The 223,047-nt window shown below is 65.6% G+C and carries 209 protein-coding genes, 6 pseudogenes and 1 riboswitch (2 of these 216 running past the window's edge); of the genes and pseudogenes, 92 read left to right on the top strand and 123 right to left on the bottom strand.

Annotation, left to right across the window (positions count from 1 at the left end; genetic code table 11):
• Nucleotides 1-439, bottom strand: partial view of a transporter gene (locus AC10V3_RS23065; protein ID WP_490924051.1) — the 5' portion only. It extends 590 nt beyond the left edge of the window; 439 of the gene's 1,029 nt are visible here — the first part of the coding sequence; it begins with the start codon at nucleotides 437-439; its stop codon lies beyond the left edge, outside the window.
• Between the two features lie 205 nt (nucleotides 440-644).
• Here AC10V3_RS23065 and AC10V3_RS23060 point away from each other — a divergent pair, with 205 nt between their 5' ends.
• On the top strand, nucleotides 645-1,250 hold the full coding sequence (locus AC10V3_RS23060) for a J domain-containing protein (protein ID WP_041681684.1): 606 nt from the start codon (nucleotides 645-647) through the stop codon (nucleotides 1,248-1,250).
• 38 nt (nucleotides 1,251-1,288) lie between these two features.
• On the opposite strand, the gene AC10V3_RS23055 is transcribed toward AC10V3_RS23060, so the two are convergent.
• From AC10V3_RS23055 to AC10V3_RS23045, 3 genes are all read right to left on the bottom strand, one after another.
• Nucleotides 1,289-2,368: a mechanosensitive ion channel family protein gene (locus tag AC10V3_RS23055; protein WP_022537716.1), complete on the bottom strand. Its 1,080-nt coding sequence runs from the start codon at nucleotides 2,366-2,368 to the stop codon at nucleotides 1,289-1,291.
• Between the two features lie 79 nt (nucleotides 2,369-2,447).
• Complete coding sequence (locus AC10V3_RS23050; protein WP_022537715.1) at nucleotides 2,448-2,918, bottom strand: DUF1801 domain-containing protein; 471 nt, start codon at nucleotides 2,916-2,918, stop codon at nucleotides 2,448-2,450.
• Between the two features lie 85 nt (nucleotides 2,919-3,003).
• Nucleotides 3,004-3,900 carry a LysR family transcriptional regulator gene (locus tag AC10V3_RS23045; protein ID WP_022537714.1) on the bottom strand — a complete coding sequence of 299 codons (897 nt, stop codon included), beginning with the start codon at nucleotides 3,898-3,900 and terminating at the stop codon, nucleotides 3,004-3,006.
• Nucleotides 3,901-4,013: 113 nt separating this feature from the next.
• Here AC10V3_RS23045 and AC10V3_RS23040 point away from each other — a divergent pair, with 113 nt between their 5' ends.
• The gene (locus tag AC10V3_RS23040) at nucleotides 4,014-4,985 is read left to right on the top strand and encodes an NAD-dependent epimerase/dehydratase family protein (RefSeq protein ID WP_022537713.1); all 972 of its coding nucleotides are present in this window, start codon (nucleotides 4,014-4,016) and stop codon (nucleotides 4,983-4,985) included.
• 17 nt (nucleotides 4,986-5,002) lie between these two features.
• Here the strand turns inward: AC10V3_RS23040 and AC10V3_RS23035 are convergent, their stop codons facing one another.
• A complete protein-coding gene (locus tag AC10V3_RS23035; protein ID WP_041681934.1) occupies nucleotides 5,003-5,950 on the bottom strand; it encodes a pseudouridine-5'-phosphate glycosidase in 948 nt (315 codons plus the stop codon).
• Between the two features lie 696 nt (nucleotides 5,951-6,646).
• Here AC10V3_RS23035 and AC10V3_RS23030 point away from each other — a divergent pair.
• Nucleotides 6,647-7,492: a c-type cytochrome gene (locus AC10V3_RS23030; protein WP_022537711.1), complete on the top strand. Its 846-nt coding sequence runs from the start codon at nucleotides 6,647-6,649 to the stop codon at nucleotides 7,490-7,492.
• Nucleotides 7,493-7,593: 101 nt separating this feature from the next.
• Here the strand turns inward: AC10V3_RS23030 and prpR are convergent, their stop codons facing one another.
• On the bottom strand, nucleotides 7,594-9,531 hold the full coding sequence (gene prpR, locus AC10V3_RS23025) for a propionate catabolism operon regulatory protein PrpR (RefSeq protein ID WP_022537710.1): 1,938 nt from the start codon (nucleotides 9,529-9,531) through the stop codon (nucleotides 7,594-7,596).
• 177 nt (nucleotides 9,532-9,708) lie between these two features.
• Here prpR and AC10V3_RS23020 point away from each other — a divergent pair, with 177 nt between their 5' ends.
• The 3 genes from AC10V3_RS23020 to AC10V3_RS23010 all read left to right on the top strand — a co-directional run bounded on the left by AC10V3_RS23020 (nucleotide 9,709) and on the right by AC10V3_RS23010 (nucleotide 12,716).
• Entirely contained in the window at nucleotides 9,709-10,593 is an 885-nt protein-coding gene (locus tag AC10V3_RS23020; protein WP_022537709.1) for an isocitrate lyase/PEP mutase family protein, read from the top strand.
• Nucleotides 10,594-10,646: 53 nt separating this feature from the next.
• On the top strand, nucleotides 10,647-11,615 hold the full coding sequence (locus AC10V3_RS23015; RefSeq protein ID WP_022537708.1) for a Bug family tripartite tricarboxylate transporter substrate binding protein: 969 nt from the start codon (nucleotides 10,647-10,649) through the stop codon (nucleotides 11,613-11,615).
• Nucleotides 11,616-11,870: 255 nt separating this feature from the next.
• Nucleotides 11,871-12,716 carry a DUF3667 domain-containing protein gene (locus tag AC10V3_RS23010; protein ID WP_022537707.1) on the top strand — a complete coding sequence of 282 codons (846 nt, stop codon included), beginning with the start codon at nucleotides 11,871-11,873 and terminating at the stop codon, nucleotides 12,714-12,716.
• Between the two features lie 154 nt (nucleotides 12,717-12,870).
• Here AC10V3_RS23010 and AC10V3_RS23005 read toward each other — a convergent pair whose 3' ends face one another.
• From AC10V3_RS23005 to AC10V3_RS22995, 3 genes are all read right to left on the bottom strand, one after another.
• Nucleotides 12,871-13,623, bottom strand: coding sequence for an ABC transporter substrate-binding protein (locus AC10V3_RS23005; RefSeq protein ID WP_022537706.1), 753 nt, complete (start codon nucleotides 13,621-13,623; stop codon nucleotides 12,871-12,873).
• Nucleotides 13,624-13,693: 70 nt separating this feature from the next.
• The gene (locus AC10V3_RS23000) at nucleotides 13,694-14,746 is read right to left on the bottom strand and encodes an Ldh family oxidoreductase (RefSeq protein ID WP_022537705.1); all 1,053 of its coding nucleotides are present in this window, start codon (nucleotides 14,744-14,746) and stop codon (nucleotides 13,694-13,696) included.
• A 66-nt stretch (nucleotides 14,747-14,812) separates the two neighbouring features.
• Nucleotides 14,813-15,874 carry a Bug family tripartite tricarboxylate transporter substrate binding protein gene (locus AC10V3_RS22995; RefSeq protein ID WP_022537704.1) on the bottom strand — a complete coding sequence of 354 codons (1,062 nt, stop codon included), beginning with the start codon at nucleotides 15,872-15,874 and terminating at the stop codon, nucleotides 14,813-14,815.
• Nucleotides 15,875-16,049: 175 nt separating this feature from the next.
• Here AC10V3_RS22995 and AC10V3_RS22990 point away from each other — a divergent pair, with 175 nt between their 5' ends.
• On the top strand, nucleotides 16,050-16,973 hold the full coding sequence (locus AC10V3_RS22990; protein WP_051369998.1) for a LysR family transcriptional regulator: 924 nt from the start codon (nucleotides 16,050-16,052) through the stop codon (nucleotides 16,971-16,973).
• 161 nt (nucleotides 16,974-17,134) lie between these two features.
• Here the strand turns inward: AC10V3_RS22990 and AC10V3_RS22985 are convergent, their stop codons facing one another.
• Complete coding sequence (locus tag AC10V3_RS22985) at nucleotides 17,135-17,467, bottom strand: hypothetical protein (RefSeq protein WP_022537702.1); 333 nt, start codon at nucleotides 17,465-17,467, stop codon at nucleotides 17,135-17,137.
• Between the two features lie 509 nt (nucleotides 17,468-17,976).
• Here AC10V3_RS22985 and AC10V3_RS22980 point away from each other — a divergent pair.
• Nucleotides 17,977-19,575: a GAF domain-containing sensor histidine kinase gene (locus AC10V3_RS22980; protein WP_490924050.1), complete on the top strand. Its 1,599-nt coding sequence runs from the start codon at nucleotides 17,977-17,979 to the stop codon at nucleotides 19,573-19,575.
• Nucleotides 19,576-19,748: 173 nt separating this feature from the next.
• Here the strand turns inward: AC10V3_RS22980 and AC10V3_RS22975 are convergent, their stop codons facing one another.
• Genes AC10V3_RS22975 through AC10V3_RS22955 form a run of 5 tightly spaced genes read right to left on the bottom strand, consistent with a single transcriptional unit; the run spans nucleotide 19,749 to nucleotide 25,905 of the window.
• Nucleotides 19,749-20,567, bottom strand: a complete 819-nt coding sequence (locus tag AC10V3_RS22975; protein ID WP_022537700.1) for an enoyl-CoA hydratase — start codon at nucleotides 20,565-20,567, stop codon at nucleotides 19,749-19,751.
• A gap of 25 nt (nucleotides 20,568-20,592) precedes the next feature.
• Nucleotides 20,593-22,008 (bottom strand): aldehyde dehydrogenase family protein, encoded by a 1,416-nt coding sequence (locus AC10V3_RS22970; protein ID WP_454752699.1) that lies wholly within the window; start codon nucleotides 22,006-22,008, stop codon nucleotides 20,593-20,595.
• The gene (locus AC10V3_RS22965) at nucleotides 22,005-22,775 is read right to left on the bottom strand and encodes an enoyl-CoA hydratase/isomerase family protein (protein WP_454752698.1); all 771 of its coding nucleotides are present in this window, start codon (nucleotides 22,773-22,775) and stop codon (nucleotides 22,005-22,007) included. The genes AC10V3_RS22970 and AC10V3_RS22965 overlap by 4 nt, the downstream gene beginning before the upstream one ends.
• A 3-nt stretch (nucleotides 22,776-22,778) precedes the next feature.
• On the bottom strand, nucleotides 22,779-24,908 hold the full coding sequence (locus AC10V3_RS22960; RefSeq protein ID WP_490924048.1) for an acetate--CoA ligase family protein: 2,130 nt from the start codon (nucleotides 24,906-24,908) through the stop codon (nucleotides 22,779-22,781).
• Nucleotides 24,901-25,905 (bottom strand): Bug family tripartite tricarboxylate transporter substrate binding protein, encoded by a 1,005-nt coding sequence (locus AC10V3_RS22955; RefSeq protein WP_454752696.1) that lies wholly within the window; start codon nucleotides 25,903-25,905, stop codon nucleotides 24,901-24,903. Before AC10V3_RS22955 ends, AC10V3_RS22960 begins: the two co-directional genes overlap by 8 nt.
• A gap of 129 nt (nucleotides 25,906-26,034) precedes the next feature.
• Between AC10V3_RS22955 and AC10V3_RS22950 the strand changes: the two genes are divergently transcribed.
• The 3 genes from AC10V3_RS22950 (at nucleotide 26,035) to AC10V3_RS22940 (ending at nucleotide 28,087) form a co-directional block, all read left to right on the top strand.
• Nucleotides 26,035-26,937 (top strand): LysR family transcriptional regulator, encoded by a 903-nt coding sequence (locus AC10V3_RS22950; RefSeq protein WP_454752695.1) that lies wholly within the window; start codon nucleotides 26,035-26,037, stop codon nucleotides 26,935-26,937.
• A 118-nt stretch (nucleotides 26,938-27,055) separates the two neighbouring features.
• A complete protein-coding gene (locus tag AC10V3_RS22945) occupies nucleotides 27,056-27,613 on the top strand; it encodes a GNAT family N-acetyltransferase (protein ID WP_022537694.1) in 558 nt (185 codons plus the stop codon).
• A gap of 138 nt (nucleotides 27,614-27,751) precedes the next feature.
• Nucleotides 27,752-28,087, top strand: a complete 336-nt coding sequence (locus AC10V3_RS22940; RefSeq protein WP_022537693.1) for a hypothetical protein — start codon at nucleotides 27,752-27,754, stop codon at nucleotides 28,085-28,087.
• Nucleotides 28,088-28,159: 72 nt separating this feature from the next.
• On the opposite strand, the gene ppk1 is transcribed toward AC10V3_RS22940, so the two are convergent.
• On the bottom strand, nucleotides 28,160-30,208 hold the full coding sequence (gene ppk1, locus AC10V3_RS22935) for a polyphosphate kinase 1 (RefSeq protein ID WP_454752694.1): 2,049 nt from the start codon (nucleotides 30,206-30,208) through the stop codon (nucleotides 28,160-28,162).
• 218 nt (nucleotides 30,209-30,426) lie between these two features.
• Between ppk1 and AC10V3_RS22930 the strand changes: the two genes are divergently transcribed.
• Nucleotides 30,427-30,741, top strand: a complete 315-nt coding sequence (locus AC10V3_RS22930) for a hypothetical protein (RefSeq protein WP_022537691.1) — start codon at nucleotides 30,427-30,429, stop codon at nucleotides 30,739-30,741.
• Between the two features lie 248 nt (nucleotides 30,742-30,989).
• Nucleotides 30,990-32,264 (top strand): DUF445 domain-containing protein, encoded by a 1,275-nt coding sequence (locus AC10V3_RS22925; protein ID WP_490924047.1) that lies wholly within the window; start codon nucleotides 30,990-30,992, stop codon nucleotides 32,262-32,264.
• Between the two features lie 17 nt (nucleotides 32,265-32,281).
• Here AC10V3_RS22925 and AC10V3_RS22920 read toward each other — a convergent pair whose 3' ends face one another.
• The 7 genes and pseudogenes from AC10V3_RS22920 to AC10V3_RS22890 form a co-directional block, all read right to left on the bottom strand.
• Nucleotides 32,282-33,808, bottom strand: coding sequence for a CYTH and CHAD domain-containing protein (locus AC10V3_RS22920; RefSeq protein WP_454752692.1), 1,527 nt, complete (start codon nucleotides 33,806-33,808; stop codon nucleotides 32,282-32,284).
• Between the two features lie 129 nt (nucleotides 33,809-33,937).
• Nucleotides 33,938-34,075: a carboxymuconolactone decarboxylase family protein gene (locus AC10V3_RS22915; protein ID WP_490924046.1), complete on the bottom strand. Its 138-nt coding sequence runs from the start codon at nucleotides 34,073-34,075 to the stop codon at nucleotides 33,938-33,940.
• A gap of 162 nt (nucleotides 34,076-34,237) precedes the next feature.
• A complete protein-coding gene (locus AC10V3_RS22910; RefSeq protein ID WP_022537687.1) occupies nucleotides 34,238-34,468 on the bottom strand; it encodes a tautomerase family protein in 231 nt (76 codons plus the stop codon).
• Between the two features lie 23 nt (nucleotides 34,469-34,491).
• The gene (locus tag AC10V3_RS22905) at nucleotides 34,492-34,851 is read right to left on the bottom strand and encodes an MmgE/PrpD family protein (protein WP_454752690.1); all 360 of its coding nucleotides are present in this window, start codon (nucleotides 34,849-34,851) and stop codon (nucleotides 34,492-34,494) included.
• An 85-nt stretch (nucleotides 34,852-34,936) separates the two neighbouring features.
• Nucleotides 34,937-35,902, bottom strand: a pseudogene (locus tag AC10V3_RS22900) (MmgE/PrpD family protein); the annotation flags it as partial.
• A 480-nt stretch (nucleotides 35,903-36,382) separates the two neighbouring features.
• Nucleotides 36,383-36,709, bottom strand: coding sequence for a hypothetical protein (locus tag AC10V3_RS22895; RefSeq protein WP_041681929.1), 327 nt, complete (start codon nucleotides 36,707-36,709; stop codon nucleotides 36,383-36,385).
• Nucleotides 36,710-36,755: 46 nt separating this feature from the next.
• Nucleotides 36,756-37,640, bottom strand: a complete 885-nt coding sequence (locus tag AC10V3_RS22890; RefSeq protein ID WP_022537682.1) for a helix-turn-helix domain-containing protein — start codon at nucleotides 37,638-37,640, stop codon at nucleotides 36,756-36,758.
• Nucleotides 37,641-37,986: 346 nt separating this feature from the next.
• Here AC10V3_RS22890 and AC10V3_RS22885 point away from each other — a divergent pair, with 346 nt between their 5' ends.
• The 7 genes from AC10V3_RS22885 (at nucleotide 37,987) to AC10V3_RS22855 (ending at nucleotide 46,433) form a co-directional block, all read left to right on the top strand.
• Complete coding sequence (locus tag AC10V3_RS22885; RefSeq protein ID WP_022537681.1) at nucleotides 37,987-39,234, top strand: MFS transporter; 1,248 nt, start codon at nucleotides 37,987-37,989, stop codon at nucleotides 39,232-39,234.
• 62 nt (nucleotides 39,235-39,296) lie between these two features.
• On the top strand, nucleotides 39,297-40,145 hold the full coding sequence (locus tag AC10V3_RS22880; protein ID WP_022537680.1) for a dihydroorotate dehydrogenase electron transfer subunit: 849 nt from the start codon (nucleotides 39,297-39,299) through the stop codon (nucleotides 40,143-40,145).
• Nucleotides 40,138-41,088, top strand: a complete 951-nt coding sequence (locus tag AC10V3_RS22875) for a dihydroorotate dehydrogenase (protein WP_022537679.1) — start codon at nucleotides 40,138-40,140, stop codon at nucleotides 41,086-41,088. The genes AC10V3_RS22880 and AC10V3_RS22875 overlap by 8 nt, the downstream gene beginning before the upstream one ends.
• 72 nt (nucleotides 41,089-41,160) lie before the next feature.
• Nucleotides 41,161-42,414, top strand: coding sequence for a Zn-dependent hydrolase (locus tag AC10V3_RS22870; protein WP_022537678.1), 1,254 nt, complete (start codon nucleotides 41,161-41,163; stop codon nucleotides 42,412-42,414).
• 26 nt (nucleotides 42,415-42,440) lie between these two features.
• On the top strand, nucleotides 42,441-43,493 hold the full coding sequence (gene pyrC / locus AC10V3_RS22865) for a dihydroorotase (protein ID WP_490924045.1): 1,053 nt from the start codon (nucleotides 42,441-42,443) through the stop codon (nucleotides 43,491-43,493).
• 27 nt (nucleotides 43,494-43,520) lie between these two features.
• Nucleotides 43,521-44,963 (top strand): aspartate ammonia-lyase, encoded by a 1,443-nt coding sequence (aspA, locus tag AC10V3_RS22860; RefSeq protein WP_022537676.1) that lies wholly within the window; start codon nucleotides 43,521-43,523, stop codon nucleotides 44,961-44,963.
• Nucleotides 44,964-45,359: 396 nt separating this feature from the next.
• Nucleotides 45,360-46,433: a porin gene (locus tag AC10V3_RS22855; protein ID WP_022537675.1), complete on the top strand. Its 1,074-nt coding sequence runs from the start codon at nucleotides 45,360-45,362 to the stop codon at nucleotides 46,431-46,433.
• A gap of 11 nt (nucleotides 46,434-46,444) precedes the next feature.
• Here the strand turns inward: AC10V3_RS22855 and AC10V3_RS22850 are convergent, their stop codons facing one another.
• On the bottom strand, nucleotides 46,445-47,383 hold the full coding sequence (locus AC10V3_RS22850) for a LysR family transcriptional regulator (protein WP_022537674.1): 939 nt from the start codon (nucleotides 47,381-47,383) through the stop codon (nucleotides 46,445-46,447).
• 159 nt (nucleotides 47,384-47,542) lie between these two features.
• Between AC10V3_RS22850 and AC10V3_RS22845 the strand changes: the two genes are divergently transcribed.
• The 3 genes from AC10V3_RS22845 to AC10V3_RS22835 all read left to right on the top strand — a co-directional run bounded on the left by AC10V3_RS22845 (nucleotide 47,543) and on the right by AC10V3_RS22835 (nucleotide 50,084).
• Complete coding sequence (locus tag AC10V3_RS22845) at nucleotides 47,543-48,547, top strand: tripartite tricarboxylate transporter substrate-binding protein (protein ID WP_022537673.1); 1,005 nt, start codon at nucleotides 47,543-47,545, stop codon at nucleotides 48,545-48,547.
• 13 nt (nucleotides 48,548-48,560) lie between these two features.
• Entirely contained in the window at nucleotides 48,561-49,640 is a 1,080-nt protein-coding gene (locus tag AC10V3_RS22840; RefSeq protein WP_022537672.1) for a maleylacetate reductase, read from the top strand.
• Nucleotides 49,641-49,799: 159 nt separating this feature from the next.
• Entirely contained in the window at nucleotides 49,800-50,084 is a 285-nt protein-coding gene (locus AC10V3_RS22835; RefSeq protein ID WP_454752686.1) for a hypothetical protein, read from the top strand.
• An 86-nt stretch (nucleotides 50,085-50,170) separates the two neighbouring features.
• Here the strand turns inward: AC10V3_RS22835 and AC10V3_RS22830 are convergent, their stop codons facing one another.
• The 11 genes and pseudogenes from AC10V3_RS22830 to tssJ form a co-directional block, all read right to left on the bottom strand.
• On the bottom strand, nucleotides 50,171-51,139 hold the full coding sequence (locus AC10V3_RS22830; RefSeq protein ID WP_022537670.1) for a Bug family tripartite tricarboxylate transporter substrate binding protein: 969 nt from the start codon (nucleotides 51,137-51,139) through the stop codon (nucleotides 50,171-50,173).
• Nucleotides 51,140-51,339: 200 nt separating this feature from the next.
• Complete coding sequence (locus tag AC10V3_RS22825) at nucleotides 51,340-52,158, bottom strand: TetR/AcrR family transcriptional regulator (protein WP_022537669.1); 819 nt, start codon at nucleotides 52,156-52,158, stop codon at nucleotides 51,340-51,342.
• Nucleotides 52,159-52,242: 84 nt separating this feature from the next.
• Entirely contained in the window at nucleotides 52,243-53,505 is a 1,263-nt protein-coding gene (locus AC10V3_RS22820) for an MFS transporter (protein WP_022537668.1), read from the bottom strand.
• A 66-nt stretch (nucleotides 53,506-53,571) separates the two neighbouring features.
• On the bottom strand, nucleotides 53,572-54,327 hold the full coding sequence (locus AC10V3_RS22815; protein WP_022537667.1) for a maleate cis-trans isomerase family protein: 756 nt from the start codon (nucleotides 54,325-54,327) through the stop codon (nucleotides 53,572-53,574).
• A gap of 23 nt (nucleotides 54,328-54,350) precedes the next feature.
• A complete protein-coding gene (locus AC10V3_RS22810) occupies nucleotides 54,351-54,806 on the bottom strand; it encodes an acyl-CoA thioesterase (protein WP_022537666.1) in 456 nt (151 codons plus the stop codon).
• Nucleotides 54,803-55,960: an FAD-dependent monooxygenase gene (locus AC10V3_RS22805; protein ID WP_454752685.1), complete on the bottom strand. Its 1,158-nt coding sequence runs from the start codon at nucleotides 55,958-55,960 to the stop codon at nucleotides 54,803-54,805. The genes AC10V3_RS22810 and AC10V3_RS22805 overlap by 4 nt, the downstream gene beginning before the upstream one ends.
• On the bottom strand, nucleotides 55,957-56,829 hold the full coding sequence (locus tag AC10V3_RS22800; protein ID WP_022537664.1) for a VOC family protein: 873 nt from the start codon (nucleotides 56,827-56,829) through the stop codon (nucleotides 55,957-55,959). The genes AC10V3_RS22805 and AC10V3_RS22800 overlap by 4 nt, the downstream gene beginning before the upstream one ends.
• A 1-nt stretch (nucleotide 56,830) precedes the next feature.
• Nucleotides 56,831-58,531 carry an AMP-binding protein gene (locus AC10V3_RS22795; protein ID WP_454752684.1) on the bottom strand — a complete coding sequence of 567 codons (1,701 nt, stop codon included), beginning with the start codon at nucleotides 58,529-58,531 and terminating at the stop codon, nucleotides 56,831-56,833.
• 80 nt (nucleotides 58,532-58,611) lie between these two features.
• Nucleotides 58,612-59,865 carry an alpha/beta fold hydrolase gene (locus AC10V3_RS22790; protein WP_454752683.1) on the bottom strand — a complete coding sequence of 418 codons (1,254 nt, stop codon included), beginning with the start codon at nucleotides 59,863-59,865 and terminating at the stop codon, nucleotides 58,612-58,614.
• A gap of 180 nt (nucleotides 59,866-60,045) precedes the next feature.
• Entirely contained in the window at nucleotides 60,046-61,110 is a 1,065-nt protein-coding gene (locus tag AC10V3_RS22785) for a porin (protein ID WP_454752682.1), read from the bottom strand.
• A 252-nt stretch (nucleotides 61,111-61,362) separates the two neighbouring features.
• Nucleotides 61,363-61,840 (bottom strand): annotated as a pseudogene (gene tssJ, locus AC10V3_RS22780) (type VI secretion system lipoprotein TssJ).
• A gap of 27 nt (nucleotides 61,841-61,867) precedes the next feature.
• On the opposite strand from tssJ, the pseudogene AC10V3_RS22775 reads away from it, so the two are divergent.
• Both AC10V3_RS22775 and tssE read left to right on the top strand, forming a co-directional pair.
• Nucleotides 61,868-63,522, top strand: a pseudogene (locus tag AC10V3_RS22775) (AAA family ATPase); the annotation flags it as partial.
• Entirely contained in the window at nucleotides 63,522-63,953 is a 432-nt protein-coding gene (tssE, locus tag AC10V3_RS22770) for a type VI secretion system baseplate subunit TssE (protein WP_454752681.1), read from the top strand. The pseudogene AC10V3_RS22775 and the gene tssE, both read left to right, overlap by 1 nt.
• 12 nt (nucleotides 63,954-63,965) lie before the next feature.
• Here tssE and AC10V3_RS22765 read toward each other — a convergent pair whose 3' ends face one another.
• The 5 genes from AC10V3_RS22765 to AC10V3_RS22745 form a co-directional block, all read right to left on the bottom strand.
• The gene (locus AC10V3_RS22765; protein ID WP_454752680.1) at nucleotides 63,966-64,697 is read right to left on the bottom strand and encodes an amino acid ABC transporter ATP-binding protein; all 732 of its coding nucleotides are present in this window, start codon (nucleotides 64,695-64,697) and stop codon (nucleotides 63,966-63,968) included.
• The gene (locus AC10V3_RS22760) at nucleotides 64,678-65,334 is read right to left on the bottom strand and encodes an amino acid ABC transporter permease (RefSeq protein ID WP_490924044.1); all 657 of its coding nucleotides are present in this window, start codon (nucleotides 65,332-65,334) and stop codon (nucleotides 64,678-64,680) included. Before AC10V3_RS22760 ends, AC10V3_RS22765 begins: the two co-directional genes overlap by 20 nt.
• A complete protein-coding gene (locus AC10V3_RS22755) occupies nucleotides 65,334-65,999 on the bottom strand; it encodes an amino acid ABC transporter permease (protein WP_454752678.1) in 666 nt (221 codons plus the stop codon). Before AC10V3_RS22755 ends, AC10V3_RS22760 begins: the two co-directional genes overlap by 1 nt.
• A gap of 24 nt (nucleotides 66,000-66,023) precedes the next feature.
• Nucleotides 66,024-66,836 (bottom strand): transporter substrate-binding domain-containing protein, encoded by an 813-nt coding sequence (locus AC10V3_RS22750; protein WP_454753530.1) that lies wholly within the window; start codon nucleotides 66,834-66,836, stop codon nucleotides 66,024-66,026.
• Nucleotides 66,837-67,119: 283 nt separating this feature from the next.
• Nucleotides 67,120-67,950 carry a DNA-binding transcriptional regulator gene (locus AC10V3_RS22745; protein WP_454752677.1) on the bottom strand — a complete coding sequence of 277 codons (831 nt, stop codon included), beginning with the start codon at nucleotides 67,948-67,950 and terminating at the stop codon, nucleotides 67,120-67,122.
• A 127-nt stretch (nucleotides 67,951-68,077) separates the two neighbouring features.
• On the opposite strand from AC10V3_RS22745, the gene AC10V3_RS22740 reads away from it, so the two are divergent.
• Genes AC10V3_RS22740 through dmpG form a run of 7 tightly spaced genes read left to right on the top strand, consistent with a single transcriptional unit; the run spans nucleotide 68,078 to nucleotide 75,817 of the window.
• Nucleotides 68,078-69,019, top strand: a complete 942-nt coding sequence (locus AC10V3_RS22740; protein ID WP_454752676.1) for an alpha/beta fold hydrolase — start codon at nucleotides 68,078-68,080, stop codon at nucleotides 69,017-69,019.
• Nucleotides 69,020-69,073: 54 nt separating this feature from the next.
• Nucleotides 69,074-70,936 (top strand): bifunctional 3-(3-hydroxy-phenyl)propionate/3-hydroxycinnamic acid hydroxylase, encoded by a 1,863-nt coding sequence (locus AC10V3_RS22735; RefSeq protein WP_454752675.1) that lies wholly within the window; start codon nucleotides 69,074-69,076, stop codon nucleotides 70,934-70,936.
• A gap of 1 nt (nucleotide 70,937) precedes the next feature.
• Complete coding sequence (locus AC10V3_RS22730; RefSeq protein WP_454752674.1) at nucleotides 70,938-71,879, top strand: 3-carboxyethylcatechol 2,3-dioxygenase; 942 nt, start codon at nucleotides 70,938-70,940, stop codon at nucleotides 71,877-71,879.
• Between the two features lie 37 nt (nucleotides 71,880-71,916).
• Nucleotides 71,917-72,708, top strand: coding sequence for a 2-keto-4-pentenoate hydratase (gene mhpD, locus AC10V3_RS22725; protein ID WP_490924042.1), 792 nt, complete (start codon nucleotides 71,917-71,919; stop codon nucleotides 72,706-72,708).
• A gap of 55 nt (nucleotides 72,709-72,763) precedes the next feature.
• On the top strand, nucleotides 72,764-73,792 hold the full coding sequence (locus AC10V3_RS22720; RefSeq protein WP_454752673.1) for a Bug family tripartite tricarboxylate transporter substrate binding protein: 1,029 nt from the start codon (nucleotides 72,764-72,766) through the stop codon (nucleotides 73,790-73,792).
• 19 nt (nucleotides 73,793-73,811) lie between these two features.
• A complete protein-coding gene (locus AC10V3_RS22715; protein WP_022537644.1) occupies nucleotides 73,812-74,762 on the top strand; it encodes an acetaldehyde dehydrogenase (acetylating) in 951 nt (316 codons plus the stop codon).
• Nucleotides 74,763-74,776: 14 nt separating this feature from the next.
• Nucleotides 74,777-75,817, top strand: coding sequence for a 4-hydroxy-2-oxovalerate aldolase (gene dmpG, locus AC10V3_RS22710; protein WP_454752671.1), 1,041 nt, complete (start codon nucleotides 74,777-74,779; stop codon nucleotides 75,815-75,817).
• A 36-nt stretch (nucleotides 75,818-75,853) separates the two neighbouring features.
• On the opposite strand, the gene AC10V3_RS22705 is transcribed toward dmpG, so the two are convergent.
• The 7 genes from AC10V3_RS22705 to AC10V3_RS22675 form a co-directional block, all read right to left on the bottom strand.
• Nucleotides 75,854-76,750: a GntR family transcriptional regulator gene (locus AC10V3_RS22705; protein WP_454752670.1), complete on the bottom strand. Its 897-nt coding sequence runs from the start codon at nucleotides 76,748-76,750 to the stop codon at nucleotides 75,854-75,856.
• Between the two features lie 59 nt (nucleotides 76,751-76,809).
• Nucleotides 76,810-77,796, bottom strand: coding sequence for a Bug family tripartite tricarboxylate transporter substrate binding protein (locus AC10V3_RS22700; RefSeq protein WP_454752669.1), 987 nt, complete (start codon nucleotides 77,794-77,796; stop codon nucleotides 76,810-76,812).
• 48 nt (nucleotides 77,797-77,844) lie between these two features.
• A complete protein-coding gene (gene eno / locus AC10V3_RS22695) occupies nucleotides 77,845-79,140 on the bottom strand; it encodes a phosphopyruvate hydratase (RefSeq protein ID WP_454752668.1) in 1,296 nt (431 codons plus the stop codon).
• Nucleotides 79,141-79,151: 11 nt separating this feature from the next.
• Complete coding sequence (pyk, locus tag AC10V3_RS22690) at nucleotides 79,152-80,570, bottom strand: pyruvate kinase (RefSeq protein ID WP_022537639.1); 1,419 nt, start codon at nucleotides 80,568-80,570, stop codon at nucleotides 79,152-79,154.
• Nucleotides 80,567-81,817, bottom strand: coding sequence for a glycerate kinase type-2 family protein (locus tag AC10V3_RS22685; RefSeq protein WP_051369943.1), 1,251 nt, complete (start codon nucleotides 81,815-81,817; stop codon nucleotides 80,567-80,569). The genes pyk and AC10V3_RS22685 overlap by 4 nt, the downstream gene beginning before the upstream one ends.
• 51 nt (nucleotides 81,818-81,868) lie before the next feature.
• Entirely contained in the window at nucleotides 81,869-83,227 is a 1,359-nt protein-coding gene (locus tag AC10V3_RS22680; protein WP_022537637.1) for a dicarboxylate/amino acid:cation symporter, read from the bottom strand.
• Between the two features lie 147 nt (nucleotides 83,228-83,374).
• A complete protein-coding gene (locus tag AC10V3_RS22675; protein WP_022537636.1) occupies nucleotides 83,375-84,463 on the bottom strand; it encodes a tartrate dehydrogenase in 1,089 nt (362 codons plus the stop codon).
• Between the two features lie 124 nt (nucleotides 84,464-84,587).
• Between AC10V3_RS22675 and AC10V3_RS22670 the strand changes: the two genes are divergently transcribed.
• Entirely contained in the window at nucleotides 84,588-85,511 is a 924-nt protein-coding gene (locus AC10V3_RS22670) for a LysR family transcriptional regulator (protein WP_022537635.1), read from the top strand.
• Between the two features lie 209 nt (nucleotides 85,512-85,720).
• On the opposite strand, the gene AC10V3_RS22665 is transcribed toward AC10V3_RS22670, so the two are convergent.
• Entirely contained in the window at nucleotides 85,721-86,308 is a 588-nt protein-coding gene (locus tag AC10V3_RS22665) for a hypothetical protein (protein ID WP_022537634.1), read from the bottom strand.
• A 96-nt stretch (nucleotides 86,309-86,404) separates the two neighbouring features.
• Nucleotides 86,405-87,481, bottom strand: coding sequence for a porin (locus AC10V3_RS22660; protein WP_454752667.1), 1,077 nt, complete (start codon nucleotides 87,479-87,481; stop codon nucleotides 86,405-86,407).
• A gap of 394 nt (nucleotides 87,482-87,875) precedes the next feature.
• Between AC10V3_RS22660 and AC10V3_RS22655 the strand changes: the two genes are divergently transcribed.
• Nucleotides 87,876-88,142, top strand: a complete 267-nt coding sequence (locus AC10V3_RS22655; RefSeq protein WP_454752666.1) for a DUF4148 domain-containing protein — start codon at nucleotides 87,876-87,878, stop codon at nucleotides 88,140-88,142.
• 239 nt (nucleotides 88,143-88,381) lie between these two features.
• On the opposite strand, the gene AC10V3_RS22650 is transcribed toward AC10V3_RS22655, so the two are convergent.
• Both AC10V3_RS22650 and AC10V3_RS22645 read right to left on the bottom strand, forming a co-directional pair.
• On the bottom strand, nucleotides 88,382-88,618 hold the full coding sequence (locus tag AC10V3_RS22650) for a multinuclear nonheme iron-dependent oxidase (RefSeq protein WP_349607659.1): 237 nt from the start codon (nucleotides 88,616-88,618) through the stop codon (nucleotides 88,382-88,384).
• Between the two features lie 5 nt (nucleotides 88,619-88,623).
• Nucleotides 88,624-88,851 (bottom strand): annotated as a pseudogene (locus tag AC10V3_RS22645) (hydroxyquinol 1,2-dioxygenase); the annotation flags it as partial.
• A gap of 508 nt (nucleotides 88,852-89,359) precedes the next feature.
• On the opposite strand from AC10V3_RS22645, the gene AC10V3_RS22640 reads away from it, so the two are divergent.
• Nucleotides 89,360-89,863, top strand: a complete 504-nt coding sequence (locus AC10V3_RS22640) for a winged helix-turn-helix transcriptional regulator (RefSeq protein WP_041681678.1) — start codon at nucleotides 89,360-89,362, stop codon at nucleotides 89,861-89,863.
• 46 nt (nucleotides 89,864-89,909) lie between these two features.
• Complete coding sequence (locus tag AC10V3_RS22635; RefSeq protein ID WP_454752665.1) at nucleotides 89,910-90,629, top strand: hypothetical protein; 720 nt, start codon at nucleotides 89,910-89,912, stop codon at nucleotides 90,627-90,629.
• Between the two features lie 132 nt (nucleotides 90,630-90,761).
• On the opposite strand, the gene AC10V3_RS22630 is transcribed toward AC10V3_RS22635, so the two are convergent.
• Both AC10V3_RS22630 and AC10V3_RS22625 read right to left on the bottom strand, forming a co-directional pair.
• A complete protein-coding gene (locus AC10V3_RS22630; protein ID WP_022537627.1) occupies nucleotides 90,762-92,423 on the bottom strand; it encodes a cation acetate symporter in 1,662 nt (553 codons plus the stop codon).
• Nucleotides 92,420-92,725 (bottom strand): DUF485 domain-containing protein, encoded by a 306-nt coding sequence (locus AC10V3_RS22625; protein WP_022537626.1) that lies wholly within the window; start codon nucleotides 92,723-92,725, stop codon nucleotides 92,420-92,422. The genes AC10V3_RS22630 and AC10V3_RS22625 overlap by 4 nt, the downstream gene beginning before the upstream one ends.
• Nucleotides 92,726-93,701: 976 nt before the next feature.
• Between AC10V3_RS22625 and AC10V3_RS22620 the strand changes: the two genes are divergently transcribed.
• The 7 genes from AC10V3_RS22620 to AC10V3_RS22590 all read left to right on the top strand — a co-directional run bounded on the left by AC10V3_RS22620 (nucleotide 93,702) and on the right by AC10V3_RS22590 (nucleotide 99,779).
• On the top strand, nucleotides 93,702-95,060 hold the full coding sequence (locus AC10V3_RS22620) for a hypothetical protein (protein ID WP_490924040.1): 1,359 nt from the start codon (nucleotides 93,702-93,704) through the stop codon (nucleotides 95,058-95,060).
• A 179-nt stretch (nucleotides 95,061-95,239) separates the two neighbouring features.
• Entirely contained in the window at nucleotides 95,240-96,007 is a 768-nt protein-coding gene (locus tag AC10V3_RS22615; RefSeq protein WP_022537623.1) for a ParA family protein, read from the top strand.
• An 867-nt stretch (nucleotides 96,008-96,874) separates the two neighbouring features.
• Entirely contained in the window at nucleotides 96,875-97,192 is a 318-nt protein-coding gene (locus AC10V3_RS22610; RefSeq protein WP_022537622.1) for a hypothetical protein, read from the top strand.
• Nucleotides 97,193-97,530: 338 nt separating this feature from the next.
• Nucleotides 97,531-97,902: a hypothetical protein gene (locus AC10V3_RS22605; RefSeq protein WP_022537620.1), complete on the top strand. Its 372-nt coding sequence runs from the start codon at nucleotides 97,531-97,533 to the stop codon at nucleotides 97,900-97,902.
• A 239-nt stretch (nucleotides 97,903-98,141) separates the two neighbouring features.
• Nucleotides 98,142-98,585: a GNAT family N-acetyltransferase gene (locus AC10V3_RS22600; RefSeq protein WP_349605834.1), complete on the top strand. Its 444-nt coding sequence runs from the start codon at nucleotides 98,142-98,144 to the stop codon at nucleotides 98,583-98,585.
• 149 nt (nucleotides 98,586-98,734) lie between these two features.
• Entirely contained in the window at nucleotides 98,735-98,899 is a 165-nt protein-coding gene (locus AC10V3_RS22595) for a hypothetical protein (protein ID WP_349605832.1), read from the top strand.
• A gap of 307 nt (nucleotides 98,900-99,206) precedes the next feature.
• Complete coding sequence (locus AC10V3_RS22590) at nucleotides 99,207-99,779, top strand: hypothetical protein (protein ID WP_041681676.1); 573 nt, start codon at nucleotides 99,207-99,209, stop codon at nucleotides 99,777-99,779.
• A gap of 39 nt (nucleotides 99,780-99,818) precedes the next feature.
• Here AC10V3_RS22590 and AC10V3_RS22585 read toward each other — a convergent pair whose 3' ends face one another.
• Together AC10V3_RS22585 and AC10V3_RS22580 are read right to left on the bottom strand one after the other, a co-directional pair.
• A complete protein-coding gene (locus tag AC10V3_RS22585) occupies nucleotides 99,819-100,748 on the bottom strand; it encodes a 2-hydroxyacid dehydrogenase (protein WP_454752663.1) in 930 nt (309 codons plus the stop codon).
• Between the two features lie 2 nt (nucleotides 100,749-100,750).
• Entirely contained in the window at nucleotides 100,751-101,521 is a 771-nt protein-coding gene (locus AC10V3_RS22580; protein ID WP_022537615.1) for a class II aldolase/adducin family protein, read from the bottom strand.
• A gap of 111 nt (nucleotides 101,522-101,632) precedes the next feature.
• Between AC10V3_RS22580 and AC10V3_RS22575 the strand changes: the two genes are divergently transcribed.
• Nucleotides 101,633-102,313, top strand: a complete 681-nt coding sequence (locus tag AC10V3_RS22575; protein ID WP_022537614.1) for a Crp/Fnr family transcriptional regulator — start codon at nucleotides 101,633-101,635, stop codon at nucleotides 102,311-102,313.
• Between the two features lie 46 nt (nucleotides 102,314-102,359).
• Here the strand turns inward: AC10V3_RS22575 and AC10V3_RS22570 are convergent, their stop codons facing one another.
• The 5 genes from AC10V3_RS22570 to AC10V3_RS22550 all read right to left on the bottom strand — a co-directional run bounded on the left by AC10V3_RS22570 (nucleotide 102,360) and on the right by AC10V3_RS22550 (nucleotide 107,490).
• A complete protein-coding gene (locus tag AC10V3_RS22570; protein WP_022537613.1) occupies nucleotides 102,360-103,370 on the bottom strand; it encodes a transketolase family protein in 1,011 nt (336 codons plus the stop codon).
• A complete protein-coding gene (locus AC10V3_RS22565; RefSeq protein ID WP_490924038.1) occupies nucleotides 103,367-104,212 on the bottom strand; it encodes a transketolase in 846 nt (281 codons plus the stop codon). The genes AC10V3_RS22570 and AC10V3_RS22565 overlap by 4 nt, the downstream gene beginning before the upstream one ends.
• Before the next feature lie 53 nt (nucleotides 104,213-104,265).
• Entirely contained in the window at nucleotides 104,266-105,594 is a 1,329-nt protein-coding gene (locus AC10V3_RS22560; protein WP_022537611.1) for an MFS transporter, read from the bottom strand.
• 84 nt (nucleotides 105,595-105,678) lie between these two features.
• Nucleotides 105,679-106,428, bottom strand: coding sequence for an SDR family NAD(P)-dependent oxidoreductase (locus tag AC10V3_RS22555; protein ID WP_022537610.1), 750 nt, complete (start codon nucleotides 106,426-106,428; stop codon nucleotides 105,679-105,681).
• A 180-nt stretch (nucleotides 106,429-106,608) separates the two neighbouring features.
• Nucleotides 106,609-107,490, bottom strand: a complete 882-nt coding sequence (locus tag AC10V3_RS22550) for a LysR substrate-binding domain-containing protein (protein ID WP_022537609.1) — start codon at nucleotides 107,488-107,490, stop codon at nucleotides 106,609-106,611.
• A gap of 261 nt (nucleotides 107,491-107,751) precedes the next feature.
• Here AC10V3_RS22550 and AC10V3_RS22545 point away from each other — a divergent pair, with 261 nt between their 5' ends.
• The 4 genes from AC10V3_RS22545 to AC10V3_RS22530 all read left to right on the top strand — a co-directional run bounded on the left by AC10V3_RS22545 (nucleotide 107,752) and on the right by AC10V3_RS22530 (nucleotide 109,621).
• A complete protein-coding gene (locus tag AC10V3_RS22545; protein ID WP_490924037.1) occupies nucleotides 107,752-108,186 on the top strand; it encodes an Ohr family peroxiredoxin in 435 nt (144 codons plus the stop codon).
• Nucleotides 108,187-108,331: 145 nt separating this feature from the next.
• Nucleotides 108,332-108,586, top strand: a complete 255-nt coding sequence (locus tag AC10V3_RS22540) for a hypothetical protein (protein WP_022537607.1) — start codon at nucleotides 108,332-108,334, stop codon at nucleotides 108,584-108,586.
• Nucleotides 108,587-108,780: 194 nt separating this feature from the next.
• Nucleotides 108,781-109,242, top strand: coding sequence for a MarR family winged helix-turn-helix transcriptional regulator (locus AC10V3_RS22535; protein ID WP_022537606.1), 462 nt, complete (start codon nucleotides 108,781-108,783; stop codon nucleotides 109,240-109,242).
• Between the two features lie 100 nt (nucleotides 109,243-109,342).
• Nucleotides 109,343-109,621, top strand: coding sequence for a hypothetical protein (locus AC10V3_RS22530; RefSeq protein WP_041681675.1), 279 nt, complete (start codon nucleotides 109,343-109,345; stop codon nucleotides 109,619-109,621).
• Here AC10V3_RS22530 and AC10V3_RS22525 read toward each other — a convergent pair.
• From AC10V3_RS22525 to AC10V3_RS22485, 9 genes are all read right to left on the bottom strand, one after another.
• Nucleotides 109,607-110,692 (bottom strand): LacI family DNA-binding transcriptional regulator, encoded by a 1,086-nt coding sequence (locus tag AC10V3_RS22525; protein ID WP_022537604.1) that lies wholly within the window; start codon nucleotides 110,690-110,692, stop codon nucleotides 109,607-109,609. The two genes, AC10V3_RS22530 and AC10V3_RS22525, sit on opposite strands and share 15 nt — an antisense overlap.
• Before the next feature lie 56 nt (nucleotides 110,693-110,748).
• Nucleotides 110,749-111,732 carry a tripartite tricarboxylate transporter substrate binding protein gene (locus AC10V3_RS22520; RefSeq protein ID WP_022537603.1) on the bottom strand — a complete coding sequence of 328 codons (984 nt, stop codon included), beginning with the start codon at nucleotides 111,730-111,732 and terminating at the stop codon, nucleotides 110,749-110,751.
• A gap of 87 nt (nucleotides 111,733-111,819) precedes the next feature.
• Complete coding sequence (locus AC10V3_RS22515) at nucleotides 111,820-112,923, bottom strand: porin (RefSeq protein ID WP_490924036.1); 1,104 nt, start codon at nucleotides 112,921-112,923, stop codon at nucleotides 111,820-111,822.
• A gap of 91 nt (nucleotides 112,924-113,014) precedes the next feature.
• Nucleotides 113,015-113,356 (bottom strand): cupin domain-containing protein, encoded by a 342-nt coding sequence (locus AC10V3_RS22510; RefSeq protein WP_022537601.1) that lies wholly within the window; start codon nucleotides 113,354-113,356, stop codon nucleotides 113,015-113,017.
• On the bottom strand, nucleotides 113,353-114,330 hold the full coding sequence (locus AC10V3_RS22505; protein ID WP_349605828.1) for a quinone oxidoreductase family protein: 978 nt from the start codon (nucleotides 114,328-114,330) through the stop codon (nucleotides 113,353-113,355). Before AC10V3_RS22505 ends, AC10V3_RS22510 begins: the two co-directional genes overlap by 4 nt.
• Nucleotides 114,331-114,368: 38 nt before the next feature.
• A complete protein-coding gene (locus tag AC10V3_RS22500) occupies nucleotides 114,369-115,253 on the bottom strand; it encodes a beta-keto acid cleavage family enzyme (RefSeq protein WP_022537599.1) in 885 nt (294 codons plus the stop codon).
• Nucleotides 115,254-115,289: 36 nt separating this feature from the next.
• The gene (locus tag AC10V3_RS22495; protein WP_022537598.1) at nucleotides 115,290-116,039 is read right to left on the bottom strand and encodes an SDR family NAD(P)-dependent oxidoreductase; all 750 of its coding nucleotides are present in this window, start codon (nucleotides 116,037-116,039) and stop codon (nucleotides 115,290-115,292) included.
• A 43-nt stretch (nucleotides 116,040-116,082) separates the two neighbouring features.
• A complete protein-coding gene (locus tag AC10V3_RS22490; RefSeq protein ID WP_454752655.1) occupies nucleotides 116,083-117,021 on the bottom strand; it encodes a dioxygenase family protein in 939 nt (312 codons plus the stop codon).
• 260 nt (nucleotides 117,022-117,281) lie between these two features.
• Nucleotides 117,282-118,232: a LysR family transcriptional regulator gene (locus tag AC10V3_RS22485; protein WP_022537596.1), complete on the bottom strand. Its 951-nt coding sequence runs from the start codon at nucleotides 118,230-118,232 to the stop codon at nucleotides 117,282-117,284.
• A gap of 118 nt (nucleotides 118,233-118,350) precedes the next feature.
• On the opposite strand from AC10V3_RS22485, the gene AC10V3_RS22480 reads away from it, so the two are divergent.
• From AC10V3_RS22480 to AC10V3_RS22470, 3 genes are all read left to right on the top strand, one after another.
• Nucleotides 118,351-120,180 (top strand): gamma-glutamyltransferase family protein, encoded by a 1,830-nt coding sequence (locus tag AC10V3_RS22480; RefSeq protein WP_454752653.1) that lies wholly within the window; start codon nucleotides 118,351-118,353, stop codon nucleotides 120,178-120,180.
• Between the two features lie 75 nt (nucleotides 120,181-120,255).
• Nucleotides 120,256-121,233, top strand: coding sequence for a Bug family tripartite tricarboxylate transporter substrate binding protein (locus tag AC10V3_RS22475; RefSeq protein ID WP_454752652.1), 978 nt, complete (start codon nucleotides 120,256-120,258; stop codon nucleotides 121,231-121,233).
• A 10-nt stretch (nucleotides 121,234-121,243) separates the two neighbouring features.
• Nucleotides 121,244-121,747 (top strand): GAF domain-containing protein, encoded by a 504-nt coding sequence (locus tag AC10V3_RS22470; RefSeq protein WP_051369941.1) that lies wholly within the window; start codon nucleotides 121,244-121,246, stop codon nucleotides 121,745-121,747.
• Nucleotides 121,748-121,962: 215 nt separating this feature from the next.
• On the opposite strand, the gene AC10V3_RS22465 is transcribed toward AC10V3_RS22470, so the two are convergent.
• Both AC10V3_RS22465 and AC10V3_RS22460 read right to left on the bottom strand, forming a co-directional pair.
• The gene (locus AC10V3_RS22465) at nucleotides 121,963-122,394 is read right to left on the bottom strand and encodes a hypothetical protein (RefSeq protein WP_041681674.1); all 432 of its coding nucleotides are present in this window, start codon (nucleotides 122,392-122,394) and stop codon (nucleotides 121,963-121,965) included.
• A complete protein-coding gene (locus tag AC10V3_RS22460; RefSeq protein WP_490924035.1) occupies nucleotides 122,375-123,442 on the bottom strand; it encodes a type IV toxin-antitoxin system AbiEi family antitoxin in 1,068 nt (355 codons plus the stop codon). The genes AC10V3_RS22465 and AC10V3_RS22460 overlap by 20 nt, the downstream gene beginning before the upstream one ends.
• Nucleotides 123,443-123,609: 167 nt before the next feature.
• Between AC10V3_RS22460 and AC10V3_RS22455 the strand changes: the two genes are divergently transcribed.
• The 4 genes from AC10V3_RS22455 to AC10V3_RS22440 are packed head-to-tail and all read left to right on the top strand — an operon-like array spanning nucleotide 123,610 to nucleotide 128,797.
• Nucleotides 123,610-124,353: a DUF3348 domain-containing protein gene (locus AC10V3_RS22455; RefSeq protein WP_490924034.1), complete on the top strand. Its 744-nt coding sequence runs from the start codon at nucleotides 123,610-123,612 to the stop codon at nucleotides 124,351-124,353.
• A gap of 10 nt (nucleotides 124,354-124,363) precedes the next feature.
• Nucleotides 124,364-127,501: a DUF802 domain-containing protein gene (locus AC10V3_RS22450; protein WP_490924033.1), complete on the top strand. Its 3,138-nt coding sequence runs from the start codon at nucleotides 124,364-124,366 to the stop codon at nucleotides 127,499-127,501.
• Complete coding sequence (locus AC10V3_RS22445) at nucleotides 127,498-128,145, top strand: OmpA family protein (RefSeq protein WP_022537588.1); 648 nt, start codon at nucleotides 127,498-127,500, stop codon at nucleotides 128,143-128,145. The genes AC10V3_RS22450 and AC10V3_RS22445 overlap by 4 nt, the downstream gene beginning before the upstream one ends.
• Nucleotides 128,138-128,797 carry a DUF2894 domain-containing protein gene (locus tag AC10V3_RS22440; protein WP_022537587.1) on the top strand — a complete coding sequence of 220 codons (660 nt, stop codon included), beginning with the start codon at nucleotides 128,138-128,140 and terminating at the stop codon, nucleotides 128,795-128,797. Before AC10V3_RS22445 ends, AC10V3_RS22440 begins: the two co-directional genes overlap by 8 nt.
• Before the next feature lie 18 nt (nucleotides 128,798-128,815).
• Here the strand turns inward: AC10V3_RS22440 and mdcH are convergent, their stop codons facing one another.
• The 11 genes from mdcH to AC10V3_RS22385 form a co-directional block, all read right to left on the bottom strand.
• Entirely contained in the window at nucleotides 128,816-129,748 is a 933-nt protein-coding gene (gene mdcH / locus AC10V3_RS22435) for a malonate decarboxylase subunit epsilon (protein WP_022537586.1), read from the bottom strand.
• Complete coding sequence (locus tag AC10V3_RS22430; RefSeq protein WP_490924032.1) at nucleotides 129,745-130,392, bottom strand: malonate decarboxylase holo-ACP synthase; 648 nt, start codon at nucleotides 130,390-130,392, stop codon at nucleotides 129,745-129,747. Before AC10V3_RS22430 ends, mdcH begins: the two co-directional genes overlap by 4 nt.
• The gene (gene mdcE / locus AC10V3_RS22425) at nucleotides 130,380-131,216 is read right to left on the bottom strand and encodes a biotin-independent malonate decarboxylase subunit gamma (RefSeq protein WP_022537584.1); all 837 of its coding nucleotides are present in this window, start codon (nucleotides 131,214-131,216) and stop codon (nucleotides 130,380-130,382) included. Before mdcE ends, AC10V3_RS22430 begins: the two co-directional genes overlap by 13 nt.
• Complete coding sequence (locus AC10V3_RS22420) at nucleotides 131,213-132,064, bottom strand: biotin-independent malonate decarboxylase subunit beta (protein ID WP_022537583.1); 852 nt, start codon at nucleotides 132,062-132,064, stop codon at nucleotides 131,213-131,215. Before AC10V3_RS22420 ends, mdcE begins: the two co-directional genes overlap by 4 nt.
• Nucleotides 132,061-132,381, bottom strand: coding sequence for a malonate decarboxylase subunit delta (locus AC10V3_RS22415; RefSeq protein ID WP_022537582.1), 321 nt, complete (start codon nucleotides 132,379-132,381; stop codon nucleotides 132,061-132,063). The genes AC10V3_RS22420 and AC10V3_RS22415 overlap by 4 nt, the downstream gene beginning before the upstream one ends.
• The gene (locus tag AC10V3_RS22410) at nucleotides 132,381-133,310 is read right to left on the bottom strand and encodes a triphosphoribosyl-dephospho-CoA synthase (protein WP_022537581.1); all 930 of its coding nucleotides are present in this window, start codon (nucleotides 133,308-133,310) and stop codon (nucleotides 132,381-132,383) included. Before AC10V3_RS22410 ends, AC10V3_RS22415 begins: the two co-directional genes overlap by 1 nt.
• The gene (gene mdcA, locus AC10V3_RS22405) at nucleotides 133,310-134,968 is read right to left on the bottom strand and encodes a malonate decarboxylase subunit alpha (RefSeq protein WP_022537580.1); all 1,659 of its coding nucleotides are present in this window, start codon (nucleotides 134,966-134,968) and stop codon (nucleotides 133,310-133,312) included. Before mdcA ends, AC10V3_RS22410 begins: the two co-directional genes overlap by 1 nt.
• 135 nt (nucleotides 134,969-135,103) lie before the next feature.
• Entirely contained in the window at nucleotides 135,104-136,021 is a 918-nt protein-coding gene (locus AC10V3_RS22400) for a LysR family transcriptional regulator (protein ID WP_022537579.1), read from the bottom strand.
• Between the two features lie 64 nt (nucleotides 136,022-136,085).
• Nucleotides 136,086-138,068, bottom strand: a complete 1,983-nt coding sequence (gene acs / locus AC10V3_RS22395; protein WP_022537578.1) for an acetate--CoA ligase — start codon at nucleotides 138,066-138,068, stop codon at nucleotides 136,086-136,088.
• Nucleotides 138,069-138,101: 33 nt separating this feature from the next.
• Complete coding sequence (locus AC10V3_RS22390; protein WP_022537577.1) at nucleotides 138,102-139,505, bottom strand: SLC13 family permease; 1,404 nt, start codon at nucleotides 139,503-139,505, stop codon at nucleotides 138,102-138,104.
• A gap of 459 nt (nucleotides 139,506-139,964) precedes the next feature.
• The gene (locus AC10V3_RS22385) at nucleotides 139,965-140,909 is read right to left on the bottom strand and encodes a LysR family transcriptional regulator (RefSeq protein ID WP_022537576.1); all 945 of its coding nucleotides are present in this window, start codon (nucleotides 140,907-140,909) and stop codon (nucleotides 139,965-139,967) included.
• Between the two features lie 102 nt (nucleotides 140,910-141,011).
• On the opposite strand from AC10V3_RS22385, the gene AC10V3_RS22380 reads away from it, so the two are divergent.
• Nucleotides 141,012-142,034: an aldo/keto reductase gene (locus AC10V3_RS22380; RefSeq protein ID WP_022537575.1), complete on the top strand. Its 1,023-nt coding sequence runs from the start codon at nucleotides 141,012-141,014 to the stop codon at nucleotides 142,032-142,034.
• A 77-nt stretch (nucleotides 142,035-142,111) separates the two neighbouring features.
• On the opposite strand, the gene AC10V3_RS22375 is transcribed toward AC10V3_RS22380, so the two are convergent.
• Together AC10V3_RS22375 and AC10V3_RS22370 are read right to left on the bottom strand one after the other, a co-directional pair.
• Entirely contained in the window at nucleotides 142,112-142,462 is a 351-nt protein-coding gene (locus AC10V3_RS22375; protein WP_022537574.1) for a MoaF-related domain-containing protein, read from the bottom strand.
• A 135-nt stretch (nucleotides 142,463-142,597) separates the two neighbouring features.
• The gene (locus tag AC10V3_RS22370) at nucleotides 142,598-143,452 is read right to left on the bottom strand and encodes an amidohydrolase family protein (protein ID WP_022537573.1); all 855 of its coding nucleotides are present in this window, start codon (nucleotides 143,450-143,452) and stop codon (nucleotides 142,598-142,600) included.
• A 120-nt stretch (nucleotides 143,453-143,572) separates the two neighbouring features.
• On the opposite strand from AC10V3_RS22370, the gene AC10V3_RS22365 reads away from it, so the two are divergent.
• The 3 genes from AC10V3_RS22365 (at nucleotide 143,573) to AC10V3_RS22355 (ending at nucleotide 146,405) form a co-directional block, all read left to right on the top strand.
• Nucleotides 143,573-144,322, top strand: coding sequence for a GntR family transcriptional regulator (locus AC10V3_RS22365; protein WP_022537572.1), 750 nt, complete (start codon nucleotides 143,573-143,575; stop codon nucleotides 144,320-144,322).
• Nucleotides 144,323-144,349: 27 nt separating this feature from the next.
• A complete protein-coding gene (locus AC10V3_RS22360) occupies nucleotides 144,350-145,336 on the top strand; it encodes a tripartite tricarboxylate transporter substrate binding protein (protein WP_490924031.1) in 987 nt (328 codons plus the stop codon).
• A 79-nt stretch (nucleotides 145,337-145,415) separates the two neighbouring features.
• On the top strand, nucleotides 145,416-146,405 hold the full coding sequence (locus AC10V3_RS22355) for a Bug family tripartite tricarboxylate transporter substrate binding protein (RefSeq protein ID WP_022537570.1): 990 nt from the start codon (nucleotides 145,416-145,418) through the stop codon (nucleotides 146,403-146,405).
• 84 nt (nucleotides 146,406-146,489) lie between these two features.
• Here the strand turns inward: AC10V3_RS22355 and AC10V3_RS22350 are convergent.
• A pseudogene (locus tag AC10V3_RS22350) lies at nucleotides 146,490-147,805 on the bottom strand (TRAP transporter large permease); the annotation flags it as partial.
• On the opposite strand from AC10V3_RS22350, the pseudogene AC10V3_RS22345 reads away from it, so the two are divergent.
• Nucleotides 147,801-147,971, top strand: a pseudogene (locus tag AC10V3_RS22345) (Zn-dependent oxidoreductase); the annotation flags it as partial. The pseudogenes AC10V3_RS22350 and AC10V3_RS22345 sit on opposite strands and share 5 nt — an antisense overlap.
• A 37-nt stretch (nucleotides 147,972-148,008) precedes the next feature.
• On the opposite strand, the gene AC10V3_RS22340 reads toward AC10V3_RS22345, so the two are convergent.
• Nucleotides 148,009-148,743 (bottom strand): GntR family transcriptional regulator, encoded by a 735-nt coding sequence (locus AC10V3_RS22340; RefSeq protein WP_041681916.1) that lies wholly within the window; start codon nucleotides 148,741-148,743, stop codon nucleotides 148,009-148,011.
• Nucleotides 148,744-148,876: 133 nt separating this feature from the next.
• On the opposite strand from AC10V3_RS22340, the gene AC10V3_RS22335 reads away from it, so the two are divergent.
• Genes AC10V3_RS22335 through AC10V3_RS22325 form a run of 3 tightly spaced genes read left to right on the top strand, consistent with a single transcriptional unit; the run spans nucleotide 148,877 to nucleotide 152,699 of the window.
• Nucleotides 148,877-150,253, top strand: a complete 1,377-nt coding sequence (locus tag AC10V3_RS22335) for a class-II fumarase/aspartase family protein (protein ID WP_022537566.1) — start codon at nucleotides 148,877-148,879, stop codon at nucleotides 150,251-150,253.
• A 56-nt stretch (nucleotides 150,254-150,309) separates the two neighbouring features.
• A complete protein-coding gene (locus tag AC10V3_RS22330) occupies nucleotides 150,310-151,299 on the top strand; it encodes a tripartite tricarboxylate transporter substrate binding protein BugD (protein WP_022537565.1) in 990 nt (329 codons plus the stop codon).
• A 5-nt stretch (nucleotides 151,300-151,304) separates the two neighbouring features.
• Nucleotides 151,305-152,699, top strand: a complete 1,395-nt coding sequence (locus AC10V3_RS22325) for a class II fumarate hydratase (RefSeq protein ID WP_022537564.1) — start codon at nucleotides 151,305-151,307, stop codon at nucleotides 152,697-152,699.
• Nucleotides 152,700-152,705: 6 nt separating this feature from the next.
• Here the strand turns inward: AC10V3_RS22325 and AC10V3_RS22320 are convergent, their stop codons facing one another.
• Entirely contained in the window at nucleotides 152,706-153,353 is a 648-nt protein-coding gene (locus AC10V3_RS22320) for a hypothetical protein (RefSeq protein ID WP_022537563.1), read from the bottom strand.
• 2 nt (nucleotides 153,354-153,355) lie between these two features.
• Entirely contained in the window at nucleotides 153,356-154,033 is a 678-nt protein-coding gene (locus AC10V3_RS22315; RefSeq protein WP_490924030.1) for a hypothetical protein, read from the bottom strand.
• A 400-nt stretch (nucleotides 154,034-154,433) separates the two neighbouring features.
• Here AC10V3_RS22315 and AC10V3_RS22310 point away from each other — a divergent pair, with 400 nt between their 5' ends.
• A complete protein-coding gene (locus tag AC10V3_RS22310; protein ID WP_490924029.1) occupies nucleotides 154,434-155,639 on the top strand; it encodes a hypothetical protein in 1,206 nt (401 codons plus the stop codon).
• 11 nt (nucleotides 155,640-155,650) lie between these two features.
• On the opposite strand, the gene AC10V3_RS22305 is transcribed toward AC10V3_RS22310, so the two are convergent.
• Nucleotides 155,651-156,694, bottom strand: coding sequence for a phosphotransferase (locus tag AC10V3_RS22305; protein WP_490924028.1), 1,044 nt, complete (start codon nucleotides 156,692-156,694; stop codon nucleotides 155,651-155,653).
• 26 nt (nucleotides 156,695-156,720) lie between these two features.
• On the bottom strand, nucleotides 156,721-157,509 hold the full coding sequence (locus tag AC10V3_RS22300) for an SDR family NAD(P)-dependent oxidoreductase (RefSeq protein WP_454752642.1): 789 nt from the start codon (nucleotides 157,507-157,509) through the stop codon (nucleotides 156,721-156,723).
• A 275-nt stretch (nucleotides 157,510-157,784) separates the two neighbouring features.
• Between AC10V3_RS22300 and AC10V3_RS22295 the strand changes: the two genes are divergently transcribed.
• From AC10V3_RS22295 to AC10V3_RS22280, 4 genes are all read left to right on the top strand, one after another.
• Nucleotides 157,785-159,464: a fatty acid--CoA ligase gene (locus tag AC10V3_RS22295; RefSeq protein ID WP_490924027.1), complete on the top strand. Its 1,680-nt coding sequence runs from the start codon at nucleotides 157,785-157,787 to the stop codon at nucleotides 159,462-159,464.
• Nucleotides 159,465-159,508: 44 nt separating this feature from the next.
• Complete coding sequence (locus tag AC10V3_RS22290) at nucleotides 159,509-159,823, top strand: DUF485 domain-containing protein (RefSeq protein WP_022537557.1); 315 nt, start codon at nucleotides 159,509-159,511, stop codon at nucleotides 159,821-159,823.
• Nucleotides 159,820-161,496, top strand: a complete 1,677-nt coding sequence (actP, locus tag AC10V3_RS22285) for a cation/acetate symporter ActP (RefSeq protein WP_454752640.1) — start codon at nucleotides 159,820-159,822, stop codon at nucleotides 161,494-161,496. The genes AC10V3_RS22290 and actP overlap by 4 nt, the downstream gene beginning before the upstream one ends.
• A gap of 136 nt (nucleotides 161,497-161,632) precedes the next feature.
• Nucleotides 161,633-162,652 (top strand): NAD(P)H-quinone oxidoreductase, encoded by a 1,020-nt coding sequence (locus AC10V3_RS22280; RefSeq protein WP_022537555.1) that lies wholly within the window; start codon nucleotides 161,633-161,635, stop codon nucleotides 162,650-162,652.
• A 43-nt stretch (nucleotides 162,653-162,695) separates the two neighbouring features.
• On the opposite strand, the gene AC10V3_RS22275 is transcribed toward AC10V3_RS22280, so the two are convergent.
• Complete coding sequence (locus AC10V3_RS22275; RefSeq protein WP_022537554.1) at nucleotides 162,696-165,485, bottom strand: winged helix-turn-helix domain-containing protein; 2,790 nt, start codon at nucleotides 165,483-165,485, stop codon at nucleotides 162,696-162,698.
• Nucleotides 165,486-165,548: 63 nt separating this feature from the next.
• A complete protein-coding gene (locus AC10V3_RS22270; RefSeq protein WP_022537553.1) occupies nucleotides 165,549-166,235 on the bottom strand; it encodes a type 1 glutamine amidotransferase domain-containing protein in 687 nt (228 codons plus the stop codon).
• 384 nt (nucleotides 166,236-166,619) lie between these two features.
• Here AC10V3_RS22270 and AC10V3_RS22265 point away from each other — a divergent pair, with 384 nt between their 5' ends.
• Complete coding sequence (locus tag AC10V3_RS22265; protein WP_022537552.1) at nucleotides 166,620-167,060, top strand: DUF3597 domain-containing protein; 441 nt, start codon at nucleotides 166,620-166,622, stop codon at nucleotides 167,058-167,060.
• A 59-nt stretch (nucleotides 167,061-167,119) separates the two neighbouring features.
• On the opposite strand, the gene AC10V3_RS22260 is transcribed toward AC10V3_RS22265, so the two are convergent.
• From AC10V3_RS22260 to AC10V3_RS22250, 3 genes are read right to left on the bottom strand one after another with little or no spacing between them, the layout of a single operon-like run.
• The gene (locus tag AC10V3_RS22260) at nucleotides 167,120-167,638 is read right to left on the bottom strand and encodes a TlpA family protein disulfide reductase (protein WP_022537551.1); all 519 of its coding nucleotides are present in this window, start codon (nucleotides 167,636-167,638) and stop codon (nucleotides 167,120-167,122) included.
• Complete coding sequence (locus tag AC10V3_RS22255) at nucleotides 167,635-168,855, bottom strand: sialidase family protein (RefSeq protein WP_051369938.1); 1,221 nt, start codon at nucleotides 168,853-168,855, stop codon at nucleotides 167,635-167,637. Before AC10V3_RS22255 ends, AC10V3_RS22260 begins: the two co-directional genes overlap by 4 nt.
• A 25-nt stretch (nucleotides 168,856-168,880) precedes the next feature.
• Nucleotides 168,881-171,154, bottom strand: coding sequence for a TonB-dependent receptor (locus tag AC10V3_RS22250; RefSeq protein ID WP_041681671.1), 2,274 nt, complete (start codon nucleotides 171,152-171,154; stop codon nucleotides 168,881-168,883).
• A gap of 268 nt (nucleotides 171,155-171,422) precedes the next feature.
• Nucleotides 171,423-171,525: riboswitch (glycine riboswitch) on the top strand.
• 132 nt (nucleotides 171,526-171,657) lie between these two features.
• Between AC10V3_RS22250 and AC10V3_RS22245 the strand changes: the two genes are divergently transcribed.
• Nucleotides 171,658-172,965, top strand: coding sequence for a D-amino acid dehydrogenase (locus AC10V3_RS22245; protein ID WP_490924026.1), 1,308 nt, complete (start codon nucleotides 171,658-171,660; stop codon nucleotides 172,963-172,965).
• A 54-nt stretch (nucleotides 172,966-173,019) separates the two neighbouring features.
• Here the strand turns inward: AC10V3_RS22245 and AC10V3_RS22240 are convergent, their stop codons facing one another.
• The 10 genes from AC10V3_RS22240 to AC10V3_RS22195 all read right to left on the bottom strand — a co-directional run bounded on the left by AC10V3_RS22240 (nucleotide 173,020) and on the right by AC10V3_RS22195 (nucleotide 182,382).
• Nucleotides 173,020-174,006, bottom strand: a complete 987-nt coding sequence (locus tag AC10V3_RS22240) for a branched-chain amino acid ABC transporter permease (protein ID WP_490924311.1) — start codon at nucleotides 174,004-174,006, stop codon at nucleotides 173,020-173,022.
• Between the two features lie 29 nt (nucleotides 174,007-174,035).
• A complete protein-coding gene (locus tag AC10V3_RS22235; RefSeq protein ID WP_022537546.1) occupies nucleotides 174,036-174,920 on the bottom strand; it encodes a branched-chain amino acid ABC transporter permease in 885 nt (294 codons plus the stop codon).
• A gap of 9 nt (nucleotides 174,921-174,929) precedes the next feature.
• Nucleotides 174,930-175,655: an ABC transporter ATP-binding protein gene (locus AC10V3_RS22230; protein WP_022537545.1), complete on the bottom strand. Its 726-nt coding sequence runs from the start codon at nucleotides 175,653-175,655 to the stop codon at nucleotides 174,930-174,932.
• Nucleotides 175,656-175,665: 10 nt separating this feature from the next.
• Nucleotides 175,666-176,442, bottom strand: a complete 777-nt coding sequence (locus AC10V3_RS22225; protein ID WP_022537544.1) for an ABC transporter ATP-binding protein — start codon at nucleotides 176,440-176,442, stop codon at nucleotides 175,666-175,668.
• A gap of 49 nt (nucleotides 176,443-176,491) precedes the next feature.
• Complete coding sequence (locus AC10V3_RS22220) at nucleotides 176,492-177,181, bottom strand: DUF2848 domain-containing protein (protein ID WP_022537543.1); 690 nt, start codon at nucleotides 177,179-177,181, stop codon at nucleotides 176,492-176,494.
• Between the two features lie 73 nt (nucleotides 177,182-177,254).
• Nucleotides 177,255-178,493 carry an ABC transporter substrate-binding protein gene (locus AC10V3_RS22215; RefSeq protein ID WP_022537542.1) on the bottom strand — a complete coding sequence of 413 codons (1,239 nt, stop codon included), beginning with the start codon at nucleotides 178,491-178,493 and terminating at the stop codon, nucleotides 177,255-177,257.
• Between the two features lie 62 nt (nucleotides 178,494-178,555).
• The gene (locus AC10V3_RS22210; RefSeq protein ID WP_022537541.1) at nucleotides 178,556-179,899 is read right to left on the bottom strand and encodes an amidase; all 1,344 of its coding nucleotides are present in this window, start codon (nucleotides 179,897-179,899) and stop codon (nucleotides 178,556-178,558) included.
• A gap of 2 nt (nucleotides 179,900-179,901) precedes the next feature.
• Nucleotides 179,902-180,282, bottom strand: coding sequence for a cupin domain-containing protein (locus AC10V3_RS22205; protein WP_022537540.1), 381 nt, complete (start codon nucleotides 180,280-180,282; stop codon nucleotides 179,902-179,904).
• Nucleotides 180,283-180,326: 44 nt separating this feature from the next.
• The gene (locus tag AC10V3_RS22200) at nucleotides 180,327-181,811 is read right to left on the bottom strand and encodes a 4-hydroxyphenylacetate 3-hydroxylase family protein (RefSeq protein WP_022537539.1); all 1,485 of its coding nucleotides are present in this window, start codon (nucleotides 181,809-181,811) and stop codon (nucleotides 180,327-180,329) included.
• A gap of 37 nt (nucleotides 181,812-181,848) precedes the next feature.
• Entirely contained in the window at nucleotides 181,849-182,382 is a 534-nt protein-coding gene (locus AC10V3_RS22195) for a flavin reductase family protein (RefSeq protein ID WP_022537538.1), read from the bottom strand.
• 369 nt (nucleotides 182,383-182,751) lie between these two features.
• On the opposite strand from AC10V3_RS22195, the gene AC10V3_RS22190 reads away from it, so the two are divergent.
• On the top strand, nucleotides 182,752-183,975 hold the full coding sequence (locus AC10V3_RS22190) for an IscS subfamily cysteine desulfurase (RefSeq protein WP_022537537.1): 1,224 nt from the start codon (nucleotides 182,752-182,754) through the stop codon (nucleotides 183,973-183,975).
• A 10-nt stretch (nucleotides 183,976-183,985) separates the two neighbouring features.
• Here the strand turns inward: AC10V3_RS22190 and AC10V3_RS22185 are convergent, their stop codons facing one another.
• Nucleotides 183,986-184,528: a MarR family winged helix-turn-helix transcriptional regulator gene (locus AC10V3_RS22185; RefSeq protein WP_022537536.1), complete on the bottom strand. Its 543-nt coding sequence runs from the start codon at nucleotides 184,526-184,528 to the stop codon at nucleotides 183,986-183,988.
• 113 nt (nucleotides 184,529-184,641) lie between these two features.
• On the opposite strand from AC10V3_RS22185, the gene AC10V3_RS22180 reads away from it, so the two are divergent.
• Nucleotides 184,642-185,223, top strand: coding sequence for a nuclear transport factor 2 family protein (locus tag AC10V3_RS22180; RefSeq protein ID WP_022537535.1), 582 nt, complete (start codon nucleotides 184,642-184,644; stop codon nucleotides 185,221-185,223).
• 48 nt (nucleotides 185,224-185,271) lie between these two features.
• Here AC10V3_RS22180 and AC10V3_RS22175 read toward each other — a convergent pair whose 3' ends face one another.
• The gene (locus AC10V3_RS22175; protein ID WP_041681912.1) at nucleotides 185,272-186,147 is read right to left on the bottom strand and encodes a LysR family transcriptional regulator; all 876 of its coding nucleotides are present in this window, start codon (nucleotides 186,145-186,147) and stop codon (nucleotides 185,272-185,274) included.
• A 132-nt stretch (nucleotides 186,148-186,279) separates the two neighbouring features.
• Between AC10V3_RS22175 and argH the strand changes: the two genes are divergently transcribed.
• The 4 genes from argH (at nucleotide 186,280) to AC10V3_RS22155 (ending at nucleotide 190,430) form a co-directional block, all read left to right on the top strand.
• Nucleotides 186,280-187,788, top strand: coding sequence for an argininosuccinate lyase (argH, locus tag AC10V3_RS22170; RefSeq protein WP_022537533.1), 1,509 nt, complete (start codon nucleotides 186,280-186,282; stop codon nucleotides 187,786-187,788).
• 61 nt (nucleotides 187,789-187,849) lie between these two features.
• Nucleotides 187,850-188,830, top strand: coding sequence for a tripartite tricarboxylate transporter substrate binding protein (locus AC10V3_RS22165; protein ID WP_022537532.1), 981 nt, complete (start codon nucleotides 187,850-187,852; stop codon nucleotides 188,828-188,830).
• A gap of 262 nt (nucleotides 188,831-189,092) precedes the next feature.
• On the top strand, nucleotides 189,093-189,908 hold the full coding sequence (locus AC10V3_RS22160; protein WP_022537531.1) for a DUF2092 domain-containing protein: 816 nt from the start codon (nucleotides 189,093-189,095) through the stop codon (nucleotides 189,906-189,908).
• A gap of 12 nt (nucleotides 189,909-189,920) precedes the next feature.
• Nucleotides 189,921-190,430 carry a hypothetical protein gene (locus AC10V3_RS22155; protein WP_454752637.1) on the top strand — a complete coding sequence of 170 codons (510 nt, stop codon included), beginning with the start codon at nucleotides 189,921-189,923 and terminating at the stop codon, nucleotides 190,428-190,430.
• 136 nt (nucleotides 190,431-190,566) lie between these two features.
• Here AC10V3_RS22155 and AC10V3_RS22150 read toward each other — a convergent pair whose 3' ends face one another.
• From AC10V3_RS22150 to AC10V3_RS22135, 4 genes are all read right to left on the bottom strand, one after another.
• Nucleotides 190,567-191,406, bottom strand: coding sequence for an intradiol ring-cleavage dioxygenase (locus AC10V3_RS22150; protein ID WP_022537529.1), 840 nt, complete (start codon nucleotides 191,404-191,406; stop codon nucleotides 190,567-190,569).
• Between the two features lie 48 nt (nucleotides 191,407-191,454).
• Nucleotides 191,455-192,045: a malonic semialdehyde reductase gene (locus AC10V3_RS22145; protein WP_022537528.1), complete on the bottom strand. Its 591-nt coding sequence runs from the start codon at nucleotides 192,043-192,045 to the stop codon at nucleotides 191,455-191,457.
• A 77-nt stretch (nucleotides 192,046-192,122) separates the two neighbouring features.
• Nucleotides 192,123-193,676, bottom strand: a complete 1,554-nt coding sequence (locus AC10V3_RS22140) for a 4-hydroxyphenylacetate 3-hydroxylase family protein (protein ID WP_490924024.1) — start codon at nucleotides 193,674-193,676, stop codon at nucleotides 192,123-192,125.
• A gap of 85 nt (nucleotides 193,677-193,761) precedes the next feature.
• Nucleotides 193,762-194,319, bottom strand: a complete 558-nt coding sequence (locus AC10V3_RS22135; RefSeq protein WP_022537526.1) for a flavin reductase — start codon at nucleotides 194,317-194,319, stop codon at nucleotides 193,762-193,764.
• A gap of 138 nt (nucleotides 194,320-194,457) precedes the next feature.
• Between AC10V3_RS22135 and AC10V3_RS22130 the strand changes: the two genes are divergently transcribed.
• Entirely contained in the window at nucleotides 194,458-195,408 is a 951-nt protein-coding gene (locus tag AC10V3_RS22130) for a LysR family transcriptional regulator (RefSeq protein ID WP_022537525.1), read from the top strand.
• 109 nt (nucleotides 195,409-195,517) lie between these two features.
• Nucleotides 195,518-196,354, top strand: coding sequence for an FAD synthetase family protein (locus AC10V3_RS22125; RefSeq protein ID WP_022537524.1), 837 nt, complete (start codon nucleotides 195,518-195,520; stop codon nucleotides 196,352-196,354).
• 20 nt (nucleotides 196,355-196,374) lie between these two features.
• Here AC10V3_RS22125 and AC10V3_RS22120 read toward each other — a convergent pair whose 3' ends face one another.
• Nucleotides 196,375-197,115, bottom strand: a complete 741-nt coding sequence (locus tag AC10V3_RS22120) for an SDR family oxidoreductase (RefSeq protein WP_022537523.1) — start codon at nucleotides 197,113-197,115, stop codon at nucleotides 196,375-196,377.
• A 111-nt stretch (nucleotides 197,116-197,226) separates the two neighbouring features.
• On the opposite strand from AC10V3_RS22120, the gene AC10V3_RS22115 reads away from it, so the two are divergent.
• Nucleotides 197,227-198,150: a LysR family transcriptional regulator gene (locus AC10V3_RS22115; protein WP_022537522.1), complete on the top strand. Its 924-nt coding sequence runs from the start codon at nucleotides 197,227-197,229 to the stop codon at nucleotides 198,148-198,150.
• 7 nt (nucleotides 198,151-198,157) lie between these two features.
• Here AC10V3_RS22115 and AC10V3_RS22110 read toward each other — a convergent pair whose 3' ends face one another.
• The 6 genes from AC10V3_RS22110 to AC10V3_RS22085 all read right to left on the bottom strand — a co-directional run bounded on the left by AC10V3_RS22110 (nucleotide 198,158) and on the right by AC10V3_RS22085 (nucleotide 204,007).
• Nucleotides 198,158-198,634, bottom strand: coding sequence for a MarR family winged helix-turn-helix transcriptional regulator (locus AC10V3_RS22110; protein ID WP_022537521.1), 477 nt, complete (start codon nucleotides 198,632-198,634; stop codon nucleotides 198,158-198,160).
• Nucleotides 198,631-200,154, bottom strand: a complete 1,524-nt coding sequence (locus tag AC10V3_RS22105) for an MFS transporter (RefSeq protein ID WP_022537520.1) — start codon at nucleotides 200,152-200,154, stop codon at nucleotides 198,631-198,633. Before AC10V3_RS22105 ends, AC10V3_RS22110 begins: the two co-directional genes overlap by 4 nt.
• Nucleotides 200,155-200,181: 27 nt before the next feature.
• Complete coding sequence (locus tag AC10V3_RS22100) at nucleotides 200,182-201,360, bottom strand: EmrA/EmrK family multidrug efflux transporter periplasmic adaptor subunit (protein WP_490924023.1); 1,179 nt, start codon at nucleotides 201,358-201,360, stop codon at nucleotides 200,182-200,184.
• Nucleotides 201,357-202,862, bottom strand: a complete 1,506-nt coding sequence (locus tag AC10V3_RS22095) for an efflux transporter outer membrane subunit (protein WP_490924022.1) — start codon at nucleotides 202,860-202,862, stop codon at nucleotides 201,357-201,359. Before AC10V3_RS22095 ends, AC10V3_RS22100 begins: the two co-directional genes overlap by 4 nt.
• A 73-nt stretch (nucleotides 202,863-202,935) precedes the next feature.
• Nucleotides 202,936-203,391, bottom strand: coding sequence for a MarR family winged helix-turn-helix transcriptional regulator (locus AC10V3_RS22090; protein ID WP_490924021.1), 456 nt, complete (start codon nucleotides 203,389-203,391; stop codon nucleotides 202,936-202,938).
• Between the two features lie 91 nt (nucleotides 203,392-203,482).
• Nucleotides 203,483-204,007, bottom strand: coding sequence for an Lrp/AsnC family transcriptional regulator (locus AC10V3_RS22085; RefSeq protein ID WP_022537516.1), 525 nt, complete (start codon nucleotides 204,005-204,007; stop codon nucleotides 203,483-203,485).
• Between the two features lie 157 nt (nucleotides 204,008-204,164).
• Here AC10V3_RS22085 and mdeB point away from each other — a divergent pair, with 157 nt between their 5' ends.
• From mdeB to AC10V3_RS22070, 3 genes are all read left to right on the top strand, one after another.
• Nucleotides 204,165-206,888, top strand: coding sequence for an alpha-ketoglutarate dehydrogenase (mdeB, locus tag AC10V3_RS22080; RefSeq protein ID WP_022537515.1), 2,724 nt, complete (start codon nucleotides 204,165-204,167; stop codon nucleotides 206,886-206,888).
• A gap of 268 nt (nucleotides 206,889-207,156) precedes the next feature.
• Complete coding sequence (locus AC10V3_RS22075; RefSeq protein ID WP_041681908.1) at nucleotides 207,157-207,594, top strand: GNAT family N-acetyltransferase; 438 nt, start codon at nucleotides 207,157-207,159, stop codon at nucleotides 207,592-207,594.
• Nucleotides 207,591-208,217, top strand: a complete 627-nt coding sequence (locus AC10V3_RS22070) for an FMN-dependent NADH-azoreductase (protein WP_022537513.1) — start codon at nucleotides 207,591-207,593, stop codon at nucleotides 208,215-208,217. Before AC10V3_RS22075 ends, AC10V3_RS22070 begins: the two co-directional genes overlap by 4 nt.
• Nucleotides 208,218-208,286: 69 nt before the next feature.
• Here the strand turns inward: AC10V3_RS22070 and wrbA are convergent, their stop codons facing one another.
• The 3 genes from wrbA to AC10V3_RS22055 all read right to left on the bottom strand — a co-directional run bounded on the left by wrbA (nucleotide 208,287) and on the right by AC10V3_RS22055 (nucleotide 210,664).
• Nucleotides 208,287-208,913, bottom strand: coding sequence for an NAD(P)H:quinone oxidoreductase (wrbA, locus tag AC10V3_RS22065; protein WP_022537512.1), 627 nt, complete (start codon nucleotides 208,911-208,913; stop codon nucleotides 208,287-208,289).
• A 36-nt stretch (nucleotides 208,914-208,949) separates the two neighbouring features.
• Entirely contained in the window at nucleotides 208,950-209,900 is a 951-nt protein-coding gene (locus tag AC10V3_RS22060) for a ring-cleaving dioxygenase (protein ID WP_022537511.1), read from the bottom strand.
• Nucleotides 209,901-209,980: 80 nt separating this feature from the next.
• A complete protein-coding gene (locus tag AC10V3_RS22055; RefSeq protein WP_022537510.1) occupies nucleotides 209,981-210,664 on the bottom strand; it encodes a nitroreductase in 684 nt (227 codons plus the stop codon).
• Between the two features lie 274 nt (nucleotides 210,665-210,938).
• Here AC10V3_RS22055 and AC10V3_RS22050 point away from each other — a divergent pair, with 274 nt between their 5' ends.
• The 4 genes from AC10V3_RS22050 (at nucleotide 210,939) to AC10V3_RS22035 (ending at nucleotide 215,461) form a co-directional block, all read left to right on the top strand.
• Nucleotides 210,939-211,850, top strand: a complete 912-nt coding sequence (locus AC10V3_RS22050) for a LysR substrate-binding domain-containing protein (protein WP_454753526.1) — start codon at nucleotides 210,939-210,941, stop codon at nucleotides 211,848-211,850.
• A gap of 178 nt (nucleotides 211,851-212,028) precedes the next feature.
• Entirely contained in the window at nucleotides 212,029-213,147 is a 1,119-nt protein-coding gene (locus AC10V3_RS22045) for an iron-containing alcohol dehydrogenase (RefSeq protein ID WP_490924020.1), read from the top strand.
• Nucleotides 213,147-214,538, top strand: coding sequence for an amidase (locus AC10V3_RS22040; RefSeq protein WP_041681667.1), 1,392 nt, complete (start codon nucleotides 213,147-213,149; stop codon nucleotides 214,536-214,538). Before AC10V3_RS22045 ends, AC10V3_RS22040 begins: the two co-directional genes overlap by 1 nt.
• A 29-nt stretch (nucleotides 214,539-214,567) precedes the next feature.
• Nucleotides 214,568-215,461 (top strand): tryptophan 2,3-dioxygenase, encoded by an 894-nt coding sequence (locus AC10V3_RS22035; protein ID WP_022537506.1) that lies wholly within the window; start codon nucleotides 214,568-214,570, stop codon nucleotides 215,459-215,461.
• A 75-nt stretch (nucleotides 215,462-215,536) separates the two neighbouring features.
• Here the strand turns inward: AC10V3_RS22035 and AC10V3_RS22030 are convergent, their stop codons facing one another.
• A complete protein-coding gene (locus AC10V3_RS22030) occupies nucleotides 215,537-216,088 on the bottom strand; it encodes a lecithin retinol acyltransferase family protein (RefSeq protein WP_022537505.1) in 552 nt (183 codons plus the stop codon).
• A gap of 675 nt (nucleotides 216,089-216,763) precedes the next feature.
• Between AC10V3_RS22030 and AC10V3_RS22025 the strand changes: the two genes are divergently transcribed.
• Nucleotides 216,764-217,264 (top strand): Ohr family peroxiredoxin, encoded by a 501-nt coding sequence (locus tag AC10V3_RS22025; protein ID WP_022537504.1) that lies wholly within the window; start codon nucleotides 216,764-216,766, stop codon nucleotides 217,262-217,264.
• Nucleotides 217,265-217,302: 38 nt separating this feature from the next.
• Here AC10V3_RS22025 and AC10V3_RS22020 read toward each other — a convergent pair whose 3' ends face one another.
• Nucleotides 217,303-218,325 carry a LysR family transcriptional regulator gene (locus tag AC10V3_RS22020; protein ID WP_022537503.1) on the bottom strand — a complete coding sequence of 341 codons (1,023 nt, stop codon included), beginning with the start codon at nucleotides 218,323-218,325 and terminating at the stop codon, nucleotides 217,303-217,305.
• Nucleotides 218,326-219,074: 749 nt separating this feature from the next.
• Here AC10V3_RS22020 and AC10V3_RS22015 point away from each other — a divergent pair.
• The 5 genes from AC10V3_RS22015 to AC10V3_RS21995 all read left to right on the top strand — a co-directional run.
• Nucleotides 219,075-220,046 carry a GlxA family transcriptional regulator gene (locus tag AC10V3_RS22015; RefSeq protein ID WP_051369994.1) on the top strand — a complete coding sequence of 324 codons (972 nt, stop codon included), beginning with the start codon at nucleotides 219,075-219,077 and terminating at the stop codon, nucleotides 220,044-220,046.
• A gap of 190 nt (nucleotides 220,047-220,236) precedes the next feature.
• The gene (locus AC10V3_RS22010; RefSeq protein ID WP_022537501.1) at nucleotides 220,237-220,989 is read left to right on the top strand and encodes an SDR family oxidoreductase; all 753 of its coding nucleotides are present in this window, start codon (nucleotides 220,237-220,239) and stop codon (nucleotides 220,987-220,989) included.
• 186 nt (nucleotides 220,990-221,175) lie between these two features.
• Nucleotides 221,176-221,655 carry a carboxymuconolactone decarboxylase family protein gene (locus AC10V3_RS22005; RefSeq protein WP_022537500.1) on the top strand — a complete coding sequence of 160 codons (480 nt, stop codon included), beginning with the start codon at nucleotides 221,176-221,178 and terminating at the stop codon, nucleotides 221,653-221,655.
• Nucleotides 221,656-221,659: 4 nt separating this feature from the next.
• The gene (locus AC10V3_RS22000; protein WP_022537499.1) at nucleotides 221,660-222,064 is read left to right on the top strand and encodes a cupin domain-containing protein; all 405 of its coding nucleotides are present in this window, start codon (nucleotides 221,660-221,662) and stop codon (nucleotides 222,062-222,064) included.
• A 214-nt stretch (nucleotides 222,065-222,278) separates the two neighbouring features.
• Nucleotides 222,279-223,047, top strand: the 5' portion of a protein-coding gene (locus tag AC10V3_RS21995; RefSeq protein WP_490924017.1) for an NAD(P)/FAD-dependent oxidoreductase. The gene runs 440 nt beyond the window's last position; only the first 769 of its 1,209 coding nucleotides appear in the window; it begins with the start codon at nucleotides 222,279-222,281; the stop codon falls past the right edge of the window.

The raw sequence follows: 223,047 nt of genomic DNA, 5'->3' as shown, positions 1-223,047 counted from the left end.
CCGCCCGCAGCCGGTCCACGGAACGCAGCGGTCGGGCGCGGGCCGTCACCAGCAGGCGGTGGTCGGCGTGGGCCCACAACGTGGAGATGTCCGTCGAAGTGACGCCGAAGTTATAGATCACGTCGTTGACGACGGCCAGCAGGGCGGCGTCCTGGCGCTCGATTCGCGTCGAGCGCGAGCCCTGCCGCAGGGCCTCGAAGTATTCGTCCGGCAGGGGCAACTGCCCCTTCATCCAGCGTTCGCATGCGCTGTGCGACAGATTGAAGTGCAGCCACATGAAGGGGCGATGGCGCGCGGCGTCCGGCGGAATCTGTTGCAGCCACGCCGCTGCGGCATGGGAATCAATCTCGCGCACCGGACCGCCGGGCTCGAACAGGAAACCGCTGACCAGTCCGACCGGATCCGACCCATAGCCGGCCTCGACAATGCCCGCTTGCATGCAAACGTCCTCCACATCAAATGTGCCTCGTGCGACATTAGCACGGCATGATGACAGTCGAGGATTGGCGGCCGCTGCCGCAATACTGCCGCTGCCCGAAGAAGTGCATTGTCAATAACAACGCCACGCCGACGTGGCGGTGACCGTGCTTGCGGGTCACCCCGTGCTAGGATTAACGCCCGCCCAGCAGCCGCCCTATCGGCCCATGACCACCCTCTACACGACCCTCGGCGTGCAATCGGACGCCACCCTGGACGAGATCAAGCGCGCCTACCGCCGCGCCGCGATGAAATGGCACCCCGACCGCAACCTCGGCCGCGAGGCGGAGGCGCACGCGGCATTCCAGGAAATCCGCGACGCTTACACCATTCTTTCCGACGCCGGGCAGCGCCAGATCTACGACGAGGTTTTCGAGCGGGAGATGCAGCGCTGGCACGCGGAGCGCGAGGCGCAGGAAGAACAGGAGCGCGCGGAGCAACGCGAGCGCCAGCGCGTCGCGCAGGAACACTACGAGAAGATGGTCGCTATCGCGATGCAGTTTGCCGATGACGGCCACAACCGCGACGTCATCTTCGGCGTGCTGCTCGGCCGGGACTGCGAGGCGGAACTGGCGGCACGCATCGCGGACAGCGTGTGGGCCTTGCAGGAGTCGCGGCGGGCACGTGCGTCGGCTGCGGACGCGCGTGACACCGAGGCTGCCCCGACGCCCGCCGAGACGGCGGCGTCAAACCCCGACGAGGTGGCGCGGCCCAGGCGGCACCCCGGCGCCTTCGATTCGTTTTGGCACGGTTTGTTCGGCATCCGCACGTAGGGGGCACGTCTTTCCCTCCGAATTCGCAGCAGGGGCATTCAGGTAGCGTGCGCCGGGTTGTTTCGCAGAGGCGTATGCGCGTCGCTTTCGATTCGCAGCCGTGGCAGGAACTGCGGGAACTCGCGCTGCATGAAGTCGATCAGCCCTTCGCGCACCACGCAGCGCAAGTCCCACGCCTGGCCAGAGGAGGCCGCGGTGCACAGTACGCGTATCTGCATCGTCCGCTCCGTGGCGTCGGTGACCACCAGATTGAAGAACCGCTGGTCCCACTCAGGCGCTGCGCGCACGATGCGCTCCAGTTCCTTGCGCAGCGGTGCCAGCGGCATGCCATAGTCCACGTGGAAAAATACGGATCCCATCAGCTGCGCGTTGTTGCGGGTCCAGTTCTGGAACGGCTTCTCAATGAAATACTGGAGCGGGATGATGAGGCGACGGTCGTCCCATATCCGGAGCACAACGTAGGTGCCGGTAATCTCCTCCACCCGCCCCCACTCGCCTTCGACGATGAGCACGTCATCGAGCCGGATTGGCTGGGTCAAGGCGAGTTGCAGTCCGGCGATCATGTTGCTGAACACTGGCTTGGCGGCAAAGCCGGCAATCAGACCGACCACGCCCGCTGAGGCCAGCAAGCTGGCGCCGACTTGACGAGCGCCTGGAAAGGTCATGAGCAGCATTGCCGCACCCATCACCACGACCAGCGTCATCGCGATGCGCGAGAGAACGCGTGTCTGGGTGTGGATGCGCCGCGCACCCATATTGTCCTCCACGTCTACCGGGTGCCGGTCCAGTACCCCTTGCGCAAGGCCGGCGATGATGCGCGCCGCAAGCCAGGTGGTCGCGGCAATCAACAACAACCCGTTGAGATGCCGCACGCCGTGAATCCAGCGCAGATCGTCTGGTGCAGCCTGCCAGACCGTCTGCAACGCCAGCAGCGGCAAGACTGCCTTCGATGGAGCGCGCGCCTTTATCACGATGGCATGCAGCACCGGCGCGAGCCGGGTAATCCGCAGCAGCAGCAGACCGCTAAGGCGATGCGCGATCAGCGCGACGACGACAGCGATCAGGGCCGCTGCCCAGGTGCCGAACCAAGGGTGATCGAGGAGGTTTGCAATATTCATGGGTCGTCTAGTTTCCTTGCGGGTTGCGCGACCAGGCAGGTAACGCGCGTCGTCTCCGTTGGATCCCGCCCGGCGGGCGCTACGGGATCCAGCCGGGCAGCTCCGGTGCCTGCCGGATCCAGCTCGCCAACTGTTCCTCGTCAAGCTTGTCGTCCTCGTGGAGGTGGAAGTAGCGCGTATTCTTGTCCTTGGACTCGACCGGGGGGACCGGACGCAGCGCCGCGCCGCGGAAGAAAGCCACCTTGATGTATTTCGTGAAGCAATGGAAGCTGAGGAACCAGCCCTGCTCCCCGATACCATAGAAAGGCGAGTTCCACCTCACGGCCTTGCGGACGTTGGGCACGTTGCGCACGATGAGCGCGTCGAGGCGGCGCCCCGCGTCGCGTTTCCAGCCCGGCATGGCAGCGATGTAGGCCTGCACGGGGGCATCACCGTCGGCCTTTGCAATCTGAGGGTTGCCGCCCGCGAGGAGGGTCGGCTTCGCGGCGCCCCGCCTGGCGGCGGCCTTCGCTGCGGCCTCCGCCGGCTTCATGGATGTCTTGTTGGTCATTGCCTTCACTCCCTGGTGCCACCTGACAACGGTTCACACGATTGGCGACGAAGGTGATGCAAGTCATGGACGTAGACAGATACGGCTACGAACCCTGGACGTAGGCCTGCAAGCCCGAAGCGAGCGCGGCAAACGTCACTGCACATCGGGCACTCCCGCGCAGATCCTCGTGCATGGCTACCCAGGTATCCATCGTCACGGAGAACTGATTATGCAGGACCCTGACCAGTCGCTTGTCGCGCGCCGCCAGCGCCGACTGGCACACGCCAATGCCGAACCCGGCCCGGATTGCGCCCAGCTGCGCCAGATCACTGTCGGAGCGAAAAGCCAGGTTGTCTCGCGGGAACGCTTTGAACGTTTCCAGCAGGCGGCGAATAAATGCATTTTCCTGATCGAAGCCGATGACCGCAAAGCCAGACAGCGCCTCCAGCGACTCCGGCACGCCATGGGATGCCAGATAGCTTTCATGGGCATGCAGGCCCAGTTCGATCCCTCCCACACGCTTGGCCACCAGCGCTTCCTGCTCCGGCCGGAACATTCGGACCGCAATATCCGCCTCGCGACGCAACAGGTCGTCCACCCGATTCGACAGGACCAACTCGATATTCAGCTCTGGATGCGCATTGCGCAGTGCCGCGAGTATCGGCGGCAGCACTTCGACGCCGACGACTTCGCTCGCCGACAACCGGACCGTGCCGCGCACGCCCGAGCCGTGGCTGCTGGCGACCCGCCGCATTGCCGCTGCCGTCGCGGCGATGCCGGTGGCATACGGCCTCAGCTCGTGCGCAGCGTCAGTCGGCGCGAAGCCGTCGAAAGAGCGGGTGAACAGCTTCAGCCCCAGGGCGGCCTCAAGGCTGTCGATATGCCGGCCGACAGTCGGCTGCGTCAGGCCCATCGCGCGTCCGGCGGCGGACAGCGAGCCGGTTTCCAGAACATGAAGGAAGGTCCGGTACCACTCCCAGTTCGGTTCGCACTTGAGCATGGCTATACAATTTTCTTTAGCGGCCACCGATTATAGGCAATTTCCTTTTGGGTACGGAGTCCGCAAACTGAGGTCATTCGCAACACCAGTGCCAATTCAAAAGGAAAATCTCCATGCCCAAAGTCGCTCTTTTCGGCGCGGCCGGCGCCATCGGTCACAGCGTGGCCGCAGCGTTGCGCAGCAAAGGCCAGCCATATCGTGTAGTCGGCCGCAACGAGCGAAGCCTGCGCCTGGCATTCGGCGCCGACCCGCTCGCCGAAGTCGTCCCCTGGAATCCGGATTCGCCGGCCTCTGTGCAGGCTGCTGCCAGCGGCATCGAAACCCTGACCTACATGGTCGGCGTTGACTACTGGCAGTTCGCGCTACACCCCGAACTGATGCGCAAGACCCTGGATGGCGCCGTGGCCGCCGGCGTAAGGCGCTTCATCCTGATCGGCACCGTCTACCCCTACGGACGGGTACAGACCGGCAACCCGGTTCGAGAAGACCATCCGCGCGAGCCTCATACGTTCAAGGGCCGCATGCGCAAGGCCCAGGAAGACCTGCTGATGCAGGCCGATGCCGGCGGGCAGATCCATGCGACGGTGCTGCGGCTGCCTGACTTCTACGGCCCCGGCGTGGAAGCCAGCCTGCTGCACCGCGCCGCGCAGGCGGCGGTGATTGGCGGCGCGGCTGACTTGATCGGGCCGATCGACCGGCCGCACGAATTCGTCTATGTGCCTGACGTGGGACCGGTAGTCGCCCGACTGATCGACACGCCGGCGGCCTTCGGCAAGATCTGGCACCTTGCGGGTGCCGGTGTCACGACGCAGCAGGACCTTGTCTCGGAAATGGAACGTCAGACCGGGCGCGAGCTGACGCTGCGCGTCGCCGGCAAGACGATGCTGCGCCTGCTGGGTCTGTTCAACCCGTTGATGCGCGAGCTGGTCGAGATGCATTACCTGATGACGGACCCGCTGATCATGGACGACTCGGCGCTGCAACGGCTGATCGGGCCGATCCGCAAGACTCCCTACGTCGAGGGTATCCGCCAGACCCTGGACGCGGTGCGGAAGACCCGGTCTGCGGTCAACGCCGCTGCCTGAAAGGCCATTCTCGGCGGTTACGCTGCGCCCGCCCCCCGCCCCACGTCTGCCAGCGCCAGTGCCAGCCTTGCCCCCACCTCGGCATTGTGTTTGACGAGCGCGATGTTTGTCGCCAGGCTGCGGCCGCCCGTCAGCGCCTTGATGCGAGCCAGCAGGAAGGGAGTCACGGCTTTGCCACTGATGCCTTGCGCCGCGGCCTCGGCGAGCGCCTGCTGCGTCAGCGCGTCGATTTCATCGGACGCCATCGCTGCCGCTTCTGGCACCGGCGTGCTCAACAACACGCCGCCCGCAAGGCCGAGGTCCCACTTGGTGCGGATGAAGCGTGCCTGCTCCGCCGCGTCGTCCAGCCTGAAATCCGCGCGAAAGCCGCTGTCGCGCGTGTAAAACGCAGCGACATTGTCTTGCTCGCAACTGAGCACCGGCACGCCATGTGTTTCCAGGTACTCCAGTGTGAGCCCGATGTCCAGGATGGACTTCGCACCGGCACAGACCACCGCCACCGAGGTCTTCGCCAGTTCCTGCAGATCGGCCGAGATGTCAAAGGTCTCCTGCGCACCGCGGTGCACGCCGCCAATGCCGCCGGTGACGAAGACCTCGATGCCGGCCAGCGCCGCGCATATCATGGTGCCCGCCACTGTCGTCGCGCCGAGCCCGCCGCTGGCCAGCACGGCCGGCAGGTCGCGGCGGCTGACCTTTTGTGCCTGGCCCGAGCGGCCGAGCAGTTCCAGCTCGTCGTCCGCAAGGCCGATGCGGATTCGCCCGCCGATCAGTGCGATCGTCGCCGGCTCGGCGCCCAGGTTGCGGATCAAGGCCTCCACTTCGCGCGCGGTGCGAACGTTCTCCGGGTAGGGCATGCCGTGAGCGATGATGGTCGATTCCAGCGCCACCAGCGGGCGGCCGGCGGCGTGTGCGGCGGCCACGGGCGCGCTGAAGGTCAACCAGGAGTGTGCAAGGTCGGCAGTCATGTCGATGCTTCCGGCGGTGTGATTCACTTGCGTGTGCAGCACAAGGCTGGGATCGCATGGCTGACTATAGTCGCAGGCCGTCGGAAGACAAAGCGGGAGTCCACCGGATAGTGCGACGGAGCTCCCACAGTAGCTGGGTAATTGCTATCGGCGCAAAGCGTCCCTTGCGGTCAGTCATCGGAAACGTTCGCCATCTTCACCACGGTCGACCACCGCGACGACTCGCTGCGCATGAATCGCGCAAACTCCTCAGGCGTTCCTCCTGAGGGTTCGGCACCGAGTTGAGCCAGGCGCTGCTACGTGCTGGGTTCCTTACGAGCAAATCATTGACGCAATCGAACGCCATGATGCAGACGCAGCCGGAGAAATCGTGCGCGCTCATATGGATCGGATGACTGAATATGTCGCGCCTGTTGACGTTGATGTACCGCTAGCGTATTGACCAGTTCCGGCGCCGCCAGCTTCGGTCTCGCGGTAGCGGCGTGGCGCTTACCGCTGCGCCCCCTGCTGTCCCTACCGCGAAGCCTTCCTGGCCACGGTCGCTGTATGCGGGAGCATTCCGCCCTGTCTGCGCCAACCCGGCGACCCAGCGTAGCAACAATGGGACGAATCGCATTCTCCCCTTCCACGCTATCGAATACACTGTGCGCTCGAGCAGCATTCCCACCCAATTCCCCTGGCTCCGGAGAAACGCCCATGAAGGCCTGGATGGCAAAGGCAGTTGGTGCTCTTGGCTGCGCAATGGCATTCCTGGCAGGTTCGGCGAGCGCCGCCGACCCGGCAACGCTGGTCATTTCGGCGGGTACGCAACAGCGCAGTTGGACGGTCGATGCGCTGCTCAAAGACCGTCGCCTGACCGATGTGACGGTGGACGATGCCAACCTGAAACGCCGCCTGACGTTCAAGGCGATCCCACTGACCGCCCTGCTGCGCGGCATGCCCGTGGCGGCAGGCGCGACTGCGACGACCGCGGCCAGCGATGGCTATGTTTCTCACCTGCCGATGCGCCTCTTGCTGGCGGATAGTGCCGAAGAGCCGCGCGCCTGGCTGGCGGTGGAAAATCCTGCGAGGCCGTGGCCCAGGCTCAAGGGCCAGGGCATCGGGCCGTTTCGCCTGATCTGGACGCTACCGTCGGGCCGCGCCGCTGCCGTGGTCAACGAGAGTCATTGGACCTACAGCATCGTGCGCATCGATATCACCGCATCGCCTGCAGAGCGCTTTGCGGCCATCCGGCCCGCCTCCGACCAGCCCGCCGACGGCCCCGTCATGCGCGGCTTCGCGACTTTCCAGCGCGTTTGCTTCTCATGCCACTCCCTTAACAGGGTCGGCGATGCTCACCTTGGCCCCGATCTGAATGTGCCGTACAGCCCGGTGGAGTACCTGGGCGACGACAAGCTGGCCAAGCTGATCCGCGACCCGCAGTCGCTGCGCTGGTGGCCTGACGCGCGCATGTCAGCAATCGACGAAAAGACGCTCTCCGATGCTGACCTGAAGGACCTGCTGGCGTATCTGCATCATATGGCCGGACGCAAGGGATCCTGACACCACTGGCGCCTGGATTGCCGCCCAAAGCACGCCGGTCCTCCTCTGCGGCGAGAAGATGAGCGTCGACAACCACCCACTGCCAGTTTGCGTGAGCCCCCTCACGCCTTCATCAGTCTCCACAGCGTGGTCCGCCCAATCCCGAGCGCACGGCTCGCTGCGGCGCGGTTACCGCCATTTGCTTCCAGAGCACGCATGACGTCGTCGCGGGTCACTGCCGCAGGCGGCGAATCGACGACCTTGCGCCTGGCCGCCGGGACCGGCGGCGCTTGTATCTGTCCAAACTCCGGAAAAAAGTCCCGCAGATCCTGCCACGCGCCACTCGGACCATCGCCCACATAAATCGCCGCGCGAGCAACCAGGTTGTCGAGCTCCCGTACGTTTCCGGGCCATGCGTATTGTTCGAACAGCGGCGTCAGAAATTCCAGAACGCGCTCCGTGGCCGTGGCGGGCAACTCGTACTTTGTTGCATTGCGGCCGAGCAGATGCCGCGCAAGGCCCGGAATATCGCCGCGCCGCTCGCGCAATGGCGGGAGTTCGATGTGCAACAGGTTGAGCCGGAAATACAGATCGGCGCGAAATGCGCCTTGCTCGACCAGCGCACGCAGGTCCCGATGCGTCGCGGCGATGACGCGAACGTCAATCGGCGTCGCGCGCCCCGAGCCGAGCTTCATCACTTCGCGCTCCTGCAGCACGCGCAGCAAGCGGCTTTGCGCCGCCGCCGGCATTTCGCCGACTTCATCAAGAAAGATGGTGCCCGTATGCGCGATTTCGAAGAGGCCAGGTTTGCCGCCGCGCCGCGCGCCGGTGAACGCGCCCTCTTCATGGCCAAACAGCTCACTTTCTATCAACCCTTCCGGCAGGGCCGCGCAATTGAACGCCACGAACGGGTTGCCGCGCCGGCGGCTCGCATTATGGATGCCCTGCGCAACCAGTTCTTTGCCCGTGCCACTTTCGCCGGTGAGCAGTACGGTCGCATCGTGTGCGGCGCCGGCGCGCGCCAGGCGCCGCACACGCTCGAGCGCCGGCGATGCGCCGGTCAAGTCGGCCAGGCTGTGCCGCGCCACCAGGTGTTTCGGCCGCTGACTGGTTCGCAACGAGCGGTCGATGCGCTGCGCGATCAGTGCGTCTTGCACCGTGACCACCGCGCCGGAACGCAAACCATGCTCGACGATCGGCACGCAATTGACGATCAGCGAACGACCGCCGATCTGCTCGATGCGCTCGTCGCTCGGCGTGTCGGTGTCGAGCGTTTCGCGCAGCAGCGGGCCGACCGCTCTCGCCAGTTGCGGCGCCAGGTCGTGCGCGCGGTCGAGTCCGAGCAGATCGAGCATCGCAGGATTGACCACTTCCAGTTGGCCGGCCTCGTCGAATGCGGCGACGCCGTCGCGCAGATGCGCGACGATCGTGTTGAGTCGCACGCGCTTTGACTCCTTCTGGCGGCTCATGCGCGCCAGCTCAATGGAGCGCTCGAACGCTTCTTCAACGGCACCGAGGGAATAGAGAAACACGCTGTGCAGCCCCGCCCGCAGCGCGAGATCGCACGCCATGCCCGGGCCGATGATGACGGTGCAGCCCTCGGCGGCGAGCGTGTCGACGGCCACCCGGACTTCGTCGATCGAACGGTATGCGCGCTGTTTCAATGCGACGTTCAGCCACGCGCTGAGGTCGGTCAGTTCCTTCGACACCGTTTCGTGCAGGACCAGGCCGATTGGCGCGCCTGGCCACATCGTGATCGCATGCGTGATGGCGCTGAGCACGTCAAAGCCGTTCACCTTGACCATCACCACCGGTACGCTGAGGTTGTCGCGCAGATAGGCGCCGTTGGAGCCGGCAGCCAGCACGACATCAACCTTGCCTGCATCGACATATGCCTGCAGCGCGGTCACGGCGGCGCCGTACCCCGCGCGCACCGAAAAGAACCTGGCGTGCTCCGTATAGCGCGGCGCGACGGTTTCGCATAGCGTACTTAACTGGCTGATGCTGACCAGCGCGATGCCCGGGCGGCCCCGGGGCCGGTTCGAGGCAAGCGTTGACACGATGGAATCTCCCGAATGGAACGCTTTTGAAACGTTCCACGAAACAAGTGGAACATTGTCTCACGAACGTTCCACGCGCAGTGCTTTCTATAAGCTATTGTTTTCAAAGGAGAAAAAGAAAGGCTGACGATTGGCACGATCCCTGCGGTAGAAGTCCGCAAACTGGAGACACACACTATGACTATCTCGTCCACCGCTCGTCGCGTGGCATTCCGCGCCAAGGTAAATGAACGCCAGGGCCTGCTGGTGCCCGGCGCATTCAACGCGATGAGCGCGCGCGTCATCGAGGACGCCGGCTTCGAGGCGCTCTACCTGACGGGCGCCGGCGTTACCAACATGTCGCTTGGCCTGCCCGATCTCGGCTTCATCGGCCTGCACGAAGTCGCGGAACACACCGCACGGCTCCGCGACGCCGTCGCGCTGCCGTTGATCGTGGATGCCGACACCGGCTTCGGTAACGCCCTCAATGTGCGCCACGCGGTACGCACGCTCGAGCGCAGCGGCGCCGATGCGATCCAGTTTGAAGACCAGGTAATGCCGAAGAAATGTGGCCATTTCTCCGGCAAGGAAGTCATCGCGGCGAGCGAAATGCTCGGCAAGATCCGCGCGGCCGTCGATTCGCGCGAAGACCCCAACCTGCTGATCATCGCGCGCACCGATGCTGCCGCCGTGCATGGCATCGAAGACGCAATCGAGCGCGGCCATCGCTTTGTCGAAGCGGGCGCGGACATCCTGTTTATCGAAGCGACCGAATCGCTTGCCGACATCGAGCGCCTGCCCAGGCTGATCGACGCGCCGCAGTTGATCAACATCGTGATCGGCGGCAAGACGCCGACGCAGTCGCGCGAAGCGCTCGGACAGCTCGGCTACGCGATCGTGCTGTATGCAAACGCAGCGCTGCAAGGCGCAGTGCTTGGCATGCAGCGGGCGCTCGGCACGCTGCGTGCGAATGGCCGGCTCGACGAAGATGCGTCGCTGGTCGCGCCGTTCAGTGAGCGGCAACGGCTGGTCAACAAGCCTTTGTACGACGAACTCGATCGTGAATACGCAGCAAAAGACTAGACCACGCTGATCAGCCCGGATCACCAATCCTAAGACGGAGATACGCCTTGCATATGAAATACCGACTCACCCTGGGCCTCCTTGCAACGGCAGGCCTGATCTCGGCTACGCCGGCTTGCGCACAAGGCCAGTGGCCAAACAAAACGATTCGCTTTGTCGTGCCGTTTGCCGCTGGCGGCGCCAATGACCTGATGGCACGCGCGGCGGCCGAGGGGGCTTCCAGGGTGCTGGGCCAGACCGTACTGGTCGAAAACCGCCCCGGCGCGGGCGGCACCGTCGGCGCCGACATGGTGGCCAAGAGCAAGCCCGATGGCTACACCTTCCTGATCAGCGCGGCCGGCGTCATCTCCAACAGCATGATCAAGAAGTCCATCCCGTTCAAGGATGACGCGCTGGTCCCCGTCGCCATGATCGGACTTGCTCCCTCGGTCATCGTCGTGCCGAAAAACGCGCCCTACAAGGATCTGCGCGACTTTGTCGAGGCATCGAAGAAAGGGAACGGCTTCAACTTCGCCACCGCGGGAACCGGCAGCACCCCGCACTTTGTCGCCGAAATCCTTAACGTGAAATATGGCGCGAAGCTGCAGCCGGTGCCCTACAAGAGCGGGTCGGAGAGCACCACGGCAGTCCTGGGAGGCCAGGTCGAAGGAACCTCCGAAGCCAGTATCATCGCGCTTCCGCATATCCTGCACGAAGGCAAATTCAAGGCGCTGGCGACGACGTGGACGCAGCGCATATCGGCCTATCCCCAACTCTCCACCGCCGTGGAGCAAGGCTTTCCGGACCTGCAGATTGCGCACTGGGCCGGCATCCACGCCCCCAAGGGCACTCCCGACGCCATCCTCGACAAGGTGGCTGCAGCGGTGGACAAGGCCATGAAGGATCCGGACGCCGCGGCAAAGCTCAAGGCCGTGGGCATCGAGCCGGTTGGCGGCACGCGTGCGGATTTTGTGAAGTTTGTTAACGCGGAGCGGAAAAGGCTGGGCGAGATCGTCAAGGCCGCCAAGATGCAGGAGAAGTGATTGCTGCGCAGGCCGTAGCCATGGGCGGCGGCCTGCGGCTTTCAATGACTGAATGAGTTCTCTCTTCAAGCGATGGACGACGCGAGTGGGCCTGTTACCAAGATAAGACAAGGGTCGATGCGACGGAATCTCTGATTTTGCAGAGCCAGGCTGCATAGACGCACAGGCGCTCACAGGGCCCACCCGGCACGGCGTGCTTGCGGTAATGTAGTCGCCACAGAGCGGGAGGTGCTCGTTTAACCAAGGAGGAATACCGTGAGCGCTAACGGAACCTGGACATGCCCGACTTGCAGGCGGCCCGTCGGCACGCCGTTCTGCCCACAATGCGGCGAGGCGCCGCTCGCACCGCGCGATCTCACGATGCGTGGGCTTCTCGGCAACCTGCTACATGCACTGACGAGCGTCGATGGCAAGATGGTCCGAACCTTCTGGTGCCTGCTGCGTTATCCAGGGTCCCTGACCATGTCATACCTCGCTGGAGCGCGTAAGCCTTACATCGCGCCGATCCAGTTGTTCCTCGTAGCCAATGTGTTCTTCTTCGCCGTTCAATCGCTGACCGGAGCAAACGTCTTCAGCTCGACGCTCGACTCGCATATGTATCAGCAAGACTGGAGCGAGTTGGCTCGTTCAATGGTCGCGGAGCGGCTGCGGGTCTCGCATCGTAGCCTCGAATCCTACGGGCCGGTTTTCAATCGGGCCGTGGTGTTGAACGCGAAGTCGCTCGTTGTTCTGATGACGATACCTTTCGCGCTGCTGTTATCGCTCGTGTTCGCTGCAAAGCGCAAGGCGCTCATGACGCATATCGTTTTTTCGCTGCATCTCTACACGTTCATGCTGCTGTTGTTTTCGCTCGCAATCGTAGCGTCCGCGCTCTACGCGCGAGTCGGCGGGCCAGGTCTGCAGGACGCCATGGTCGATAATGTTCTCACGCTCATTATCCTCGCGGCGTGCGGCGTGTATGTGTATGCCGCAGAGGCGCGGGTCTTCGATGTGAACGGCGCCGGGCGGGTGGTGTCGGCCGTTGCCCTGACCCTGGCAGCAGGAGGCATCGTCATCGGCTATCGGTTTGTGCTCTTTCTCATCACGCTTTATTCGACATAGCCAGCGCCGCGCCCGGGACATTCACTGCCTGAACGCACCTCTTCTGGGCGCAGGACCGCCCGAGAAGCGGCCGGTGGCCGCTATCAGCTGGAAGGTCCGCTCCCGGCCGGTTCGGGCCGTTCACGTGTGGGTTGGGTTGCGCAGCGAGAAATTCCTACTGCGCGGGTGCCACCGACGCCCCCTGAATGGCATGCCGCTTCAAGGACGAGGCAACAAAGCCGCTAGCCTTCATATCTTCCACAAACTGAGCCAGCACAGTGACGGCAGCGTGGCTGCGCGCCTTGGGCAATCCCATAGCCTGCTCGATAACCATGAAGCGTCCTGGCAGCAGCCTCAGTCCATGCACGCGTCCGGCGTCAGCCTCCAACTGTTGCCTGACGCCGGCCGCGACTTCCAGCCCCTGCTCGATGAAAACGTCCACTACCGTGGGAGAAGTAGGGGCTCGCACGATCTCAGCGTGCTTAAGTTCCCGCGTCAGAAAAAGGTCGTAAGCACTTCCCTTGCCGACCGTGACGCGTCGACCAGGCTGATCGACTTCGTCGTTCTCCTGTATGGCAGAGTCTTCGCGTACCAGGTACGCCCCTTCGATGAGCACGTAGGGAGCGGTAAAGGCAATGCCGGCGCCTCGCATGGGATCGATGGCGAAGAAGCCGAAGTCCGCCTGCTCATTCGTCACCGCGTCAACGGATTTGCCGGCGGAGTCGAAAACAATCAGTTCTACCTCCAACCCTAGCCGACGTGCAAACTCGCGTGCCAGATCAATCGAGACACCAAAGGGCTGCCCGTCGGCGTCCAGGTTGGCGAGGATGGGATTGCCGACGTTGATCGACGCCCGCAGCACTCCGTTGGGCGCCAACTCGGCAACAACGTGAGGGCTGGTCGTGGCAATGGAATTTGAAGCAGTCATGGTCAATTGATGTGAGTCCGAGGGACAGCGCGCAATGCGCCCTGCTTGGCCGCGACGCGGCCAAGCCCTCTCAAGCCGCAAGTTTTGCGGCGTGATGCTTCAGAAGTGACAGGACGGATGCGTCGATCGTCAGGCCCTGTTCGCGCTGGCGCGCCATGTTAGACAACTCGATCTCACCGGGAACGATCACGGGCTTTCCTTCCTCTGCCGCGGGACAGCCGTGCAGGATGGCCGCAAAGTCCTTCATGCGATCGGCGAGCCATTTGGCGGAACCCAGCCGACGGGTGTCGATCAGGATAAAGAAGTGCCCCAGGTTCTGCGGCTCGTCCGGCGCGTCGACCCAGGATTTCACGTGTGTCAGGTAGGCCGCATCGGATAGCAAGCCGGCGAACAAGTCCACCACCAGCGCCAGGCCATAGCCTTTGTGCCCGCCTATTGGCAGCAGGAAGCCGGCCAGCGCGGCGGCTGGGTCCGTGGTCTTGCGGCCTTGCTTGTCGGTTGCCCACGTATCCGGAATGGGCGCTCCCGCCTTGAGCGCATTGCGGATCTTGGCACGTGCGACGACGCTCATAGCCATGTCGAGCATGAAGTGGGCGCCGTCGTGACCGGGTACGCCAAAGCCAAGCGGACTGTTGCCAAGGCGAGCGTCACTGCCGCCCCAGGGCGCGATGGTCGTCGTGGCATTGCTCCCGATCATGCTTGCAAAGCCCGCCTCTGCAGCGATATGGCAGTAGGGCGATACGGGACCGAAATGATTGCTGCCTCGCACCAGCGCCATCCCGATGCCGCATTCCCCGGCCACTTCCATGGCGGCTTTCAAGCCTTTCATGCCGACCAATGGACCAACGCCGTTGCCCCCGTCTACCTTGACGAGCGCGCTGGCAACACGTTCGACCTGGATAGCCGGCCGTGCGGCAATTCCGGCAACTTCGAGGCGCTCGCCGTAAGACTCGATACGACTCAGGCCGTGGGTGGAAAGCCCGAAAAGGTCAGCCGTCACAAGGAGGTTGACGACTTCATCAGCATCAGCGGGAGTCAGCCCCAACCCTTGGAACGCCTGGCTGCCAAGGTCGCGAAGCGCCGCCTCCGGCAAGGTTGCGCGGCTGTCCGTTTGTACATTCATAGAGTTACCCAATTGTGTTGGTGCAGCGGAAGATCAATGAAACAGGAAGGACCTGGCGCCGGCTGCCTAGTTGGCCTTGACGTTGGCGCTGCGAACCACAGCGCCCCAGCGATTCCGTTCGGCCCGGATAAATCGGGCAAATTCCTCAGGGCCTTGCCCCATCGGGGCGCTGGAATCTTCGGCCAGGCGATGGCGTACCGCGGGGCTGTTCAGCGCCTTCACGGCTTCCGCATGCAAGCGCTCGACCACTACGGTTGGCGTCTTGGCCGGAACCAGCAGTCCAAACCACTGGGAACTTTCAAAGCCCGGATAGCCTTGCTCTGCGACGGTAGGAACATCAGGGATAGCAGGGAGGCGCTCGGCCGCCCCCACGGCCAGGATGCGTAGCCGGCCTGCTTTCACGTGTGGAAGAAATCCGGGAAGCCCCGCTGCCGCAGCGTCGATATTGCCGGCCAGCAGATCTGTCATTTGCGCGCCGGTCCCCTTGTAAGGGACATGTAGAAGATCGGCGTGCACCGTGACTTTCAGCATTTCGAAGGCAAGGTGACCGGCGCTTCCGTTGCCGGCCGAGCCATAGGTCAGCTTGCCCGGCTTTGCCTTTGCCAGTGAAACGAAGGCGGCCAATGACCTGGCATTTACGGCAGGGCCAACCGCAAAAACCATAGGCACCTTGGCCAACAGCGTCACGGGAGCGTAGTCCTTCTCTGGATCGTAGGGCAGTCGGGGCATCATGGCCGGATTGACCGCCAAGGTGCCGACGTGTCCCAGCACCATGGTGTAGCCATCCGGCGTCGCACGCGCTGCGTCTTGCATGGCAACGATGCCTTGACCACCGCCCTTGTTATCCACGATGACTTGTTGCCCCAGGTTCTTGGACATTTCCGCTGCGATGGAGCGCGCGATGACGTCGGAACTGCCTCCCGGCCCATATGGCACGATCAGTCGTATGGGCTTAGCCGGCGTCCACGCCTGAGCCTGCGCCTGCGCAGGCTCAGGCAAGCCCATGCAGCAGGCCGTCGCGACGGAGAACGCCAGAACCAGCCCATGGCTTAGCCGTTTACGACGTGTGGTGGAAAGTGGATGTGCAAGATCAAGCGCTGGGGGCGTATCGGATTCTTCAGATCTCATATTGCTCTTCTATCGAGATGGAATGCGTGAGCAAGCCAGGGCACACCTCGCTCCGAGGTTGTCTCCACCCCTCGTAAGCCGGCCTCCGCACCTGGCAACGTTTTGTGAGGCAATGATCTACGCCGGGCATTTCCGTGTAAAGTGCAAATATTCGATGGATTCTTGCGTTTTACACATGAATTTCGACCTAGCCGATTTACGCGCCTTTCTCGCCGTAGCCGACCTCGGTAGTTTCCGAGCCGCTTCGGAGGTACTCTTCCTTTCGCAATCAGCACTGTCACGGCGTGTTGATAAGCTCGAGGAAGCGCTTGGCGTGGATCTTTTTGTCCGCACGACCCGGAAGATCGAGTTGACCGCCGTTGGCCGTGCTTTCATGTCCAAGGCACGCAATGTCCTGAACGATCTGGAAGAAGCGATGCTAGGTATCCGCGATGTCGCCGAGAGGCTGTCCGGAGAGGTCACGTTTGCGTGTGTTCCATCGGCGGTGGGGTATTTTCTGCCGTCCGTCGTAGCGGAATTCCATCGGCGATATCCGCTTATCCGGCTGCGGGTGATGGATGAGTCTTCAGCGGACGTCTTGCTTGCGGTGACTCGCGGCAATGCCGACTTTGGCCTGACCTACATCGGAACCCAGGAGGCGGACATCGAATTCAAAGCGCTGATGGAAGAGGCGTTTGTCGTGGCGTGCCAGGTCGATCATCCACTTGCAAGCAGAAGAAAACTGAAGTGGTCGGAACTCGGTCAATACGACTACATCACCCTCGCTCAAGGCAGCGGCAATCGCTTTCTCATAGATCAAGCGCTGGCGCGCGTACCCTCCAAGCCACGCTGGTTCTGTGAAGTCCACCACGTGCCTGCGCTTGTGAGTCTGGTACAGGCTGGCTTAGGAATCGGTGTGGTTCCGCGGATGGCGCTACCGCCGGAAGGCCACAAGGCATTGACGGCGATCCCGCTTACGGAGCCTCGGGTGACGCGCACGCTGGGACTTATATCCCGGCGAGGCCGCGCGCTGCCGCCCGCGGCGAAACTGCTCTACGATCTCCTGGTCGCGTCAAAAAGCGCAGGGTCAAGGGCTACGTCCACACACCGCAAGGCCTGATCTGGTCCGGCTCTGAGCCGAAGCGGGCGTAGTAGGTGCATAGCCCACGCCTACCACCAATTGTGCGAATGTGCGTGACGGGTGGACAAAGGCCGATCGAGATCCTTTGCTCGCCAGACCTCCCCAGCAGCAGCTTCGAAAAATTGCCTCTTGCCTGGAGGTTAAGCGGACGTAATCCTGCAAATCTTCGAGATCATGTAACCCACACCGGCGATCCGGTGTTCGTGCTTGGGAGCAAAGGCATTCAGATGGGCCGTGATGCAGCGATCGATCGTCGTGCAGGCACCCTCGTCATCAAAGCCAGGTAGAAGTGAGATGTTGATACCTGGCATCGGGTAGTCGAGAAGACGAGCCTCTGCCATACGGGTGTAGAGGTTGCCGTTGCGGAAGTCCGCCGGGATGTCGTCCCACTTCGGCAGGAGTTTCACAGTGCTGAGTTCCAGCTCTGCTTCGGTGATGCTGTCCACGTCAGCGCGGGAGAGCGAGTAGGTCATGCTGGTTTCATCCTTCCAGGAACGTCGGAATAGGAAGCCATGTTGGCGCGCGTCTCGGCTGGAGCCGCATCCGTCGCCGTCATGGCCGCTAAGACAAGACTAACGGGGCGGCGGCGATTCAGGCCATGCAAAGTGCGCCAACTACTTTGCAATACATGCCACTGACTATTCTTGTCGGGCGTCGACGGCCTTCGACCGTCACAACGTGTGCTGGGGACCCTCCCCGAAGATGCGACGGGCGCGCACCTTCCCCTCGCGGCCACGTCGGTATTTGTGTCCTGCTGGACCAGCGAGGACGTTGACTTCTGCCCCTGTGCGTTCCCCGGAATGGGAAGCCAAGGTCACGTCGTAATCGACCCGAACAGGGTCTACCATTCAGGCTGGGATAGGCGCTCATCGGAGAGCAGCCGCCTGTTACAGATCTGAGCTGCGCGACGCGCAACGACACCTTCACCTGTCGCGAGAATATGAATCGATGAGATGAATCGTTCTTCAGCGCAATAGCGACCATGCCACATTCCATCCAAGTGCCCCCTGAAACCGTCAGGAAGTGGCAAGAGATTGTCGATCTACTCGCCGAGGTCATGCGCGTTCCTTCCGCCTTGATAATGCAAGTAGAGCCTCCGAACATCAAAGTCTTCGTATCCAGCGAGTCCAAAGGGAATCCTTACGAGCCGGCCGAGACCGCGCCTTTGAACACGGGCCTTTATTGCGAGACCGTGATGAAGACCCGTCAACCGCTGCTTGTCCCTGACGCTTTGCAGGACGAAGAGTGGAAATCGAACCCTGATATTAAACTGGGCATGATTTCGTACCTGGGTGTTCCGATCAGTTGGCCCGATGGCGAGATATTCGGAACGATTTGCGTTCTTGACAGGAAAGGAAACCATTACAGCGAGCCCTTCCTCAGACTTCTGCTCCTGTGCCGCGACATGTTGCAGTCTGACTTGAGAACGTTAGCAACACTGAACAAACAACTCGAAGAGCGCGAAGCGAAAATCCAGCGCCTGGTCGACGCCGACATTATCGGGATCTTCATCTGGGGCGAAAGCCGGATCATCGAGGCCAATGACGCGTTCCTCCGCATCGTGGGCTACGAGCGTGAGGATCTCGTCTCTGGTCGCCTCTGCTGGACAGACCTGACCCCGCCGGAATGGCTCGACCGCGATTTCCGACAATATCTGCCAGAGCTCAAACGGACCGGCCACTTGCAACCGTTCGAGAAGGAGTATTTCCGGAAGGACGGCAGCCGGGTGCCTGTGCTGATCGGCGTGGCGAGCTTCGAAGATGGCGGGGACCAAGGTGTCGCTTTCGTGCTCGATTTGACCGAGCGTAAGCGCGCGGAGGCCGAAGCGCGCGAAAGCGAGCGCCGCTACCGCGAGATCCAGGCTGCGCTGGCGCACGCAAACCGCGTCACGACCATGGGGCAGCTCACGGCCTCGATCAGCCACGAATTAAAGCAACCGATCGGCGCGTGCGGCGCCAATGCCGAGGCGGGTCTACGCTGGCTGAGCGCACCGTCGCCGAATCTAGAGGAGGCTCGCCAGGCGTTTGAACGTATCACCAAAGACGCAAGGCGCGCCAGCGAGATCATGAACCGCATTCGTGGCCTCGTCAAAAACACTCCGATGTATAAGGAGTCGGTGCAGATCAACGAGGCGATTCGTGAGGTCATGACCCTGACGCGCGGTGAGACCATGAAAAACAACGTTTCTGTGCGGATGGAGCTTACGGAGGACTTACCGCTGGTTGAAGGCGACCGGGTGCAACTCCAACAGGCGATGCTGAACCTGATCATCAACGCCATTGAAGCGATGAGCGCGGTTGACGACGGACCGCGAGAACTGACGATTCGCACCGGCAAGGATGAGCCGAGTGCCGTCCTGGTTACGGTGCGCGATTCGGGGCCGGGTGTCGCTTCCGAGAACATTGAGCGCATCTTTGAGCCGTTCTGCACGTCGAAGGCCGGCGGAATGGGCATGGGGCTGTCCATTTGCCGCTCGATCGTGCAAGCGCATGGGGGAACGCTACGGCTGAGCGCGAACCTGCCTCGCGGCGCCGTATTTCAGTTCACCGTGCCCACCAACCAAGACTGCGCGGACGTTTGAACCGTCGGCTCCACGTTGAGCGCGCTTACCAACATGGCAGTTACCAGGAGGCACATGATGACAGGGGAGCGAACCACCGGCATCTAAACCACCACGACCGTATGCAAACCCCCAGCGTATGACGTCTGTTCCTGCGCGAGAGAAACAAACCCCGCCCCTCGAACCGCTACCGCTCACCGCCCGGTGAATCTGGCTGGCCTGCGCTCAATAAAATGCGCCACCCCCTCGGTAAAGTCCTCGCTCCGGATGCTCTCGAACATCTCGGCATTGGCGACGCGCGTGGCCTCGGCCAATGACTGGAATGGCTGCTCCCACAGTTGCCGCTTCATCACGCGGATGGATCTGGGCGAGACGTTCTCGGCCAGGTCGTCGGCATAGTCGAGCGTCGTCGCCATGAGGGCGTCGGCATCGACCACACGGTCGACCAACCCGATCCGCAGCGCCTCGTCGGCCAGCACCTTGCGTGCCGAATAGAGCAGGTCGGCCGCATGGCCAGGGCCGACCACACGCGGCAGCAACCAGGAGATACCGTGCTCGGCAATCAGGCCCCGGCGCGCAAACGCGGTGCTGAACGCGGCGTTGGCGCTGGCGAAGCGCATGTCGCTGTACAGCGCGAACACCAGCCCCAGCCCCGCTGCCGCACCGTTGATGGCCGCGATCACGGGCTTGCGCATGGCCGGGAAGTAGCCATAGCGGGTCTGGTAGTCGGCGCGCCGGTTCATGTCGAAGGGGCGCATCCACTGGGCGGCGCGGATATCGCCCGGTGGCAGCACTTCGAGCTCATTGATGTCCATGCCGGCGCAGAAGCCCTTGCCTGCCCCGGTCAGCACCACCACGCGGACGTTGTCGTCGCGATCGACGGCGTCCATGGCGTCGCGCAGTTCGGCCTCCATGACCTTGGTCAGCGCATTGAGCTTGTCCGGCCGGTTCATGGTGACCACGGCGATCCGCTCGCTTTTCCCCGCGCGAGCAACGGTAACCTGACTGTACATATTGCGATTCCTTTCGATGTCGTGACTAAGGGAGCTGAACGGATCTCGGCTCCAGGAACTCCTCCAGCCCATAGACGCCACCTTCGCGCCCGACGCCGGACATGCCGAAGCCGCCAAACGGTGCCGCGGGGTTGAAGCGGGCGCCGTTGACGTCCACCTGCCCTGCCCGCAGCGCGTTGGCGACCGCTTCGCCGGCGCTGTCATCGGCAGCCCAGACCGCGGCGGCCAGCCCGTAGCGCGTGCCGTTGGCCAGGGCAATCGCCTTGTCGACGCTGTCATAGCACAGCACCGCCAGCACCGGCCCGAAGACTTCCTCATTCGCCAGCCGGCTGTCGGGTGCGACGTTGCCGTAGATGGTCGGCGCGACGAAATAGCCGGTCGCTGGCACTGGCGCATCGGCACCGCCTGCGATCCGGTCAAAGCCTGCCTGCTCCGCTTCGGCGATATGCGCCTGCACGCGCTGACGCTGCTGCGCCGACAGCAAGGGGCCGATCCGGGTTTCGCCATCGGCGGGATCGCCGAGTTTCATCGCAGCCGCCGCTTCCGCCAGCAGTTGCCGGCACCGGGGGTAGTCCTCGCGTGCAACGATCAGCCGGGTAGTCGCGCTGCAGGTCTGCCCCGAATTGAGGAAACAGGAGCTGACCGTCGCCTTGACCGCCCTGGCGAGATCCGCGCCCGGCAGGACCACGGCCGCCGACTTGCCGCCCAGTTCCATCGACACACGCTTCATGTCGCCGGCCGCCTGCGCGGCGACCTTGCGGCCGACCGCCGTGGAGCCGGTGAACGACACCATCTGGATGCCGGGATGCGATACCAGCGCCTCGCCGACCGCCGCGCCGCCCAGCACGAGATTGAGGACGCCCGGCGGCAGCTTCGCCTGCTCGCACGCGGCCATCAGCCGTTCGGTCACGGCCGGGGCCAGCTCTGACGGCTTCAGCACCACCGTGCAGCCGGCCAGCAGCGCCGGCGCCAGCTTGGCCGTGATCTGGTGCAACGGGTAGTTCCACGGCGTAATGGCGGCCACCACCCCGACCGGGGCCAGCGTCACGCGGGAATTGCCGATCGTGCGGACGAAGGCGAACGTGTCGGCCAGCGCCGCCGTGGCGCGCCACGCCGCGATCGGTGCATCGACCTGGATGCGGCGCGACAGCTTCAGCGGCATGCCGACTTCACGCGAGATCTCATTGGCCAGCTCCGCCGCGCAGCCTTCCAGCGCGTCGGCCAGCGCGCGCAGGTACGGCGCCCGTCCGGCTGCGCCCAGCGCCTGCCAGCCAGGCTGTGCCCGCACGGCTGCCGCCACGGCTTCGGCCACGTCGTCCGCGGTGCCGAGACAAACCTCGGCCAACGGGGCTTCGGTCGCCGAATCGTAGACGCGGACCAACTCGCCGCCTCGCATCGGGCGACGTGCGCCGTCTATGTAGTGTTGGGTCAACTGCTTCACTGCGACTCCTTGGTATTGCGTTTGTCCAGAAACGCAGCCATTACGCGCTGCGGTTCGCCGTCGGCATAGCATTCGAGCTGCGCCCGGATCCCGGCGACACAGGCGTCATCGAATCCCGGCTGCGTCATGGCGCGAAAACGCTGCTTGGACAGGCGGACGGCAGTCGGCGGCAGCGCCGCGAGCGATCTGGCCTGCGCGAGCGCCTGTGTCATCAGTTCGGTCTCGCCGCACAGCGCTGTCACCAGGCCGATGTCGAAGGCGCGCTGGCCGCTGACCAGCTCGCCCGACAGCGACATCTGCACGTTATGGGTGTGCCCGACGTGCAGCGTCATCAGATAGGAACCGACGATGCTCGCCAGGCCTGCCTTGACCTCGGGCTGTCCCCAGCGGCTGTCCGCCGTGGTCAGCCGCCAGTCCGCGCACAGTACCAGCTGGAAACCCGCACCGGCTGCCACGCCTCGCACGGCGGCCACGCAGGGCTTGTCCAGGTCGCGGACGGCCTGGTACATCGCCCGTTGCCGGTTCAGCCAGGGCACGAGCTGCTGCCAGGTCACGGTGGCTGCCTCGTCAAGATCCTGTCCGGCGCAGAACGCCCGCTCGCCGGCACCGGCCAGCACGACGGCGCGCACCGAAGGTTCGGCGTTAAGCCGGCCCAGCGCTTCGATCAACTCGCCGCGCAGGGCGTCGTTGACTGCGTTCATGCGTGTCGGGCGGTTCAGCGTGACGATGGCGATGTCGTGATCCTGTTCGACGCGTACGGTTTGCATATTTCAATTCCCCTTGAGTTCCACCACGGCATCGACCGCCATGACACCTTGGTCGGCCGCCATCACCATCAGCGGGTTGATATCCACCGATGCCAGCGCAGTGCGGTGACGCAATGCCCAGTCGCCGAGCGCCACCGCCGACGCTGCCAGTGCATCCAGGTCGAGCGCCGGGATGTCGCGATAGCCATCGAACAGCGGCGCCAGGCGCAACCGTGCGCAGGCCGCCTTGACGTCTTCGGCGGTGAACGGCGCGAGCAGGGTCACGACGTCCTTGCGGAGTTCGAGCAGCGTGCCGCCTTCCCCGATCATGACCAGCGGCCCGAACACGGGATCGACCGAGACGCCCAGCGCAAACTCATGACGGCCCTTGACCATCGTCGCCACGACCACCCGTGGCGATGCCACGCCCAGCCGCTGCAACGTGTCGAGGCAGTCCTGCGTCGCGCTGGCGACGCTCGCCGCATCGGACAGCCGAAGGTGCACGAGGCCGTGCTCGCTCTTGTGCGGGACATCCGCCGCACAGCCCTTGACCACGACAGGCACCCCGCCGAGCGCGTCAAACGCTGCTACCGCCGCATCCACGCTGTCGCATTGCCGGTGCGGCACGATCGGTACGCCGGCTTCGGCGAGCAAGGCCAGGCTGTGGGCCTCGTCCTGCAAGCCGCTGCCGCTGAGCGGCTGTGCGTCAGGCCAGGCCGGCGCCGTCTCGGTCGCCTTTGCCACCTTTGCCGCCTTTGCCGCCTTTGCCGCCTCGGCCAGCCGATGGTGCGCGGCGTATTGCGCCAGCGCTGCAACGGCATCGGCTTCGGTGACGAAGGCCGGCACGCCGTGTCGCACGAAGGCTTCGCGCACGGGCTGTTGCGGCGCGCTCGCCACCAGCGGCCTGGCGTGGTGCGCACTGAAGGCGGCAGCGTCGCGCGCCAGCGCCTCGACGTCGTAGCCGGGACCGGCCACCGGAATGCCGACCATCACCATGTCGGCCTGCGGATCGGCGCCCAGCGCCTGGAGCACGCGCGGGAACATGTCGCCCTTGCCCAGCAGCGCGGCGGTCATGTCGAGCGGATTGCTGGCCGTGCCGAACTCGGGCAGGATCGCGCCCAGTTCGCGCAGCGTGGCCGGTTGCAGTTCGGTCAGCGGCAGGTCGTGCCGTTCGGCCAGGTCGGCCGCCATCACGCCCACCGCGCCGCTATGGCTCATCACGACCGTCCGGCCCTGCCCCGGGGGACGCTGCTGCAAATACAGCGGCACAGCGCGAACCAGCTCGCCGATGTCGCGCGCACGCCAGATGCCGTGACGGGCCAGGAAGGCATCGATCGCGGCGTCGTTGCCGACCAGCGCACCGGTATGCGAGGCTGCCGCCTTGGCACCGCGCTGGCTGTTGCCGGCCTTGATCGCCACGATGCTGGCGCCACGCGCTCGTGCCAGCTCCGCCGCGCGGGCCAGCTGCGCCGGGTCGGACACCGATTCGAGGTAGACCAGGATCAGCCGCACCTCAGGGTCCGCCGCCACGGCCGCGGTCATCGCGCAGGCGTCGAGATCGGCGTCGTTGCCCGTCGCCACCAGGTAGCGCACGCCGTAGCCGGCCTGGCGCAGCAACGCATAGGGCATGACGCTCGCCGCCCCGCTCTGGCTGATGATCGCGATCGGGCCGTCCTGGGGCGCCACCTCCAAGAACATCGTCGAGAAATTAAGCACCGCGCCGCTGGCGAAGTTGGCCGTGCCTTGCGCGTTCGGGCCCACCAGCCGCATGCCGCTGGCATTGGCCACCGCCACCAGTTCCTGCTGCCGCTGGCGTCCCGCCTCGCCCGTTTCGGCAAAGCCCGACGCCATGATGACGGCAGCCTTGACGCCCGCGGCGCCGCACTGGCGCACCTGCTCGAGCGTGGCATCGCCGGACACTGCAATTACGACGGCGTCCGGCGCCTTGCCGATCGCACCGAGGTCGGGGTACGCGCGATAGCCCTGGATGACCTCGCGCACCGGGTTGACCGGAAACACCTCGCCCGTATAGCCGAATGCGCGCATGTAATGGATCGGCCGTCCGCCCACCTTGTTGGGGTTGTCCGAGGCGCCGATCACGGCCACCGATGCCGGCGAGAACAGGGCGTCGAAGGTTGCAGAGGTCTCAGTCAAGGGTCGCTCCCGATGCCTTGACCACCGGCGACCACTTGCCGGCGTCATGCTGGATCAGTTTCGAGAACTCGGCCGGCGTACCCGGCAGCGGCCGGGCGCCCAGCGCGGCGAGCTGTTTCTGCACATCTGCCTGCGCCAGCACGGTCTGCAGTTCGCTGTTCAGGCGCCGGATCACGTCTGGCGTGGTGCCCTTCGGTGCAGACAGGCCGAACCAGATCGTTACGTCGAAACCCGGCAGGCCGGCCTCGGCAATCGTCGGCACCTTGGGCAGCGCATCCGAACGGGTCGCGCCGGTCACGCCGAGCGCCTTGACCTTGCCTGTGCTGATGTACTGCACCTGGCTCGATACCGTGTCGAACATCATCGAGATGCGTCCGCCAAGCACGTCGGTGAACGCCGCCGCCGAACCCTTGTATGGCACATGGACGATGTCGATGCCCGCCATCGACTTGAACAGTTCGCCGGACAGGTGGTTGGAGCTGCCGTTACCAGCCGAGCCGAACGTCAGCGTGCCCGGTTTCTGCTTTGCCAGCGCCACCAGTTCCTTGACGTTGCCGACCGGCAGGTTGTTCGGCACCACCAGCACGTTGACCGTGGAGGCCACCGAGCCCACGGCATCGAATGACTTGACCGGATCCACCTTCAGCGAGCGGTAGAGCGACGGGTTGATCGCCATGGTGCCGGTGGTGGAAAAGAACAGCGTATAGCCGTCAGGTGCCGCCTGCGCGGCGGCCTCGGTGGCGATGGTGCCGCCGGCGCCGCCGCGGTTGTCGATCACCACGGGCTGTCCGAGCTGCTGCGACAGGTGCTGGCCGATCAGCCGCGCCATCGCGTCAGTGGGCCCGCCTGCCGGAAACGGCACAACCAGGCGGATCGGCTTGGCGGGATAGCCGGTGGCGGCGGCAGCGGCGGCGCTGAAGGCGGCCGGGGCGGCAGCGAGCAGCAAGGCGCATAACGGTCGCCGGAATGCGCGAAGCACAGCGGAAAAGCACGGCATGTTGTCTCCAGATGTTTCATAAGGCCCCTCTCTGCCAGGAGGGATGGCCTCAGTGTATGGAGTCCTGAGCCAACGCAAAAGAGTAGAATCGTCGATATCTGATATCGACTTTTTGGATGGGATGACGCCGTGAACCTGAAACAGCTCGAAACCGTGGCGCTGGTGGCCGAAGTGGGATCGCTGTCACGTGCGGCACGCTCGCTGGGAATCGCCCAGTCGCTGGTGAGCCGCGCCATTGCCCAGATCGAAGCCGAATGGGGCGACCGGCTGTTCGAACGGACCGGCCGGGGCGTGGTGCTGTCGGAATTCGGCCAGCGGATCTTCCCGCATGTCCAGTTGCTGCTGGCCCAGTCGGCACGGCTGCGCGACGAGGTCAAGGACGCGGCGGGCGTGCCGGTCGGCCAGGTGAGGATCGGCGTGCTGCCGTCAATGGCGCCGCGCCTGATACCGGCGCTGTTCGAGGATCTGCGCGCCACGGCGCCGGGTGTCCGGCTGCGCGTTGCCGAAGGGTTCAGCGGACAACTCGACGAGGAGCTGGAATCGGGCCACCTGGACCTGGCGGTCATCAACCGCTATGGCCCCGGCCCGCGCCAGGACGAAGACGTGCTCGCCCAGGTCGCCACTTACCTGATCTGCGCGCCCGGGCATCCGCTCGCCGGGATGCCGACGGTGCCGTTCCGCAAGCTCGACGGCCTCCCACTCGTCCTGCCGCCGGCCCCCAACGGGCTGCGATCGATTCTCGACCAGCACGCGCGCCAGCTCGGCATCTCGCTGGATGTCGCGCTGGAAGTGGAATCGCTGAATACGATGAAGGAGGTTGCGCTTGCGGGTGGCGCTTTGACGATACTGCCGATCCTCGCGGTGGATCACGAAGTTGCCAGCGGACGCTTGTCCGCAGTCGAGATTGTCGAGCCGCGCTTAACGCGGACCATTGCCATGGGTGTCACGCGACATCATCCACTGTCCCGGGCGGCGCGGCTCGTTCTGTCCCGGCTTCACGACCTGGTGCCGGAAGTCGCAAGGGGCACCTAGTTGCGGCGGGCTGTCATTTGGCGAGAAATACCCGCGCGGCAGTGTGATTGCCAACAGTGGCACCTGCGGTCAAGGCAATATCGTATGCTTGGTTGCGTAGCCCTATCCCTTTCCGATCATGGACAAGAATGCCTCCGCAGAAGCCGGCTTGCCGTTCCACATGACCTTGCGCGACGGGCGGCAAGTGGTGCTGCGCCCGATCCGGGTGCAGGACAAGGCCGGCCTGCTGGCAGCCTTTCACCGCCTGTCCGAGGATTCGCGTTATACGCGCTTCATGGCTTCGATGCGCGAGTTGCCCGACGCCATGCTCGAGTCGGCAACGCACCCGGTGGCGGGACGAGAGTTCGCGCTGGTCGCCGTGGCCGACGACGGGGAAGCCGGGACCATCGTCGGCGGCGCACGCTACGCCGCAGGTCCGGGTAGCGATACCTGCGAGTTTGCCGTGACGGTCGCCGACGACTGGCATGGCGTCGGGTTGGCAAAGTGCCTGATGCAGAGCCTGATCGGCGTTGCCCGTGCTGCCGGCTACCGGAACATGGAGGGCTTTGTGCTCGCCTCGAATACTTCGATGCGAGGGCTTGCCCGCAAGCTGGGCTTCGTCGATACCGTCTGCCCCGATGACGGCACACTGCGCGTGGTCACGCTTGGCCTGGCTGAGGTGCCGGGGCCTGCGTGAGTCGGGGACAGATAAGGGACGCCGGCATCGCAAGGTCGAGGGAGTCCTCGCGAGCAACGATGGTGATATCGTGCCAGGCTCGGTGCTCGATACCACCGGCCGGCGCAAGACGCGCGCGGCCTTTCCCGCAAACCCATCGTGACCTGCATCTTCCGCTTCGCTTGTTACTGCCTGGCAGCCGCCGGCCTCGCCTTCCTGAACACCGCACATGCCACCGACATCGACTGCGATCCCTCGGCCACACCTGCCGCACCCACGCAGGCGCGGCGGCTGATCTGCGAATCCGCGCTGTTTTCCATGGGCTACCAACGCATCTATGCCGACCAGCAGCGGCTGCTCAAGGCAGGATCGATTACCGAGGCAGACATCGCAGCGTTCCGGAGGAAACGGGACAGTTGCGATTCCGCATCGTGCCTGGACACCGTCTTCCGGGAATGGAGAGCATTCGCGAGCCAGGCCCAACGCAAGCAGTAATTCAAGCACCTCGGCAATCCGCGGCTTGCCTTCAGGACCAGAAGGTTGGCAGTGTCCACGAACCTGAATGGTTCACGTCAAAGCCGCCAGCAGCACGTTTTGCGCAGCCTCGCCGTCATGCGGTGACCGGCGCTCGTATTTTCCGTCCGGCATCATCTGCCAGGCGTCGCAGCGGTCCGACAAATACGCTGTCAAGCCTTCCGCGATCACGCGCTGCTTCAGCCTGGTGTCGAGGATGGGAAAGCAGATCTCGATCCGCCGGGAGAGGCTCCGTTCCATCCATTCGCCGCTGGAGAGCAAGACCTTCTCTGCCCCGCCATCGTGAAAATAGAAGATGCGCGAGTGCTCGAGAAACCGGCCCATGATCGATTTCACCTCGATATTCGTCGACAGGCCCGCCACGCCGGGGCGCAGCGCACAGGCGCCTCTGATAATCAGGTCGATACGCACCCCGTCACGTGAAGCATCGTACAGGGCCTGAATCAGGTCCGGCTCCAGCAATGCATTCATCTTGGCGATGATCAACCCCTTGCCGCCGGATCTGGCGTGCTCGGCCTCGCACCGGATCGCGGCAAGCAATGCCTTCTTCATGGTGAACGGTGATTGCCAGATATGGGTCAGGCTGTTGGTCTGGCCGAGACCGGTCAACTGGCTGAATACCTGGGCCACATCCTGCGTCAGCGACTCGTTGCAGGTCAGCAGGCCAAAGTCCGTATAGGTGCGCGTTGTCTGGCTGTGATAGTTCCCTGTGCCGAGATGCGCATAGCGCCTGAGTTTTCCGCCTTCGCGCCGTAATACCAGCACCATCTTGGCGTGTGCCTTGAAGCCAACGACCCCGTAGATGACATGCGCGCCGACTGCCTCCAGTTGCGCAGCCCAACCGATATTGGCCTCTTCATCGAAGCGGGCCAGCAGTTCCACCACGACAGTGACTTCCTTGCCGTTGCGCGCCGCCTCGATCAGTGCCGACAGCAGGACCGAGTCATGGCCCGCCCGATAGACCGTCTGGCGGATTGCCACCACATCGGGATCCTGCGCCGCCTGCCTGACAAAATCCACCACCGGTGCAAAGGACTGGAAGGGATGATGCAGCAGGATGTCGCTTTCGCGGATGGCGTGGAAGATGTCCGCATGCTCCTGCAAGGCCTTGGGCACGCCGGGCCGGAAAGGCTTGAACTTCAGTTCCGGACGATCGACCTGATCCGGAACCTGCAGCAGGCGCACCAGGTTGACCGGTCCGTTGACCGAGAACACCTCGCTGGTCGACAAGCCGAATTGTTCCTGCAGGAACGCAGTCATCGCCGGGGTGCAGTTGTCCGCCACCTCAAGCCTGACCGCATCTCCGAGATGACGGTGCGGTAGTTCGCCTTGCAGTGCCTCGCGCAGATTCTTGACTTCTTCCTCGTCGACAAACAGCTCGCTGTTGCGGGTCACGCGAAACTGGTAGCAGCCGCGAACCGTCATGCCACTGAACAATTCTCCGACGTGGGCATGAAGGATGGACGAAAGGAAAACAAAGCCATGCTGGCACTCGGAAACATCAGATGGCAGTGCAATGACACGCGGCAGCGCCCGCGGCGCCTGCACGATGGCATAGCCCGAGTTGCGCCCGAACGCATCCTTGCCCTCCAGTTCGACGGCAAAATTCAGGCTCTTGTTCAGGATGCGCGGAAACGGATGCGCCGGGTCCAGGCCGATGGGGGTAAGCACCGGCATCAGCTCGGCAAAGAAAAAGTCCCGGATCCATGCCGCCTGCACAGGATTCCACGAGGGGCGCCGCAGGAAACAGATCTCCTGCCCGGCCATGGCGGGAATCAGCACGTCATTGAACAGGCAGTACTGCTGATCGACCAGTTCGCGAACCCGTTCGTTGAGCCGTGCGTAGACCTCTTGCGGTGTGAGCCCGTCCGGGCCGGCAACCGGAGACTGGAGCAGGCACTGCTCTTTCAGGGCCGCGACGCGGATCTCATAGAACTCATCCAGGTTGCTGCTGAAGGTACACAGCGCACGCAGGCGCTCAAGCAGCGGCACGGCGGGATCGGCAGCCTGCTGCAAGACGCGGTCGAAAAACTCCAGCTGGCTGAGTTCGCGGTTGATGTAGAGTTCATTGCCATTCAGCATGCCAGCTCGCAGGCGTATTTGTGCGTGGGATGGGATTCATGTTCCATGATATGCGTGCCCACGACGGTCGGCGCGCCGCCGTCGGCAATTCCACATGTGACAGCGCCAATCTGTGTGTGCAGCATGAATAACTTGTCATCCACGTTTGGGACGGAGATTCGTCCCTCCAGGCGCATCCACTGCCTAAAATGGTCTGGGCGTGCCCACTGGAGTAAGCAATGACACATGAAATGCCGCCGTTTACCGAGACCACCCCGGCAGGACTGAGGAGCTTGATCGATCATATCGAAGCTGCCGCCGCGGCCGGTCACCTTGACCCGGAGTTTGTGCGCAAGCTGGGCAAGCGCATTGCGAAGGAGCTGGAGGAGATGAGAGCCACCAAGCTACGTAGCGACAGCGAACTTGCAGGGCTGGAAGCGAGCGTAGCGGCCCTGACTCATGCCGCCGACAGTAAGGACGGCGCCAGGCTGACCAGGTCGCTGCAGAGGCTGCGGGAGCACGAGATACCCGCCGGTGAGGGGAAACCTAACTGAAAGGCCTTCGATAGCCCCTGATTTCTTTGCTCCTCTCGTCAGGCAGCAATACTGGATCCGACGAGGAGCAGGCGAGGTTGGCGGATTCCCTGTCCGCTCCATGCCACTTGCCGAAATCAAAATTATTAAGTAAATAGCCCATTCTCTCTCGTGGACGCTTTCGTGGAAAAAAGCGACCACCGGTTTCATATGGCACGCGCACGAGACCTCGCAACCGTGATCCGCAAACTCCTTCGACAGGCATCGTATTGAGCGATCTGACCGGCAACAGGGAAGACACCGCCATGGCGCCTGAACGGCTGAAGCAGGCGCGCCTGACCCGCATGCGGATCACCGCCACTTGCCTGCTGGCCGCCATGATCGGCTTGCTGATCGTCAGCGTCATGTTGCAGCGCGACTATCCTGCCCTGGCATGGCTGCGCGCCTTTGCCGAGGCGGGCACCGTCGGCGCCATCGCCGACTGGTACGCCGTAGTGGCACTGTTCCGGCATCCTTTCGGCATTCCGGTCCCGCACACCGCCATCATTGCGCGGAACCAGGAGCGGATTGCCAAAGGACTGGGCAGTTTCGTCGAGCAGAATTTCCTGACACCGGAAATCGTGGTCGACAGGCTCCGCAGCCAGAACACGGCCGCAGCGGTTGCCGCCTGGCTGGCCAGGCCGGAGAACAGCCGGATCATCGCCGATTCCGTCGCAAGTTCGGTTCCCGCATTGCTGGGCAGCCTCAACGACAAGCAAGTTGCGCGGCTCTTCGAACGCACGGTGGTGCCGCAACTGCGCACGCTGGATGTGTCCCGCCTTGCCGGCAATGTCCTGACGATCCTGACTGAAGGCGGCCGCCACCAGCCGTTGTTGAATCACGGGCTGCGGGCGCTGGAGCGCTGGCTCGTGGCGAACTCGGATGTGGTCAAGGCAAAGTTCGGCGAGGCGTCCAGGTACACGCCTGCCCTGCTCGACCGGTATATCGTCAACAAGTTTGTGGAAGGCATCATTGCGCTGCTGCATGAAGTCGTGGCGCATCCTCATCACGAGCTGCGCCAGCAGTTCGACGCCGCCATCCAGGACATGATCGGCAAGCTGCAGACCTCCGACGATTACCGGCGCGTTGGCAAGACCTGGATGCGGGACTGCATCCGGTATCTCAGGCGCGAGGACTACTACCGGATTCTCTGGGAGCGAGTCCGGGCCCGCCTGAACGCCGATATCGCCAGCGAGCGGTCATTGAGCCGCGACACGATCGCCGGCACGCTGGCCTCGCTCGGCAAATCCGTCTCGGAGGATCCAGCCATCCAGCAGAAACTCAATGCATGGTGGCTGGATCTCGTTCGCACCGTGGTGCTTCGCTACGGCCGCCATATCTCCGCGCTGATCACCGAAGTGGTGCAGAGCTGGAACGCCCAAGAAGTCAGCCGGAAGATCGAGGCGGAGATCGGGCCGGACCTCCAGTACATACGGATCAACGGCACCTTCGTCGGTGGCGCCGTTGGCGTACTGCTCCATGCGGGAGCGCTGCTGCTGGCTTAGGACGCCGCCAGGCATGTCTATCGGGGCCGTTCGACGCGACGGAAGCGCTTCCAGAGCTGCTTCTGCCTTGGCCGGTCCGCTTCGCGCTGGGCGGCCAGGAACCCTCGCGCATAGGCCGCGCCCGCCGCCACCGCCTCGTGCCTGTGCTGAAGCTTGCTGAGCAGGCCATCGGCCACCGCGATATCGTTGCCCCAGCCCAGGTCGTCTTGCAGCCGAGACAACGCCTTGTGATACCCGCGCAATGACTTCTGCGGCAGCAGGGACGCAAAGAACTCGGTTGCGTACCGCAGCTTCTTTGCCGCGATACGGGCCCGATGTCGACGCTGCGCGTCCAGCTTGTGCAGTCCCCGGCCCCTGCGCACCAGCTTGCGATGCCGCTTGCGCAGCGTATCGCGCGCGAATTTGGTCACGGGCGCCGCCATTGCCTTCGACGGCTCCTGTTCATTGCGCCACGCTGCCGAAGCCACCCACCGGTTCAGCTCGATGGCGAGCTTCGCGTAACGGGCTGAAGAGACCGCTTCCGCGGCGGCCTGGCGCCGCTGCGCTGCGATGTCCTGGGCACGCTGCCGCACACGGTCCAGGTCGGCCTGTGTACTTTCCTCCGCCACGATCGTCGGGAGCGTCGAGTGGGCAAGGACTTCCCAGTCCCTGGACTCGCCAAGCTCCCCGGCGATCCATTGGATCTCGTCCTGGAGTGCGTCCGGACATGCCAGCACCGGCGAGAACATGTCTAGAGCGGAGCGAAGCCGCCGCAGCCCCACACGCATCTGGTGCACGCCCTCGGCCGAACGTCCCGATGCCACGGCAGCTTCGTTGCCGTGTACCTGCGCCAGGCAATTCTCTGCAATGCTGCGGAAGGCGGCTTCCACGCTGTCTTTCGGATCCAGTTCGAGCGGCGACGCGCGTACGGCCGCCAGCTTCTCGCAAACCAGCAGCCCATAGCCACGATCGCCCTTGCTCATGAAGCTCAGGCGCAGCGGAACCACTTGAAGGATCTGCGCGGCCAGCGCATAGAGATGGGCGGGATCGCCCTCCTTGAGTTCCATTTCGAACTCGAGCACGGGTTGGCTGGCTTCGCCCGCACTGACCACGCCCCGGTCGATCGCCAGCTCGACTTCGTCTCCTTCTGGCAGTTTCAGCGGGACGACGGTGCGACTGATGTCCGCCGAGAACACCGGCGCCAGCCGCTCGTCCAGCCCGTTTGCGTCAAAGATCCTTCGGACACAGGCGTCCTTCGGCACCAGCTTGTGCAATTTCGTCGTATCGGGCTGCCAGCCGGCGACTTGCGATTCATATTCCTCGCGCTGGAACAAGCCGGCACCACGCTCGCCCACGGACTTCAGTGTCTGGACCAGGTGGTCACCGTCGTTACGCACGCGCAGGGAAGCATGGCGGCGACGCAGATCCAGTTCCGGCGTGTCGAAGTACTGGCTTTTCAGCGCCGCCTCGTGCCGTTGCCCGCCCTGCATGGACTGCAGCAGCGGCAGATCCCGTACGCGACCGGCCTGGTCGGCCGACAGTTCAAACTTCAGTTCCCGCTCCATGGTGTCACCTCCATGAAGCTATGTTAGGCGTCGTGGGCCCAGGGCGCGCGACCCGCGTTCAGACCCTTGCCCGATGCGACGCCGCCGTCGCCATCGCGCTATGGTGTGCAGCATCAGGAACAGGCGTCGCTACATCACCAGCTTGTTGAAGCTTTCTTCCAGCATCGGAACACCGATCAACGCGCCGTGGATCCCGATGACACTGGCGATCTCCAGCACCTCCATGATCTCGTGTTGCGTAGCGCCATGACGAATGGCATTGCGCATATGTGTCTTTATGCCGGGCTTGTACAAATGTGTTGCTGCAGCACCCAGTGCACAGAGCACGAGTTCTGGATGATGTCCCCGATCAGCTGGACCCGACGCTCCTGCGTCAGGCCGGCTTTAATGTGGCATTCAATGAACGGCAAGATTGTCTCCTCGAATCCATTATTTCAGGCGGCTGATCAATGCTTTGTCGTTGGCCGCGCCTTCGACGTATTCCGGAAGATGCTCGCCGTGCTCGACGAAGTTGATGCCACGGCCTTCACGAATCACGAAGAAAATGTCGTCCTTCGTCTCTCCGGTCGCCTCACTGACCACACGTAGCAGGCCCGCCGCAAGCTGCCGCTTCTGCTCGTCGGTCCTGCCAAATCGCATATCACAAGAAATAAGGGCCATCTGTCTCTCCTGAGCCTGTGTCGTTACTGGATTCCCCGGTGTTTCGCCGGGAACTTTGGTGCCGGACTCACCTTCGCCATGAGTTGCATCAACTCAGAAATCGAATGCTCATCCAATGTCGAGACCAGATGAATGATCTGGCCTCGAAGCGCTTCATCGGCATATGGCTCGCTCAGCCAATGGAATTTCTCGACCGCGCGCTCCCAGCTGAGCGGATTGCCGAGACCGCCTTCAAAACCGACGTGCTCGGCAGACAACTCGCGGCCGTCCTTGCACCGGATCGTCACCCTGGTGTTCAGCGCCTGGGGATACTGGGCGGTGAATGCCGGATCGGGACGCACGGTGACCTTTTTCAGCAGTGCCTGCGCATCGGCTGCCTGCACGCGCTCGGGCTCCAGCTGGGCTGGGCCCTACCTGGTCGTCGAGCAGGGCGGCTGCGATCAGGTATTTGAGGTTGTAGTCCGCTTGCTCTTTGGTCTGCGGATGATCCTTGGGACCGAAGGCGCCACCGCCCGCGATGTCGAAGCCCGTCTGGAAGATGTCACACACCACTTGCTCGACGTCTTCACTTTTCACGTGGTTCTTGCGCTTGAGCGCAAGCGTGGCCTCGAGCACTGGCTGGCCGTGGATCAGCGAGCAGTACTTCTTCATCACGGACTGGAAGATGATCTCGAGCCGCTGATCCTCCCAATCGACGTCAATTGGCTGGTCGAACATCCGGACCAGGCCGTTGGGCCCTTCAAACAGGCGAAGCGGACCGGTGAACCCGCGCTTTGCAAGCGACGCCGCATAGACCGCGCGCATGCCAGTGATGCCCGGGGAGAATCCCTTCCATTGCGAGACCGGCTCGGAATGAACGCAGGTCAACGAAATGTTGTCCACGGTGGCGATCGCTATCGCATGGGCGAGTTGCTCCTGATCCAGGCCAAACAGCTTGCCCGACCCGGCCGCCGCTGAAACTGCGAGCTGGATAGCGTGATTGAAGCCCTTTGCCATCACCGGAACGACTGCCGTAATACGCCCCTGGATCTCATACGCTACCGCCAGCGCGAGCATGAAGTCCTCGCCGCTCGCGGACACATGCACAGCCGCCGCCAGGATGGCGCCGAAATTGTCGCTGGGGTGGCAAAGCCCGCCCGGCGACATGTAGCTGTCCAACAGATCGACGTAGCGGACTAGGCCGGAGTTGTACAAGGCGGCCTGGTCAGGCGATGTCTTGCCGCCGCCGATCAGCGAGCACGAACCCGAGCCACGGTATTCATCGAACTGCTCTCGCAGTGCCTTGAACGGGGTGCCAGGAAGCGCCGCAATCGCACAGCCGAGACTGTCGAGGATATTGCGCTTGAACAGATGGCGAGCCTGCGGGGTGAGTTGATTCGCTCGCGCGTTCGAAGCGAACGTTCCAATACGTTGAACCGTGGTGGGTGCAGTCATGTCTGGAAGCTGTCTCTTTAGGAGTGTCCAATCGCAACAAGTGTGATCTGCTCTGGCAACAAAGCGTCACGCCTTGGAGACGAAGTTTGGACCGTTCCAGAAGAGAAGCAAGCGAGGATATTGCATAGGGTTATCTATCGCGCAGATAGCCCCTCTGCTCCCCGATATGTCGGGTCGGAATGCGATGCTGCGCGCCGCCGGCAAGGGCTGGCCGCGCGCATTGCCTCCAGACTGCATTGCAAAACAACCTTATTGAATCTTCAGGGAAGGCCTTTTCAGTTGTGCAAATTTGTCCGGTTTAATCGATATTCCCGGACGCAAGGCGTGAGCGGCACCGGGCTTGTACGCCGCGCGCCTGCACGAAGAAATCCGTCCCAAGTTGCTTGAGACCGTCCGGGAAATCGAGCGCAGCCTCGGGCAAGGCGCGCGCGAGCCGCAAGCCGAACGAGCGGCACTGAGTCCGTCGCTCTGACGCGGACGTCAGAACAACTGCTTGTTCGCGTCGTAGTGGACCACGATCTCGTTCATGGCGGCGAGCAGCGCCTCCGCGCCACCGGGAAGCGCCTGCTCGACCGCGCGCATATAGCCCAGTAGCTGGTTCTTGGCCATCTCGGCGACTTCCATCGTGATGCCTTCGTCGTCGTGAAGAATCACATAGGAACGCGCGAATCCATACACCAGGAAGTAGGCGGCCGCATGCGACGGATCGCTTTTCATCAGTGTCGGCATGCTCTCCTTGACCCTGAGGAAGGCATCGGTGCCCGGTACGCTTGCATTGAACTGCTCGGTGACAGTGCTGAACGTCATGGTGGTCATCGCTGGTTTTGAAGAAGGAGGATGGAACGAACTGAATTCAAACCTGCTGGAGCATGCGCCGCAGCAGCGCCGCACCGTCAGCCCCCTTGTAGGCTCGCTGCCACAGGGACTCGACCATGTGCGTGTACAGGGCAACGGCTTCGGGCGCGGCGGTCACGGAAGCGATGCCGGATGAGATGTTCGGGAACTCGCCGAAGCGGAACGGGCTGACCGCCACATAGGATCCGCTCGGGCGCTCGAAGACCTGAAAGGTCGCGTTCGGCATGCTCTCGTCGACGATGCCGATCTGCATCCCGATGGGCTGCTTCTCCAGCAGTTCGGCAATGCGCTCGACCTCCGCACGCGCCGCGAGCGACCGCTCCATCCTGGTGGCAGGCGGCAGGTCCATTTTGCCGACAAGTCCGAAATGGACGAAGCGCTCCAGTTCGCGCAGCCCGATCAGGCTGACGATGGGCGCAGGACTCGACACGAACGAGCGCTTGCGCTCCTGCAGCAGCTCCATCATGGCCCGGATGCGCTTGTCATCGAGGTGGTCGCCGCTTTCCCGCAGCATCTGCTCCAGATAGCGGTCGTAGTCGGGAGAAGTGAGCAGGAAGGAAATGGGCTCGAAGTGCGCCAGAATCCGGGTCGCGCCCTGTTCCAGCTGGCGCATGCGCTCGATATAGGCCAGCGCCGACGGATAGTATTCCGTCCCCGCCCCCAAAAGCGACGCGAGCGAGGTGTCAAGGATGCCCGCCAGCTTCTCCAGCGTCTCAATTTTTACAATCTCGCCCTTTTCCATGCGGTAGACCGCGGCGCGCGAGATCCCCAGCACTTCGGCAATTTGCTCGGCACGCAGCTCCGCGCCCAGGCGATAAGCCCGCAGGCGGGCGCCAATGGCCTCGAAATCGATCATTCCGGCTGCGGTGGCACGACGATCCATCACTGTCTCAATAATTAGATTGCTGTCACTATAGCACGCTGGCGCGGGACAGCAATGGCCTCTTTTTGCGGACTCGGGAGATACCCTGATCCCATCAAAAATTCCTTGCCATGGCTATCGGGGACGAATAGTCTAAAAAAAAAGATTTCCACTGCATGACGCCCGGTTGTACGCCCCAGGTCGGCTACCGGACGCAGGTGTAGTGGGTTTTTAGATGCCATCGGTCTAAAAAAGGAGACAGACATGACAAAGCATCCGCCTTCCGCGCCAGCACCCCACTCCCCAGGCGCCCGATAAGCCCCTGCCGCAGCAAGTCACGACTACGATATCCAGAGGACTGTTCCCCATGGAAGCAAACGCCAAAGCATCGATGGCCCCCGCCGGTGCAATTCCTGAAGAAAAGACGTCGCCCTATGCCTGGAAGGCCCTGGCCGGGTCTGCCATTGGCTACGCAATGGACGGCTTCGACCTGCTCATCCTGGGCTTCATGCTGCCCGCCATCAGCGCAGCGCTGCTGCTGAACACCAGCCAGTCCGGCGCGCTGGTGACCTGGACGCTGGTAGGCGCCGTCGCCGGCGGCATCATCTTCGGCTCGCTCAGCGACCGGTACGGCCGCGTGCGCGTGCTGACCTGGACCATCGTGCTGTTTGCGGTGTTCACCGGCATGTGTGCGTTTGCGCAAGGATTCTGGGACCTGCTGATCTACCGGACCATCGCCGGTATCGGCCTCGGCGGGGAGTTCGGCATCGGCATGGCGCTGGCGGCCGAAGCGTGGCCGGCCAGCAAACGGGCACGCGTCTCGTCCTATGTCGCGCTGGGATGGCAGGCGGGGGTGCTGATGGCGGCACTGCTGACGCCGCTGCTGCTGCCGGTCGTCGGCTGGCGCGGTATGTTCCTGATCGGCGTGCTGCCGGCCTTCGTTGCCTGGTTTGTGCGCAACCGCCTGCACGAGCCGGAAGTCTTCGTGCGCAGCACAAGAACCGAGAAGAAAGCCAACGCCTTCAGGCTGCTGGTCGCGGACAGGCGCACCACGCGGACCAGCCTGGGCATCGTCATCCTCTGCTCGGTCCAGAACTTCGGCTACTACGGGATCATGATCTGGCTGCCGACATACCTGTCGAAGGCGCTTGGTTTCTCGCTGACCAAGTCCGCGTTGTGGACCTCGGTGACCATCGTCGGCATGATGATCGGCGTCTATATCTTCGGGCACCTGGCCGACCGCATCGGCCGCAAGCCCACCTTCCTGATCTTCCAGGCGGGTGCCGTGGCCATGGTCCTCACTTACGCAAAGCTGTCGGACCCGACGACGATGTTGTGGGCAGGCGCCGTCATGGGCATGTTCGTCAACGGCATGATCGGCGGATACGGCGCGCTGATCTCCGAGGCGTACCCGACCGCCGCCCGCGCTACAGCCCAGAACGTGCTGTTCAACATCGGCCGGGCCGTTGGCGGCCTGGGCCCCATCGTGGTCGGCGCGCTCGCTGCCACCTACTCGTTCCAGGTCGCGATCGCCTTGCTCGCCAGCATCTATGTGCTGGACATGCTTGCGACCTTCTTCCTTATCCCTGAACTCAAGGGCGTCGAGCTGGAATAACAGCACGCAATGCCGCGCTCCCATTGCGCGAGCGCGGCGGTTTCAAATCAGCAGGAGTCATCATGTCAGCAACCGTGTGCGGTGGGCGCAGCAGCGCCACCGTCGCTTCCTATCGCTGCCGGGTAGTCGAGCACTACTGGGTCAACCAGCGCTACAAGTACATTCGCCTGGCGTCGGACGCGCCGATCGCCACCATGACCAGGCCCGGGCAGTTCTATCAGCTCAAATGCCCCAGCACCGGTGACGAGGAACCGTTCCTGCTCCGGCCCATGAGCGTGTACGGCGCCGGCCCGGCCGACGGCACCATCGAATTCCTCTACAACGTGACCGGCGTCGGCACGCGCGCCATGTCGACCCTGCTGGTCGATGGCGAGATGGATATCGTGGGCCCGCTGGGCAATACCTTTACTTTCGCCCCGTCCTTCCGGCGCATCCTGGTCGTGGCCCGGGGTGTCGGCCTGGCCACGATGGCACCGCTGATCCGGCAAGCCGCGGACGCAGGCGTCGCCATCACTGCGGTGATGTCGGCGCGCAGCCGCGACGACCTGATGGAGAAAGAGTTCCTGCGCGGCGCTGCCGCCGAGGTCCACACCGTCTTCGACGCCGACGGTACGTCTTCGGTCGAAACCGTTGCAGTGCTGCTGCGCGAGCTGATCGACGCACAGCGGCCCGATGCGGTCTACACATGTGGCTCGCATAGACTGTTGATGCTGCTCCAGCGCATCCTCGGCGACTACCCCGCCGTCAGGGGAGAGGTGGCCATGGAGCAACGGATGGCCTGTGGCATGGGCGTATGCCTGTCCTGCGTGCGCCTGTTCGACTGCGAGGGCGACAAGCAGTTTCTCAGGGTCTGCCGTGAAGGCCCGGTGTTTCCGATTCGCGAAGTGGTTGGGGAGGTGGATTTTGGCTAATCTGACTGTACGGGTCGGCGACCTGACGCTGCGCAATCCCGTGATGCCCGCCTCCGGCTGCTTCGCGATCGAGTACCGCGAAGCGATGGACCTCAACCAGCTTGGCGCCCTGGTGATCAAGAGCGTTTCACCGAAGTCCCGCGCCGGGAATCCCACGCCCCGCGTTGCGGAAGTCCACAGCGGCATGCTGAATTCCATCGGCATTCCAAGCAAGGGACTCGACTACTACCGCGGCAGCGTGCTGCCGCCCTACACGCAATACGACACACCGGTCGTGGTCTCGATCTCCGCCGACACGGCGGAAGAGTTCGCGCTGGCTTGCGAGGAGATGTCGCTGCCGGAAGTCGCGGCCATCGAGGCCAATATCTCCTGCCCCAACCTCGAGGCCGACGGCATGGCCTTTGCCATGCTGCCGGAGACCACCTACAAGGCAGTCTCCGCGATCCGCCGCCGCACCAGGCATCCGTTCTGGGTCAAGCTGACCCCGAACGCCAGCAATATCGCCGCCGTGGCGCGGGCCGCCGAGGACGCTGGCGCCGACGCCATCGTCATGGGCAACACCGTGCTCGGGATGGCGATCGACATCCGCACGCGCAAGCCCAGGCTTGGCAACGTCATGGGCGGCATGTCGGGCCCAGCGATCAAGCCGATTGCGCTGCGGCTGGTCCATCAGTGCTATCGCGCGGTGCGCATTCCCATCATCGGCTGCGGGGGCATCCAGAACGCGGACGACGCCGTCGAGTTCATGCTTGCCGGTGCCAGCGCGGTCCAGGTGGGCACCGCCTCGTTCCGTGACCCTGGCGTGATGCAGAAGATCATCGACGGGCTCCATGCCTATTGCGAAGAGACGGGCACCGCGGCGATCCGTGACCTCACCGGACAGGTGAAGCTCGACCGTCAACTGAGCGACCGCTGGTTGCGCTTCGCGCAGCAGTCGGGCTGAGCCGGCAGCCATCCTCCCGGACCAGGCCGCGTCACGCTCTCGCGTGGCGCCACCAATCATGCTGGACATGTCATGGATATTCTGGAACTAAAGCCCGTCGCGGAACAGCTCTTCCGGGACATACGCGAGCTATCGTTTGACGGCGTTGGCGTGACGCGCGACAGCTACGGCGCGGGGGAAACGGCAGTGGCCGAATACCTGCGGCGTTTCGCCGAAGGTCATGGCCTGCGCGTAGAGGCCGACCGCGCGGCCAACCTCGTATTCCGACTCCCGGAGTCGGAGGCGAGCGCGCCCGCGGCCTGGGTTGGGTCTCACATGGACTCCGTGCCCAGGGGCGGCAACTACGATGGCCTCGCGGGCATCGTGGCCGGGTTGCTCTGCCTGCTCGGCCAGAAGCAAAGCGGGACGTACTCGCCGGTACCACTGAAGGTGATTGCTTTCCGCGGGGAAGAAAGCGCCTGGTTCGGCAAGGCCTATATGGGCTCGGGCGCTGCGCTAGGCAAGCTGACGGCTGACGACCTGGCACTGGGACATCGCCAGACCGGCCAGACGCTCGGCGCAGCCATGGCTGCCGCAGGCGCAGATGTTCAAGCGGTCACGAACCAGGAGGTGCTGTTCGATAAATCCGCCGCCGCGGCCTATCTCGAGTTGCATATCGAGCAGGGCCCGGTCATGGTGGCGCGCCAGCTGCCGCTTGCCGTGGTCCCCGGCATCCGCGGCAATGTGCGGCACAACCGGGTCACCTGCGTCGGTGAGCCGGGGCACTCCGGCGCAGTGCCGCGCTGGCTGCGCAAGGACGCGATGTTCGCGGTGGCGGACCTGATCACGCGCCTGGACGAACACTGGAAGGCGCTGCTGGAACGCGGCATCGACCTGGTAGTGACGACCGGCATCGTGTCCACCAGCCCGGAAGAGCATTCCATTTCCCGCATCCCCGACACCGTGCACTTCAGCTTCGAAGCCCGCAGCAAGAGCGCCGAGACGCTCGAAGGCTTCTATCAGTTGTTCCGCACCGAATGCAAGGCGATCGCGCGGGACCGGGGCGTTCGCTTCGAGTTTGACCGACGTATCGATGCCGCGCCCGCCGTGATGGACGGCCGGCTCTCCGACCTGCTGACCGAGCAATGCAAGCGGGAGAACCTCCCCACCGAACTGGTACCGAGCGGCGCCGGCCACGACGCGTCATTGTTCGCGAACGCCGGCATCCCCACCGGCATGCTGTTCGTGCGCAACGAGCATGGCTCGCACAACCCGGACGAAGCCATGGACATCGACGACTTCATGCTGGGCGTCAAGGTCCTGTCCAACACCATTTCGAGCCTGTAAGGCCCACGAAGTCCCGGATATCCCCAATGCCTGAGACCCTGACCATCCGCCGCCCCGACGACTGGCACCTCCACCTGCGCGACGGCGACACGCTTGCCGCGGTGCTGCCGCATACGGCACGGCAGTTCGCCCGCGCCGTCGTGATGCCTAACCTGAAGCCGCCGGTGACAACGATCGCGGCTGCCATTGCCTATCGCGAACGTATCCTCGCAGCACTGCCGCCGGGCGCACGCTTTACGCCGTTGATGACCTGCTACCTCTGCGACAGCACCCGCCCTGCGGAGATCCGCGAGGGCTTCGAGGCAGGCGTCTTTAGCGCCGTGAAACTGTACCCCGCCGGGGCCACGACCCACTCGGAGTACGGCGTGACCTCGATCGAGCGCGTGTCCGCCGTGCTCGCCATCATGCAGGAGCTTGGAATGCCTCTGCTGGCCCATGGCGAGAGCACCGACCCGGCGGTGGATGTATTCGACCGGGAAGCCGTGTTTATCCGCCGCACCTTGCGCCCGCTGCTGGCGGCGTTTCCACGCCTGAAGGTCGTGCTGGAACATATCACCACCGAAGACGCGGCCGACCTCGTCATGCGCGATGACAGCGCAAGGCTGGCAGCAACCATCACGCCCCAGCACCTGATGCTGAACCGTAATGCCATGTTCACCGGGGGCATTCGCCCGCACTATTACTGCCTGCCTGTGCTCAAGCGCGAGCAACACCGCCTCGCGCTGCGGCGGGCAGCGACATCAGGGTCCCCGTCCTTCTTCCTCGGCACGGATTCGGCGCCCCACGACACTTCCGCCAAGGAGGCCGCCTGCGGCTGTGCCGGGATCTTCAGTGCGCCAACCGCGTTGGAGGCCTATCTCACCGTGTTCGAGGAGGAGAACGCCATGGCACGGTTCGAAGGCTTCGCCAGCGAGCACGGCGCACGCTTCTATGGCCTCCCGCTCAACGAAGGCACCGTCATCCTGCACCGGACCCGTACCCGCGTCGCCGGATCGGTATCCCTTCCCGACGGCAAGCGCATCCAGCCCTTCCTGGCGGGCGAGACGCTGGAATGGACACTGGCATCGCCTAGTCTGTAGATATCACCAAGCTGCAGGGAGCCCCTGATGAACACCCCCACATTCCGCATCGAATCCGACCTGCTAGGCGAGCGCGACGTGCCCGCCGACGCCTACTACGGCGTCCACACGCTCCGGGCCGTCGAGAACTTCCAGATCTCCGGTACGCCGATCTCGGCCTACCCCAACCTGATCCTCGCACTGGCAGCGGTCAAGCAGGCCGCGGCGGAGGCCAATGCCGAGCTTGGGCTGCTGCCGGTCCCACTCAGGGATGCGATCATCGCGGCCTGCCAGGAAGTGCGGGAAGGCAAGTTCCACGACCAGTTCGTTGTCGACACCATCCAGGGCGGGGCCGGGACCTCGACCAACATGAACGCCAACGAGGTCATCTGCAACCGTGCCCTGGAGATTCTGGGCCATAAGCGCGGCGAGTACGCTTACCTGCACCCCAACGAGCACGTCAACATGGCGCAGAGCACCAATGACGTGTATCCCACCGCGCTGCGCATCGCGACGTTCTTCGCCATCGGGCATCTGCTCGAAGCGATGGAAGTCCTGCGGGCCGCCTTCCACGACAAGGCAGTGGAGTTCGCCGGCCTGCTCAAGCTCGGCCGCACGCAACTCCAGGACGCCGTGCCCATGACCCTGGGCCAGGAGTTCTCCACTTACGCCGTGATGCTGGAAGAGGACATGGCGCGTCTGCGTGAAGCCTCCGCGCTGATTCGCGAAGTCAATCTCGGCGCCACCGCCATCGGCACCGGCATTACCGCCCACCCGGATTACGCCGCCAAGGCCACCGCGGCCTTGAGCCGGATCACGGGCATCGAGCTGCTCACCGCCCCGAACCTGGTGGAGGCAACCCAGGACTGTGGCGCCTTCGTGCAGATTTCCGGGGTACTGAAGCGCATCGCCGTGAAGCTGTCCAAGACGTGCAACGACCTGCGCCTGTTGTCGAGCGGGCCGCGCGCGGGCTTTGGCGAGATCAACCTGCCACCGATGCAAGCCGGCTCCTCCATCATGCCGGGCAAGGTAAATCCGGTGATCCCGGAGGTTGTGAACCAGATTGCCTTCGAGGTCTTCGGCAACGATACGGTCGTGACGTTCGCCGCGGAAGCCGGGCAACTGCAGCTCAACGCCTTCGAGCCCGTGATTGCCGCGAGCCTGTTCCGCAGCTTCAAGCATCTCACCAATGGCTGCTTCACCCTCGCGGAGAAATGCATCAAGGGCATTACCGCGAACCCTGAGCGGCTGCGGGAAACGATCGAGCGCTCGATCGCGCTCGTCACGGCGCTGAACCCGATCATCGGCTACAAGAACGCCACCGCGGTGGCCGCAGAGGCGTTTGCCAACAACACCAACATCCGCGATGTGGTGCTGCGCCGCAAGCTGATGACAGCAGCCGAGCTCGATGAAGCCCTGCGCCCCGAGGCATTGACACAGCCCCGGGTCTATCCGTCCAACCCTCCGCGCGAGGGCGGTCCAGCCAGATGAATTGGAATTGCCATATGTCATTGAGTCGCAATGAACTGACCCTGGGCACCTCCGTCGCCCAGGCCTTGCTGGATGCCGGCTGCATTGCACGAGCTGGCGTCGTTCCTTGCCAACCCCGCCGGCTGGTCCCAGGCGCATGGGGGGCATCGGCGCGACATAACGCCACCGGTCTCCTGAAGGCACTGACGGTAGCCGTCTGAAGGGAAGAAGTACACCGCGCGGCAATCTCGTGGGCGTCATCAGCACGGTCCGCGGCCACCGCTTGCCGCTGCCCCGGCAGTGATCTAGCGCCTTTTTACACCCATCCCCGTCGCTGTGGCTGGCGGCCATCTCATGGCCGCCACGGGCTCCCTTTTCCTTATTTCAACCAACTACATATCAATACGAGGAGACATCATGGCCAAAAGACCGCGCAACGCTGCACTGTGCACCGCCCTGCTGACAGCGGGACTAGGCTTCAATGCCAATGCGCAATCGAGCGTGACGCTGTACGGGCAAGTCGATTCCTACATCGGCAGCACACGCGCCGCGGGCGGGGAACGCGCCTTGGTCGTCGGTGCAGGCGGTATGCAGACGTCCTACTGGGGGATGAAGGGCGTCGAGGATCTTGGGAGCGGCATGCGTGCCATCTTCGACCTGAACGGGTTCTACCGCGTCGATACGGGGCGATCCGGCAGATCGGATACTGACGGCTTCTTCACCCGCAGCGCCTTCGTGGGCCTGCAGAGCAATCGCTACGGTACGGTCAAGCTGGGCCGCAACACCACGCCATACTTCCTGTCGACGATCCTGTTCAACCCGCTGGTCGATTCGTACGCGTTCGGGCCATCGATCTTTCATACCTACAAGGCCGCCACCAACGGACAGGTCTACGACCCCGGCATCATTGGCGACTCCGGCTGGTCGAACTCCGTCGTGTACTCGACGCCGACGTTCGGCGGCCTGACCGCCAACCTCATCTACGCCTTCGGCGAGCAGGCCGGCAGTACCGGCCAGAGCAAGTGGGGCGGAAACCTGACCTATTTCAACGGCGCATTCGGAGCCACGGCAGCGTTCCAGCAAGTCAAGTTCAATGCGACACCAGGAGACGTCACCGCTCCCAGCGCCCTGGTTGGCTTCAACAAGCAGAATGCGGCCCAGGTCGGACTGTCTTACGATTTCAAGGTGGTCAAGATGTTTGCCCAGGGTCAGTACATCAAGACCGATATCAATGGGGGCGCGGGCGACATCAGACACACGAACGCCCAGCTCGGCGCCTCGGTTCCCCTTGGCGCTGGCAGCGTCTTGCTGTCATACGCGTACGGCCGGACCAGGCATGGCACTAACGACTTCAGCAGGAATACCGCGGCAATCGCCTATGACTACAACCTGTCAAAGCGCACCGACTTGTACGCGGCCTACTTTTACGACAAGCTGACTTCCCAATCCCATGGCGATGCGTTCGGGGTGGGGATGCGGCATCGCTTCTGAGCCTTGCGTTCCTAAGCCAGCGCCACCTCCCCCGTCATCGCCAACTGCCAGCTAGGCGGGCTGCCAATGCTCGCCGTCAGGTGCGTGCAGAAGGCCTTGACCTTGGCGCTGGCGTGCTGCGTCGCGCGCAGCAGGTAGATGCCCCCCTGCGCTTGCGGCAACAGCCCGTCTAGCGTGAGTTCCACCAGGCGGCCCGCGCCGATATCCGGGCCCACCGACCAGTCTGGCATCAGCGCGATGCCGAGCCCCTGGAGCACAGACAGCCGGCGCGCGTCACAGTCATCGCACTCGAGCGCAAAGGTTGCCTGTGCGCTGTGCGCCGGTGTCAGCAATTCCCGCCAGCCGCGCATGCTGGTGCTGTGGCCACGATCGATGAGGCGGTGCCGCCTGAGTTCATCCGCATGGACGGGGCGTCCATGTTGCGCCAGGTAGGCGGGGGTCGCACAGATGATGTAGCGCTGATCGGATATGCATCGTGCAATCAGCGAGCTGTCGGCCTGCTGGCCGACACGTATCACAACGTCGAAGCGTTCCACCACGGGATCCACCACGCGCTCGGTCAGCGCCAGCTCCACGGTCAGGCGCGGGTATTGCGCGTAGAGCGCGCCCAGGTGCGGCACCACGTGGCGCCGGCCGAAGGCGGGAAGGCACGCTACCCGCACCAGGCCACTGACGCCCTGCTCCAGCGCGGTGACGGCGTCGCGCGTATCGCTGAGTTCATGCAGGATGCGCGTGGCCCGCGCGAACAGCAGGTCGCCGGCGTCGGTGCGGACCAGCGCCCGGGTGGACCGCGTGAACAGCGGCACGCCGAGCTCCCGCTCCAGCGTGTCGATCTGGCGGGCGACCGACGACGCGACCATGCCGCGCTGGCGAGCCACGGCCGAGAAGCTGCCAGACTGCGCGACTTCGACAAAGATGGCCAGGTTTTCGGCGAAGCGAGCGGATTCCATTTTTGCGATCCTCGCAAAGGCGTTGCGCGAGCACATCAGCTTCCCGCGTGTATGGCGGCGAGTTTAACATTCGACTGGCCAACGCAACCGGCGAGCTTTGGCGAAATAAGCAAAAGTGAAGCGCCGGACATATCAAGACCGACAACGGAGCCGATCCCGATGGAGACAACTGCAAAGATGACGATGCCCCACGTCCGGCGACGCCTGACGGCCGCTGGCATGCTCGCCGCGATCGCCGTGGCGATGGCCGCGCCCGCCAGCGCTCGCGCCGAGAGCTGGCCCGCCAAACCCGTGACGCTGATCGTGCCCTATGCGGCAGGTGGCACGGTCGACAAGGTCGCCCGCCAGGTCCAGGACGGACTGCGCAAGCGGCTGGCGCAGCCCGTGATGATCGACAACCGCGCTGGCGCAGGCGGCACCATCGGCACCGGGCAGATCGCGCGCAGTGCTGCGGACGGCTACACCATCGGCATGGTGTTCGATGCCTTCGCCACCGAGCCTTATATCTATCCCAAACTGCCGTACGCCTCGCACAAGGACCTGACCGGCGTCTCGTACATGGTGCGCTCGCCGATGGTGCTGGTCGTCCCTGCCAGTTCGCCTTACAAGACGCTGCAAGACTACGTGGCGGCGGCGAAGAAGCCAAACGCCGTGTCTTACGCGTCGGTGGGTGCGGGCAGTTCCAACCAGCTGGTGGCCGAACTGTTCCATGAAGCGGCCGGCACCAGCGGGATCCATACCCCGTACAAGGGCGGCGGTCCGGCGATCAATGACCTGCTCGGCAGCCACGTCGATTCGATGATCGCCAGCCTGCCGCTGGTGTTGCCGTACGTACAGGCCGGCAAGCTGCGCGCGCTGGCCGTGACCGCGCGGCAACGCGATGCGCGACTGCCAGCCGTACCGGCAGTGGCCGAAGCCTACAAGGGGTTCGAGGCCTATTCCTGGGTGGCGATGATCGCGCCGGCAAAGACGCCGCCGAACGTGGTCGGCAAGCTCGCGGCCGAGGTCAACGCCACGCTGCGCGATCCCGCGATTGCCAAGCTACTTGCGGACGGCGGCTTCGAAGTCATTGCGGGGGATGCCGCGCAGGCCAACAAGCTGATCCAGGAAGAATCCGCACGCTGGGGCCGGCTGATCAAGGCTCGCCATATCGCAACGGAATAGGTGCTCGCCCATCATGCAACCGTTTATCTACCAGACTCACCCGCAACGCATCGTTTTCCGTCCCGGCGCGCTCGCGGCGCTGGGCGAAGAGGTCGACACCCTCGGTGCCGGCAAGGTGCTGGTGCTTTGCACACCGGCGCAACGCGACCTGGCCGAACGTGCGGCGGCGGTGCTGGGCGCGCGCTGCGCCGGCATCTTCGACGGCGCGGTCATGCATGTGCCGGTGGAACAGGCGCGCCTGGCGCGCTCGACCGCGGCTGAACTTGGCGCCGATTGCGTGGTGGCGATCGGCGGCGGCTCGACCATCGGACTGGGCAAGGCCATCGCCCTCGAATCGGCGCTGCCGATCGTTGCCGTGCCGACGACCTATGCCGGATCGGAGATGACGCCGATCTACGGCATGACCGAGGGCGGGCTCAAGCGCACGGGCCGCAATGCGCGGGTGCTGCCGCGCACTGTGATCTACGATCCCGACCTGTCTCTCGGCCTGCCGGTTCCGGTCAGCGTGACCAGCGGGATCAACGCCATCGCCCATGCCGCCGAAGGGCTGTACGCCGCGGACCGCAACCCGGTCAGCGAATGGATGTGCCGCGACGGCATCGCGGCGCTGGGCCGCGCCCTGCCCGTCATCGCACGGGGCAGCGGGCAGGATGACGCAGAGGTGCTGGCGGCGCGCGGCGATGCGCTCTATGGGGCCTGGCTCTGTGGCGCCGTGCTGGGCAGCGTCGGGGTAGGCCTGCACCACAAGCTTTGCCACACGCTTGGAGGCACCTACAACCTGCCCCATGCCGAGGTGCACACGATCGTGCTGCCGCATGCACTGGGCTACAACGCGCCGGCGGCGCCGGAAGCCATGGCGGCCGTCGCGGCCGCGCTGGGACGCGACAGCGTCAGCGGTGCGCAGGCGGTGTTTGACCTGGCGGCTTCGCTGGGCGCACCCGTTGCGCTGCGCGATATCGGCATGCGCGAGGAAGATCTCGATCGTGCATGCGAGCTGGCGCTGCGTGAACAGTATCCCAATCCACGCCCGCTGGACGCTGCCGGCATCCGGCAGCTGCTGGATGATGCCTTTCATGGGCGGCGACCCGGCTGATGCCGGTCACACCCGGCCTGCGGCAAGGCGGCGGGCCGGCGCCCATTAACAATCGATTACATATACCGGGATCTGTTTGCACTATCCTCCGCAGCCAAAATGACGCCGCGGCCAAACCCTTGCTGCCGGGCGCCCAATGACACGGATGGAGGAGAACGCATGAAAACGATCCACTCGCTTTCCCTGATGGCAATGGCCATGATGGCTGCCGCCTCGGGAACCGCTCACGCGCAGCATGTTGTCGGCGGGATGGGCGAGGAAGTCAGGATTGGCGCTTTTTCCGGCCCGGCGCACGGCAACGGGAATCGGGGCCTGTCGGATAGTCGCGCATTCAATGCGGCGAAGCGGGACAAGGGACGCACGCGGAGCACCGAGCGCCATGATGCGCGCCCGGGCACCGTGCGCGCACCGGCATCCTCGATGCCGGGCAGGCATTTGCCCTAGCCGACCGGAGACGAGCGCCCGCCGGTTCGGGCGTCATGCCCCGGGCCTGCCCTTCTCCGTCTTTTCCCGCTTCTCGCCTCCCAACGTCATTCGGGCTTCACGCCCGCATCCTGGATAACCTTCTCCCAGCGCACCTTCTCCGCCTGTACGAAGCGCGCGCTCTGTTCCCGGCCTTGCGCCATCGGATACGTGCCCAGGTCCTTCAAGCGCTCGATGAAGGCAGGCTGCGCCAGACTGCTGCTCACCGCCCTGTTGATCTCGTCGAGCACGGCAACCGGCGTGCCCTTGGGCGCAAACATCGCGAACCAGCCCTTGGCGACCAGTCCGGGTGCCACGTCCTTCGCCAGCGGAATGCCATCCAGTCCAGGCAGTGCGGTGTCGGAGGTGACCGCCAGCGCCTTCAGCCGGCCGCTGCGCACCAGCGGCACCAATGGTGCGATACCGTCGACATAGACCGGCACATCGCCCTTCACCACGGCCTGGATCGCCTGGGTGGTGCCGCTGAAACTGACCTGCCGAAACTTCGTCTTCTGCAACTGGCCCATCATCTCGGCGGTCAGGTGCGGCACGGAGCCGCGGGTCGGGCTGCCAATGGTGATGTCGTCCGGGCGCGCCTTGCCTGCCTTGAGCACATCGGCAAGGCTCTGGTACCCGGCCTTGGGGTCGGCGACGAACATCATCGGCGTGTAGGCCAGGGTGGCGGCCACCTCCGTGTCGCGCTGGATGTCGAACTTCGCTTCCTTGTACATCATCGGCGTGATGACGGCGGCGGCGGCATGGAACAGGCCCAGCGTGTAGCCGTCGGGGGCCGATTGCCGCAGCGCGCTCATCGCCACGATGCCGTTGCCGCCGGGGCGGTTCTCGACGATGACCTGTTGCTTCCAGGTTGCCGTCAGCCGCTCGGCCACCTGCCGGGCAATGATGTCGGGGGCGCTGCCCGCGATCGATGGCACGACGATGCGCACCATCTTGCCCGGATAGCCGGCAGCATTGGCAGTGGCTGCGGCACTGAACCCGGCCAGAAGAAGCAGCCCGAGGCAGGCGCGACGTTTCATGTTGTCTCCCGTATGTAGCACATCGTCGCCGGGGGCGTCATTGGCGATGAATATTTGATATAGCGTCAATTAATTCTAATTTAATTGGTGTCATCTCAAATAAGGACTTACCACTACCGGACCTCGCTGCATGCGAGCAAAGTCAGGGCGGCGTCACGAACGACGCGCCCTGGCGGAATGGGACAACGAGGAAAGGGAGATCAGGCGGCCTTGCTGCGCGGCTTGCGTGCCGGCTGGCGGTTCTGCTGCTTCCACGCTTCTATGCCGTCGAGCGTGATGCGCAAGCCCTCCTCGAAGGCGATATCGGAGGAGAGCCGGGAAAAAGCCTTGCTGACAAAGCGCGCGCCAGGATATTGCAGCTCGGACGCGGAATCGAGCTTCTTCTCGATAAAGCCCTGGTGGTATACGGGCAGCTGGCGCGATGCTTCCGCCATGCTGGCGGAGACCAGATACTGCGCGATCAGGTGGTAACCCAGCGCCACCTGCTCCGCGGTAAAGCCGCCCTGCATGATCGCCGACGTCATGCGATTGAAGAGCTCCATGCCGTAGTCGGTCTCACCCGGTGCCACGTCCTGGAACAGGCGGAAGCGGTTGTGCGACGCGACATAGATGCTGACGCCGGGATTCTCCACCGCCACTTCGAAGCTCAGCCGCGCGATGGCTTCGACATCGGCGCGCCAGTCCCCGGTCAGCGACGGCAGGCGCCCTACCCGCTGGCGGTAGTAGTCGTTGAGCACGCCGGAAACCAGCTGGTCCCGGCCGCCGAGGTAATAGTGGATCAGGCCGGGTGCCACGCCGAAGTCCTTGGCCAGCTGCACCATGGAAATCTGGTCCAGCGGCATGGTCTTGGTCAGCTTGATCGCGTGCTGCAGGATGGCCACGCGGCTGAGCATCGGCTCGGCGCCGATGGGCGAGTCGGTCTTGGGCGGCCGCCCACGGCGGCGCGGCGCAGAGGGCACCTCGGGAGCTTTGGGCGCCTTGCTGGCGGCGTCGGCGGAAGACTTGCGGGCGGCGGGCATCCTGGATTTACCGGTCGATGGCACACGGCCGCAGAAAAATTGCGGCCCTGGGAATTCTACCCCGGCGCACCCGCATTCGAAAAATCAGGCGCCGGCCGGCTCTGGCATGCTGCCGGCATGCGCGCAGGACCGCCGATACCTGCCGAGCGACAACGTCAGCACACCCGCCACCAGCAGCATGTAGGGCAGCACCACGAAGGGCACGCCGTAGCTGCCGTGCCGGTCGAACCAGGCACCCAGCCCGATGGGCCCGATCACCGCGCCAAACCCGTAGCCGGAGAACGCGACGCCGAACAGCGCACCGAACGACCGCAGCCCGAAGTACGACCGGACCAGGTAGGAGATCAGGTCGCCTTCCGCCCCGATCGTCAGGCCGATCAGCGTCGCCGCCACCAGCAGCATCTGGTAGTCGTTGCTCGAACCGAGCAGGTAGATGCCGGCCGCGCCGCCGATAAAGAAGACACAGGCAACGAACGGCGCATGGATGCGGTCGATCAGGATACCGGTCAGGATCCGGCCGATCAGCAGGCCGACACCGACCATCGAGGCACTGCGTGCGGCGTCGGCGGGATTGAAGCCCTTGTCCGCAAACATGGCTGGCAGGTGCGGGCCCAGCGACAGCGTGGCCGAAGAGCCGAGCACGAACACACCCCAGATGGCCCAAAGGCGGTAGCTGCGCAGGGCCTGCCTGAGCGGCACGCCTTCCGCCAGCGCTGCCTGCGCTTTCGGTTGGCCAACTCCGGCGGCGCGCCGCTCGCGCAGCAGCGCACAGGCAAGCAGGGACAGCATGATCGAGCCGATGCCCAGCGCCACATAGGCCGTGCGCCAGCCGTACCCGGTCACAAGGTACTGCGCGGTCGCGGGCATCAGCACCGTGCCGGCGCCCAGCCCGCACATCGCAATGCCCAGCGCCAGCCCCAGGCGCCGGTCGAACCATTGCGGGAGCACAGCCAGGTAGCCCAGCACGGATGTCGCCGCACCGAACACCCCCACCACCACCGACAGGCTGACCCACAGCGCCTTGCTGCCGTTCTGCAGCGCCATGCATGCGGTGGCGAGGCCGAACACCAGCGCCGAGACCGAGATCACCTTGCGGATGCCGTAGCGGTCCATCATGGTCCCGACCAGCGGACTGACCACGGCCAGCCCGAACATCGACGCGGCATAGGACAGCGAGGCTTCCGAGCGGCCCCAGCCGAACTCCGCCGCCAGCGGCTTCACGAACACGCCGGCAGTGGCATTGAACAGGGGCGCGTAGCCCGCGAGCATCCCCAGTGCGGCGCCGAGTATGACCGCGACATAGGTCCAGCGCCCGGCCGGGGGCGCCGGTTGGAGGGCAGGCTGCATGGTGGTTGTCTCCGTTTATGGTGTGGCGCCGCCTCTGCGGGCGGCGGCGGGAAAGCCTGGGTACCGCTAGGCGAGGCCGGTCTTGCTGCCGAGGTAGGCGCCGGCGTTGGGCGCCTCGGCCAGGATCCCGAGCCGGCGCATCATCTGCCGCGCCGTGCAGACTGCGGTCGACGTGACCGGGATGCCGAGCGCCAGTTGCGCCTGCTCGATCGCCGGCAACGAGGGCATCTGCACGCAGGCGGACAGCACTACGGTGTCCACGCCGGCCGAGTCCAGCCGTTTGACGTCTTCAAGCAACTGCATCGGGTCGCGCGCGCCGACATCCAGGTTGTCGAGAATCGAGAAATTGATGGCGTCCTTCACCACGATCCCTTCGCTTTCGATGTACTCGACCACGGTGCGCGTCAACGCGTCGCTGTAAGGGGCGAGCAGCGCAATGCTTTTGGCGCCGAAGTCCCTGAGCTCCTCCACCAGCGCGCCGGCGGAGGTCATGATCGCCGGCTGGTAAGGCACACCGTCGATGGCGGCGTTCAGGTCTTCGATCACCTGCCGGTGATATCCCTTGCCCATGCACATGGTGGCCACCAGGCAGGCGGTACTCATGATGTCGACGCGCGCGTCGGCAAGCTCCTGCGCGCAGCGGCCCATGTCGCGGTTCATCTTCTCGAGCTCTTCCGCCACCACCCGGTGCATGCGCACGCGGCTCGAATGGAAAGAGAAGCGCTCGGGAAGCACCTGCATGCGGCCGGCGAAAATGGCCGGCACTTCGCGCTCCATCGTGATATTGGAGCTGGGAACGATTTGTCCGATTCTGTATTGCATGATGGTTGCGAGATAAGGCGGTGCTATGCGGCTGCGGCGGGTCGCAGGAAGGCCGACAGCGCCGCGCGCAGCGAGTCGGGGATGGGCGTGCCGACGCGCTCGTCCAGCCGTACGCAGATCGGGGAGAAGGTGGCGTCGAACACTGCCGCGCCCTCGGGCCGCCGCGCCATGCAGCGGATATCGTAGGAGCGCGTGCGGATGGCTTCCACCCAGCACTCGATGTCGATCACATCATCCGGCCACAGCGTGCCGATGAACTCGAAGCGCATGGCCTTGCACGGGGTGCCCACGCCATGCACGGCGCCGAGCCGGCCGGCGCCGCCGGCGATATGGTCCGAGAACAGGCCGACCGCGCCGAGCAGGTAGTCCGTGAAGCGGCCGGTGTAGACCACGCCGGCCGGGTCGCAGTCGCTCCAGCGCACCGTGCGGCGCACCACGAAGGGCTGGTCGCTCAAGACGTACTCGGTCGCGCGGATCATGGCTGCTGCCCTGCTTCCACGGAGACGCCGGCTGCCGTAAGCTCTGCCAGCAGGTTCGGGTATTGCTCCTTGAGCCGGTTCAGGTCGACCCGCCCGGTGCGGGTCATGAAGCGGAAGACAAACTCATGCGGCGTGGGCAGGTCCATCCATTCGCGGATGCGCTCATACCAGTAGTACGAGGCCTCCGACGCGCGGATCAGCTTGGCCTTCTCGGGGCGGCGCACTTCGTCGTAGCGCTGCAGCGCGGCCTGGACGTCATCAGGAAAGGCGACGATGGCATCCGCCAGTGCGATCGCATCCTCCATGGCGATACGCGTGCCGGAGCCGATCGAGAAGTGCGCGCTGGTCAGCGCATCGCCAATCAGCACCTGGTTGCCGACATGCCAGGTATCGTTGATCACGACCGGGAACTGGCGCCAGACAGAGTTGTTGGACACCAGCTTGTCCCCACCCAGCTCCGCAGCAAAGATCTTCTCGAACAGCGCCTGGCGCTCTTCCTGCGTCATCGTCTCCATGCCGAAGTCGATCCAGGTCTGGTGGTCGCACTCGGCAACGAAGGTGCTCATCGAGTCCGAATACGGATAGTAGTGCGCGACGAAATACCCGCCCTTGTACTTGCGGAACACCAGCGCCGGGTTGGGAAAGGCTTTCTCCACGCCATACCAGGCGAAATGGTTGGTCAGGCTGCGGCGTCTGGTGCCGAACCCCTCCTCGTTCGCGGCGCGCAGCAGTGAATTGACCCCGTCCGCACCGACAACGAGGTCGGCATCGAGCGCCGCGAAGTCGCTGATGTGCTTGTTGTAGGTGATCCGCACACCCAGTTCCCGCGCCTGCGCCTGCAGGATCGACAGCAGCCGGATGCGCGGGATCGCGCCGCCTCCCGCGCCCGGGCGCTTCATCGTGATCGGGAACTCATGGCTGACGATCGAATGGCGGTCGCTGAAGCGCATTGCCTTGGCCAGTTCGTCGACCACGGTCGGTGAAGCGGCACGCAGGTTCGACAGGCCGGTATCGGCCAGCACCACGCCGAAACCAAATGTGGCGTCTTCCGGGTTTTGCTCGTAGATATCGATGTCGACCGAAACCAGCCGCTCCTTCAGCAGGATCGACAGGAACAGGCCGGAGGGGCCACCGCCGATGATGACGATCTTCATTTTGCGTCCCCGGGTGAGATGACCAGTGCATCCATGTCGAACTGCTCGATGCGGCCTGCCAGGCCGCCGGTCAGCGCGCCGTACCAGACTGCCGGCTTGAAGCCCAGCGCCTTGCGCCGGAAGCTGATGGTGGGATTGCCGTCGATGCGCACGTAGCCATTGCCGAGCGCGGTGGTGGCGTAGCCCTCGGTCTTGCCGGCGACATCGATCAGCGCCGCGAACTCCGGCACGTCCAGCACGAACACCGATGCCTTGCCAGCGGATTCGGCCGGCGCGGCGATCTGGCCGGCCTTGCGCTGCCACACCGGCTCGATCGATCCGAAGGGCTTGCCGTCCTTGGCCTCGTTCTCCAGTTCGATGGCAGCTTCGATCGTCAGCTTCGCGTCCAGTGCGTCGGCCTCGCTGAACGGGCGCACCTGCCACGTGATCTCGATCGGGTAGCCGTTCGGGTCGTTGAAGTAGATCGACTCGATCACCTCGTGGCGGATCTGGTAGCGCAGCGGGATACCGACCGCCTCCACGCGCTGGCGCCACAGCAGCAGCTCGGCCTCGTCGCGCACGCGCCAGGCGGTATGCGTGGCGCGGTCCTGGTAGTGCTCGCGCACGGTCAGCCAGTCCGGGCGCTCGGTGCCGATGTAGTAGAAGAAGGCGATGGTGCTGCCGTTGCCGCTGTCGAAGAAGAAGTGCAGGAAGTCGGCATGGTTGTCCGGGCCCCAGCCCTTGGCCGAGATTGCGTGTACCAGCGGCAGGCCCAGCAAGTCGCGGTAGAAATGCACGGTCTCGGCCAGCTTCCAGGTGGGACGCGCCGTGTGGTGAACGCCATGCAGCTGCACGGACGGCGCTGCGCCAGGGTTAGTCGCTTCGGTCATATCACGTCCCTTCGGTGGTGGTGCTGCGAGCCGCTTCGGTCTCGAGCGTCTGGGTGATCTGCTGGCGCAGCAGGACCTTGCTCAGCTTGCCGGAGGCGGTCAGCGGGAATTCGCCGATCACTTCGAGACGCTCCGGCCATTTGAACTTGGCCAGGCCCGCTTCCTGCAAGTACTGGGTAAGCTGCGACAGGGTCAGGCTGGTGGCGGGCGGCTTGGGCACGACAAAGGCGCACACGCGCTCGCCGTAGATACGGTCCGGCATGCCCACCACCGCGCTGGCGAGCACGGCGGGATGCTGGTTGATGACGTTCTCCAGCTCCTCGGCGTTGATCTTCTCGCCGCCGCGGTCGACCACGTCCTTGATGCGCCCGCAGAAGAAGTAGTAGCGCTTGCCGTCGACGACGCGCGACGACATCAGGTCGCCGGAGCGGTAGAAGCCATCGGCCGTGAAGCGCGTGACGTCTTCCTGCTCGGACTTGTAGTAGCCGCGGATGGTGTAGGGGCCGCGGAACAGCGCCTCGCCGGCATCGCCGTCTGCAACGGGATCTTCGGTGCCGGGGCGGACGATCTTCACTTCGTCATAGGCGGACACAGGGCTGCCGATTGAGGTGTCCCGGATCTCCTGCGGGTCATCGCGGCGCGCGAACATGATCACGCCTTCGGTCATGCCGAAGATATGGTGCGTCGGCGAACCGGTGAGCCGGGTCAGGCCAGGACCGTTCTTGGGCGAGATGAAGTTGCGGCGCGCACGTTCCGCAGCGCCGGCCTTGGCCAGCTCCGGCGCGATCCGCGTTAGGATCGGCCCGGCCACGCCGAACCAGGTTGGCCGATAGTCCCGCACCAGTCGCTGCAGGTTCGCTTCGCCGATATCGGGTGTGACGGTCACGGTGGCGCCGGTCAGCAGGAACGGGCCGAAGAAGCAGCCCATGTTCAGGTTGTGCATGCACGGCGTGGGGAAGAACAGCACGTCGTCCTGCGTGTAGCCGTTGCATGCCGCGACCGCGCGCATGTTGTACAGGTACTCGTTCTGGAAGCGCGGGATGATCTTGGGCACGCCGGTGGTGCCGCCAGAGAGCTGGAAGACGGCGACCTGAAAGGGATCGAGGCTGACTTCGCGCAGCAGCTCGCGCGCCTTGTCCAGCGGCATGTCGCGGATCAGGTCCGCCAGCAGGGCTGCGCTGCCGCGACGCTCGCCGCGCGCTTGCAGGATGTAGTCGAAGCTTGGCACTTCCGCCTGCATTTCCTCGGCGAAAGCAACGTCGTCAAACTTGGGATCATCGCCCTGCACGAGATGCAGGCGCGCCTCGCAAAGCTGGCCCAGGTAGCCGATCTCCAGCTTGCGGAAGGCCTGCAGCGAGCACAGCGGAATGATCCCGGCCTTCAGGCAGCCGAAGAACGCCAGCAACAACTCATTGCAGTTGCCGCACTGGAATACCGCGCTGTCCAGCGGCTTCATGCCGAGCGCCAGCAGCGCCGCGCCCAGGCGATCGGTCTGTTCGTCGAGTTCGCGATAGGTCAGTTCGCCTTCCGGGCCGGCCAGTGCAAGCCGGTCGGCATGGCGCCGGAACGATTCCTGGAACGCGCCCGCCAGCGTTTCGCCGGTCAGCACGCCTTCGGCGACATAGCGCCGCAGGCGCTCTTCGTCCGGATATCTGACGCCCTCCAGCAATTGCGGCGGACGTACGGTGTGGATCTGCAGCATGTGTCTCTACCCTAGTTATCGTGGGAGCGGGTGCCTGTATGTCGGGGGGACGGCGCCCTGCTCTGTTGGGTTGGCGCGGCTTACACCATGTTCTCGAGCAGCCACTCAACGATGTGCCGGCCGGCGATGCGCTGGCCGGGCTCTTCGTCCCGGCTCAGGGCCATGCCGTGGTGATTGCCGCGCACGCGGATGTATTGCTTCTGCTGGCTGGGGATCTGGCGGTAGATCGCCTCGATATCCGCCGGGAACGTGCATTGGTCGCCGGTATATTCCAGCAGCAGGGTCGGCTGGTGGAGCGCACCAATGGTCTTGTCCAGCGCGGCGTTCGACGACAGCCCGGACCAGCTCGACAGCCACGATTCCGGCGTCACCACGCGCCCGAAGCCGACGCTGCCCCAGTTCGACACGAACGGATCCTTGCCCCACAGCGAACCGGTCTTGCGGTCGGAAGGATCGAGCGAGATGTCCCACGAACGCAGGTCCGCGTCCGTGCGCCAGACCTGGAAGATCGGCGCATGCGCGGCAACGCGGCGGTCCGCGTCGGTGCCGGTGCCCGCCTTGATGCGTTGCCGCGCTTCTTGCTTGGCCTTGAGCATCTGCCTGGCCCGCGCATCGATGCGCGCCACGCGCTCGACTTGTGCGGCGCGGTAGCGCTCAACGAACGCCGGTTCGTACTTGCCGCGCCCGCTTGCGGCGTCAAAGCCGTTGTCCGCCGAGAACGGATCCAGGGACGGGTCGGCCTGCATGGGATCGTCCTCGTCGGTCACGGAAGGATCGACGCCGCTCATCAGCAGCTTGCCCTGGCCGGGATGCGGTGACACCAGGATCATGCCGTCCACCTCCGGCATATTCACTTCAGCGAGATTGGTGGGGCGTCCGCCCGGGGTTCGTGCGATACGCTGCTCCGGCGGCGTCAGGGCCTGCTGGTTGTAGAATGTATAGAGCCCCGCGCCGCCGGAGTTGCCCAGCAACACGATACGCTCGTACCCCAGCTCGCGCAGGTGCGTCATGCCGGCGGCGACGTCGAGCAGCGCGATCTCGTGCTCCAGCCGCAGGTCGTTGCCGATCGAACGCGGACCCTGAACCCAGCAGGCGCAGCCGGCATCCAGCACGAACGGCACCAGGTAGTGGGTGATCGCCATTTCACGCGGATGCATCAGCGAGACGACCGTCTTTTCCTTGCCGGTCACCGTGAACAGGAAACCGAGCGTGCGCTGGCCGTCTGCCGTGCCAAGTGCATAGGGAACCATCTGGTAGGGACGGGACATCAGCCGCGCATCCCATGATGCACCTCGCATGCCCGCTGTCACCTGCGCCTTGTCTTGATCAGTCACGATGTCTCCTGTGATAAATGCCACCGTCTCAATAATGTAGGTTTTATTTGATATGGTGTCAAATAATGGTAAACCTTGCCCTGTCGCAGCTCACCCGGAAAAGAAGTGGCACGCGCTGCAGGCGCATGCCACCAAAGTACGGCAATGCCGCACAGAAGATGCCGGGAGACGCAGGCGGGATCAGAAGCTGTGGCGCATGCCAATCACGGCGCCGATCTGGTTGGCACCCGGTACCACCGAGCCGTCATAGCCGTTCGCGCTGAGCGCTGAGCCGCTCTTGTTCTTGGTGTATGACGCGGTCACATAGGCGTCGGTGCGCTTGGAGAGCCGGTAGTCGGCGGATAGCACGAACGAGAGCGGATCCTTGGCAGAGGTGCGGTCATTGGTCTTGTACACCGCCCCGGTCAGCATAAAGGCCGGCTTAATGCTCCAGTTCGCGCCAGCCCAGTACAGGTCGGTGCGCGTCATCGATGCCAGCAACTGGCTGACCAGTCGCCGATACCCCAGGTAGGCCGTCACGGGCCCCATATCCATGGCCGCGGCGCCGACATAGCGCCGCTCGGTCAGCCCCGCCTTGGCAGCCGAATTGCCGTTGAGCTGGTCGTACACGCCGCCAATGCGAAACTTGCCGGCCTGGTAGCTGAAGCCCGCGCTCATATCGCGACCGACGCGGCTGTTGCCTGGTACTTCGGAGCCATTCGCCACGGTCGAGTCGACGCCAAAGCTGTAGAGGCCCGCCGCCGTCAGGCCACCGAACTTGCCGGTGTACTTCACCGCGTTGTCCACGCGCCCGGCGAGCCACGGGTCATGGCTGAAGGACGAGTACTTGGGCGCAAAGAACATCGGGTCGAACGAGATGATCAGGTCGAACATCAGGTTGTGATGCCGGCCCGCCGTCAGCTGCCCGAACGTGCTGCTATCCAGGCCGACGTAGGCCTTGCGCCCGAAGAGACGCCCACCCTGCGAAGCCATGCCGGTATCGAGCACCATGCCGCCTTCCAGCACGAAGACACCCTTCAGGCCGCCGCCAAGATCCTCCACGCCACGCAGGCCCCAGCGGCTGCCGGCAATATTGCCCGAGGTCACGCGAAACAGGTTTTCCCCCTGCCTTGATGCGTCGGGAACGTGATTCAGGTATTCGATGCCGGCGTCAGCAACGCCATACAGGGTCACCGACGATTGTGCATGGGCATGCGGAGTCGCCGCCGCGAGCATGGCGCCCGCGATGGACAGGGATCTTTTCATTGCTCCTCCGGTTATGGGAATCGCCCGCCGGAGCAGTCATGGTGTCTCTCGGGGGCGCGCGGTCTCGCGATTTGCAGCCGCGCCATCCCTGTGACCAGAGAGAACTACCAGCCTTTACCTCATTAATTGAGACCACATCAATAATGTACGGTATATTGATACTGTGTCAAATAATGGTTTTCCCCGAACCGCCGGTCGTGGCTGGAGCCAGGTCTCTATCGACGTGCAGCCCGTCCGCCGTACAACGCTGCGCTATGCCAGCTGCAACGTACTGCCTCGCACTTCGATCTTCACCGGATCGGTCTTTTTCCACTGCTTCTTCGGCACGACCAGCTTCCAGACTGCCTCCTTGTCCGATCCGCGGAAGAACGCCACCACGCCGACATATTCCGAGTCGGCATGCATTGGCTCGCTCAGGCTCACGCTTGCATTGGGGCGCAGGATGACGTCCCTGGTTGCAAGCAGATCCGGCTTTAGCAGCTTCGAGGTCGTTCGTCTCCAGTTGTGCGTAGCCCAGCTTCTCAAAGGTCTGCGGCGTCTTCAGCTGGTAGACCCGCACCACTGTCGACAGCGATTGTCCGGCGCCGTTTGTATTTAGTGACGTGCGACTGGTGAGGTCGAGGTTCATGGTCTTGATCTGGGTGGTGAAAGCCCACTTCGCTGCCTCCACCGTGCCATCCTTTACCGTCTCCCCGACGCCGCATCCCGCGAGCGCAAGGATGGCTGCCATGGCTGCGCCACGGCTCCGAAGCTGCCGTCTTGGGGAGAATACAAGCAGTACTTCGAGCGCGACGCCGCGCTCGAGCGTCGTTTCCAGATGATCAAGGTCGACGAGCCTGACGATGAGAACGCCTGCCTGATGCTGCGCGGCCTGAAGGACCGCTATGCGCAGCATCACGGCGTGCACATCACCGGTGCGGCCGTCAGTGCCGCTGTGCGCCTGTCGCGCCGCTACCTGACCGGGCGCCAACTGCCGGACAAGGCTGTCGATCTGCTCGACACTGCAGCCGCCCGCGTACGCATGAGCCTGGAGGCTACGCCGGTAGCGATCTCCGCCTGCGAAGCGGAATGCGCGGCGCTCGAGGTCGAACGCACCGCCCTACTGCAGGACCAGGGAGCCACCGGCGCGCAGGTCGGCGAACGGCTGGCGGCCATCGATGCCCGCCTGGCGGCGCTCGTCATCGAGCTTGACCAGTTCGGGCGCGCCTTCGCCGAACAGAAGAATGCTGCCGAGACGCTGATCGCGTTGCGTGCCCAATGGCAGGCGACCGCCGACGAGTCCGTGCGCCGCGACCTTGCGCAGCCGATCCAGGCCGCACACGCGCTGGCCAGGCACGGGCAGGCCGCACTGCTTCACGCTGAAGTCGACGAGACCGCCATTGCCCGGGTGATTGCCGACTGGACCGGCGTGCCGGTCGATAGCCTGCTGTCGAACGAACTGGTCACCCTGCTGGAACTGGAGGCACGCCTGGGTCACGCCGTGGTCGGCCAGGACGAAGCGCTCGCCGCGCTGGGCAAGAGCCTGCGGGCGGCCAAGGCGAGGCTCAAGTCCGAGCACGCCCCAATTGGCGTGTTCCTGCTGGTCGGTCCTTCCGGCGTCGGCAAGACGGAAACGGCCCCCGCGCGCTGGCCGAACAGATGTTCGGCGGTGAACGTTCGCTCATCACCATCAACCTGTCGGAATACCAGGAAGCGCACACCGTCTCGCAGCTGAAGGGGTCGCCGCCGGGCTATGTCGGCTATGGCGAAGGCGGTGTACTGACCGAGGCGGTGCGCCAGCGCCCCTACAGTATTGTTCTCCTGGACGAAGTCGAGAAGGCCCACCGCGACGTGCTGAACCTGTTCTACCAGGTCTTCGACCGTGGCTTCATGCGCGATGGTGAAGGCCGCGTGATCGACTTCCGCAACACCGTCATCCTGATGACCTCGAATCTCGGCAGCGAGCAGCTGCTCGCGGCGACCGATACCGCGGTGCAGGCCGGTACCGAACTCCCGACCAGCACCCTGATGGAGGCAATCCGCCCGCTTCTGGTCGATCACTTCCAGCCAGCGCTGCTGGCGCGCTTCCAGACCATCGTGTATCGCCCGCTGTCGGCCGAGGCCATGGCCACGATCGTACGGATGAAGCTCGGCAGGGTGGCCGGCAGGATCGCGCGCCGCTTCGGCGCGCCACTGCAGTGCGATGACGCGCTGGTGGCGGAACTGGTCCGGGCCTGCCTGCTGCCCGAATCCGGCGCGCGCAACATCGACAGCTTGCTCGATCAGCAGATCCTGCCGGTGCTGTCGCGGGAGTTGCTGGTGCGCATGGCGGACAAGCAGGCGCCGAAGTCGATCCGGCTGTCGTTCTCCGAGGGGGACGGCATCGGCTTGCACTTCGAAGAGCCGGTGGCGGCAACCGAGGCGGGCGCGTGATGCGTGGCGGACCGGGACTCTTCGAAGCCGTGACGGGATACTTCGCCAACGGTGTTGCGGTCGATGAATTCGACGCGGCGACGCAGACCTTCCTGTCGGTGCAGGACAATATCCAGCGCATTCTCAACAGCCGCCGCGGCGGCCTCGCGCACCTGCCGGACTATGGGTTGGGCGATCTGTCCAGAATCTACCGCCATCTGCCGGCCTCGGCGCACACGCTCAAGCACGAGATCGAGACCACACTGCTGCGCTATGAGCCGAGGTTGAAGGCCATTGACCTCGCCATCGACGAGACCGAGCCTGGCATGCTGCTCAGCTTCACCATGGGTTGCCATCTGCATCGGGTGGGGTTGGTGCGGTTCGGGACGCATTTCACGCCCGATGGGCAGACGCGGCTCAAGCTGCTGAAGGCGGACCGTGAACGCGAGTGACGTCGCAGCGCGCTAGACTTCCGCCATCCCCAGGAACTGCTGCAGTTCCGCCGTCTTCGGCCGCGCAAAGACCGCCTCCGGCCGCCCCGCCTCGCGCACCTTGCCCTGATGCATGAAGACCACGCGGTCGCACACCTCGCGCGCAAAACGCATCTCGTGCGTGACCATCAGCAGGGTCATGCCATCCGCGGCAAGGCCGCGCACCACTTGCAGGACCTCATTGACCAACTCCGGATCCAGCGCGGAGGTAATCTCGTCGCACAGCAGTGCCGCGGGTTGCATGGCCAGCGCGCGTGCGATCGCCACACGCTGCTGCTGGCCACCCGAGAGCTGGTCGGGATAGGCATCGAACTTGGCCGACAAGCCCACCCGCGCCAGGTTCACTTCGGCCAGCAAGCGGGCTTCGGATTCCGGCACGCCCTTGACGATCATCGGCGCGAGCATTACGTTGCGTCCGGCGCTCAGGTGTGGAAACAGGTTGAACTGCTGGAAGATCATCCCGACCTTGAGCCGCAACGCCCGCAACTGCACTTCGCTGTCGGCAAGGTGAGCCCCGGCAACGGTGATGGCGCCCGAGTCGATGGTCTCCAGCCCATTGACGCAGCGAAGCAAGGTGCTCTTGCCCGAGCCGCTCTTGCCGATGATGGCAATCACTTCTCCCGGCTCCACATTGAGCGAGACGCCCTTCAGTACCTGGTTGCTGCCAAAGGACTTGTGGACCTGGTCAATGGCGATGAGCGGCATTGAATTTCCTCTCCAGCGAATTGCTGTATTGCGATAGCGGCCAGCACAGCGCGAAGTAGATCAGCGCGACGGCGGCATACACGGTGAACGGTTGGAAGCTGGCATTGACGATCATGGTGCCGGCCTTGGACAGCTCGGTGAAGCCGATGATCGATGCCAGCGCGGTGCCTTTGACGATCTGCACGCCAAAGCCGACGGTGGGCGCCACCGCGATGCGCAGGGCCTGCGGCAGGATCACGTAGCGCATCTGCTGGATATAGCTCATGGCCAGGCTGCCTGAGGACTCCCACTGCCCGCGCGGGATCGCCTCGACGCAGCCACGCCAGATCTCCGCGAGGAACGCGGCGCTCCACAGCGTCAGCGCCAGCCCGGCGGCGAGCCATGCGGGCACTTCGATGCCGAACAGCGCCAGGCCGAAAAAGGCCAGGAACAGCTGCATCAGCAACGGCGTCCCCTGGAACAACTCGATATAGACGCCAGCCGCGCGCCGCAGAAGCGGCCGCTTGCTGCTGCGCAGCAGCAGCACCAGCGTCGCCACCACGCCGCCGCCGACAAAGGCCACCAGCGACAGCACCACGGTCCAGCGCGCCGCCAGTAGCAGGTTGCGCAGGATGTCCCAGAAGGTGAACTCGATCATCAGGATTTCCGCACAAGGAGTTGGTGGCCGATGCCGCGCAGCAGCTGGCGCAGCAGCAGCGCCAGCAACAGGTAGACCCCGGTACTAACCAGGTACACCTCGAAGGCGCGGAAATTGCGGCCCTGGATGAAGTTCGCGGCGTAGGTAAGGTCTTGCGCCGCGATCTGGGAGCAGACCGCCGAACCCAGCATCACGATGACAATCTGGCTCGACAACGCCGGCCAGATTCTCTGCAGCGCCGGGCGCAGCACGACATGACGGAACACCTGCAGCGGCGACATGGCCAGGCTGCCACCGGCCTCGAACTGCCCGCGCGGCGTGGCGGCCACGCCGGCGCGGACGATCTCGGTGCCGTAGGCGCCCAGGTTGATCACCATGGCCAGCGATGCGGCCACCATTTCAGGCAGGTGAACGCCCAGGCTTGGCAAGCCGAAGAAGATAAAGAAGAGCTGGATCAGGAAGGGCGTATTGCGGATCAACTCCACGTAGGCGCTGACGCACGCGCGCAGCCAGGCCGGCCCCTGCGTCCTGGCCCACGCACCGAAGATGGCCAGCGCCACGCCCAGCACCCCACCGGTGAGCGTGAGCTGGGCGGTCACCGCAATGCCCTTTAGCAGGACGTCGGTGTAGTCGAACACCGACATGAAATCAAACTGGTATGCCATGAGGAAGGACCGGTCCCAACGCCATCAAAGCTGCGCCGGCAGCGGCCGCAGCAGCCACTTGATCGACAGCGAATTGAGCGAACCGTCCTTCTTCGATTCGGCCAGGATCGCATTGACCTTGGCCTGCAGCGCCGTCTCGCCCTTGTTCATGCCGATAAAGCATGGCGAGTTCTTGATCAGGAACTTGGTCTCCGGCGCCTTCGGCGGGTGCTTGGCAATCAGCGCCGACGCCACCACGTTGCCGGTCGCGATCAGCTGGACCTGGCCGGACAGGAATGCGGCAATGGTGGCGTTGTTGTCCTCGTAGCGCTTGATGACCGCGCTGGCGGGGGCGATCTTGGAAAGTTCCAGGTCCTCCACCGCACCGCGGGTGACGCCGACGGTCTTGCCTGCCAGATCGGGGGCACCCTTCACCGCCAGGTTGGCGGGACCGAACACGCCGTTGAAGAACGGGGCATAGGGCTCGGAGAAGTCCAGCACCTTTTCCCGTTCCGGGTTCTTGCCAAGGCTGGAAATGATGAGGTCAACCTTGCGGGTCTGCAGGTAAGGCACGCGGTTGGTGCTGGACACCGGCACCAGTTGGAGCTTTACCCCCATCTTCTTTGCCATCAGGGCGGCGACATCGATATCCAGGCCCTGCGGGGCCATATCGGCGCCGATTGAACCAAACGGCGGGAAGTCCTGTGGCACCGCCACGCGCAGCACGCCGGCCTTGGCGATATCGGACAAGGTATCCGCCTGGGCGGCCGGCAGGCCCGTCATGCAAACGCCGGCAAACAGGCCCAGCAGCAGTGCGCGGCGGCCAGCCGAAGCCGTAGCGCGCACGCGGGCAATCATGGCGGAACAAGGGTTGTGGAGCATCTGGGCTTTCCTCTTTGCCGAAGGTTGGACTTTTGTCGAAGCCACCACTATTGCAAGTAGTATGCCAACCTTGTATGCAAATTTTGAGAGCAAGAATGAGGATTGCGCCACTGTGGAAGCGCTGCGCGGACCACGGGCATCACCAGGGAGGTGCAAGCCCGGGGCGAGATTGGTGCATGGCCGCTGGCTCAGGGGATGCAGACTGAGATTCGCTGGTGGCGAGGGCCACGGCCCGTGCGGTCAACGGCGCCCTGCCGCGTCAGCCGGCGCCGGCGTCATCGCCCGCCGGCCTTCGCGCATCCATGGTGCTGGCGATCCTGGCGGCAACGCTCGCCAGCGGTGCCACGAACTTTGCTTCGGCCTCGGCCGGCTTCAGCGCGCGCGACAGGTACACCACGTTCAGGCTGCCCAGCACGCGTTCACCCACGCATAGCGGCACGGCGACCGCGCTGATATTGCGCTGCTCGGTCCAGTCGCCGTGGTTGGTACTGAAGCCATCGTCGCGTACCCGCCTGACCAGGTTGCGGATGTAGGTGGCATCGGCCGCGAGCGCGGCCTGCGTTTCACCGCCGGCGCCGGAGCGCAGCACTGAAAGGATGCTTTCCTGTTCGGTCTCCGGGCAATTCGCGAAATAGGCGCGGCCCGCCGCCGTCAGCAGCATCGGCAAGCGGCGGCCGACCATGGCGCGATGAAAGGACAGCGGGCTGAAGCGGTGCGTGGTCTCGCGGATGATCATCGCGTCACCGTCGGGCGTGGTCAGGTCCGAAGGCCATATCACCTGCTGCAGCAACTCACCCATCAACGGCGCCGCGATCGTCGAAATCCATTCGTCGTCGGTAAAACCCTCACTGAGCGCGCGCACCTGCAGCGTCAGCCGGAAGGTGTCGTCCGACTCACTGCGGCGCACGAGTCCCTCGGCCACCAGCGTCTCCAGCAAACGCCTGACCGTGGTGCGGTGCAGGCCCGTCTCCAGCGCCAGTTGCTGGGCCGTGGCACGCCCGCTTTCCATGCGGTTCAGCGCGCGCAGCACGTCCAGGCCGCGCGTCAGCCCCCTGACACTGGCGTAGACGGCATCCCGGTCCAGGGCCATAAAAAGTCCTTATTAATCAACGCAGTGCATTCCTTGCACAGTTTGCACATTTATTTTGCCGATGGCAACACGGTCTCTAGACTTCCGTCCAAGCAAGTCCTCATTCCAAGACCTCCAGGAGACCAGCATGTCGACGCAAGCCGCCCCCGCCCTTGCCGCCACGTCCCAATCGCCCGCCGCGGCGCAACCGTTCCAGAGCATCTGGGCCGAGCTGCGCGGCGTCACCTTCACCCAGGGCTGGCTTGATGCCGGCGGCATCAGCACCCGCTACCTGCATGCCGGCGAACGCGGCAAGCCAGCGCTGATCCTGCTGCACGGCGTCGGCGGCCACGCCGAAGCCTATGTGCGCAACCTGAAGGCGCATGCCGAACACTTCGACGTGTGGGCCATCGACATGATCGGCCACGGCTGGACCGACAAACCCGCCGGCCCGCGCGAAGTCTCGGCCTATGTCGACCACGTGATCCGCGTGCTGGATGCGCTCGGCATCGAACGCGCCTCGTTCAGCGGCGAGTCGCTGGGCGGCTGGGTGGCAGCTCGCCTGGCCATTGACCACCCCGAACGCGTGGATCGGCTGGTGCTGAACACCGCCGGCGGCTCGCAGGCCGATCCCGTGGTGATGGAACGTCTCAAGACGCTGTCGATGCGTGCGGTCGAAGACCCGGGCTGGGACTTCATCAAGGCCCGCGTCGAATGGCTGATGGCCGACAAGGCCAAGGTCTTCGACGACCTCATCGCCACGCGCCAGGCCATCTACGCGCAGCCCGGCATGGTAGAGGCGCAGCGCGACAACATGGTGCTGCAGGACATGGAGACGCGCCAGCGCAATATCCTGCGCGCGGCCGACTACGGCCGCATCCAGGCATCGACGCTGGTGCTGTGGACTTCCGACGATCCCACCGCGGATGTGTCGGAAGGCCGCCGCATCGCCACCATGATCCCCGGCGCGCTGTTCACGGTGATGGACGGTTGCGGCCACTGGCCGCAGTTCGAGGACGCCGACACCTTCAACCGGATCCACCTGAGTTTCCTGCTCGGCAAGCCGGTACCCGAGGCGACGACGGTCTGAGCCGCTCGCGCCGCAAGAGAAGACCGGAACACATAACACTCAACGGAGACAGACATGACCCACGCCATGGCAATGGCGGGCGGTGACGCTCGTCCTGAAATTGTCGATTGCGACGTCGCCATCATCGGCGCCGGGCCGGTCGGCCTGATGCTCGCCAATATCCTGGGCCTCCAGGGCGTGCGCGTGGTGCTGGTGGAGAAACTGCCGCAGATCATCGACTATCCGCGCGCCATCGGCCTCGACGACGAGGCGCTGCGCGTATTCCAGTCGGTCGGGCTGGCGCAGACGCTGCTGCCGCACACCACACCGAACCACTGGATGCGCTTCGTCACGCCGGGCGGGCGCTGCTTTGCCTCGATCGAGCCGCGCACCGACGAGTTCGGCTGGCCGCGCCGCAATGCCTTTATCCAGCCTCTGGCGGACCGCATCCTGTTTGAAGGCTTGCAGCGCTTTGACCATGTGCGCACGCTGCTCGGCCACAGCTTGGCGTCGTTCACGCAGGATGATCGCGGCGTACAGGTCGATGCCGCGGACGAAACGGGCCGCCGGGCGCGGATTCGCGCCGCGTACATGGTCGGCGCGGACGGCGGCAACAGCTTTGTGCGCCGCTGCCTCGACCTGCCCTTCGAAGGTCGCACCAAGCCCAACCAGTGGATCGTGGTGGACGTGCGCAATGACCCGATCGGCACGCCACATATCTACATGCATTGCGACCCGGAACGGCCTTACGTGTCGGCGGCCCTGCCGCACGGCATCCGCCGCTTCGAGTTCATGGTGATGCCCGGCGAGACCGAGGAAGAACTGTCCCGGCCCGAGAACATGGCCGCGCTGATGCGCAAGGTCGTGGCCGAGCCGGACCAGGTCGACTACATCCGCAAGCGCGTCTATACGCACAACGCGCGCCTCGCCAGCGACTTCCGTGCCGGCCGCGTGCTGCTGGCCGGCGACGCTGCCCACATCATGCCGGTGTGGCAGGGCCAGGGCTACAACAGCGGCATCCGCGACGCCGCCAACCTCGGCTGGAAGCTGGCGATGGTGGTCAAGGGCCAGGCGGGCGAGGCGCTGCTCGACACCTACACGGCAGAGCGCCGCGCCCATGCGCGCGCGATGATCCACCTGTCCGAGGTGGCGGGCGATATCTTCGCGCCATCCAGCCGCGCGGGTGCTGCGCTGCGCGACGGGCTGACCAGGGTGCTGAACGCTTTCCCTTCGGTGAAGCGGTACTTTGTCGAGATGCGCTTCAAACCCATGCCGCGCTACGAGCAGGGCGTGGTGCTGCTGCCCGAAGCACAACGCAGCGCAGGTCTGCTGGCACGCTGGCTGGAACAATCCGGCCACTCCGCCCTGGGCCGCCTGCTCGGCCTGATGAGCGAGAAGCGCGAATCGCTGGTGGGCCGGCTGGTGCATGGCCGCGACCCGGCCGGCAACTCGCCGGTGGGGCGGATGTTTATCCAGCCGATGGTGCGCACGGAAGCCAACACCGTGGAACGCCTGGACGATGTGATCGGCAACCGCCTTGCCATCCTCGGCTGGGGCACGGATCCCACCTTCGGCCTGTCGGCGCAGGCCCGCGCGGTGTGGCGCGAACTGGGCGGCGTGTTCGTGGTTGCCAAGCCGGACCCGCAGCTCGACTATAGCGATGACGTGCCCGAAAGCGTGATCGCGGTGGGCGACGTGCACAGCCGGCTCAAGGACTGGTTCGGCAGCCAGCCCGACTCGGTGGTGCTGCTGCGGCCCGATCGCTTTGTCGCGGGGATGTGTTCGCCGCAGCAGGTATCGGACGCGGTGCTGGCGCTGGCCGGCAAGCTCGCGCTGCGCGGCCCGGCCTCCGGCGAAGCCGACCTGCTCGCCGCCGCCCGCGTGGTTCCCCCACGCGACACGCGCGCGGCGTCCGTCTCGCTTGCCGCAGGAGCCTGACATGCCGATCCACCTGGAATGTCTGTCGCACACCCCGCTGCATGGCTACTACGATCCGGCGCCCGAAGTCGTGGCCGAAGTCGAGCGCGTCCAGGCGGCCGCGCGTGCCCGCGTCGCCGCCTTCGATCCCGAGCTGGTGGTGATGTTCGCGCCCGACCACTACAACGGCTTCTTCTATGACGTGATGCCGCCCTTCTGCATCGGCGTCGCGGCCAGCGCAATCGGCGACTTCAACAGCCTGGCCGGTCCGCTCGACGTGCCGCGCGATCAGGCGCTCGGCCTGGCCGAGGCGGTGATGGCGCAGGACCTCGACATCGCCGTGTCCTACCGCATGCAGGTTGACCACGGCTGCGCGCAGGCGCTGGAAGTGCTGACCGGCGCGCTGGACCGCTATCCGGTGATCCCGGTCTTTATCAACTCGGTGGCGCCGCCGATGGCGAGCTGCCGACGTGCGCGGCTGCTGGGCGATGCGATCGGCCACTACCTGTCGCGGCTGGACCGGCGCGTGCTGGTGGTCGGCTCCGGCGGCATCTCGCACGAGCCGCCGGTGCCCGAGATCGACGGTGCCAGCGAGGAAGTGGCGGAACGGCTGATCGCCGGCCGCAATCCTCCGCCGGCCTCGCGCGAGGCCCGGCAAGCGCGCACCGTGGCTGCCGCGCGCGCCTTCGCCGCAGGCGACAGCCACCTGCATCCCCTGAACCCCGACTGGGACCGGGAGTTCCTGGCCATGCTGGCCGACGGCGAACTGCCGCGCGTGGACGGCATGACCAACGACGCGATCTCGCGCGACGCGGGCAAGTCCGCCCACGAGGTGCGCACCTGGATCGCTGCCTTTGCCGCGCTCGCTGCCAACGGGCCGTATCGCGCCCAAATCGAGTACTACCGGCCGATACTCGAATGGATCGCCGGCTTCGCCGTGATGCAGGCAGACCCCGTTGCCTGACCGCGCACTGACAACGACTTCACCGACAGGGACACCCATGCCCGATCAGGAAACCATCCTCGCCCTGACCGCGCGCCTGCGCGAAGCCGAACGCAAGCGCGAACCCATGGCCCCACTGCGCGGCGAGATCGCCGCCGGCGATGCCACCACCGCCTATGCCGTGCAGCGCGCCAACGTCGCTGTCTGGCAGGCCGCAGGCCGGCGCGTGGTCGGCCGCAAGATCGGCCTGACCTCGCCCGCCGTGCAGCGCCAGCTCGGCGTCGACCAGCCCGACTTCGGCACGCTGTTCGCCGACATGGTCTACGGCGACGACGAACCCATCCCGATGGCGCGCACGCTGCAGCCCAAGGTCGAGGCGGAAATCGCGCTGGTCCTGCGGCGCGATATCGACACAGCCGATGCCACCGTGCTCGATGTGCTCAACGCCGTGGACTACGTGCTGCCCGCCATCGAGGTGGTTGGCAGCCGCATCGCCAACTGGGACATCTCGTATGTCGACACCGTGGCCGACAACGCCTCCAGCGGGCTGGTGGTGCTGGGCGCGGTGCCGGTGCCGCTGGCCGGCCTCGACCTGAAGACCGTGGAGATGGCAATGACCCGCGGCGACGAGCGTGTCTCGCATGGCAACGGCGCTGCCTGCCTGGGCCATCCGCTCAACGCGGCAGTGTGGCTGGCACGCAAGCTCGCCAGCCTGCGCGAGCCGCTGCGCGCGGGCGACCTCGTGCTGACCGGTGCGCTCGGCCCGATGGTGCCCGCGCAGCCCGGCCAGACCTATGAGGCGCGCATCTCCGGTGTCGGCACCGTGCGCGCGAAGTTCGCCAGCGACTGACGCGGCGGCCCGAACGATTTACAGAACATAACGACAGAGCAAACGGAGACAAAGCATGCAACAGCCCCATCGCCCCCATCGCCCCCATCGCCTTCTGGCATCCCTGATCGCGCCGCTCGCCGCGGCCGCCACCCTCATCGGCACCGGGAGCGCCCTCGCTGCGCCGGCCTCGGCTCAAGCGCCGGCGTTCCCCACCCGCCCCGTCACCATCGTCGTGCCGTTCCCCGCGGGCGGCATCACCGACATGATCGCGCGCCAGGTCGCGCTGCAGATGCAGACCGACCTCGGCAAGCCGGTGATCGTCGAGAACCGCCCCGGCGGCGGTGGCCAGATCGCCGCGCTGGCGGTCAAGCGCGCCGAACCCGACGGGCACACCGTATTCGTCGCGGCCACCGAGATGTTCGCGATCAACCCCGGGCTGTACCGCAATTTCTCGTATGACCCGCTCAAGGACTTCAAGCCGGTGACGGCGCTGGCGGCCTCGCCGCTGGTGCTGGTCGTGCCGCAGGGAAGCCCGGCCAACTCGGTCAAAGAACTGGTGGCGATGGCCAAGTCGCGCGCGGACGGCGTCAATTACGCCTCGCAAGGCATCGGCTCGATCGGGCACCTGCTCGGCGGGCTGTTCGCCGACAGTAGCGGTGGCAAGTTCACCCATGTCGCCTACAAGGGCTCGGCGCCCGCGCTGCAGGATGTGATGGCGGGCCAGGTCGACATGATGTTCGACCCGGTGATCACCACCTCCCCGCTGATCAAGGGCGGCAAGGTCAAGCCGCTGGCGATCGCCGCCAGCAAGCGTTCACCGAGCCTGCCCGATGTGCGCACGCTGGCGGAACTGGGGGTGCCGGGGCTGGACGCAGGCGTCTGGTTCGGCATGGTGGTGCGCACCGGTACGCCCGATGCGGTGGTCGCCCGGCTCAACGAATCCGCGCTGAAGGCGCTGAAGGCGCCGGAAGTGGCAAAGCGCTTTGCCGACCAGGGCCTCGATCCCATGCCGATGAGCCCGCAGCAGTTCGGCACCTTCCTCGCCAGTGAAAGCACGCGCTGGACCCCGCTGGTCAAGGCCAGCGGCGCCAGCGTCGAATAACCCGTACAGGAGAATCCCCATGACACGCAAGCTCAAAGCCGCCATCATCGGCTCGGGCAATATCGGCACCGACCTGATGATCAAGATCCTGCGGCATGGCCGGCATGTCGAGATGGGCGCGATGGTCGGCATCGACCCCGCCTCCGATGGCCTGGCCCGCGCGGCCCGGATGGGCGTCGCCACCACGCATGAAGGCGTGCAAGGGCTCACGCGCCTGCCGGTCTTCGATGACATCGATCTCGTCTTCGATGCCACCAGCGCCGGCGCGCACGTGAACAACGATGCCTTCTTGCGCGGGTTGCGCCCGTCGATCCGCATGATCGACCTGACCCCGGCAGCGATCGGCCCGTACTGCATTCCGGTGGTCAACGGCGCCGCGCACCTGGACGCACCCAACGTCAACATGGTCACCTGCGGCGGCCAGGCCACCATCCCGATGGTGGCGGCGGTGTCGCGCGTGGCGCCGGTGCACTACGCGGAGATCGTCGCCAGCATCTCCAGCAAGAGCGCCGGGCCGGGCACGCGTGCCAATATCGACGAATTCACCGAGACCACCTCGCGCGCCATCGAGCAGGTGGGCGGCGCCCGCCGCGGCAAGGCCATCATCGTCCTGAACCCGGCCGAGCCGCCGCTGATCATGCGCGACACCGTGTACTGCCTGAGTGAGCCGGCCGACCAGGACGCCATCGCCGCGTCGGTCGAACGCATGGCCGCGGACGTGCAGCGCTACGTGCCAGGCTACCGGCTCAAGCAGGCGGTGCAGTTCGAGGCCATCCCGGCCGATGCGCCGCTGAACATCCCGGGCCTGGGCCGCCTGGCGGGCCTGAAGACCACGGTCTTTCTCGAAGTCGAGGGTGCCGCTCACTACCTGCCCGCCTATGCCGGCAACCTGGACATCATGACCAGCGCCGCGCTGAACACCGCCGAGAGCATGGCCGCTGCCATGCTTGCCGAGTCCGCTGCCGCCTGACAGGAGCCGATGCCATGAGCACCAACAAGACACTCTATATCTCCGATGTGACGCTGCGCGACGGCAGCCATGCCATCCGCCACCAGTACAGCCTGGAACAGGTTCGCCAGATCGCGCGCGCGCTCGACGAGGCCGGCGTCGATTCGATCGAAGTGGCCCACGGCGACGGCCTGCAGGGCTCGAGCTTCAACTACGGCTTCGGCGCGCATACCGACCTGGAATGGATCGAAGCGGTGGCCGACGTGGTGCGCAATGCGAAGATCGCTACGCTGCTGCTACCCGGCATCGGCACCGTGCACGACCTCAAGGCCGCCTACGATGCCGGCGCCCGCATCGTGCGCGTGGCCACGCATTGCACCGAGGCCGATATCTCGCGCCAGCATATCGAGGCGGCGCGCGAGCTGGGCATGGAGGCCGTGGGCTTCCTGATGATGAGCCACATGACCACGCCGCAGCACCTGGCGCAGCAGGCAAAGCTGATGGAAAGCTACGGCGCGACCTGCTGCTATGTGGTCGATTCCGGCGGCGCGCTGACGATGCAGGACGTGCGCGAACGCTTCCGCGCCTTCAAGGACGTGCTGAAGCCCGAGACCCGGACCGGCATGCACGCCCACCACAACCTGAGCCTAGGGGTTGCCAACAGCATCGTGGCGGTTGAAGAAGGCTGCGACCGCATTGACGCCAGCCTGGCGGGCATGGGCGCCGGCGCCGGCAACGCGCCGCTCGAAGTCTTTATCGCCGCGGCCGAGCGCATGGGCTGGCATCATGGCTGCGACCTGTACAAGCTGATGGACGCCGCCGACGACCTGGTGCGCCCGCTGCAGGACCGCCCGGTGCGGGTCGACCGCGAGACGCTGGCGCTGGGCTATGCGGGGGTGTATTCCAGCTTCCTGCGCCACAGCGAAGTCGCTGCGGCGCGCTACGGCCTGAAGACCGTCGATGTGTTGGTGGAGCTGGGGCACCGCCGCATGGTGGGCGGGCAGGAGGACATGATCGTCGATGTGGCGCTGGACTTGCTGAACACCCGCACGGGCGCCTCGCCGTCCGCAGCCTGACGCCGAGGCGGGAACGGCATCGCGCGCCTGGCAGTACTAGGGTTCGAGGAGCCGGCTGATCTGCGCCAGCGCGGTCAGCGTGTGTTCGAGGTGCTCGCGCATGGCCTGCGCTGCTTCTTCGTTGCGCTCACGCTCCAGCAGGTCAAGAATGTGCAGGTGCTGTTTCGCGTGTTCCGGATAGCGTTCCCGGTCGCGCATCGAGCGGTACGACAGCAGCCGGCGCACACGGTTGACGCGCCGGATGGTATCGATGAAGAAGGGATTGCCCGAGGCCTCGACCAGCGATTCATGGAAGCGCACACCGCGATCGTGGAGCTGATCGGCCGTGTCGGTCTCGATCCCGCCGTTCAGCAGGTGAAACTCCGCGGCGCGCAGCCGCTCGAGGGTGCGGGGCTCGAGCCGGTAGCCGGGCTCCAGCAACGCGGCCGGCTCCAGCGCCAGCCGCAGCCGGTAGGACTGCAGCAGCGAATCCGGCGTGGTCAGCATCGACGAAAACTCCCAGCCATAGCCCGGTTTGCGCTCGGCCCAGCCCTCCTGCGCGATGCGCTTGAGCACGGTGTTGAGCTGGGTGGTGGTCAGGCCGTAGCGCGCCTTGAGGAGCTGTTCCGACACTTGCGTGTCCAGCGTGCCCTGCAGCAGGTCTTCGGCGATCCGGAAGTAGGCGGCGGCGGCCACATCCGGCTCGGCCAGGCCGAGCTGCGAGGCCAGTTCCGCGGCCGGTGCGGCAACGGGCCTGGCCAGGAAAAAGCCGCGGTTCTTCTCGCGCGTGAGCACGCCCTTCTCATGCAGCAGCGCAAGCGCCTCATTGACGGGCGAGCGCGAGACGCGCAGCTTGTCGGCCAGCATCTGCGCCGGCAGGTGCGCGCCCACGGGCAGGCCTTCAGACTGGATCAGCGCAACGATCTGGGTGGCAATGGATCGGTCGTGGTTCATGGGTTGGAGCGGTGAATGCACTTGAAGCTTACCGCAATCACCACCCCGGGGTTCCCACATCACTCGATCGTTACCTTGCCGTCCTTCACCAGCTTGGCGAACTTGACCGTTTCGTCGTTGATCCGCTTGGCGAACTCCTGCGGCGTGCTGGGCATCGGCTCGGCGCCGATGCCCAGCATCTTCTGCTGGAAGTCGGGCGACTTCACGATCCTGACGATCTCCGCGTTCAGCTTGCTGACCACAGGCTCGGGCGTCGCCGCCGGCGCCAGCACGCCGAACCACGTGCCGATATCAAAGCCCTTGAACCCCGCTTCCTCCAGCGTCGGCACATCGGGCAGCACGGTGGAGCGCCGTGCCGTGGTGACGGCCAGCGCACGCAGCTTGCCGGACTTGATGTGCTGCAGCACCGGCGTCAGCGTATCGAACGACATCGTGACCTGCCCGCCAAGCAGGTCGGTCGTCAGCGGCCCGCTGCCCTTGTAAGGCACATGAAGCAGCTTTGCACCGGTAGCGGCCTGGAACTGGGTGCCGATCAGGTGCTGCGCGGTGCCGTTGCCGTTGGAACCGTAGGCGAACTCCGGCGACGCGGTCTTGGCCAGCGTCACCAGTTCGCTGACAGTCTTCGCCGGCGTTTTCGCGGCATTGATCACCAGCACATTGGGCACCATAGCCACCGTGGCGATCGGCGTCAGGTCCTTCTGGAAGCTGTATGGCAGCTTCTTGTAGACGCTGGTGGCGATGGTGTGGTGCACCGCGCCCATCAGCAGCGTGTAGCCATCCGGCTTGTTCTTGGCGACGTAGTCCGCGCCCAACGTGGCGCCCGCGCCGGGGCGGTTCTCCACGATCACGGGCTGGCCCAGGCTCTTCGACAACTGGTCGCCCAGCGCGCGGGCCAGCACGTCGGTGGTGCCGCCCGAGGGAAACGGCACGACCAGGGTGATCGGCTTGGCCGGCCAGGTTTGCGCCAGGCCGGCACCGCTGAGGGTGATGCCGGCGGCCAGCACGGCCAGCGTTGAAATGCGACGCACGAGTTCAGTACCACGCATGCTTTGTCTCCTGAATTTGATTTATATGGCAAGCCGAAAGCGAAATGCTTAAGGCTTGTTTGCTGCCTGCTGGATGGCCTGCCGGCCCGCAAAGGTCGCGGCGCATCCCAGTTCCGCCTCGATAAACAACAGCCGGTTGTACTTGGCCACGCGATCCGAGCGGCTCAGCGAGCCGGTCTTGATCTGCGTTGCCGCCGTGCACACGCTCAGGTCCGCGATGGTGGTGTCTTCGGTCTCGCCTGAGCGGTGCGAGATCACCGAGGCATAGCCGGCGCGTTCCGCCACTGCGATTGCCTGCAGCGTTTCGGTCAACGTGCCGATCTGGTTGGGCTTGATCAGGATGGCGTTAGCCACGCCCTGCTCGATGCCCTCTTCCAGGATTGCCGCGTTGGTCACGAACAGGTCGTCGCCGACGAGCTGCACCTGTCCGCCCAGGCACCCGGTCAGCAGGCGCCATCCCTGCCAGTCCTGCTCGGCCATGCCGTCCTCAATGGTGACGATGGGGTACTGGCGAACCCAGCTGGCGAGCAGGTCGACAAAGTCCCCGGCGTCGTACGAGCGGCCTTCCGACTGCAGCACATAGCGGTCATCCGCGTAGAACTCCGAGCTGGCCACATCCAAACCCAGCGCGATATCCCGGCCTGGCCGGAAGCCGGCGGCTTCGATCGCCTGCATGATGACTTCCAGGGCATGTTCGTTGGACGACAGGTCCGGCGCGAAACCGCCTTCGTCACCGACGGAAGTGGCAAAGCCGCGCGCCTTCAGTACGCCCTTGAGCGTGTGGAACACCTCCGCGCCCCAGCGCAACGCTTCCGAGAAGCTCGGCGCGCCGACCGGCAGGATCATGAACTCCTGCATGTCGACGCTGTTGTCCGCATGCGCACCGCCGTTGATGATGTTCATCATCGGCAGGGGCAGGCGGGTCTCGCCATTGCCGTTGCCCACGGACCGGTACAGCGGCAGCCCGGCGGAAGCCGCGGCTGCCCTCGCGTTCGCCAGCGAGACCGCCAGCAGCGCATTGGCGCCCAGGCGCGACTTGTCCGGTGTGCCGTCGAGGCGGATCAGGCAGGCATCCACCTCGGCCTGCTCCGCTGCGTGCATGCCGGCCAGCGTCCGTGCGATATCGACGTTGATATGCTGCACGGCCTTCTGCACGCCCTTGCCGAGATAGCGCCGCTTGTCGCCATCGCGCAGCTCGATCGCTTCACGCGAGCCCGTGGACGCGCCCGAAGGCGCCGCGGCAAAGCCCTGCGAGCCGTCGACCAGCAACACCTGCGCCGCCACCGTGGGGTTGCCACGGGAATCGAGGATCTCGTAGCCGCGGATTTCCCGGATTGCAGTCATGAGTCTCTCCTTTATTGGACCTGCGCGATGCGCAGCAGGTTGGTGGTACCGGCCACGGTGAACGGCAGGCCGGCCGAAATGACGATCTGCTGCCCGACCTCGCCGAACTGCTCCTTCAGCACGGTCCGGCTGGCCAGGTCGGTCATCTCCAGCACGTCGACCACTTCATGGCAAAGCACCGCATGCACGCCCCAGGCCAGCGCCAGCCGGCGCGCGGTGGCGACCCGTGGCGTCATGCCGAGGATCGGCACTTCCGGCCGCTCGCGTGCCATGCGCAGCGCGGAGTATCCCGAACTCGTGTAGGCCACCGCGGCAGGCACGCGCAGCAGGTTCGCCACGTGCCTGACGGCGTAGCCGATGGCGTCGGCAGCCTCGGCGCGCGGTGCCGAATGCGAAGCCTGGATGGCTTCGTGGTAGTGCGGGTCGGCTTCGGTGCGCGTGATGATGCTGTCCATCATGCGCACCGCTTCCACCGGATACTGGCCCGAGGCGGATTCCGCCGACAGCATCACGGCATCGGCGCCGTCGTAGACGGCAGTCGCCACATCGGAAGCCTCGGCACGCGTCGGCACCGGTGCGCTGACCATCGACTCCAGCATCTGGGTGGCGACAATCACCGGTTTGCCGGCCTTGCGGCAGGCACGGACGATGCGCTTTTGCAGCGACGGCACCTGCTCCGCCGGCATCTCCACGCCGAGGTCGCCACGGGCCACCATGACCGCATCCGATTCGGCGACGATCGCTTCCAGGCTCTGGATGGCGGCAGGCTTCTCCAGCTTGGCGATGATGCCGGCGCGGCCGTCCACGATCTGCTTGATTTCCTGGATATCCTCGGCGCGCTGCACGAACGACAGCGCAATCCAGTCCACACCCAGCGTCAGGCCGAAGTCCAGGTCGCGCCGGTCCTTCTCGGTCATCGCCGACAAAGGCAGCACCACGCCCGGCACATTGACGCCCTTGCGGTCGGACAGCGTGCCGCCATTGACCACCGTGGTCTCGGCAAAGTCGGAGCCACACCGCTCCACGCGCAGGCGCACGCGTCCGTCATCCACCAGCAGTTCCGTGCCTTCCTGCAGCGCCGCGAAGATCTCGGGATGCGGCAGGCTGACGCGCTCCACGGAACCCGGCGTCGACGCGTCCAGGTCGAACCGGAACTTCGCCTGCGCGGCCAGTTTCACCGGACCGCCCGCAAACGTGCCGATGCGCAGCTTGGGGCCTTGCAGGTCCAGCAGCACGCCGATGGGCCTGCCGCGCTCGTGCTCGATGGCGCGGATGGACTGCAGGCGTTGCTGGTGGTCAGCATGGGTGCCGTGGCTGAAATTGAGGCGGAACACATCGGCGCCCGCATCGAAAAGCTGCTCGATGATGGCCGGGTCTGTGCTCGCCGGGCCCAGCGTGGCCACGATCTTTGCGTTGCGAAGGCGTCTCATGCGTTTGCTCCGGAAGCGCGCGTCAACAGGATCGCGCGAAAATCATTGACATTGGTCAGCGTGGGGCCGGTTATCACGGCATCGCCCAGCGCCTCGAAAAATCCGTGGCCGTCGTTGGCGGCCAGCGCATCGTGCGGCCGCAGGCCGGCGCGCCAGGCGCGCTCCAGCGTGTCGGGCCCGATCATGGCCCCGGCGATCTCTTCCTGGCCATCGACACCGTCCGTATCACCGGCGATCGCATGGACCCCGGCTTCGCCGCGCAGGGTCAGCGCCAGCGACAGCAGGAACTCGACGTTGCGGCCGCCCCGCCCCGTGCCACGGACGGTCACGGTGGTCTCGCCGCCGGACAGCAGCACGCACGGTGCGGCAAACGGTTCGCCATGCCGGGCCGCTGCCAGCGCGATGCCACCCATGACGGTGCCGACATCGCGGGCTTCGCCTTCGATGGCGTCGCCCAGCACGTGGACGGCATAGCCGGCGTCGCGGCCGACGCGGGCCGCCGCTTCCAGCGCCAGCCGCGGCGTGGCGATGAATTCGGTGCGGATCCGTGCCAGCCGCGGGTCGCCGGGCTTGAGCGTCTCGGCGGCGTCGGACTCCAGCACGGCCAGTACATGGGCAGGCAGGTCGATCGCATAGCGCCTGACGATGGCCAGCGCATCGGCACGCGTAGTGGGATCGGGCACCGTCGGGCCGGACGCGATATCGATCGGGTCATCGCCCGGCACATCGGAGATCAGCAGGTTCAGCACCTGCGCCGGATAGCATGCCGCGGCCAGCCGTCCGCCCTTGATCGCGGACAGGTGCCGGCGCACGCAGTTCATCTCGGAGATCGTCGCGCCGGACTTGAGCAGCGCGCGGTTGATGCGCTGCTTGTCGTCCAGCGTGATGCCTGCCAGCGGAAGGGGAAGCAGCGACGATCCGCCTCCGGAGACCAGGCTGATGACGAGGTCGCCCTCGCCCAGGCCGGACACCAGCCGCAGCATGCGTTGTGCGGCAGCCAGCCCGGCATCGTCCGGCACGGGATGCGCGGCTTGCACGATCTCGATGCGCGAGCAAGGCACGGCATAGCCGTAGCGCGTCACGACCAGGCCTTCGAGCGGGCCGGGCCACGCCGCTTCCAGCGCGCTCGCCATCGCCGCCGAGGCCTTGCCGGCACCGATGACGATGGTGCGGCCGCGCGGCGGTGCGGGCAGGTACTGCGCCAGCGTGCGGGCCGGCTGGGCCGCGGCGATGGCGGCGTCGAACATGCGCCGCAGCAACGCGGCCGCTTCGGAACGATGCGTAGTCACGTCGCCCCCTTAGTGCATCAGCGTGGCGTGGGCATCGGCGGCGCGTGCAATGCGCGAGCCGATCGGGGAGGCGTCCTGATGGCCCTCGGGCACCGTGTCGCCTTCCTCTTCCAGCTTGCCGTCCAGCGCATCCGCAAGCTGCTTGCGGTCCACTGCGCCCACCCAGCGCGCAATCGCCAGCGTGCCTACCGCATTGCCGATCGTGTTGGTGATGGCGCGCGCTTCCGACATAAAGCGGTCGACACCCAGCAGCAGCACCATGCCGGCGACAGGGATCTTGCCGAGCGATGCCAGCGTCGCCGCCAGCGTGATAAACCCGGAGCCGGTCACGCCCGCCGAGCCCTTCGACGTCAGCAGCAGCACGCCGAGCACGACCAGCTGGTCCGTCATGGTCAGCGGCGTGTTGGTCGCCTGGGCGACAAAGATCGCCGCCATGGTGTAGTAGATGCACTGTCCGTCAGGGTTGAAGGTCAGTCCGGAAGGCACCACCAGCCCCACCACCGGCTTGGACACGCCGGCGTTTTCCAGCTTGCGCATCAGCTGCGGCACCACCGATTCCGACGAGCTGGTGCCGAGCACGGTGAACAGTTCGTCGCGGATGTACTTCAGGAATTTCCAAAGGCTGAAGCCGGAAAGCTTTGCCACGCCACCCAGCACGATCACCACGAACAGGAAGCAGGTGAGGTACATGGTGCCCATCAGCTTGCCCAGCGAGACCACCGAGCCCAGCCCGTACTTGCCGACGGTAAAGGCCATGGCGCCGAACGCCGCGATCGGCGCCAGACGCATGATCATCCCCACCACCGTGAAGATGCCGTGGGTAAAGGAGTCGAGGAAGTCCACCACCGGCTTGGCGCGCGCGCCGATATGCGACAGCGCGATGCCGAACAGCGTGGCAAACACCAGGATCTGCAGGATGTCGTTCTTGGCCAGCGCGTCGATGATGCTGGTTGGCACCAGGTTCATCAGGAAATCGATGAACGTGTGCGGCTTCTCCGCGGCGTGCGTGTAGCTGGCGATCGCCTTGGTGTCGAGGTGGGCGGGATCGATATTCATGCCGTGGCCCGGCTGGACCAGGTTGACGACCACGAGCCCGAGGGCCAGCGCGAATGTCGACAGCACCTCAAAGTAAATCAGGGCCCGCACGCCGACGCGTCCGAGCTCCTTCATGTTCTCCATGCGCGCGATGCCGAGCACCACGGTCGCGAAGATAATCGGCGCGAACACCATCTTGATCAGCTTGATGAACACGTCGCCAAGCGGCTTCAGGTCACTGCCGATATCGGGCGCCCACACGCCCAGTGCAACGCCGGCGCCCACGCCGATCAGTACCTGGACGTAGAGCTTGCCAAGCAGCCGTTGAATCATTGCTGTCTCCTGCTGTGTCGTAAGGCAAAGCGCTCCCGGAGCAGCTCTGGTCGGCTGCTTTCCTGGCCCGGAAGGCGATGCGGGCCGGGGTGGCCCGCAGGGTGCGGCCCGGCCGGCGCCGGGCGCGAAGAGTGGCGAGGCTGGCGCTCAGGCCGCCTTGACCTGCTTGCCGGCGGCGAGCAGATCGCACACGGCCTTGGTCACTTCGGCCGTGGTGGCCTTGCCGCCCAGGTCGCCGGTATGCAGCGCGGGGTTGGCTGTGACGGCTTCGACGGCCTTCATCACGCGCTGCGCCGCCTCGTTCTCGCCGAGGTGCTCCAGCAGCATGACCACCGACCAGAAGGTGCCGACCGGGTTGGCCAGGCCCTTGCCCATGATGTCGAAGGCCGAGCCGTGGATCGGTTCGAACATCGACGGATAGCGGCGTTCCGGATCGATATTGCCGGTCGGCGCGATACCCAGGCTGCCGGCCAGCGCCGCCGCCAGGTCGCTCAGGATGTCGGCGTGCAGGTTGGTGGCGACGATGGTGTCCAGCGACGCGGGGCGGTTGACCATGCGCGCCGTGGCGGCATCGACCAGTTCCTTGTCCCACTTGACGTCCGGGAAGTCCTTGGCCACCTGCACCGCGACCTCGTCCCACATCACCATGGCATGGCGCTGCGCGTTGGACTTGGTGATGACGGTCAGCAGCTTGCGCGGCCGCGACTGGGCCAGCTTGAAGGCGAAGCGCAGGATGCGCTCCACGCCGACGCGGGTCATCATCGACACGTCGGTGGCGGCTTCGATGGGATGGCCCTGATGCACGCGGCCGCCCACGCCCGAGTATTCGCCTTCCGAGTTCTCGCGCACGATCACCCAGTTCAGGTCTTCCGCGGCGCAGCGCTTGAGCGGGGCATCGATGCCCGGCAGGATGCGCGTCGGGCGCACGTTGGCGTACTGGTCGAAGCCCTGGCAGATCTTCAGGCGCAGGCCCCACAACGTGATGTGGTCGGGGATATGCGGGTCGCCGGCCGAGCCGAACAGGATCGCATCCTTGTCGCGCAGCGCATCGAGGCCGTCGGCGGGCATCATCACGCCGTGCTGGCGGTAGTAGTCGCCGCCCCAGTCGAAGTCCTCGAACTCGAAGCGGAAGTCAGCGCCTGCCGACGCCAGGGCCTCCATCACCTGGCGGCCGGCCGGCACCACCTCTTTGCCAATGCCGTCGCCCGGGATAGTTGCGATGCGGTAAGTCTTCATGGTTGTCTCCTGGTCAGAATCTCGTTGAATGCGCTTGAGTGCGTGGGACGGATTCTGGGCCGTGGACAGGGTATTGGATCGCTTGTAAAGTTAAAGCATTGTTAACCTCAAATTAAAGATCGGAATGGCCTCCTCACCGGGTATCCAGCCATCGGAGCTGGGATTCTTCACCTCAGTGGCCACCGCAGGCAGCCTCAGCGCCGCGGCGCGAGACCTCGGCATCACCACGGCGGCGGTCAGCAAGCGCCTGGCGCAGATGGAGTCGCGCATCGGCATGCCGCTGGTGACACGCACGACACGGCGCATGAGCCTGACCCCCGAAGGCGAGGTCTACCTCGAGCACGCCAGGCGCATCCTCAGCGAAATCGACGACCTCGACCAGCTGCTGACCCGTTCCAAGGGCCGGCCGAGCGGCCTGCTGCGGGTCAACGCCACGCTCGGCTTCGGGCGCATGCACGTGGCGCCGGTGATTTCGGAGTACGTCACCACCTACCCCGAGGTCGACGTGCAGTTGCAGCTGTCCGCCGACCCGCCGCCGCTGACCGAAGACGCGTTCGACGTCTGCATCCGTTTTGGCCCGCCGCCGGACGCGCGCATCGTGGCCAAGCGGCTGGCGCCGAACCGGCGGCTGCTGTGCGCCTCGCCCAAATACCTGCGCGACCACGGCGCGCCGCACACACCGTCGGACCTGCGCCGCCACAACTGCATCGGCATCCGCCAGGGCAGCGACGCCTACGGCGTCTGGCGCCTGACCACCGGCAAGGGAGCGAAAGCGCGCACGGAATCGGTCCGCGTGCGCGGCAATCTCACCACCAATGACGGCGAGATCGCCGTGAACTGGGCGCTCGAAGGTCACGGCATCCTGATGCGGGCCGAGTGGGACATCGAGCGTTTCCTGCGCAGCGGGCGGCTGGTGCAGGTCCTGCCGCAGTACGCGACGCCGGAAGCCGACATCTATGCCGTCTACCAGCAGAGGCACCAGCTGTCGTCGCGGATCCGGCTGTTCGTGGAGTTCCTTGCGGCGAAGTTCAGTGAGTTTGGGAAGTAGCGGCAAGCCTCGAACGCGTCAGCGCCCAGAGCTTCGGGTATGACCTCGTCTACAGCGCGCGTGCCGCGGAGCGTCCTGCGACCAGGCTGCTGCGGGAGTGGGTGAAGGCGACGTTTGCCCGCTGAAGCCAGGGAGAAGCGGCGCGAGAGACCCATGCCATCTGCGCCAGCCGCGGCTTCAAGCCGCCGCTGGCATGGCCATCCCTCCCCTCAGCGCGACTTCGCGGGCGTGACAGAGATCGCAAGCGCTTCGGTGTAGACGGCCTGCACCTGGTCTCCGCGGCGAACCGCCTTCAGTTGCCCCGGATCCTGGACATGGACGTCCACCATCCTGCCCTTCGGCCCCTTGAGCGTCACCATGCCGGTCTTTTGGTTGACAGCCACCACGTCGGCGGTGACCGTGACCTCGCGCCCGACCGTGCCGCCGGGCTTGGCGCCGGGCGCCGCCCGGTCCACGGTCTCGCGTTCGATGCTGGAGCGCATGCCGGTCTGCCGGTTCAGGCTGACCGACAAAGCCTCCTTGTATTCGACCGTGACCACATCGCCCACACGGAGTTGCTCAAAGTTGAGCACGTCGTCGCCGACCTGGACATCGGTGAGCTTGCCCTGCTTGTTCTTGAGCGTGACGGTGCGCGTGGCAGCATCGATGGCCGTCACCGTGGCCGTGGCCTTGACGGTACCGGTCACCATGGTGGCACCCACGCCCGATGCCACGTCCACGCGCGTCTCGGGTTGTGCCATCACCGGGAGGGCCGCCGCGGCCAGCGCGGCCACGACGATTAGCCTGGAGGGATTCATGCCGAGCTCCTCGCGTCAGTCAGGACGCATGCAGGCAATTGTGCAACCCTCGGGTTCGATTTGCCAGAGCATTCTCTCCGTGCCCGGTTGGCGCCCTCAGAACCTGTGGCGGATGCCTACCACCGCGCCCAGCTGGTTCGAGCCCGGCTGCACGTTGATGATGGCGTTCGCGCCGGTGCCGCTGTTGTAGCCGTTAACGCCCAGGTACGAGTTTTCCTTGTTGAGCGCATAGGCCACCGACGCATAGAGATCGGTGCGCTTGGTGAACGTGTAGTCGCCCGTCACCACGAACTGCCACGGGTCCGACCCGGTATGGCGGAAATCCTGGTAGTAAGCCGCACCCATCAGCGTGAACGCCGGCGTCAGCTTGTACGACAGGCCGAGCCAGTAGAGGTTCGAGCCGGCATTGGCCGCTTGCGCGCCGGGCAACATGGCGCCGTCGAAGGCCTTGGCCAGCCGGTAGCCGGCGAACGCCTTGGCCGGTCCCACCGCATACGTGCCGGCCACCGCATAGCGCCGCAGCACCGGCGCCTGGTTGGCCGGGGTGCCGACATGCGCATCGTCATAGGCCAGGCCTAGCGAAAACGGGCCGCTGGCGTAGCTGAGGTAGGCGCCGTACTCGCGGCCGAATACGTTGCTGCCCGCTACCTCGTTGCCGTTGGCCTGGAATGAGTAGAAGGCCGATGCGGTGAGGTCGCCGAACTTGCCGACATACTTGACGGCATTGTCCGCGCGCGCGCCAAACTCAGGCGCGATCCCCAGGATGCCGTAGCGGTCGGCCGTCGCGGCGGGATCATACAGGTTGTTGAAGTCGCGCAAGGCGGTCTGCTGCCGTCCGAACAGCAGACCGCCATATGGGCTTTCCACGCCGACATAGGCATTGCGCCCGAACAGGCGCCCGCCCTGGGCCGAGTTGCCGGTATCCAGGTCGAAGCCACTTTCCAGCAGGAAGACAGCCTTCAGCCCGCCCCCCAGGTCCTCCGTGCCGCGCAGGCCCCAGCGCGAACCGGACTGGTTGCCGGAACTCATCCGGAACAGGTTGTCGCCACCGGCGCCTGCATTGCTGTTGTATTCGATGCCGGCATCGACGATCCCGAACAGGGTGACGCTGGTCTGGGCATACACCGCATTGGTAGCTACGGATGCGGCGATTACCGCGAATGTCTTCTTCATGGGTCCTCCAATCGTCTTTTTTGGCTCGTCTTCAGGGCAGCAGCGATTTGACGGTGGGCGTGTATCCGCCCTGTTTCCATGAGGGCGTGGATTTGAAAGCGTCTGTGTATGGATGCCGCCTGCACACACATCGATACATGGCGACGGCAGGAAATGTGCCGCCAAACCGTCACCGCGCGACGAACCCACGCCGCTCGCGTATCGCAATGTGTGAAGCAACGGCATTGACAAGCAGTTATACAAGCATCGGCCCTGGCGGAAACATTGGGGATACACCGCAGCGGTGAAATGCAAGCTCCGGACGCGGTTCAGATGCCATGGGGTGATCAACGCCGTGCGCACTTGAACCATCGTACCGGATGCCCTGCAGAACTCAAGAAGGACCTAAACCAACATGAAACCCATCACGATCTCTTCCCTCGCCGCTGCCCTGCTCTTCTCGACGCTCGCGGTCGCGGCACATGCCGCCGACGCCAGCGGTGCAGCCCGACACCTGACGCGCGCGGAAGTGCGTGCCGACCTTGAAGCCTGGACGCGCGCAGGCCTGGCCGAGTACTGGCGCGGCGACCGCGGCCCCGATGTCAATAGCGCGGAATACCAGCGCCGGTTTGCCGTTTATGAAAGCCTGCGGGCGGCCCAGGGAGACGCCGCCGCGCGCTGATCCGGCAAGAACGACGCGCGCCCACGTGCAACTGCGCCACCCGGAGTAAGCTCCCCGGGTGGCGCAGTTGCCGTGAGTGCCAGGCATTGCTGAAAGTCGATCGCCATCGCGGCGATCATCAACGCCTGTAGCCATTGGTGCGCAGGCGCTACAGTCGCGACAGGCGTGACGGCTATATATGACGACCGCCGCGCCCAGCCGGGATTACGTACGCCATTTGCCGCCGCGCACCAACTCCGTCACCGCCGTCGAAGGCAAGATAGCTGGTCGGGTTCTCGAACAGCATGGCGCGGCCGAGCACGTCCTGCGCCATCGAGATATTTGGCGCAGACTATATCCAGCGCCTCTTCGGTATAGGGGAGCGGCAGCAGGTCGTGCGAATTGAATCCGCCGATCCGAGACCAGCTCAGGGGCTCGGAGACATAGAGGGGCTCGGTCTTGTCGACCAGGGCCTTGAGCCGGCGCAAATGGGACATCAGGCGCGGGCGCCGTCCAGGTAGGGATCGACGTTGCGCGCGCCGTCGGTGAACGGATCGCGAGCGTCCTGCACGGAGCGGGCACCGTCGGTGAACGGGTCGCGTGCGCCCTGCACGGAACGGGCGCCGTCGCTGTACGGGTCGCGCGCGCCCACGTTGCCGGCCTGGGCGCCCGCTGCGGCGGCAACCAGGGCGATGGCAAGGACGATGCGCTTGGTGAATTGGGTAGTCATATTGGTTTCCTGGAGAGATTGCGTGGGGTATTGCGGGCCGGGGATCGCTATGCTTGCGCGCCGCCGTGCCGCCAGACGCATTTAAGAAGACCGATGTATCTCGCCCATTGCGGGCAAAGGCCGTTTGTGTGAGGGCACGTATCGTGCCGCCGGCTCGATACAAGGAGGTACAAAGAGGCGCAGGAAACCGGCCTTGCGAGCAGGCTGGAAGGAGGCGGGGGAAGGCGGTGTGGTCTCGCCGGATGCAGGAAAGTGCCGGGAGCGCGGCGCGCTCAAGGACCGGCCACAGCAGGATCAGGGCTCGGAATGTCCTCTGTCAGGTTCGGGCGGATCCGTCCCACCTCAGTATCTCAATACATATGGCAATCATAGTTGCCAACCTGCCCGACGCTCAGCCATGCTTTAAATCGGCCAAAATTCGCGATAATGGTGCCGTATAAGTCACATAATGCATATCCTAGCGGCAGATCGTGCTACTATGAAATCAATAGACGATTGGGAGGGAAAGGTGCGACGCAACGCCAAACCGGTAACCACGAGCTGCCCGATCGCCCGATCCGTGGAGGTGGTGGGCGACAAATGGAGCGTGCTGATCCTGCGCGAGCTGTACCTGGGTGCCACCCGCTTCGAGGAGATCCAGATCCAGACCGAAGCGACACCGCAGATGCTTGCCACGCGCCTGAAGGCGCTGGAAGCGGACGGCATCATCGAGCGCCATCCGTACAGCGAACGGCCGCTGCGGTACGAATATCGGCTGACCCCGAAGGGCAACGCGTTCTACCCCGTCGTGCAGGCCCTCAGGGTGTGGGGCGAGACCTGGTGCAAGAGCCGGGGGGAAGATTTTGCCGTGAAAGTCACCCATCGCGCCTGTGGGCACGAAGTCGGGCCCGGCAGCGCGTGCCCGGCGTGCGGGACAACGGTCGACAGGAGCGATCTCGAGCTGTCGCTGAGCCCGGGCTTTGAACGCGAGCGGGAAGCGAGGCGGATTGCGTTCAAGGAGGGCAAGCGGTGAGGTTCGAGGGGTCATGAACGGGCACGCCGCCTGATGGAGCTTTGATATGAACGATCTACTGGAGCAGGTTGTTGCCGCACATGGCGGTCTTGAACGCTGGAATGCTTTCCAGACGGTAAGCGCCACCATCGTCTCCGGAGGCGATCTTTGGCCGGCAAAAGGCCTGGTCGCGGACGACAACCCCCGTCGTGTCACCGCAAAGACCCAGGAGGAATGGATGACGGTGACTCCCTACGGAGCATCCGACCACGTCATGACGTTCGTTCCGAACCGGGTCGTGATCCGGGACGGCAACAACGCGACCATCGCAGATCGGGAAAATCCAAAGGCAGCGTTTGACGGCCACGGCCTGGACACACACTGGGATCCACTGCACCGTGCCTATTTCAGTGGCTATGCCCTGTGGACCTATCTGACAACGCCGTTTCTGCTCGCCATGCCAGGCGTTGCCGTCGAGGAGGTCGCTCCCTGGAGCGAGGACGGCGAGACCTGGCGGGTTCTGCGTGCCACGTTTCCGCCTGCCATTGCCACCCACAGTCCGGTTCAGGAATTCTATTTCGGTCCGGATTTCCTGCTTCGCCGTCACGACTATCAGGTTGACGTGTCCGGCGGCCTACCTGCGGCTCAGTATGTTTATGACATCGTTGAAGCCCAGGGCATCCGCTTCCCGCGTCAGCGACGTGCCCACCCGCGCGGCGCGGATCTGCGCCCGGATCGCGATCGCACGCTGGTCTGGATCGACCTGTCCGATTTCGAGCTTCGGTAAACGCAGAACTGGGAAGGGTCGACGGTGGCCAACCGGCTAATCGCCGACCACCCCCCTTCCCGGCCAGAAGCGCCCACCGCCAGTCATCCTTGAACGGCGGCAGGCACAAGCCAGATGCGTCGAGACCGCTGTTCAGTGACTTGCTGCCTCCACAGCGCCGATACCGGTCTCGGAGCGCAACTCCTGGGCTTCAAAGCCAGCCTTGTCCAGTAGCGCCCGCTTCGACTTGTCGGTAATCGAGAAGAACCAGATCCCGAGGAAGCCAGCCGTCATCGAGAACAATGCCGGGGACGTGTAGGGGAACGGCGCGTCCTTGAAGTGGAACACATCGACCCAGACCGCCTGCGACAGGATGGTCAGGACCACCGCCGTCAACAGTCCCAGGAAGCCGCCCGCGGTCGCGCCCCGGGTGGTGCAACCCTTCCACAGCACCGACATGAACAGCACCGGGAAGTTGGCCGACGCCGCCACGGCGAAGGCAAGCGATACCATGAACGCGATGTTCTGCTTCTCGAAGACAATGCCGAGGACCACCGCGACCATGCCGAGAATCACGGTCGTGATACGCGACACACGCAATTCAACGGCACTGGTCGCCTTGCCCTTCTTGAATACCGTTGCATAGAGATCGTGCGACACGGCTGATGCACCGGCAAGGGTCAGGCCGGCCACGACGGCCAGGATCGTTGCAAACGCCACGGCGGAGATGAAACCGAGGAACACATTCCCGCCAACCGCGCTGGCAAGATGTACGGCCGCCATATTGACGCCGCCATGCAGCTTGCCGCTGGCATCCTGGAAGCTCGGGTTGGTTCCGACCAGCACGATCGCGCCAAAGCCGATGATGAAGGTCAGGATATAGAAGTAGCCGATCCAGGTCGTTGCCCAGAACACCGACTTGCGCGCCTCCTTGGCGTTGGGCACGGTGAAGAAGCGCATCAGGATGTGCGGCAGGCCTGCCGTACCGAACATCAGCGCAATGCCAAACGAGATCGCCGAGACGGGATCCTTGATGAAGTTGCCCGGCCCCATGATGGAGTCCTGCTTGGCGTGGACTTCGACGGCTTTCGCGAACAAGGCCTCGGGGCTGAAGTGGAACTGGGCCAGCACCATGAAGGCCATGAACGAAGCGCCGCCGAGCAGCAGGCAGGCCTTGATGATCTGTACCCACGTCGTCGCCGTCATGCCGCCGAACAGCACGTACACCATCATGAGCCCGCCCACGATGACCACGGCGATCCAGTATTCCAGCCCGAACAGCAGCTTAATCAGTTGCCCCGCGCCCACCATCTGCGCGATCAGGTAGAAAGCCACCACCACCAGCGTGCCCGACGCCGCGAATGCACGCACCGGCCCCTGCTTGAAGCGATACGCCGCCACGTCGGCGAAGGTGAACCGGCCCAGGTTGCGCAGCCGCTCCGCCATCAGGAAGGTAATGACCGGCCAGCCGACAAGGAAGCCAATGGAATAGATCAGGCCGTCATAGCCGTTGGCGTAGACCGCAGCCGAAATGCCGAGAAATGACGCCGCCGACATGAAGTCCCCGGCGATCGCCAGGCCGTTCTGGAAGCCGGTGATGCCGCCCCCGCCCGTATAAAACGCCGCGGCGGATTTGGTCTTCGATGCCGCCCACTTGGTGATGTACAGCGTGCCGATGACGAACAGCATGAACATCCCGATTGCCGTCCAGTTGGTCGGCTGCCGCACCGCCTGGCCAAGGTCGCCACCGGCCGCGAGCGCGGCCGTCGACAGCAGCAGCGCCGCACAGGCGAGGATTGCGTGACGGGTCTTCATGCGACCTCCCGCTTGATCTGCTCTGTCAGCTCATCGTAGGCGCCGTTGGCATGGCGTACGTAGAACCCGGTGATGGCGACGGTAAAGACGATCACGAACAGGCCGATGGGCATGCCCCACGTCATCACCCCGGTTCCCATCTTCGCGGCAAGAAGTTCCTTGTCAAAGGCGATGAGCAGCACGTAGCCGTAATAGATGACGAGCATGGCGGCGGTCAACGTCCATCCAAGCCTTGAGCGCCTGTGGACCAGCTCGCGATACCGGGGATTTGCCTTCAGTCTCCTGACCAGATCTTCATTCATTCCTGTCTCCTGCCATTTATGCTTCGCATTGCGGTTGCAGCCGATGCTGCGCCGGATGCGATTAGTCCGCGCTGGCGTGCCGTTCCGACAGGCCCATGCGTGGCGTCATCCGAAGTCCGTGCTGCATAAATTAACGGGCTCCCCTTACCTGCTTCTTACACGGGGCGTCGAATTTCGCCCCGGGTAAACGCGTAGGCAATGGATGCAGGGGTACTGAACGCCACCGACGGCTGCACGGATGCCATGCTGTGTAGGAATCGGCACGGCCGTGCCTGCGGGCTCATCAGCACATGCTTGCATTTGGCGCAACGTGCGGCAAAGGTTCGTCTGCAGGATGGCCAGACGTTGCCCAGGATGAGAATGGCGGGATCGAAAGCCCGCGAATGTTGTGCTCGCCGTTACCTTGGCTGCTGAGCTTCTTTGCTGCGCGAGGACAACCATCAAACTCAAACGGGTGAAAGATTGTGCCGCCCCTAAAGGCGACCCGAATCGAATTTGAGAAGCATCTGATCGGGTGCTAGATTGAATCGGGGAAGGCCCGATACCAGTCCCTGTACTTCCAGGCCCTCTGGGTACGGGTCAGCCCGCACACCAGCATAACGACGAAGTAATCTGGCGCGTCGTCGGTGTGCAGCTAAATCGTCCCTCATAACATGGCGCTTCCGGGTTACCTGTGTCGGTACGCATGGACGCTGCGTCGCCACACTGAACGACACATCTCACCTGGCGCTGCACATCAGCGAAAAGCGTTGCACTCCGCGGGGTCCCACACAGCTTCAGGGGAGAAACACTTTCCGCGCGAACCGGAGCTTTTCAACTCAGCGGGCAGCGTTGGAGTCGCCCCTTCCATTGGGCACTCCACGCCTTCATACCCCCAAGGAGCCCCGATTACGCCGGCGCGTTATCAGTGGCTGCTCGCCTTCAGCGCCAGCGGGGCATCCTGGGTTGCGTTATCAGAACGCGAAGGAAGAATGCCATGAACAAGAAGAAATTCATCCTCTGTGCTATCAGCGTGCTTTCGCTTGACCTCGGCTACGTAGCCTCGACGGCGAACGCCCAAACCAGTCAAAGCTCCGACACGAGGATTGGATGCGTCTATCGCACCCAGACTGGCGCGCGATTCATTGACGCCTCCACCCGCAATCGGGATGAAGTTGCCAACGACATTCAAGCGATCCACAAGCAAGGGATCAATGGCCTTGTTGACCCATGCCTGGCCGGGCAAACAAGGAACGTCCCCGCCGCTGTCTATCAAGCGATGGCCAGACGGTCTCCAACCACGTTCCAGGTGCTGGTTCCGCAGCCCGCCAGCGTTGACCAGGCAACAACGGCGACGAGCAGGTCACTGGGGCAGTTCCCACCGGCAGCCGGTTTCCGCTTCCGATACGCCTACCTGAACCTGGATGCCCTGGCGCCGTCGGGATTCTTCCCGCTTTTCATTCCTGTCGGCATCACCGACAACAACAGGGTCGTTGGCAATGTGTATGACAATGACTTCAACGGCTTCCTGGCAATCTATGAGAGGGGCGCTATAAAGGTGCTTTCCCCAGGGGCATTCCCCACGGCCGTATCGCACCTTGGCAACATCGGCGGCTATGTCATCACCGACCCGAATCAAGGCTTAACGCAGGCGGCACTTTTCCGCGAACACAGCATTGAACTGATTCCGCGGGCTCCCGGTGAAATCTCCAGCCTGGTCTTCACCATCAATGATTTTGGCGTTGCCATTATTGGTTCATTTGACGCCAACGGACAGGGCACGCCATACATCTACGCCAACGGCAAGCTCCGGCCTTTGAACCTGAACCTCGAAGGCAATATCGTCATTGCCACGATCAACAACTTTGGGACAGTCGTCGGCTACCGTTACCTCAACGGAATCTATACGGCATATCGTCACAACATCATCACGGGACATACGACGCTTCTGCCGCCATTGCCCACGGAGCCCCACTCCTGGGCGCTTGGCGTCAATGATCTTGGCGACGTGGTGGGGTACTCCTTCGTGATCTCAGGACTTGAACGAATCGGAATCTGGAACCCTGGCGCCAGGTTCGAGACCTACTTCACGGAGGGAACCCCGGAGTACCCAACCATCAGCAACTTTCTTCTGATCAATAACAGCCGACTGATTGTCATAACGCTGTCATTCAACGATCCGCAGAGTTACATAGTCCCCAGGAAAGGAACCCGCCTGGCCCTCGCCGACCTCATCGACTACGACGCCACTGCCGATGGCGCCCCGCGGTGGATCTTCGGGCTGAACAACTCAGGCGCAATGACCGGAACCACGTTCCTCGTCGACTTCCTGATCACCCCGAAACTCAGCTGGTAGGGTGTTCGGAATCAGCGATGGTGGCACCCCGCCATCATCGCTCGCCGACGATACTATCCCCCCAAGAGAGACAGAGGTCTTGTCCCTGCCCGCGTTGTCGTTGCCCGGGCCACTTCTGCCGCGCATCGCCTCGCTAAGGTATGCTTGCGCCTTCGGAACGATCTACTCCAGAGGGGCAAATGCGGCGCGTCGTATTCAATCAGAAGGGTGGGGTTGGCAAGTCGACAATCGTATGCAATCTCGCGGCGATCAGCGCCAGCGAGGGCTTGCGTACCCTGGTCATCGACCTGGATGCGCAAGGGAACTCGAGCCAGTACCTGCTGGGCGCGAAGGCCGCAGAGGCAAGCCCGACGGTGGCGAACTTCTTTGAAACTTCCCTGACCTACACCTTCAAGCCGGTGGACCTGACGTCCTTTGTCCACCCGACGCCGTTTGAGAACCTGGATGTGATGCCGGCGCATCCTGATCTGGATTCCCTCCATGGCAAGCTCGAATCCCGCTACAAGATCTACAAGCTGCGCGATGCCCTGCTCGAGCTGGAAGCAATCTATGACGCCATTTACATCGACACGCCACCGGCCCTGAATTTCTATACCCGGTCCGCACTGATCGCCGTGGAGCGCTGCCTGATCCCGTTCGATTGCGATGACTTCTCGCGCCGTGCCCTCTACACGCTGCTGGATAACGTGAAGGAAATCCAGCAGGACCACAACGATGGGCTGCAGGTCGAAGGAATCGTCATCAACCAGTTCCAGCCGCGCGCCAGCCTGCCGATCAAACTGGTCGAAGAACTGGTAAGCGAGGGCCTGCCGGTACTGGAATCGCGGCTGTCTTCATCGGTGAAGATCCGGGAATCGCACCAGCACGCCACCCCCATGATCCATCTGGATCCGCGCCACAAGCTTGCGCAGGAATACGTGGCGTTACACCGGGAGCTGGCTGGCTGAAGCACACGCCAAGCGGCTCGGGACATCAAGCATTGAGTGGGAGCGATGGCTTCTGGTCGCCTGGGCATGCCACGCGGCGACTCACACCACGGTGGCTGAGCTCCTCCAGCATCCTGGCGCTTTCGGCAGCGTCCTGGTTATCGTCGACAACCAGGATACGACCAGCGGTGAGCGCATCAGGGCGCGTAGGCGAGGCGCCTAAGTGGGTACATTGGTGAACGGGACAGCGGGCCGCCGGCTTGCCACCAAGCATGCCGAAGTGGTTGGCTCACTGAGATGCGTTCCTGATGTGCCTAGTTGGCCACCGCGTGCAAACGTGGGCCTGACGGAACGCTCCAATATGGCGCCAGGATGCGCGAGCGCACTCAACGTCCACAACGATGTCGTGCTATGACCCGGTATGCGCTCGTTTCCCTGAACAGGGTTGTCGATCCGCTCCCACGGCGACTTTGCGGGCGTCGCAAACCTGCCGCATTTTGGTCATTTTCTGCGGGACATAGCTTGAGGTTTGCCGGCAATCGTCGCAACCCGAGTCCCAGGAAAGATATCTCCTGTGTCGGAGATTTAGCGCGTATGCTGAGATTGCCAGTCCGGCGGAGCAAATGACCAGGAGTACCAGCATGGCCAAAAGTCAACTACGTGGCAATCGCGAAGCCAAGAAACCGAAGCAACCCAAGAAGCCGTCGGTACCCGCTTCCCCCTTCAGCACGGTTCAGTCTCGCGTGGGGAACGATGATGTCGCCAAGAAGCGGAAGTGAGTAAGCTTGGGCACGAGGACGCAAGATCTTGCCAACCAGGCAGCCGGTGACGTTCCACATGGATTCTAAATACCTCCAATGGAAGCGCAGACTGCTTCGGGAGATGCATATGATTCATGACAACAAGGACACGACTTTCCGAGGGCTTCCACTTACCGCAGAACAAAACTCGGAGATCCGTCACTACTTCAAAAGGAAGGCCAGGCTGGGCCAGCCATGGAATACACCCGAGTTGCACGGCATGCTCGAGGACATGTTGTTGCCTCCAAGTACCGAGGATGACAACCAAGGTGACATCCCCCCTGATGCATTTTCCGTCGCAGAACGCGCTGCCGCGTTCATCGACCAGGAAATGGAGCCAATCGAGGCGTATGAGGAATGGCACGCCGCGATGGAAGCCGAGAGCATGAAAGGGGGTATGCGATGAGGTGTGGCCACACACTTGGTGCAGCTGGAGTGCGGCCCTTCGAACGCGCCCACACGGACTCGGGTCGTCCGAGGGAGGTCCAATGACAATCTGGCCACTTGCTTTCCTGGGGATGCTGATCGCGCTCTACGCCCTTATCATCCGAGTGGGAATCCACCGCAAGCCGGTGCTCCACAAAGCGAAGCACTCGCTTCGGTACTGGCGGAATCGCCTGGCCCATGTGGCCAGGTAATAGAGCCGCGCCGAGCCCACCGCCCAATGGTCGCCTTCACCCGCTTGCGTCACATCCCTGCTTACGGGTATATTTTTGCGCGATGACTCCATCGCGGAGACTTCCCATGAGCGCATACATCGCCCGCAATCGGGCCAGTGCAGTTGAGTACATCAAGGCACGCGCAGAGGGCACGGTCGAACTGGACTATGAGTCGGCGTGGGAGGATGCGCTCGAGCTCGGACGCCTTGGACAAAAATGTGGCGTCGATGTCCAGTATCGAACCTCCGAGCATATCTGTGTCGAATCCGCTGACGCCCTGGCCCGAGGGCTGCGGGGCGAAAAACTCACGTTCAGACAGCGGTACCTCTACTGCAGATTCGACCTGAATGCACTGACCGAGGAGAGCCTGTGCGAACTGGAAAGCCTGGCCATCGAGCACGGCGACTACATCTTGCCTGGCCACTTGCTGCAGGAAACGACACTCGTCTGGAGGTAGACGGGCCCGGCCTTTCCACAGTCGGCTTAGCAACGCACTTGCCCGCCCCCCACGGTCAATACCTGGGCCGTGACACAGCGCCTCATCATCATCTTTCATATCGCTCGCGTTCTCGCTCGGCATGAGGTGCCAGATCCCCATAAGGCAAGCAAGACAGCATAAGGTAGCAAATCTACTTAAGAACAATCCCTACAGGCGGAAGGGTCCCCACAAAAGTAGGATAGAAGGACCAATTAAGCGTGAAGGAACACGCCATGCGTCCTCACTATGCCACCGAGACCGACCGGCCGGAGATCGAAGCACTCCTACGCGCCTCCTCCCTGTCCGTCACGGGGGTGCGCGAACATATCACTCAATACATGGTAGTCCGCGACAACGCGGGGCTTCTCGGTTGCGCAGGTTTGGAGCGCTATGAGAATACCGGCGTCCTTCGCGGACTCGCTGTTGCGCTACGCGCAAGGTCTGCAGGTCTTGGCGAGCTTCTGATCTCCGCCATCGTGGCAGCCGTCCGTCCGGAGGGCGTCGAGTCCATCGTGCTGCAGACAAAGACCGCGGCCGGCTATTTCGCGCGCCTGGGCTTTATGCCAATCAGCGATTCAGACTTGCCACCGGCCGTACTCCCCTCGCAGGAATTCCGCCGCGACCAGCAAGATGTCGGGACGTTGATGCATATTGCCTTGTGACAGGCAGTCCTGGGCCGACCAACTCGACTATCAGCCAAATGGATTAGTGCGCAGACACGGTCCACCCTCCTGCCATCTCACCCGCTTTACCTATTGCAAAGGCCCCCGCTACCCTGAAGAATGGGCTTATGGATGACGGGGGGCTGACCATGGAAATGCGTTGGGAAAAGCTTTACTCAGGTGGACTGACCGAATTCCGTAAGTCCGAGTGGGCAATCTGCCGGCCCATGCGCCGGGCAAAAGCCCTGAACGTGGCATGCCTGGGCACGCTGCTGACGGTATTGGCCATTGGGACCGTGCTGATCTTCCAGTAATACGTTCGCCGGGATCCCAGGCGAACATCCTTTCCGCTTTTGTCTATTGTCCCGTGCAAGACCTGGGCAGGATGCGACCGACCAGGGTCGCTTGCCTGCCAGTTTCGGCCGCACAGCGGTGACTCACGATTGCAAGAGTAATCCCAGACAGACAGGGCAATCTCCAATCCGTAGACCAGCAAGAAGCTATCCCGCGCGGCGTGTGAGACCCACCCAAACGTTCCAAATGCAGGACGCAGCCAGGAAGGCCGTAGAATCCGCGGTGACAATCTGTTCCAGCACCGTGAATTTACTTGCCAGCCTCGAGATGAAGAAGGTCACCCTACTCTGCGCCGCCCTGTTGACATCCCTCGCCGCCCACGCGGCACCTCCTGCAACCCAGCCCGAAGCCTCAGGCAATACCGCGGCGCCGCTCGGACTGGAGCTTGGCAAGGCCAGGTGCTCGCGGCTGGCGCCGCCACAGAATCACGCCAGGACCGGCAAATCCGAGTGGGCCGGTGGCGATACGGTGGAGCTCAGGCATCTGGAACGCTTCCACCTTCCAGGCCTGACGCGTGTCATCCTGAACTGCGACGCCCAGGACACCGTGGTGCTGATGACGATGACGTTTGAGCGGTCGGCGCTGGATGAAGTGCGCAAGAAGCTGGACGACCGCTATGCCTCCCTGCGCAAGACCGAAGGTGCGGCCGAGAACGGCTACGCCGAGTGGGCGGCCGCCAACGGCAGCCTGGAGCTGCTCTACGGGCGCGACAGCAAGCACTTTACGGTGGCGTACTGGGCGAAGGGTGCCAAGGCCAGGTACTTCGCGTACAGCGGCACTGCCGACAAGAAGCCCGCCGCGGCCACGCCTGCTGCAGCGCCCCAGCCCGCGCCGCTGTAACGGGCTGGCAGCGCGCGCGCTGATGGCCCGGCCAGCCCGTCAATAGCCGGCCTGCCGGTCCACCTGGTTCAGCAGCGCCCGCCCGTCCCGCGCGCGACGCAGGTTTTCGATGCACTGCCGCGCCACCAGCTCGTACGACGGGTCCGCCGCGATATGCGGCGTGGCTTCGATGCGGGGATGGTTCCAGATCGGGTCGTCCGCCGACGGCGGTTCCTTGGCGAACACGTCGAGCGCCGCGCCGGCGAGATGTCCCTCGTCGATCAGCGCGATCAGGTCGGCCTCGACCACATGCTCGCCGCGTCCGACGTTGATGAAGAACGCACCCTTTGGCAGCCGCGACAGTGTCTGGCGGTCGAGCATGCCATCGGTCCGCGGGGTCAGCGGCAGCGTGCAGACCAGGATGTCGCTCTGCGCCAGCATCGCGTCAAGGCCGTCGTCGCCGGTGTAGTCGGTCACGCCGGGCAGGTGCTTGGCGCTGCGGCTCCAGCCGCCGACCGGGTAGCCGATGGCGGCGAACATGCGCGCCACCTCGCTGCCGATCTCGCCCAGCCCCAGCACGCCGACGCGGCAGCGCGACTGGTCGCGGCCCGGATGGCGCTTCCACTCGCCACGGCGTTGCTGCGCCGCGTAGGTGGCGAGGTCGCGGGTGTGGCGCAGCGCGGTGGCCAGCACGTAGTGGGCGATGCCGGCCTGCTGGCCGGGATCGACGATGCGCGTGACCGGCATGCTGTCGGGCAGGTCGGGCGCGGCCAGCAGCTTGTCGACGCCCGCAGTGGCGGCGCAGACCAGCCGCAGCTTCGGGTAGGCGGGCAGCACGCCGGGCTTGAGCCCCCAGGCGACGATGGCCTCGACGTCTTCCGGTATCGCGGCCTCGCGGCCGTTCCACACGGTGATATCCGGCGCGGCTTCGCGCAGCGCCGCGGTGATCGGGACCGCCATGAACGACGGCAGGTGGACGAGGATGGCCATGGTCAGTTGCGGTAGTCGGGGTTGATGCGGTCCAGGCGTCGCAGCAGGCCCGGCCAGGCGAGGTTGGAGCCCTTGCCCTTGGTGGCCTGGCGCGCCTGCTGGCCCATGTTGGCGCCGGCGGCTTCCGGCACCGTGGTCAACGGCGAGCCGCCGCTCTGCGCCAGGATCTGGATGCGGCAGGCGGATTCCAGCGTGTACATGGTCAGGAAGGCATCGGCGACGGTGCGGCCGCACGTCAGCAGGCCATGGTTGCGCAGGATCATCTGCTTGCAGCGGCCCAGGTCGGCCACCAGCCGCGCCTTCTCGTCCTGGCGCAGCGCCACGCCTTCATAGTCGTGGTACGCCAGCCCGGTCAGCGCGAACATCGATTGCTGCGAGATCGGCAGCAGCCCCGCCTGCTGCGCGGACACCGCGACGCCGTGCGGCGTATGCGTGTGCATCACGCATCCGACTTCGGGGCGCGCCTCGTGCACCGCGCTGTGGATGATGAAGCCGGCGGGGTTGACGTCATACGGCGTCGCCAGCACGGGCTGCCCTTCATGGTCGACCTTCACCAGGCTGGAGGCGGTGATCTCGTCGAACATCATCCCGTAGGGATTGATCAGGAACTGGTCGGGCGCATCCGGCACCCGTGCCGAGATATGGGTGAAGATCAGGTCGTCCCAGCCGAAGTGGGCGACCAGGCGGTAAGCGGCCGCCAGGTCGACGCGCATCTGCCATTCGGCGTCGGAGACGCGGTCTCTTACTGAATCGACGAGCTGGATCTGGACCATCTAGGTGTCTCCGCGGGGGCATGTCAGTCATTGAACGGGTGCATTCTCATGGCGCACGGCGCCGAAGTCTGTTAAGTAGTTGACAATCTCGACGCCACCAGGGAGAGCGATGTGAAAGGCTCGGAACCAATCCGGACGCTGCCGCGCAGCGTGCTGGCAAGCGGCTGGCTGCGCAACGCGCCGCCCGGCGTGCTCGATGCCGTGGCGAATGCCGCACGCCGCCTGCGCTTTGGTGACGGCGAAATGATCTTTGCGCGCGGCGATCCGCCTACCTATTTCTGCATGGTGCTGTCAGGCCGGGTGCGCATGAGCCGCGTCAGTACCGGCGGGCGCGAGTCGGTGTATTCGGTGATCGGGCGCGGCCGGTGGTTCGGCGAGATCTCTCTGCTGGATGGCAAGCCGCGCACGCACGATGCCTTTGCGGTGGGCAACACCGAGCTGCTGGTGCTGGGCCGGCGCGAATTCCACCGGATCCTGGCCGCGCATCCGGAAGGCATGCAGCTCATCGTGCAGCAGATCTGCGCGCGCCTGCGCGTGGCGTTCGACAATGCGGAGAGCGCGGAGCAGGCACCGGTCGATGCGCGGATGGCGGCGCGCCTGCTGCAACTGGCCGATCGCACCGACCATGTCGTGCGCATCAGCGCGGAGCACCTTGGCGATATGGTCAACCGGTCGCGGCAGACGGTGGCCAAGTACCTGCAGGCGTGGGAGGACGCGGGATTGATCCGGCGGCGATACCGGGCGATCGAGTTGGTGGATGCGGGGGCCTTGAAGCGGTTGGCCAAGGGATAATGTAATTGGCGCGCCGATCCAAAGCCGCCCCCAACTGCAGTGCTGTTTATGCGAGCCAACGCTTGATCGAACCCGCCATCACATTCGCCGAGATGCCATAGCGGTCATGCAGCGTCGGCAACGCACCGGCATCCAGGAAGGCATCCGGCAAGCCGACCTGCCGGAATGGCACGGAGACGCCGGCTTGCATCAGCGTGGTCGCCACCGCCTCACCCAGCCCACCGATCACGGTGTGGTTTTCCGCCACCACCACCAGGCGCCCCGATCGCTTCGCTTCGCGCAGGATCGTTGCAGTGTCCAGCGGCTTGATGGTCGGCACGTGCAGCACCGCCACGCCAACGCGATCGGCTTCGAGTGCCTTGGCCACCTCCAGCGCCCTCATTGTCATGATGCCGGATGAAATCACCAGCACCTCGGCGCCGTCGCGCAGCAGCTTGGCCTTGCCCAGTTCGAACTTGTAGTCGTATTCGTCCAGCACCACCGGCACGTTGCCGCGCAGCAGGCGCGCATACACCGGGCCGTTGTGCGCGGCGATGGCCGGCACCATCTGCTCGATATCGATGGCATCGCACGGGTCGATGACGGTCATATTGGGCATCGCACGCATCAGCGCGAGATCCTCCGCGGCCTGGTGGCTGGGGCCGTATCCGGTGGTCAGCCCCGGCAACGCGCACACAATCTTCACGTCGAGGTTGTCCTCGGCAATGGCCTGGTGCATGAAGTCATAGGCGCGTCGCGTGGCAAACACCGCATACGTCGTGACGAATGGCTGGGCGCCTTCGTGCGCGAAGCCGGCGGCCGCGCCCATCAGCAGTTGCTCGGCCATCCCCATCTGGTAGTAGCGCTCGGGAAACGCCTTCGCAAAGAGATGCAGGTCGGTGTACTTGCCCAGGTCGGCGGTCATGCCGATGACATTGGACTTCTGCCGGCCCAGTTCCACCAGGGCGTGCCCGAACGGCGCCGAGCGGGTGGCCTGCCCCTCGCCGGCGATGGAGGCGATCATCGCCGAGGTCTTCAGCTTCGGCCTGGCGTTGGTGTTCGTATTGGTGCTGCTCATGCTTGTCTCCCGGCTTCCAGGGCCTGCAGTGCGAGTTGCCATTCGTCGGCATCCACGCGGATAAAGTGGTTCTTCTCGCGCTGTTCGAGGAACGGCACGCCGCACCCCATGCGCGTATCGCAGATGATCATGCGCGGCTGGGCGCCCGGATGGGCGCGGGCGGCGCGGAAGGCCTCTGCCACGGCATCGATGTCGTTGCCGTCCACGCGCTGCGTGAACCAGCCGAAGGCTTCGAGCTTGGGCAGCAGCGGCTCGAACGCCATGATCTGCGTCGACGGGCCGTCGGCCTGCTGGTTGTTGACGTCGACCACGGCGATCAGGTTGTCGAGCTTCCAATGGCTGGCGGACAGGATGCCCTCCCAGATCGCGCCCTCGTCCAGCTCGCCGTCGGAGAACAGCGTGTAGACGAAGGCGTCGGAGCCCTTGCGCTTGAGCCCCAGGCAACGGCCAACGGCGATGGTCAGCCCCTGGCCGAGCGATCCGCCCGACATCTCCATGCCCGGCGTGTAGCTGGCCATGCCCGACATCGGCAGGCGGCTGTCGTCGCTGCCATAGGTCTCCAGCTCTTCCGGGGGCAGGATGCCTGCCTCCAACAGTGCCGCGTACAGCGCAATCGCGTAGTGGCCATTCGACAGCAGGAATCGGTCGCGCCCCCCCCACTTGGGGTCTTCCGGGCGGTAGTGCATGGCACCGAAGTAGGCGACCGCGAGCACATCGGCGATATCGAGCGCCTGGCCGATATAGCCCTGGCCCTGGACCTCGCCCATCAGCAGGGCATTGCGGCGGATCCGGTAGGCGCGTTCCCGCAGGGTCACGGCCTGGTCGGAAGTCTGGTGTTGCATGGTGTCTCCTGCAATCAATTGGAAAGATGAGGCAATCGGTAAGGCGCGGCCGCTCAGCGATTGACCGCCTTGGCTGGCACCAGGAAGACGAGCATGGCGCCCGCCACCACCGTGGCCGAGATAAAGATGAGACCGGCGGTGGACTTGCCAGTCAGGTCGTTGAGCCAACCCACGATGGCGGGCGAGAAGAAGCCGGCCAGGTTGGCGACGCAGTTGACCGCCGCGATCCCTGCCGCTGCGGACATGCCGCCCAGCAGCGCGGTCGGCAAAGCCCAGAACTGCGACGACGAGGCCAGGATGCCGGCGGCGGCGACGCACAGGCAGATCAGCGAAGCGGTGACGCTGCCCAGCATCGGCAGGGTCGCAAAGCCCGCCGCGGCGACCAGCATCGGCACGATCAGGTGGAAGCGGCGTTCACGCTGGCGGTCGGCGCTCATGCCGACCAACGGCAGCGCCACGATGGCGCACAGATACGGCAGCGCGGTAAAGATGCCCACCCACAGCGGATCGGCCACGCCAGACTTGCGGATGATGGTTGGCAGCCAGAAGGTCAGCCCGTACTGGCCCAGCACCACGCAGAAGTAGATCGCGGCCATCAGCCACAGGCGGCGGTCGCCCATGAACGACCGGATCGACACGTGGACCACCTTCTGCGCGTTGTCGCCCTCGATATTGCGCTTGAGCAGCGCCTTCTCCGCATCGGTGAGCCAGTGCGCCTGCTCGATGCCGTTGTCCAGGTAGAACAGGATGGCGACGCCCAGGCACAGCGACGGCAGCGCCTCGATCAGGAACAGCCACTTCCACCCGGCCAGGTCGCCCACGCCGTGGAAGGCGTGCATGATGTAGCCCGACAGCGGCCCGCCCACGATGCCCGCCAGCGGGATCGCCATGAAGAACATCGACAGCGCCTTGGCGCGGCGTTCCGAGGGGAACCAGTACGTCATGTACAGGATCACGCCGGGCGCGAAGCCCGCCTCCGCCACACCGAGCAGGAAGCGCAGGATGTAGAACTGGGTCGGCGTGCTGACAAAGGCGAAGCAGGCGGAAATCACCGCCCAGGTCAGCATGATCCGGGCTAGCCACCGCTTGGCACCGACCTTGTGGAGGATGACGTTGCTGGGCACTTCAAAGAGGAAGTAGCCAAGGAAGAAGATGCCGGCGCCGAGGCCGTAGATGGTTTCGCTGAACTGCAGGTCGCTCAGCATCTGCAGCTTGGCAAAGCCTACGTTGACCCGGTCCAGGTAGGCGCCCAGGTAGCACAGCATCAGGAACGGGATCAGGCGCCGCACGACCTTGGCGTAGGTCCGGGTTTCGAACGTGGCCGCGTCGGCGTGCGGCATCGCTTCGCCGCCGATGGGCGAAGGCGCGTATTTGGTTTTCATCGGTTGTCTCCTGCCATGTGCGCCGCGGGTATGGCGCAACGGCATTTGTGGTGGCCCGCCTCTGTGGGCGGCTTATCAGGAAGATTAGTGGATCAGCATGCCGCCGTTGACGTCGAGCGTGATGCCGGTCAGGTAGGCGGACAGGTCGCTCGCCAGGAAGATGCAGGCGTTAGCCACGTCGGCGGCGTTGCCCAGGCGGCCCAGGGGGATGCCCTTGATGATGTCGGCGCGCATCTCGGGGGTGAGCTTGTCGCCGGTGATGTCGGTCTGGATCAGGCCGGGCGTGATCGAATTGACGCGTATTCCATCGGGTCCGAACTCCCGCGCCATGGCACGGGCCAGCCCCAGCACGCCGGCCTTGGCGGCGCTGTAGTGCGGGCCGCCGAAGATGCCGCCGCCGCGCTGGGCGGAGACCGATGACATGCACACGATGCTGCCGCGCTTCTGCTCCTTCATCTGCGGCAGGACCGCCTGCGACATGTACAGGGTGCCGCGCAGGTTGACGTCGACCACGGCGTCGAAGTTGGCCGCCTGGATGTCCAGCGTGCGCACCGGCTGGGTGATGCCGGCGTTGTTGATCAACGCGTCGATGCGGCCATAACGCTGCACCACCGCCTGCGCCGCCCGCTCGCAGGCCGCCTTGTCGGTCACGTCGCAGGCCAGGCCGAAATGCTGCTCGCCCAGTTCCCGCGCCGCCGCCTCGGCGTCCTCCTGCCGCAGGTCCAGGATGACCACCGTGGCCCCCTGCGCGGCAAATGCCCTCGCCGCAGCCTTACCGATGCCGCGCGGCGAAGCGGCCCCCGTGATGATGACGACATTGTTCTCGACCAGCATCTTTTGTCTCCTGACTGTTGATGATTTGATGGGTCAAGTTTTGTCGCTGTAGGCTTTGCGATCAACGCGGTCTGGCTCAGGTATTGCTGAGAAATTTTCAGGTGAGCATGCGTCACGGCGCCTGCTCATGCGCGCCTCACACGACACTTCGCGCCGGAAAGCGGCGCGTTATGGACGGATTCAGCCGGGCAACTGCCGCTCCACCCAGGCCAGAAACCGCTCGACGCGCGGAAGGTCGGCGTTCTGTGCCGGATAGACCAGATGGTGGCTGCCGACCTCGACTGCATGGGATGCGTCGAACACCGGCACGAGCGCCCCCTTGCGGATCAGGACCGACGCCAGCAGCGTGCTTTCGAGGGCCACGCCGAGTCCCAGGGCGGCCGTCTCCAGCGACATGTAGGAGCGATCGAAGGTGAAATCGAACGTCTTGCGGTCGGTGGGGACACCGAAGCGGGGGAACCACTGCTGCCATTGGACCAGCGGCGTCTCCGAATAGATCAGGCGCTGCGCCAGCAGATCGGCCGGCGACTGGATCGCATGCCTGGCGAGGTAGGCCGGCGAGGCCAGCGGGGTAATCGTCTCCTTGCGCAGCGTCCTGACCTGCAGGTCACGCCAGTGGGCATAGCCGTGGCGGATGTCGACGTCGTAGTACCCGCTCGTGAAGGAGACGTCCTCGTACGAGCAGGACAGGTTCAGCTGGATGTCTCCGTTGTCTGCCTGGAACGATTCCAGCCGCGGCAGCAGCCACATCAGGCCGAAGCTCGGGCTCGAATGCACGCGCAGGATCTGGACGTCGGACTGGCTGGAAGCGCGCTCGGTCGCGCGGTTCAGTTCCGCCAGCGCCCCGGTGATGTCGCGCAGGTACTGCTCGCCCACCGGCGTCAGGACCAGGCCACGTCCCTGCCGGAAGAAGAGCGCCTGCCCGATCGCGTCCTCGAGATTGCTGATCTGATGGCTGACGGCGGACGCCGTCAGGCCCAACTCCTCCGACGCCCGGCTGACGCTTTTTGTCCTGGCAACGCTTTCGAAGGCGACGATTGCCTTCATCGGTGGAATTCGCATGGCTCGGGGATCGGCAACGGATCAGGGTCAGGTGACGCGGTCCGACCTGGGTGGGGAACATCCGGGAATTCTACTTCCGCCGGACGGGGATGCTTCCGCCGCCACCTCCTGCCGTCTTGGATGAGCCGTTGAGCCTGTTACAACTTGCCTGCGTTTTTCTCCTTGACATCGATCCGCTCATGCACCATCATTCATTCCATCGCATCCGATTTAATCTCACGCGATATAAATAAACGACTCAACCACCTTTAAGGATCATCCATGGGCAAGATCGACAAAGTCCTCCTGACCGGCAAAACCCACACCACGCTGAGCGACGCTGGCCGCGACAGCGTTGACATCAAACTCTCGTCGCCCGGCAGCGCCGAGCCGGCCCACGTCTTTGCCGGCATCCAGTCGCACCCGACTGCGGAGCAACTGTTCGCCGGGGCATGGTCGGCCTGTTACATCGCCGCGATCGGGCTCGTGGCCAAGGAGAAGAAGGTGACGCTTCCGCCTGACCTGTCCGTCGAAATCGAGGTCGACCTGGGCCAGACCGGAAAGGAGTACTTCCTGCAGGCGCGCTTCAATGTCCGCTTGCCGGGCGTCGCGCACGACGTGGCGACGGCCATCGCGCACGCCGCCGATGAAATCTGCCCGTACTCGAAGGCGACGCGAGGCAATATCGACGTGGCCCTGAACGTAGTCACCGCGTGATGTACTGCCTGGCCCTGAACATCGACCAGCTTCTTTGACATTTGCAAATTGATCGTATGCGATTAAATCGCATACGATCACGCAACAAGCTCTTCCGCGCGGCCCCGGCCGCGCACAACTTGACACGAACCTGAAGGAAACCATCATGACCGCCAACATCGCCAAGCGTTTTGTCTTCACCGTCGCACTGCTTGCCGCCGCTGCCAGTGCGCAGGCCGCCGGAATCTCCCAAGCGGGCGCGCGCGACCCGTTCACGGACGGTGCCCGTTCGGTCACCAGCGCGCGGAACCCGTACTTTGACGGCGCGCGTTCGGTGAGCGGCGTGCACGACACTTACACCGACGGTGCGCGCTCCGTCCACGATGCCCGCAGCCCGTACTACGATGGGGCCCACGGCTGATGGCTCGGCAATGGCAGCGCTACCGGGCCCACGCCGTATGCCACCGCCCCTGAACGGGTGGTGGCCCGGCCGGCACTGGCGCGCAGAGCGGCACGCGGCATCGCCGCAGTAATTTAGTACACCTCCGATAAAATCGCATCCGATCTATAATGGGCTCTTGCGAACCCACCAGCCTTTGCCCAGAGAGGAAGCCCATGAAATCGACCGACAAGGCGGCCGCCGCGAACCCGACGCTCTCCGACTTCCTGTGTTTTGCCGTCTATTCCGCCAACCTGGCGTTCGGCAAGGCATACAAGCCAATCCTGGAGCAGCTTGGGTTGACCTATACGCAATACATCACCATCGTGGCGCTATGGGAGCAAGACCATCAGACCGTCGGCAGCCTGGGCGAGAAGCTGTTTCTCGAATCGAACACCCTCACCCCGATCCTGAAGAAGCTGGAGGCGATGGGCTATGTCGAGCGACAGCGCGATCCCGAGGACGAGCGCCAGGTGCGGGTCACGCTGACCAAGAGCGGCCGGCGGCTGCGCGAAAAACGCCTGGAAACCGGCCTCGCCGAAGCAACCGGGCTGACACCGGACGAGTTCGCGGGCATCCAGAAGGCAGTCGCCACGCTACGCGACAATCTCGTCGACTCGGTGAAGGCCGAGGAATGAGGTGTTGTCCCGGCGCACGAAGCCTTCGCGAGAGCCACCAATCCAACTATCGCGACTCGTTCGATGGCGAGTCGCGGAGCAACCGGCTGGAGCCACGATCATGAGCAGCAATGCCACCCACTACAACCCGATCAGCTGCGAGTTCCATGATGTGCTTGAGGCGCTCGCGACCGTACGCAGGCCGGCGTCCATCAGCTTCCACGACGACGATGGCGCATTGCGGCAACGCACTGCGATCATCCATGACGTGTACAGCCGGGATGGCGCTGAGTATCTCTCGCTCAGCTCGGGCGAGACCTTGCGCCTCGATCAGCTGGTCGAAGTCGACGGCAACAGGTTGACTGACTTCTTCTGCGCTACAGGCTCAGACCACGCGTGAACCCGGCTTCGCCGTAGAGCCGCGCACGATCAGCTCCGGCGTCAATTGCACCGTCACGGCATCCGACGCCGGCTTCTCGATCTTGCGCAGCAGTAGCCTGGCCGCTTCCTCGCCCATCTCGTGCACGGCAATCCGCACCGTCGTCAGCGGCGGCGTCAGCGCGTCGACGAATGGCATGTCGTTATGCCCCACGATCGAAACGTCATCGGGACAACGCAAGCCACGTTCACGCAGGAAGTCGTAGCAGCCCATCGCCACCAGGTCGTTGCCGGCAGCGATGGCGGTCATCCCGGGGAATGCCTCGAAGAGTTGCTCACAGGCAATCCGCCCGGCTTCGCGCGAATAGCTGGCCGCTTCCACCACCTGCCATTCACCGCGGCGCAGCCGGTGCCGCTTGACCGCCTGGATAAAACCTTCGCGACGCAGATAGCCGGTGGACAGCGACGCCGGCCCGGCAATATGCCCGATATGGCGATGGCCCAGCCCGACCAGGTGGTCGACCGTCTGCCGCATGGCCAGCAGGTTGTCGCTCACCACGCACGAGACCCCGCCGGTACCTTCGCCCCGGTTGACCATGACCACCGGGATATGCTGTTTCAGGCAGTAGTCGAGGATCGGATCCTCCCGTTCCGCGGTGGCCAGCACCAGCCCTTCAACCTGCCGTCCCAGCATCTGGTCGATCACGAAGCGCTGGCGGGTCTTGTCGGTGCCGGCATTGACCACGATCGGCACGTAGCCTTGCTGGGCCAGCACGGATTCGATCCCGGCCAGGATCGGCGGGAACACGGGGTTGGCGATGTCGGGCAGCACCACGCCCACCAGTCCGGAGCGCTGGGTACGCAAGCCCGCCGCGATGCGATTGGGGCGGAAGCCGCGCGCTTCGGCAACTTCCAGGATGCGTGCCGCCACCTCTTCCGCCACCAGGTGCCGCGTGGCCGGGTTCATCACTCGCGAGACGGTCGAGTAATGCACGTCGATCTCGGCAGCCAGGTCTTTGAGGGTGAGGCGCTTGCGCTCGGGCATGGCGGCAGGTGGCTGGGCGGCGGCCCAGGGGGGATTGGAATACGCCATTTTAAGCCAGCCCCACCCTTGCCCCCTGCGTTTTGCTCCACCGCCGCCGCTTGCCGCTACTGGCCAGCCTGCACCCCGGATTGCCGCACCACCGGCGCAAGCTTGCCGATCTCCGACTGGATATAGGCCGCAAATTCCTGTGGTGACGAGCGCTTCGGCTCGGCGCCCTGCGCGGCCAGGCGCTCGCGCACGTCAGGCGCCGCCAGTGCCTTGCCGATCTCGGCATTGAGTGCGTCGACGATTTCCTTCGGTGTGCCGGCAGGGGCCAGTACGCCGAACCAGGAATCGAACGCAAAGCCGGGGAAACCGGACTCCGCGACAGTCGGGATATCCGGCAGCGCGCTGGCTCGCCTGGCCGTGGTCACCGCCAGCGCGCGCAGCTTGCCCTGCTTCACAAATGGCATGGCCGATACGGTGGGCGCGAACATCATGTCGCCGCGGCCGGCCATGACATCCGTCAGCGCTTCGCCGGTGCCCTTGTACGGGATATGGGTGATGTCGATGCCCGCCTGCATCTTGAACATCTCGCCGCTGAGGTGGGTGGAACTGCCGGAACCCGCGGAGTCGAAGTTCAGCGCGCCCGGCGTTGCCCTGGCGGCCGCCACGACGTCCCGCACGGACTTGTACTTGCTGGCGGCGTTGACCACCAGCACATTGGGCACGGTTGCCACCATCGAGACCGGCGTGAAGTCCTTCACCGTGTCATAGGAGAGCTTGGGATACAGCGTGGCATTGATCGCATGCCCGACCGACACCAGGATCAGGGTGTAGCCGTCCGGCGCCGCCTTGGCCACGCCGGTGGCACCGACCGTGCCGCCGGCGCCGGGCCGGTTGTCGACGATCACCTGGTAGGTCCCGCCCTCGCCCATCTTGCTGCCGATAATGCGCGCCAGGATGTCGGTGGCGCTGCCTGCCGAGAACGGCACCACCAGCCGGATCGGCTTGCTGGGGTACTGCGGTTGCGCGCTGGCGGCGGGAGCGGCCGCCAGCATGAACGACGAGGTCAGGGCCAGCACGGCGCCTTGGATGGATCGAATCATGTTATGTCTCCTCACTGCCGAAGCGAGCGCGAACGTCGCGCATCGCCGATCAGGGCGGCACGCCCCTGCCGGGCGCGCCGCCACGCCTCAGAAGAAATGCCGCATGCCGAGCGCGAAGGTCTGCGGGTCGGCGCCGGCGCTCACGCCAAGCTCGTTGATGGCAAAGTCATAGATCGCGTTGCGCTTGTTGTTGATGCGGCTGTAGTACGCAAACAGCGCGGTACGCTTTGACAACGGATAGTCGTAGCCGACGGTGACCTGCGTGGCGCCCGTCTCCGCGCCGCTGCGGAAGAAGCCGACCGTTTCCGTCGCATTGCCAGCACCGTTGCTCGCCAGCGCAAAGCCGACGCGCACGCTGCCCGGGCCGAGCTTCTGCACCAGCGAGGCGTAGTAGCCGTTGCGGGTCAGGTCGCCCGTGGCGGTGCGGTAGTGGAGCCGTTCATAGAGCAACGCGACGGTAGTGCTCGGAAACTTGTAGGACACGCCCGCCTTCATCGCATCGTCCTTGCGGCCGGCGGTCTGGTAGTGCTGGTGGATTTCATAGGCCAGCGCAATGTTGAGCGGCCCATTGTCATAAGCCGCGGAAAACGAATAGAGCCCCGGGTTGCGCGGTACGCTGGTCCTCTCCTCGTTCACGCCCCACGCCGCGGCGCCGCTGAAGCCGGCCAGCGACGGCGTCTTGTAGACGACAAGGTTCTTCTGCCGGCGGTCGAACGAACTGGTGTCCTGGACGTTGTCCGAGCTGGACGTGGAGCCATTGCCGATCAGCGCCATATAGCCGGCGGTGGTCGGGTAGTACGGGTCATAGCCCGCGGTCGCCTCGGTATAGGGCGTTTGCCAGTGGCCCATGAACGTGCCGGCATCCCCCTGCAGCCCGATGCGCGAGTTGCGGCCCGCGATCTGGCCCTGGCCGGTGTCGAGCGAAACGTTGCTTTCGATCTGCCAGATCGCCTTCAGGCTGCCGCCCAGTCCTTCCTCGCCGCGCATGCCGAAGACGGAGCGGTTGTTGGTCAGCCGGCCGGTGCCGCCCAGCTTGATGCCGTCGGTGGCCGTGTTGGCGTACGAATACTCCAGCGCCGTATTGAGGCGCCCGTACAGCGTCACTGAAGACTGCGCGCCGGCCTCGCCGACCCAGCCGGCCGCGACCGTGGCCAGCAGCAGGACGCTGCTGCGCTTCGGAACGGATGTCATTTGTCTCCCCTGCTTCTTGTGGTGGTCTTGTTGTGCATGGGCCGCCCGCCTTCCCGTCCTGCAATCGTTTGCAAAAGCGACCCAAAAAAAATCAGCCCCTGGGATACGGCATCGCCAGCAACAGCATCGCCGGCCGGTTGCCCGGGTTCGACACCTGCCGCGCCTCGCCCGGCGCGAGCCGCACCGAATCGAACTGGCCCAGCGTCACGGTGCCTTCCGGCGTGCGGATGCAGACCTCGCCTTCGAGCACGACGTAATGCTTTTCCACGGGCGAGGCATCCATCGACGTATGGCCGCCCGGCAGCAGTACCGACACACCCAGCCACAGCGCATCGGATGGCCCGGCTTCATGCCCCTGCAGCCGCAGGCAATGCATGCCTTCGTGGTTGGCCGGATAGTAGGCCGGCGCCTGTGCAAACCGGGTCGTATTCATGGCTTGAGCACCACGCGTTCGGTCGCACCCTGCAGCACGGCACGATAGGCGTCCTTGGCCTCTGCGAGCGAATAGGTGTAGTCGGCCAGCACCGGGAACGGCCGCAGCTTGCCGGCGGCAAACATCGGCGCCAGCTGGTCGAGGATGCGTGCGCAGGCACCGCTGTCCAGCGCGAGCGTGTCGACCCCCACATAGGTGTGCTGGCCGCGATAGAACGCAAAGATATCGAACGGCACCGGCTTCTCGATGGTCGAGATAAAGATCTGCGTCGCACCGATCGCCATCGCCTGGTTGGCCTGTTCGAAGTACGGGCTGCCGACGGTGTTGTAGACGATATCCGCGCCGTGGCCGCCGGTCTCCTCGCGCACCACGGCGGCGATGGCTTCGCGGCTGGCATCGATCATGCGCACGTCGCCGCTGGCATGGCCACGATAGGCCTCCGCGGTGCGCTCCACGGCAAAGACGCGGGCGCCCAGCGCCGTGGCGATCTGGATGGTGGCCTGGCCGACCTTGCCGTTGCCGCCGCATACCAGCACGGTGCTGCCGGCCTGCGGCATGCCCGCGCGGCGCAGGCCTTCATAGGCGGTGATGAACGGCACGCCCACGGCGCCGGCTTCCAGCAGCGACAGCGACGCCGGCTTGGCGCGCACGGACGCTGCCTCGATGCGCAGGTACTTGCCATGCGTGCCGTCGCGGCGGATGCCGAGCTCGCCGCCGCTGCCCCACACCTGCAGGCCCAGCAGGCCGGCGGGGCCATCGACCACCAGGCCGGCATAGTCGCGGCCCGGCGTGCGCGGCCAGATGGCGTGCGGCATCAGGCCAAGGGTTGCCTTGACGTCGCTCGGGTTGACCCCGGCGCTGGCGACTTCGATGATGCATTGGTCCGCTGCCGCTTCAGGGCGCGGCACGCCGAGCAGCTCAAGCTGCAGGGCATCGATGTCGGGGGCTTTCTGGGTGACTCGGATGGTGTTCATGATGGTTTCTGTTTGAAATCTGCAATGCTGTTAGGGACTCAGGCTTCGCGCAGGCCGAGCGTGCGACGGGCATCGGCCGACGAGGCAAGCTCGCCGCCAAGCGACCTGACGATGTCGCGCGCCTTGGCGACCAATGCGGCGTTGCTCGGCGCCAGCACGCCCTTCTCCAGGTAGATGTTGTCTTCCAGCCCGACGCGCACATGTCCGCCGGCCAGCCACGCCTGCGCGACGATCGGGAACTCCGCGCGGCCGATGCCGAAGGCCGACCAGTGCGCGCCGGCGGGCAGCATGCTGCGGGCATAGAAAATGGTCTCAGGGGTAGGCGCAAAACCGTACTTGACGCCCAGCACGAAGGTCCACAGCCCGGGGCCATCCAGCACGCCCTCGCGGATAAAGTCGAGCGCCATGTTGAGGTCGCCGGAATCGAAGATCTCCAGCTCCGGCATGACGCCCGCGGCACGGATCGCCGCGGCCATCTTGCGCACGTTGGCGGGCGTATTGATCACGACGTCGCCGCCAGAGTTCATGGTGTTCAGGTCTAGCGAACACACGTCGGGCCGCAGCGCGGTGATGTGTTCGACCCGCCTGGCCGGAGGCAGCAGCGTCGTGCCCGGCGCCGCCACGCGCGGCTCGTCCTCGCTCGGCACGAAGCGGCCGCCGGGGCCGGTGGTGAGGTTGATGATCAGCGCGCGGTTGCGTGCGCGGATGCGGTCGATGACATCGGCGTAGTACTCGAGCGACATCGACGGGCGGCCCGTTTCGGGATCGCGCACGTGGATGTGGGCGGCGGCCGCGCCGGCTTCGGCGGCTTCCAGCGCGGCGTCGGCGATCTGCGCCGGCGTGACGGGCAGGCCGGGATGCTGCTCGGGGGTGGTGATGTTGCCGGTCACCGCGCAGGTGATGATGGTCTTGCGTGCGTGCATGAGCGATGGGTGGTGATGGAAAAGGAAAGGCGTGGCTTATCCGAGCTGGCGGCCACCGTCGACGACGATGGTGGTGCCGGTGGCAAAGCGCAGCGAGGTGGCGCAGGCGGCGATGGCATCGGCCACATCCTGCGCAGTGCCGATGCGCTTGAGCGGCGTCGATTTCGCGGCGCGCTCGTTGAAACTGCTGTCGCGCCCCGGCACGAAGGCGGTATCGACCACGCCCGGCGAGACGTTCAGCACGCGGATCTGCGGCGCCAGCGCGCGCCCGAGCGACATCGCCATGACATCGAGCCCGGCCTTGGCCGCGCAGTACGCGACGTTGCTGCCCTGACCCGTACGGCCAGCGATTGAGCCGACATTGACCACCAGCCCGTCGCCATTGGCGCGCAGGTGCGGCGCAAAGGCGCGGATCGCTGCGAACTGGCCGCGCCAGTTGACGGCAAACAGTTCGTCGATCAGGGCATCGTCCAGCGCGTCGAGGTCGGCATGCGGGATCGCCCGCGTAAAGCCCGCGGTGTTCACCAGGATATCGGCGCGGCCGTAGAGGTGGCTGACCTTGTCGGCCAGCGCGCGCAGCGAGGCGCTGTCGGCAATCTCCGCCACGGCGGCGAGATGGTTGCCGGCCGGCAGCGCGGCCGCGGCGCTGGCCGCCTTCTCGGCGTCGCGCCCGGTCAGGACGATGCTTGCGCCAAGGCGGGCCAGCGTTTCACCGGCGGCGAAGCCGATGCCGCCGGTGCCGCCGAGGATCACGGCAACCTTGCCGGAAAGAGAGGATGCGCTCATGGTTTTCGATGTCGAAATGCGTGGGTGGAGGTCGAGGAAGCCGTCAGTCGATCGGCGGCTTCGGGAAGGTCTGCTGGCCCGGCTCCAGCGTGAAATCGAACTGCAGCGTGTAGAACGGCGCCGCCACGTCGCCCCAGTCGCTGCGGCCGTGGTCGTGCAGCCGCAGGTTGCCCACCAGCAGCCGATGCACGCCGAACGTGACATCGGACTCGAGCTTGTCCGCCTCGTCGGCGAACACCTGGGTCACGAGCGTGCGGTACCCCGGCGCCGCGACGATGAAGTGGATATGCGCGGGCCGGTACGGATGGCGCTGCTGCGCGGCCAGCAACGTGCCCACCGGTCCGTCGGTCGGCACCGGATAGCCGGCGGGGCGCACCGTGCGGAAGTGGTAGTTGCCGTTCTCGTCGGTATGGAAGCAGCCGCGCAGGTTGCGGTCGGGCTGGTTCGGGTCCTGGTTGTCGTACAGGCCTACCGGCGATGCCTGCCAGATCTCGACCAGCGCGCCGGCGAGCGGCGTGCCGTCAGTGGCGCGCACGGTACCGCTGACCAGCAGCGGCAAGCCCGGCGCGTCGTCCTGCACCACGCAGTCGCCACAGGCATAGCGCGGGGCGTTGGCGCGATAGAACGGGCCGAGCAACGCACCGGGCGTGCGCCCGTCCCTGGTGCTGTTGTTCATCACGGTCACCAGCGTCGACAGGCCCAGCACGTCGGCCGCCAGCACGACCTCGTTGTGGCTGGCATGCGTGGCGTGGCCAAGGCGGGCCAGGAACTCCAGCGCGAACTCGAATTCCGCGTCGGTCAGCCGCGCTTCGCGCAGGAAGCCGTGCAGGTGCCGAACCAGCGAGCCCATGACGAAGCGCAGGCGCGGGTCGGACGTGTTGGCCATGGCGGCTTCGACGATGCGGGTTACCGAATGCTCGTCTTCGATCAGTGCGGGGCACAGGCCTGGCGACGCTTGCTGCGTCTCAAAGGAAGTTTCCATGTTTTTCTTGCCTCACTGCAAACGTTTGCAAAGTCTTTGCATTATCGGCGCTGCAAACGTTTGGTCAAGGGCAGAAAGGGGGCCCCAGCGGCCAGCGGGACGCTGGCGCGGGCCTAAACCGCAATCAAAACAAGCGGATACGAAGGGATTTCGGGAGAAACCCTATGAGGTCCTGGTACAGGCTGAATGTGTCGGAGCCGCCGCGCGGCTGGGGACGCGCGCGATGTGTGGGATGGGCATGGCGTCAGCGGCCAGCCGGCTCACTCTCCCTCCCACCGCAACGCCCCCAGGCAAGCCACCAGCGCCGCCACCACATCATCCTCCACCGCCTGCCGCCGCCACATCACCCCCACCGGCGGCAGGTCCCAGCTCAGCGCATGCGGCAGCGCCGTCGCCCCCTTGGCATCGACCAGTTCGCTGGCGACCGCCTTCGGCACGATGGTCGCCGCCGCCGGATGCTTGCGCATCAGCGTGGCCATGGTCTTGATCGAATAGGTCTCGACGATCGGCGTTGGCTGCGCCACCCCGGCCACCGCAAAGATGGTGTTGATGGTGCGCCGGATCGGCGTGTTGGGCGGTGGCAGGATCCAGTCGCGCTCGGCCAGCTGGCGCCAGTCGAGCGGGCCGCGCGCCAGCCGGGCGGCGGCCGCGGTGGGCACGACCAGTGCCGGTTCTTCGCGGTACAGCGGCTGCTGCGCAATATCCGCGCCCGGCGCATAGAAGGTGCGCGCCACCACGCAGTCCAGTTCGTGTTCGCGCAGCGCGTTGACCAACTCGTCGGTGGTGCCTTCGCGTACCAGCACCGAGACCCGCGGTGTCTGCGTCAGGCCGAAGGTGCAGGCGGCGTCGAGCACGCTGCGGCTGATGTAGGGGATCACGCCGATGCGCAGCCGGCCCGACAGCCCGGACCCGATCGCCGCCAGTTCGCGCCCCAGCGCATCGGCATCGGCCAGCGTCAGCCTTGCGTGCGCCAGCACCGCGCGGCCGGTGGGCGTGGGCTCCAGGCCGCGCCGGGTGCGGGTGAACAGCGGCACCATGAAGATGTCTTCGATCTCGCGCAGGGTCTTGGTGACGGCCGGCTGCGACAGGTTCAGCTCGGCCGCCACCCGCGACACCGAACGCTGCCGCTCCAGCGCCAGCAGCAGCGGCAGGTGCCTGAGGCGCAGGCGGGACACGAGGTTGTGGACCAGCTTGTCGGGGGCGATGGACACGGCGCTTCCTGCAAAAATGGGCGAGTTGTATTACCAGATGGTAATACCACGATAACTAATCAGGCGCTGATGGTTATTCGCCAATCCTATACTGCCTGCATCACAGGAGCTGCAATCCATGTTCACCACCCGTCCCGAGATCGTTGGCACCTTTGGCGTCGCCGCCTCCACGCACTGGCTGGCCACGCAGACCGCCATGGGCGTGCTGGAGCGCGGCGGCAATGCCTTCGACGCCGCGGTTGCCGCCGGCTTTGTGCTGCAGGTGGTCGAGCCGCACCTGAACGGCCCCGGCGGCGAAGTGCCGATCGTCTACTGGAGCGAGCGCGAGCGCGCCATGCGCACGGTCTGCGGCCAGGGCCCGGCCCCGGCGCTGGCCGATCCGGACGCGCTGCGCGCCATGGGCCTGGACCTGGTGCCCGGCATCGGCCTGATACCGGCAGCCGTGCCCGGCGCCTTCGGAGCGTGGCTGACGATGCTGCGCGAGCACGGCACCTGGTCGCTGGCCGACGTGCTGGCGCCCGCCATCGGCTATGCCCGCGAAGGCTTCCCGCTGGTGCCGCGCATCTCGCGCGCGATCCTGGCGGTGCAGGCGCTGTTCCGCGACGAGTGGCACAGCTCGGCACAGACGTGGCTGCCGGACGGCAAGGTGCCGCGCCCCGGCAGCCTGCACACGCTGCCCGCGCTGGCCGCCACCTACACCCGCATCGTCGAAGAGGCCCGGCGCCACAGCGATACCCGCACCGGCCAGATCGATGCGGCGATGGACTGCTGGTACCGCGGCTTCGTCGCGCAGGAGATCGATGCGTACTGCCGCAACACGCCGGTGCGCGACACCACCGGCGACAAGCACACCGGGCTGCTGCGCTATGACGACATGGCCAACTGGGCGCCGGAGATCGAGGCCCCGGTCACGCTGGACTTCGGCCGCTACACCGTGGCCAAGTGCGGCATCTGGAGCCAGGGGCCGGTGTTCCTGCAGCAGTTGGGCATGCTGCGCCACGCCGGCCTGGAGCAGCATGCGCCGGAGTCGCCCGAGTTCGTGCACCGCATTGCCGAAGCCACCAAGCTGGCCATGGCCGACCGACTGGCCTGGTACGGTGATCCGCATTTTGCACAGAGCCCGCTGGCGGCGCTGCTCGATGATGGCTACCTGGCGGCGCGCGTGCGGCGCATCGGCACGCGTGCCGCGTTGTCGCTCGACCCGGGCACGGTGAACGGCATGGCGCCGCGCCTGCCCGACCTGGCCGCGGCCGAGCGCACGCTGCAGCGCGCCGACGTGCGCTTCGGCGTGGGCGAGCCGACCTTTGCCGAACTGCCGCCGGTGGCCGAATGGGCCGAGCAGGAGATCTTTGTCGGCGATACCTGCCACATCGATGTGATCGACCGCCACGGCAATATGGTCGCGGCGACGCCGTCGGGCGGCTGGCTGTCGTCGAGCCCGACCATCCCGTCGCTCGGCTTTGCCCTCAATACCCGCCTGCAGATGACCTGGCTGGAGCCCGGCCTCCCCAACACCCTCGCGCCCGGCAAGCGGCCGTGCACCACGCTGTCGCCGTCGCTGGCGCTGCGCGACGGCGAGCCCTACATGGTGTTCGGCACGCCCGGCGGCGACCAGCAGGACCAGTGGTCGCTGGCATTCTTCCTGCGCCACGCCGTCCACGGCATGAACCTGCAGGAGGCGATCGACGCGCCGGCCTGGCATATCGACCACTTCCCGGCATCGTTCTGGCCGCGCCAGACCGTGCTCAACCGCATCAGCGTCGAATCGCGCTTCCCTGAAAGCACCCTGGCGGCGCTGCGCGAACGCGGACACGAAGTGCGCGTGGGCGAGCCCTGGTCCGAGGGCCGCATGTCGGCCTGCTCGCGCGAATTCGATGCCGGCGGCCGGCTGGTGCTGCGCGCCGGCGCCAATCCGCGCGGCATGCAGGGCTATGCGGTCGGGCGCTGACGATTGACGAGACCACTGACGAGAATTGCGGCGGGCCGCATCGTGCGCCCGCCCGGGACGAGGAGGAGTAAGACAATGCGGTTGATCACCAAGACCCTGCTGGGCGGCATGGCCGTGCTGGCGATGTGCTTTACCGGCGCGGCTTCTGCGGCCGATGCCTGGCCGCAGAAGCCGGTCACGCTGATCGTGCCGTGGGCGGCCGGCGGCTCGACCGATATCCTGGCGCGCGTGCTGTCCGAACACCTGACCCGTTCGCTCGGCCAGCCGGTGATCGTGGACAACAAGCCGGGCGCGTCCGGCAATATCGGCTCGGCCATGGTCGCGCGCGCCAAACCCGACGGCTACACGCTGCTGGTCGGCTCGATGAGCACGCACGCGATGAACCCGGCGCTGATGCCAAACATGCCCTTCCGCGGCGTGGAGGATTTCACGCCGCTGGGTCTGCTGGCCTACGTGACCAACACCATGGTGGTCCATCCGTCGGTGCCGGCGCAGAACGTCAAGGAGCTGATCGCCTACGCCAAGGCCAACCCGGGCAAGCTCGCCTACGCCAGCGCCGGTCCCGGCTCGACCAACCACCTGAGCGCGGTGCTGTTCGAGAAGATGGCCGGCATCCAGATGCTGCACGTGCCCTACAAGGGCGGCGCGCCCGCCGTGGTCGATACCGTGGCCGGCCAGACCCAGCTGCTGTTCTCCGCCGGCACCCAGACCCTGCCGCACGTGAAGGGCGGCAAGCTGCGCCTGCTGGCCGTCACCGAGAGCAAGCGCTCACCGTTGCTGCCCGATGTGCCGACCGTGGCCGAGACCGTCCCCGGCTATGAACTGGCGGTCTGGTACGGCGCCTTCGGTCCGAAGGGCATGCCGGCGGACCTGACCGCGCGCCTGAACCGCGAGATCAACGCCGTGATGTCCCTGCCCGAGGTCAAGTCCAGGATGAACGCCATCGGCGTCGAGACCGCGACGTCCACCCCGCAGCAGTTCGGCACCATCCTGCACCGCGATGCCGACCGCTACGGCAAGCTGATCCGCGAACTCGGCATCAAGGGGGAATGAAGTGAGCCATATGCGCACCGCCCTGCTGGTGGCCAAGGCCAACGTCCTGTGCGACCGGCTGCAGCAGGCCAGCGATCCCGCCGCCGCGTTCGATGCGATCGGCGCGGCAACCTTGCAGACGATCGGGCCCGGCCTGCTGACGATCAATGCCTGGCATGCCGGCCGGGCGCAGATCGAACGCCTGTGGTCGTCGGATACCTCCGCGTACCCGGTCGGCGGGCGCAAGTCGAAGGGCGACAGCCCGTGGCGGCGCCAGTTGCTCGAACGCGGCGAGCTCTTCACTGGCGAGGGCGACGCGGCGCTGGCGGCGGTGTTCGACGATGTGCAGGTCATCCGCGGCCTCGGCTGCACGGCCGTGGTGAACGTGCCCCTGTGCCACCGGGGGTGGGTGATCGGCACCTTCAACTACCTGGCTGACCGAGCGGAGTGGTCAGCGGCGGAGCTGGCGGCATTGCGCGTGCTGGCGGCGCTGGCCGGGCCCGCGGTACGGGATTTGCTGGCGGCGCGAGGCTGACCCCGGCGACTGGTAAAGCCAATCGATCATCCGGGCGGCTGCAGCGGTGGCCGTGCCGGTACAGCAGGCCAGGTAATTGCAACGGGCAGCGCGTGGCGCTGCCCATTTTGATTTATCCGTGCCTACCGCTCAGCCCTGGCCGCCGCAAACCAGACAGCCCAGCGCGCGCTGAGCCGTGCGGGCCTTGGCCAGGCCGGGTGTGCCCGCGGGACTATCTATCCTCGTAGGCCTCTGGCAAGAATCCCCAGCAACCGATGATCAGCCAGTGCCTTCCCCTCCTCGACGTTTGGCCGTGTCCGCGCCATATGCATGGCCAGCCGGTGGTCGAGAATAGCCCGGCATTGCGCCAATGTGGCCCGTTTCGCAAGCTTCGCGATATCCGCGCCAAGCAGCAGAACGCCAGCCGCATCGGGATCGTACCCCAGCGCCGCAAAGACAGCCTCGTCGAGTTCGAAGACGCGATCGATGTTCCCGGCCTCCGAATAGTTGCGCATCAGCGTAGCGTAATAGAACCGGTGTGGGGCGTCCGCTGCTGCCCGAAACCCTGCGTGCCGCACTAACGCTGCGCCTATCTCGCCAAACTCCGCCCAGGTTTCCACCGCCACGGCAGCAGGATCCAGCGGTCGGTCAGAACTGATCAAGCGCATGCTGGATGACGCCTGAGCGCAACACACCGGCCGCTTCCAGACTGCGTGAATCAAGGCTGGCCATCAGGTCCGCATAGACAACTACCGCTGGCGCGATGCCAGCAGGCTCGGCATTGGCCATCGACGCGGGCCAGAATGCATCGAGAATTTCGATCGCGCCGTCTGGCTGAGGGCGCAACCGGTACTTGTGCATCAAGTGCTTGAGGATCGAGCCCTTGTGCTCTACGTCGACATACATGGTTTGCGTCTCCGCCTGCAGGAACCCAGTCATCTTCTCGGCGGCGACGTCTCCGCTCCAATAAGCATTTCCTGAAACCATTTCGGACGCCGCGCGCCACCAGTCAGGATCGGGCGCTTCATATCGGCCGACTTGCAGTCGGGGCCGCAGGATGGAGGGATAGTTGGCGACCCACTCGTCAAGGAGCCGGTCAGTCGCGGTCAGCCGCCTGCGCTTTGTCGTCGGCTCCTCCAGCAGCAAACCCCGCGCTGCGAGCTCCCTGAAAACTCCGCCGACAGACCCGAGGGCAATGTCACTGGCTTGTGCAATCTCGCGATAGGTCGCCTGCAACAGGGACGGCCGGTTGAGCAGCGCGAAGATCATGCGCAAGGCTGTGGGGTTACCGGTGCCACGCGCCCTGGCCGGCAACAGGGTGGTATCCGGCCGTCCGCCGCTCACGTAGACATAGAGACCGGCGGTCTCCAGATAAGCGTTGCCTGCTGTGTCGATGAATTGCAGGCCGATGTCCCGGCAATGCTCGGCCAGGAAGGGACTGAGATAGGTCGTGATGATCAGGTCGGGCGCTTTTTCTTCAGAGCGCGTGCGAACAAGCGTCAACGCCGCGGTGCTGGCGATCGTGGTTTTCCATGTCGCCTGGTAGCTCTGGGCAATGGTTCCCCGCTTCAGCACCACCGGAAAATCCTGTGTGCTGTCGGTAGCAGGACCGATATGGGCGTCCACGCCCGAGGAACGCTTAAGCGTCTCAAACGCCACACTAACAGCACTTACGATCACTTCACTGTTCATATTTAGCGTCTGTTCACTATTCATGAACATATGATAGATATGAACACCAAGGCCATCAATGACGGAATCCTTCGCCGAACATCGCCTCCTGCCAGCTCCCCGGTACCCGCCCTGCCAGCGACTTCCCCCCCCACAACCGCCGACTGCCCCCCGCGGGCGTGTAAACTGCTGGATTTTTCCGACCCCGCAGCATGTCGCAAGCCCCCCGGCGCACAGGTTTCAGCGGCCCGACCCTGGTCCGGCTGCTGGCTCGCCTGACGGACGCCGATGTCCCCGAACCCGGAAACTCGCTGTCGAGCCAGCTCAGCCAATGGCTGGGCTGGGCGGACGCGATCGCCTTGTCGGCGGCGCTGAAGGCCAGCCCGCCGGCCGTGGCGCCGGACGCACATGCCTCCGACAGCACCGAGGAGGAGCGCGAGTGCGCCCGCGTGCGCACCGCGCTGGCCAATGCGGCCAGGGAAAACGGTGCTGGCGCCGGCAGGCGGCGCGGGCCGGCCCGGCCGTCCGCGCTACCGGATCCGATGGAGGCGCAGGTCGACTACGCGGTCTATCGCCAGCGCTATGTGACGCAGCAACAGTCGATGGAGACCGCCATCGGCAACCTGCGCGGCCGCCTGCGCATCGCGCTGTCGGGCCGCGCGCCCGGCATGGCGAAGCTGGCGATGGTCGATACCGTGATGGAGCGCGTACTGGGGGCGCGCGAGCAGAGCCTGCTTGGAACGGTGCCGGCACTGCTGGAGGCGCACTTCCAGCGCCTGCGCCAGGCCGAGGCGGCGGCGCTCGCCGAGGCGCAGGCCGCGGGGCAACCTGCACCGGTCACGGCCGGCGCATGGCTGGCCGTGTTTCGCAAGGATATGCAGAGCGTATTGCTCGCCGAGCTGGACCTGCGCTTCCAGCCCATTGAAGGATTGCTCGCGGCGCTCCGTGACAGCTAATCAGGACATCATGACCCGATACCTCATCCATATTGTTGCTTTCCTGGCAGGCTTGGCCGTCGTGGGCTGGATCAGCGCCAGCTATGCGGGCTCGAACGCCCTGGCGCTGGTCGTCACGCTGCTGATCGGCGGCTGCTACCTGGCGGGCGCGCACGAGCTGCAACGCTATCGGCAGGCCACTTCCACCCTGTCGCAAGCCCTCTCCAGCCTTTCCGAAGCGCCGGCGAACCTCGCCAGCTGGCTGGAGCGCCTGCACCCCAGCCTGCGCGATGCCGTGCGCCTGCGCATCGAGGGCGATCGCGTCGCCCTGCCCGGCCCGGCGCTGACGCCCTACCTGGTCGGCCTGCTGGTGTTGCTGGGAATGCTGGGCACCTTCCTGGGCATGGTGGCGACGCTGCGCGGCACGGGGCTCGCGCTGGAAAGCGCAACCGACCTGCAGGCGATCCGCGCGTCGATGGCGGCACCGGTCAAGGGCCTGGGCTTTGCCTTCGGTACCTCGGTCGCGGGCGTGGCCACGTCGGCAATGCTGGGGCTGCTGGCCGCGCTGTGCCGGCGCGAGCGGATCCAGGCCGCGCAGAGCCTCGACGCCCGCATCGCCACGGCCTTGCGCCCCTACTCGCGCGGCCACCAGCGTGAAGAAGCCTTCCGGCTGCTGCAGCGCCAGGCTGACGTGATGCCCGCGCTGGTCGACCGGCTGCAAGCCATGATGACCGCGATGGAGCAGCAGAACCTGGCGCTGACCGAGCGGCTCGCCGCCAGCCAGGACGCCTTCCACGGCAAGACCGAAGTGGCATACACGCGCCTGGCGTCTTCCGTCGAACAATCGCTGAAGGACAGCATCGCCGACAGCGCCCGCGCGGCCAGCGCAGCGATCCAGCCGGCCGTGGATGCCACCATGGCGGGCCTGGCACAGGAAACCGCGTCCTTGCGCGAGACCGTGACGCAGGCCGTGCAGCAGCACCTGGACGGTGTATCGGCGCGCTTCGAGACCACGACCACCAACGTGGCCGATATCTGGAACCAGGCGCTGGCCGGACAACAGCGTACCAGCGAGGCGATCGCCAACGACCTGCGCACCACGCTGGATGGATTTGCTCAGACCTTCGACCAACGCTCGGCCGGCCTGCTGGACGGCGTCGCCACACGGGTGGACGCGGCGGCGGCCAGCACCGCGGCAGCATGGACCGAAGCGCTGGGCCGGCAGGAGCGCGCCAGCGAGAAGCTCGCCGGCGACAACCAGCAGGCGCTGGCCAGCGCCACGGCCGCCTTTGCACAGCAGTCCACCGCGCTGGTCCAGGCCGTGGACCAGTCGCATGCCGGCTTGCAGGCACAACTGGCGGCGCGGGACGAGCAGCGCCTGGCGGCCTGGACTGAAGTCCTGGGCGCGATGGCGGCATCGCTGCGCCAGGAATGGCAGCAGGCAAGCGCGCATACCGCGACCCGCCAGCGGGAAATCTGCGAGACGCTCGCCAAAACCGCGAACGACATCGCCGCCCAGGCACAAACGCACGCCAGCGGCACCCTCGCCGAGATCGACCGCCTGGTGCAGGCCGCCGCGGAAGCCCCGAAGGCCGCCGCGGCGATGCAGGCGGAACTGGCCGCCAAGGATGAGCAGCGGCTGGCGGCGTGGACCGACTCGCTCGGCGCCATGGCATCGGCGCTGCGCACGGAATGGGAGCAGGCCGGCGCGCACACGGCTGGCCGGCAACGGGAGATCTGCGCCGCACTCACGCAGACCGCGCGCGAAATCTCCACGCAAACACAGGCGCACGCCAGCAGCACCATCGCCGAGATCGACCGCCTGGTGCAGGTAGCAGCGGAGGCCCCGATGGCCGCGGCAGCGTTGCAGGCGGAACTGGCCGCGCAGGACCAGCAGCGGCTGGCGGCGTGGACGGAGTCGCTCGGCGCCATGGCATCGGCGCTGCGCTCGGAATGGGAGCAGGCCGGCGCGCACACCGCGACCCGCCAGCAAGAGATCTGCGCAACCCTCGCGCAGACCGCACGCGACATCTCCACGCAAACGCAGGCGCACGCCAGCAGCACCATCGCCGAGATCGACCGCCTGGTGCAGTTAGCAGCGGAGGCCCCGAAGGCCGCCGCCGCGATGCAGGCGGAACTGGCCGCCAAGGACGAGCAGCGGCTCACCGCGTGGACCGGCTCGCTCGCTGCCATGGCCGCATCGCTGCGCCAGGAATGGGAGCAGGCAGGCACCAGCACCGCCAGCCGCCAGCAGGAGATCTGCGAAGCGCTGGCCCAGACTGCACGCGATATCTCGACGCAAACGCAGGCACACGCCAGCGGCACCATCGCCGAAATCGACCGCCTGGTGCAGGCCGCCGCGGAGGCTCCGAAGGCCGCCGCCGCGATGCAGGCGGAACTGGCCGCCAAGGATGAGCGGCGGCTTACCGCATGGACCGGCTCGCTCGCTGCCATGGCCGCGTCGCTGCGCCAGGAATGGGAGCAGGCCGGCGCCCACACCACCAGCCGCCAGCAGGAGATCTGCGACACGCTTGCGCAGACCGCACGCGACATCTCCACGCAAACGCAGGCGCACGCCAGCAGCACCATCGCCGAGGTCTCGCGCCTGGTGCAGGCAGCCACCGAAGCGCCCAAGGCCGCGGCCGAGGTCATCGCCGAACTGCGCCAGAAGCTCACCGACGGCATGGCCCGCGACAACGCCATGCTGGAAGAACGCAGCCGCATGCTGGAGACGCTGGGCACGCTGCTCGACGCCGTCAACCACGCCTCCACCGAGCAACGCACCGCGGTCGACAAGCTGGTCGGCACCACCGCCGACCAGCTCGACCGGGTCGGCACCCGCTTCACCGACAAGGTCGAAGCCGAAGCCGACAAGCTCGCCGCAGTCGCCGCGCAGGTCACGGGCAGTGCCGTCGAGGTGGCCAGCCTGGGCGAGGCCTTCGGCGTGGCGGTGCAGCTCTTCAGCGATTCGAACGACAAGCTGATGGGCCACCTTCAGCGCATCGAGGCCGCGCTCGACAAGTCGATGGTACGCAGCGACGAGCAACTCGCCTATTACGTGGCGCAGGCCCGCGAAGTGGTCGACCTCAGCATGATGTCGCAGAAGCAGATCCTTGAAGACCTGCAGCAACTCGGCGGCCAGGGCGCATCCCGCGCAGAGGCGGCATGAGGGACGACTTCGACGCCGGCGTGGAGCCGACCGTACCGGCGTGGGCCGTCTTCGGCGACCTGATGTCGGTGCTGCTGGGCGCCTTCGTGCTGATCCTGCTGGGCGTGATCGGCGTGCAGCTCGAACTGACGGCGAGGCTGGAAGACGAGGTCAGGCAGCGGCAGGAGGAAGCGCAGCGCCGCGAGACGCTGGAGAAGGCGTTGGCCGGACCGCTCGCCGCCGGCCGGGTGACGCTGGTCAACGGGCGCATCGGCATCAACGGCAGTGTGCTGTTCTCGCTCAACTCCGACCAGTTGCAGCCCCAAGGCCGCGAAGTGCTCCGCAGCCTGGCCGCGCCGCTGTCGGCCTACCTGCGCAGCCGCGACGAGATCCTGATGGTCAGCGGCTTCACCGACGACCAGCAGGTACGCGAAGGCAACCGCCGCTTCGCCGACAACTGGGAACTGTCCGCGCAGCGCGCACTGACCGTGACCCGCGCATTGATCGATGCCGGCGTGCCGGCCGCGTCGGTGTTCTCGGCGGCCTTCGGCTCGCAGCAGCCGGTGACGCCGAACGCCGACGCCGAAAGCCGGGCCCGCAACCGTCGCGTGGAAATCGCGCCGATCCCGCGGGTGACCACGGGCACCGCCAAGCGCAATGGATAGCGGCAAGAACGGCGACGTCCGCGCAACGCTCGAGGCCTGGCGCGAGCGCGGCGCCGACCGGCTCGACCCGGTGCGCTTCCGCTTTATCGAAGCGCTGGCCCGGCGCGCGGCCGGCCACAGCGGCGCCGCGCGGCGCCTGCTGGACGACCGGCTGGCCAGCCTGGTCGAGGCCTATGGCAAGACGATGGAGAGCGCCGCGTGCGAAGGCGTCCACGCCAGCAGCGCCGTGCTCCCACGCAAGCCTGCTGCCGGCATGCTTGCCGGCCTGGTCGGGCATATGCAGGCCCATGCGCAGCCCGCGCAAAGCGCTCCCGCAACGCGCACGCCCCTGCCGCGGCGCCCCGCCCCGGTCGAACCGGAGCTGGTCGATTATTTCCGCGATACCTGGGCCAGGGTCAGCGTCGACCGGCAGCTGCGCCAGTCGCTGGAGCACGTGCCGGAGCATGCCGGCCCGCTCAACTCGAACCACCTGGTACATCGCTCGCTGTCGCTGATGCGCGAGATGTCGCCGGGCTACCTGCACCAGTTCCTGTCGTACGTCGATGCGATGTCGTGGCTGGAACAGTTGCATGGCGGCGGTGCGCTGCCGGACAAGGAAGCGGCAAGAGCCGGGAGTGCGAAGAAGACGGTGCGCGGGAAAGCGCGCAAGTAAGGGCTCGTCCGGAGAACCCTAGCTCTCTCGCCGCTCGCGCCGCATGATCGCCGCGATCGAATCCACCCGGGTCCGGTCGCACGCCAGCGCCATGCCATCGGCAAACACCGGCTGCGCCAGCCGTGTCAGCACGTCGCCCGGCGGCGCTTCCACCACCAGCCTCGCACCATTGGCACGGACCAGCAGCATGGTTTCATGCCAGCGCACAGGGGTGGCCATGTTCTGCACGAGGTCCTCGGCGATCTTGCGGGGATCGCGCAGTTCGCGTGCCTTGCTGGCGCTGAAGTAGCGCAGCGTGGGCGGCGACAGCGGTACGTCTTGCATGGCATCGCCCAGTGTCTGCGCAGCGTCATCGAGCAACGGACAGTGCGACGGGACGTGGATGGCCACGGGCTTTGCGGCCTGCGCACTGGCCGCGAGGGCGAGCGCCGATACTTCTGCCAGTGCCGACAGCTTGCCCGCGATCACGATCTGGGTCGGCGCATTGAAGTTGGCCAGGTACACCGGTTGCTGCGGCGAGCAGACTTGCGCGACCAGCGGTTCGAGCCGGCTTCGGTCCAGGCCGATGATGGCCGTCATGCCGTAGCCCTGTGGGTAGGCCTGTGCCATCAGTTCGCCGCGCAGCCGCACCAGCCTGAGCGCATCGGCGAAAGACAGCACCCCTGCGCTCACCGCTGCCGCGTAGGCGCCGATGGACAGGCCGGCAACTGCATCCGCGCTGGCCTCATGCGCGGCCAGGCAGCGCGTCATCGCAACGCCTGCGGTCAGCAGGCAAAGCTGCGTCCAGACCGTGGATTGCAGGCTTGCCGGCGAATCCATCTCCGCTACTGCTACCTGCAGGACCTCCTCCGCCTCCGCCAGCACCGCTGCGACCGCTGGATGCGCCGGCAGGTCCTTCAGCATGCCCGGGCGCTGCGCGCCCTGGCCGGGAAAGGTGAACAGGATGTTCATGGCGCGGGTTGCCAGGGATCGATGGTCATCCTCGGGCCGTGCGCAGTCTTCAGCAGCACCTTGCCGCCGCTGCGCACTCGCTCCAGCAACGAGAAGCCGCCGAACGGCGTCGCAACCTGGATGTCGATCCTGGCCGGCGCGGCGCGCTGCAGTTCGGCAAGCAGCTCCACGTGCCGGGCCGGCAGCGGTTGCGCAGCTTGCACAACGAGGTCGAGGTCGCTGTCGGCATGCAGCACGTTGTGCGCACAGGCAAGCGAGAAGCCTGCACTGCCGGTCACGCCCCACCGGATATCCGCTGCGTCGAGCCAGTCTGCGATAGCCTCGAGCGCGACGATTGCCGGCAGTGTCGCCAGCTCCGGTCGATGGCGCCAGGTGCGCTGCGCGGCCAGCTCGATCGGCGTAACGATCTTGCAGATCGCCGAGGGCGCGACCCAGGTGCCATAGCGTTCCGAGCGCGTGCGGCCGCGCAGCCCGACGGGAATCTCACCGATGCGGCAGCCATCGCGACGCACCACCACCGGCATCTCGCGCAGCGCTGTCAGCGAGACCCAGTCCGGCAAGGCATCCCGGTCGAGGCTGGTGGCAGGATCGGCCAGCCAGACCAGGTCATGCGGTGCCAGCGTGGCGGCGTTCAGGCCTGCCATTGCCGCGTCAGGCAGGCGCGCACGTCGGCCGACGCCTTGCGGTTCGCCCCCGCGCGCCGGCTCGACAGGTCGTGCGCCTGATCGCGCTGGATATCCGCCAGCGCGGAGAGGATGGTGTCGCGGGCCAGGTGCACATCCGCCGCCATTGGTTCGCTGGCCGATTCCACATCAATGAGCCGCCACAGGATGCCCAGCGTGGCGAAGTTCTCGATGTCATAGGCCATCGGCGGCACGGTCGATGCCAGCGCTTCGAGGTCCTCGACCGTGCGCATGGTGATCCTGGCGGCGGCTTCCTTGCCCATCGCATGCACCAGCACGCCCTTGTCATCGAGCGCGATGATGCGGTTGGCCTGGTAGCCGTGCGCAAGGAAGGCCCCCGACATGGCGCGCCCGACGATCAGCGCCACCACCGGATGGCCGGCCAGGCGCGCGTCGGCATAGGCGGCCACGGCGCCGGCCAGTGACTGGTGGATGCCGAGCGCTTCTTCGCGCCGACCATACGCCTGGCTGGGCGTATCGACGATCGCCACGATTGCGCGCTTGACCTGCGCGTTGCGATCCGCTTCGATCACCTCGCGCACCGCGCGCGCCAGCGACCAGCCTTCAAGCAGGCCGGCCTCGCCGTTGCGCGCACGCGGGAAGCGGCTGGTCGCATCCGGCACGAGCGCGATCCAGCGCACCGCTCCGCCGGCCAGTTCGCCGTCCGCAACTGCCACCGAGTCCGGGAAGCCAGGCAGGTACGACGCCGTCGGCGCCAGCGCCTGCAGCCATCGTGCGCCGCGGCTGATTTCGCGTCCAGGCGCGGGATGGAGTTGTGCGTTCATGCGTCGTTCTCCCATTGAAACAGGTCTTGCACCCCCGCCGGTGTCGGCTGGACGCTGGCGTCATAGTCTTGCAGCGCGGCCAGGTACTGCGCGTAGCGCTCACTGCGATGGCTGGCGGCAACGGGGCCGCGCACCAGTGTGGCGACTTCGCTGCGCATGGCGTCGCAGTCGTCATCGACGTAAATATCCGCAAAGCCGCTGGCAACGCGCTGCGTGCCGCCGGTAAAGCTCCAGATAAAGGGCCGGTCGCGCGAGTCATACTCGGCAATGCCCGCCTCCTGCTCGATCACGGCCGGGCCGTTCAGGCCCAGGCGCCCTTCCTGCGTCATCACCAGCGCGGTACACAGCCCGGCGGCGATCGACATGCCGCCAAAGCACCCCACCTGCCCCGCGATCACACCCACCACGGGCTGGTAGCGCCGCAGGTCGACGATCGCGGCGTGGATATCGGCAATTGCGGCGAGGCCCAGATTGGCTTCCTGCAGGCGCACGCCGCCGGTTTCCAGCAGCAGCACCGCGCGCGTCGGTTCGCCGCGGCGATTATCCTCGGCCGCGAGCTCGAGCGCGCCGGCGATCTTGGCGCCGCCGACTTCGCCGAGGCTGCCGCCTTGGAACGCGCCTTCAATCGCCAGCACCACCACCGGCATCCCGTCGATGCGTCCCTTGGCAACCACCACGCCATCATCGCTCTGGGGCACCACGCCCTGCGGCGGCAGCCATGGTGATTGCAGGCCGTCGAACGGGCCGGCCAGTTCGCGGAAGGTGCCCGCGTCGAGCAGCACGCGCGCGCGCTCGCGTGCCCCCAGTTCGATAAAGCTGTTGCGCGCCAGCAGTGCCTCGGTGCTCATGACCCCTCTCCTGGTTGCTGTACGCCCCCCAGCGCCTCAAAGGCTTCGGCCAGGCGCATGCCGACCACGCCCGGCGTCGCGCCGAAATCGTGGATGCGGATCTGCATCGATGCCCGCGGCTCGGCGGCAAAGACGCGCGAAAGCTGCGCATCCCAGACGCGGCTATAGCCATTGATCGAGGTGGTGACCTCCACTGTGGTCACGCCGCCGCTGCCGGGCTCGACCAGCACCTCGAGGTCGCCCGATCCCACCACGCCGACCAGCACGCGCCCAGCGGCAGGCTGCCCTGCCGGAAATTCAAATCGCAGTTGTTCCATCACAGTCCCCTGAAGTCGTGCCCGCCGGCATCGTCGTCGTGCGACAGCCGGTCCAAAAAGATGGTGGCGGCCAGCAGGTCCGCCGCGCCGCCCGGTGAGGCGCGCTGCGCCAGCATGCCGGCGTCCAGGCTGCGCAGGTGCCGCCGTCCGGCCACCGTGCCCGCGCCACCGGCGGCGAGTACCGCCTTCGCACCGGCCTGCATGTAGCCCAGGCCCTTGTGCCCGGACCTCGCCAGCACGCAGGTATCGTCCAGCGCGCTCATCAGCGCCAGCAGCGCATTGAGGCGTGCCGTGGATTCGCTGTCGCCGCGCGCGCGGCTGCGCTGCAATGCCGGCAGCGCCAGCCGCATCACGTGCGGGAAACCCGCCCGTGCCTGCTCCCGCGCACCGCCAACCCCGTACGCCAGGCACGCGAGCTCGCCCTTGTTCCCGGTCACCGCGGGGCGGTGACGGTCCGGCAGCGCGGCAATGGCGCCGGCTGTAGCACTGATCGCGGCGGCACTGGCACGGTGCCCGGCAGCGCTGACGTGTCCCGCGGCGCCGACCAGCAAGCCGATGCACCAGATCGCGCCGCGATGCGTGTTGACGCCGCCGGTGGCAGACAGCATGACGGCCTCGGCCTCGCGGCCGAGTGCGCCCAGCCGTTCGCGCAGCCCATACGCAACGCGCGGCGCCTGCAGGCCGGCGTCGGCCATGGCCACGAACGATGGTTCCAGCGACTGCGCAGAGCGCAGCATCAGCGGCAATGTCAGGTCGGTATGCGCACCGCTGCCGCGGCTGTCGACCAGGCCGGGCTTGGGCGACAGGCGTGCTTCCTCGACAATCGCGCTGACGGCCAGGCCAGCCAGTGCCTGGGCGCGGGTGGAGGCCGCAGGCTGGTGCCAGGGCTGTGCCGGCGTATGCAGGATCCTTGCAGCTGCGCTCGCCATTACCAGCTCCGGAAGCGGGCCGGCGGCGCGTACAGGCCGCCGGACCAGTCCACCAGGTCGGCCATGCTCTTGGCGGCCAGCAGGCTGCGCGTGGCCTGGCTGCGCTGCACGCCCAGGTCTTCAGGCAGCGCGATCAGGCCGTCGCTGCGCATGCGGCGCGTCGTGGCGGGGTCATGCTTCATGCCGATCGGCGTGACGCCGGCCACCGCGGCGATCATCCGGCGCCGCTCTTCCAGCGATTGCGCCTTGTACAGGTAGGCGATGCCCTCCTCGGTCAGCACGTGCGTGACGTCGTCGCCGTAGATCATCACCGGCGCCAGCGGCATGCCGCTTTCGCGCGCGACGTCGACCGCGTCCATCGATTCCACGAAGGTGGGCTTGCCGCCTGCCTGGAAGGTTTCGACCATCTGCACCACCAGCTTGCGGCCGCGCGCGAGCGGATCGTCGGTCTCGATCAGGTCCAGCCAGGCCGGCGTCGGGTGCCGGCGCCCGCCGGGCTGGTGGCCCATGTTGGGCGCGCCGCCAAAGCCCGACAGGCGCCCGCGGGTCACCGTGGACGAGTGGCCGTCGCCGTCGATCTGCAGGGTCGAGCCGATGAAGAGGTCCACCGCGTACTGGCCGGCAAGCTGGCAGAAGGCACGGTTCGAGCGCATCGAACCATCCGCACCGGTGAAGAAGACATCCGGCCTTGCGGCAACATAAGCCTCCATGCCCAGTTCGCTGCCAAAGCTGTGCACGCTCTCGACCCAGCCGGTCTCGATGGCAGGGATCAGCGTCGGATGCGGGTTGAGGGTCCAGTACTTGCAGATCTTGCCTTTCAGCCCCAGCGACTCGCCATAGGTAGGCAAGATCAGTTCGATCGCCGCGGTGTTGAAGCCAATGCCGTGGTTGAGCGACTGCACCTGGTGGCGCTCGTAGATGCCGCGGATCGCCATCATCGCCATCAGCACGTGGACCGGCTTGATCAGGCGCGGGTCGCGCGTGAACAGCGGTTCGCAGAAGAAGGGCTTGTCCGCTTGCACCACGTAGTCGATCCAGGAGCCCGGCACGTCCACGCGCGGCAGGCCGGCGGGGTCGTCGACGATCTCGTTGACTTGCGCGATGACCAGGCCGTCGCGGAAGGCGGCGGCCTCGACGAGTGCCGGCGTGTCTTCGGTGCTCGGGCCGGTGTAGAGATTGCCGTCGCGATCGGCCTTGTATCCGGCGATCAGCACGACGTTGGGAACCAGGTCCACATACAGCCGCGCATAGAGTTCGATATAGGTGTGGATCGCACCCACTTCGAGCTGCCCGTCTTCCAGGAACTGCGAGATGCGGATGCTCTGCGCGCCGGCGTACGAGAAATCCAGCTTGCGCGCGATGCCGCGCTCGAACAGGTCCAGGTGCTCGACCCGGCTGACGCTGGGAATGATCATGTGCAGCGCGTTCACGCGCGCGGGATCGACCTGCGCCAGCGAGCGCGACAGGAAGTCAGCCTGCTTCTGGTTGTTGCCCTCGAGCACCACGCGGTCGCCCGGAAGCAGCACGGCCTCCAGGAAGGGCACGATATCGCTGGTCGGGACCAGCTTGCCCTGCGCGATCGCGGCGGCGTTCTGCTTGCGGCGCGCCTTGGCTTCCCTGCGGGTGTTCCATTGGCGGCCCGTGCTGGTGGTGGTCATCGCATCTCCGGCTGACGTCTGTCTGATGGGTCCACCTTAAACAGGTGGAGGTCACCGAACAATCACGCCGGGGGGAGAACCGTTACGCTGGCCGGAAGCGAGGCCAGCAGCAAGGCTGGAAGCGGCCCCGGCGCCCTATTGGTCCGTCTCGCGCATGGCCATGCGGCACACCGCGGCCAGCGCCAGCAGGTTGGGATCGCGTTCGCGGCGGCGCAGGAAGCTCAGGCCGATGCTCTGCTTGATGTCGTACTCGCCGGTCAGTGGCACGAACGCCACGTTGCGCGAATACACGCCCCGGACCCGGCCGGGCAGCAGCGTGCAGCCGATGCCGCCGCCCACCAGGTTCATCAGCGAGAAGATATCGCCCACCTTCATGACGAGATTCGGCGTGAACTCCGCGATCCGGAACGCCTCGACAAATCCATGATAGGTGACGAAACCCTCGCTCAGCGCGACAAATGGTTCGTCGCGGCAGGCGCGCAGGTCGACCGCCGGCATCGAGGCATAAGGGGAGTTGGCCGGCGCCGCAAAGAAGATATCGTCCTCGAACAGCGGGATCGATTCGATATCCGGATCCGGCTCGGGCACCGCCATCAGCGTGGCGTCGATCGAGCCTTGCTTGAGCTTTTGCAGCAGGTCCGCATTGGAGCCCAGCACGAGTTCGGTCTGCAGCTCCGGGCGCCGCAGCTTCAGCCCGATCACGATCTTGGGCACGGTCTGGACCGTCAGTGAATAGAGCGAGCCGATCTTGAGCTGGTCGGCCGAATAGCCGGCGGCCTCGCGCGTGGCGCGGATGCCGTCGGCCATGGTCTTGAGCACTTCTCTTGCCGTATCCGCCAGCACATAGGCCGCATCGGTCGGGATCAGGTTGCGGCCCTCATGCCGGAACAGCGCGCAACTGGTGCCCTCCTCCAGCGAATGCAGCGCACGGTGCACGCTGACCGTGCTGGTGTCCAGGATCTCGGCCGCCTTGGCCAGGTTGCCCGATTCCATGAACGCCAGCAGGGCTTCGAGTTTGCGGAAGGTGATCTCTTCGCCAATGCGGATTCTCATGGTGCTGGGCTCGGGTGTGGGGGGCGGCCTCCTATCTTAGCCGCGTGGCGGCTGGTTCGCATGGCTAACTGGCCTGGCCGAGCTGCTCCAGGATCGCCGGGTTCTCCAGCGTCGAGGTGTCCTGCGTGATTGCCTCACCCTTGGCCAGCGACCGCAGCAGGCGCCGCATGATCTTGCCCGAGCGCGTCTTGGGCAGGTTGTCGCCAAAGCGGATGTCCTTGGGCTTGGCGATCGGGCCGATTTCCTTGCCGACCCAGTTGCGCAGCTCGGTGGCGATCTTGACGGCCTCTTCGCCAGTGGGACGCGCGCGCTTCAGTACGACGAAGGCGCAGATGGCTTCGCCGGTCATGTCGTCCGGGCGGCCCACCACCGCGGCTTCGGCCACCAGCGAGTTCGCCACCAGCGCCGACTCGATCTCCATCGTGCCCATGCGGTGCCCCGACACGTTCAGCACGTCGTCGATGCGGCCCATGATGGTGAAGTAGCCGGTGTCCTTGTCGCGGATCGAGCCGTCGCCGGCCAGGTAGAGGTTGCCGCCCAGCTCCTCGGGGAAGTAGCTCTTCTTGAAGCGCTCCGGGTCGCCCCAGATGGTGCGGATCATTGCCGGCCACGGGCGCTTGACCACCAGGATGCCGCCGTTGCCGTTGGGCACGTCATGGCCGGTCTCGTCGACGATCGCGGCCATGATGCCCGGCAGCGGCAGCGTGCACGAGCCCGGCACCAGCGGCGTCGCGCCCGGCAGCGGCGTGATCATGTGGCCGCCGGTCTCGGTCTGCCAGAAGGTGTCGACGATCGGGCAGCGCTCGTTGCCGATGTTCTTGTAGTACCACATCCAGGCTTCGGGGTTGATCGGCTCGCCCACGGTGCCGAGCAGGCGCAGGCTGGACAGGTCGTATTGCTTGGGGTGGATCTTCTCGTCGGCCTCGGCGGCCTTGATCAGCGAGCGGATCGCGGTCGGCGCGGTGTAGAAGATGCTGACCTTGTGGCGCGCGATCATGTCCCAGAAGCGGCCGGCGTTGGGGTACGTGGGCACGCCTTCGAACACCACCTGGGTGGCGCCAGCGGCCAGCGGGCCATAGGCAATATAGGTATGGCCAGTGACCCAGCCGATGTCCGCGGTACACCAGAACAAGTCGTCGGGCTTGATGTCGAAGGTCCACTTCATCGTCATCAGCGCCCATAGCAGGTAGCCGCCGGTGCTGTGCTGCACGCCCTTGGGCTTGCCGGTGGAACCGGAGGTGTAGAGCACGAACAGCGGATGCTCGGCGCTCACCGGCTCGGCTTCGCAGGTGTCCGGCTGGCCGGCGCTGACGTCTTCCATCCAGCGGTCGCGGCCCTCGGTCCAGGGCACGTTGCCGCCGGTGCGGCGGTAGACGATCACGTTCCTGACCGCCTCGCAGCCGCCCAGTGCCAGCGCATCATCGGCGATCGCCTTCAGCGGCAGCGCCTTGCCGCCGCGCATCTGCTCGTCGGCGGTGATCAGCGCCACCGCGCCGACGTCAACCAGCCGCTCCTGCAGCGACTTGGCCGAGAAACCACCGAACACCACCGAATGCGTGGCACCTAGCCGTGCGCAGCCCTGCATCGCCACCACGCCTTCGACCGACATCGGCATGTAGATCACGACCCGGTCACCCTTCTTGATGCCAAGCGACTTCAGGCCATTGGCGAAGCGGCAGACCTTGCCATGCAGCTCGCGGTAGGTCACGCGGCTGACGGTGCCGTCGTCGGCCTCGAACACGATCGCGACCTTGTCGGCATTGCCGTTCTGCAGGTTGCGGTCCAGGCAGTTGTAAGACGCGTTGAGCTCGCCGTCCTCGAACCACTTGTAGAACGGCGCGTTGCTCTCGTCCAGCACCTTGGTGAAGGGCTTGTTCCAGTGCAGCAACTCGCGCGCGTGGCGGGCCCAGAAGCCCTCATAGTCGTGCTCGGCTTCTTCGCACAGCGCCTGGTAGGCGGCGAGGTCGGGGATGGCGGCCGGCCTGGCCCGGGATTGCACAGGCACAATGGCCTGCGGCGCCTGCATGATGGATTCGAGCAATTTCATGTTTTCGAGTCTGGTGTAGGCGATGGAAGGAACTCAGAGCACAACGAAGATGAACCACAGCACGACCGGCGCAATCACGGTCACCAGCGCGCCATAGATCATCAGCTTGCGGAAGAAGGCCTGCCGGTCCACGCCCTGGGCGTTGGCCAGTACCAGCGCACCGTTGGTCGAGAACGGGCTCACATCCACGATCGTCGAAGACACCGCCATCGCCGCGATAAAGCCGATCGCGCTGACGTCGGAGCCTTGCTGCAGGAACGGCACGGCAAGCGGGATCAGCGAGCCCAGCACCGCGGTCGACGATGCGAACGCCGACACCACCGCTCCTACGAAGCACAGCAGCAGCGCCGCCATCAGCGGCGAGGTCAGGTGGGCCACGCTGTGGCCGACGAAATCGATCGTGCCCATCTTGTCCATCACGCCCACGTAGGTGCTGACGCCGACGATCAGCATGATCTCGGGCCACGACACCTGGCTCAGTGCGCGCTTCTGCAGTTCCGGCGCCATCAGCGTGAGCAGCAGCGCGATGGTCAGCGAGACAAAGCCGATATCGAGCTTGAAGTAGAGGGTCAGGACAGCCAGCGCCACCAGGCCGGCCACGGTCAGGTACTGGTAGAGGCCGGCCGGCGCCTCGGCGGTGCTGGCGGCATTGCCCTCGAGCATCGACCCGCGGTCGCGTGCCATCGTCTTCCGCTCTTCCATGCCGGCCTCGGCCTCGGCATCGCCATAGATCTGCGCGCCCTGCGCCGGCACGGTGTGTGCGCCGAAGGGAGGGCTCATGGCCAGCACACCGTCGGCGGCCGCCTGCGGTGCTGCCGCCGGCGCCGATTGCCGCATCAGGCGCAGGCCGCCGAATGCGACGAACAGTCCCGCGGCCACGGCAAGGTTGACACCCAGGCTGGCAAAGGCCGTCGCCATCTCGTTCAGCGGCAGGCCCGCCTTCTGCACGATCTTGTTGGTGATGCCGCCATAGATGCTGATCGGCGAGAAGCCGCCGCCCTGCGCACCGTGGATCACCATCAGCCCCATCAGCAGCGGATTGATGCCATAGCGCGCGGCAAACCCCAGCGCGATCGGCGCAATGATCGCCACCGCTGCCGGGCTGACCGCGCCGACCGAGGTCAGCACCGCCGCGATCATGAACATGATCCACGGAATCGCCGCGATCCGGCCGCCCACGGCGCGCACCGCAAGCCTCACCAGCCAGTCGATGGTGCCGTTGTTCTGCGCCACGGCGAACAGGTAAGTGATGCCGACCAGCGTCAGGAACAGGTCGGCGGGGAAGCCGGCCAGGATACCCTTGGCCGGCATCGCGGCAACCAGGGTGCCGACCAGGAACGCGCCGACGAAGGCCAGCGCGCCCATATTGATGGGCAGGACCGTGGCGATGACAAACATCAGCGCCAGGACAGAGATGGAAATCAGGTGTTGCGACATAGCGTCTCCGTCGCGGAAGGCGCGCAGGGGCGCCCGCCGCTTGGTGGGTCAAGCGAAGGAAGTGCTTTGGCAGGGAGTGCCGGAAGCGCGGGCCGCCCCCGGGGCGGCCGCTACGGCGAGGTGGGGATGCTGTGGATGGTCACGTCTGTCTCCTGGGATAGCGCGATACAGCCCGCAGGAGAATCGCGCAGGCCGGTCGTCATTTCAGCTTTGCTGTTATGGGACCAACGATAAGAAGACGGGGACCGAGCGTCAATTAAGCCGCGACGCGGATCCTTACGGAAATCGGAACTGGCCGGGCCGGCACGAGGTGCGCGCTCTGCACGGGCCACAGGCTACGCAGGGAAAACCCTGACCAACGTCCGCCACATCAAGCGCGATAGCGCAAGGCATCCCAGCAACGCAAAGGCAGGAGATGACTGGCGGCGGCTCGGGAAGTACAGGTGCACGCCGAGCCGCTCACGCCGCAGCCGGCGTCAGGCGCGGATAGGCCGGCGTGCCGGCGAGCGCGTCGGCACTCGTGGCCAGCAGCGTCTTGCGGAAAATCTCCACCAGCGGGCGCAGGTTGACCTTGTGCCAGGCGGCCCACAGCGGCGTGCGGTACGTGAACCACGACAGGTCGTGCAGCACCACGCCGCCCGGTGCCTGGTGGCGCAGGCTCTGCTGGATCATGGTCACGCCGAGCCCGGCGGCAACCAGTCCGAGCGCGGCCAGCGGCTCGGTGGCCTCCATCGTGATCGCGGGTGTGAAGCCGGCGCGCGCGCAGGCAGCGATAAAGGGATCATGGCCCAGCGCGTTCTCCTTGTGCATCACGCCGATCCACTTCTGCACGGCCAAATCCTCGGGCGTCAGCTGCGCGACAGCGGCCAGCGGATGGCCCTCGGGCATCGCGAGCAGCATCGGATCGTTGAGCACCTGCGCGCACTCGAGGTCGGGATCGTCGGGCGCGGGCGGCTCGCAGACCAGGGCGATGTCGAGGCTGCGCTGGCGCAAGCCCTCGATCTGCGCGGCCGAGTTGTAGTTGTAGAGCGCGATGTGGACCGCGGGCCGCTCGGCGCGCAAGGCGCGCAGCGCATTGGGCAGCACGCCTGAATGCATCGCGTATTCCAGGTAGCCGATGCACAGCCCGCCCTCGTCGCCCTTGCCAAGGCGCCGCGCCAGCGATTCAAGCCGGTTGGCATGGGTCAGGAAGGCCTTGGTCTCCGCCAGGAACGTGCGTCCGTCGGGCGTGAGGCGGATGCGCTGCTGGGAGCGCTCGAACAGCATAAGCCCGAGCTTGTCCTCGAGCTGCGCGATCTGCCGGCTCAGCGGGGATTGCGAGATATGCAGGCGCTCGGCGGCCCGGCCCACGTGCTCGTCCTCGGCCACCGCGACGAAATAGTGAAGTTGCCGTATATCCAACATTTGAGACTCCGCAGGACTTAACTACAGACAATTATGTCTTAGACAGGCTTAAGTTGCCATCCTAGACTTGGCTTCACCAATCGTTACGTTATGGAGCAAGTCATGAGCATCAAGGACAAACTGCCCGCGGGCACCCGGCTTGGGTTCGGCACCGCCCCGCTCGGCAACATGTTCCGCGAGATCCCGGAAGCGGAAGCCGAGGCCACCGTGGAAGCGGCCTGGGACCACGGCATCCGCTACTTCGACACCGCCCCGTTCTACGGCGCCGGCCTGTCCGAGATCCGGCTGGGCCGGATCCTCGCCAGCCACGATCGCAAGGACTATGTGCTGAGCACCAAGGTCGGCCGCGTGATCCTGGATGAAGTCGAGGACGTCAGCGCGCGCGACCTTGGCGAGAAGGCCGGTGTATTCGCTTCCGGCCGGCCCAACAAGATCGTCAACGACTACAGCGCCGACGGCACCATGCGCTCGTTCGAGGACAGCCTCAAGCGGCTGAATACCGATCACATCGACATCGTGTGGATCCACGACATCGCGCAGGACTTCTATGGCGATGAATGGCTCGCGCAGTTCGAGATCGCGCGCAAGGGCGCGTTCCGCGTGCTGACCCGCCTGCGCGAGCAAGGCGCCATCAAGGCCTGGGGCCTCGGCGTCAACCGCGTCGAGCCGATCGAGCTGACGCTCGACCTGGATGAGCCGCAGCCGGACGGCTTCCTGCTGGCGGGCCGCTACACGCTGCTCGACCATGGCCGCGCGCTGCAGCGCGTGATGCCGGCCGCGGCCCGGCGCAATACCGAGATCGTGGTCGGCGGTCCGTACAGCTCCGGCATCCTCGCCGGCGGTACGCACTTCGAATACCAGAAGGCCCCGCCCGAGATCCTCGCCAGGGTGGAGCGCATCAAGGCGCTCGCGCAACGCCACGGCATCAGCGTCAAGGCGGCGGCGCTGCAGTTCTCGCTGGCCCATCCGGCGGTCGCCGCGGTGATCCCGGGCGCGAGCCGCCCCGAGCGGATCGCCGAGGACCAGGCAGCGCTTGCCGAGGCCGTTCCGGCGGACTTCTGGCGCGAGCTGCGCGCGCAAGGGCTCGTCGCGCCCGAGGCACCGCTTCCCATCGACCAGGCCTGAGGCAGCGCCGGCGTGATGCCGGCATGCACAACCGCCGCGGCCCGACGCGGCCACGGCGGCCCCTCTTTGCCAACGCCTCAGCCAGCAGCGGGCTCGCCCTCCTGCAGCGGCACCAGCGGCCCCTGCATGCGCACGAACTGCAGGTCCGGCGTGGTAAAGAACGCCTGCGATTGCCCACGCGCAAAGTCGTCGACATGGACCACCGTGGCGCCGTTGGCCTCCTGCCACGAGATCACGTAGATCCCTTCTGCAACCTGGCGCCATTCGCACGCGGCCTCGCCACTTGCGCCCGCGTAGGGGCCTGAGACGATGGCGTAGCGCAACGAGCGGCCATCCTCGGCATAGATGTTGTGGGCGGACAAGCCCTCGTAGTCGACGCGGTAGCTGCGGCCGGCGAAGGGCGGCCTGGATGCTGCGAAGGGCTTCATTGGGAATCTCCTGTTCTGGTCGAGCAAACAGGAGGCATTCTGGGCAGGACACGCCTTGCGAAACAGCCTTGGATGCGCGAATGATATTTGCGCTGAAATCAAGAATAGGAGCGATCCCGGCGTGGGATTGCGACCCTACTGTTCCATCGCAAAGCCATACAACGCCGCCGCATTCCTCCACCGGAACGCATCCGCCAACGCATCGCGCGGCATCTCCGCAATACCCGGCAACGGCGTGCCCAGCCACCCCGACAAGGCTTCGCATTCCTTCGCCCGCGCCGGCGCCTCATGATTGGTCCACGGCCAGTCGCTGCCCCACAGCAGCCTGTCGGCACCCGCGACATCGAGCCACTTCCGCGCCAGCTGCCGCCAATCCTGCAGCGCATTCAGCCTGTAAGGCGCGCTGAACTTGACCCATACCTGGCGGCGCTCGCGCACAGCCGCGGCCACGCTGAAAACCGGATCGTCGATACCGGCGGCGCCCGGCCTGCCGAAGTGGTCGATCACGACCGGTACGCCGGTGTCGCCCAGTGCGACATCCAGTTGCGCCAGCACGGTGCTGCCGTCGCCATTGTCGGTATGAAGTTCGACATGCCAGCCCAACGCAGCGATGCGCGCGAACAGCACGCGCCAGGGTGCGGTGGCAATGCGCTGCCAGTCGGGATCGCGGTACAGGTTCAGCCGGATGCCGCGCACGCCGGCGTCATGCAGTTCGCGCAAGGCATCGTCGGACACGCCCGGATCCACCACCGCGACACCTCGCAAACGCGCGGGCATGGCGCGCAGCGCGGCAAGCAATGCGGAATTGTCAGTGCCGAGAAAGCTGGTCTGCACCACCACGCCGCAGGGATCGCCCAGCGTGGCAACGAGGCTGTGCCAGTCCTGCAGGCCGGCGGCATAGGGGGGGCGATAGCGGGCCGAAGGCGCGGCCCCGCCCGCGTCGAACACATGGAAGTGGCAGTCCACCACCGGCAAAGCACTTTTACTCATCTGTCTGCCTCATAGGCCTACCCTCGGCACCCCGCGGGTATTTACGGATATGGGATCCGGGTCCGCGTCAGTATTCTAGTCCTCTAGAGGACATCGACATTCAATTTACCACGCCCTGACATGCGAGACAACGACGTTTCCCTGATGACAGCGGCCACCGCGGGAGTGAGCCGATACGGCAAGATCGCGGCCGAGTTGCAGGCCCGGATCGTGTCCGGCGAATGGCCGCCGGGCGAGGCGATACCGGCCGAAGGGTTGCTGGCAAAGGAATTTGGCATTGCGCTGGGAACGATCCGCCAGGCGATTGCCGTGCTGGTGCACCAGGGCCTGCTGGAGCGCGTGCAGGGCAAGGGCACCTTCGTGCGCAAAGGCCTGACCGGTGGCAGCCTGATGCGCTTCTTCCGTTTCGGCGCCGCCGATGCGATGGCTGCCGTGCCCCGCTCGGAGATCCTGTCGTGCCGCTCCGTGCGGCTGGACAAGGCCATGGCCGAGCGCTTCGAGCTGCCCGCCGGCGCACGCGGCCTGGCGATCTCGCGCCGCCGCTGGCTGGACGAAAAGCCCCGGCTGCTGGAATCGATCTGGCTGCCGCTGCCGCGCTGCGAGGCGCTGCAGCAACTGCCTGTGTGGCAGTGGGGCGACCTGCTTTATCCGTTGCTCGGCAGCCAGTGCGGGATCACGGTGCACCGCGCCGTGGATGAAGTGACCTTCCGCACGCTGACGGTGGACGAGGCCCCGCTGCTCGAACTGCCGGATGCGCATCCGTGCGCGGTGGTGACACGACACGCCTTCGACCTGCGTGGAACCTGCATCGAATACCGGCTGACCCGGGGCGATGCCTACGCCTTTCGCTATACCGCGGACATCCGATAACAAGTCCGCACCCGAGGAGACAGATTCATGCAAAGCATCAAGGCGATGGCCGCGGCCATTGGCGCCGCAGGCATCCTGCTGCAACCGGCACCGGCGCAGGCCGCCGACCCCGCGGCCGCATGGCCGTCGCGCCCGATCACCATCGTGGTGACCTATCCTCCGGGTGGCGGCGCCGACCTGATGGCGCGCCAGATCGCGCCCGGACTTGGCCGTGAGCTGGGCCAGTCGGTCATCGTGGAGAACCGGCCGGGTGCCGGCGGGCAGATTGGCGCGGCCTATGTCGCCAAGGCGGCGCCGGACGGCTACACGCTGATGGTCGATGCGTCGTCTTATGCGGTGAACCCGAGCCTCTATCCGAAGCTGCCCTACGATCCGGGCAAGGCTTTCACGCCCGTGGGCGTGCTGGCGCGCTACCCCAACGTGCTGGTCGCCACCGCAAGCTTCCCCGCCAGCAAGGTCAGCGACGTATTGGCGATGGCAAAGCAGAAGCCGGGCTCGGTCGCATTCGCCTCGTCCGGCAACGGCTCCGCGCAGCACCTGGCCGGCGTGCTGTTCGAGCAGCGCGCGGGCGTGGACCTGCTGCATGTGCCCTACAAGGGCGGCGGCCCGGCCATGACCGATGTCATCGCGGGGCAGGTGCCGCTGTTCTTTGCCAACGTCGCCTCCAGCCTGCAGCACATCAAGGCCGGCAAGCTCAAGCCGCTGGCGGTGACCAGCCATAGCCGCACCAGCGCGCTGCCGGATGTGCCAACGATGCAGGAAGCCGGCGTGGCGGGCTACGAGGTCTACGAGTGGAATGCCGCCTTCCTGCCGGCCGCAACGCCCGAGCCAATCGCCGGCAAGCTTGCCGATGCCTTGCAGAAAGTCATGAACAGCCCGGAGATCAAACAGCGCGTGACCGAGCTGGGTGGCGAGCTGGTCGCCGCCCCGCCCGCGCAGGCGCGCCAGTTCATCGACGGACAGACCAGGCTATGGGCCAAGGTCATCAGGGACGGCAACGTCAAGCCCGAGTAACGACCCGCCGCCTTCCCTCGCGTTAATGGCCCGCGCAAATGACCTGCGCGCTAACGACCCAATATTTCCGGAGACTCACATGACCGACATCGACCCCATTCGCCGCCATTTACTCAAGGCCTCCGCCGCGCTGGGCGCGTGCGCGCTGGCACCGTCGCTGGCCCGCGCGCAGGCCTGGCCGGCCAAGCCGATCCGCCTGGTGGTGCCCTTTGCACCGGGCGGCAGCTCGGAAATCGTCGCCCGTTCCACCGCGGCGGAGCTGACCAAGCTGCTCGGCGTATCGGTGTTCGTCGAGAACAAGCCGGGCGCCGCCGGCAATATCGCCATGGGCGAAGTCGCGCGCGCCGAAGACAACCATACGCTGATCCTGGGCCACATCGGCACGCTGGCGGTCAACCCGTTCATCTTCCCCAAGCTGCCGTACGACCCCAACAAGGACTTCCGCCCCATCTCGCTGCTGTCCAAGGTGCCGAGCCTGTATGTGGTCCATCCCGATGTGCCGGCGAAGAACCTGAAGGAATTCGTCGCGCTTGCCAAGAGCAAGCCCGGCAAGCTGAACTACGGCTCGGCCGGCAACGGCAGCGCCGGCCATCTCGCGTTCGAATACCTGAAGGCCGCGACCGGCACCTTTATCACCCACGTGCCGTATCGCGGCAGCGGCCCGCAGATCACCGACCTGCTCTCGGGCCGGCTGGATGCCGCAGCAGTGGGCGCGCCGGCGATCCTCCAGTTCATCAAGGCGGGCAAGGTGCGTTGCATCGCCACGGGCACGACCCAACGCATCCCGCAGCTGCCGGACGTGCCCACCGTGGCGGAGCAGGGCTATGCCAATTTCGAGATGACGCAATGGTACGGGCTGCTCGCACCCGCGTCGCTGCCGCAGGCTGCCGCGGACAAGCTGGCCGATGCGACCATCAAGGCAGTGAAGAGCCCCACGTCGGTCGAGCGCCTCAGCGGGGACGCGGCCATTGTCATCGGCAATACGCCCGCGGAGTTCGCGAAGTTTATCGCGCAGGAACAGCAGCGATGGAAGCCGATCATCGCGCGGGCGGGGATCAAGCCGGATTGATCTGGCGGGTGAAACGCACTGACAGGAGGACAAGCCGCCGGAAGGCGGCTTGTCAGCTTTGGACTACGCACCGCGCAGCGCTGGTCACAGGAAGCCGATGGAGAACCAAGGCACCAACGTCAACAGCAACAGCAACAGCGCGATAAACAGCGCCGCCATATGCGACCAGACCCGCGGCATCGCCACATCGGGTGAAACCCGTCCGATCGCACAGGCCGCATAGAACCCCACGCCAAAAGGCGGCGCGAACAAACCCAGCCCCATCGCGAAGATCACCACCATCGCGTAGTGCACCTCATGCACGCCGACCAGCTTCGCAATCGGGAACAGCAAGGGCCCGAACAGCACGATCGCGGGGATGCCCTCCAGCAGGCTGCCCAGGATGACAAAGGCCAGCGCAGAAACGAGCAAGAAGCCGATCTTGCCGCCTGGCACGGCGGACATGATGCCGACCAGGTCCTCGGCAAACCTGATTGCGTCAGCGCCCACGCCATGGTGGTGGCGCAGCCGACAATCAGCAGGATCGCACCCGACAGCGCCGCCGTATCAAGCAGCATCGGGTAGATCCGGCGCCAGTCGAACTGCCGATAGACCACGACGCCCGCCAGCACGGTATAGAAGATACCGATGGTCGATACCTCGGTTGCCGTGGCCATGCCCTCCACGACCGCGCTGCGGATAATGACCGGCAGCGCCAGCGCGGGCAGCGCAACCAGCAGGGACCTGAGGATTTCCCGCCGTGGCGCACGTACGGCAGCGCTCATGTCCTCCCTGCGCGTCTGGGACCAGACCACGAAGGCCATCATGACCAGCCCGACCACAGCCGGCATCAGGCCGCCGATAAACAACGACGTGATCGACACGCCGGTCACCGACCCGACCGTGATCAGCACAATGCTTGGCGGAATAGTTTCTGACATGGCCCCCGATGCCGATAGCAAGCCGATCAGGTCGCCGTCCCTGGCACCGCGCTTCCTCATCTCCGGAAACAGCGCCGGGGCCACTGCAGCCATGTCGGCGGCCTTGGCGCCGGAGATGCCGGAGACGATATACATCGCGCCCAGCAGTACATGCTGCAGGCCGCCGCGCACGTGGCCGATCAGCGTGACGAGGAAGCTGATCATCGCCCGCGCAAGACCGGTCATCTCGATCAGCCCGCCCAGGAAGACAAACAAAGGCACCGCCAGCAGGATCAGGTGGGACATCCCGTCCTGCATGCGGTTCGGGATGATGGACAGCGGCGTGGCGGTGGACAGCGCCAGGTATGACAAGGTCGCCAGCCCGAAAGCGAAGGCGATGGGCACGCCGATGACGACGCAGGTGACGAGCATCAGCAGGAAGAAGATCACCAGGTTGGCATTGCCCAGTTCCATCAGCGTCGGCGACAGCAGCCACTTCCCCACCGTGATCGACTGGATCACGCGCGGCCTGGTGAATCCCGGCCACATCGTCACGCACCAGTTCGACTTCCGCGACGTCGCCGCCGCCTTCGACCTGGCTGAACGCCATCCGCAGCAGAGCTGCAAGGTGTTGCTCGATTTTGGCGAGGCGTCCCACGGCGGCTAAGCCGATGCCTGCACCTCCGTCAGCGTGACAAGGGCCCTCACCCCGCCGAGCGCTGCATCCGCATCGACACCGAGAAACTATCCGCCGGATGCACGGTGACCGAGACCTCGAAGGTCTCGCCAGCCGCGTCCATATAGCGCCGCACAATCTTCAGCGCAGCGGCGCCCGCCTCCAGCCTGAGCGCGTCAGCAATGCGTCCGTCCTTGACGGCAAAGGCGCGCACATCCTGGTAGATCTCCGCAATCTGCCGGTCGTAGCGCGACTCGATCAGCGCGCTGACCAGCGTGTCCGGCGACGCGCGCACCATGTCGCCGATCTCCGCATAGGCCGGATCCACATACACATCGGTCCACGCCATCGGCGGGCCGTCCTTGCCGCCATCCATGCGCAGGCTGGAGATGCGCAGCCAGCGCACGCCGGGCTCGCATCCGATCTCCGCCGCGACGTCGGCCGGCACAGCGATCTCCTCCACCGACTGCACCACCCGCAGGTGCTCCGCGCCGAACTGCACCAGGTCGTCCACTGACGCCAGCGAGGGCCGGAATACCGGCCTGGGCCTGGCCGACTCCACCCGCGTGCCCACGTTCTTGCGCCGCGACACCAGCCCCAGCTGCTGCAACTCCTGCAGCACCGCGCGGATGGTGTAGCGGCTGGCCTGGTACTGCTCGCACAGCTCGAATTCCGTCGGCAGCAGCGAGCCGACCGCAAAGCGACCGCTGGTGATGCCCTCGATGAGCTGCCTGCTGATGTCTGCTGAATTGGTCTTGTTCATGAATGCCTGCCGCGTCACAAAACGCGAACACGGGTTAACCATCATTTCCTAAATATGTTCGAACATATTTAATGGCTACATACCGATATGTTCGAACATATTAACGCACCTCTCACCTCTCCAAGGTAGCACCATGTCCATGTTCACTACCGCGGCGGCCAGCACTGTCGTCGACTCCATCCTCTTCCGCGACGCATTCGGCACCAGCAAGATGCGCGAGATTTTCTCCGATATCGCGCTGGTCCAGCGGTATATCGACGTCGAGGTCGGACTTGCCCGGGCCGAGGCCAAGGCCGGCGTGATCCCCCCGGAAGCGGCCGAGACCATCGCCCGCGAATCCCGCATCGAGCGGATCGACTTCGACCATATGCGCGAGGAAACCGACATCGTCGGCTACCCGATCCTGCCGCTGGTGCACCAGCTCGTGTCGATGTGCGGGGACGCCGGGCGCTATGTGCACTGGGGCGCTACCACCCAGGACATCATGGACACCGCCGTCGCGCTGCAGGTGCGCGACGCGCTCGACAGCATCGATGCGGATATCCGCGAGCTGCGCGGCATCCTGGCCGACCTCGCCGTGAAGCATCGCAATACGCCCATGGCGGGCCGCACCCACCTGCAGCAAGCACTGCCCGTCACCTTCGGCTACAAGGTCGCGATCTGGCTGGCGATGTTCGACCGCCACCAGCAGCGCCTGGCCGAACTGCGTCCCCGCGTGGCGGTGGTCGAGTTCGCCGGTGCGGCCGGCACGCTGGCCTCGCTGGGCGACCAGGGCTTCGCAGTGCAGGAGGCGCTGGCCGATGAACTCGGCCTCGGCGTGCCCGCGACGACCTGGCATGTGGCGCGCGACGGCTTTGCCGAAGCGGTGAACCTGCTCGCGCTCATCACCGGCTCGCTCGGCAAGATCGCGCTCGACATCATGATCATGGCGTCGACCGAGTTCGCCGAAGTCTATGAACCCTTCGTCAAGGGCCGCGGCGCCAGCAGCACCATGCCGCAAAAGCGCAACCCGATTTCCAGCGAGCTGATGCTGGCGGCCTCCAAGGCCGTGCGCCAGCACGCGGGGCTGATGGTCGATGCCATGGTGCAGGACTTCGAGCGCGCCACCGGCCCGTGGCACGCAGAATGGATCGCCATCCCGGAGAGCTTCATCCTGAGCGCCGGCGCGCTGCACCAGGCCAAGTTTGCGCTGGGCGGCCTGATCGTCGATGAAGCCCGCATGAAGCACAACCTCGGCATCACCAACGGCCTGATCGTGGCCGAGGCCGTGATGATGGGCATGGCGCCCCACATCGGCCGGCAGCAGGCGCACGACGTGGTCTATGACGCCTGCCGCACCGTCAACGAGCGCGGCGGCACGCTGGCCGATGCCCTGGCCGCGCTGCCCGAAGTCACCCGCCATTTCGACCGCGCCGCCATCGATCGCATGACCGATCCGGCGAACTACCTGGGCCTCGCGCCCCAGATGGTCGACCGCGCCGTCGCCCTGTCCAGGCAATCCGCAGCCTGAGGCCGGCATCGCAACCTGAAACACACCACAGACACCATAAGCAGGAGACACCCTTCATGAATCGCATCCGCACCTTCGCCGCCAGCGCCGCCATCACCGCCGCCGCACTGGCCGCGGCCATGCCGGCCTTCGCGCAGTCGTATCCCGCCAAGCCCATCACCTGGATCGTGCCGTTCGCCGCCGGCGGACCGACCGACGCGCTGGCGCGGACCATTGCCGACCGCGTCTCGCGCGAGGTCGGCCAGTCGATCATCATCGACAACTCGCCGGGCGCCGGCGGTACGGTCGGCGCCGCCAAGGCAGCGCGAGCGCAGGCCGACGGCTACACCATGCTGGTCGGGCACATGGGCTACATGGGCGCCGCGCCCGCGCTGTACAAGAAGCTGCCCTATGACCCGGTCAAGGATTTCGCGCCGGTGTTCCGCTTTCCCGATACGCCGATGGTGCTGATGGTCCGCAAGGACCACCCGGCCAAGGATGTGCGCGAGCTGGTCGAAATGGGCAAGAAGAACCCCGGCAAGCTGTTTATCAGCAATGCCGGGGTGGGCTCGACCTCGCACCTGGTGGCGGCGCTGTTCGCCGCGTCGGCCGGCATCAAGGTCTCGCTGGTGCCGTACAAGGGCGCGGGCCCGGCACTGATCGACGTGATCGGCGGACAGGTCGACGGCATGTTCGACCAGACCAATACCGCGCTGCCGCAGATCACGGAATCCAAGGTCCGGCCGCTGGCGGTGACCTCCGCAGCCAGGGTGGCGCAACTCAAGGACGTGCCGACGCTGGCGGAAACCGTGGTGCCGGGATTCGAGGCCAGCACCTGGTACGGCATCTACGCACCGAAGGGGACGCCGCAAGCGGTCATCGACAAGATGCAGCAGGCCTATCTGAAGGTCATGACCGACAAGGCGTTCACCGCGAAGATGTCGGCACAGGCGATCCAGATGCTGCCGCCCGAGCGCTACACGGCCAGCGCGCTGGGCAAGCACACGGCTGCGGAAGTCGAACGCTGGAAGACCGTGGCGGCCAAGGCCAACATCTCGCTGGACTGAGCGCCATGACAGCGTTTCGCGTCGAGCATGATGCCTTCGGCCCGGTCGATATCCGGGCCGACCGCTACTGGGGGGCGCAGACGCAGCGCGCCCTGGCCATCTTCGAGGTGGGTGAGGAGCGCTTCCCGGCGTGCCTGATCCATGCGTTCGGCCTGCACAAGATGGCGGCGGCGCAGGCGAACATGCGCTGTGGCGTGCTGGATCCGGGCCTGGGCGAGATGATCGTCGCCGCTGCAGCGGAGCTGCGCAGCGGCAAGTTCGACCAGCACTTCCCGCTCACCATCTGGCAAACGGGGTCCGGCACGCAGACCAACATGAATGCGAACGAGGTGATCGCGAACCGGGCCAACGAGTGCCTGGGCCAGCCGCTCGGCACGAAATCGCCGGTCCATCCGAACGACCATGTGAACGCCTCGCAGTCTTCCAACGACAGCTTTCCCACGGTCATGCATATGACCGCGGCGCTCGAGCTAAAGGACAGGCTGATCCCTGCCCTGGTGCTGCTGCGCGACAGCCTGCGCGAGCGTGCCGATGCCTTTGCCGATGTGCTGAAGATCGCGCGCACGCATTTGATGGATGCCGTGCCGATGACAATGGGGATGGCGTTCGAAGGCTTCACCGCGCAGCTCGACAATGCGCTCGAACGCCTGCACGGCACCATGCCGCGCCTGCTGGTGCTGCCGCAAGGCGGCACCGCCGCCGGCACGGGCCTGAACGCCCCGCCCGGTTTTGCCGCGGCATTCTGCGAAGAGGCCAGCCAGCTGAGCGGCCTGGCGTTCCGGCCGAACCCGTGCAAGGTCGAAGGCATGGCGGCCCACGATGCACTGGTCGAGCTGTCGGGCGTGCTCAACGTGATCGCGGTGTCGTTCACGAAGATCGCCAACGACCTGCGCTGGCTCGGATCGGGCCCGAACTGCGGCCTGGGCGAGCTGCTGATCCCCGAGGATGGCCTGACCTCATCCATCATGCCGGGCAAGCGCAATCCGACTGTGGCGGAGGTCGTGGTCCAGGCGGCCATGCAGGTGTGCGGCAACCACATGACGGTCACCATGGCCGGCGCCTCCGGCAGCTTCGAGCTCAACGTCGCCAAGCCGGTACTGATCTACAACGTGCTGCAGTCGATTCGCGTGCTGGCGGACAGCGCCCGCATGTTTGCGCAACGGCTGGTCCGGGGGCTTGCGCCGAACCGTGAGAAGCTTGCGCGAAACCTGGAGAACCCCCTGCTCGCCGTGACGGCGCTCAATTCCGTGCTGGGGTACGATCGCGCCGCGCAGATCACGAATACCGCCGTCAGCCGCGGCATTGCGCCGCGCGCGGCAGCGCTTGAACTGGGATTGCTGAGCGGGGAGGAATTCGACCGGCTGGTCGATCCGATGCGCATGGCCAAGGGGAATCCTTAGCCCCCGTCAGAAGCTGATCGCCACGGAAATCACGGTGACCTGCTCATGCGACGCCGGGTTGAACCAGTACACCGCGGCGGCGACGTGCTTGCCCTTCACCTGCGCAAACACGCCGCGTTGCAGGTTGCGGCCGTTGTCATGCACGCGCGTGCGCTGGGCGGCAAGGCCGATGCGGAACCATTCGACCGGGCGGAACGCCAGCTCGCTCCAGGCGTAGGCGTAGCCGGACGGCTGGGCGTCCGGCACGTACTCGAACTCGATATAGGCATCCGCATACCGGCCGGTCAACGTGGCCTCGAAGCCGCCCACCACGCTGTGCGTGCTGCCCGTGACAAACCCCAGGATCGGCGTGAAGTCCAGGCGCACGGCTTCGCCGACACCGAGGTTGTACCCGACGAAGAACGAGTACGCGTCCATGCCTTCGTAGTTGCTGCGGGCTTCCAGGTGCAAGGCGCCGCGATTGGCGATGGCGATGCCGGTGACATAGGCCTCATTGCCGCGCGGCAGGTTGAGGTAGGCTGCGAGCGAGCCGCTCCAGGCGGGCGCTTCCGCCGCCGGTGGCTGGGCTTCGCTTTGTTCGGCTGCGCGCGCATCCAGCGGCGCGGTTGCCGCGGCCAGCAGCAGGCAGGGCGCGGCCAGCCGCGCGGCCCACATGCTCAGCCTCCCAGCAGGATGATGGCCACTGTCAGCGCGATGCCCAGCACCGTCATGGCCACGCCTGCTATCCAGCCGCCGAAGCCGGCGTGGCGCCCGAGGGCAATGCCGGCGCCGAACAACATCACGATGGTCAGGACCCGCGATACCAGCAGCGCCGTCGGGACCTCGTGAATGAGGATAAAGGGAAGCGCAACCGGGAACGTCGCGAGCACGACAATCCCGAAGATCGCCGCTGCCGCGAGAAAGTCCTGGCCGCGCAGCGCGGGCTTCTCGGGCCAGTCGGTCGACCTGGCGATACGGCTGCGCATTGCCTCCAGCTCCGTGTCGGCGACCAGCGTCCGCAAGGCCGGCGAAAGCGCTTCGCGCAGGCGTGCGATGCCATCGGACGGGTCGCTTGCGCTGCGCACCGCCTTGACCAGCGACAGCTTGCGCCCCCGCTCGGTCAGGGTCCGGACCAGGTACATCACCGCGTCGACAAGCCCCCAGGCCAGGTTGCAGCCGAGGGCCGTTTGGAACATGACGCGGCCGGCATCTGCCGGGGCCGCCACAGCCGATACCGCCCCCACGAAGGTCAGCGCCATGAACAGGCCGAAGCACATCTCGGAGACCCGGTCGACGGTATCGAGCAGGCGGGGTCGCTCTTCGGCGGCATGCGGATCGATGGAAGTAGTCAACACGGGCGCGCACCTCGACCTGTCTGTCCACGGCGGAGGTCATCGTCGATGTCATCGCGGGCACGATGGCATCGATCCTGCGGATCTCAGGCGGGCAGGCGCCTGGACGAGACCGGACGGCAATGGCGACCCCGGACTGGCCGGCTGCCGCCGCCTTTACTGTAGGCAGTGATCCACACCGTAACTTGATCGGGCGCAAAATCCTTTGGGCTTTGTGGCGCATGAGGCGGTATCAGCGCTGTTACGTCTTGCTTGCCGCACAGATCCGTCCTTAGACACTCTTTCCACTGGCCCGCCACGCCTGCCTAAACTTGCCCGTAGCGCACGCCCTATGCGCGCAAGGGCACTGCATTCGGCCAGCGGACCCACCGCTTGCGCGCCGGCTTTCCGGAGGGAGGCTCGCATGTTCAAGCCCTTCATCGCGGCGCTCGTCGCCCTGCTTGCCGCCACGGCAGCCTCCCTGGCGCTGGCGCAGACGTGCCGCTGGGACGGTACCGCGCCCTTCTGCAGCGGCTCCTGCCGCGGCGGCGAGTCGGAGACCATGCGTCTCAGCTCATCGCCGGATCACTGGCAGGACGCGTTTCCCGGCATCCAGAATATGGACTTCGGCGAAGCCTGCTCGACCGGCAGCAAGGCGCTGTGCTGCCCCGCGACCCAGGGCAGCGAATGCCGCTGGGATGGCACCGCGCCCTCTTGCGACGGCAGTTGCGGCGCCGGCGAGCAGCGGCGCACGCCGCCCGCGGGCAGCTTCAGCGGTGCCGCGTGCGTGACCGGCAGCAAGGTGTTTTGCTGCCGCAGCAATACCGCATCATCGCGCTCGGCATTGCGCACCAATCCCGAGCTCACCATCTTTGCAGCAGTGTGGGACAAGTCTTCCGGACCCGCCTGGGAGGCGCGGAATGGGCTGAGCGCGCAGCAGTACCAGCAGGAGTTCGAGAGCCTGGTGGCGCGTGGTTTCCGGCCGGTTGTCGTGCGCGGGTATGGCGTCAATGGCAGGCCGACCTACGCTGCGCTCTTCGAGCAGCGGGAGGGCCCGGCCTTTGTCGCGCGCCAGGGCCTCACGCGCGCAGAGTACCAGCGCGAGCTCGACCGCTGGGTCCAGGCCGGCTACCGGCCGGTCGACGTGGCCGGCTTCACCAGCGGCGGCATCGACCGCTACGCGGTCATTTTCGAAAAGGTGCAGGGCCCCGAGTTCCGCGCCTTCCACGGCATTACCGCGGCGGCCTACCAGGCCGAGATCGACCGCGCGGTGCGGGACGGCTTCGGCCCCGTGCGCGTGAGCGGCTACAACGTCAACGGCCAGGACCTTTACGCCGCCATCTTCGAGAAGCGTGCCAGTCCGCCTTTCGCCGCGCGCTACGGCATGAGCTCGGCGCAGTACCAGCAGGCCTTCAACGAGCTCGGCCAGCAGGGCTACCGGCTGGTGCACCTGAGCAGCTGGAAGGCCGGCGACAGCGGCCGCTATGCGGCCATCTGGGAGAAGACGGACGGTCCGGTCTGGCAGGCGCGCCACAACATGCTGAGCGACAGCTACCAGGAGGAGTTAGACAAGCTCGCCAAGGCTGGATACCGGCTACGGGATTTCAGCGCCTTTCACTTGTATGAGTAGCGGCGGGGCCATCAGCCCTGCACCCGCCGCGCGGCCTCGTGCCGCATCGCGTAGTGCCACGCCAGCTCGGCCATCGGCCTGGCCTTCTGTCCCGTTTCCACCGCATCGGCAGCGGCCGCATTGCCCTGCCGCGCACGCTGCGCGATGCCGAACAGGATGGCGGCCAGGCGGAACAGGTTGTAGGCGAGATAGAAGTCCCAATGCCCGATGCCCTGCCTGTCGGTCGCAACGCAGTACCACTGCATATAGCTTGCCTCTGCCGGGATGCCGAGACCATCGAGATCCAGTCCGGCGATCCCGCGCCACAGCGACGGCGGGATATGCCAGCTCAGGCAGTGATACGCGAAATCGACCAGCGGATCGCCAAGGGCCGACAGCTCCCAGTCCAGCACGCCGATGATCCTGGGTTCGCTGGGGTGGAAAACCACGTTATCCAGCCGGAAGTCGCCATGGACGATGCACGTGCCTTCTGTGGCGGGGATGTTCTTTGGCAACCAGTTCATCAGCGACTGCATGGCCTGGCACTCCACAACCGGCAGTTCGCGGCACTGGCGGCTCCAGCCGGCGATCTGGCGTTCGAGGTAGTTGCCGGTGCGGCTGTAGTCGGCCAGCCCCGCCTGCCGGAAGTCGACACGGTGCAGCGCGGCCAGCACGCGGTTCATCTCCGCGTAGATGGCGCTGCGCTGCGCGGGCGGCATGCCTGGCAGCGACTGGTCGAGCAGCACCCTGCCCTCCAGGTACGCCATCACATAGAACGGGCTGCCGGTGACCGAGCGGTCTTCGCTGTAGAGGTACACGGCCGGGACCGGCACGCCGCTGTCGCGTAGTGCCTGCATCACGCGGTACTCGCGGTCGATGGCATGGGCGTTGGCATGGACCAGGCCAGGCGGCCTGGTGCGCAGCACATAGCGGCGTTCGTCGGATGCCACCAGGAAAGTCGGATTGGATTGCCCGCCCGCAAGGCGGGACACGGACACCTGCGGCTGGTCGATCAGCCCGTGCGCGCGCAGCAGCCTGGCCAGCGCGTCCCAGTCGTGGTGATGCGTTTCGTTCATCGCGAATACGTGTGTCAGAGCGTGTATCAGAGCGAGCCCACCAGGTGCCCGCCATCCACCGGCAGCACCGCGCCGGTGATGTAGCTGCCGGCGTCGGAAGCCAATAGCATCAGCGCACCGTCCAGTTGCGACGGATGCCCCAGGCGCCGTTGCGGAATGCGCCGGATCATGGCCTGCCCGCTTTCGGTTTCGAAGTATGCGCGGTTGATCCCGGTTTCGAAATAGCCCGGCGCCAGCGCGTTCACACGGATGCCATGGCGCGCCCATTCCAGCGCCAGCGAGCGCGTCAGGTGGATCAGCCCGGCCTTGGCTGCGGTGTACGCCGGCACCTGCTGGGCCACGCGCAGGCCGAGGATCGAGGCAATGTTGACGATGCTGCCCTGCCGGCCGGCCTCGCGCATGTGCCGCGCCGCGCGTTGGGCGACCCGCCAGGCGCCGCTCAGGTTGGTGTCGATGACACTGGCCCAGTCCGCCTCGGTCGTCGCAAGCGCTGCTTCCGTGGTGGCGATGCCGGCGCTGTTGATGACGATCTCCACGGTGCCGAGCGCCTCGCGCGCTTGCGTGAAGGCGTCCGACACCGAGGCGGCATCGCGCACGTCGAGCTTCACGACGCACCCCGTCCCGCCAGCGGCGCGGATCTCTTCCAGCAACGGCTCGCCGTCGGCGCCACGCCTGCCCGCGAGCGCCACGCTGCACCCCGCGCCGGCCAGTGTCAGCGCAAAGTGGCGGCCGAGACCGCCGAACGCGCCGGTGACCAATGCCACCTTGCCTGCCAGGTCAGGGAACACGGGTCGGAAATAGGGGGAGGAATCCATGGCGTCGTCTCCTTCGTCGTTGGGCACTGTCAGTGGAGCGCACAGCGTAGGCGACAACCCCGGCAACGCCAGCCCCCCGATCGGGGAGGCCCCAGCTTCGTCCTCCCGCCCCCCCGCCTGGCCACCCACCCGAAGCCGCGGGACTCCCCGATCGGGGGGCTGGATTGCGGCCTGCGCGCGCTTACGCTGCCAGGCATCCGGCATTCCCGCGGATGGCGCGCACCCACGCTGGCCGCGCTGCCCCGGGCCGCCGCCACCGCGAACCAGGAGGCTCCGTGTCACAGCCAACCCCCATCCCGCGAACGCCGTCGGCGTACGCCTACCCGCTTCTGATCAAGCAGCTCCTGCATACACCGCTGGCGGTCAATCCGGAGCAGGAGATCGTCTATCGCGACCAGGCCAGGCTCAGCTACTGGAGCTTGCGCCACCGCATCGGCCAGCTGGCCAGCGGCCTGCACACGCTCGGTATCCGGCCCGGCGACACCGTCGCGGTGATGGACTGGGACAGCCATCGCTACCTGGAGGGCTACTTCGCCATCCCCATGATGGGCGCCGTGCTGATGACCGTGAATGTGCGCCTGTCGCCCGAGCAGATCGCCTACACGCTGAACCACGCAGGCGCCAGGCTGCTGATCGTCCATGCCGACTTCCTGCCGGTGATCGATGCCATCCGCGACCAGCTGGGCACCATCGAGTGCTATGTCCTGGCCAGCGACAGCAGTTTCGGCATGGACAGCGCGCCGCTGCCCGACGGCTTCGTTGCCGGGTATGAAGCGATGCTGGCCTCGTCACCGCCTGACTATGCGTTTGCGGACTTCGACGAGAACGCGCGCGCCACGACCTTCTACACCACCGGCACCACCGGCTTGCCCAAGGGGGTCTACTTCAGCCACCGGCAGATCGTGCTGCACACGCTGGCGACCATGACGGCGCTGACCAGCGCCCCGGTGCAAGGCCGGGTGCACCGGGACGATGTCTACATGCCGCTCACGCCGATGTTCCATGTGCATGCATGGGGGATGCCTTTCGTGGCAACCGCGCTCGGCCTGCGCCAGGTATATCCGGGCCGCTATGCCGCCGACCATCTGCTCGCGCTGATCGCGCGCGAGGGCGTGACCTTCTCGCATGGCGTACCCACGCTGCTGCATATGCTGCTGTCGCATCCCGATTGCGCGCACACGGACCTGAGCCGCCTGAAGATCATCGTCGGCGGCTCGGCGCTGCCGCGCGGGCTGGCGCAGGCGGCGCTGGCGCGCGGCATCGACGTCTTTACCGGCTACGGCATGTCCGAGACGTGTCCCATCCTCACGCTGGCGCAGGTCAAGACGCCGTTGCTTGCCGATGCCGAAGCCGCGCTGGACATCCGCACCAGGACCGGGTTGCCGATCCCGCTGGTGGACCTGCGCATCGTCGACGACGAGATGCGCGACATCGCGCACGACGGCAAGGCCACAGGCGAGATCGTGGTGCGCGCACCCTGGCTGACCCAGGGCTATCTCGGCAATGCCGCCGAATCCGAGCACCTGTGGGCTGGCGGCTATCTCCATACCGGCGATATCGGCGCCATCGACAGCGACGGCTACCTCCAGGTCACCGACCGCATCAAGGACGTGATCAAGAGCGGCGGCGAATGGGTCTCGTCGCTGGAGCTGGAAGACCTGATCTCGCGCCACGCCGCGGTCAGCGAAGTGGCCGTGATCGGCATCAAGGACGCGCGCTGGGGCGAACGGCCGCTGCCCGTGATCGTGCTGCGGCCCGGGCAGGCCGCCGACGCCGCCGCGATCCGCACGCACCTGCACGAATATGTGCGCCGCGGCGCGATCTCGCGGTACGCGGTGCCGGACCACGTGCTGTTCGTGGAGGCCATCGAGAAAACCAGCGTCGGCAAGATCAACAAGCGCCTGCTTCGCGAAAAATACGCAGCCGTTTCCCCGGCGGGCGGCGCGAACGGATAGGCATTGCCGCAAGCCAACGACCACAACATCACAGGAGACAAGTCATGCAGGATTCCACCACCATCGCGCGCATCCGGCGCCATCCCAGGTTCGCGGAGCTGGCGCGCCGCCGCGCCCGCCTGTCATGCGGGCTGCTTGTACTGGTACTCGGTCCGTATCTTGCGCTGATGCTCGCAGTAGCTGCCGCGCCGCACGTGCTGGGCCGGCCACTCCATGCAAGCGGAATGATCAATCTCGGCATCGCCCTTGCCATCGGCGTCATCCTGCTCGGATGGCTGGCGACGTGGTTCTATGTGCATCGGGCAAATGGGGTGCTGGAAGCCCTCGTCGGGACGATCCTGCAGGAGGCCCGTCAATGAAGCCGCGCCACGCTGACGCCTTGACGGCGATGTCTTCCCTTGCGGCAGCTCCGACAGTGGCACAGGCCGGCCCAGCCATCGAAGCCGGACAGGCCCAGCCGCTGAACCCCGAAGCGATCGCGATGTTCCTGGTCTTTGTCGCACTGACGCTCGCCATCACCTGGTGGGCATCGCGGCGGACGCGGACCGCCCAGGACTTCTTTACCGCCGGCGCCGGCATCTCGGGCACGCAGAACGGCCTGGCGGTGGCGGGCGACTACATGTCCGCGGCGACACTGCTGGGCGTTGTCAGCCTGGTCTACGCACGCGGCTTCGACGGCTTGCTCTACATCGTCGGATTCTTTGTCGGCTGGCCGGTGATGCTGTTCCTGATGGCGGAGCGGCTGCGCAACCTCGGCAAATTCACCTTCGTGGACATCATCTCCGACCGGCTCGACCCCGTCAGCACCCGCTGCGTGGCCGCGGCGAGCAGCCTGGTGGTGGTGCTGCTTTACCTGATCGTGCAGATGGTCGGCGCGGGCGAGCTGGTGCAGCTGCTATTTGGCATCGACTACGCCTATGCCGTGATCGGGGTCGGCGCACTGATGATGGTCTACGTCAGCGTCGGCGGCATGATCGCCACGACCTGGGTCCAGATCATCAAGGCGGTCCTGCTGCTGTTCGGCGGCACCTTGCTGCTGCTGTTGTCGATGGTGCAGTTCGGCTTCAGCTTCGAGGTGCTGGCCAGGCGCGCGACGGCGGTACATCAGAGCGGCAGCGCGCTGCTGGCGCCGGGGACGCTGTTCGCGGACCCGGTCTCGGCGCTGTCGCTGTGCGTGGCAACCGTGCTGGGCCTGTCGGGCCTGCCGCATATCCTGATGCGTTTCTTCACCGTGCCCAATGCACGCGAGGCGCGCAAGAGCGTGCTGGTGGCCAGCTCCTGCATCGGCTACATGTTCCTCGCCATGTTCGCCATCGGCCTTGCCGCCATTGTCATCGTCGGCACCGATGGCCGCTACTTCGAGCTGGGGCAGGCCGGCGGGCGCCTGCTGGGCGGCGCGAACATGGTGGCGATGCACCTTGCCCGTGCCACCGGCGGCAATCTCTTCCTCGGCTTCCTGGCGGCGGTGGCGTTTGCCACCATCCTTGCGGTGGTTTCAGGACTGACGCTCGCGGGCGCGTCGGCGATCTCGCACGATCTCTATGCCAACGTCCTGCGGCGCGGCAATACTACTGAGGCGGCAGAGATCGCCGTCACCCGACGGGCGACGGTGGTGATCGGCGTGGTTGCGGTGCTGCTCGGCATCGGCTTCAGGGGGCAGAACCTGGCCTTCCTGGTGGCGCTGGCATTCAACGTGGCGGCGTCGGCAAATTTCCCGGTGCTGGTGCTGTCGATGTACTGGAAGGGGCTGACCAGCCGTGGCGCGGTCTGGGGCGTGGCCACTGGCCTGGTGTCGTCGGTCGTGCTGGTGATCCTTTCGCCGGCGGTGTGGAAGAACGTGCTTGGGCATCCTGCCGCGCTCTTTCCCTATGACCATCCGGCGTTGTTCACGGTGCCGCTCGCATTCCTGGTCACCTGGGCGTGCTCGCGGCTCGACCGCAGCCCGCGTGCGGTTGCGGAGCGCGAGGCATTCGACGTGCAACTTGTGCGCGCAGAGACCGGCCATGGCGCAGCGGCGGCTTCGGAGCACTGACGATGCAATTCTGCATCGGAGCCATGAATTGCTGCATCACCGCTGGCGATTTCGCAAACCTATACTGCCTCCACCTTGAGGCAAGCCATCGTGGCTACTGCCTCTGCACACTCAACGACGTACCCCAGGAACTACCATGCGTGCGAATTCCCCCCATATCCCAACCTCGATGACGGCCATCGAAATCGTCCGTCCCGGCGGCCCGGAAGTGCTGGTGCCGGTGCAACGGCCCGTCCCCGTCCCCGGCCCCGGCGAGCTGCTGATCCGGCACCGCGCCGCCGGCGTCAACGGCCCTGACGTGTTCCAGCGCAAGGGCTTGTACGATCCTCCTCCCGGCGCTTCCGACATTCCCGGCCTCGAAGTCGCGGGAGAGGTGCTGGCCATCGGCAGCGGCGTCACCCACTTCAGCATCGGCGACACCGTGTGCGCGCTGGTCCCGGGCGGCGGCTATGCCGAGTATGGCGTCGCCAGCGAAGACACCACGCTGCATCTGCCCCAGGGGCTGCAGCTGGTGGAAGCCGCCGCCATGCCCGAGACCTTCATGACCGTGTGGCTGAACCTGTTCCAGCGCGGCCGTTTCACCCGCGGCGATACCGTGCTGATCCATGGCGGCGCTTCGGGCATCGGCACCACGGCGACCATGCTCGCCAGGGCATTCGGCGCCGCCACCATCATCACCACGGTCAGCTCCGCGGCGCAGCGCGACGCCAGCCTGGCGCTCGGCGCGGACTATGCGGTGAACTACCTGGAAGAGGATTTCGTGGACGCCGTGATGCGCGAGACCGGCGGCAAGGGTGCCGACGTCATCGTCGACATCATTGCGGGCGACTACGTGCCGCGCAACTATGCCGCCGCGGCGATCAACGGCCGCATCGTTCAGATCGGCGTGATCAAGGGCGTCGCCCGCGAAGTCGACCTGTTCCCGATGCTGACCAAGCGCCTGACCCATATCGGCTCGACACTGCGCTCGCGCACGCCCGCGGAAAAGGCCGAGATCATCCGCGAGCTGGAAACCCACGTGTGGCCGCTGATGGCATCGGGCCAGGTCAAGCCCGTCCTCTACCAGACCTTTGCGCTGGAGCATGCGCGGCAGGCGCACGAACTGATGGACTCCGGCACCCACATCGGCAAGATCGTCCTGACGATGGAGGCGTGACGGGCGCCGGCACGCGTGTGCCGGCGTCGGCCACGATCAGCCCTCAGCTCTTGCGCAAGCTTCGGTCAGCCACCAGCGGCAAATCGCGGCCCAGGCCGCTGCGCACGGCCTGGATGCGGGAATTGACCTTGAGCTTCTCGTAGACATTCTTCAGGTGCCACTTGACCGTCTCCGGGGCCACACGAATCGCACGCGCGATTTCCTTGTTCGACAGCCCGCGTGCGACGTAGTCGAGGATCTCCACCTCGCGGGCACTGAGCCGGCTTGCACCGAGCGCTTCCTGCGCCGGTCCCGACGACGCACCCGCGCTCGCACCCGGCACGCCGGCGGGTGCGTCGAAGCCGGCGCTGAGTTCTGCCAGGTACCACGGCTCGAGCCCCGCATGGCGGTGCGGCCCCGATCGCATGCCGTCGAGGATTTCCCGCACGGCCGGACCACCGTCGATAAAGGTCCGATGCAGGCCATGCTGCTGCCCGTAGGCAAACGCGGGCGCGATGGCCTGCACCGCCTCATCGCCCTGCCCGGCCGCGTGCAAGGCGGTGGCAAGGGCGACGCTGACCTGCGCGGCGAGGTATTGCATCCGTGCCGCGTGCAGCTCGGCATGCACGCCTCGCAGCACCGGGACGGCTTCGGCCGGCCTGCCGCGAGCGACCAGCAGGCGGCCCTGCGCGATCTGGAAGCGCTGCCACGTTTCCAGGAAGCTGCCTTGCAGCGCCTCGGGGCGGGTACCGGCGAGCGCCTCGAGCTCATGGCCGATCCGCGCCGCGCGACCCAGGTTGCCGGCCCGAATCGCCATCCGGATCGCTTCCGCCTTGCACGCGACCTGCATCCGCAGCCACTGGCGGCTGCGTGCCACGGCTTCGGCATCCTCCAGGATGCGGTAGGCCTCGTCCTCCTTGCCCTCCATGCAGCGCAGGCGCGCCAGCGTCACGCAGAAGCCGGCCAGCGGGCCGAGCGAGCAGGCCTGCAGCGCGATCTCGAAGCGTCCCTCCAGCAGTGCGGCGACCCGCTCGATGTCGTTCCACTCGTAGTGGATTGCGGCCAGGTAGCCTACCGGCAGCACTGACGCGGCTGACTGCGCGCCGGCACGCGTGTTGGCCTCGCGCAGCACGTCCTCCAGCGTCTGCACGGCTTCGCCAAGCCGGCCCTGCACGAACAGGCTGAGCCCCAGCATGCTCTGCCGGTACACCGTGGCGTAGAGCGGTGCCGATGCCCTGCTGCCAACGCCAGACGGATGTCGCAGCAGCTCTACCGCTTCGAAGCGGGATGCATAGGTCAGCCCGAAGACGTGGGTGGTAAGCCCGATGCCCTCCGCCCACGTGCCTTGCGGCGGGTGCAGGTCCAGCACGCTCCGGCCCAGCTCGAGCGAACGCTGGCTCTCGTCGCACAGGCCGGCGATCAACGCCTTGACCGCTTCCAGTTCAACCCGCAGCGTGTCGGTCACCGGCAGCAGGCCGTGCGCTATATCGTCCTCGACCGCGGCCAGCGCCTGTTGTGCCGGCACCGCCTGCATCGTCAGCGCCAGTGCCCACGCATGCGCCAGGCGCAGCCGCAGTCGTGCGCGCACCGCCTCGGCGGGCAGCTTTGCGACCCAGCTCAGCAGCGTGCGCACGTCGCTGGCCTCGACCAGGCCCATCGCGCATTGCTCGACCCAGGCCGCGGCGCGTTCGACATCGCCGGCCGCCAGTGCATGCCTGACCGCCTCGGCCCACAGCGACTGCCCGGCATACCATTCGCTGGCGCGGCGATGCAGCGCCGCGAGCTCCTGCGGCCGTTCCCGGGCGAGGCGCGTGCGCAGGTATTCCGCAAACAGTGCGTGATAGCGGTACCACTGGCAGTCCGCGTCCAGCGGGCGGAAAAACAGATTGTGCGCAACCAGCCAATCGAAGCTGGCCTGTGCCGATTCGGTCCCGGTCACTGCGTTGCACAGCGGCACCGACATCCGGTCCAGCACCGAAGTTTGCAGCAGGAAGGCCTGCAACGGCTGGGGCACGTGCACGAACACATTCTCGTTGAGGTAGGCGGCGATGCTGTGGCGTGCATGCGGCAGGCGGATGGCGAAATCGTCGATGCCACCAGGTTCGCCCAGCGCAAACGTGGCCAGCTGCAGCCCGGCCACCCAGCCTTCGGTCGCATGCAGCAGCGTCTCGGCTTGCGCCGCACTCAGGCTCAGCCCGGATACGCGGCTGAAGAACGCCTGCGTCTCCGCGCTGTCGAAGCGCAGCACCTCCGCGTCGAGCCTGAGCAACTGCCCGCGCACCTCGAAATAGCTTTGCGGAAATGCCGGCTCGCCGCGTCCCGCGACCAGGACGTGCAGGTTGTCGGGCGCATAGCGCAGCAGGCGGAACACCGCCTCGTGGATCGCCGGCGCCTCCAGCCGGTCGAAGTCGTCCAGCACCAATACCATCTGGCGCGGCAGCGCCGCGATCTCGTTGAGCAGCTCGGCAAAGATCGCGTCCGCCGGCGCCAGCGCATCGTTCTCGAGCCGTTCGCGCACGCTGTTGCCGATCTCCCCGCAGGCCTCGCGCACCGCGGCAAGCAGGTAGGCCCCGAACTGGTAGAGATCGTCGTCATCGCGGTCGATGCTGAGCCAGCCGACCGCAACGCCTTCCGCAGCCAGGATGTTCTTCCATTCGCCCAGCAACGAGGTCTTGCCGCACCCTGCCGGTGCGGTCAGCACGGTCAGCTTGCGCTCCAGGCCCGGGCGCAATTGCCAGATGGCCTGCTCGCGGCTGACGTAGTGGCGCGTCCTGGGCGGCGCCAGCTTGGTCGCGATCAGCGCGGGCCGCCACGGGGATCGCTGTGTGGTGAGGGCCGGGGATGGCTGCGTCATTGCGGTGACGGCGGGCGCGCACCGCACAGGCCGCGCCCGCCGCCTTCACGGCGCCTTACGGCCTCACGCCTTCAGTGCCGACAGCAGCAGATCGGCAACCGCCCCGCCGGAGGCCGGGTTCTGACCCGTGATCACGCGCGAATCCTCCACCGCAAACGACTGCCACGGCTCGGGCGCCTTGGTGTACTTTGCTCCGCGCGCAAGCATTTCCGTCTCGGTCAGGTACGGGACATGGCTGTCGAGCCCGGCCAGCTTCTCTTCCTGGTTCGAGAAGCCGGTGACCTTCTTGTTGTTGATCAGCAGCGTGCCGTCGGACAGTTTGATATTCAGCAGTCCCACGGCACCGTGGCATACCGAGGTGACATAGCCACCCGATTCATAAATGTTGCGGCTGAGCGCCTGCAGTTCCTCGTTGTCCGGGAAATCCCAGATCACGCCGTGGCCGCCGGCGAAGTAGATGGCCACGTAGTCGCCGGCCCTGACCTCGCTGGGCTTGAGGGTCTGGCCCAGCCGGTTCATGAAGTCCTTCTTCTGGTACCACTCCCAATCCACCGGCTCGGCCATCTGCAGGCTATGGGGATCGATCGGCGTATAGCCGCCCTTGGGACTGACAAAGTCCACCTGGTAGCCCGCGGCTTCCACCTTCTTGACGAAATGCACGGCCTCGCCCAGCCAGAGGCCGGTTGCACGGTCCATGTTCGGGTACTTCTCAAAGCTGGTCAGTACAACGAGGATCTTCTTGCCACTCATGATTCGCTCCTGTCTCACGCAGGCGTCAGGGCCTGCCACCCACACAACTGTGATAGATCATCCGTTGTGGCGAGGGCAAGCGGCAAGGGATGGCGGGGGGTCCGACGGGGGGGCAGGCGGGGGGCCAATCCGGAGCGCGTATCGCCGGACGGCAACACGGCGCGGCCGCGCTGGCCTGCGGCGTAGGAGGACCGATCGTCGTGATTGTTCTTGAAGGCGGTGGCGCGTACGCCGTCATGTGCAGCAAACGTCGTGACGAACCTGGCCCGCGCTGCACGCAACATTTACAAAGCGTCAGCGGCAGACCGGCGCCCGGGCGCAGGCGGCACCATGGCCCGGAACATGCGTGCGCTGTAGCCCCCAACACCAATTCAGGAGCCAGCCATGAGCATCTTCAAGGACATCCTCAACAAGCTGCTAGGGAAGGCCAAGCCGGCTGCCACGACCACCGCCGGCACGCCGACATCCGCCGGCGCGACGCCGTCGGGCCCTGCCACCACCGCGCCGGCAGGCGGCACCGCCCCGGGCAGCGCCGGGGCGGCCACTGCGGCCAAGCCCGAGCCGCTGTCCGGCGTCGATGTCGAGGCCATCATGGACCGCCTCGTCACGGAAGGCGGGCAGAAGCTGGAATGGCGCACCTCCATCGTCGATACGATGAAGGCGCTGGGCGTCGACAGCAGCCTGGAACACCGCAAGGAGCTGGCGCGCGAACTTCAATACAGCGGCGACATGAACGACTCAGCGGCGATGAACATCTGGTTGCACAAGCGCCTGATGCAGGAGCTGGCGGCGAATGGCGGCAAGCTGCCGAAGGAATTGTCCTGAGGCATGGCGCCGGCCCGGCCGCCCCTTGCGGCCGCCGGCGCCGGCGCGTCCGGGCGAACTCAGCCGGCGATGCCGGCCCAGCGCAGGTGCTTGTCCCAGTCCGCGTCGCTGATCACGCCTGACACGCCCTGCCGCTGCCCGTCCGCGCGATAGAAGTAGGTGCGCGGCATCTCCCCCATCCAGTCGGGATCGACCGCATAGCGCAGCCGTTCCTGTGGCTCGCTGCCGGACACCCATGCGTTGCGCGTGAGGTTGACCCGCCTGAGCAGCTGCTGCACCTGCGGCAGCGCCTCGGGATTGTCCATCGCCAGCGTGACGACGCGCAGGTCAGGATAGCGCGCGCGCAGCTTGCCGATGGCGTCGAAATTGCGCTTGCAATAGACGCAGTCGAGCGACCACACCAGCAGCACGAACGGATTGCCTTTCTGGCTGGCGGTGAGTTGTGCGGCGCTGGCGGATTCGAATACGGCCACGCGGCTGGTTGCCGCATCATCCTTCTTGCCGGCGGCATTGGCGACGGACCTGCCCATCAGGGCAAACGCTGCGGCAGCCAGCAGCTTGCGGCGGATCGGCTTCATGCGCCCTCCTTTGCCAGCGGGAACACCTGGAAGCCTTCGGCCTCGGTGCGCCACAACACGTAGGCGCGGCCTGCATGCTGCAGCACGTGTGGTTGATCGGAGTCGCGCTCGGTGCGGGCCACCTGCCGGGTCTGCCAGGTCTTGCCGCCGTCGTGCGACAGCATGGCGGACAGGCGCGTCTGCTGGCCGTCGAACGACTTCCAGGCGACCGCGATCTCGTTATTGTCGAGCGCGACAATATCGGCATGCTGCGCGCGCGGGTCTTCGAGCGGGCGCTGCGCCTGCAGCTTGCCGTCCTTCCAGCGGCCGACCGACACCGTGGGCTTGCCTTCGCGCATGTTGAACCAGACCATGTGCAGCGTGCCGTCCGGCGCCACCGACGCGCCCGGCCCCTGATGCGGGCAGGCGTCGATGCGCCAGTCGTCGAAGGTGGCGCGCTGCAGCGGCGTGGCGGTGCCGTCGGCGCCAAGCTGCGCGAGCGCGTGGTCGCGTGCGTTGGGCGGGAACACGTGGCGCCACAACGCCAGCATGTTGCCGTCGGGCGTGGGCGACATGGCAATGCGGCAGCATTCGCACGACTGGTCGGCGATCTTGTAGTCGCCCTGGAAGCTCTTGCCGTGGTCGGCCGATACCGCGTAGTAGATCGCGGCGCCGGCATACGGCTGCTTGCGCGCCTCGGCGGCGATGACGTCGCGCTTGTCGATCCAGCTGACGAAGATGCGGCCGGACTGGTCGACCGCGATGGCGTCGAAGCGGTGCGTGATCTCGTCGCGATTGGCATGTACCGTCAGCGGCGTGGCGAAGGACTTGCCACCGTCGGTGGAGCGCGCAAAGCGGATAAAGCCGGTCCAGGGCTTGGGCCGCGGCTGGGTCCAGGTGACGAAGATCTCGCCGTCGCGCCCGGTGGCCACCTTGGGCCGGCTGTCGTGGTCGGCGGCAACCGGCTCCGGCGTGCTGTTGATGTGCTGCGCGGGTCCGAAGCTGCGGCCGAAATCCGTCGACGAACGCACCGCGACATAGGGGCCGTCCTTGTAGGCGATCCACAGCTTGCCGTCCCGGTCGAACGCGGCGCCGGTGCCCAGTTCGCTCATCTTCGCGGCCTTGGCCTGGCCACCGTGGCCGCCGTGGTTGCCATGCGTTTGCGCGGTGCCCGCCAGCGCGGTGCAGGCCAGCAGCCCGGCAACGAGAAAGCGAAAGCCGGGGCGCATGCCTGTCATGGTTGTGGTCAGCCTGTTCAATTGCTTAGAAGGAGAGCTTGGCCTCGGCGTAGAACGTCCGCCCCGGATACGGGTGGTAGACGTAGTAGCGCTGGTCGGTCAGGTTGTCGATGCCAAGCCCGAGGCGCACGTTCTTGGCAGGCCGGTAAGTCACCTTGACATCGAAGGTCAGGAAGCTGCTGGTGCCGCCGAAGGTGTCAGGGTTGACGTCCGAATTGTCGAGCGTATTGTACTGCCGCCCGGAATAGGTCATGGCCAGCGTGCCGGCCCAGGCCGGCGTGATGCGATAGGTGCCGACCAGGTTGGCGCGCCACTTGGGGATCCGGTAGAAATACTTGCCCACCGAGGCCGGGTTGTTGGCGTTCTCCAGCGTCTTCGAATGGTTGTAGGCGCCGCTGGCCGACAGGTCGAAGCCGTTGATAAAGACATCGCGCGCGTCATACGCCAGCTCGATGCCGCGCGTGCGCACGCGGTCCACGTTCTGGAAGCTGGTGACGGTCGGGAACACGGTGGTGTTGGTCTGGCTCACCAGCGCGTCGCGGATATCGTCCTCATACACCGAGACGCGGAAATACGCCCGCTCCACCGTCCGCTCGAAGGTCAGGTCCTTGGAGAACGAGCGCTCGGGCCGCAGGTTGGGATCGTTGTTGATCAGCGAGGTGCCGGTGATGCGCCCCTGGAACAGCTCGCTGACAGTCGGGTAGCGATAGGCCTGGCCCAGCGACAGCCGGCCCAGCCAGTCCTGCCCGATCGCTTTCTCGAGCGCCAGCTTGGGCGACCAGTTGGATTCGCTGCGCACCGGGTAGCCGATATTCACGCCGGGTTGGCTGCGGCTGCCGTCATAGGCGCGCCAGTGCTCGTAGCGCACGCCGGGGATCAGCTTCCAGTCCGGGGCGAAGTACCAGGCATCCTGCGCATACAGCGCCTGGGTCTCGGTCTTGCCGGCAAAGGCATTGTTGAAGGCGGTGATGGTCGCCGCCTGCCAGTCCGAGGTGTTGTAGGTGGTATTGGTCAGCCGGTAGTTGTCGTAGTGGTAACCGAAGGTGACCCAGTGCCCGCCCTGCAGTTGCTGCGGACGGTAGTCGGCCTTCAGGTCCAGCGTGCGCCAGCCGGTGCCGTCGCCATAGGTAACGGTGCCCGGACCGTTGCCAGCCGTGCTGGCGGTGCGGCTCACGTCCTTACTGACATCGAACAGCGACGCCACGCCGGAGAAGTTCCAGCCGGTCTCGTTGCGCGTGCGCAGCGACAGGCCGTAGAGCCAGCGCGCGTCCTCGCCGTTGCTCGGGGCAAAGGCGTTGGCGGGAATCACATAGCGAAAGCCTCCGATATTCACCGGGCCGCTGGAGACGACGTTGCCGTTGGCATCGCGCAGGTAGCTGCCGGTGGCGCTGGAGCGGTCCTGTTGCCAGTACGCGGCGGTGAACTGCGCTTGCAGCGTATTGGTGATGTCATAGCCCAGCTTGACCTTGAGCTGGTCCTGCACCGTGTGCGTGACGCCCTCGCTGTTGACGCCCATCACCACGCGGTCGGCGCCGGTCTGGTCCTTGTCGAAGAAGGCGCCGGTGACCGGCTTGTCGGCGGAAGTGGCGCGCGCGGACGAACGCGCCGCGGTGTAGAAGCTCAGCGGCTGGCTCTTGCTGTCCTGCCGGTCCACGCTGACCAGCCAGGAGAACGGGCCGACGCGGTCGCCCACGTAGGCGTTGGCATGCACGCCGTTGAAGTTGTCATGCGTGCCGTACAGGCCGAAGCGCTGCGTGAACAGCTGCACGCTGGCATCGCCCTCGAATTTCTCCGGGGTGCGCGTCGAGATCAGCACCGTCGCGCCCAGCGAATTGCCCGGGTACAGCGCGGAATACGGGCCGTACAGCACGTCCACGCGCTCGATCTCGGCGGCATTGACCAGCGACCAGCGCGGCGGAAATGTGAAATCCGAGCCCAGCAGGTTGGACAGCAGCAGGCCGTCCGCATAGACTAGCCCCCGCGCCGACTGGCGCGAGCTGGTGCTGCGCACCGAGATGATCGAATTCATATCGCCGATAAAGCGCTTGCGCACGGCGAGATTGGGCGCGTACTTGAGCGCGTCCTCGGTGTTCACCACATTGAAGTCCGCCATGCGCTTGCTGCTGATGCCATAGGCCGGCGACGGCGTATTGGGCGGCGTGGCGGGAGTTTCACTACGCTCGGTCTTGGCCGAGACCACCACCTCCTGCAGTGGCTCAGGCGCGGCAACCTGGGCGCCCGCCATGCCGGGGCCCATCAGCGCGGCCGATGCGGCCAGCGCAATCCGATTTCTCTTCACTGGAAAACCTTGTTCTCGTCTTTTTTGGCTCGCCTGCCCTGCGCGCGCTGTGTGTCCGGCGCTTCCTCCCGAGAGCGAGCGCTGACATTTTAGGTGGCAAGCAGGTCCCGGCCGGTGCGACATAGCGACGCGGGCGACGCCGGAGCCGCGGTGAAAGTGCTCGCCTCGTCCCACGGCGAACGGTGGATTGCCGCATCGCGCCACTCGCGTAAACCCGCATATCCAAGGCCGTGCCTTGTCTCTACATTGCCCGGATTGGCGTCAAGCCAGTGTGATGCTGGGAGAGACTGTTCCGGCGGCAACCGCCGCGGGACAGCGCCGAAGGAGCAACCGCCCCGGAAACTCTCAGGCAAAAGGACCGGTATCACTAGCAGTGCACTCTGAAGAATGTCCGGCGTCATCGTCCGCCGGCATACCGAAGGAGCAAGCGCGCATCGCCCCGGCGAGGCGTCGTGAATCTCTCAGGTCCAGAACAGAGGGGGCGTCCGCTACGCATATTGCGTATGGACTCCCACCATCGACGTTCCTGGAGCCTTCAGCTCATGAAGACAATCGCCGTCATCGGCGGTGGCATCACCGGTGTCACCACAGCCTACGCGCTCGCCCGGCGCGGATTCTCCGTCACGCTGTTCGAACGGCATCGCTATGCCGCCATGGAGACCTCGTTCGCCAATGGCGGACAGCTGTCCGCCTCCAATGCCGAGGTCTGGACCCACTGGTCGACCATCGTCAAGGGGCTCAAATGGATGCTCAGGAGCGACGCCCCGCTGCTGGTCAATCCCAGCCCGAGCTGGCACAAGCTCACGTGGTTTGCCGAGTTCATCGCGTCGATCCCCCACTACCGCAGCAATACTGCCGAGACCGCGCGCCTGGCCATCGCGGCCCGCGAGCACCTGTTCGCCTGGGCGGCGCAGGAGGGCATCGATTTCGACCTGAAGAAAGAGGGCATCCTCCATATCTACCGCGACAAGGCCGGCTTCGAGCATGCCGGCCGCGTCTCCGCGCTGCTGGCGCAGGGCGGGCTGGAGCGGCGCGCCGTGACGCCGCAGGAGATGCGGGCGATCGAGCCGACGCTGGTGGGCTCCTACTACGGCGGGTATTTCACCGAGAGCGACTCGACCGGCGATATCCACAAGTTCACCAGCGGCCTGGCCGCGGCCATCGACCGGCTCGGCGTGCGCTGCCTCTACGGGCAGGACGTCAGCGCCGTCAAGACCGACGGCAGGCGCGCCAGCGTGACCGTGCAGCAAGGCACCGATACGTCCACGTCGACCTTCGACGGCGCCGTGATCTGCGCCGGCACCGCCAGCCGCGCGCTGGCGGCCGGCCTGGGGGACCGTGTCAACATCTACCCGGTCAAAGGCTATTCGATCACGGTCAACCTGGCCGACGAGGCCAGCCGCGCCGCGGCGCCGACCGTCAGCCTGCTCGACGATGCAACCAAGCTGGTCACCAGCCGCCTGGGCGACGACCGCTTCCGCGTGGCCGGCACCGCGGAGTTCAACGGCTACAACCGCGACATCCGCGCCGATCGCATCCGGCCGCTGGTGGAGTGGGTGCAGCAGTGCTTCCCGGGTGTCAGCACGCGCAGCGTGGTGCCCTGGGCCGGATTGCGGCCGATGATGCCGGACATGCTGCCGCGCGTAGGCCGAGGGAAAGCGCCGTGCGTCTTCTACAACACGGGGCATGGGCACCTGGGCTGGACGTTGTCCGCGGTGACGGCGGATATGGTGGCTGGGGTGGTTGAGCAACACCTCGGCGCAAAGACGGCGGTCGCGCCGGCTGCGGCGCTGGCATTGGCCAAGGCCTGAGCTCGCGGGTGTTTTCTCCCCTCTCCCGCAAGCGGGAGAGGGGAAAACCGGGCCTCATCCAGGACTTCGCCCCAGACTGCCGACGATGCCCCTGCGGAACGTCAGCACGCAGACGATGAAGATAATGCCGGTCACCATCGACACCGATTCCCCGAGCCCGTTGAACCAGTCGATGCCCGTCGCGGCCGCCAGGTAGCTGCCCAGTTCGCCGAGCTTGTTCTCCAGCGCGACCACGACAAAGGCGCCGACGATCGGCCCGGACAGCGTGCCGAGGCCGCCCAGCAAGGTCATCAGGATGACCATCCCGGACATCGACCAGTGCACATCGGTCAGCGTCTCGAAGCCCAGCACCAGCGCCTTGATCGAGCCGGCCAGCCCCGACAGCGCCGCCGACAGCACGAAGGCGGTCACCTTGAAGCGGTCGACGTCATAGCCCAGCGAGATCGCGCGCGGCTCGTTCTCCTTGATCGCCTTCAGGATCTGCCCGAACGGCGAATGCACCGTGCGCACGATCAGCGCAAAGGCCGCGACGATGATCGCCAGCGCCACGTAGTACAGCGTCAGGTCACTAGACAGCGACAGCACGCCGAACAGCTTGCCGCGTGGGATGCCCTGCAGGCCGTCCTCGCCGCCGGTGAACGGCGCCTGCAGGCAGATGAAGAACAGCATCTGCGCCAGTGCCAGCGTGATCATCGAGAAGTAGATGCCCTGCCGGCGGATCGCCAGCGAGCCCACCACGTAGCCGATCAGAGCGCCGGTGGCCGTGCCCAGGATCAGGCCGATCTCCGGCGTCACGCCCCAGGCCTTCATCGCATGGCCGGCCGCGTAGCCGGCGCCGCCAAAAAAGGCCGCATGGCCGAACGACAGCAGCCCGGTGTAGCCGATCAGCAGGTTGAAGGCGCATGCAAACAGCGCGAAGCACAGCACCTTGAGCACGAACACCGGATAGGCCCCTGCCAGCGGCGCCGCCAGCAGGCACGCCAGCAGCGCCACGTACAGTGCCCGCCGTGGCAGGCGGCGTACCGCCTGCGGTGGCTGCATTCCCAGTGCAGCGATAGATTGCCCGTTCATCATTTCTCCTTTCCGAACAGCCCTGCCGGGCGCAACAGCAGCACGATCACCATGGTCACGAACACCACGGTCGACGATGCTTCCGGATAAAACACCTTGGTCAGCCCTTCGATCACGCCCAGACCCAGGCCGGTCAGGATCGCGCCCAGGATCGAGCCCATGCCGCCGATCACCACCACCGCGAACACGATGATGATCAGGTTCTGCCCCATCAGCGGCGACACCTGCATGACCGGCGCGGCCAGCACGCCGGCAAACGCCGCCAGTGCCACGCCGAAGCCGTAGGTCAGCGTGACCATCAGCGGCACGTTGACGCCGAAGGCCTCCACCACCTTGGCGTTCTCGGTGCCCGCGCGCAGGTAGGCGCCCAGCCGGGTCTTCTCGATCACGTACCAGGTCGACATGCAGACCGCCAGCGAAGCCACGACTACCCACGCGCGGTAGTTGGGCAAGCGCATGAAGCCGAGGTCGGCGGCGCCTTGCAGCGCTTCGGGCGGCGAATAGGGCAGCCCGGACACGCCATAGACCGAGCGGAAGATGCCCTCGATCACCAGCGTGATGCCGAGCGTCAGCAGCAGGCCGTAGATATGGTCCAGCTTGTAGATCCAGCGCAGCATGGTCTTCTCGATCGCCACGCCCAGTGCTGCGACCACCAGCGGCGACAGCAGCAGCATCGCCCAGTAGCTGAGCCCGGCATAGGTCATGCCGGCCCACGCCAGCACCGCGCCGAGCATGAAGAGCGCACCGTGCGCAAAGTTGATGACGTTCAGCAGGCCGAAGATGACCGCCAGGCCCAGGCTCAGCATGGCGTAGAAAGCACCATTGACGAGCCCCAGCAGCAGCTGCGACAGCAGCGCCGGAAACGGGATTTCAAACAGAGTCATAGGGGCTCCTCATACGCCCAGCAGTTCATGCAGCACCGGCATCCTGGCCTGCAGCTCACTGGCCGCGAAGCGCTCGACGATGCTGCCGTGCTCCATCACGTAGAAGCGGTCGGCCAGCGGCGCGGCGAAGCGGAAGTTCTGCTCCACTATCACCACCGTGTACCCCTTCTGCTTGAGCATCAGGATCATGCGCGCGAGCGCCTGCACGATCACCGGTGCCAACCCTTCCGAGATTTCATCGAGCAACAGCAGGTTGGCACCCGTGCGCAGGATGCGCCCGACCGCCAGCATCTGCTGCTCGCCGCCGGAAAGACGCGTGCCCTGGCTCTGGCGGCGCTCCTTCAGGTTCGGGAACATCTCGTAGATATCCGCCTCGCTCATGCCCTTGCTGGTGTCGGCGCCCTTGAGCACGGGCGGCAGCATCAGGTTTTCTTCGCATGAGAGGCTGGAGAAGATGGCGCGCTCTTCGGGGCAATAGCCAATGCCGTAGTGCGCGATCTTGTGCGTGGGCAGGCTGATGGTTTCATGGCCATTGACCTTGATCGAGCCCTTGCGCGCACCCGTCAGGCCCATGATCGCGCGCAGCGTGGTGGTGCGACCGGCGCCGTTGCGGCCCAGCAGCGTGACCACTTCACCGCGGTTCACCGTCAGGTCCACGCCGTGCAGGATGTGCGATTCGCCGTACCAGGCCTCCAGGCCCTTGATTTCGAGGGCAGGTGTATTCGATGTCGTCATGTCGTGCCCCTCAGTGCGCGCCTTGCAGTTCCGCGTCGACAGTGCCCATGTAGGCCTCCATCACGCGCGGGTCCTTCGACACTTCAGCGTAAGGGCCCTCGGCCAGGATCGCGCCGCGCTGCAGCACCGTGATCTTGTCCGCGATCGACGACACCACGCTCATGTTGTGCTCCACCATCAGGATGGTGCGGCCCGCCGAGACCTTCCTGATCAGCTGCGTGACGCGGTCCACGTCCTCATGGCCCATGCCCTGCGTGGGTTCGTCCAGCAGCATCAGCTCGGGCTCCATCGCCAGCGTCGTGGCGATCTCGAGCGCGCGCTTGCGGCCGTACGGCAGGTTCACCGTGACGGTGTGCGCGAACTCGGTCAGCCCGACCTGCTCGAGCAGTTCCATGGCGCGGTCGTTGAGCACGTTCAGCGAGCGCTCGCTGCGCCAGAACTGGTACGCGGTGCCAAGCTGGCGCTGCAGGCCGATGCGCACGTTCTCCATCACCGTCAGGTGCGGGAACACCGCCGAGATCTGGAAGGAACGGATCACGCCGCGGCGCGCGATCTGCGCGGGCTTCTCGCGGGTGATGTCGATGCCGTTGAATAGGATGGTGCCGGTGGTCGGCTCCAGGAACTTGGTGAGCAGGTTGAAGCAAGTGGTCTTGCCCGCGCCGTTGGGCCCGATCAATGCATGGATCGACCCGCGTCGCACCCGCAGGTTGACATCGCTCACCGCCGTGAAGCCGCGGAAGGATTTCCCGAGGTTCCGGGTGGCCAGTATCAGGTCGTCTTGGGGCATGGGCGTAACTCCGTAGCGCTGCCGTGGCAATGTGGATGGCGCGCCATGCTCAACCCTCGACGGGCAGCGTCGCGACCGCGTATGCATGGCGCAGCGTGCGCCCAAGCACCGGATCTTCCAGTTCGATCTCGAAGCGCTCGGCCGGGCGGATGCCGCCGATGGCGGGCAAGGTGCCGCACAGCATGGCCGCGCCCTCGCCAAAGTCACCACCGTGGCCGGCGAACCGCTCCAGCAGGTCGGTCGGGGACCGCATGGCCGTCACCGGGCCCTCCTGGTACAGCACACGTTCGCCGTCGATGGTGGCGTAGGAGCGCAGCACCAGCCGGTCCCAGTGTCCCGCCACTTCGGCCAGGCGCCACAAGGTCGGCGCACAGGGCTTTTCGCACATCTGCTTCGATACGGTAATGCCGTAGGTCTCGGCCTCGCGGTCGGTATGGTCCGAGGCGATGCCCACCAGGATCTCGCCGCCATCCCTGACCAGCAGGAACTCGGCCTCGCCGCTGCTCGCTTCGCCGCTGACCTGGATCTCCCCCGCGGTACCCAGCCGCGCCGCCGCGACGCGATAGAAGACCGGGGTATAGGCGGGACGCTTCACGCCCAGTTCCTCCAGCTCGCGGATGTGGGCCTCCATGGCTTCGACGTCCCGGCCGGTCCATCCGGCCACGACCAACTGGCAGATGGTGACGGCGCGCTGCGACTTGCCGAGGCGGGTTTCGATATCAAAGGTAAGGGTTTTCATTTCGGATGCTCTCTGCGGTGTTGTGGCTGACCGGTGCTGGCACACGTGCCGGCGCCGGCCAGGTAGATGGGGCTTACTTCCTGACCAGCGGGCAGGTGCTTGCGCTGAGCGGACGAAATGCTTCGTTCGCGGGGATCACGGCCTTGATCTTGTAGTAGTCCCAGGGCCGCTTCGACTCCTGCGGGCGCTTCACTTCGACCAGGTACATGTCGTGGACCATCAGGCCGTCGGCGCGGATCGTGCCGTTGCTGGCGAAGAAGTCATTGACCGGCGTCGCGCGCATCCTGGCCAGCACGGCATCGCTTTCGTCCGTGCGCGCGGCCTGGACCGCCTTGAGGTAGTGCATCGTCGACGAATACACGCCGGCATGGACCAGCGTCGGCATGCGCCCGGTCTTCTCGAAGAACCGTTGCGACCAGGCGCGCGTGGCGTCATCGCGGTCCCAGTAGAACGCCGTGGTCAGCGTCATGCCCTGTGCGGCTTTCAGCCCCAGGCTGTGGATGTCGCTGATGAACATGTGCAGCCCGGCCAGCCTCTGCTTGCCCGCGCCGTTCATGCCGAAGTCCGCTGCCGTCTTGATCGCATTGACCGTGTCGGCGCCCGCGTTGGCCAGGCCGATCACCTTCGCGCCGGAAGCCTGCCCCTGCAGCAGGTAGGACGACAGGTCCGCCGAATTGATCGGATGCTTCGCCTTGCCCTTGATGGTTCCGCCGACGCCCGACAGCGCCTCGGTACCGTCCTTCTCGAGCGATGCACCAAGGGCATAGTCGACGGTCAGGAAGTACCAGCTGTTGTCGCCGCGCCGTGCCAGGGCCTTGACGGTATTAGCGGCGAATGCGTAGGTGTCGTACGAGTACTGGATAGTGTAAGGCGAGCAATCCTCGTTACTCAGGCGCGTGGTGCCGGCGCCGCTGGCAATGACGATCTTGCGCTTGAGCTTGCCCAGGTTGGAGACGGCCAGCGCCACCGAGGACGGCAGCGCGTCCTGGATGATGTCGACCTTCTGGTTGTCGAACCAGCCGCGCGCCAGCGTAGCAGCCACGTCGGTCTTGTTCTGGTGGTCGGCGCTCACCACCTGGATCGGTGCGCCCAGCACCTTGCCGCCGAAATCGTCCACGGCCATTTGCGCGGCCACCACCGAGCCCTTGCCGCCGATGTCGGAAAAGATGGACGACATGTCGGTCAGGACACCGACCTTGACCACGCCGTCGCTGACGGGTGCGCTGACGGGAGCTGTTTGCGCCGTCGCGGCAGTCGCCGCGAACAGGGTGGCGCAGGCAAGCACGGCCGCGCCGATACGGATATCAGGCATGTTGTCTCCTATGTATTTATGGAAATGCCGGGTATTACGGTCGGCGGCGCTGCCGCCGGGGTCTAACCTCGTTCATGGCGCAGCGCCGACTCGATCCCCATGCCGATCGCCAGCAGCCTGCGGTCGGCAAGGTGGCGGCCGAACAGCATCAGGCCGACCGGCGCCTCGCCGTGGCGATGGCAAGGGACCGACAGCGAGCACAGGTCCAGCATGTTGGCGATGGCCGGGTTGCGCAGCAGCAGCCGGTTGGTGGCAAAAAAGGTGTCGTCATCGTCGAGGTCCGCAATGCGCGGCGCGACGATCGGCACGGTCGGCAGGACCACGGCATCGAAGCCCGCCAGTTCGGCGTCCGCCCGCCGGCACAGCTCGCCGCGGCGCTGCCGCATGCGCAGGTAATCGGCGGCGCGCTGCCCGTCCGCCAGCCGGATGCGCGACAGCACGCGCGGGTCATAGCGGTCGGCATGCGCCGCCACCAGGCTGCCGTGCCATGCGCTGGCCTCGGCGGCAACCATGCCGCCGTGGGCGCCGAGCTCGGCCAGCTGGTCCCAGCTGTCGAACTCCACGTCCTGCAGCAACGCGCCAGCCGCGGACAGCCGGCGCAGCGTGCGGCTGAAGACCTCGGCAACCTCATCGGAGATGCCTTCCAGCACCAGCCCGGTCGGCACGGCCAGGCGCAGGCCCACGAGCGGCACCGCTGCCGTGGGCCCCTCTTCGCCTGCCATCACCGCATCGACGGCGGCACAGCACGCAACCGTATTGGCCAGGCACCCGACCGAGTCGTAGCTGGGCGACAGCGGTACCGCACCCTGCAGCGGCACGCGGCTTGCCGTGGGCTTGAAGCCGACGATGCCGCACAGCGCCGCGGGGATGCGGCAGGAGCCGCCGGTGTCCGAACCGACCGCGGCCAGCGCCATGCCGTCGGTCACGGACACCGCTGCCCCGGACGACGATCCGCCCGGAATGCGGCCGGCTTGCCGGTCGAACGGGTTGCGCGGCGTGCCATAGTGCGGATTGATGCCGACACCGGAGTAGGCGAACTCGGTCATATTGGTACGCCCGACCAGCACAGCCCCCGCCGCACGCAAGCGGGCGATGGGCGGCGCATCCGCACCGGCGGGCCGCTCCGGCAGCACGCGGGCACCGGCGCGGGTCACGTCGCCCTGCACGTCGAACAGGTCCTTCACGGAGACGGGCAACCCTGCAAGCGGGCCCGCCACGCCCTGTTCGCGCAGCATGTCGCTCGCCTGGGCCTGCTTGCGGGCCGCCATGCTGACGCCATGCGGGAAGACGCGCGCGCCTTCGCCGCCCGGATTGCAGATGCGTTCGACGCACGCTGCCAGCAGTGACTGCGCATTGGCGCTGCCGTCGGCAAGCTGGCGTCTGGTGGAGGCTACGGTGGCTTCCATGATCAGGCCGGGTCGTAGTAGTGGATTTCCAGCAGCATGCAACCGCCGCTCGACTTGAACGGACCATGGAATGCGCCGGGCGGACGGCAGGCGTAGGTGTTGGGCGCGAAGGCTTCGCCGCCCTCCCCGTTGACATCGTTGCCGACGGTCAGGTCGCCGCTGAGCAGGTAAACCTCCTCCCAGTACTCGTGCACGAACGGCGCGGTGGTGAAGACACCCGGGTCAAAGCGCAGCAGGCGGGTGCGGCTGCCGCCGCGGCCGCCTTCGTCCAGCGCGCCGGACAGGATCTTCTGCTGGATGCCGGCGGGATAGCCGTGAGGGACCTCCCAGCCGGACGCCAGGTCTACGGTATGGAATTCGTCGTGAAGCTTGTTGATTGCCATGCTGATCTCCGTTATCGGGGCAAGGGGGAAACAATGCAGGCGTGTCAGGCCGCCTGCGGCAGCCGGGCCAGTTCGTCTTCGAGGGAGTAGCTGCCGAGCATGTGGTCGACCAGGCCGGAAGCGCTCTTCCAGTCGTAGGTCCGGTAGGCGTGGCCCTTGGTGACGAAGGTGGCGCCGGCGTAGAACATCTCGTACTGGTTATGGCGCGAGGCAAACTCGGAGCCGACGGCATCCCAGGCCAGCTTGAAGAACTTGACGCGCTCCTCCGGGCTGCACACCGGCGACTTCTGCGTCTTGGCGATAATCCCGGCGAGCGCGGGGTTGGCGAAATCCCCGATGCTCGACGGCAGCATGATCATGCCGCCGCCGGCCAGCTCGCGCAGCGTGTTGAGCACCTTGGCATAGAGCTGCTGCGTCACCACCTGCGAGCCGTACAGCATGCTGCGGTCGGGCACGAAATAGCCGTTCTGGTTGACCTGGCCCTTGGCCTCCATGCCGTAGACCCAGGCCTCGACCATGCCCGCCTCCGCGGCGAGCTGGCCCAGCAGCTCCCTGACCTGCGGGAAGCCGTTGGTGCCGTTGATCTCGGTGATCCGGTGCGCGAGCCCGACCAGGAAGCGCAGCTTCACCATCAGCCGGACCTGGCACTGGTAGTTCTGGTAGACGTGGGCGGGCGTGGCGTGGAACTGCTTTGCGCACATCGCTACGTCGCCCGCGACGAAGATCCGGTCCCACGGCACCTTGACGTCGTCGAAATAGAGCACGGCATCGTTCTCGTCGAAGCGGCTCGCGAGCGGGTTGTCGAAGACCGAGGTAGCGCTGGCCTCGTACGACTTGCGCGACATCACCTTCAGCCCCTTGGTGTTCATCGGCACCGCGAACGACAGCGCATACATCTCGTCGCCCTCGCGCAGCGGCTGGATGCAGCTGCAGAACACCTCGTTGGCCATGATGCCGCTGGTGGCCAGCATCTTCGCGCCGCGCACCGTGATGCCCTCGGCGTCCTGGTCGACAATGCCCACGGCCAGGTACTTGTCTTCCTGCTCGTGCGCCGCCTTGGCCTGGTTGGCCTGCGGGTTCACGATGACGTAGGTCAGGAACAGGTCGTTGTCCCGCGCATAGCGGTAGTAATCACGCAACGCACCGGCGCGAGCGGGATCGGCCTGCTCGAGCACGTCGATGCCCATGACCATGCCCGAGATACAGGAGGCGACATGGTCGGGCGAGCGGCCCATGAAGCCATAGTGCAGCGCGGTCCAGGCTTCCAGCATCTGGCGGCGCTCGACCAGCTCGTTGTAGCTGGTGGGGAGCTCCCAGATGCGGCTCACGCGCCGGTCCGCGCCTGCGGGCTGGAAGGTCATCTTCTCGATGTTCTCGGGACGCGCCTGGTAATCGTAGAGATTGGCGTAGCTGCGAATCGAGTTGCGGAACGCCGGGTGCACCGTGACGTCCGTGACCCGCTTGCCGTCCAGATACACTTCGCGGCCATCGCGCAGCATCGCGATGTGTTGGCTACCGGTCTTGATCATGTCGTTCTCCTGTCCTGACTGCCTGTGTTTTGTGGATTCAAGCGGCGGCCGGGCTGTCTTCCAGTGCCCGGTACTTGCCGCCAAAGAAGATCAGGGGCCGGCCGTCGTGCCGGGCCTGATGGCGGACCACCCGCCCGATGAAGATGACGTGGTCGCCGCCGTCGTGCTGCGCGTAGGGCTCGCATTCGAACGTGGCCAGCGCATCCGGCAGCAGCACATGGCGCTCGCCGTCCTGCGCGCCGAAGTCGATGCCTTCCCACTTGCCTGTGTTCGCCTTCGCGAACCGGTTCGAGATCTCCTGCTGCGCTTCGGCCAGCACGTTGACCGCGAAGCGGGGGGCCGTGCGCAAGTCGCCAAGGCTCAGGCAGCGGCGGTCGACCGAGAACAGCACCAGCGGCGGGTCCAGCGACACCGAGTTGAACGACGCCACCGTGATGCCGACCGGCACCCCCTCTTCGCGCGGCGCCGTGATCACGGCGACACCCGTTGCAAACATCGCCAGCGCATTCCTGAAGCGGCGCTGTGCATCGGCGTCCATCTCGACGCCACGACCGGCAGATGACTCAGCCATCACGACTCCTACGCATGTTTGTTCCATCAACTCTGTTGCTTTGTTTATTAGCTTTGTAAGTTAGATATTATTGAATGCTAGGTAACAACGCTATTCAAGTTAGTGGAAACCCTAGGCGGGATCCGGAGGGCGCGCGCGCCGGCCCCTGAAGAAATCCGCAAAGCCTTGCTGAACAAGACTTTGCGGGCGGCACGCCGGGTCACCAGACACGCCGGCAGAGCCAGTGGAGAGGCGTCAAGCAACCCTACCGGCAGCATGGCACCCGCCCGGCGCGCGGGCACCCGGTGCTAGACTCGGCCCCACTTTCCTTGACCAGCGGGTTCGCCTGCACACGGTCCTCCCCACCTCCGCATCCAGGAAATGAGCCCCATGCCAACCGAACCGAAATCCCTTCCGATCTACATGGACTACAGCGCGACGACGCCGGTCGACGCCCGCGTCGTCGAGAAGATGGTCCCGTTCCTGCAGCACCAGTTCGGCAACCCGGCCTCGCGCAGCCACTACTACGGCTGGCAGGCGGAAGAGGCGGTGGAAGCCGCGCGCGCGCATGTCTCGGCGCTGCTCAATGCTGACCCGCGCGAGATCGTCTGGACCTCCGGCGCGACCGAGGGCAACAACCTGGCCATCAAGGGCGCAGCGCATTTCTATCGGGGCAAGGGGAATCACATCGTCACGGTCAGGACCGAGCACAAGGCGGTGCTCGATACCTGCCGCGAGCTGGAACGGCAGGGCTTTGCGGTGACCTACCTGGATGTCGGCGAAGACGGCCTGGTCGATCTCGACACGCTGTGCGGCGTATTGCGGCCGGACACCATCCTGGTGTCGGTGATGATGGTCAACAACGAGATCGGCGTGATCCAGCCGGTCGCGCAGATCGGTGAGATCTGCCGCGCGGCAGGCATCGTGTTCCACTGCGATGCGGTGCAGGCGGCGGGCAAGGTTCCCATTGACCTGGAGGCGCTGAAGATCGACCTGCTTACGGTGACCGCGCACAAGGTCTACGGCCCCAAGGGCATCGGCGCGCTCTACGTGCGACGCAAGCCGCGCATCCGGCTGGAAGCGCAGATCCACGGCGGCGGGCATGAGCGCGGCATGCGCTCCGGCACCCTCCCGACGCACCAGATCGTGGGCATGGGCGAAGCCTTCAGGCTGGCAAGACTGGAACTGGCGGAAGAAGCGCGCCGTGTAGGCGCGCTGCGCGACCGGCTGCTGGCGGGGCTGTCGCGGCTGGACGAGGTCTACGTCAATGGCAGCCTCGCGCACCGCATCCCGCACAACCTGAACATCAGCTTCAACTTTGTCGAAGGCGAATCCCTGATCATGGGCATTAAGGACGTGGCGGTGTCTTCGGGCTCGGCCTGCACCTCAGCCTCGCTGGAGCCGTCGTTCGTGCTGCGGGCGCTCGGCCGCAGCGACGAACTGGCGCACAGCTCGATCCGCTTTACGCTGGGCCGCTATACCACCGAAGCGGAAGTCGATGAAGTGATCCGGCAGGTCAGCGCCACGGTGTCGCGGCTGCGCGAACTGAGCCCGCTATGGGAAATGCACCAGGAGGGCATCGATGTCGGCACCGTCCAGTGGGCCGCGCACTGAAGGCAGCGGGCTAGCCCTTCTGGCGGCGCGCCTGCAGGTGCTCCAGGTCGAGCGCGGCGCGGTCGCCGTTGGCGACCAGGCGGTCGACCACCGAGCACAGCACCTTGAATTCGGTGCGGGTGACGCCGTCGAACAGCACGTCATTGATCTGCTGCTGCACCGGCAGCAGTTCATTGAGCAGCTTCGATCCCGCCGCCGTGATGGTCAGCCGCATCTTGCGCTTGTCGTCGGGATGGGCCTTCTTGTCGATCAGGCCAAGCTTCTTCAGCTTGCCGGTTTCGATGGTAATGAACGGGCCGCTCAGGTGCAGGTGGTCGGCCAGCTGGTTCACCGTTACCTCGCCTTGCTGCGAAAGGTGCGAAATGGAGCGGATCAGCGAGTACTGTACCCCGGTCAGGCCGATCAGGCTGCCGAAGCCGTCGCGCACGGAAAGCAGCCGCGCGGCAAACGGCAACAGGCCATTGACCAGGTGCCGGAACTCGCGGTCCGAGCCATCGATCAGGCAAGCCGGGTGCGTGATCGTCAGAGTCTTGCTTGCAGGATTCGTCGCCATCGTCGCTTAGGTCATTTAGCTTGCAATGCAAGCTTTGTGCCAAATTCTATCAAACTCCCTGCGTCGCCCCGGCGCTTGTGTGCCATCCCCTACACCCCAAAAGGTTACCCGGCATGAACCCGATCTCACTCACCGCGGCAAAAGCGCTGCTCGCCCTCTATGTCGAGGCCAAGGACAATAATCGGCCGGCGCTGATCGCTGAAGCTTTTGCGCAGGATGCGTCGCTGACGTTCTCGATCGACACCGATACCATCAGCTTTCCGGCGAAGACGGAAGGCGCGTCAGCCATCGCCGCGACGCTGGTGAGCGACTTTGCGCGGACGTTCGACCGCTGCCGGACGTACTACATCGGCGACGCCGCCGCCGCGTTCACGGGGAACACCATGACCATTCCGTGGCTGGTGGTGATGCGCGAAACGGCGGCCCACACCTTGCGCGCGGGGAAAGGTTTCTACCGCTGGGGCTTTGCCGCCGGGCACGACGGTTCATACCGTATCGCCAGCCTGCATATTCATATCGAGCGGATGGACTCGGTGCCGGATCCGGGGGCGGCGGTGTTGTCGGCCTTGCAGTCGTCGTTGCCCTATCCCTGGCTGCCCGAACCCACGCTGAAGACGGTCATTGAAGGCAGCGCCGCGGCACAGCCGGGACTTGCGTTCCTGCAGGCCTTTACGGCGCCGGCGCGCATGGCTTAAGCCTTTGCTAAAGCCTGCCCTGCCGCTGGCGCCCGCAATGGCTTGTCCTTACCCCGTCACCCGCCGCAAGCACGCCAGGAACCACTGCGCCAGCGCCGGTACCGGCCGCTGCGGGTTGAACAGGATATGGCTCTGGAAGGCGATGACAGGCTCGAACGGAATCGCCTTGACGCCGGCCGGCTTCAGGCTGCGCACCACCAGCGGGTTGACCACGCTGACGCCCAGCCCCATGCCGACCATCGTGCAGATGGTGGCGGCATAAGGCGTCTCCAGCGTCAACACGCGCCGGTCATCCGGCACGAAGGCGGCATCGACCGTGGTGCGCGTGCCGTCGCCATGAGTCAGCGAGATAAAGCGCTCGCCGTCGAGGTCGCTGGCGTGGATGCGGCGCTTGCGCGCCAGCCGGTGCGTGGCCGGCACGATGCATACGCCGTCCTCGCGGCGCAGCAGCTCGCTGCGGATGCCGGTGGTCTCGGCCATATACGACACCAGCCCGATATCGCAGAACCGCGCCGCGGTCCACTTGGCCACCGTGGGCGAATCGTTGGTATGCACGGCGATCGGCACGTCCGGATAGCGTTCGCGAAAGGCCAGGATGGCCTGCGGCATCACGCTCATCGCAATCGACGGCACCGTGCCGATACGCAACGTGCCCACCCCTGACTCGCGGATCGACCGCGCCGAGGCACGCAGGCTGTCCAGGCCAACGAAGGAACGCTCCACATCCAGGAACAGGGCCTCGGCCTCGTCGGTGGGCGCGAGCCGGTTGCCGACCCGCTCGAACAGCCGGAAGCCCGTTTCGCGCTCCAGCTGGCCGATCACGCGGCTGATATTCGGCTGCGAGGTGTGCAGCTGCGCCGCCGCCTCGGTCATGGAGCGTGTGAGCATGACGGCACGGAACGCTTCGATCTGCTTGTAGTTCATGGGGGCGCTGGGCTGGAACACGGAGGGCAGCCGCAGCATATCAAATCCGCATATCTGCAGCCAAAGTTCTGATTTGACGATATATCCCACGGATTTCCATACTTGCTCCATCGTTTCAGGAGATCGAACAGCATGGAATCCAAAGTCAGCCGCCGCCTGACCCAGCCCACCGCCGCCGAGGTATGCGAACACATCTACCTGCCGCGCCTGATGCGCGAGTTCGGCAGCGGCTTCCGCTATCTCACCGACATCAACCAGGCGCACCTGCTGATGCTGCACGGCACTGAGCTGATCCCCGCGGACGTGGCTGCGGTGCTGGCCCAGGCACTGGAGCGCATCGAGTCCGAGGGCGCCGGCGCCGTGCAGCTGGATCCGGCGCGCGAAGACGCGTACTTCAACTACGAAGCCCACCTGATGCAGATCGCCGGCGCGGACGCCGGCGGCAGGCTGCATGTCGCGCGCAGCCGCAACGACATCCTCGCCACGCATGACCGGCTGCGCGCGCGCGACCTGGCGCTGGACATCCTGGATGCCATGCTCGCGGTGCGTTCGGTGGCGCTGGACCAGGCTGCCGCTTACGCCGACGTGGTGATGCCCGGGTATACCCACCTGCAGGCAGCGCAGCCGATCACCTATGGCTACTACCTCGCCGGCTTTGCCGAAGCGCTCGGCCGGGATATCGCGCGCCTGGAGCGGGCGCTGGCAGCGCTGGATGCCTGCCCGCTCGGCGCCGGCGCGCTGGCCGGCACGGCATTCGCGATCGACCGGGCGGCGACGGCGCGCTGGCTGGGTTTCTCCACCTTCGTGCCGAACTCGCTCGATGCCGTGGCATCGCGCGACTTTGCGTGGGAGATGCTGTCGGCGATCACCATCGCCGCCGTCACCTGGGGCCGCGTGGCGCAGGACCTGTACGTCTGGGCCACGCCGGAATTCGGCCTGATCGACTTCCCGGACAGCGTGGCGGGCACCTCCAGCATCATGCCGCAGAAGAAGAACCCGGTCGTGCTCGAATACCTGAAGGGCAAGGGCGGCCACATGGTGGGCCTGCTGACCGGTGCGCTGGCCGCGCTCAAGGGCAGCCACTTCACGCATTCCGGCGACGGCAACCGCGAAAGCATGCGCGGCTTCTGGGAGGCCGGCGACGAATGCCTGCGCTGCCTGTCGCTGCTGCGCCTGGTGATCGCCAGCGCCACGCCGCAACGGGCCGGCATGCTGTCGCGCGCACGCCGCGACTTCTCCACGGCGACAGACCTCGCCGATGCGCTGGTCCGCGAGGCCGGCATGTCGTTCCGCCAGGCCCACCACATCGTCGGTGCCGTGGTGCGCGACGCGCTCGACCAGCATCTTCCCGCGGACGAAATCAGCGCGGACATGGTCGATGCCGCCGCGGTGCGCGTCGCGGGCCGCCCGGCGGGCCTGGGCGCGGCCGCGGTAGCACGCTGCCTGGATCCCGAGCAGGGTGTCGCCGCGCGCACAGCAGCGGGCGGCCCGGCACCGGCGCTGGTGCGCGACAACGTGGCCGCCCAGCACGCCGCGACCCAACTGGCGCGGGAGAGCCTTGACGCCACACGGTCGCGCCTGGACGCCGCCCGCGCGACGCTCAAGCGCTCGGTCGGCCACCTCGCCGCCTCAATTCACTGAACCACGGCGCGCATCGCAGCCGGCATTGCCCTTATCCTTGTCCCACGGAGAACCCGCCCCCATGAAACCAATCGCACATGCGCTGGCTGCAACGTGTCTGACGCTAGCAACTACGCTCGCCACCACGCTGGCCCTCGCCGGCCCCTACCCTGACAAGCCGATTCGCCTGGTGGTGCCGTTCCCCCCGGGCGGTACCACCGACCTGCTCGGCCGGGTGCTGGCGACCCGGCTGTCCGAAACGCTGGGCCAGCAGGTCGTCGTGGACAATCGTCCCGGCGCTGGCGGCACCATCGGCTCGGACGTGGTGGCCAAGGCGCCGGCCGATGGCTACACCCTGCTGTTCGGCACCGTGGGCACGCAGTCGATCAACGCGACGCTCTACAAAAAGCTGCCGTTCGATGCGCAGAAGGATTTCTCGCCGGTGGCGCTGTTCGCCGGCGTGCCGAACATCCTCGTGGTCAACCCCAACGTGCCGGCCAGGAACGTGCGCGAACTGGTGAGCTATGCCAAGGCCAATCCCGGCAAGCTGAACATGGGCTCGGCGGGCAACGGCACCACCAACCACCTTTCGGGCGAACTGTTCAAGTCGATGGCGGGCATTGAGATCGTGCACGTGCCGTACAAGGGCAGTGGACCGGCAATGGCCGACCTGCTGGCCAACCAGGTGCAGCTGATGTTCGACAACCTGCCGGGCTCGCTGCCGCACGTGAAGGCGGGCCGCCTGCGTGCGCTGGCGGTGACCAGTGCTACGCGCTCGCCAGCGCTGCCGGACGTGCCGACCATGGCCGAGGCTGGTATCAGCGGCTATGAGGCCGACGTCTGGTTCGGTGTGGTCGCGCCGCGCGGATTGCCGCCGGCGGTCGCGAGCCGGCTGTCGCAGGAGATCACCCGTATCGCGCAGGACAAGGCGATGCGTGACAAGCTGGTGCACGCTGGGGCGTCGCCGCTGACTTCGACACCGGAGCAGTTCTCGATGCTGATCCGGCACGATACGGACAAGTGGGCGAAGCTGGTGCGGGAATCGGGCGCGAGTATTGATTGAGGTGAGTAACGGGAAGACAGTATGTCAGCCCGGGCCGGTGCGCTGCGCCGGCTTCGTGACATTTATGCATTGTTCCGCACTTCTGGCTTTCGAGGCGGCTTAACGTCCGCCGCAAAAAGTTTCACTTCACTAAGGCCCGGCTGTCATGGAACATTTGCGGGCGTCGCCATTGCTGGCATGAGGGCACGGCCGCGCAAGTCCGGCGTCATGGCAACGGCACCCGTCCTGCGCTGGTAAGGATTCTCCTCTATTGGAGTTCACCATGGCACGCATACCGGTTCTGAGCTTGCTAGTCATCGCGCTGGCGGCTTGCAGCACGCCTTCCAAGACCTCCAGCACGCCGCCAAGCCCGCCTGCGGCTTCGGCCGCCCCAACGCCTGCTGCGCCCACCAAGGCGCCGGTTGATGCGAAGGCAGTCGACCCGGCCGCCGTGCAGGCGCTGAACGACATGGGTAAATACCTCCAGTCGCTCAAGCAGTTCGAAGTCTTCATCGACCTTTCCGGGGAGCGGGTGCTGATGGATGGCCAGAAGCTGCAGCACGCGGCGACGGCCGATCTCGATGTCCGGCGGCCGGACAGGTTGCGCGCCCAGATGCGCAGCGCGCGTTCGCAGCGCGACCTGATCTATGACGGCAAGAAGGTGACCCTTTCCATGCCCGTGCAGAAGTACTACTCGCAGGCGGACTTCACCGACAACCTCGGCGTGCTCGTCCAGCGCCTGAGGGAGCGGTTCGGCGTCGAGATTCCTTCGGCCGACCTGTTCCTGTGGGGCACGCCCGCCGCCCCGCTCGACGACCTGGAATCGGCGATGATTGCCGGCCAGGACATCGTCGGCGGCGAGCTGTGCGACCACTATGCCTTCCGCCAGGGCCAGCTCGACTGGCAGATCTGGATCGCCACCGGCAGCCGGCCGCTGCCGCGCAAGCTCGTCATCACCAATCGGTCCGACGAGGCCAGGCCGCAATCGGTCACGCTTTACAAGTGGAACCTGAATCCGAGGTTCGGCGATTCCGTGTTCGCGTTCAAGCCACCCAAGGATGCCAGGCAGGCAGAGTTTGTTCCCCTGAAGGCCCGGTAAAGGAGCATCGCCATGACCTACACATTTGGTAAGCCGTTTGCGGTGTGCATGGCCGCGCTTGTCCTGGTGGCATCGGGCTGGACGCCGACCGCGGAAGCTGCTCGGGGCGAGGGCCGCGCCGCCGGCGCGCATGCCGGTGGACAAGGCCGCGCCGCCGCGGCCGGCGGCGCACGCGAGGTAAACAACCAGCGTGCCGATGTACGTACCAACAACGTCCGCAACACGAGCGTCAACAATGTCAATGCCAGCCGCAACGTCAATGTCAATACCAACCGGAACGTCAACGTAAATGTCGATAGCCATGGCTGCTGCGGCTGGGACAACGATTACCACCCGGTGGCGACAGCCGCAGCGGTCACCGCCACGGTCGCGGTCACGTCGGCGGTGGTGGGCTCCTTCGTTCGCTCCGTTCCGCCGAGCTGCGTTCCTGTCAACTACGGTGGCATGGTTTACCAGCAATGCGGCAGTACCTGGTACCTGCCGCAGGGGTCGCAGTATGTTGTGGTCAACCCGCCATACTGACGAAAGGAGACTGCAATGGTGGCCGCCCTACGCACCTCTAGCGGCGCACAGGGCGGTCGTCCAGTGCATACCCGGCGCCAGTGATGCCCGACTCACTTCCGCCCCAAGCTTCGCGGCTTTCGAACTGGTCCCTCCCCTAATCTGAACACGCCGCGCGGTTCAGCACGAAGTCGAAGTCGAGCCGCCAGCTGCCATCGCCCTGCCGCACCCACTCGCCCACCAGCGATTCGCGCACGCCGAACACAGCGTCGGAATCAAGATACTGGTCGCCCTTGCGGAAGACATGGGTGACCAGCGTCTCGTAGCCCGGCGCCTGGATCATGAAATGCAGGTGCGCGGGCCGCCACGGGTGGCGGCCGGTGGCACGCAGCAAGTCACCCACCGGGCCGTCATCCGGAATCGGGTACGCCTGTGCCAGCACCGTGCGGAAGCGGAACCTGCCGTTCGCATCGCTATGCAGCACGCCACGCCCCTGAGCCTGGTCCAGGCCGGCGTACTGCACGTCGTAGCGGCCGTCGGCATCGGCCTGCCAGACGTCGATGGTCGCGCCCGGCACCGGCTCACCGGCGAGGTCGCGGATGGTGCAGGACACCTCGCACGGTTCTCCTTTGGCGCCGTTGGCGAGATCGGCGCCATCCTCGTAGTGCGGTGCGCCTTCCACGTGGAACGGGCCGAACACCGTGGCTTCGGTGCAGCCGGCCGGCTTGCGGTTGTTCATGCAGACCGTCAGCATCGACAGGCCGAGCACGTCGCTGAGCAGGATGAATTCCTGCCGCTTGTCATCGCACTTGTGGCCGGTGGCGGTCAGGAAGCGGATGCCCTGCAACCACTCCGCTTCCGTCAGCCTCACGTCACGGGCAAAGTCGTGCAGGTGCCGCACCAGGCTGGCGACGATCTCCCTGACGCGTGGATCGGGCGTGTCGGCCAGGCGTGCCAGCACCGCCTGGGTGATGGTGTCCTCGTCGAGATTGCGCATGCTTGTCTCCGTTGGATTGTGGGGAAGCCGGGGTCGGATCGTTTGGGCCTACGCCAGCGTGCAGGCCTGCTCGAACGCCAGGCGCGGGCTGCGCGGAAACACCCGGCCGGGATCGCCATGGCCCAGTCCACAGATAAAGTTAGACCGGATCGTCGTTCCCGCAAAGAAAGCCGCGTCCACCGCGGCATTGTTGAACCCCGACATCGGTCCGCAATCCAGCCCGACCGCGCGCGCGGCCATGATCAGGTAGGCGCCCTGCAGCGTGCCGTTGCGGAACGCCGTGGTCTCGGCGAAAGCGGCCTTCTCCGGGCCTTCGAACCAGGACTTGACCGCAGGGTTGTGCGGGAACAGCTCAGGCAGGCGGTCGTAGAAGCGGGTGTCATAGCCGACGATGGCCACCACCGGCGCGTTCATCACCTTGTCGACGTTGGCCGGCGCCACGGCGCCCGCGAGCTTTTGCTTGGCTTCCATGCTGCGGACGAAGACGATGCGCGCGGGCGAGCAGTTGACCGAGGTCGGGCCGAACTTCATCTGGTCATAGATCTCGCGCAGCCTGGCGTCGGGAACGTCGCGGTCGAGCCAGCCGTTCTGGCTGCGTGCCTCGCCGAACAGGGTAGCAAGGGAAATGGTGGCAGTCATGATGGTTTCCTTCTCTTGTGGATGCAAAAAAACGCGGGCGGGCCGGGCGGAGCCCCCTCCCCCGTCCGCCGCGCGGGTCAAATCGCCATGGCGCCCGCCAGCGCGACTTCTTCCTGGTGCCGTGCGGCGTCGAGCGCCTTGGCGTAGTCGGCGGTCTTGCGGTATTCGGTGTCGTCGGTCACCGCCGAATCGATGCCGCACACCTGCCGCGCCAGCTTGCCGTACGGCCCGGAGCCCGAGAACTCGGCGCGCTGCATGGTCAGCATGCGGATGCCCTGCAGCGGCGTGCCGTTGAAGTTCTCGAACACGAACAGGCGGCTGCCCCAGTCGGTGAGGAACAGGTCGCGGATCACGCGGCCGATCTTCACGCGGTCATGCGGGCGGCCCACCGGGCCGTTGTTCATGCGCTCGAACCAGCCATTGAGCTCGTCGTCGTTCCACTGGTCCTCGCTGGCAAAGATCAGCGCACTGCGGCCGGACAGGTCCACCAGCTCGTAGATCATCTGCGAGAAATTCTCGAGGTAGAGCGCACGGCCGAAGTCGTAGATCAGGATGTTGGGCTTGTAGTGGCCGCCGGGCGTATGGAAGCCCAGTTCCTCGCTGGCGATCAGGTGTGCCAGCATGGCCTGGTGGAAACCGATCAGCTTGGCCACACGGGTCTGCACCGCCGGGATCTTGTTGGTGCCGATATGCTCGGTGATCAGCACCGCCAGGCCGGCCACCAGCTCGGCCCGCACCATCTGCCGGATCAGCGCGTGGTAGTGCAGCCAGTCGAACACGCGCTGCGGGTACAGCTTGGCATGGTTGGGATTGCCGATATGGAAGACGTGCGACCACGGGATGAAGACGTTCTCGAATACGGTCATGCCGTCGAGTTCGTCGCCCTGCGCGGCAAGCGGGTGCTCGACCTTGTCATCCTTGACCAGGCTCTCGCGGCAGACGATGGTGACGCCCGGCGTGTTGACCGGTGTCGCGGCAAAGATGACCTGGTCGCCGGGAATACCGGGGCGGAAGAACACGCCGATGTGGATCCAGTCGGCAAAGGCCACGCCGGTGCCGATGGCCTTCACGCCGTTCACCACGATGCCCTTTTCGTTCTTTTCCACCACGCGCAGGCCGGGCGAGCGCTCCTGCGCGTCCGGGTTGGAACGGTCCATCTGCGGGTCCACGAACTGCGGGGCGCAGTTCAGGTCATGCTCCCGGGCGTAGCGGATGAAGTCGACGATCTTGCCGGCCTTGATATGCCCGTCGTCGCCGATCGACTGCGTTTCCCACGGCGCGGGGTCGTCGATGTAGGTGGTCAGCACATAGTTGTTGACGTCCGGCGTGCGGGGGAACGACGCGCCCGCCATCTCGCGCATGACAGTCTCGTGGTACTTGCGCTTGCGGCGCAGCTGCTCCTTGTCGCGGTGGCCGAACCACTGCATGGCCCGGCGCTGGCCACCCTCGTCGATATAGGTCATCACGTCCTGCAGGTCCGGGCGATGGTGCAGGTCGTAGAAGTCGGCGTGGCGCTGCGCGTAGTCGCGTGTCTTGGGGTGGGTGGCAACGTTGTCGATCTTCTCGTTGCCGACCCAGACATTGCGGCCGTCGTTCAGGGATTCCAGGTACTGCGTGCCGGTACGAATCATGGCGGTGTCTCCTTGGCAAAGGCTCTGCTGCGCGGGCCGTGCGGACTCGCGTGGTTGGGGGTTCAGGGGAAGCGGCGCGCGGCGCCTAAGCAGCAACCGGTGTGGTAGTCGCGTAGCTGCGCTGGCAATAGACCAAAGGGGGAACGCTGTCCGTCTCGTCGTGCGCGGCCGACACGACCCGGGCCAGGAAGATGCTGTGGCTGCCCACTTCGAAGGCCTCGCTGATGCGGCAGTCCAGCGTCAGCGCGGCATCGCTGCTGCACGGTGCACCGGTGCGCTGGCGATGCCAGGTGCCGGTGGCAAAGCGCTCGGGCATGGGCAGCCCGCCGGCGCCGGCGAAAACCTGTGACAGCCCGGACTGTCCCGCGTGCAGCCAGTTGACGCTGAGCACCCCGTTGGCCTTGATGACCGCATTGGCGTAGCTGTTGCGATTGATGCAGACCAGCACTGTCGGCGGGTTGTCGCAGACCGAACAGACCGCCGAGCAGGTCACGCCCGCCTCGCCTGCCTGGCCGTTGGTGGCAATCACCGTCACCGGCGTTGCGGCGCGCGACAGCGCCTCCCTGAACCGCTGCGCACTGATGCCATCGGGAACTTCTCTGTCCTGGCTGCCCGACGGCGCCGCGAAGGGAAATCCGTTCATGTCGTCCTCCTTTGGTGATGACTTCTCGCATCCGGATCCAGGTTTCGCCACCGGCGCGATGCGCGCTTGTTGTATTCATGGCTGCGCGTTCCACGTAGACTAGTTGCAACGCCGGACTTCTACTATTGAGACGACGTCATGGACACTATTCCTCAGCGGCATGAAGACGATCTGGGCCTGCATCACCTGCAGGTGCTCGACGTGCTGCTCGCCGAGCGCAGCCTGACCAGGGCCGCACGCGTGCTCAACATCACGCAGCCGGCGCTGAGCAAGACGCTGGCAAAGCTGCGCACGTACTTTGGCGATCCGCTGTTCGTGCGCGTGGCCTTGCGCATGGAACCCACGCCCAAGGCGCTGGCGCTGGCCGAGCCGGTGCGCGGTATCCTGGAACGCATGCGCGCGCTGCGTTCCGACCACGTGGCCTTCGATCCAGCCACGTCATCACGCACCTTCAGCTTCTTCATCATCGATGCCGGCGGGGCGCAGATGCTGCCGCCGCTCATCAACCGCCTGGCCAACGGCGCGCCCGGCGTGCATGTGCAGGCCGTCAATTGCGACGCACAGCACATCGACCTGTGGCTGGAGTCCGGGCTGGTCGACCTGGCCATCGGCTCGTTCCCCGGCCTGACGCAGGGCGTGCGGCGCCAGCCGCTGTGGCGCGAGCGCTATGTCGCCGTGACGCGCCGCGGCCACCCGCGCCTGGGCGCGCGCCCGGACCTTGCCGCGTTCATCGCGGAACAACACGTGCTGGTGACGGCGGCCGGGACCGGGCACGAGCACCTGTCGGTGGAACGCGCCGTCGAGGCCGCCGTGCCGCGCGAGAAGATCGTCTGTCGCGTGCCCATGTTCACGACCGCCGCGCTGATCGCGTGTCGCTCCGACGCCGTGGTGCTGTTGCCGATGACGCTGGGGCGGATGCTGGCGGACGAGATGGGACTGCAACTGGTCACGCCGCCGCTGGACTTGCCCGAGATCGAGGTTGCGATGTACTGGCACGACCGCGTGCATCGCGAGAGTGGCAACCAGTGGATACGCGGGGTACTGCGCGAGTTGTTCCAGCAGCACGCGTCGGCCGTGGCCGAGGCATAGGGGGAAGCCCTCACCATCGCGCTGGTTATGGTGGCTATGCCGGCGCGCCCGCTGGCAGCCCGGGCCGGTGCCGCCTAGCATGGCTCTCATGTTTCATCGGGAGCCTCCCATGCAGCTACTCTCCGAAGCAGAAGCCTTCGCGCCCTCCGGCGCCGTGGTATCGATCGGCATGTTCGATGGCGTGCATCGCGGACACCGCGCCGTGCTGGCGCAGTTGCGCGCCCGCGGCGATGCGCTGGGGCTGCCTGCCGTGGTGGTCACCTTCGATCCGCACCCGCGTGCCGTGGTCACGCCGCACCGCGCGCCGCCGCTGCTCGGCAGCGTCGGGCAGCGCCTGGCACTGCTGGCCGCGAGCGGTGCCGTGGATGCCTGCCTGGTGATCCGCTTTGACCGTGCGCGCAGCACGCAGCCCGTGGACGCATTCGTCGAACAGACCCTGCTGGGCGGGCTCGGCATGCGGGCCCTGGTGGTGGGAGAGAATTTTGCGTGCGGGCACCAGCGCAAGGGGGACGTGGCTTACCTGGTGCAAGCCGGGCTGCGCCACGGCTTTACGGTCAACCCGGTGGCACTGCGGCAGGCAGCCGAAGCCGGCAGCGATGCACCGTGCTCCTCGACCTACGCCCGGCAGCTGGTATCGGCCGGCGACGTGGAGCTTGCCGGCGCCGTGCTGGGGCATCCGCACGAACTGGCCGGCACCGTCATGGCCGGGCCGGCAGCTCATGCGCTGGCAGTGAGGCTGCCGCAGGGGATCTGCACGCCCGCCCCGGACGATTACGACGGCGCGGTGGCGCAAGCGGGTGATGGGAGATGGATGCCGGCCATGCTGCAGGTCCGCGCGGGCGTGTGCGGCGTGACGCTGCACACGCGCGACGCGGCCAGGCTACCGGAAGGCAGCCGGATCCTGCTGCGCTTTACCGCGAGGCGGCTACGCGCGGCGGCCGCGTGAGGCCGCCATCGCACCAAAAGTCAGGCGCTGAACCCGCCATCGATCATCAGGCTGGCGCCCGTCACGAATCCGGCTTCCGGGCCCGCGACATAAGCCACCATGCCCGCGATCTCGTCCGGCGTCGCGTGGCGTCGCAGCGCCATCAGGTCATGCAGCGCGGCGCCGAATTCGCCGGCTTCCGGATTCATGTCGGTGTTGGTCGGACCCGGCTGGATGTTGTTGACGGTGATGCCGCGCGGACCCAGGTCGCGTGCCATGCCTTGCACCAGGCCCAGCAGCGCGGACTTGCTCATGGCATACGCGCTGCCGCCGGGGAACGGCATGCGGTCGGCATTGGTGCTGCCGATATTGATGATGCGGCCGCCCTGCCCCATGTGCGGCAGTGCAGCTTTCGCGGCGACGAAGACGGCGCGCACGTTGACGGCGAGCGTCTTGTCGAAGTCCTCCAGCGAGAAGCTCTCGACCGGGCCGAGCAGCAGCACGCCGGCGTTGTTGACCAGGATGTCGAGCTTGCCGAACTGGTGTGCGACGTCGTTGATCGCACCGGTGAGCGCTCCGGGGTCGGCGGCGTCGGCCTGGATGGCGAGCGCGCGGCCGCCGGCCGCCTCCACTTCAGCCACCAGCGTATTGGCCGCGGCCGCCGATTGCTGGTAAGTGAAGGCGACTGCCGCGCCCTCGCGCGCCAGGCGGCGGACGATCGCCGCGCCGATGCCGCGGGCGCCACCGGTGACAAAAGCGGTTTTTCCGGAGAGGGTGGTCATGAAGTGCTCCTGAACATGAGAAGTTGGTGAGACCAGTATGGTTGGCGCATTGCATCGCCGGTAGTCACTAGTCGGCATCAACTTTTTCAACCGCTGGTATAAGCTGGTGGCATGGAAGCGCTCAATCTCCTCGAATCGTTCGTCCGGAGTGCCGAAGCCGGCAGTTTCTCGGCCGCCGCACGCCAGCTTGGGTTGACGCCTGCCGCGATCAGCAAGAACGTGGCGCGCCTGGAATCGCACCTTGGCCTGCGGCTGTTCCAGCGCAGCACGCGCCAGCTGACGCTGACCGCAAGCGGCGAACAGTTTCTCCGGCAGGTATCCGATCCGTTCTCGACCCTGCGCGACGCCTTTGCCAGTGCCTCGCAAGACGCCGGCAAACCCGCGGGGGTGCTGAAAGTCAGCATGGCGCTCGCCTTCGGCAGGGAATACCTGGTACCGCTGCTGGGAGAATTCCTGGAACGCTATCCCGCGATCGTGCCGGACTGGCACTTCGAGAACCGGCCCGTGGACCTGATCCAGGACGGCTTCGACGCCGCGATCGGCGGCGGGATCGAGTTGACCGACGGCGTGGTCGCGCGCGAGCTGGCGCCTACACACATCGTGGTGACGGCATCGCCCGCGTACATGAAAGGCAGGCCGTTGCCGAAGCATCCGCGCGATCTTGCCGTGCTGGACGGGATCGTGCGGCGCTCAGGTTCGACCGGCCGGCTGCGCGCGTGGACGCTGCGCAACCAGGTCGGCGAAGAGGCGCCAGCCGAGCACCGCACGCGGATGGTCTTCGACGACCCGGAAGCGATGGCGCATGCGGCCATTCTCGGCCTGGGCGTTGCGCTGCTGCCGACCCCGCATGCCGCCAGGTGGCTGGAGAGCGGTGCGCTGATGCGGCTGCTGCCGGCCTGGTATGCCGACAACGGCCCGGTCTCGCTGTACTACCCCAACAAGAAACTGCTGCCCCCGAAGACGCGGGTGTTCATCGATTTCGTTGTCGACGCTTTCCGCCACGGGAGGCTGGCAACGCGCTTCGACGCGCGCTGAGCCTGCACTAGCTCGCCAGCGGCCGCCTGGCGGGCCCTGACAGCGCCGCAACGGCCTTGTCCATCAGATGCAGCAACATGCGCAATTCCGGCCCCGCCATGCCGCCATCGAGCGCGTCGGCCATCTGCCTGCGCAGTTGGGCATCGACCTTGCCGCACAGGGCCTCTCCCGAGGGGCTGATGCACAAACTGACGCTGCGCCGGTCTCCTGGCACCTTCAGCGCCACGATCAGTTCGCGCTCGCGCAGCAGGTACACCGCGCGCGACAGCGCGCCAGCGTCATGGTCGATGGCGGCGGCGATTTCGGTGAGGGTGCTGCCGTCGGCGCCGCGCAGATGGCACAGGATCAGCCACTGCGACACGGTCAGGTCCGCGTCGCGCAACACCGGAATGGCACCATGCTGGGTGGCGCGCCGCAGGCGGCTGGTCGCTACCAGGACCGCGGACAGTGCCACCGCATCCGACGGCTGCGGGTCGCGGCTCATCGGATCACCTTCTGGACCAGGCTCACCGCGACCGCCAGCACCGCCACCACCGCCAGCGCGCGAAAATGGTCGAGGTTAGCCAGCAGCGCGGACTGCTGCGCCAGCACCTGAGCGATCTGCGCGGTGGCCAGTTCCGCGGCGCGGACGGGATCCATCGCGTTCGAGAACGCCGCCGTGAAGCGCGCGTGGGTCTCCTGGTACTGCGGATTGGCAGGATTGATCGCGCCGTGCAGCGTGCTGTAGTGCCACGTCGTCAACCACTGCTGCCCGACCGTGGCAAGCGTCACGCCCAGCGCCTGGCCCATCTGCCCCAGCATGTTCTTGGTCTGCTGCGCGTGCGAGAACACCGACTCGTCGTGCATGACGCCGTTGAAGGTCTGCATGGCCGTGACCGGCATCAGCATCATGATGAAGACCCCATAGAGCGCGAGCGCGGGCAGGATATGGCCCCACAGGTCGGGCGCGGGCGTGGTCCGGCTCATCAGCCAGGCGGAGGCCGCCAGCGCCAGGAAGCCCGCGACAAAGTACTTGCGCGGGCTGGGCCAGCGCGGCAGCAGGCGCGTCATTGTCAGCCAGGTCGCGACGCCGGCGCCAAGCCCGAGCGCATAGAACTGTCCGGCGGTGGACCACGAGTGCCCCAACGAGCGCTGCAGCATGATCGGCAGCAGGTAGCCGTTCGCGCCCAGCGTCACATAGCAGAAGGTAAAGAGCGCCAGGCCGCTCAGGTAGCGCGGCTCGACCAGGCTGCGCAGCTTGAGCAGCGGACGTGTGCTTCTGGATTCCGTCCAGATAAAGGCAAGCAGCGCGGTGGCGCCCGCAACCGCGCCGATCACCAGCCACAGCTGGTCGGCGTAGAAGTCGTAATAGGAACGCTGCAGCACGAACAGGAGCAGGAAGCTGCCGACCGCCAGCGCCGCAAGCCGAACCGGATGGGCGTCCGAGCGTTGCGCCGGCGCCAGCGTGGCCGTGGGCAGGACGCGGGTGGCCGGAAGCAACGCCAGCACGGCAGCGGCCACCAGCCAGAAGATCAGGGGCCACCGGTCTGCCGTGACGATGACGGAGGCCAGCCAGGGCCCGATCGCCGTACCGCAGCAAATGCCCGTGGCCAGCGCCTTGATGCCGAGGAACCTGCCCGGACTCGGAGGGATCAGGTTCACCGCCAGCCGCGACGAGGTCAGCATGCCCGCGCAGCCGAGCGCCATCACCATGCGGCCGACCAGGAAGCCCGGATAGCTCTCGGCCGTGGCACACAGGATCGCACCGATCGCAGCCGCGCCAAGCGCGGCCTGGACATAGCGGCGCCATCCCACGCGCTCCACCATCCAGCGCTGCAGCGCAATCACCACCACGGCCACGCTGGCGTATGCCGCCGCGACGGTGCTGTACTCCTCGGGGCTGGCGCCGATCTCGCCCATGATGGGAGCGGTGGCGAAGGCCACCATGCCGTTCTGCAGGAAGTCGATCGAGGTCAGCGCACCGATCGTCAGCAGCAGCAGGCCTTGGGGTTTAGCGGGTTTCATGCCGGCGTCTCCGTTGTGTTGCGGTGCCTACAGGTTCTCTTGGACAATGCGGCGCACCAGTTCGTCGGCGCGCGCCAGCTCGTCGGCGAACACCGTGGTGCGGTAGTTCTGGCCCGACGCATCGACGGCGACCAGCCGCTTGCCGTCGCGCGAACGCGTATCCACCGAAACCTTCATCGACAGGCCGATCTGCAACGGGTGGGCCGCGACTTCCGCGGGAGTGAGCGCGATACGCACCGGCACGCGCTGCACCACCTTGATCCAGTTGCCGGTGGCGTTCTGCGCCGGCAGCAATGCAAAGGCACTGCCGGTGCCGGCGTCCTGCCCGATGACACGGCCGTGGAACACCACGCCGTCGCCGTACAGGTCGGTGGTCAGCGTGACCGGCTGGCCCAGGCGGATATCGCGCAGTTGCGATTCCTTCAGGTTGGCCGTGACCCACAGGTGGTCCAGCGGCACCACCGACATCATCGGCACCCCGGCGCTGACACGCTGCCCGACTTGCACCGAACGCTTGGTGACCACGCCGCCGACCGGCGCGGGAATGTGCGTGCGCGACAGCGCGATGCTGGCATTGCGCACCTGGGCGGCCGCCGCCTGCACGTCGGGGTGGGAGTCCACCGAGGTGCGCTCGACCAGTGCCTGGTTGCGCTTGAGCTGCTCGCTCGCCATGGCCAGCGACGCCTTCGCGGTGCGCACGGTCTGCGTGGCGTGGACCAGCTCCTCGCCCGAGATCGCGCCACTGGCGGCCAGCGCCGAGCGGCGCGCCAGATCTTCCTGGGCCCGCGCCAGGTCGACCGAGCGCAGTTCCACGTTGGCGCGGTCCTGGCCGGCGGCGGCAAACTGGCCACGCACCTGGCGCACCGTGCGCGCAAGCTGGGCCTGCGCCGCGGCGAGAGCGAGCTGTGCATCGACGCCGTTCAGTTCGACCAGCGTCTTTCCGGACCCGATCAGGTCGGTGTTGTCGGCAAGAATCGCAGTCACCACGCCGCCTACCTGCGGCGTCACCTGCACCACATTGCCCTCGACATACGCATCTTCCGTCGACACCTGGTGGCGCCCGTATTGCACCCAGTAGCCCGCCGCCGCGGCAAGGGCCACCGCGAGCGAGGCCGCGGCGACGATGCGCCGGCGGCGCGACGGGCGGGCATCGCCCTGCTCCGCCGGTGTCTTGTTCGTGGGATTGGGTTGGCTTGCGGGATTCATGATGCGCTCCGTGTCGCGGGGGTTTTGGCCGTGCCCGTGTCGTTGGCGGGCGCGGCAGCCGTTTCGCATCCGCCGCCGAGGGCGCGGATCAGTTCCAGGTGCAGCGTGCGTTCCTGGGTTTCGAGATCGATCAGCAATTGCTTCTGCTGCAGGACCTGGCCTTCGGCCGACAGCACCTGCAGGTAGTTGCCGACGCCGCTGCGATAGCGCGACACGGCCATGTCGTAGGCCTCCTGCGTCAGCTGCAGCGCCTGGTGCTGTTCGCCGGCGCGCTCGGCCAGCCAGCGCAGCGACACCAGCTGGCTGACCACGTCGTGCAGCGCGGTGACCAGCGTGGCGTTGTATTGCTCCGCGGCGGCGTCGTACTCCGCCTGCCGCGCGCCGAGGTTGGAGCGCAGCCGGCCCCCATCGAAGATGGGCAGCGAGATCGCCGGGCCGATGCCGAAGGTGCGGCTGCCCGCCGTCAGCAGGTCCGACAGGCTCAGGCTTTGCAGGCCGGCAAACGCGGTCAGGCTGATGTTGGGATAGAACTGGGCCCTGGCCGCCTTGATGTCATGGCTGGCGGCTTCCACGCGCCAGCGCTGCGCGACTACGTCCGGCCGGCGGCCGATCAGCTCGGCCGGCAGCGAAGCCGGGACTGCTACCGCGTAGTCATTGCGAAGCTGCGGGCGGCGGATATCGGCGCCGGCGTCCGGGCCCTTGCCGACCAGGGCGGCGAGCTGGTTCTGGGTCAGCGCAATGATCTCGTTGATCGCGGCAAGCCGCTCGCGCGTGGCCGGCAGCGCCGCTTCGGCCTGCTTCATGTCGAGCCGCGAGTCGAGTTGCGCGGCCACGCGCTGGCGTGTCAGGTCCAGCGTGTTCTGGCGCTGGCGATAGGTTTGTTCGGTCAGCGTGCGCTGCGCATAGGCGGCGTCGAGCTTCAGGTAGGTCCGCACCACGGACGTGGTCAGGATCAGTTCCGCCGCGTGGTAGTCGACTTCCGCGGCGCGGGCGCGGTCGAGCGCGGCGTCGAAGGTCGCCTGGTTCTTGCCCCAGAAGTCCAGTTCGTAGCCGAGGCCAAGCTGCACGTCGCTGGCCCATTTCCAGCTGCCTGCCAGCGGCCGCGGCGCGACACTGTTCTCGCTGAAGCGCTGGCGCGTGCTCCGGGCGTTCAGGTTGACTTGCGGAGACAGCGCGGCTTCGGCACCGCCCGCCAGCGCATCCGCCTGGCGCACTCGCGCCGCGGCGACGCGCAGCGTCGGCTCTCCGGCCAGCGCCGCCTCGACCAGTGCATCCAGCTGCGGGTCGCCAAAGCCCTGCCACCATGCACGCTCCGGCCATGCCGCCGGCGACACCGGGGTAGCGCCCAGCGATGCGGTCGCGGCGAGGCGGTTGGCATCATCGACCGTGGCTTGCGTCTCCAGCCCCGTCATGCTGGCGCAGCTCGCCAGGAGCACGGCTGCACCCAGCACGCCGAGGCGCCGCAAGGCCGGGACGGTTCGCGCCTTTCGTGGAATAGTCATCGCCTTTCTCCGCATCTCTTTGCCCAGGCTTAATATGCCTAGGCAGATAAATATTCAAAAAAAGCCGGCCGGATCAGCCCTCGGCCGCATTTGCCAGGATGCGCTTGAGCATCCCGCGCAGCGCCTCGGCATCGTTTTCGCTGAAGCCGGCAAGCAGGCGGCGAATCGCCACCTCGGTACCCAGCCGCGCCTGAGGGAACACCGCTTTGCCTTGCTCGGTCAGTTCCACGATGTGGCTGCGCCGGTCGGCCGGGTTCTCCACGCGGCGGATGATGCCCTTGGCCTCGATGCGGTCCAGCAGCCGCGTCATGGCGCCCGAATCGTAGCCGAGCAGCCGGCAGAATTCGCTGAGCGTGCGGCCCTTGCCCGACATGATGCTGTTCAGCACCACGAACTGAGCCGCTGTGATCTGCAACGGTTCCAGCTCGCGCTCGACGCCGGCAAGCAAATAGTTGCGCACCTCTGTGACGAGAAAGCCAAGTTCGCCAGTACTCAGTTCTGCAATCACTGATCGTTTCTTTGCGTCCATGGCCAAGCCTCCAGATTCGGTTGGCTGGAATATAGCTGCCTGAGCAGAGTTTGGCAAGGCAGGATTTAGAACCGCGCTTCAGGTGCCGTATCTACCGCCACGCGTCCTCCTCGCTATCCACGCTCAACGTCAAGCCGCCCGGCGGCAACGGCAGCGCCGTGCGGTATCTCACCTGCTTCAGCGCAAAGCTCGAGCGGATATTGGAGACCCCAGGGATCTTGGTGAGCTGCTCCAGGATGAAGCGCTCCAGGCTCTGCATGCTTGGCACCACCACGCGCAGCAGGTAGTCGGCGTCGCCCGTCATCAGGTAGCACTCCATCACCTCGGGACGCTTGTCGATCGCCTCTTCGAAGCGACGCAAGGCATCTTCCACCTGCTTCTCCAGGCTGACCTGGATAAACACATTGATGCGCAGCCCCAGCGGCTCCGGATTCAGCAGCGTGACCTGTTGTTTGATCAGCCCCGCTTTCTCGAGGGCCTTGACCCGGTTGAAACAGGGTGTCGGCGACAGGTTCACGGCGCGCGCGAGCTCGGCGTTGGTGATGCGGGCGTTCTGCTGAAGCTGGTTGAGGATCGCAATGTCGGTACGGTCCAGCTTTTGTGCATTTTCGAGCATATGTAACTATTCCTCTAAATGACATCTTCCAGGAGAATTTATACTGCCTCCACCGGTTTCCACAAGATAAAACAGACACACATTCCGCAGCTCCAGGCGTAGCCTTTGTTGACAACAGGATCTATCCCTTCCCCGCAATTCGGACCGGAGTCGTGCCATGACGGATGTGTCAAACGGTATGCAATCGATGCTCGCCCTGCCCTCTGCCAACGAGGACAGCGATCCACAGGAAACGCGCGAGTGGCTGGACGCGCTGGAGGGCGTCGTCGCGCACGCAGGCAACGCGCGCGCGCAGTTCCTGCTCCAGCGCCTGGCCGCCCATGCCTCGACCAGGGGCCTCGCGGCCGCGCGCATCACTTCGACCCCGTATGTGAATACCATCCCCGTCGAAGCACAGCCGCCCTATCCGGGCGACCTGGAGACCGAGGCACGCCTGGGCGCCGCCCTGCGCTGGAATGCGCTGGCCATGGTGGTGCGCGCCAACCGCGCCTATGGAGAACTGGGCGGGCATATCGCCAGCTATGCCTCCGCTGCGGACTTGTTCGAGGTGGGGTTCAACCATTTCTTCCGCGCAGCCGATGCCGGACAAGGTGGCGACCTCGTCTACTTCCAGCCTCACTCGGCACCAGGCGTGTATGCGCGCGCCTATCTCGAAGGGTTCCTCAGCGAGTCGCATCTTGAACACTACCGCCGGGAAATCGCCGGGCCGGGCCTGTGTTCGTATCCCCACCCGTGGCTGATGCCCGATTTCTGGCAGTTCCCGACGGGGTCGATGGGCATCGGGCCGATCAACTCGATCTACCAGGCGCGCTTCATGCGCTACCTGCAGAATCGCGGGTTGCTGCCGGCATCAGAGCGCAAGGTCTGGGGGTTCTTTGGCGACGGCGAGATGGACGAGCCGGAGTCGATCGGCGCGCTGTCCCTCGCCGCCCGTGAGCAGTTGGACAACCTGGTGTTCGTCATCAACTGCAACCTGCAGCGGCTCGACGGGCCTGTGCGCGGCAACGGGCGCATCGTCGACGAACTCGAAGCCCTGTTCGCCGGCGCGGGATGGAATGTGATCAAGGTCTTGTGGGGTTCAGACTGGGACGAACTGTTCGCTCGCGATCGTTCCGGGGCCCTGCTGCGCGCCTTCGCCCAGACGGTCGACGGCCAGTTCCAGACCTTCTCGGCAAACGACGGGGCGTACAACCGCGAACACTTCTTCCAGCAAAACCCGGAGCTTGCCGCGCTGGCCGCGCACCTGAGCCATGACGATATCGATCGCCTGCGCCGCGGCGGCCACGACCTGCGCAAGCTCCATGCCGCCTATGCCAGGGCCATGGACCACCACGGCCAGCCGACCGTGATCCTTGCCAAGACGATGAAGGGCTTCGGCATGGGCGCGGCCGGCCAGGGCCGCATGACTACCCACCAGCAGAAGAAGCTCGATCTCGATGACCTGAAGGCGTTCCGCGACCGCTTCCAGCTGCCGCTGTCGGACGAGGACGTCGCGGAAGTGCGGTTCTACAAGCCGGCGCCGGACAGCCCGGAAATGCGCTATCTCCATGCGCGCCGCGCCGCGCTGGGCGGCTACCTGCCGCGACGCCGCCAGACCGCGACCGAGGGGCTCGCCGTGCCGGCACTGGACAACTGGGCGCGCTTCGCGCTGGACGCAGGCGGCAAGGAGATGTCGACGACAATGGCGGTCGTCCGCATGCTCGGCAGCCTGCTGAAGGATGCCGCGCTCGGCCCGCGCATCGTGCCGGTGGTGGCCGACGAGGCCCGCACCTTCGGCATGGCCAACCTGTTCCGGCAGGTCGGCATCTATTCCCCGCTCGGCCAGCGCTATGAGCCCGAGGACCTGGGCTCGATGCTCTACTACCGCGAATCCACCGGCGGGCAGATCCTGGAAGAAGGCATCTCCGAAGCCGGCGCGATCTCGTCATGGATCGCTGCCGCCACCGCCTACAGCGTGCACGACCTGCCGATGCTGCCGTTCTACATCTACTACTCGATGTTCGGCTTCCAGCGCATCGGCGACCTGATCTGGGCGGCCGCGGACCAGCGCGCCCGCGGCTTCCTGATCGGCGCCACTTCCGGCAAGACCACGCTGGGCGGCGAAGGCCTGCAACACCAGGACGGCACCAGCCACCTTGCCGCATCGACCATTCCGAACTGCCGCGCCTGGGACCCCGCATTTGCCTACGAGGTCGCGGTGATCGTGGAGCATGGCATGCGCGAGATGGGCGAACAGCAGCGCGATGTCTTCTACTATGTCACGGTCGGCAACGAGAACTATGCGCAACCGTCGATGCCGACGGGACCGGACTGCCACGGCGGGTCAGCGGAAGCATTGCGCGATGGCATGCTGAAAGGCATGTACTCGCTGACGCCGGAGAACCAGGCCGCGAGCCAGGTCAGCCTGCTGGGATCGGGCGCGATCCTGCCAGAGGTCATCGCCGCCGCGCGAATCCTTGCAGAAGATTGGGGCGTGGTGGCGCAGGTGTGGAGCGTCACCAGCTTTACCGAATTGCAGCGCGAGGCCATCGAGGTGGAACGGACGAACCGGCTGAGCGACCAACACGCCGGATCGTATGTGGAGACGACTCTGGCAAAGTCGAACGGCCCGGTGATTGCTGCCACGGACTATGTCAGGGCGGTGCCCGAACTGATTCGCGCCTATGTGCCTGGCCGCTATGTGACGCTCGGCACGGATGGATTCGGGCGCAGCGACACCAGACAGGCGCTGCGCGAGTTCTTCGAGGTGGATCGGTTCTCCGTCGTGGTCGCCGCTTTGCGGGCGCTGGTGGATGACGGCAAGCTGCCGATCGAAGTGGTCAGGTCCGCGCGCGAACGCTACGGGAAATCGGTGGCCCAGCCTGCGGCATGGAAGGCGTGAGCGCAGCTGCAGCCGACGCCGGTCGTCCTCGTCGACGCCACTGTCCGGGCGACGCAAAAAGGCGGTGGCGCCAGCACTGCCAACGGCTTCGGGGCCGACTACGGCACGCCTGCCTGTTCAATCCACGTGCGGGAAAGCGCATAAATCTGCTCGCGGATCGAGCAGGCGCCCAAATCATGGCCTAGTCAAAAACTAGAAACATGCACCTGTTGACCGTGTCATCGGTCAGCTACATTGAAGCCTGCACAAACCAGCATTGATCGGCACCATGGCAAACAACCTGATTCTCAGACATGCGGAGACGGAGGCGGACATCCGTGCCTGTTTCCCTGTCATGCGGCAACTGCGTCCCCAACTGCAAACCCCGGAAGACCTCCTGGCCAATGTCACGCTGCAGGGCGAGCAAGGATATCGGCTGCTCGCGGTCTGGGACGATGGCAAACCTGTTGCGCTGGCCGGATATCGCCGTCTCGACAACATGATCCACGGGCGCTTCCTGTACGTCGACGATCTGGTCACCGACGCCGAAGGCCGGGGCCAGCGCCACGGCGAACGTCTGCTGCAAGCGCTCGGCGAGCTTGGACGCGCCGAAGGCTGCCAGCAACTTGTCCTGGATACCGCGCTCGCGAACGCGCTGGCCCAGCGTTTCTATTTCCGTTCAGGCCTGCTCGCCCGGGGCCTGCACTTCAGCATGGATCTGCAATGATCCCCCTCAACCTGCTGCTGCTCGATTGCAGCCCGCGCCGTGACTATTCCACGAGCCGGCACCTGACCGAGCAACTGCTGCCTGCGTTGTCCGCGCATTTCGGGCGCGAGATCCATGTCAGGAGACGCAACCTTGGTACCGAGCCGCTACCGGCCATCACCGCTGAATACGCGGAGGCGCTGCTGCTGTCCGCCGCCGAGGCAAAGGAACGCCATGGCGCAGCGCTTGCCGTGTCGGACGCGTTGATCCGGGAGCTCGAACAGGCCGATCTGCTCTGGATTTCCACTCCGGTGCACAACTTCACGGTGCCGGCCGTCCTCAAGCACTGGATCGATCTCGTGGTTCGACGCGAGGTGACCTTCACCAACACGCCCACAGGAAAAGTTGGATTGTTGCGTGATCGCCCGACCTTCGTGGCGGTAACATCCGGCGGCGCCATGTTCCGCGATCCGCCGGTCCAGCCCGATTTCTTTCGCCCGTACCTGACGGCAGTGCTTGGCATCATCGGACTCAAGGACGTCCGGTTTACGCACGCGACGGGTCTGGCCTCTGCGGAAGTGCCTCGATCCGTCATCGAGGCCCTGGCCACGCAATCGTTGCGCAGCGGCGCGCTGACTGCTTGACGTGCATGTCGAGGCAGGACGCGCATCCTGCCAGGCGGCCGGCGACCGCCGGCCCCTGGCACATCCGCGTCAGGCAGGTACGGCTTCCCGTTCGGGATGCAAGGCCAGCGCAACGGACGTCACCCGGCGGCCCTGGAATCGCGCCACGGCAAGGTGGTCTTCATCCGGCTTGTCGGCGTCGCGGTTCGAGACGTGCGTGGCGCCGTATGGCGTGCCGGCCTTGAACATCACCGCATCGGCATAGCCGAGCGGCACGATGATCAGCCCGAGATGCGCCATCGGGGTATAGATGGAAAGCAGCGTCGACTCATTGCCCCCGTGCAGGGAGGACGTCGATCCGAATACGGAGCCGACCTTGCCGTTCAGCTTGCCCTGGAACCAGAGGCCGCCGAGACCATCGATATAAGCCTTCAGCTCCGTGGAAATCGAGCCGAACCGTGTCGGCGTACCGAACACGATGGCATCCGCCCATTCGGCGTCCGCCTCCGTCGGCGCTTCGTAGCGCGCGTTCATTGCGTTGGCGTTCTCCAGCCAGCCCGGCGCCTGGCGCATGACCTCCGGGCCCACCACCTCCCGTGCGCGCCGCAGGCGCACTTCCGCACCAAGCTCCATGGCGCCTTCGGCAACGGCTTTGGCCAACAACTCCGTCGAGCGATTACGGGAGTAGAAGGCAACCAGAATTTTAGGTTTTGACATTGTGTGTGACTTTCGTTTTCAGGTTGTGTCGGGGGCTTACACGGCGATCGGCTCAAGCCGGCCGAGCAACTCGTCCTTGCGGCTTTTCAGCCAGGGCGGCACCTGGAACTCCTCGCCAAAGTGTCCGGGCTCCTCATCGATCGCGAAGCCGATGTCGGTCGTTGTCGCTTCGAACATCACACCGCCTGGCATCTTGAAGTACATGGAGCGGAAGTAGTTCCGATGGACCGACTCGGACGTATCGATATGGCCCATTGCCATGAACCGCTCCTTCAGGATCATCTGCTGGTCCATATTGTCGACGGCAAAGGCCACGTGATGGACGGTACCCTCGCCATAGATGGACGAGCCCTGGTGACGCTCGGGCTCATGCAGAAACTCAACCACCATGCCCGGGCCACCCGTGCTGGTCTCGAAACGATGGTATGGACCGGCGTCACCGACATGGCGAAAATCGAGTGCATCGGTCATGAAGATGATCGATTCGGCGACCTCGCGCAGCGACAGCGTGACGCTGTGCACGCCGCGAATCGCCACCCCATCGGGAATATCGTCTGCCGCACAGGCGGGCCGCGCATCCTGATCCGTTTCCACGAGGTCGAATTCAATGCCGCAGGGGTGGAAGAACCGCTGCCGCCTTTCGCCAAAGCGCTCGGTCACGTCCTGGGCATACGACACCCCATGCGCACGGAACCGGTCTCGCCAGAAATCCAGCGAGTCACGCGGTACCGAGTAGTTGATGACGCGAACCTGTCCGGATCCGGGCCTGGCCTTCACGCCCTTTTGCCTGAAGGGAAACGAGGTCACCAGGGTACCGGGATCGCCATTGGCGTTGCCGTAGTAGAGGTGGTAGATCGGGTCTTCGCCATCGAGCAGCACGGTCTTCTTCACCAGGCTCTGTCCGAGCAGCTTGACATAGAAATCCACGTCTTCCTGCGCGCCGCTGACACCGGCCGTCAGGTGATGAAATCCTTTGATAATCGACATTTAAATCTCCCGCTCAAGGTTGAGGGATGTGAAAAGACACGGCATCTGCCGTCAGGGAATGCATCGGCACTTCTGTCGCATCACGCTTCGACGACCGATACGAATTCATCAAGCTCGAGCTTGTGCATGCGCATGTTGTTCTCTGGCAGGCTGTCGTCGGCGTAGCCGAGCGACATCCCTGCGATGACCATCTCGGTTTCAGGGATGTCCAGATGCTCCCGCAGCACGGGGAACTGCAGCGACCAGATCTGCTGTGGACAGGTATCCAGGCCCCTGGCCCGGGCGGCCAGCATGATGCTCTGCAGGAAGCAGCCGTAGCAGATGAAGCTGGCCCGCTCCAGGCGCCGGTCCATCGTGAAGATGATGCCGATGGGCGCGTCAAAGAACCTGAACTGGCGCTCCACATCGCGCCTGCGTCCGACCTTGTCGCTCCTGTGGACACCCTGTGCATCGCCGAGTTGGCCACGGAAGGTGTTAAAGCGTTCCGCGTAAGGCTCGTGCAGTGGGTTGGGAAAGAAGGGGTATTCGGGCGCCAGGTCTTCCGGGTCGGCCCGGTATGCCTCGACCGCGGCCTCGACGATCCGGTCCCTGGCCTTGCCGACGACGATGTAGCAGCGCCAGGGCTGGGTATTGCTCGAACTCGGCGCGTACTTCGCCACGGAAAGAATCTCGCGCACGGTGTCGAGGGGCACCGCCTGATCGAGAAAACCGCGTTTGGTCTGGCGCCCGCGGATCAGCGCGTCGACAACAACAGCTGCATCCATCTTCATGTCTCCTCTTTTAATGGAACAGAGCTTAGTCGCTCCATTTCATTTGAGAAGGCCTGGTGCTTGTACGCTGGGTTCAAGGGACGCGAACGATCGGCTGGCCCAGGCGCGCGGAACGGGCGCACTGTCTTCTGTACGGCCGAGGGGTGCGCTGGCGGAAGGCATGGCAATGGCGGTCGATGGCGGTGCCGGACCATGGCACCGCGCGTACCCCATGCAGTACCATGCGATGGACACACACGATCGGACCAACCGCTACCAAGGCCGCCTGATGCTGGACCTGAAAGACATTTATTACTTCGTGCAAGTGGTCGACCGCGGTGGCTTCACCTCTGCCGGTAACAGCCTGGGAATGCCCAAGTCGACGTTGAGTCACAGGGTCAAAGAACTGGAGGCGTCGCTGGGCGTGCGCCTGATCAACCGGACCTCGCGACAGTTCGCCGTGACCGACGTGGGCGCGGAGTTCTACCAGTACGCTGTCGCCGTGTTGCAGAGCGCCGATGTCGCGGAACAGGCGATGCGCCAGAGGCTTGTGGAACCCAGCGGCATCATTCGCGTGACGGTAGCGGTCGAGCTTGCGCAGTTTGCGCTGCGCGAGATCCTGCCGACGTTCCTGAGCAGCAATCCCAAGGTCAGCATCGTGGAATTTGCCACGGACAGGCTCGTCGACGTCGTCGGCGAGGGCTTCGACCTGGCAATCCGCGGGCATACCTCGGCACTGCAGGATTCCAACCTGGTGCAACGGCCCATTGCCAGGGCGCCGTGGTGCCTGTTTGCGGGTGCCGACTACCTCGAACGGATGCCACCCCTGGAGGAACCGGAGCAACTGGCAACCCATGCCATCGTCTCGGCGGTGCGCAAAGGGCCGCCGCAGTGGCAATTGCACGGCCCCGACGGCAGGCTCGTCACCATCCCGATCGAGCCACGATTCCAGAGCAACAGCATGATGTCCGTGAAGGAGGCTGCCTGCGCCAACATTGGCGTAGCAGCCCTGCCCGGGTATATCTGCCGCGCCGAGCTGCAGTCCGGCATGCTGCGGCAAATACTGCCGGGCTGGATCGCCGCGGATGCGCGCATCTCCGCCCTGATTCCCTATCGGACCGGCCTGCTTCCCGCGGTGCGGTCGCTGGTCGATTTCCTCGCCATAGAGCTGCCCAAGGTCATCGCGTTCGACGGCCGCTGACCCGGCACGACCTCCTTCCCCTCCAACGGTACGCGGGCCACGCCCGCTGTGGCCCGCCGCGGCGTTCCATATTCATGGACGCTGCGTTCGGCGCCAGCCAGCTTCCAATGCCGGGCAGATCAACTATCGTTTCCAACCAGGGATAAGCCAACCGCAACGTCACCCTGGAGTGGAATACATGAACCAGCTGAACTGCCTGCCACAAGACGCGATCTTCTGGGGCCACGACATACTTCCGACGGCTGTCGCGTCGCTCGACCAGCACGGCATCCGGCGCCCGCTGACCTTTACCGTCGAGCCGCTGCGGGACTTCCACGCGCAACACCTGCAGGCGCACGTGAAGGGAGGCGTCGGCGTCTTTACCGACCTGCCGCCGCATGCGCCGGATTTCGGGGTGCGTCGCGCGCTGGGGGCGTGCCTGCATGCCGGTGCGGACTCGATCATCGCCCTGGGCGGCGGCTCCGTGATTGACGCCGCGAAGGCTGTCTCCCATCTCCACCATCAGGAGACCGGCCGCCACCTGGCCATCGCCGCCTTTCCGACCACGTTGTCGGGCTCCGAGTTCTCGCACTATTTCGGCATCACCGAGACCACGGGACCCCAGCCGTTCAAGCGAAGCTATGCCGTGCGGGAGACGGTGCCGAAAGTCGTTGTGCTCGACCCGAAGCTCCTGCTCAACACCCCGCGTGAATTGCTGCTGTCCTCGGCAATCAAGGGCATCGATCATGCCGTGGAAGGCATGCGCCAGGTCACCGTGGACCACCCGCACGCCATCCTGGCGGCGGCTGGCGTGGAGCGCTTCTTTGCCGTGCTGGAGAAATGGCCGCAGCAACTCGATACGCAGCGGGCGCTGCGCGAAGGGCATGCCAGCACCGATGACCTGCTGCAACTCCAGCTTGCCGCCTGGCAGTCCTACTTCTTTCCCGCATCGGTCATCTATGGCCTGAGCCACCGCATCGGGCACATCCTGGGTGGAACCTTCGGCCTGCCACACAGCATCACCTCCTGCATTACCCTCGCCCCGGTCCTGCGGGCCTGCGCGGAATGCTACGGCGACAAGCTCCAGGTTTTCTGCCGCGGCCACGCCACCAGCAACGCTGCGGCACTGCTGGCCGACAGGATCTCCAATGTGGTGGAGCACCTCGGACTTCCAGACCGGCTTCGCGCGCTGGACTTCGACCGCGCACAGCTGCCGCAAGTCGCCGCTTTGCTGCAGCAAAACTATAGGAACGAAGTCGGCGATCTGGGCGATGGCCATGGCGCGACGCTCCATGGCTTCCTGGAGAGCCTGTGGTGATGGAAAAAGACTACGGACCGTCCAGCGCATCGGCGCCAGCCGTGGGGCTTCGCGAGACGCTCGCGAACCTTGGCAGGGGACGTACGACGGCCTATGCACTGACGGAACTGGCGCTTGCCCGGGCCGAAGCCAGCAAGAAGGATTTCAATGCCTTCTCGGTCATTGACTGGGACCGCGCCCTCAAGGCTGCCGCGGAAAGCGACAGGCGCTACGCGGCAGGCCGGCCGAGGCCGTTGGAAGGCCTGCCGGTAGCGGTCAAGGACCTGATCGATACCAGAGGCATCGAGACACGCTACGGCTCCCTGGCCTACATGGGTCACGTTCCGAACGCCGACGCCGACGTTGTCAAGGCGCTCGTGGACAAGGGCGCGATCATTATCGGCAAGACCACGACCCATGAGTTCGCCTGGGGGGTAACAACTTCCAGTGTCGCCTTCGGAGACACCCTGAATCCCCTGGACAAGCGACTGATTCCGGGCGGATCCAGCGGCGGTGCCGCCGCGGCCATCGCCGCCGGCGTGGTTGCGGCAGGGCTTGGCACCGATACCGGCGGCTCGGTGCGGATTCCCGCCGCCCTTTGCGGGGTCGCGGGCTTCAAGCCGACACTGGGCACACTTTCCACGCGCGGCATCTTTCCGCTGGCGCCCTCGCTGGACCATCCGGGCATCCTCGGACAGGGCGTCGACGACATCACGGTGCTTGCCGAGGCCTTCGACATTGCCATTCCCGAAAGCGACGTCTGGCTGTCAGCGCGGCTCGGCGTCATGGAGGGCATTCCGCCGGTGCCGGCCGAACCGGCGGTTTCCGCGGCATTCGCCAATGCCATCGAGACACTCCGGAAGATATTCGCGTGCGAGTCCGTAGACTCGGCGGACCTGTTTGATGGTGTCTACGACGCGTTCGCATCCATCGTCCTGACCGAAGGCAGCATCGAACACTTCAGGCGAAACGACGAGGCCCGCATTGCCGGACACTACAGCCAGGAGACCCGGCAGCGCCTGGACCTGGCAAAGGGCATGGTGGTGCGGGACTATGCCGGCGCCCAGCAAACGCGGCACGGGCTGAGACGCCGGCTCGAGGCGAGGATGGCAACGCTGGACTACCTGGTGTTGCCCACCTGCCCGTGCCTGGCACCGGCGCTGGACGCCAGCGACATTGCCATCGACGGGTGGTCCGGTACGGTCCGCCAGGCACTGATGAGCTATACCTCGCCGTTCAATATCGCGGGCTTTCCTGCCATCTCCATCCCCTTGTTCTCCACCAGGGGCATGCTGCCCGCGGCCATGCAGATCGTTGCCCACCCCGGTGACGACGGCGCGCTTTTGAAAATCGCCCTGGAAATGGAGCGCATGCTCCAGCCCGATGCCAGTTCCGTCACCAACAACGCCTGAAGAGCATTGCCAACCCGGAGGAGTACAACATGCAACAAGCACAAGCGACAGCAAACGACCCGTCCATCGAAAGCGCGACCGGACACACGCCGTACAGTTCCTGGCTGCAGACCGAAGCGCTGCACACACTGCAGCGCCCGGTCAGCGACCATCCCGGCGAGTATGGATTCATCGTCGTCGCCCAGATCTCTGAACTCTGCTGGATGCTGATCATCCGGGAGATCCAGGCGGCGCAGGCCCACTTGCGCGCGAACAATCTCATCGAAGCGCAGCGCGCGCTGCTGCGTGTCGTTGCCCACCATGAACCGCTCAATGCCACATGGCGCTCGATCGCCTGGATGACGCCAACCGATCTGCTTTCCATCCTGTCGCGTGTCGGCGCCCGGCATGGCCAGGACACGGCGCTCCAGGGCTGGACATACCGGCACATGGTGTACTTGCTGGGGATCAAGCAGGCCGAGCATCTCCAGCACTTTGTCCCCCAGCCGGAGCGCCGGGCCCTGCTGAACAATGCATTGTCCGAGCCGAGTCTTTACGACGACGTGCTGGCGTACTTGTCCCGCGCAGGCATGAAGCTTCCGGAGACGTTGCTGACCCGAAGCCTGAGCGAGCCATACGTGCCGCAAGAGGAAGTCGAACAGGTATGGCGAACCATCTACGCCGACCAGGCAGGCAATGCCGGGTTGGTCCAACTCGGCGAAACGCTGGCGGATATCGCCGAAGCCTTTACGACCTGGAAGTTCCGTCATCTGATGGCCACTCGCCGTACCTTCGGCGCCCGACCTGCCTACTTTGGCACCGAAGGCATTGCCTGGCTGAAGCCAACGCTGGACGAACTCCCGTTTCCCGAGTTGTGGTCGGCCAGGGGGTTCATCGGCGAACCGCCCGCAGGCTGCCCGCACCATATCAAAAAGGAAGGCTGATTCCTGCTAAGCCAGCCTTCTCACGGCTATGAAGGAGCCCGCCGGAAACGTTGCATTGATTACCGGCGGGCGGGATCACGCCCGTTGCCTTCGCGGAGCGCTTGAAAACGCTGCCACCAACAGCGGTAAGCCGTGGCGATGCCGGCGAACTCGCCTTGCGCGATCCCGGAAAGCATGTACTTTCGCCCTGGCGAGCGCTAACAGCGTCTTGATGCCTACCCATGGATTCCATAAGCACTGGCGTACCTGCTCGCTCCGCCCGACACCTGACACACACCATGTGCAAAAGTGTTCGCAGTTATTGGTCAGGAACTGATATTGGTCTTCGCCAAGGCGGGCCTTCGCCCTCTCCACCACATCGATTCCGGCATAAACGGCATCCGGCTCGGACTTGATTTTTATAACCCTTCCTGCCGCGAAGGCGCGCAACGCTATGTATTCTATGGGGCGCCGTTTTGCCGAATGATCAAAGCCCCCGTAGTGAATGACCTGCCCATCTCCCACATAAATGCCGTGGTGGGTGTAGCCATCCCGCTCGCTAATAAGATGGGCACCAGCTTCGATCGTACGTTCCGTGCTGTCCAACTCTGGCGAAGTCGTGTGCCAATCAATAAACAGAGTTTCCATGGCGTGCCACTATTCTTAAAAGCGATGTAAGTACCGCTGGTGAACCTCATGGATAAACCCATCGGCGCGCAAATGATCCTTCCCCCTGTCTGAAGGCAAAACGAGTGCCTCCGAGGAGGTTCCTCCCAGGAAAAGTGCTCACTGCATCACGGTTGGCTTACGTTCACCCGCCGGCGCCGACTAAATGACAGTCAGGCACGGATTCGCTGGCAAAAATGGATCGCGATTTGGGGGCGGATATTGGATTTCAGATCAAGCCGCTGAGCGCGGCTGCCATGGCAAGCCCGACATTGGCCGCTACCAGCATGATCCAGCTTGCTAACCAGAACAGAGGTCCGAGACGAAACATGATTGCTCTCCCATAACGGACTCAACGACTCGTCAACTCATTCGGTCGAGCTGCGTTGCATGTCGGCATAGTAGGTCCCGGGTCCCTGGCGGAGTAGATATGCATCCGACCACTCGCCGTTTCCGTCGCGACAACAATGCGCACGGCCATCGCCAGTCGTGAATCCACACCTCCGAGCGTCATGGATACTCCAGCTTCATCCGCCTTCTGGATTGGTGCAAAACCGGAAACACCCTGAGTCCTTCCCCGGCGCTACCGCCACGATCCGCAGTGGCCTAATATTAACTTGGGTTATCCCGAAGTCTCCTCAACGTTCGAGGTGCATGATGGACAACGAGAAGCTGCAAGCTCCGCCGGTTTCCCTCCTCGACAGGTATCGGGGCCGGGATTTCGAGCCCTTGTACACAACGACGGTCACCGTTTCCGGCGGCCAGACGGGACACGGCCGCGCGTCTGGCGTGGCCCGTTCGGATGACGGAAATCTCGATGTGGATCTGCGCCTGCCCACGGAACTCGGAGGACCTGGCAGCGGGACCAATCCCGAGCAGTTGTTCGCCGCGGCCTTTGCGGCTTGCTTTCACGGGGCGCTGAATTTGCTCGGAAAGCGTATCAACAGGGAGATCAACGACACCACTGTCGAGGCAGAGGTTGCGTTTGGCCGTGATCCAATGGATGGAGGCTACGCATTGATCATCGATATCCGGGTCCGGATGCCGGGCGTTGAGCGAAACGTGGCAGAAGAGCTGGTTCGAAATGCGGAGCGCCTATGTCCGTATGCGAAGATGGCCAGGCAAGGGACTGTCAATATCGTGGCTGTTGTCGACTAGGGAAGGCTACTTTGGCGAGAACGTGCGGATCGGAGTGGTCAAGCGCTGTCAGTTCCCTTTTTGTCCTGGAAGTCGCTCAGACACTGCAAATCGAGGGTGCGGATCTCCTCCGTCATGAAGTCAATGAAGACGCGAATGCGGGTCGGCAGGTGTTGCCGGCTCAGGTAGCAGATGTAGTGCCCGCGATCGTCTGGGGCATGCTTCGCCAGAGCCACAACAAGCTCATCGGCCGCGATGTGGTCGCAGATCTGATAGCCGGGCATCTGCGCGATGCCCCGTCCCTGCAGCACCGCCCGCAAGACCAGGTCCGAGTCGTTGAACGCGAGCCGGGCCTTCGGATGGTATTTCCGTACCTGACCGTCGACCTTGAACTCCCATTCGAATACCCGGCCGTTCGGAATGCGGAAGTTGATGCACTCATGCAGGCTCAGGTCCTCCAGCGTTTGCGGCAGGCCATGCGCTTCCACATAGGACGGGGCAGCGCAAAGTGCCATTTGCATCGGAATCAGCTGCTTGGCAATGATGCTGGAATCCTCGATGCGGCCATTGCGGAACGCGACGTCGATCTGCTCGGTAGTAAAGTCAGTCAGCCGGTCGTCGAGCAGCAGATCGACGTCGATGTCGGGGTAGGCTTCCACGAACTTTGCCAGCAAAGGCGCAACGACCTTCCTGCCGAAGCCTACCGTCGCGCTGATGCGGACCAGGCCGCGTGGCGGGCCCTGGCGAAGCTCGAGCATGTCGTTCATGGCCTCCACCAGATGCGTGACACCCTGGTGGCAGTTCTCGAAGAAGCGTTCACCTTCGCGGGTCAGTTGCGTGGTGCGCGTAGTGCGCAGCAGCAGCCGGGTACTCAGCTGCGCTTCGAGCTTCTGGACATTCCTGCTCACCGCCGAACGGCCGATGCCAAGGCGCTCGCCGGCCTTGGCGAAGCTGCGCTCGCTGGCAACGGCCATGAACGCCATGATCCCTGCATAGCTTGCTGCAAAGCTCGTAGACAACGCATCAGCGCGATTCGGCAAGGTGAGACGGAAGCCATTCTCCGATGTGTCCGATTGATCCATTTCTGGTGTTCCCACAGATTTCCGATGTTCGACCGGGTTTCCTCCGCTGCGTACGCAGCACAGGCCGTCGCGCGCCCTCCTGACTACTACGGGCGTCTCCTTGTGGGTGAATGAGCTTCGGAGACGAGGCTGCTGCGCTGCAGTGCAGGATCAACATCGACATTCGCAGCCATGGTGTTTACCGGGGCCAGGCCGAATGCCTGTTGGTTGCGCAGCTGTCACGTTGAGTCAGACGAAAGGGGGTTCGTGCTCACAGGCCGGCCTGCCGAGAGCCACTTCGGCAAAATGCGTGCCTGGCATCTCGCAATTGACTGACGCCGGCCCCAACCGCTCACCCACTTGCCGACGAGTCTTGGATGTTAATAACGCCCTCATGCGTCGTAAATGACAGCGTTCCCAAATTTTCTGCCAGACTGCCAGCCCCGCTCTGCGCGCCCTCGCGGATCTGATCGGCGATTGGTGCGTAAATGGAAACGCAGCCGCCCACCCTGCCGTCTTGACCCCTTGTATCGGGGGTATCTAGACTCACTCCCTACGCCCTGTCGCGACGGCGACTTCCGGCAGAGCACGATGCAGCTTGCCAGGCGCATGCCTTGATCATGCGCGGAAGCACCGGATTCGATCCATGACCTCATTGTCTTCCATACTCTCTCGCAGTCCGGCGAGCGCCCGAACCGATGGTGCGCGTCGGCCGGCCCGGTCCCGGCGGGGTGACCATCGCGCGGCATCGCGCCGTGCCGAGGCCAGTCATGCCACGTAATATTCTCTTCGTGGCCTATCCAGATGTGAGCCTGCTCGATCTCGCTGGCCCCCAGACGGTGTTCTGGGCTGCGTCGAACTACGCGCGGGAGCGAGGCATGCCCGGCTACCGCTGTCATACCGCCAGCCTGTCTGGCGGCACGGTCGCGGCGATGGAAGGGACGACGCTGCAGACCGCGGCCATAGCATCCTTCGACATGCGAAGCATCGACACGGTCGTTGTCCCGGGCTCCGCGAACATCATCCAGGTCGCGAAGAACTCCGCGTCGCTGATCGAGTGGCTGCGCACCGTTCCCCGCGAAGTCCGGCGCGTCGCCTCGGTATGCAGCGGTGCATTCCTGCTGGCCTACGCGGGATTGCTCGACGGCAAGCGCGCTACGACCCATTGGCAGATGCAAGACCATTTTCGCGCACTGTTTCCCACGGTAGACCTGGACCCAGAAGCCATCTTCGTGCAGCAAGAGAATCTCTGGACCTCGGCCGGCGTCACCACTGGCATCGATCTCGCGCTTGCCATGGTGGAGGCCGACTATGGCCACGAGGTTGCGCTGAGTACAGCGAAGGAACTTGCGGTCTTTATGAAGCGGCCCGGGGCGCAGCCCCAGCTCAGCGAGATCCTCATCACGCAAAGCCGGCAGGTGCCGGTCTTCGAGACGCTGCATCTCTGGATCATCCAGAACCTGTCCAGGGAAGAGCTTTCCGTCGAGCAGCTTGCGGACCACGTAGGCATGAGCCCGCGGAACTTTGCGCGGGTCTACAAGCAGAAGACCGGGCGCACGCCCGCCAAAGGCGTCGAGCATTTCCGGGTGGAAGCCGCCCGCCGATTGTTGCAGGACCAGACCCGGCCGGTCGACCAGATCGCGCGTGAGTGCGGCTTTGGCAGCGAAGAGCGGATGCGGGTGACATTTCAAAGACACTTTGGGCTTTCTCCCAGCGAATACCGGTTGAAGGTGAATCGCTAGGTCCACGGCTTCCCGCCACACAGCCTTACCCACTCGCATTCTCCCCATCGACGACAAGCAGGCAGCTGCCCCGCATCCGGATTGATGCCAAACAGGAAACACCGTGCGTTCCGAGTCGATCTGGCGCGGGGACACCACTTTACCTACCATGGTCTCGTGGATTCTTCCACCTTCCACCTGGAGAGGCATCATGAAGATTGTTGTCATTGGCGGTACCGGTCTGATCGGCAAGAAGGTTGTGGCGCGACTCGCCGCACAGGGCCATGACGTGGTCGCCGCCGCACCGCAAACCGGCGTCAACGCGTTGACGGGCGAAGGCCTGGCGGGAGCGCTGGCCGGCGCGCAGGTCGTGGTGGATGTCGCGAACTCCCCTTCGTTTGAAGACAACGCCGTCCTGAACTTCTTCGAGACGTCGGGCCGCAACCTGGCGGCAGCCGAGAAGGAGGCGGGCGTCTCCCACCATGTCGCGTTGTCCGTTGTCGGCACCGACAAGCTCTCGCAGAGCGGCTACTTCCGCGCCAAGATTGCCCAGGAGGCGCTGATCCGGAATGCCGGCATTCCCTATACGATCGTCCGCTCGACGCAGTTCATGGAATTTCTCGGCGGCATCACGCAATCCGCTGCGGAAGGCGACACCGTACGACTCTCTCCCGCAATGATCCAGCCGATCGCTTCGGATGACGTCGCGCACGCCGTGGCCGACAGCGCGGTTGCCGATCCGGTCAACGGCATCGTCGAGATCGCCGGGCCGGAGAAATTCCAGATGAGCGCCCTCGTTCAACGTTATCTCAAGGCGATTGGCGACTCCCGGACCGTAGCGGCCGATCCTTCTACGCGCTACTTCGGTGCCGAGCTTCAGGAGAATACGCTCGTACCGGAAGGCAAGGCGCGCCTCGGGCGCATCGGCTTCGAGGCATGGCTGAGTCAATCGCAACAAAAATAGTCCGGTGCCCAGCCACGGCGATGCATGACGCGGCGATTGGTGCCGACGTGACAACAACGTGGGCACCTTGGCGGTACTACCGGCATGCCGTACCGAAGTCTAGGATTCACCCCAAGCCGTTCCTGCGGCAAGCACTGCAGCGCAGGTTCGGTGAACACCACCCCGATCAGCCCATCAGGAGATGTCATGACGCAACGCGTAAACTACTTTCAGCAATCCCCGGAACTGGTCAAGAAGCTCGTAGAGTTCGGCGGGCTGTTCCAGAAGACCACCATTGAGGAGCCCATTCGCGAACTCGTCGAGATTCGCGCATCGCAGCTCAACGGCTGCGCGTTCTGCGTCGACATGCATATCAAGACGGCAAAGATCCACGGCGAGCGCGAATTGCGCCTGCACCACGTGGCGATCTGGCGCGAGTCGACGCTGTTCTCGCCGCGCGAACGCGCCGCGCTGGCCTGGACCGAGGTGCTGACCAACCTTCCCGGCCATGGCGTGCCCGACGACATCTATGAGCGCGTGCGCACCCAGTACAGCGAGAAGGAGCTGTCGGATCTCACGTTCCTCGTGGGGGCGATCAATACCTGGAACCGCCTGAACGTGGCGTTCCGCACGGTGCCTGGTTCCTTGGACAAGATGTTCGGGCTCGACAAGGCCAATCTGGAGTGATGCCATGAAGACGGTCGTTTCCATTGCAGCAACCCTGATCGTGTCGTGCCTGATGGTTGCACCGCCGGCAGTCGCCTCACCGGATGTGAGTGTCAAGCAGCTGCGCACGGAGCCGTTGCCCGAGTATCCGGGGAAGGAAGCCGAGATGATCGTCGTGGAGTACGCGCCGGGCGCTGCCGATCCCGTGCATCGCCATGACGCGCACGCCCTGGTCTATGTGCTCGAGGGCAGCATCATCATGGGCCTCAAGGGCGGAAAGGAAGTGACGCTCAAACCGGGCGATACCTTCCACGAAGGCCCCAACGATATCCACACCGTCGGGCGCAATGCCAGCAAGACGCAGCCGGCAAAGTTTGTCGTGTTCCTGATCAAGAACAAGGGCGCACCGATCCTGACGCCGGTGAAGTAGCCGCGGCCCATTCAGGCACCGGCAACGCCGGTGCCCGCCATCCTGCCGGCAAGAACGGCGCCACTGCATGTTCTTGCCGCGCCCGCTGTTTTCCAGAGTTGCGATCCATCGGTCCGCGCGTGACCCGCGGCCGGCGGCCGCCCTCTGCCAGTCGAAATCGGCTGCCGCGCCTCTGAGGCCGGCAGTATCCAGCGTAAGAAGAGAGGTAACCACTATGAAACGAAATATCCTGATTGTTGGCGGCGGTTTTGCCGGGCTTTGGGCAGCGCTCGGTGCGGCGCGTGTCATCGATATGGAGCGCGAAGCCGGCTCGGATGTCGAAATCACGCTGGTGTCGCCCTACCCCGAGCTTCACGTACGGCCGCGCCTGTATGAAGTCAATCCCGAGCAGATGGCGGTGCCGTTCCTGCCGTTGCTGGATGCCGTCAACGTGAACTTCATTGAAGGCACGGTCGAGCGTATCCATCCCGCGGACCACTGCGTGGATGTCACCACGGCGGGCGGCGAGACGAAATCCGTCAACTACGACCGTCTGGTCCTGACCAGCGGCAGCCGCCTGTTCCGTCCGCCACTGCCCGGCCTGGCCGAGCATGCATTGGCCGTGGACCAGCTCGGCGACGCCGTCGAGCTGCGCGAGCACCTGGAAAGCCTGGCTTCGAAGCCGGACACTGCGGCCCGCAATACCTTCGTTGTCGTGGGCGGTGGATTCACGGGGCTTGAAGCGGCAACGGAACTGCCGGAGCATCTCCGTACCGTCCTCGGCGAAAACGTCCGCCCGCGCATCATCATCGTGGAGCGCTCGGACGCCGTCGCTCCGGATCTGGGCGCCGGTCCGCGGCCGGCGGTCATCGAGGCACTGAATCATCTCGGCATCGAAACCCGCGTAGGCGCGGGCGTGGTGTCGGTGGATGCCGGCGGGGTCGTCACAGCTACCGGCGAGCGCATCGACGCCAACACCGTCATCTGGACGGGCGGCATGGTGG

The sequence above is a fragment of the Cupriavidus sp. PB-02 genome, assembly GCF_058252315.1.
Note: the sequence above shows the minus strand (reverse complement) of the source record. Positions and strands in the feature narration are given on the sequence as shown.

Bases quoted from the DNA above. Each gene is read 5' to 3' on its own strand.
- AC10V3_RS22160 (WP_022537531.1), top strand. From the start codon at position 189,093: ATGGCACGCATACCGGTTCTGAGCTTGCTAGTCATCGCGCTGGCGGCT.
- AC10V3_RS22440 (WP_022537587.1), top strand. From the start codon at position 128,138: ATGGATAGCGGCAAGAACGGCGACGTCCGCGCAACGCTCGAGGCCTGG.
- AC10V3_RS22570 (WP_022537613.1), bottom strand. From the start codon at position 103,370: ATGAGCAGCACCAATACGAACACCAACGCCAGGCCGAAGCTGAAGACC.
- AC10V3_RS22030 (WP_022537505.1), bottom strand. From the start codon at position 216,088: ATGGAAACTCTGTTTATTGATTGGCACACGACTTCGCCAGAGTTGGAC.
- AC10V3_RS22075 (WP_041681908.1), top strand. From the start codon at position 207,157: ATGGCAAACAACCTGATTCTCAGACATGCGGAGACGGAGGCGGACATC.
- ppk1 (WP_454752694.1), bottom strand. From the start codon at position 30,208: ATGCTGAATGGCAATGAACTCTACATCAACCGCGAACTCAGCCAGCTG.
- AC10V3_RS22060 (WP_022537511.1), bottom strand. From the start codon at position 209,900: ATGTCGATTATCAAAGGATTTCATCACCTGACGGCCGGTGTCAGCGGC.
- AC10V3_RS22240 (WP_490924311.1), bottom strand. From the start codon at position 174,006: ATGCAGCCACCGCAGGCGGTACGCCGCCTGCCACGGCGGGCACTGTAC.
- AC10V3_RS22025 (WP_022537504.1), top strand. From the start codon at position 216,764: ATGGACAACGAGAAGCTGCAAGCTCCGCCGGTTTCCCTCCTCGACAGG.
- AC10V3_RS22845 (WP_022537673.1), top strand. From the start codon at position 47,543: ATGGAGACAACTGCAAAGATGACGATGCCCCACGTCCGGCGACGCCTG.
- AC10V3_RS22975 (WP_022537700.1), bottom strand. From the start codon at position 20,567: ATGTACAGTCAGGTTACCGTTGCTCGCGCGGGGAAAAGCGAGCGGATC.
- AC10V3_RS22480 (WP_454752653.1), top strand. From the start codon at position 118,351: ATGTTCACCACCCGTCCCGAGATCGTTGGCACCTTTGGCGTCGCCGCC.
- AC10V3_RS22325 (WP_022537564.1), top strand. From the start codon at position 151,305: ATGACAGCGTTTCGCGTCGAGCATGATGCCTTCGGCCCGGTCGATATC.
- mdcA (WP_022537580.1), bottom strand. From the start codon at position 134,968: ATGACCACCACCAGCACGGGCCGCCAATGGAACACCCGCAGGGAAGCC.
- AC10V3_RS22300 (WP_454752642.1), bottom strand. From the start codon at position 157,509: ATGGATTCCTCCCCCTATTTCCGACCCGTGTTCCCTGACCTGGCAGGC.
- AC10V3_RS23015 (WP_022537708.1), top strand. From the start codon at position 10,647: ATGAAATACCGACTCACCCTGGGCCTCCTTGCAACGGCAGGCCTGATC.
- AC10V3_RS22655 (WP_454752666.1), top strand. From the start codon at position 87,876: ATGAAACCCATCACGATCTCTTCCCTCGCCGCTGCCCTGCTCTTCTCG.
- AC10V3_RS22630 (WP_022537627.1), bottom strand. From the start codon at position 92,423: ATGAAGACCCGTCACGCAATCCTCGCCTGTGCGGCGCTGCTGCTGTCG.
- AC10V3_RS22910 (WP_022537687.1), bottom strand. From the start codon at position 34,468: ATGGCCCTTATTTCTTGTGATATGCGATTTGGCAGGACCGACGAGCAG.
- AC10V3_RS22785 (WP_454752682.1), bottom strand. From the start codon at position 61,110: ATGAAAAGATCCCTGTCCATCGCGGGCGCCATGCTCGCGGCGGCGACT.
- AC10V3_RS22210 (WP_022537541.1), bottom strand. From the start codon at position 179,899: ATGGAAGCCACCGTAGCCTCCACCAGACGCCAGCTTGCCGACGGCAGC.
- dmpG (WP_454752671.1), top strand. From the start codon at position 74,777: ATGAGCACCAACAAGACACTCTATATCTCCGATGTGACGCTGCGCGAC.
- AC10V3_RS22260 (WP_022537551.1), bottom strand. From the start codon at position 167,638: ATGAAGCCGATCCGCCGCAAGCTGCTGGCTGCCGCAGCGTTTGCCCTG.
- AC10V3_RS22555 (WP_022537610.1), bottom strand. From the start codon at position 106,428: ATGCTGGTCGAGAACAATGTCGTCATCATCACGGGGGCCGCTTCGCCG.
- AC10V3_RS22685 (WP_051369943.1), bottom strand. From the start codon at position 81,817: ATGTTCGACGCCGCCATCGCCGCGGCCCAGCCGGCCCGCACGCTGGCG.
- AC10V3_RS22130 (WP_022537525.1), top strand. From the start codon at position 194,458: ATGGACACTATTCCTCAGCGGCATGAAGACGATCTGGGCCTGCATCAC.
- AC10V3_RS22540 (WP_022537607.1), top strand. From the start codon at position 108,332: ATGACCGCCAACATCGCCAAGCGTTTTGTCTTCACCGTCGCACTGCTT.
- AC10V3_RS22580 (WP_022537615.1), bottom strand. From the start codon at position 101,521: ATGGTCCAGATCCAGCTCGTCGATTCAGTAAGAGACCGCGTCTCCGAC.
- AC10V3_RS22635 (WP_454752665.1), top strand. From the start codon at position 89,910: ATGAACGATCTACTGGAGCAGGTTGTTGCCGCACATGGCGGTCTTGAA.
- AC10V3_RS22410 (WP_022537581.1), bottom strand. From the start codon at position 133,310: ATGGCGAGCGCAGCTGCAAGGATCCTGCATACGCCGGCACAGCCCTGG.
- AC10V3_RS23040 (WP_022537713.1), top strand. From the start codon at position 4,014: ATGCCCAAAGTCGCTCTTTTCGGCGCGGCCGGCGCCATCGGTCACAGC.
- AC10V3_RS22145 (WP_022537528.1), bottom strand. From the start codon at position 192,045: ATGACTGCCACCATTTCCCTTGCTACCCTGTTCGGCGAGGCACGCAGC.
- AC10V3_RS22610 (WP_022537622.1), top strand. From the start codon at position 96,875: ATGATTCATGACAACAAGGACACGACTTTCCGAGGGCTTCCACTTACC.
- AC10V3_RS23000 (WP_022537705.1), bottom strand. From the start codon at position 14,746: ATGAATGTACAAACGGACAGCCGCGCAACCTTGCCGGAGGCGGCGCTT.
- AC10V3_RS22795 (WP_454752684.1), bottom strand. From the start codon at position 58,531: ATGCTGCAGATCCACACCGTACGTCCGCCGCAATTGCTGGAGGGCGTC.
- actP (WP_454752640.1), top strand. From the start codon at position 159,820: ATGAAGCCGCGCCACGCTGACGCCTTGACGGCGATGTCTTCCCTTGCG.
- AC10V3_RS22890 (WP_022537682.1), bottom strand. From the start codon at position 37,640: ATGGATCGTCGTGCCACCGCAGCCGGAATGATCGATTTCGAGGCCATT.
- AC10V3_RS22965 (WP_454752698.1), bottom strand. From the start codon at position 22,775: ATGCAAACCGTACGCGTCGAACAGGATCACGACATCGCCATCGTCACG.
- AC10V3_RS22225 (WP_022537544.1), bottom strand. From the start codon at position 176,442: ATGCCCCAAGACGACCTGATACTGGCCACCCGGAACCTCGGGAAATCC.
- wrbA (WP_022537512.1), bottom strand. From the start codon at position 208,913: ATGTCAAAACCTAAAATTCTGGTTGCCTTCTACTCCCGTAATCGCTCG.
- AC10V3_RS22550 (WP_022537609.1), bottom strand. From the start codon at position 107,490: ATGCGAATTCCACCGATGAAGGCAATCGTCGCCTTCGAAAGCGTTGCC.
- AC10V3_RS22680 (WP_022537637.1), bottom strand. From the start codon at position 83,227: ATGATTCAACGGCTGCTTGGCAAGCTCTACGTCCAGGTACTGATCGGC.
- AC10V3_RS22275 (WP_022537554.1), bottom strand. From the start codon at position 165,485: ATGACGCAGCCATCCCCGGCCCTCACCACACAGCGATCCCCGTGGCGG.
- AC10V3_RS22740 (WP_454752676.1), top strand. From the start codon at position 68,078: ATGTCGACGCAAGCCGCCCCCGCCCTTGCCGCCACGTCCCAATCGCCC.
- AC10V3_RS22340 (WP_041681916.1), bottom strand. From the start codon at position 148,743: ATGAACAAGACCAATTCAGCAGACATCAGCAGGCAGCTCATCGAGGGC.
- AC10V3_RS22335 (WP_022537566.1), top strand. From the start codon at position 148,877: ATGTCCATGTTCACTACCGCGGCGGCCAGCACTGTCGTCGACTCCATC.
- AC10V3_RS22605 (WP_022537620.1), top strand. From the start codon at position 97,531: ATGAGCGCATACATCGCCCGCAATCGGGCCAGTGCAGTTGAGTACATC.
- AC10V3_RS22230 (WP_022537545.1), bottom strand. From the start codon at position 175,655: ATGACGACATCGAATACACCTGCCCTCGAAATCAAGGGCCTGGAGGCC.
- AC10V3_RS22810 (WP_022537666.1), bottom strand. From the start codon at position 54,806: ATGATCCGCGCGACCGAGTACGTCTTGAGCGACCAGCCCTTCGTGGTG.
- AC10V3_RS22840 (WP_022537672.1), top strand. From the start codon at position 48,561: ATGCAACCGTTTATCTACCAGACTCACCCGCAACGCATCGTTTTCCGT.
- AC10V3_RS22665 (WP_022537634.1), bottom strand. From the start codon at position 86,308: ATGAATCCCTCCAGGCTAATCGTCGTGGCCGCGCTGGCCGCGGCGGCC.
- AC10V3_RS22530 (WP_041681675.1), top strand. From the start codon at position 109,343: ATGAGCAGCAATGCCACCCACTACAACCCGATCAGCTGCGAGTTCCAT.
- AC10V3_RS22090 (WP_490924021.1), bottom strand. From the start codon at position 203,391: ATGGACGCAAAGAAACGATCAGTGATTGCAGAACTGAGTACTGGCGAA.
- AC10V3_RS22175 (WP_041681912.1), bottom strand. From the start codon at position 186,147: ATGAACTACAAGCAGATCGAAGCGTTCCGTGCCGTCATGCTCACACGC.
- AC10V3_RS22675 (WP_022537636.1), bottom strand. From the start codon at position 84,463: ATGAAGACTTACCGCATCGCAACTATCCCGGGCGACGGCATTGGCAAA.
- AC10V3_RS22830 (WP_022537670.1), bottom strand. From the start codon at position 51,139: ATGAAACGTCGCGCCTGCCTCGGGCTGCTTCTTCTGGCCGGGTTCAGT.
- AC10V3_RS22375 (WP_022537574.1), bottom strand. From the start codon at position 142,462: ATGAAGCCCTTCGCAGCATCCAGGCCGCCCTTCGCCGGCCGCAGCTAC.
- AC10V3_RS22545 (WP_490924037.1), top strand. From the start codon at position 107,752: ATGGGCAAGATCGACAAAGTCCTCCTGACCGGCAAAACCCACACCACG.
- mdeB (WP_022537515.1), top strand. From the start codon at position 204,165: ATGACGGATGTGTCAAACGGTATGCAATCGATGCTCGCCCTGCCCTCT.
- AC10V3_RS22660 (WP_454752667.1), bottom strand. From the start codon at position 87,481: ATGAAGAAGACATTCGCGGTAATCGCCGCATCCGTAGCTACCAATGCG.
- AC10V3_RS22515 (WP_490924036.1), bottom strand. From the start codon at position 112,923: ATGACATCCGTTCCGAAGCGCAGCAGCGTCCTGCTGCTGGCCACGGTC.
- AC10V3_RS22135 (WP_022537526.1), bottom strand. From the start codon at position 194,319: ATGAACGGATTTCCCTTCGCGGCGCCGTCGGGCAGCCAGGACAGAGAA.
- AC10V3_RS22895 (WP_041681929.1), bottom strand. From the start codon at position 36,709: ATGACGTTCAGCACTGTCACCGAGCAGTTCAATGCAAGCGTACCGGGC.
- AC10V3_RS22475 (WP_454752652.1), top strand. From the start codon at position 120,256: ATGCGGTTGATCACCAAGACCCTGCTGGGCGGCATGGCCGTGCTGGCG.
- AC10V3_RS22290 (WP_022537557.1), top strand. From the start codon at position 159,509: ATGCAGGATTCCACCACCATCGCGCGCATCCGGCGCCATCCCAGGTTC.
- AC10V3_RS22235 (WP_022537546.1), bottom strand. From the start codon at position 174,920: ATGACTCTGTTTGAAATCCCGTTTCCGGCGCTGCTGTCGCAGCTGCTG.
- AC10V3_RS22720 (WP_454752673.1), top strand. From the start codon at position 72,764: ATGCAACAGCCCCATCGCCCCCATCGCCCCCATCGCCTTCTGGCATCC.
- AC10V3_RS22535 (WP_022537606.1), top strand. From the start codon at position 108,781: ATGAAATCGACCGACAAGGCGGCCGCCGCGAACCCGACGCTCTCCGAC.
- AC10V3_RS22015 (WP_051369994.1), top strand. From the start codon at position 219,075: ATGCCACGTAATATTCTCTTCGTGGCCTATCCAGATGTGAGCCTGCTC.
- AC10V3_RS22200 (WP_022537539.1), bottom strand. From the start codon at position 181,811: ATGATCAAGACCGGTAGCCAACACATCGCGATGCTGCGCGATGGCCGC.
- AC10V3_RS22370 (WP_022537573.1), bottom strand. From the start codon at position 143,452: ATGAGTAAAAGTGCTTTGCCGGTGGTGGACTGCCACTTCCATGTGTTC.
- AC10V3_RS22955 (WP_454752696.1), bottom strand. From the start codon at position 25,905: ATGCCGTGCTTTTCCGCTGTGCTTCGCGCATTCCGGCGACCGTTATGC.
- AC10V3_RS22365 (WP_022537572.1), top strand. From the start codon at position 143,573: ATGCGAGACAACGACGTTTCCCTGATGACAGCGGCCACCGCGGGAGTG.
- AC10V3_RS22150 (WP_022537529.1), bottom strand. From the start codon at position 191,406: ATGCGCAATCTCGACGAGGACACCATCACCCAGGCGGTGCTGGCACGC.
- AC10V3_RS22510 (WP_022537601.1), bottom strand. From the start codon at position 113,356: ATGAATACGACCCGGTTTGCACAGGCGCCGGCCTACTATCCGGCCAAC.
- AC10V3_RS22305 (WP_490924028.1), bottom strand. From the start codon at position 156,694: ATGAACGAAACGCATCACCACGACTGGGACGCGCTGGCCAGGCTGCTG.
- AC10V3_RS22205 (WP_022537540.1), bottom strand. From the start codon at position 180,282: ATGGCAATCAACAAGCTTCACGACGAATTCCATACCGTAGACCTGGCG.
- AC10V3_RS22800 (WP_022537664.1), bottom strand. From the start codon at position 56,829: ATGACCGAAGCGACTAACCCTGGCGCAGCGCCGTCCGTGCAGCTGCAT.
- AC10V3_RS22400 (WP_022537579.1), bottom strand. From the start codon at position 136,021: ATGAGAATCCGCATTGGCGAAGAGATCACCTTCCGCAAACTCGAAGCC.
- AC10V3_RS22470 (WP_051369941.1), top strand. From the start codon at position 121,244: ATGCGCACCGCCCTGCTGGTGGCCAAGGCCAACGTCCTGTGCGACCGG.
- AC10V3_RS22430 (WP_490924032.1), bottom strand. From the start codon at position 130,392: ATGGCAGGCCTGAACGCCGCCACGCTGGCACCGCATGACCTGGTCTGG.
- AC10V3_RS22245 (WP_490924026.1), top strand. From the start codon at position 171,658: ATGGACTCCCACCATCGACGTTCCTGGAGCCTTCAGCTCATGAAGACA.
- AC10V3_RS23060 (WP_041681684.1), top strand. From the start codon at position 645: ATGACCACCCTCTACACGACCCTCGGCGTGCAATCGGACGCCACCCTG.
- AC10V3_RS22055 (WP_022537510.1), bottom strand. From the start codon at position 210,664: ATGGATGCAGCTGTTGTTGTCGACGCGCTGATCCGCGGGCGCCAGACC.
- AC10V3_RS22945 (WP_022537694.1), top strand. From the start codon at position 27,056: ATGGACAAGAATGCCTCCGCAGAAGCCGGCTTGCCGTTCCACATGACC.
- AC10V3_RS23050 (WP_022537715.1), bottom strand. From the start codon at position 2,918: ATGACCAACAAGACATCCATGAAGCCGGCGGAGGCCGCAGCGAAGGCC.
- AC10V3_RS22165 (WP_022537532.1), top strand. From the start codon at position 187,850: ATGAAACCAATCGCACATGCGCTGGCTGCAACGTGTCTGACGCTAGCA.
- AC10V3_RS22765 (WP_454752680.1), bottom strand. From the start codon at position 64,697: ATGCCGCTCATCGCCATTGACCAGGTCCACAAGTCCTTTGGCAGCAAC.
- AC10V3_RS22465 (WP_041681674.1), bottom strand. From the start codon at position 122,394: ATGCGCTTGATCAGTTCTGACCGACCGCTGGATCCTGCTGCCGTGGCG.
- AC10V3_RS22460 (WP_490924035.1), bottom strand. From the start codon at position 123,442: ATGAATAGTGAACAGACGCTAAATATGAACAGTGAAGTGATCGTAAGT.
- AC10V3_RS23020 (WP_022537709.1), top strand. From the start codon at position 9,709: ATGACTATCTCGTCCACCGCTCGTCGCGTGGCATTCCGCGCCAAGGTA.
- AC10V3_RS22825 (WP_022537669.1), bottom strand. From the start codon at position 52,158: ATGCCCGCCGCCCGCAAGTCTTCCGCCGACGCCGCCAGCAAGGCGCCC.
- AC10V3_RS22750 (WP_454753530.1), bottom strand. From the start codon at position 66,836: ATGATTGCCCGCGTGCGCGCTACGGCTTCGGCTGGCCGCCGCGCACTG.
- AC10V3_RS22310 (WP_490924029.1), top strand. From the start codon at position 154,434: ATGTTCAAGCCCTTCATCGCGGCGCTCGTCGCCCTGCTTGCCGCCACG.
- AC10V3_RS22590 (WP_041681676.1), top strand. From the start codon at position 99,207: ATGAAGAAGGTCACCCTACTCTGCGCCGCCCTGTTGACATCCCTCGCC.
- AC10V3_RS22520 (WP_022537603.1), bottom strand. From the start codon at position 111,732: ATGATTCGATCCATCCAAGGCGCCGTGCTGGCCCTGACCTCGTCGTTC.
- AC10V3_RS22855 (WP_022537675.1), top strand. From the start codon at position 45,360: ATGGCCAAAAGACCGCGCAACGCTGCACTGTGCACCGCCCTGCTGACA.
- AC10V3_RS22815 (WP_022537667.1), bottom strand. From the start codon at position 54,327: ATGCAATACAGAATCGGACAAATCGTTCCCAGCTCCAATATCACGATG.
- AC10V3_RS22450 (WP_490924033.1), top strand. From the start codon at position 124,364: ATGACCCGATACCTCATCCATATTGTTGCTTTCCTGGCAGGCTTGGCC.
- aspA (WP_022537676.1), top strand. From the start codon at position 43,521: ATGAACACCCCCACATTCCGCATCGAATCCGACCTGCTAGGCGAGCGC.
- AC10V3_RS22595 (WP_349605832.1), top strand. From the start codon at position 98,735: ATGGAAATGCGTTGGGAAAAGCTTTACTCAGGTGGACTGACCGAATTC.
- AC10V3_RS22385 (WP_022537576.1), bottom strand. From the start codon at position 140,909: ATGTTGGATATACGGCAACTTCACTATTTCGTCGCGGTGGCCGAGGAC.
- AC10V3_RS22490 (WP_454752655.1), bottom strand. From the start codon at position 117,021: ATGGAAACTTCCTTTGAGACGCAGCAAGCGTCGCCAGGCCTGTGCCCC.
- AC10V3_RS22420 (WP_022537583.1), bottom strand. From the start codon at position 132,064: ATGAGCACCGAGGCACTGCTGGCGCGCAACAGCTTTATCGAACTGGGG.
- AC10V3_RS22915 (WP_490924046.1), bottom strand. From the start codon at position 34,075: ATGCGCAATGCCATTCGTCATGGCGCTACGCAACACGAGATCATGGAG.
- AC10V3_RS22095 (WP_490924022.1), bottom strand. From the start codon at position 202,862: ATGACTATTCCACGAAAGGCGCGAACCGTCCCGGCCTTGCGGCGCCTC.
- AC10V3_RS22140 (WP_490924024.1), bottom strand. From the start codon at position 193,676: ATGATTCGTACCGGCACGCAGTACCTGGAATCCCTGAACGACGGCCGC.
- AC10V3_RS22110 (WP_022537521.1), bottom strand. From the start codon at position 198,634: ATGAGCCGCGACCCGCAGCCGTCGGATGCGGTGGCACTGTCCGCGGTC.
- AC10V3_RS22835 (WP_454752686.1), top strand. From the start codon at position 49,800: ATGAAAACGATCCACTCGCTTTCCCTGATGGCAATGGCCATGATGGCT.
- AC10V3_RS22920 (WP_454752692.1), bottom strand. From the start codon at position 33,808: ATGGAGCGGGAACTGAAGTTTGAACTGTCGGCCGACCAGGCCGGTCGC.
- AC10V3_RS22035 (WP_022537506.1), top strand. From the start codon at position 214,568: ATGCAACAAGCACAAGCGACAGCAAACGACCCGTCCATCGAAAGCGCG.
- AC10V3_RS22620 (WP_490924040.1), top strand. From the start codon at position 93,702: ATGAACAAGAAGAAATTCATCCTCTGTGCTATCAGCGTGCTTTCGCTT.
- AC10V3_RS23045 (WP_022537714.1), bottom strand. From the start codon at position 3,900: ATGCTCAAGTGCGAACCGAACTGGGAGTGGTACCGGACCTTCCTTCAT.
- AC10V3_RS22040 (WP_041681667.1), top strand. From the start codon at position 213,147: ATGGAAAAAGACTACGGACCGTCCAGCGCATCGGCGCCAGCCGTGGGG.
- AC10V3_RS22105 (WP_022537520.1), bottom strand. From the start codon at position 200,154: ATGAAACCCGCTAAACCCCAAGGCCTGCTGCTGCTGACGATCGGTGCG.
- AC10V3_RS22870 (WP_022537678.1), top strand. From the start codon at position 41,161: ATGGATATTCTGGAACTAAAGCCCGTCGCGGAACAGCTCTTCCGGGAC.
- AC10V3_RS22195 (WP_022537538.1), bottom strand. From the start codon at position 182,382: ATGGCTGAGTCATCTGCCGGTCGTGGCGTCGAGATGGACGCCGATGCA.
- AC10V3_RS22050 (WP_454753526.1), top strand. From the start codon at position 210,939: ATGCTGGACCTGAAAGACATTTATTACTTCGTGCAAGTGGTCGACCGC.
- AC10V3_RS22415 (WP_022537582.1), bottom strand. From the start codon at position 132,381: ATGGAACAACTGCGATTTGAATTTCCGGCAGGGCAGCCTGCCGCTGGG.
- AC10V3_RS22495 (WP_022537598.1), bottom strand. From the start codon at position 116,039: ATGAGCGCATCCTCTCTTTCCGGCAAGGTTGCCGTGATCCTCGGCGGC.
- eno (WP_454752668.1), bottom strand. From the start codon at position 79,140: ATGACTGCAATCCGGGAAATCCGCGGCTACGAGATCCTCGATTCCCGT.
- AC10V3_RS22180 (WP_022537535.1), top strand. From the start codon at position 184,642: ATGAACCCGATCTCACTCACCGCGGCAAAAGCGCTGCTCGCCCTCTAT.
- AC10V3_RS23055 (WP_022537716.1), bottom strand. From the start codon at position 2,368: ATGAATATTGCAAACCTCCTCGATCACCCTTGGTTCGGCACCTGGGCA.
- AC10V3_RS22700 (WP_454752669.1), bottom strand. From the start codon at position 77,796: ATGCGTGGTACTGAACTCGTGCGTCGCATTTCAACGCTGGCCGTGCTG.
- AC10V3_RS22220 (WP_022537543.1), bottom strand. From the start codon at position 177,181: ATGAAAACCCTTACCTTTGATATCGAAACCCGCCTCGGCAAGTCGCAG.
- AC10V3_RS22215 (WP_022537542.1), bottom strand. From the start codon at position 178,493: ATGCCTGATATCCGTATCGGCGCGGCCGTGCTTGCCTGCGCCACCCTG.
- AC10V3_RS22980 (WP_490924050.1), top strand. From the start codon at position 17,977: ATGCCACATTCCATCCAAGTGCCCCCTGAAACCGTCAGGAAGTGGCAA.
- AC10V3_RS22320 (WP_022537563.1), bottom strand. From the start codon at position 153,353: ATGTGGGCCGCGCGGCTGGCCGCGCCCTGCCTGCTGCTGGCCGCGGCA.
- AC10V3_RS22505 (WP_349605828.1), bottom strand. From the start codon at position 114,330: ATGAACACCATCCGAGTCACCCAGAAAGCCCCCGACATCGATGCCCTG.
- AC10V3_RS22020 (WP_022537503.1), bottom strand. From the start codon at position 218,325: ATGGATCAATCGGACACATCGGAGAATGGCTTCCGTCTCACCTTGCCG.
- AC10V3_RS22755 (WP_454752678.1), bottom strand. From the start codon at position 65,999: ATGGCATACCAGTTTGATTTCATGTCGGTGTTCGACTACACCGACGTC.
- AC10V3_RS22155 (WP_454752637.1), top strand. From the start codon at position 189,921: ATGACCTACACATTTGGTAAGCCGTTTGCGGTGTGCATGGCCGCGCTT.
- AC10V3_RS22930 (WP_022537691.1), top strand. From the start codon at position 30,427: ATGACACATGAAATGCCGCCGTTTACCGAGACCACCCCGGCAGGACTG.
- AC10V3_RS22010 (WP_022537501.1), top strand. From the start codon at position 220,237: ATGAAGATTGTTGTCATTGGCGGTACCGGTCTGATCGGCAAGAAGGTT.
- AC10V3_RS22125 (WP_022537524.1), top strand. From the start codon at position 195,518: ATGCAGCTACTCTCCGAAGCAGAAGCCTTCGCGCCCTCCGGCGCCGTG.
- AC10V3_RS22070 (WP_022537513.1), top strand. From the start codon at position 207,591: ATGATCCCCCTCAACCTGCTGCTGCTCGATTGCAGCCCGCGCCGTGAC.
- AC10V3_RS22650 (WP_349607659.1), bottom strand. From the start codon at position 88,618: ATGTCCCATTTGCGCCGGCTCAAGGCCCTGGTCGACAAGACCGAGCCC.
- AC10V3_RS22500 (WP_022537599.1), bottom strand. From the start codon at position 115,253: ATGCACGCACGCAAGACCATCATCACCTGCGCGGTGACCGGCAACATC.
- AC10V3_RS22380 (WP_022537575.1), top strand. From the start codon at position 141,012: ATGAGCATCAAGGACAAACTGCCCGCGGGCACCCGGCTTGGGTTCGGC.
- AC10V3_RS22585 (WP_454752663.1), bottom strand. From the start codon at position 100,748: ATGGCCATCCTCGTCCACCTGCCGTCGTTCATGGCGGTCCCGATCACC.
- AC10V3_RS22355 (WP_022537570.1), top strand. From the start codon at position 145,416: ATGACCGACATCGACCCCATTCGCCGCCATTTACTCAAGGCCTCCGCC.
- AC10V3_RS22880 (WP_022537680.1), top strand. From the start codon at position 39,297: ATGTCAGCAACCGTGTGCGGTGGGCGCAGCAGCGCCACCGTCGCTTCC.
- AC10V3_RS22995 (WP_022537704.1), bottom strand. From the start codon at position 15,874: ATGAGATCTGAAGAATCCGATACGCCCCCAGCGCTTGATCTTGCACAT.
- AC10V3_RS22255 (WP_051369938.1), bottom strand. From the start codon at position 168,855: ATGACAGGCATGCGCCCCGGCTTTCGCTTTCTCGTTGCCGGGCTGCTG.
- AC10V3_RS23035 (WP_041681934.1), bottom strand. From the start codon at position 5,950: ATGACTGCCGACCTTGCACACTCCTGGTTGACCTTCAGCGCGCCCGTG.
- AC10V3_RS22330 (WP_022537565.1), top strand. From the start codon at position 150,310: ATGAATCGCATCCGCACCTTCGCCGCCAGCGCCGCCATCACCGCCGCC.
- AC10V3_RS22085 (WP_022537516.1), bottom strand. From the start codon at position 204,007: ATGCTCGAAAATGCACAAAAGCTGGACCGTACCGACATTGCGATCCTC.
- AC10V3_RS22745 (WP_454752677.1), bottom strand. From the start codon at position 67,950: ATGGCCCTGGACCGGGATGCCGTCTACGCCAGTGTCAGGGGGCTGACG.
- AC10V3_RS22990 (WP_051369998.1), top strand. From the start codon at position 16,050: ATGAATTTCGACCTAGCCGATTTACGCGCCTTTCTCGCCGTAGCCGAC.
- AC10V3_RS22885 (WP_022537681.1), top strand. From the start codon at position 37,987: ATGGAAGCAAACGCCAAAGCATCGATGGCCCCCGCCGGTGCAATTCCT.
- AC10V3_RS22000 (WP_022537499.1), top strand. From the start codon at position 221,660: ATGAAGACGGTCGTTTCCATTGCAGCAACCCTGATCGTGTCGTGCCTG.
- AC10V3_RS23030 (WP_022537711.1), top strand. From the start codon at position 6,647: ATGAAGGCCTGGATGGCAAAGGCAGTTGGTGCTCTTGGCTGCGCAATG.
- AC10V3_RS22120 (WP_022537523.1), bottom strand. From the start codon at position 197,115: ATGACCACCCTCTCCGGAAAAACCGCTTTTGTCACCGGTGGCGCCCGC.
- AC10V3_RS22560 (WP_022537611.1), bottom strand. From the start codon at position 105,594: ATGAAAACCAAATACGCGCCTTCGCCCATCGGCGGCGAAGCGATGCCG.
- mdcH (WP_022537586.1), bottom strand. From the start codon at position 129,748: ATGAACATCCTGTTCACCTTTCCCGGCCAGGGCGCGCAGCGCCCGGGC.
- AC10V3_RS22760 (WP_490924044.1), bottom strand. From the start codon at position 65,334: ATGATCGAGTTCACCTTCTGGGACATCCTGCGCAACCTGCTACTGGCG.
- AC10V3_RS22715 (WP_022537644.1), top strand. From the start codon at position 73,812: ATGACACGCAAGCTCAAAGCCGCCATCATCGGCTCGGGCAATATCGGC.
- AC10V3_RS22565 (WP_490924038.1), bottom strand. From the start codon at position 104,212: ATGCAACACCAGACTTCCGACCAGGCCGTGACCCTGCGGGAACGCGCC.
- AC10V3_RS22045 (WP_490924020.1), top strand. From the start codon at position 212,029: ATGAACCAGCTGAACTGCCTGCCACAAGACGCGATCTTCTGGGGCCAC.
- mhpD (WP_490924042.1), top strand. From the start codon at position 71,917: ATGCCCGATCAGGAAACCATCCTCGCCCTGACCGCGCGCCTGCGCGAA.
- AC10V3_RS22190 (WP_022537537.1), top strand. From the start codon at position 182,752: ATGCCAACCGAACCGAAATCCCTTCCGATCTACATGGACTACAGCGCG.
- AC10V3_RS22115 (WP_022537522.1), top strand. From the start codon at position 197,227: ATGGAAGCGCTCAATCTCCTCGAATCGTTCGTCCGGAGTGCCGAAGCC.
- AC10V3_RS22185 (WP_022537536.1), bottom strand. From the start codon at position 184,528: ATGGCGACGAATCCTGCAAGCAAGACTCTGACGATCACGCACCCGGCT.
- AC10V3_RS22735 (WP_454752675.1), top strand. From the start codon at position 69,074: ATGACCCACGCCATGGCAATGGCGGGCGGTGACGCTCGTCCTGAAATT.
- AC10V3_RS22100 (WP_490924023.1), bottom strand. From the start codon at position 201,360: ATGAATCCCGCAAGCCAACCCAATCCCACGAACAAGACACCGGCGGAG.
- AC10V3_RS22445 (WP_022537588.1), top strand. From the start codon at position 127,498: ATGAGGGACGACTTCGACGCCGGCGTGGAGCCGACCGTACCGGCGTGG.
- AC10V3_RS22005 (WP_022537500.1), top strand. From the start codon at position 221,176: ATGACGCAACGCGTAAACTACTTTCAGCAATCCCCGGAACTGGTCAAG.
- AC10V3_RS22270 (WP_022537553.1), bottom strand. From the start codon at position 166,235: ATGAGTGGCAAGAAGATCCTCGTTGTACTGACCAGCTTTGAGAAGTAC.
- acs (WP_022537578.1), bottom strand. From the start codon at position 138,068: ATGAAATTGCTCGAATCCATCATGCAGGCGCCGCAGGCCATTGTGCCT.
- pyrC (WP_490924045.1), top strand. From the start codon at position 42,441: ATGCCTGAGACCCTGACCATCCGCCGCCCCGACGACTGGCACCTCCAC.
- AC10V3_RS22850 (WP_022537674.1), bottom strand. From the start codon at position 47,383: ATGGAATCCGCTCGCTTCGCCGAAAACCTGGCCATCTTTGTCGAAGTC.
- AC10V3_RS22265 (WP_022537552.1), top strand. From the start codon at position 166,620: ATGAGCATCTTCAAGGACATCCTCAACAAGCTGCTAGGGAAGGCCAAG.
- AC10V3_RS22730 (WP_454752674.1), top strand. From the start codon at position 70,938: ATGCCGATCCACCTGGAATGTCTGTCGCACACCCCGCTGCATGGCTAC.
- AC10V3_RS22455 (WP_490924034.1), top strand. From the start codon at position 123,610: ATGTCGCAAGCCCCCCGGCGCACAGGTTTCAGCGGCCCGACCCTGGTC.
- AC10V3_RS22805 (WP_454752685.1), bottom strand. From the start codon at position 55,960: ATGAAGATCGTCATCATCGGCGGTGGCCCCTCCGGCCTGTTCCTGTCG.
- AC10V3_RS22705 (WP_454752670.1), bottom strand. From the start codon at position 76,750: ATGAACCACGACCGATCCATTGCCACCCAGATCGTTGCGCTGATCCAG.
- AC10V3_RS22985 (WP_022537702.1), bottom strand. From the start codon at position 17,467: ATGACCTACTCGCTCTCCCGCGCTGACGTGGACAGCATCACCGAAGCA.
- AC10V3_RS22360 (WP_490924031.1), top strand. From the start codon at position 144,350: ATGCAAAGCATCAAGGCGATGGCCGCGGCCATTGGCGCCGCAGGCATC.
- argH (WP_022537533.1), top strand. From the start codon at position 186,280: ATGGAATCCAAAGTCAGCCGCCGCCTGACCCAGCCCACCGCCGCCGAG.
- AC10V3_RS23005 (WP_022537706.1), bottom strand. From the start codon at position 13,623: ATGACTGCTTCAAATTCCATTGCCACGACCAGCCCTCACGTTGTTGCC.
- AC10V3_RS22615 (WP_022537623.1), top strand. From the start codon at position 95,240: ATGCGGCGCGTCGTATTCAATCAGAAGGGTGGGGTTGGCAAGTCGACA.
- AC10V3_RS22390 (WP_022537577.1), bottom strand. From the start codon at position 139,505: ATGTCGCAACACCTGATTTCCATCTCTGTCCTGGCGCTGATGTTTGTC.
- mdcE (WP_022537584.1), bottom strand. From the start codon at position 131,216: ATGAACGCACAACTCCATCCCGCGCCTGGACGCGAAATCAGCCGCGGC.
- AC10V3_RS22525 (WP_022537604.1), bottom strand. From the start codon at position 110,692: ATGGCGTATTCCAATCCCCCCTGGGCCGCCGCCCAGCCACCTGCCGCC.
- AC10V3_RS22670 (WP_022537635.1), top strand. From the start codon at position 84,588: ATGGCCTCCTCACCGGGTATCCAGCCATCGGAGCTGGGATTCTTCACC.
- tssE (WP_454752681.1), top strand. From the start codon at position 63,522: ATGCGTGGCGGACCGGGACTCTTCGAAGCCGTGACGGGATACTTCGCC.
- AC10V3_RS22820 (WP_022537668.1), bottom strand. From the start codon at position 53,505: ATGCAGCCTGCCCTCCAACCGGCGCCCCCGGCCGGGCGCTGGACCTAT.
- AC10V3_RS22280 (WP_022537555.1), top strand. From the start codon at position 161,633: ATGCGTGCGAATTCCCCCCATATCCCAACCTCGATGACGGCCATCGAA.
- pyk (WP_022537639.1), bottom strand. From the start codon at position 80,570: ATGAGACGCCTTCGCAACGCAAAGATCGTGGCCACGCTGGGCCCGGCG.
- AC10V3_RS22625 (WP_022537626.1), bottom strand. From the start codon at position 92,725: ATGAATGAAGATCTGGTCAGGAGACTGAAGGCAAATCCCCGGTATCGC.